Annotated in this window: 217 protein-coding genes and 10 pseudogenes (2 of these 227 only partly in view); 150 read left to right on the forward strand and 77 right to left on the reverse strand. The window is 65.0% G+C overall.

Annotation, left to right across the window (positions count from 1 at the left end; genetic code table 11):
- The 7 genes from KY500_RS03900 to KY500_RS03930 all read right to left on the reverse strand — a co-directional run.
- On the reverse strand, positions 1-991 hold the 5' portion of the coding sequence (locus tag KY500_RS03900; protein ID WP_219902406.1) for a tyrosine-type recombinase/integrase. 11 nt of this gene lie to the left of the window's left edge; only the first 991 of its 1,002 coding nucleotides appear in the window; its start codon is at positions 989-991; its stop codon lies off the left edge, out of view.
- 91 nt (positions 992-1,082) lie between these two features.
- Entirely contained in the window at positions 1,083-1,985 is a 903-nt protein-coding gene (locus KY500_RS03905; protein WP_219902407.1) for a hypothetical protein, read from the reverse strand.
- The gene (locus KY500_RS03910; RefSeq protein ID WP_219902408.1) at positions 1,982-2,284 is read right to left on the reverse strand and encodes a hypothetical protein; all 303 of its coding nucleotides are present in this window, start codon (positions 2,282-2,284) and stop codon (positions 1,982-1,984) included. The genes KY500_RS03905 and KY500_RS03910 overlap by 4 nt, the downstream gene beginning before the upstream one ends.
- A 39-nt stretch (positions 2,285-2,323) precedes the next feature.
- Complete coding sequence (locus tag KY500_RS03915; RefSeq protein ID WP_219902409.1) at positions 2,324-2,611, reverse strand: hypothetical protein; 288 nt, start codon at positions 2,609-2,611, stop codon at positions 2,324-2,326.
- Positions 2,612-3,815: 1,204 nt separating this feature from the next.
- Positions 3,816-5,264, reverse strand: coding sequence for a hypothetical protein (locus KY500_RS03920; protein WP_219902410.1), 1,449 nt, complete (start codon positions 5,262-5,264; stop codon positions 3,816-3,818).
- A 354-nt stretch (positions 5,265-5,618) separates the two neighbouring features.
- Positions 5,619-6,440: a DUF6042 family protein gene (locus KY500_RS03925; protein ID WP_219902411.1), complete on the reverse strand. Its 822-nt coding sequence runs from the start codon at positions 6,438-6,440 to the stop codon at positions 5,619-5,621.
- Between the two features lie 96 nt (positions 6,441-6,536).
- Positions 6,537-7,412, reverse strand: coding sequence for a DNA/RNA non-specific endonuclease (locus tag KY500_RS03930; protein WP_219902412.1), 876 nt, complete (start codon positions 7,410-7,412; stop codon positions 6,537-6,539).
- Positions 7,413-7,807: 395 nt separating this feature from the next.
- On the opposite strand from KY500_RS03930, the gene KY500_RS03935 reads away from it, so the two are divergent.
- Positions 7,808-8,959: a hypothetical protein gene (locus tag KY500_RS03935; protein WP_219902413.1), complete on the forward strand. Its 1,152-nt coding sequence runs from the start codon at positions 7,808-7,810 to the stop codon at positions 8,957-8,959.
- A gap of 340 nt (positions 8,960-9,299) precedes the next feature.
- Here KY500_RS03935 and KY500_RS03940 read toward each other — a convergent pair whose 3' ends face one another.
- A complete protein-coding gene (locus KY500_RS03940; protein ID WP_219902414.1) occupies positions 9,300-10,037 on the reverse strand; it encodes a GAF and ANTAR domain-containing protein in 738 nt (245 codons plus the stop codon).
- 20 nt (positions 10,038-10,057) lie between these two features.
- Positions 10,058-10,675 carry a GAF and ANTAR domain-containing protein gene (locus KY500_RS03945; RefSeq protein WP_219902415.1) on the reverse strand — a complete coding sequence of 206 codons (618 nt, stop codon included), beginning with the start codon at positions 10,673-10,675 and terminating at the stop codon, positions 10,058-10,060.
- 961 nt (positions 10,676-11,636) lie between these two features.
- On the opposite strand from KY500_RS03945, the gene aspT reads away from it, so the two are divergent.
- Positions 11,637-13,346 (forward strand): aspartate-alanine antiporter, encoded by a 1,710-nt coding sequence (gene aspT, locus KY500_RS03950; protein WP_219902416.1) that lies wholly within the window; start codon positions 11,637-11,639, stop codon positions 13,344-13,346.
- 22 nt (positions 13,347-13,368) lie between these two features.
- A complete protein-coding gene (locus KY500_RS03955; RefSeq protein WP_219902417.1) occupies positions 13,369-14,964 on the forward strand; it encodes a bifunctional aspartate transaminase/aspartate 4-decarboxylase in 1,596 nt (531 codons plus the stop codon).
- Between the two features lie 705 nt (positions 14,965-15,669).
- Here the strand turns inward: KY500_RS03955 and KY500_RS03960 are convergent.
- The 5 genes and pseudogenes from KY500_RS03960 to KY500_RS19715 all read right to left on the reverse strand — a co-directional run bounded on the left by KY500_RS03960 (position 15,670) and on the right by KY500_RS19715 (position 20,537).
- On the reverse strand, positions 15,670-16,548 hold the full coding sequence (locus KY500_RS03960) for a hypothetical protein (RefSeq protein ID WP_219902418.1): 879 nt from the start codon (positions 16,546-16,548) through the stop codon (positions 15,670-15,672).
- A 177-nt stretch (positions 16,549-16,725) separates the two neighbouring features.
- Positions 16,726-17,976 (reverse strand): hypothetical protein, encoded by a 1,251-nt coding sequence (locus KY500_RS03965; protein WP_255579775.1) that lies wholly within the window; start codon positions 17,974-17,976, stop codon positions 16,726-16,728.
- Positions 17,977-18,099: 123 nt separating this feature from the next.
- A complete protein-coding gene (locus tag KY500_RS03970; protein ID WP_255579776.1) occupies positions 18,100-19,029 on the reverse strand; it encodes a sensor histidine kinase KdpD in 930 nt (309 codons plus the stop codon).
- A 65-nt stretch (positions 19,030-19,094) separates the two neighbouring features.
- Positions 19,095-19,760 (reverse strand): response regulator transcription factor, encoded by a 666-nt coding sequence (locus tag KY500_RS03975; protein WP_219902420.1) that lies wholly within the window; start codon positions 19,758-19,760, stop codon positions 19,095-19,097.
- Positions 19,761-19,771: 11 nt separating this feature from the next.
- Positions 19,772-20,537, reverse strand: a pseudogene (locus KY500_RS19715) (phosphatase PAP2 family protein).
- 138 nt (positions 20,538-20,675) lie between these two features.
- On the opposite strand from KY500_RS19715, the gene KY500_RS03985 reads away from it, so the two are divergent.
- Positions 20,676-20,996, forward strand: coding sequence for a hypothetical protein (locus KY500_RS03985; protein WP_219902422.1), 321 nt, complete (start codon positions 20,676-20,678; stop codon positions 20,994-20,996).
- Between the two features lie 419 nt (positions 20,997-21,415).
- Here KY500_RS03985 and KY500_RS03990 read toward each other — a convergent pair whose 3' ends face one another.
- The 3 genes from KY500_RS03990 to KY500_RS04000 form a co-directional block, all read right to left on the reverse strand.
- Positions 21,416-21,889, reverse strand: coding sequence for a YgdI/YgdR family lipoprotein (locus KY500_RS03990; RefSeq protein ID WP_219902423.1), 474 nt, complete (start codon positions 21,887-21,889; stop codon positions 21,416-21,418).
- A 268-nt stretch (positions 21,890-22,157) separates the two neighbouring features.
- Positions 22,158-22,565 (reverse strand): DUF2255 family protein, encoded by a 408-nt coding sequence (locus KY500_RS03995; RefSeq protein WP_219902424.1) that lies wholly within the window; start codon positions 22,563-22,565, stop codon positions 22,158-22,160.
- A gap of 2 nt (positions 22,566-22,567) precedes the next feature.
- Positions 22,568-22,708: a hypothetical protein gene (locus KY500_RS04000; RefSeq protein WP_219902425.1), complete on the reverse strand. Its 141-nt coding sequence runs from the start codon at positions 22,706-22,708 to the stop codon at positions 22,568-22,570.
- 290 nt (positions 22,709-22,998) lie between these two features.
- Here KY500_RS04000 and KY500_RS04005 point away from each other — a divergent pair, with 290 nt between their 5' ends.
- The 7 genes from KY500_RS04005 to KY500_RS04035 all read left to right on the forward strand — a co-directional run bounded on the left by KY500_RS04005 (position 22,999) and on the right by KY500_RS04035 (position 28,235).
- Positions 22,999-23,592, forward strand: coding sequence for a helicase associated domain-containing protein (locus KY500_RS04005; RefSeq protein WP_219902426.1), 594 nt, complete (start codon positions 22,999-23,001; stop codon positions 23,590-23,592).
- 119 nt (positions 23,593-23,711) lie between these two features.
- Positions 23,712-24,548 (forward strand): metallophosphoesterase, encoded by an 837-nt coding sequence (locus tag KY500_RS04010; RefSeq protein WP_219902427.1) that lies wholly within the window; start codon positions 23,712-23,714, stop codon positions 24,546-24,548.
- A 191-nt stretch (positions 24,549-24,739) separates the two neighbouring features.
- Complete coding sequence (locus KY500_RS04015) at positions 24,740-25,384, forward strand: hypothetical protein (protein ID WP_219902428.1); 645 nt, start codon at positions 24,740-24,742, stop codon at positions 25,382-25,384.
- Between the two features lie 59 nt (positions 25,385-25,443).
- Positions 25,444-25,854, forward strand: a complete 411-nt coding sequence (locus tag KY500_RS04020) for a hypothetical protein (protein WP_219902429.1) — start codon at positions 25,444-25,446, stop codon at positions 25,852-25,854.
- A gap of 140 nt (positions 25,855-25,994) precedes the next feature.
- Positions 25,995-26,597 carry a hypothetical protein gene (locus KY500_RS04025; RefSeq protein WP_219902430.1) on the forward strand — a complete coding sequence of 201 codons (603 nt, stop codon included), beginning with the start codon at positions 25,995-25,997 and terminating at the stop codon, positions 26,595-26,597.
- Complete coding sequence (locus KY500_RS04030; protein ID WP_219902431.1) at positions 26,598-26,948, forward strand: hypothetical protein; 351 nt, start codon at positions 26,598-26,600, stop codon at positions 26,946-26,948.
- 708 nt (positions 26,949-27,656) lie between these two features.
- A complete protein-coding gene (locus KY500_RS04035) occupies positions 27,657-28,235 on the forward strand; it encodes a hypothetical protein (protein WP_219902432.1) in 579 nt (192 codons plus the stop codon).
- A 116-nt stretch (positions 28,236-28,351) separates the two neighbouring features.
- Here KY500_RS04035 and KY500_RS04040 read toward each other — a convergent pair whose 3' ends face one another.
- On the reverse strand, positions 28,352-29,251 hold the full coding sequence (locus KY500_RS04040; RefSeq protein ID WP_219902433.1) for a hypothetical protein: 900 nt from the start codon (positions 29,249-29,251) through the stop codon (positions 28,352-28,354).
- A 327-nt stretch (positions 29,252-29,578) separates the two neighbouring features.
- Between KY500_RS04040 and KY500_RS04045 the strand changes: the two genes are divergently transcribed.
- Both KY500_RS04045 and KY500_RS04050 read left to right on the forward strand, forming a co-directional pair.
- Complete coding sequence (locus tag KY500_RS04045; protein WP_219902434.1) at positions 29,579-30,253, forward strand: hypothetical protein; 675 nt, start codon at positions 29,579-29,581, stop codon at positions 30,251-30,253.
- A gap of 319 nt (positions 30,254-30,572) precedes the next feature.
- Positions 30,573-31,980, forward strand: a pseudogene (locus KY500_RS04050) (IS3 family transposase).
- A 13-nt stretch (positions 31,981-31,993) separates the two neighbouring features.
- Here the strand turns inward: KY500_RS04050 and KY500_RS04055 are convergent.
- From KY500_RS04055 to KY500_RS04065, 3 genes are all read right to left on the reverse strand, one after another.
- A complete protein-coding gene (locus tag KY500_RS04055) occupies positions 31,994-32,488 on the reverse strand; it encodes a hypothetical protein (RefSeq protein ID WP_219902435.1) in 495 nt (164 codons plus the stop codon).
- Between the two features lie 92 nt (positions 32,489-32,580).
- Entirely contained in the window at positions 32,581-33,129 is a 549-nt protein-coding gene (locus KY500_RS04060) for a GIY-YIG nuclease family protein (RefSeq protein WP_219902436.1), read from the reverse strand.
- A 125-nt stretch (positions 33,130-33,254) separates the two neighbouring features.
- A complete protein-coding gene (locus KY500_RS04065; protein ID WP_219902437.1) occupies positions 33,255-33,923 on the reverse strand; it encodes a hypothetical protein in 669 nt (222 codons plus the stop codon).
- Between the two features lie 295 nt (positions 33,924-34,218).
- On the opposite strand from KY500_RS04065, the gene KY500_RS04070 reads away from it, so the two are divergent.
- The 7 genes from KY500_RS04070 to KY500_RS04100 all read left to right on the forward strand — a co-directional run bounded on the left by KY500_RS04070 (position 34,219) and on the right by KY500_RS04100 (position 46,053).
- Positions 34,219-35,913 (forward strand): ATP-dependent endonuclease, encoded by a 1,695-nt coding sequence (locus tag KY500_RS04070; protein ID WP_219902438.1) that lies wholly within the window; start codon positions 34,219-34,221, stop codon positions 35,911-35,913.
- Between the two features lie 1,636 nt (positions 35,914-37,549).
- On the forward strand, positions 37,550-39,076 hold the full coding sequence (gene istA, locus KY500_RS04075) for an IS21 family transposase (protein ID WP_219902439.1): 1,527 nt from the start codon (positions 37,550-37,552) through the stop codon (positions 39,074-39,076).
- Positions 39,073-39,852 (forward strand): IS21-like element helper ATPase IstB, encoded by a 780-nt coding sequence (gene istB / locus KY500_RS04080; protein WP_219902440.1) that lies wholly within the window; start codon positions 39,073-39,075, stop codon positions 39,850-39,852. The genes istA (KY500_RS04075) and istB overlap by 4 nt, the downstream gene beginning before the upstream one ends.
- Positions 39,853-40,379: 527 nt before the next feature.
- A complete protein-coding gene (locus KY500_RS04085; RefSeq protein WP_219902441.1) occupies positions 40,380-41,072 on the forward strand; it encodes a hypothetical protein in 693 nt (230 codons plus the stop codon).
- Complete coding sequence (locus tag KY500_RS04090) at positions 41,069-43,273, forward strand: ATP-binding protein (protein ID WP_219902442.1); 2,205 nt, start codon at positions 41,069-41,071, stop codon at positions 43,271-43,273. The genes KY500_RS04085 and KY500_RS04090 overlap by 4 nt, the downstream gene beginning before the upstream one ends.
- Positions 43,274-43,346: 73 nt before the next feature.
- The gene (locus KY500_RS04095) at positions 43,347-45,446 is read left to right on the forward strand and encodes a hypothetical protein (RefSeq protein ID WP_219902443.1); all 2,100 of its coding nucleotides are present in this window, start codon (positions 43,347-43,349) and stop codon (positions 45,444-45,446) included.
- Positions 45,447-45,903: 457 nt separating this feature from the next.
- A complete protein-coding gene (locus tag KY500_RS04100; RefSeq protein ID WP_219902444.1) occupies positions 45,904-46,053 on the forward strand; it encodes a hypothetical protein in 150 nt (49 codons plus the stop codon).
- Positions 46,054-46,418: 365 nt separating this feature from the next.
- On the opposite strand, the gene KY500_RS04105 is transcribed toward KY500_RS04100, so the two are convergent.
- Both KY500_RS04105 and KY500_RS04110 read right to left on the reverse strand, forming a co-directional pair.
- Positions 46,419-47,663 carry an IS256 family transposase gene (locus KY500_RS04105; protein WP_219901179.1) on the reverse strand — a complete coding sequence of 415 codons (1,245 nt, stop codon included), beginning with the start codon at positions 47,661-47,663 and terminating at the stop codon, positions 46,419-46,421.
- Positions 47,664-47,747: 84 nt separating this feature from the next.
- Positions 47,748-48,113 (reverse strand): hypothetical protein, encoded by a 366-nt coding sequence (locus KY500_RS04110; protein WP_219902445.1) that lies wholly within the window; start codon positions 48,111-48,113, stop codon positions 47,748-47,750.
- Between the two features lie 644 nt (positions 48,114-48,757).
- On the opposite strand from KY500_RS04110, the pseudogene KY500_RS19720 reads away from it, so the two are divergent.
- The 3 genes and pseudogenes from KY500_RS19720 to KY500_RS04120 all read left to right on the forward strand — a co-directional run.
- A pseudogene (locus KY500_RS19720) lies at positions 48,758-48,982 on the forward strand (hypothetical protein); the annotation flags it as partial.
- 315 nt (positions 48,983-49,297) lie between these two features.
- Positions 49,298-49,480, forward strand: coding sequence for a hypothetical protein (locus KY500_RS19120; protein ID WP_255579967.1), 183 nt, complete (start codon positions 49,298-49,300; stop codon positions 49,478-49,480).
- A gap of 147 nt (positions 49,481-49,627) precedes the next feature.
- The gene (locus KY500_RS04120) at positions 49,628-49,909 is read left to right on the forward strand and encodes a tyrosine-type recombinase/integrase (protein ID WP_255579915.1); all 282 of its coding nucleotides are present in this window, start codon (positions 49,628-49,630) and stop codon (positions 49,907-49,909) included.
- 78 nt (positions 49,910-49,987) lie between these two features.
- Here the strand turns inward: KY500_RS04120 and KY500_RS19125 are convergent, their stop codons facing one another.
- Together KY500_RS19125 and KY500_RS19725 are read right to left on the reverse strand one after the other, a co-directional pair.
- Entirely contained in the window at positions 49,988-50,170 is a 183-nt protein-coding gene (locus KY500_RS19125) for a hypothetical protein (protein ID WP_255579778.1), read from the reverse strand.
- A 203-nt stretch (positions 50,171-50,373) separates the two neighbouring features.
- Positions 50,374-50,553, reverse strand: a pseudogene (locus KY500_RS19725) (helix-turn-helix domain-containing protein); the annotation flags it as partial.
- Positions 50,554-50,687: 134 nt separating this feature from the next.
- On the opposite strand from KY500_RS19725, the gene KY500_RS04130 reads away from it, so the two are divergent.
- Together KY500_RS04130 and KY500_RS04135 are read left to right on the forward strand one after the other, a co-directional pair.
- Positions 50,688-51,659, forward strand: a complete 972-nt coding sequence (locus KY500_RS04130; RefSeq protein ID WP_255579779.1) for an NAD(P)-dependent alcohol dehydrogenase — start codon at positions 50,688-50,690, stop codon at positions 51,657-51,659.
- A 248-nt stretch (positions 51,660-51,907) separates the two neighbouring features.
- Positions 51,908-52,423 (forward strand): hypothetical protein, encoded by a 516-nt coding sequence (locus KY500_RS04135; RefSeq protein ID WP_219902448.1) that lies wholly within the window; start codon positions 51,908-51,910, stop codon positions 52,421-52,423.
- Positions 52,424-52,484: 61 nt separating this feature from the next.
- Here the strand turns inward: KY500_RS04135 and bla are convergent, their stop codons facing one another.
- On the reverse strand, positions 52,485-53,423 hold the full coding sequence (gene bla, locus KY500_RS04140; RefSeq protein ID WP_219902449.1) for a class A beta-lactamase: 939 nt from the start codon (positions 53,421-53,423) through the stop codon (positions 52,485-52,487).
- A 70-nt stretch (positions 53,424-53,493) separates the two neighbouring features.
- Complete coding sequence (locus tag KY500_RS04145; protein ID WP_219902450.1) at positions 53,494-54,405, reverse strand: CPBP family intramembrane glutamic endopeptidase; 912 nt, start codon at positions 54,403-54,405, stop codon at positions 53,494-53,496.
- Between the two features lie 280 nt (positions 54,406-54,685).
- On the opposite strand from KY500_RS04145, the gene KY500_RS04150 reads away from it, so the two are divergent.
- On the forward strand, positions 54,686-56,242 hold the full coding sequence (locus tag KY500_RS04150) for an IS1182 family transposase (RefSeq protein WP_219900421.1): 1,557 nt from the start codon (positions 54,686-54,688) through the stop codon (positions 56,240-56,242).
- 241 nt (positions 56,243-56,483) lie between these two features.
- On the opposite strand, the gene KY500_RS04155 is transcribed toward KY500_RS04150, so the two are convergent.
- From KY500_RS04155 to KY500_RS04175, 5 genes are all read right to left on the reverse strand, one after another.
- A complete protein-coding gene (locus KY500_RS04155) occupies positions 56,484-57,461 on the reverse strand; it encodes a S9 family peptidase (protein WP_219902451.1) in 978 nt (325 codons plus the stop codon).
- A 76-nt stretch (positions 57,462-57,537) separates the two neighbouring features.
- Positions 57,538-57,900 (reverse strand): hypothetical protein, encoded by a 363-nt coding sequence (locus tag KY500_RS04160; RefSeq protein ID WP_219902452.1) that lies wholly within the window; start codon positions 57,898-57,900, stop codon positions 57,538-57,540.
- On the reverse strand, positions 57,897-58,937 hold the full coding sequence (locus KY500_RS04165) for a CPBP family intramembrane glutamic endopeptidase (RefSeq protein ID WP_219902453.1): 1,041 nt from the start codon (positions 58,935-58,937) through the stop codon (positions 57,897-57,899). Before KY500_RS04165 ends, KY500_RS04160 begins: the two co-directional genes overlap by 4 nt.
- Positions 58,934-59,542, reverse strand: a complete 609-nt coding sequence (locus KY500_RS04170) for a DUF3887 domain-containing protein (protein WP_219902454.1) — start codon at positions 59,540-59,542, stop codon at positions 58,934-58,936. The genes KY500_RS04165 and KY500_RS04170 overlap by 4 nt, the downstream gene beginning before the upstream one ends.
- Before the next feature lie 91 nt (positions 59,543-59,633).
- Positions 59,634-60,752, reverse strand: a complete 1,119-nt coding sequence (locus KY500_RS04175; RefSeq protein ID WP_219902455.1) for an MFS transporter — start codon at positions 60,750-60,752, stop codon at positions 59,634-59,636.
- 217 nt (positions 60,753-60,969) lie between these two features.
- On the opposite strand from KY500_RS04175, the gene KY500_RS04180 reads away from it, so the two are divergent.
- Positions 60,970-61,533 (forward strand): TetR/AcrR family transcriptional regulator, encoded by a 564-nt coding sequence (locus tag KY500_RS04180; RefSeq protein ID WP_255579780.1) that lies wholly within the window; start codon positions 60,970-60,972, stop codon positions 61,531-61,533.
- Positions 61,534-61,586: 53 nt separating this feature from the next.
- Here the strand turns inward: KY500_RS04180 and KY500_RS04185 are convergent, their stop codons facing one another.
- Complete coding sequence (locus KY500_RS04185; RefSeq protein ID WP_219902456.1) at positions 61,587-62,249, reverse strand: hypothetical protein; 663 nt, start codon at positions 62,247-62,249, stop codon at positions 61,587-61,589.
- Between the two features lie 110 nt (positions 62,250-62,359).
- On the opposite strand from KY500_RS04185, the gene KY500_RS04190 reads away from it, so the two are divergent.
- The 6 genes from KY500_RS04190 to KY500_RS04215 all read left to right on the forward strand — a co-directional run bounded on the left by KY500_RS04190 (position 62,360) and on the right by KY500_RS04215 (position 66,104).
- Positions 62,360-62,605 carry a hypothetical protein gene (locus tag KY500_RS04190; protein WP_219902457.1) on the forward strand — a complete coding sequence of 82 codons (246 nt, stop codon included), beginning with the start codon at positions 62,360-62,362 and terminating at the stop codon, positions 62,603-62,605.
- 59 nt (positions 62,606-62,664) lie between these two features.
- Entirely contained in the window at positions 62,665-63,741 is a 1,077-nt protein-coding gene (locus tag KY500_RS04195) for a sensor histidine kinase (protein ID WP_255579916.1), read from the forward strand.
- A complete protein-coding gene (locus KY500_RS04200; protein WP_219902459.1) occupies positions 63,738-64,355 on the forward strand; it encodes a DNA-binding response regulator in 618 nt (205 codons plus the stop codon). Before KY500_RS04195 ends, KY500_RS04200 begins: the two co-directional genes overlap by 4 nt.
- 171 nt (positions 64,356-64,526) lie before the next feature.
- The gene (locus KY500_RS04205; RefSeq protein WP_219902460.1) at positions 64,527-64,907 is read left to right on the forward strand and encodes a nuclear transport factor 2 family protein; all 381 of its coding nucleotides are present in this window, start codon (positions 64,527-64,529) and stop codon (positions 64,905-64,907) included.
- A gap of 27 nt (positions 64,908-64,934) precedes the next feature.
- Positions 64,935-65,135, forward strand: coding sequence for a hypothetical protein (locus KY500_RS04210; protein WP_219902461.1), 201 nt, complete (start codon positions 64,935-64,937; stop codon positions 65,133-65,135).
- 48 nt (positions 65,136-65,183) lie between these two features.
- Complete coding sequence (locus KY500_RS04215; RefSeq protein WP_219902462.1) at positions 65,184-66,104, forward strand: zinc-binding dehydrogenase; 921 nt, start codon at positions 65,184-65,186, stop codon at positions 66,102-66,104.
- 15 nt (positions 66,105-66,119) lie between these two features.
- Here KY500_RS04215 and KY500_RS04220 read toward each other — a convergent pair whose 3' ends face one another.
- The 4 genes from KY500_RS04220 to KY500_RS04235 all read right to left on the reverse strand — a co-directional run bounded on the left by KY500_RS04220 (position 66,120) and on the right by KY500_RS04235 (position 71,514).
- On the reverse strand, positions 66,120-67,583 hold the full coding sequence (locus tag KY500_RS04220) for an alpha/beta hydrolase (protein ID WP_219902463.1): 1,464 nt from the start codon (positions 67,581-67,583) through the stop codon (positions 66,120-66,122).
- A gap of 177 nt (positions 67,584-67,760) precedes the next feature.
- Complete coding sequence (locus tag KY500_RS04225; RefSeq protein WP_255579781.1) at positions 67,761-69,647, reverse strand: carboxylesterase family protein; 1,887 nt, start codon at positions 69,645-69,647, stop codon at positions 67,761-67,763.
- A 76-nt stretch (positions 69,648-69,723) separates the two neighbouring features.
- Positions 69,724-70,845 (reverse strand): serine hydrolase, encoded by a 1,122-nt coding sequence (locus KY500_RS04230; protein ID WP_255579782.1) that lies wholly within the window; start codon positions 70,843-70,845, stop codon positions 69,724-69,726.
- 114 nt (positions 70,846-70,959) lie between these two features.
- Positions 70,960-71,514, reverse strand: a complete 555-nt coding sequence (locus tag KY500_RS04235) for a small multidrug efflux protein (protein ID WP_219902465.1) — start codon at positions 71,512-71,514, stop codon at positions 70,960-70,962.
- 205 nt (positions 71,515-71,719) lie between these two features.
- Between KY500_RS04235 and KY500_RS04240 the strand changes: the two genes are divergently transcribed.
- The 9 genes from KY500_RS04240 to KY500_RS04280 all read left to right on the forward strand — a co-directional run bounded on the left by KY500_RS04240 (position 71,720) and on the right by KY500_RS04280 (position 81,406).
- Positions 71,720-72,469, forward strand: a complete 750-nt coding sequence (locus KY500_RS04240; RefSeq protein WP_219902466.1) for a MerR family transcriptional regulator — start codon at positions 71,720-71,722, stop codon at positions 72,467-72,469.
- Positions 72,470-72,646: 177 nt separating this feature from the next.
- Entirely contained in the window at positions 72,647-73,573 is a 927-nt protein-coding gene (locus KY500_RS04245) for an ABC transporter ATP-binding protein (protein WP_219902467.1), read from the forward strand.
- A complete protein-coding gene (locus tag KY500_RS04250) occupies positions 73,570-74,445 on the forward strand; it encodes an ABC transporter permease subunit (protein WP_219902468.1) in 876 nt (291 codons plus the stop codon). Before KY500_RS04245 ends, KY500_RS04250 begins: the two co-directional genes overlap by 4 nt.
- Positions 74,446-74,531: 86 nt before the next feature.
- The gene (locus tag KY500_RS04255; RefSeq protein WP_219902469.1) at positions 74,532-75,422 is read left to right on the forward strand and encodes a hypothetical protein; all 891 of its coding nucleotides are present in this window, start codon (positions 74,532-74,534) and stop codon (positions 75,420-75,422) included.
- A gap of 480 nt (positions 75,423-75,902) precedes the next feature.
- On the forward strand, positions 75,903-76,160 hold the full coding sequence (locus KY500_RS04260) for an AlpA family transcriptional regulator (RefSeq protein ID WP_255579783.1): 258 nt from the start codon (positions 75,903-75,905) through the stop codon (positions 76,158-76,160).
- Between the two features lie 6 nt (positions 76,161-76,166).
- Positions 76,167-77,354 (forward strand): tyrosine-type recombinase/integrase, encoded by a 1,188-nt coding sequence (locus tag KY500_RS04265; RefSeq protein ID WP_219902470.1) that lies wholly within the window; start codon positions 76,167-76,169, stop codon positions 77,352-77,354.
- Between the two features lie 484 nt (positions 77,355-77,838).
- The gene (locus KY500_RS04270; protein WP_219902471.1) at positions 77,839-79,839 is read left to right on the forward strand and encodes an ATP-binding protein; all 2,001 of its coding nucleotides are present in this window, start codon (positions 77,839-77,841) and stop codon (positions 79,837-79,839) included.
- Positions 79,840-79,898: 59 nt separating this feature from the next.
- Positions 79,899-80,786: a nucleotidyltransferase gene (locus tag KY500_RS04275; RefSeq protein WP_219902472.1), complete on the forward strand. Its 888-nt coding sequence runs from the start codon at positions 79,899-79,901 to the stop codon at positions 80,784-80,786.
- Entirely contained in the window at positions 80,783-81,406 is a 624-nt protein-coding gene (locus KY500_RS04280) for a hypothetical protein (RefSeq protein WP_219902473.1), read from the forward strand. The genes KY500_RS04275 and KY500_RS04280 overlap by 4 nt, the downstream gene beginning before the upstream one ends.
- A gap of 36 nt (positions 81,407-81,442) precedes the next feature.
- Here the strand turns inward: KY500_RS04280 and KY500_RS19130 are convergent.
- Positions 81,443-81,826, reverse strand: a pseudogene (locus KY500_RS19130) (hypothetical protein); the annotation flags it as partial.
- Between the two features lie 241 nt (positions 81,827-82,067).
- Here KY500_RS19130 and istA (KY500_RS04285) point away from each other — a divergent pair.
- From istA (KY500_RS04285) to KY500_RS04300, 4 genes are all read left to right on the forward strand, one after another.
- Complete coding sequence (gene istA / locus KY500_RS04285; protein WP_219901596.1) at positions 82,068-83,639, forward strand: IS21 family transposase; 1,572 nt, start codon at positions 82,068-82,070, stop codon at positions 83,637-83,639.
- Positions 83,636-84,388: an ATP-binding protein gene (locus KY500_RS04290; RefSeq protein ID WP_219901597.1), complete on the forward strand. Its 753-nt coding sequence runs from the start codon at positions 83,636-83,638 to the stop codon at positions 84,386-84,388. Before istA (KY500_RS04285) ends, KY500_RS04290 begins: the two co-directional genes overlap by 4 nt.
- Positions 84,389-84,665: 277 nt before the next feature.
- A complete protein-coding gene (gene istA, locus KY500_RS04295) occupies positions 84,666-86,261 on the forward strand; it encodes an IS21 family transposase (RefSeq protein WP_255579784.1) in 1,596 nt (531 codons plus the stop codon).
- Positions 86,261-87,028, forward strand: coding sequence for an ATP-binding protein (locus KY500_RS04300; protein WP_219903281.1), 768 nt, complete (start codon positions 86,261-86,263; stop codon positions 87,026-87,028). Before istA (KY500_RS04295) ends, KY500_RS04300 begins: the two co-directional genes overlap by 1 nt.
- A 197-nt stretch (positions 87,029-87,225) precedes the next feature.
- Here KY500_RS04300 and KY500_RS04305 read toward each other — a convergent pair whose 3' ends face one another.
- Both KY500_RS04305 and KY500_RS04310 read right to left on the reverse strand, forming a co-directional pair.
- Positions 87,226-88,701 (reverse strand): integrase core domain-containing protein, encoded by a 1,476-nt coding sequence (locus KY500_RS04305; RefSeq protein WP_255579442.1) that lies wholly within the window; start codon positions 88,699-88,701, stop codon positions 87,226-87,228.
- Positions 88,702-88,893: 192 nt separating this feature from the next.
- A pseudogene (locus KY500_RS04310) lies at positions 88,894-89,987 on the reverse strand (IS3 family transposase); the annotation flags it as partial.
- A gap of 89 nt (positions 89,988-90,076) precedes the next feature.
- On the opposite strand from KY500_RS04310, the gene KY500_RS04315 reads away from it, so the two are divergent.
- The 7 genes from KY500_RS04315 to KY500_RS04345 all read left to right on the forward strand — a co-directional run bounded on the left by KY500_RS04315 (position 90,077) and on the right by KY500_RS04345 (position 100,622).
- The gene (locus KY500_RS04315; protein WP_219902474.1) at positions 90,077-92,563 is read left to right on the forward strand and encodes a TIM-barrel domain-containing protein; all 2,487 of its coding nucleotides are present in this window, start codon (positions 90,077-90,079) and stop codon (positions 92,561-92,563) included.
- Positions 92,564-92,828: 265 nt separating this feature from the next.
- Complete coding sequence (locus KY500_RS04320; protein ID WP_219902475.1) at positions 92,829-93,929, forward strand: ROK family protein; 1,101 nt, start codon at positions 92,829-92,831, stop codon at positions 93,927-93,929.
- A 28-nt stretch (positions 93,930-93,957) separates the two neighbouring features.
- Entirely contained in the window at positions 93,958-94,917 is a 960-nt protein-coding gene (locus KY500_RS04325; protein ID WP_219902476.1) for a carbohydrate ABC transporter permease, read from the forward strand.
- 46 nt (positions 94,918-94,963) lie between these two features.
- Entirely contained in the window at positions 94,964-95,803 is an 840-nt protein-coding gene (locus KY500_RS04330) for a carbohydrate ABC transporter permease (protein WP_219902477.1), read from the forward strand.
- Positions 95,804-95,874: 71 nt separating this feature from the next.
- The gene (locus KY500_RS04335) at positions 95,875-97,134 is read left to right on the forward strand and encodes a sugar ABC transporter substrate-binding protein (RefSeq protein ID WP_219902478.1); all 1,260 of its coding nucleotides are present in this window, start codon (positions 95,875-95,877) and stop codon (positions 97,132-97,134) included.
- A 102-nt stretch (positions 97,135-97,236) separates the two neighbouring features.
- Positions 97,237-98,376, forward strand: coding sequence for a glycoside hydrolase family 15 protein (locus KY500_RS04340; RefSeq protein ID WP_219902479.1), 1,140 nt, complete (start codon positions 97,237-97,239; stop codon positions 98,374-98,376).
- Positions 98,373-100,622 carry a TIM-barrel domain-containing protein gene (locus KY500_RS04345; RefSeq protein WP_219902480.1) on the forward strand — a complete coding sequence of 750 codons (2,250 nt, stop codon included), beginning with the start codon at positions 98,373-98,375 and terminating at the stop codon, positions 100,620-100,622. The genes KY500_RS04340 and KY500_RS04345 overlap by 4 nt, the downstream gene beginning before the upstream one ends.
- Positions 100,623-100,840: 218 nt before the next feature.
- Here KY500_RS04345 and KY500_RS04350 read toward each other — a convergent pair whose 3' ends face one another.
- The 6 genes from KY500_RS04350 to KY500_RS04375 form a co-directional block, all read right to left on the reverse strand.
- On the reverse strand, positions 100,841-101,410 hold the full coding sequence (locus KY500_RS04350) for a dihydrofolate reductase family protein (protein WP_219902481.1): 570 nt from the start codon (positions 101,408-101,410) through the stop codon (positions 100,841-100,843).
- A gap of 637 nt (positions 101,411-102,047) precedes the next feature.
- Positions 102,048-102,689, reverse strand: coding sequence for an NADPH-dependent F420 reductase (locus KY500_RS04355; RefSeq protein ID WP_219902482.1), 642 nt, complete (start codon positions 102,687-102,689; stop codon positions 102,048-102,050).
- Between the two features lie 99 nt (positions 102,690-102,788).
- Entirely contained in the window at positions 102,789-104,690 is a 1,902-nt protein-coding gene (locus KY500_RS04360; RefSeq protein WP_219902483.1) for an ABC transporter ATP-binding protein, read from the reverse strand.
- Positions 104,691-104,801: 111 nt separating this feature from the next.
- Entirely contained in the window at positions 104,802-105,278 is a 477-nt protein-coding gene (locus tag KY500_RS04365) for a hypothetical protein (protein ID WP_219902484.1), read from the reverse strand.
- Positions 105,279-105,541: 263 nt separating this feature from the next.
- Positions 105,542-106,156, reverse strand: a complete 615-nt coding sequence (locus KY500_RS04370; protein WP_219902485.1) for a DUF305 domain-containing protein — start codon at positions 106,154-106,156, stop codon at positions 105,542-105,544.
- 68 nt (positions 106,157-106,224) lie between these two features.
- Positions 106,225-106,656: a DUF6153 family protein gene (locus KY500_RS04375; protein ID WP_219902486.1), complete on the reverse strand. Its 432-nt coding sequence runs from the start codon at positions 106,654-106,656 to the stop codon at positions 106,225-106,227.
- Between the two features lie 196 nt (positions 106,657-106,852).
- Between KY500_RS04375 and KY500_RS04380 the strand changes: the two genes are divergently transcribed.
- From KY500_RS04380 to KY500_RS04390, 3 genes are all read left to right on the forward strand, one after another.
- The gene (locus KY500_RS04380; RefSeq protein ID WP_219902487.1) at positions 106,853-107,467 is read left to right on the forward strand and encodes a CueP family metal-binding protein; all 615 of its coding nucleotides are present in this window, start codon (positions 106,853-106,855) and stop codon (positions 107,465-107,467) included.
- Between the two features lie 219 nt (positions 107,468-107,686).
- Entirely contained in the window at positions 107,687-109,093 is a 1,407-nt protein-coding gene (locus KY500_RS04385) for a hemolysin family protein (RefSeq protein ID WP_219902488.1), read from the forward strand.
- Positions 109,090-110,124 (forward strand): CNNM domain-containing protein, encoded by a 1,035-nt coding sequence (locus KY500_RS04390; RefSeq protein ID WP_219902489.1) that lies wholly within the window; start codon positions 109,090-109,092, stop codon positions 110,122-110,124. Before KY500_RS04385 ends, KY500_RS04390 begins: the two co-directional genes overlap by 4 nt.
- Before the next feature lie 170 nt (positions 110,125-110,294).
- On the opposite strand, the gene KY500_RS04395 is transcribed toward KY500_RS04390, so the two are convergent.
- Complete coding sequence (locus KY500_RS04395) at positions 110,295-110,792, reverse strand: CGNR zinc finger domain-containing protein (protein WP_219902490.1); 498 nt, start codon at positions 110,790-110,792, stop codon at positions 110,295-110,297.
- A gap of 84 nt (positions 110,793-110,876) precedes the next feature.
- On the opposite strand from KY500_RS04395, the gene KY500_RS04400 reads away from it, so the two are divergent.
- Both KY500_RS04400 and KY500_RS04405 read left to right on the forward strand, forming a co-directional pair.
- Positions 110,877-111,740, forward strand: a complete 864-nt coding sequence (locus KY500_RS04400; protein WP_219902491.1) for an alpha/beta fold hydrolase — start codon at positions 110,877-110,879, stop codon at positions 111,738-111,740.
- 57 nt (positions 111,741-111,797) lie between these two features.
- Positions 111,798-113,294 (forward strand): sodium:alanine symporter family protein, encoded by a 1,497-nt coding sequence (locus KY500_RS04405; protein ID WP_219902492.1) that lies wholly within the window; start codon positions 111,798-111,800, stop codon positions 113,292-113,294.
- Positions 113,295-113,373: 79 nt separating this feature from the next.
- Here KY500_RS04405 and KY500_RS04410 read toward each other — a convergent pair whose 3' ends face one another.
- Positions 113,374-115,041 (reverse strand): serine hydrolase, encoded by a 1,668-nt coding sequence (locus KY500_RS04410; RefSeq protein ID WP_219902493.1) that lies wholly within the window; start codon positions 115,039-115,041, stop codon positions 113,374-113,376.
- Positions 115,042-115,210: 169 nt separating this feature from the next.
- Here KY500_RS04410 and KY500_RS04415 point away from each other — a divergent pair, with 169 nt between their 5' ends.
- Together KY500_RS04415 and KY500_RS04420 are read left to right on the forward strand one after the other, a co-directional pair.
- Positions 115,211-116,158 (forward strand): hypothetical protein, encoded by a 948-nt coding sequence (locus tag KY500_RS04415; protein ID WP_219902494.1) that lies wholly within the window; start codon positions 115,211-115,213, stop codon positions 116,156-116,158.
- A gap of 59 nt (positions 116,159-116,217) precedes the next feature.
- Positions 116,218-116,874 (forward strand): histidine phosphatase family protein, encoded by a 657-nt coding sequence (locus KY500_RS04420; RefSeq protein ID WP_219903282.1) that lies wholly within the window; start codon positions 116,218-116,220, stop codon positions 116,872-116,874.
- 66 nt (positions 116,875-116,940) lie between these two features.
- Here the strand turns inward: KY500_RS04420 and KY500_RS04425 are convergent.
- A pseudogene (locus tag KY500_RS04425) lies at positions 116,941-117,582 on the reverse strand (GAP family protein); the annotation flags it as partial.
- A 259-nt stretch (positions 117,583-117,841) separates the two neighbouring features.
- On the opposite strand from KY500_RS04425, the gene KY500_RS04430 reads away from it, so the two are divergent.
- The 8 genes from KY500_RS04430 (at position 117,842) to KY500_RS04460 (ending at position 126,034) form a co-directional block, all read left to right on the forward strand.
- Positions 117,842-118,864 carry a LacI family DNA-binding transcriptional regulator gene (locus KY500_RS04430; protein ID WP_219902495.1) on the forward strand — a complete coding sequence of 341 codons (1,023 nt, stop codon included), beginning with the start codon at positions 117,842-117,844 and terminating at the stop codon, positions 118,862-118,864.
- A gap of 47 nt (positions 118,865-118,911) precedes the next feature.
- Positions 118,912-120,171 (forward strand): extracellular solute-binding protein, encoded by a 1,260-nt coding sequence (locus KY500_RS04435; RefSeq protein ID WP_219902496.1) that lies wholly within the window; start codon positions 118,912-118,914, stop codon positions 120,169-120,171.
- 85 nt (positions 120,172-120,256) lie between these two features.
- The gene (locus KY500_RS19135; protein WP_255579785.1) at positions 120,257-120,793 is read left to right on the forward strand and encodes a carbohydrate ABC transporter permease; all 537 of its coding nucleotides are present in this window, start codon (positions 120,257-120,259) and stop codon (positions 120,791-120,793) included.
- On the forward strand, positions 120,757-121,227 hold the full coding sequence (locus KY500_RS19140) for a carbohydrate ABC transporter permease (RefSeq protein WP_255579786.1): 471 nt from the start codon (positions 120,757-120,759) through the stop codon (positions 121,225-121,227). Before KY500_RS19135 ends, KY500_RS19140 begins: the two co-directional genes overlap by 37 nt.
- A complete protein-coding gene (locus KY500_RS04445; RefSeq protein ID WP_219902497.1) occupies positions 121,224-122,042 on the forward strand; it encodes a carbohydrate ABC transporter permease in 819 nt (272 codons plus the stop codon). Before KY500_RS19140 ends, KY500_RS04445 begins: the two co-directional genes overlap by 4 nt.
- 46 nt (positions 122,043-122,088) lie before the next feature.
- On the forward strand, positions 122,089-123,981 hold the full coding sequence (locus KY500_RS04450; RefSeq protein ID WP_219902498.1) for a glycoside hydrolase family 127 protein: 1,893 nt from the start codon (positions 122,089-122,091) through the stop codon (positions 123,979-123,981).
- Between the two features lie 73 nt (positions 123,982-124,054).
- A complete protein-coding gene (locus KY500_RS04455) occupies positions 124,055-125,779 on the forward strand; it encodes an amylo-alpha-1,6-glucosidase (RefSeq protein ID WP_219902499.1) in 1,725 nt (574 codons plus the stop codon).
- A gap of 33 nt (positions 125,780-125,812) precedes the next feature.
- Positions 125,813-126,034, forward strand: a complete 222-nt coding sequence (locus KY500_RS04460; protein WP_255579917.1) for a hypothetical protein — start codon at positions 125,813-125,815, stop codon at positions 126,032-126,034.
- 118 nt (positions 126,035-126,152) lie between these two features.
- On the opposite strand, the gene KY500_RS04465 is transcribed toward KY500_RS04460, so the two are convergent.
- Positions 126,153-126,953 (reverse strand): GNAT family N-acetyltransferase, encoded by an 801-nt coding sequence (locus tag KY500_RS04465; RefSeq protein WP_219902500.1) that lies wholly within the window; start codon positions 126,951-126,953, stop codon positions 126,153-126,155.
- 138 nt (positions 126,954-127,091) lie between these two features.
- On the reverse strand, positions 127,092-127,418 hold the full coding sequence (locus KY500_RS19730; RefSeq protein ID WP_219902501.1) for a hypothetical protein: 327 nt from the start codon (positions 127,416-127,418) through the stop codon (positions 127,092-127,094).
- A gap of 6 nt (positions 127,419-127,424) precedes the next feature.
- Here KY500_RS19730 and KY500_RS04475 point away from each other — a divergent pair, with 6 nt between their 5' ends.
- Together KY500_RS04475 and KY500_RS04480 are read left to right on the forward strand one after the other, a co-directional pair.
- Positions 127,425-127,538, forward strand: coding sequence for a LuxR C-terminal-related transcriptional regulator (locus KY500_RS04475; protein WP_219902502.1), 114 nt, complete (start codon positions 127,425-127,427; stop codon positions 127,536-127,538).
- Positions 127,539-127,821: 283 nt separating this feature from the next.
- Complete coding sequence (locus KY500_RS04480; RefSeq protein ID WP_219902503.1) at positions 127,822-128,595, forward strand: alpha/beta fold hydrolase; 774 nt, start codon at positions 127,822-127,824, stop codon at positions 128,593-128,595.
- Positions 128,596-128,798: 203 nt separating this feature from the next.
- On the opposite strand, the gene KY500_RS04485 is transcribed toward KY500_RS04480, so the two are convergent.
- Complete coding sequence (locus KY500_RS04485; RefSeq protein ID WP_370626924.1) at positions 128,799-130,277, reverse strand: CitMHS family transporter; 1,479 nt, start codon at positions 130,275-130,277, stop codon at positions 128,799-128,801.
- A 234-nt stretch (positions 130,278-130,511) separates the two neighbouring features.
- On the opposite strand from KY500_RS04485, the gene KY500_RS19145 reads away from it, so the two are divergent.
- Genes KY500_RS19145 through KY500_RS04495 form a run of 3 tightly spaced genes read left to right on the forward strand, consistent with a single transcriptional unit; the run spans position 130,512 to position 132,837 of the window.
- Positions 130,512-130,862, forward strand: a complete 351-nt coding sequence (locus KY500_RS19145; protein WP_255579787.1) for a hypothetical protein — start codon at positions 130,512-130,514, stop codon at positions 130,860-130,862.
- Positions 130,856-132,184, forward strand: a complete 1,329-nt coding sequence (locus KY500_RS04490; protein WP_255579788.1) for a sensor histidine kinase — start codon at positions 130,856-130,858, stop codon at positions 132,182-132,184. Before KY500_RS19145 ends, KY500_RS04490 begins: the two co-directional genes overlap by 7 nt.
- Complete coding sequence (locus KY500_RS04495) at positions 132,181-132,837, forward strand: response regulator (protein ID WP_219902505.1); 657 nt, start codon at positions 132,181-132,183, stop codon at positions 132,835-132,837. Before KY500_RS04490 ends, KY500_RS04495 begins: the two co-directional genes overlap by 4 nt.
- Before the next feature lie 194 nt (positions 132,838-133,031).
- On the opposite strand, the gene pdxY is transcribed toward KY500_RS04495, so the two are convergent.
- The gene (gene pdxY / locus KY500_RS04500) at positions 133,032-133,883 is read right to left on the reverse strand and encodes a pyridoxal kinase PdxY (protein ID WP_219902506.1); all 852 of its coding nucleotides are present in this window, start codon (positions 133,881-133,883) and stop codon (positions 133,032-133,034) included.
- Between the two features lie 120 nt (positions 133,884-134,003).
- Between pdxY and KY500_RS04505 the strand changes: the two genes are divergently transcribed.
- On the forward strand, positions 134,004-134,360 hold the full coding sequence (locus KY500_RS04505) for a helix-turn-helix transcriptional regulator (protein WP_219902507.1): 357 nt from the start codon (positions 134,004-134,006) through the stop codon (positions 134,358-134,360).
- A gap of 22 nt (positions 134,361-134,382) precedes the next feature.
- Positions 134,383-135,363 (forward strand): SRPBCC family protein, encoded by a 981-nt coding sequence (locus KY500_RS04510; RefSeq protein WP_219902508.1) that lies wholly within the window; start codon positions 134,383-134,385, stop codon positions 135,361-135,363.
- A gap of 27 nt (positions 135,364-135,390) precedes the next feature.
- Here KY500_RS04510 and KY500_RS04515 read toward each other — a convergent pair whose 3' ends face one another.
- The gene (locus tag KY500_RS04515; RefSeq protein WP_219902509.1) at positions 135,391-136,806 is read right to left on the reverse strand and encodes an MFS transporter; all 1,416 of its coding nucleotides are present in this window, start codon (positions 136,804-136,806) and stop codon (positions 135,391-135,393) included.
- A gap of 384 nt (positions 136,807-137,190) precedes the next feature.
- Here KY500_RS04515 and KY500_RS04520 point away from each other — a divergent pair, with 384 nt between their 5' ends.
- The 8 genes from KY500_RS04520 (at position 137,191) to KY500_RS04555 (ending at position 147,938) form a co-directional block, all read left to right on the forward strand.
- Positions 137,191-138,318 carry an extracellular solute-binding protein gene (locus KY500_RS04520; RefSeq protein WP_255579789.1) on the forward strand — a complete coding sequence of 376 codons (1,128 nt, stop codon included), beginning with the start codon at positions 137,191-137,193 and terminating at the stop codon, positions 138,316-138,318.
- 77 nt (positions 138,319-138,395) lie between these two features.
- Entirely contained in the window at positions 138,396-139,274 is an 879-nt protein-coding gene (locus tag KY500_RS04525; protein ID WP_219902510.1) for a carbohydrate ABC transporter permease, read from the forward strand.
- Positions 139,246-140,139 carry a carbohydrate ABC transporter permease gene (locus KY500_RS04530; RefSeq protein ID WP_255579790.1) on the forward strand — a complete coding sequence of 298 codons (894 nt, stop codon included), beginning with the start codon at positions 139,246-139,248 and terminating at the stop codon, positions 140,137-140,139. The genes KY500_RS04525 and KY500_RS04530 overlap by 29 nt, the downstream gene beginning before the upstream one ends.
- Positions 140,140-140,142: 3 nt before the next feature.
- Complete coding sequence (locus tag KY500_RS04535; RefSeq protein ID WP_219902511.1) at positions 140,143-141,696, forward strand: glycoside hydrolase family 5 protein; 1,554 nt, start codon at positions 140,143-140,145, stop codon at positions 141,694-141,696.
- Between the two features lie 23 nt (positions 141,697-141,719).
- Complete coding sequence (locus tag KY500_RS04540) at positions 141,720-142,943, forward strand: ROK family transcriptional regulator (RefSeq protein WP_219902512.1); 1,224 nt, start codon at positions 141,720-141,722, stop codon at positions 142,941-142,943.
- A 160-nt stretch (positions 142,944-143,103) separates the two neighbouring features.
- Complete coding sequence (locus tag KY500_RS04545; RefSeq protein ID WP_219902513.1) at positions 143,104-145,941, forward strand: discoidin domain-containing protein; 2,838 nt, start codon at positions 143,104-143,106, stop codon at positions 145,939-145,941.
- Between the two features lie 180 nt (positions 145,942-146,121).
- Positions 146,122-146,763, forward strand: a complete 642-nt coding sequence (locus tag KY500_RS04550; RefSeq protein ID WP_219902514.1) for a dihydrofolate reductase family protein — start codon at positions 146,122-146,124, stop codon at positions 146,761-146,763.
- A gap of 194 nt (positions 146,764-146,957) precedes the next feature.
- On the forward strand, positions 146,958-147,938 hold the full coding sequence (locus KY500_RS04555; protein ID WP_219902515.1) for a patatin-like phospholipase family protein: 981 nt from the start codon (positions 146,958-146,960) through the stop codon (positions 147,936-147,938).
- A gap of 92 nt (positions 147,939-148,030) precedes the next feature.
- Here KY500_RS04555 and KY500_RS04560 read toward each other — a convergent pair whose 3' ends face one another.
- Positions 148,031-148,924: a DUF808 domain-containing protein gene (locus KY500_RS04560; protein ID WP_219902516.1), complete on the reverse strand. Its 894-nt coding sequence runs from the start codon at positions 148,922-148,924 to the stop codon at positions 148,031-148,033.
- A gap of 95 nt (positions 148,925-149,019) precedes the next feature.
- Here KY500_RS04560 and KY500_RS04565 point away from each other — a divergent pair.
- A pseudogene (locus tag KY500_RS04565) lies at positions 149,020-149,414 on the forward strand (VOC family protein).
- A gap of 52 nt (positions 149,415-149,466) precedes the next feature.
- Positions 149,467-149,829 carry a VOC family protein gene (locus KY500_RS04570; protein ID WP_219902517.1) on the forward strand — a complete coding sequence of 121 codons (363 nt, stop codon included), beginning with the start codon at positions 149,467-149,469 and terminating at the stop codon, positions 149,827-149,829.
- On the opposite strand, the gene KY500_RS04575 is transcribed toward KY500_RS04570, so the two are convergent.
- Both KY500_RS04575 and KY500_RS04580 read right to left on the reverse strand, forming a co-directional pair.
- A complete protein-coding gene (locus KY500_RS04575) occupies positions 149,826-150,734 on the reverse strand; it encodes an isoprenylcysteine carboxylmethyltransferase family protein (protein WP_219902518.1) in 909 nt (302 codons plus the stop codon). The two genes, KY500_RS04570 and KY500_RS04575, sit on opposite strands and share 4 nt — an antisense overlap.
- 38 nt (positions 150,735-150,772) lie before the next feature.
- The gene (locus KY500_RS04580) at positions 150,773-151,396 is read right to left on the reverse strand and encodes a LysE family transporter (protein ID WP_219902519.1); all 624 of its coding nucleotides are present in this window, start codon (positions 151,394-151,396) and stop codon (positions 150,773-150,775) included.
- Positions 151,397-151,528: 132 nt separating this feature from the next.
- Between KY500_RS04580 and KY500_RS04585 the strand changes: the two genes are divergently transcribed.
- Both KY500_RS04585 and KY500_RS04590 read left to right on the forward strand, forming a co-directional pair.
- Entirely contained in the window at positions 151,529-152,074 is a 546-nt protein-coding gene (locus tag KY500_RS04585) for a PadR family transcriptional regulator (RefSeq protein WP_219902520.1), read from the forward strand.
- Positions 152,075-152,077: 3 nt separating this feature from the next.
- On the forward strand, positions 152,078-153,790 hold the full coding sequence (locus tag KY500_RS04590) for an AarF/ABC1/UbiB kinase family protein (RefSeq protein WP_219902521.1): 1,713 nt from the start codon (positions 152,078-152,080) through the stop codon (positions 153,788-153,790).
- A gap of 21 nt (positions 153,791-153,811) precedes the next feature.
- On the opposite strand, the gene KY500_RS04595 is transcribed toward KY500_RS04590, so the two are convergent.
- Positions 153,812-154,507: a DNA alkylation repair protein gene (locus KY500_RS04595; protein WP_219902522.1), complete on the reverse strand. Its 696-nt coding sequence runs from the start codon at positions 154,505-154,507 to the stop codon at positions 153,812-153,814.
- A 196-nt stretch (positions 154,508-154,703) separates the two neighbouring features.
- Between KY500_RS04595 and KY500_RS04600 the strand changes: the two genes are divergently transcribed.
- Together KY500_RS04600 and KY500_RS04605 are read left to right on the forward strand one after the other, a co-directional pair.
- Positions 154,704-155,972 carry an ammonium transporter gene (locus KY500_RS04600; RefSeq protein WP_219902523.1) on the forward strand — a complete coding sequence of 423 codons (1,269 nt, stop codon included), beginning with the start codon at positions 154,704-154,706 and terminating at the stop codon, positions 155,970-155,972.
- 96 nt (positions 155,973-156,068) lie between these two features.
- Positions 156,069-156,683 (forward strand): hypothetical protein, encoded by a 615-nt coding sequence (locus KY500_RS04605; protein ID WP_219902524.1) that lies wholly within the window; start codon positions 156,069-156,071, stop codon positions 156,681-156,683.
- A 7-nt stretch (positions 156,684-156,690) separates the two neighbouring features.
- Here KY500_RS04605 and KY500_RS04610 read toward each other — a convergent pair whose 3' ends face one another.
- Positions 156,691-157,545: a helix-turn-helix transcriptional regulator gene (locus KY500_RS04610; RefSeq protein ID WP_219902525.1), complete on the reverse strand. Its 855-nt coding sequence runs from the start codon at positions 157,543-157,545 to the stop codon at positions 156,691-156,693.
- 101 nt (positions 157,546-157,646) lie between these two features.
- Here KY500_RS04610 and KY500_RS04615 point away from each other — a divergent pair, with 101 nt between their 5' ends.
- The 5 genes from KY500_RS04615 to arfB all read left to right on the forward strand — a co-directional run bounded on the left by KY500_RS04615 (position 157,647) and on the right by arfB (position 161,222).
- Complete coding sequence (locus KY500_RS04615; protein WP_219902526.1) at positions 157,647-158,393, forward strand: SDR family oxidoreductase; 747 nt, start codon at positions 157,647-157,649, stop codon at positions 158,391-158,393.
- Positions 158,394-158,626: 233 nt separating this feature from the next.
- A complete protein-coding gene (locus KY500_RS04620) occupies positions 158,627-159,334 on the forward strand; it encodes an MSMEG_4193 family putative phosphomutase (protein WP_219902527.1) in 708 nt (235 codons plus the stop codon).
- Positions 159,335-159,343: 9 nt separating this feature from the next.
- Positions 159,344-159,889, forward strand: a complete 546-nt coding sequence (locus tag KY500_RS04625) for a DUF3090 domain-containing protein (RefSeq protein WP_219902528.1) — start codon at positions 159,344-159,346, stop codon at positions 159,887-159,889.
- The gene (locus tag KY500_RS04630; protein WP_219902529.1) at positions 159,889-160,656 is read left to right on the forward strand and encodes an SCO1664 family protein; all 768 of its coding nucleotides are present in this window, start codon (positions 159,889-159,891) and stop codon (positions 160,654-160,656) included. Before KY500_RS04625 ends, KY500_RS04630 begins: the two co-directional genes overlap by 1 nt.
- A 143-nt stretch (positions 160,657-160,799) precedes the next feature.
- On the forward strand, positions 160,800-161,222 hold the full coding sequence (gene arfB, locus KY500_RS04635) for an alternative ribosome rescue aminoacyl-tRNA hydrolase ArfB (protein ID WP_219902530.1): 423 nt from the start codon (positions 160,800-160,802) through the stop codon (positions 161,220-161,222).
- An 88-nt stretch (positions 161,223-161,310) separates the two neighbouring features.
- Here the strand turns inward: arfB and ppk2 are convergent, their stop codons facing one another.
- A complete protein-coding gene (gene ppk2 / locus KY500_RS04640) occupies positions 161,311-162,111 on the reverse strand; it encodes a polyphosphate kinase 2 (RefSeq protein ID WP_255579791.1) in 801 nt (266 codons plus the stop codon).
- Positions 162,112-162,224: 113 nt separating this feature from the next.
- On the opposite strand from ppk2, the gene KY500_RS04645 reads away from it, so the two are divergent.
- The 3 genes from KY500_RS04645 to KY500_RS04655 all read left to right on the forward strand — a co-directional run bounded on the left by KY500_RS04645 (position 162,225) and on the right by KY500_RS04655 (position 165,072).
- Positions 162,225-162,788, forward strand: coding sequence for a PadR family transcriptional regulator (locus tag KY500_RS04645; RefSeq protein WP_219902531.1), 564 nt, complete (start codon positions 162,225-162,227; stop codon positions 162,786-162,788).
- Entirely contained in the window at positions 162,785-164,212 is a 1,428-nt protein-coding gene (locus KY500_RS04650; protein ID WP_219902532.1) for a DHA2 family efflux MFS transporter permease subunit, read from the forward strand. The genes KY500_RS04645 and KY500_RS04650 overlap by 4 nt, the downstream gene beginning before the upstream one ends.
- 281 nt (positions 164,213-164,493) lie before the next feature.
- A complete protein-coding gene (locus KY500_RS04655; RefSeq protein WP_219902533.1) occupies positions 164,494-165,072 on the forward strand; it encodes a hypothetical protein in 579 nt (192 codons plus the stop codon).
- Positions 165,073-165,074: 2 nt separating this feature from the next.
- Here KY500_RS04655 and KY500_RS04660 read toward each other — a convergent pair whose 3' ends face one another.
- On the reverse strand, positions 165,075-165,572 hold the full coding sequence (locus KY500_RS04660; protein WP_219902534.1) for a DUF2127 domain-containing protein: 498 nt from the start codon (positions 165,570-165,572) through the stop codon (positions 165,075-165,077).
- A gap of 68 nt (positions 165,573-165,640) precedes the next feature.
- Between KY500_RS04660 and KY500_RS04665 the strand changes: the two genes are divergently transcribed.
- Entirely contained in the window at positions 165,641-166,255 is a 615-nt protein-coding gene (locus KY500_RS04665) for a DUF1992 domain-containing protein (protein WP_219902535.1), read from the forward strand.
- 177 nt (positions 166,256-166,432) lie between these two features.
- Here the strand turns inward: KY500_RS04665 and KY500_RS04670 are convergent, their stop codons facing one another.
- Both KY500_RS04670 and KY500_RS04675 read right to left on the reverse strand, forming a co-directional pair.
- On the reverse strand, positions 166,433-167,989 hold the full coding sequence (locus tag KY500_RS04670) for an IS1182 family transposase (RefSeq protein ID WP_219900421.1): 1,557 nt from the start codon (positions 167,987-167,989) through the stop codon (positions 166,433-166,435).
- A gap of 73 nt (positions 167,990-168,062) precedes the next feature.
- A complete protein-coding gene (locus KY500_RS04675) occupies positions 168,063-168,791 on the reverse strand; it encodes a phosphatase PAP2 family protein (RefSeq protein ID WP_219902536.1) in 729 nt (242 codons plus the stop codon).
- Between the two features lie 118 nt (positions 168,792-168,909).
- Here KY500_RS04675 and KY500_RS04680 point away from each other — a divergent pair, with 118 nt between their 5' ends.
- The gene (locus tag KY500_RS04680) at positions 168,910-169,398 is read left to right on the forward strand and encodes a heme-degrading domain-containing protein (protein ID WP_219902537.1); all 489 of its coding nucleotides are present in this window, start codon (positions 168,910-168,912) and stop codon (positions 169,396-169,398) included.
- The gene (locus tag KY500_RS04685; protein ID WP_219902538.1) at positions 169,395-170,387 is read left to right on the forward strand and encodes a Gfo/Idh/MocA family protein; all 993 of its coding nucleotides are present in this window, start codon (positions 169,395-169,397) and stop codon (positions 170,385-170,387) included. Before KY500_RS04680 ends, KY500_RS04685 begins: the two co-directional genes overlap by 4 nt.
- A gap of 337 nt (positions 170,388-170,724) precedes the next feature.
- On the opposite strand, the gene KY500_RS19150 is transcribed toward KY500_RS04685, so the two are convergent.
- Positions 170,725-170,871: a hypothetical protein gene (locus KY500_RS19150; protein WP_255579968.1), complete on the reverse strand. Its 147-nt coding sequence runs from the start codon at positions 170,869-170,871 to the stop codon at positions 170,725-170,727.
- Between KY500_RS19150 and KY500_RS19155 the strand changes: the two are divergent.
- A pseudogene (locus tag KY500_RS19155) lies at positions 170,834-171,022 on the forward strand (pseudouridine synthase); the annotation flags it as partial. The gene KY500_RS19150 and the pseudogene KY500_RS19155 overlap by 38 nt on opposite strands.
- Positions 171,023-171,123: 101 nt before the next feature.
- Positions 171,124-171,486, forward strand: coding sequence for a hypothetical protein (locus tag KY500_RS19160; RefSeq protein ID WP_255579969.1), 363 nt, complete (start codon positions 171,124-171,126; stop codon positions 171,484-171,486).
- Positions 171,487-171,528: 42 nt separating this feature from the next.
- On the opposite strand, the gene KY500_RS04695 is transcribed toward KY500_RS19160, so the two are convergent.
- Positions 171,529-172,032, reverse strand: a complete 504-nt coding sequence (locus KY500_RS04695; protein ID WP_219902539.1) for a histidine phosphatase family protein — start codon at positions 172,030-172,032, stop codon at positions 171,529-171,531.
- A 153-nt stretch (positions 172,033-172,185) separates the two neighbouring features.
- Between KY500_RS04695 and pgi the strand changes: the two genes are divergently transcribed.
- Positions 172,186-173,913, forward strand: coding sequence for a glucose-6-phosphate isomerase (pgi, locus tag KY500_RS04700; protein ID WP_219902540.1), 1,728 nt, complete (start codon positions 172,186-172,188; stop codon positions 173,911-173,913).
- A gap of 121 nt (positions 173,914-174,034) precedes the next feature.
- Complete coding sequence (locus tag KY500_RS04705; protein WP_219902541.1) at positions 174,035-174,742, forward strand: CoA pyrophosphatase; 708 nt, start codon at positions 174,035-174,037, stop codon at positions 174,740-174,742.
- 6 nt (positions 174,743-174,748) lie between these two features.
- Here the strand turns inward: KY500_RS04705 and KY500_RS04710 are convergent, their stop codons facing one another.
- Positions 174,749-175,312, reverse strand: coding sequence for a TetR family transcriptional regulator (locus tag KY500_RS04710; RefSeq protein ID WP_219902542.1), 564 nt, complete (start codon positions 175,310-175,312; stop codon positions 174,749-174,751).
- Positions 175,313-175,414: 102 nt separating this feature from the next.
- Here KY500_RS04710 and KY500_RS04715 point away from each other — a divergent pair, with 102 nt between their 5' ends.
- From KY500_RS04715 to KY500_RS04730, 4 genes are read left to right on the forward strand one after another with little or no spacing between them, the layout of a single operon-like run.
- Positions 175,415-176,533: a zinc-binding alcohol dehydrogenase family protein gene (locus KY500_RS04715; RefSeq protein ID WP_219902543.1), complete on the forward strand. Its 1,119-nt coding sequence runs from the start codon at positions 175,415-175,417 to the stop codon at positions 176,531-176,533.
- A gap of 42 nt (positions 176,534-176,575) precedes the next feature.
- Positions 176,576-177,166 carry an RNA polymerase sigma factor gene (locus KY500_RS04720; RefSeq protein WP_219902544.1) on the forward strand — a complete coding sequence of 197 codons (591 nt, stop codon included), beginning with the start codon at positions 176,576-176,578 and terminating at the stop codon, positions 177,164-177,166.
- On the forward strand, positions 177,166-177,762 hold the full coding sequence (locus tag KY500_RS04725) for a hypothetical protein (protein WP_219902545.1): 597 nt from the start codon (positions 177,166-177,168) through the stop codon (positions 177,760-177,762). The genes KY500_RS04720 and KY500_RS04725 overlap by 1 nt, the downstream gene beginning before the upstream one ends.
- A complete protein-coding gene (locus KY500_RS04730) occupies positions 177,759-178,589 on the forward strand; it encodes a hypothetical protein (RefSeq protein ID WP_219902546.1) in 831 nt (276 codons plus the stop codon). Before KY500_RS04725 ends, KY500_RS04730 begins: the two co-directional genes overlap by 4 nt.
- Before the next feature lie 21 nt (positions 178,590-178,610).
- Here KY500_RS04730 and KY500_RS04735 read toward each other — a convergent pair whose 3' ends face one another.
- Entirely contained in the window at positions 178,611-179,633 is a 1,023-nt protein-coding gene (locus KY500_RS04735; RefSeq protein ID WP_219902547.1) for a TerC/Alx family metal homeostasis membrane protein, read from the reverse strand.
- 314 nt (positions 179,634-179,947) lie between these two features.
- Positions 179,948-181,792: a DEAD/DEAH box helicase gene (locus KY500_RS04740; protein WP_219902548.1), complete on the reverse strand. Its 1,845-nt coding sequence runs from the start codon at positions 181,790-181,792 to the stop codon at positions 179,948-179,950.
- A gap of 469 nt (positions 181,793-182,261) precedes the next feature.
- Here KY500_RS04740 and KY500_RS04745 point away from each other — a divergent pair, with 469 nt between their 5' ends.
- The 5 genes from KY500_RS04745 (at position 182,262) to KY500_RS04765 (ending at position 185,865) form a co-directional block, all read left to right on the forward strand.
- Positions 182,262-182,516: a DUF1272 domain-containing protein gene (locus KY500_RS04745; RefSeq protein ID WP_255579918.1), complete on the forward strand. Its 255-nt coding sequence runs from the start codon at positions 182,262-182,264 to the stop codon at positions 182,514-182,516.
- Between the two features lie 83 nt (positions 182,517-182,599).
- A complete protein-coding gene (locus tag KY500_RS04750) occupies positions 182,600-183,400 on the forward strand; it encodes a slipin family protein (RefSeq protein ID WP_219902550.1) in 801 nt (266 codons plus the stop codon).
- A gap of 63 nt (positions 183,401-183,463) precedes the next feature.
- Positions 183,464-185,152, forward strand: coding sequence for a long-chain-fatty-acid--CoA ligase (locus KY500_RS04755; protein WP_219902551.1), 1,689 nt, complete (start codon positions 183,464-183,466; stop codon positions 185,150-185,152).
- A gap of 112 nt (positions 185,153-185,264) precedes the next feature.
- Positions 185,265-185,714, forward strand: coding sequence for a DUF6325 family protein (locus KY500_RS04760; RefSeq protein ID WP_255579792.1), 450 nt, complete (start codon positions 185,265-185,267; stop codon positions 185,712-185,714).
- Between the two features lies 1 nt (position 185,715).
- On the forward strand, positions 185,716-185,865 hold the full coding sequence (locus KY500_RS04765) for a hypothetical protein (RefSeq protein WP_219902552.1): 150 nt from the start codon (positions 185,716-185,718) through the stop codon (positions 185,863-185,865).
- Between the two features lie 39 nt (positions 185,866-185,904).
- Here KY500_RS04765 and KY500_RS04770 read toward each other — a convergent pair whose 3' ends face one another.
- Entirely contained in the window at positions 185,905-187,497 is a 1,593-nt protein-coding gene (locus KY500_RS04770; RefSeq protein WP_219902553.1) for a cellulose binding domain-containing protein, read from the reverse strand.
- A gap of 148 nt (positions 187,498-187,645) precedes the next feature.
- Complete coding sequence (locus KY500_RS04775) at positions 187,646-187,831, reverse strand: hypothetical protein (protein WP_219902554.1); 186 nt, start codon at positions 187,829-187,831, stop codon at positions 187,646-187,648.
- A gap of 302 nt (positions 187,832-188,133) precedes the next feature.
- Between KY500_RS04775 and KY500_RS04780 the strand changes: the two genes are divergently transcribed.
- The gene (locus KY500_RS04780) at positions 188,134-188,760 is read left to right on the forward strand and encodes a PadR family transcriptional regulator (protein ID WP_219902555.1); all 627 of its coding nucleotides are present in this window, start codon (positions 188,134-188,136) and stop codon (positions 188,758-188,760) included.
- A gap of 169 nt (positions 188,761-188,929) precedes the next feature.
- Here the strand turns inward: KY500_RS04780 and KY500_RS04785 are convergent, their stop codons facing one another.
- Entirely contained in the window at positions 188,930-189,229 is a 300-nt protein-coding gene (locus tag KY500_RS04785) for a hypothetical protein (protein ID WP_219902556.1), read from the reverse strand.
- Positions 189,230-189,458: 229 nt separating this feature from the next.
- Here KY500_RS04785 and KY500_RS19165 point away from each other — a divergent pair, with 229 nt between their 5' ends.
- The 4 genes from KY500_RS19165 to KY500_RS04805 all read left to right on the forward strand — a co-directional run bounded on the left by KY500_RS19165 (position 189,459) and on the right by KY500_RS04805 (position 192,367).
- A complete protein-coding gene (locus KY500_RS19165; RefSeq protein ID WP_255579793.1) occupies positions 189,459-190,316 on the forward strand; it encodes a hypothetical protein in 858 nt (285 codons plus the stop codon).
- Between the two features lie 138 nt (positions 190,317-190,454).
- Entirely contained in the window at positions 190,455-190,916 is a 462-nt protein-coding gene (locus KY500_RS04795) for an isoprenylcysteine carboxylmethyltransferase family protein (RefSeq protein ID WP_219902557.1), read from the forward strand.
- A gap of 40 nt (positions 190,917-190,956) precedes the next feature.
- Positions 190,957-191,955, forward strand: coding sequence for an LLM class flavin-dependent oxidoreductase (locus tag KY500_RS04800; protein ID WP_219902558.1), 999 nt, complete (start codon positions 190,957-190,959; stop codon positions 191,953-191,955).
- 52 nt (positions 191,956-192,007) lie between these two features.
- Positions 192,008-192,367, forward strand: a complete 360-nt coding sequence (locus KY500_RS04805; protein WP_219902559.1) for an MmcQ/YjbR family DNA-binding protein — start codon at positions 192,008-192,010, stop codon at positions 192,365-192,367.
- On the opposite strand, the gene KY500_RS04810 is transcribed toward KY500_RS04805, so the two are convergent.
- The 3 genes from KY500_RS04810 to KY500_RS04815 form a co-directional block, all read right to left on the reverse strand.
- Positions 192,368-193,336, reverse strand: coding sequence for an MFS transporter (locus KY500_RS04810; RefSeq protein WP_255579794.1), 969 nt, complete (start codon positions 193,334-193,336; stop codon positions 192,368-192,370).
- Positions 193,324-193,590 (reverse strand): MFS transporter, encoded by a 267-nt coding sequence (locus tag KY500_RS19170; protein WP_255579795.1) that lies wholly within the window; start codon positions 193,588-193,590, stop codon positions 193,324-193,326. The genes KY500_RS04810 and KY500_RS19170 overlap by 13 nt, the downstream gene beginning before the upstream one ends.
- A gap of 61 nt (positions 193,591-193,651) precedes the next feature.
- On the reverse strand, positions 193,652-194,707 hold the full coding sequence (locus KY500_RS04815) for a LacI family DNA-binding transcriptional regulator (RefSeq protein ID WP_255579796.1): 1,056 nt from the start codon (positions 194,705-194,707) through the stop codon (positions 193,652-193,654).
- A gap of 341 nt (positions 194,708-195,048) precedes the next feature.
- Between KY500_RS04815 and KY500_RS04820 the strand changes: the two genes are divergently transcribed.
- From KY500_RS04820 to KY500_RS04870, 13 genes are all read left to right on the forward strand, one after another.
- Entirely contained in the window at positions 195,049-196,143 is a 1,095-nt protein-coding gene (locus tag KY500_RS04820; RefSeq protein WP_219902560.1) for an ABC transporter substrate-binding protein, read from the forward strand.
- Positions 196,032-196,361 (forward strand): hypothetical protein, encoded by a 330-nt coding sequence (locus KY500_RS04825; RefSeq protein ID WP_219902561.1) that lies wholly within the window; start codon positions 196,032-196,034, stop codon positions 196,359-196,361. The genes KY500_RS04820 and KY500_RS04825 overlap by 112 nt, the downstream gene beginning before the upstream one ends.
- Positions 196,362-196,363: 2 nt before the next feature.
- On the forward strand, positions 196,364-197,320 hold the full coding sequence (locus KY500_RS04830; protein WP_219902562.1) for a carbohydrate ABC transporter permease: 957 nt from the start codon (positions 196,364-196,366) through the stop codon (positions 197,318-197,320).
- Positions 197,317-198,243 carry a carbohydrate ABC transporter permease gene (locus KY500_RS04835; protein WP_219902563.1) on the forward strand — a complete coding sequence of 309 codons (927 nt, stop codon included), beginning with the start codon at positions 197,317-197,319 and terminating at the stop codon, positions 198,241-198,243. The genes KY500_RS04830 and KY500_RS04835 overlap by 4 nt, the downstream gene beginning before the upstream one ends.
- A 46-nt stretch (positions 198,244-198,289) precedes the next feature.
- Positions 198,290-199,099, forward strand: coding sequence for an SDR family NAD(P)-dependent oxidoreductase (locus KY500_RS04840; protein WP_255579797.1), 810 nt, complete (start codon positions 198,290-198,292; stop codon positions 199,097-199,099).
- A gap of 5 nt (positions 199,100-199,104) precedes the next feature.
- A complete protein-coding gene (locus KY500_RS04845; RefSeq protein ID WP_219902564.1) occupies positions 199,105-200,994 on the forward strand; it encodes a heparinase II/III family protein in 1,890 nt (629 codons plus the stop codon).
- On the forward strand, positions 200,991-203,009 hold the full coding sequence (locus KY500_RS04850; RefSeq protein WP_219902565.1) for a DUF4962 domain-containing protein: 2,019 nt from the start codon (positions 200,991-200,993) through the stop codon (positions 203,007-203,009). The genes KY500_RS04845 and KY500_RS04850 overlap by 4 nt, the downstream gene beginning before the upstream one ends.
- Entirely contained in the window at positions 203,006-203,671 is a 666-nt protein-coding gene (locus tag KY500_RS04855) for a DUF624 domain-containing protein (RefSeq protein ID WP_219902566.1), read from the forward strand. The genes KY500_RS04850 and KY500_RS04855 overlap by 4 nt, the downstream gene beginning before the upstream one ends.
- Positions 203,672-203,682: 11 nt before the next feature.
- On the forward strand, positions 203,683-203,847 hold the full coding sequence (locus KY500_RS19175) for a hypothetical protein (protein WP_255579798.1): 165 nt from the start codon (positions 203,683-203,685) through the stop codon (positions 203,845-203,847).
- Positions 203,829-204,368, forward strand: a complete 540-nt coding sequence (locus KY500_RS04860; protein WP_255579799.1) for a bifunctional 4-hydroxy-2-oxoglutarate aldolase/2-dehydro-3-deoxy-phosphogluconate aldolase — start codon at positions 203,829-203,831, stop codon at positions 204,366-204,368. The genes KY500_RS19175 and KY500_RS04860 overlap by 19 nt, the downstream gene beginning before the upstream one ends.
- Positions 204,365-204,643: a PfkB family carbohydrate kinase gene (locus KY500_RS19180; protein ID WP_255579800.1), complete on the forward strand. Its 279-nt coding sequence runs from the start codon at positions 204,365-204,367 to the stop codon at positions 204,641-204,643. The genes KY500_RS04860 and KY500_RS19180 overlap by 4 nt, the downstream gene beginning before the upstream one ends.
- Entirely contained in the window at positions 204,643-205,338 is a 696-nt protein-coding gene (locus KY500_RS04865) for a sugar kinase (RefSeq protein WP_255579801.1), read from the forward strand. Before KY500_RS19180 ends, KY500_RS04865 begins: the two co-directional genes overlap by 1 nt.
- 67 nt (positions 205,339-205,405) lie before the next feature.
- A complete protein-coding gene (locus KY500_RS04870) occupies positions 205,406-206,320 on the forward strand; it encodes a DUF4862 family protein (RefSeq protein WP_219902567.1) in 915 nt (304 codons plus the stop codon).
- Between the two features lie 127 nt (positions 206,321-206,447).
- Here KY500_RS04870 and KY500_RS04875 read toward each other — a convergent pair whose 3' ends face one another.
- On the reverse strand, positions 206,448-207,110 hold the full coding sequence (locus tag KY500_RS04875) for a histidine phosphatase family protein (protein WP_219902568.1): 663 nt from the start codon (positions 207,108-207,110) through the stop codon (positions 206,448-206,450).
- A 304-nt stretch (positions 207,111-207,414) separates the two neighbouring features.
- Here KY500_RS04875 and KY500_RS04880 point away from each other — a divergent pair.
- Positions 207,415-209,090, forward strand: a pseudogene (locus KY500_RS04880) (FAD-dependent oxidoreductase).
- Positions 209,091-209,432: 342 nt separating this feature from the next.
- Here the strand turns inward: KY500_RS04880 and KY500_RS04885 are convergent.
- Positions 209,433-210,389: a LacI family DNA-binding transcriptional regulator gene (locus KY500_RS04885; RefSeq protein WP_255579802.1), complete on the reverse strand. Its 957-nt coding sequence runs from the start codon at positions 210,387-210,389 to the stop codon at positions 209,433-209,435.
- A 155-nt stretch (positions 210,390-210,544) separates the two neighbouring features.
- Here KY500_RS04885 and KY500_RS04890 point away from each other — a divergent pair, with 155 nt between their 5' ends.
- The 14 genes from KY500_RS04890 (at position 210,545) to KY500_RS04955 (ending at position 224,541) form a co-directional block, all read left to right on the forward strand.
- Entirely contained in the window at positions 210,545-211,366 is an 822-nt protein-coding gene (locus tag KY500_RS04890; protein ID WP_219902570.1) for an ABC transporter permease, read from the forward strand.
- The gene (locus KY500_RS04895) at positions 211,363-211,893 is read left to right on the forward strand and encodes an ABC transporter permease (protein ID WP_219902571.1); all 531 of its coding nucleotides are present in this window, start codon (positions 211,363-211,365) and stop codon (positions 211,891-211,893) included. The genes KY500_RS04890 and KY500_RS04895 overlap by 4 nt, the downstream gene beginning before the upstream one ends.
- Positions 211,890-212,156, forward strand: coding sequence for an ABC transporter permease (locus KY500_RS04900; RefSeq protein ID WP_219902572.1), 267 nt, complete (start codon positions 211,890-211,892; stop codon positions 212,154-212,156). Before KY500_RS04895 ends, KY500_RS04900 begins: the two co-directional genes overlap by 4 nt.
- Positions 212,153-213,166, forward strand: a complete 1,014-nt coding sequence (locus tag KY500_RS04905; protein WP_219902573.1) for an ABC transporter ATP-binding protein — start codon at positions 212,153-212,155, stop codon at positions 213,164-213,166. The genes KY500_RS04900 and KY500_RS04905 overlap by 4 nt, the downstream gene beginning before the upstream one ends.
- A gap of 71 nt (positions 213,167-213,237) precedes the next feature.
- Positions 213,238-214,335 carry a PotD/PotF family extracellular solute-binding protein gene (locus tag KY500_RS04910; RefSeq protein ID WP_219902574.1) on the forward strand — a complete coding sequence of 366 codons (1,098 nt, stop codon included), beginning with the start codon at positions 213,238-213,240 and terminating at the stop codon, positions 214,333-214,335.
- Positions 214,336-214,432: 97 nt separating this feature from the next.
- On the forward strand, positions 214,433-215,548 hold the full coding sequence (locus tag KY500_RS04915; RefSeq protein WP_255579803.1) for a hypothetical protein: 1,116 nt from the start codon (positions 214,433-214,435) through the stop codon (positions 215,546-215,548).
- 101 nt (positions 215,549-215,649) lie between these two features.
- Positions 215,650-216,231, forward strand: a complete 582-nt coding sequence (locus KY500_RS04920; RefSeq protein WP_219902575.1) for a hypothetical protein — start codon at positions 215,650-215,652, stop codon at positions 216,229-216,231.
- 120 nt (positions 216,232-216,351) lie between these two features.
- The gene (locus tag KY500_RS04925) at positions 216,352-217,866 is read left to right on the forward strand and encodes a DUF3375 domain-containing protein (protein ID WP_219902576.1); all 1,515 of its coding nucleotides are present in this window, start codon (positions 216,352-216,354) and stop codon (positions 217,864-217,866) included.
- On the forward strand, positions 217,859-218,710 hold the full coding sequence (locus KY500_RS04930; RefSeq protein WP_219902577.1) for a DUF4194 domain-containing protein: 852 nt from the start codon (positions 217,859-217,861) through the stop codon (positions 218,708-218,710). The genes KY500_RS04925 and KY500_RS04930 overlap by 8 nt, the downstream gene beginning before the upstream one ends.
- Entirely contained in the window at positions 218,707-221,685 is a 2,979-nt protein-coding gene (locus tag KY500_RS04935; RefSeq protein WP_219902578.1) for an ATP-binding protein, read from the forward strand. Before KY500_RS04930 ends, KY500_RS04935 begins: the two co-directional genes overlap by 4 nt.
- Positions 221,682-222,173 (forward strand): SbcC/MukB-like Walker B domain-containing protein, encoded by a 492-nt coding sequence (locus tag KY500_RS04940; RefSeq protein WP_219902579.1) that lies wholly within the window; start codon positions 221,682-221,684, stop codon positions 222,171-222,173. The genes KY500_RS04935 and KY500_RS04940 overlap by 4 nt, the downstream gene beginning before the upstream one ends.
- A gap of 45 nt (positions 222,174-222,218) precedes the next feature.
- Positions 222,219-223,067 carry an alpha/beta fold hydrolase gene (locus tag KY500_RS04945; RefSeq protein WP_219902580.1) on the forward strand — a complete coding sequence of 283 codons (849 nt, stop codon included), beginning with the start codon at positions 222,219-222,221 and terminating at the stop codon, positions 223,065-223,067.
- Positions 223,068-223,100: 33 nt separating this feature from the next.
- Positions 223,101-223,466 (forward strand): VOC family protein, encoded by a 366-nt coding sequence (locus tag KY500_RS04950; RefSeq protein WP_370626887.1) that lies wholly within the window; start codon positions 223,101-223,103, stop codon positions 223,464-223,466.
- A 106-nt stretch (positions 223,467-223,572) separates the two neighbouring features.
- Entirely contained in the window at positions 223,573-224,541 is a 969-nt protein-coding gene (locus KY500_RS04955; RefSeq protein ID WP_219902582.1) for an NAD(P)-dependent alcohol dehydrogenase, read from the forward strand.
- Here KY500_RS04955 and KY500_RS04960 read toward each other — a convergent pair.
- Positions 224,538-225,023, reverse strand: a complete 486-nt coding sequence (locus KY500_RS04960; protein WP_219902583.1) for a DNA alkylation repair protein — start codon at positions 225,021-225,023, stop codon at positions 224,538-224,540. The genes KY500_RS04955 and KY500_RS04960 overlap by 4 nt on opposite strands.
- A 67-nt stretch (positions 225,024-225,090) precedes the next feature.
- On the opposite strand from KY500_RS04960, the gene KY500_RS04965 reads away from it, so the two are divergent.
- The 4 genes from KY500_RS04965 to KY500_RS04980 all read left to right on the forward strand — a co-directional run.
- Positions 225,091-225,672, forward strand: a complete 582-nt coding sequence (locus tag KY500_RS04965; RefSeq protein ID WP_219902584.1) for a DinB family protein — start codon at positions 225,091-225,093, stop codon at positions 225,670-225,672.
- A 156-nt stretch (positions 225,673-225,828) separates the two neighbouring features.
- Entirely contained in the window at positions 225,829-226,824 is a 996-nt protein-coding gene (locus KY500_RS04970; protein WP_255579804.1) for a substrate-binding domain-containing protein, read from the forward strand.
- Positions 226,821-227,864 carry an ABC transporter permease gene (locus tag KY500_RS04975; RefSeq protein WP_219902585.1) on the forward strand — a complete coding sequence of 348 codons (1,044 nt, stop codon included), beginning with the start codon at positions 226,821-226,823 and terminating at the stop codon, positions 227,862-227,864. The genes KY500_RS04970 and KY500_RS04975 overlap by 4 nt, the downstream gene beginning before the upstream one ends.
- Positions 227,861-228,564: the 5' portion of an ATP-binding cassette domain-containing protein gene (locus KY500_RS04980; protein WP_219902586.1), read on the forward strand. It continues 82 nt past the right edge of the window; only the first 704 of its 786 coding nucleotides appear in the window; the start codon lies at positions 227,861-227,863; the stop codon falls past the right edge of the window. Before KY500_RS04975 ends, KY500_RS04980 begins: the two co-directional genes overlap by 4 nt.

Below are 228,564 nucleotides of genomic sequence, written 5' to 3' on the forward strand. Positions count from 1 at the left end.
TTTCCTCGCCGATGATGAGACCGGTGTAGAGGCCCAGGTCGAGTGGTTGTGCGTGTACGAGGTGCTTGTCGAGGCTTGCCGTTGCGGTGAAACCGGCGATCTTCATGAGAACCGGCAGCGGTAGCCCGTTGTCGATTTGAGTGATTACCCAGGAAGCACGGAGCCTTGAGACGGTAGCTCGAATCCGACTTGGGTGCTCGGTCAGAAAGGTTTGGATGGCCCGCGGTCGATATTCATCGAGGCGCCAGCCCCTGAACACGAACTCGTCGGTTTCGGTGCGCCCATCGAGGCTGCGCAGAAGGGTACGGTTCCACGGTGTCCGGACTGGCACAGTCCGCGCTCGGATGCCGGGAACGTGAACGAAGACTCGTCCCTCGATGATTTCAATGTCGCGGATACGCGTCTCGATGACCTCATCGGAGCGTAGGCCAGCGCCGCCGGCGAGGCCGAGAATTGCCAGTGCATTCTGCCGTTTGAAGTTGGTTGTGAGGCTAGCCGCCCAGCTGTGCAAAGCCGCGACCTCGGCGAGTGTGAAGGGGCGCCGTCGGGGATTGCGCTTCGGCGACGGTAAGCGTTTGATACTTGCGGTGCCGAGTGCATCCGTGATGGCGCCCAGCTGACGAACGACACCCCACCGGTGTATCTCTGAGTGCTTCGCCAGACGCTCCTGCAGAAAGAGATAGACGTTGTTGTGGGTGTAGACGCGCTCGATTGTCAGTTCGGTGCCGGTGGCCGCCCACACCCACACATTGAAGCGGGCCGACATGGTCATGAGGCGCCGGACAGTCTCGAAGGTGCGTGGCTGCATCCGTACAGCGGTAATGATCGTGAACTCGCGCACGGCGTTCCACTGCAGAGTGGAGAGCAATGGTCGATACCTGACGATGACTTCCCAGACGTGATCGGGAAGGCCCGGGTCTAAGACCCGAAGGTGGGCGTACGTCGCGGAGTCGGCGAGGAAAGTGTCGTTGAGTCGGTCTTTTGAGGGCATGGAGAGTACGTGTGCGGCGGAATTGAGAGGCCAGTGGAGAAACTCACCCAGTCTGAACATCTCAGATCACGCACCAATACCAAATCCCTGATCAAAGGAATTTATTTGAATCGATGGGGAAGTTCTTGACCCCCGATCTGGGGGCGAAAGTTCTTAACTTATCTAGCGCCGCCAAGTTCCGGAGCCCGGAGATTCGCAACAATTCCTGGGGTGGTGTGCCACCGACAAGGTGCTCCAGGAGCCAAGTGGCGCGCATCCGGGCGGGTCGAACATCCAGCTCTGTTCGAGCGCGCAACAGGAAATCCGTGACTTGCCCGGATGTGGCGCTGTGACGGCCGGGGCGAAACATCCAGTCATCCCATTGAAGCTCACCGAGGATCCGTCGGAGAGGTCGTTCCCACGCTGGACTAAGCGGAACGACCCGGGACCGTCCCTCCCACACGATCACATGAATTGCTCCAGTGCGGTCTATGTCAGAGACGCGAACGCCGAGGATCTCTCTCGCAGCCAGGCCGGCCCCGAGCCCGAGCGTCAACAATGCAATGGCGTCTCGCCGCCGGTGCTCGGTTCCTTGCGAGGTCGCCCAGCTGTGCAGCGCTGCGACCTCGTGAGCGGAGTACGGTGCTGTCGGTGCTGAACGCGGGATCGGTCGCTGACGGTCGGTAAGGCCGATTGGGTTGAGCACTCCGGTGATAAGCGTGAGGGTCGCCCGGTGAGCGGCCTTGCTGCCTGTGGTGTAGGCCTTCATGCCGAGATTGACGTACTCCTCGATGGTGGTGCGACGGAAGATACGCTCGCGGTCCAAAGGGGTTCCGCGGCTCTGCCAGCACCAGAGCACGAATGCGGCAGTGGCGGGTGAAAGGGATCGGGCGTCGCGGCCAGATCCCGTGGTGGCGTCGGCCACAGCTTCGGTGACGAACGGTCCGATCACGTCCCAGTAAGGAAGGGCATTGATGGGGCGGTAGTCGTACTCCGTCAGGTCAAGGTCGGTCATGGCCGCACCATCACTCGTGGAACGGCATCGATGCGGCTCACCGGTGTCGTCTCGCGAGTTGTGAGCCAGACGCCCGGCACGTTCAGGTTGATCATCAAGACCATGGGCTGACCAACGTGACATCGGACGATCTCCAGGAGGTCGATGTCCGCACCGTCCTGTCGCAGGCGGAGACTTGACTGTGCGACCGAGCTGGTCACGCGGCGAAGCAATCTCCGCTCGAGGTCAATCCAGTACCGAGTCCCGGACACCGTCGTAACGACGTAGCAGCCGGAGGCGTCATCGGCTAACGAATCCATCGTGCACTCCTTTGCGGGTGGTGAGGCCCACGTCACCGGTCAATCGGAAGGCGCTGGGTCGATGCTTTGGATGGTGCTGGAGAGGTGCCAGTAATGTTCGAGGTAATCCACCTCGTCGGGGTCAGGACTCATTAGCCAATACCCGCGAGCACCGACTGTGCAGTGCACGATCTCGAGGAGGGGTCGCGGGCGATCGTTGACGGTTGGGCTGGAGCTTTCACCGGGAATGCGGGTGACAGTCATAGCGTCCAGATCAAACCGGTGTGTTGACCCACGCGTGGCCACATTCCACAGCCCGCCTTCCTGGCCCGTCAGCGTCACTGCCATCAGTTCGATCCTCCCGGGTGGGCACCGCTTGGATGCTGACGACGCGGCTGGAGCGTTGCCAGAAGTGCTCGACGGTCTCAATATCGCTGCCTTCGGGACTGAGGAGCCAATACCCGCGCCGTCCGACCCGGCACTCCACGATCTCCTTGAGTGGGCGGCTGGCACCGTTTCCCAGCGCAAAGTCGGGGGAATCGGGGAACCGAGACCGGTCAACTGTCGAGGCGTCCAAATCGATCCGATATGTCGAGTCCTCCGTGGTGATCAGCCAGCAGCCGCCTTCGATGCCCCAGATGAAATCTCGCCCTTGTACGGGTTCCTCACGCTCTGAGTCAGGAGTTCTAGAAACCATTTCGCGCCCCGTGTCTTCCAGTTCTGGTGGATTCCGGTCGAGGGTCCGGCCCGGTGGAGCTCTACCGTACGAAAATCCTGGGCCGCAATCCGCCGACTCAGAGACAACTCCATCCCCGAGTCCGGACCGGCGGCCCAACGTCGAAACGTGACTTGAGTTCACGCCTATGCTGCCAGCGGAACGGATATCTGATGGAGGTGGAAATGGTCGCGACAGAGGGGCGGACGGATTCACGAAATCCGCTGAGGCCTCAATCAGGAGCGAGCATTCTCAAGCGGGCCATGGCCGCGAACCCACAGACGGTTTCGCCCCAACTTGCGCGCAGCCTGCAGGCAACCGAGAACGTGTGGCGGAACATAGCTGAGGAGAATGGTTTGTTGACCAGTGGCCAGGTTGCTGCGCTCTTAGGCTCAAATCCATCGAACCGGAAGCTTGCGTCGAGGATCCGGGCCGCGCGGCAGTTGGCGGGAGTGGTCCGAGGCAACGCCGTCCTGTATCCGGGCTTCCAGTTCGATCAGGCTCGCCGGATGGTCCTTCCTGTGATGGGGGATCTCATCCGGTTAGCAGATGCGAATGGGTGGCGTGAGGAAGACCTGCTGCTTTGGTTGTGTGCGCCGACCACGAGCTTCGGCTCTGACGACCGGCCCGTCGACCACCTCCACCAGCCGGAGGCCGTCTAGGCGGCTGCGAAGGATCAGTTTGAGGCTCAATGGTGACGCCCTGGGCTCGCCCCGACGCAACGATTGGTCGCGAAAACAAAACATCGCTCCTGCGAACTCTCAGGAGCGATGCCTTGATGCGACTATGCAGTAGTTGAAATGCGGGCCCCGGGCCCGCTGAAGGTTCCGGCAGCTATCACCGCAACAGTTGGGCTGGCTGACCGGCGGTCGCGGGGACATCCGGCGCTGGCGCCTGTGTCATGTCATCGTAATTTCCTACGCTCTCGAAGGAGGCGATCTCCCGCAGGTTGTAGTTGGTGAGCAGGACTGTCACGAAGACCTGTGCGGCGGCAAAACCGCGCACTGCACGGTGGGACGATTTGCCCAGATTCTCTCGATGGCGGTTGGTGATTCCAGCAGTGAAGTTCTCTGCGGAGCTGCGTGCGTGGCTATGGAAGGCGTCCCATTCGGCCGTTCCATACACGATGCCCTCGTATGAGCGAGTGCCGTCGTGCTCCTGGAAGGACATCGGTTTCCGGGAATCGATCAAGGACCACCCGTCCGTTTTGACAGGGATGTTTCTCTGGTCTGCTCCTCGGTCAACCGAGGGGGTGAGTTTTGGGGGAAACGCGGATTTGCCGAAACCGTCGCTCGGTGATTTCGCCCAGTATTGTGAATCCGCATAGGCGACAGCAGGGCTGAGGCCCGTTCCTAGAGCCGCGCGCAGCAGCGATGCGGCCTCTTCGGGGGCTCCGATGTTGGGCATGCTCAGCGTCGCACTGATTGCCAGCTCGGGGAATCGGGCTTCCCCGGGGCGTCTCGAGTCGACACGCACCGCGACGTTTGCGGCCCAGCCCCACCCGAAGTCGTGCCGGCCGTTATCCTTTCGGTCAATCCACGAACCCGCGAAGATCTCAACGGGACCGGGACGCAATGTGAGTGGATCGGCGTCACGTTCGGTGGCTACCTTCTGCGCGAGGGTTTTCTTGAGGTATCCGCGGCGAGTGGGTGAGGCCACGAAGGAGTCCTCGATGGCGAGGTCGATGTGGCTGGAGGATTGGCGCAGTAGAGGCTGCTGCTGCATGAAGGTCATGTGCAAGAAGCCTTCTGTGAACTCGTTGAGCCGTGTCCGCATCCGCTTTTCCCGGTCGGTGTCGTGCGCGTCCAAGGCAGCCTGAACCTCGGTGTGGGTGGCAGCAGTTCTGCGGCCCTGCGGGAACGGATCCATCGGGGCCAGCAAGCGGTGCACGGCGCGGGACGTGCGGCTGCGCCACTGTCCTCTCTCACCGAGGAAGTTTCCGACAACGTTGGACGGTTCGGGGAGGTCCAGAAGCGCGCGGGATTCCGCGGAGAGCTGGTATTGGAACACATCAGCCAGAGACCTAATCCAGAGGGGGCTGTGGTGCCCGGCAAGCAACAGAAAACCGACCAGGACGGCACGGTCTGAGATGGACGCTGAGCTTGTCCAGGCGCTGGTGGACCTCGCATCTTGCTGCCTCCACGCTGCGAGTTTGTCGAGGACACCGGTCTGGACGACCCTGGACTCGGCCAGCGCAACTTCCTCCGCGCTGAAGCAGTGGTGCACACCGGCGGGGGCCGTCGGGTGTGTCTTTATGGCTGGCACGAATTCGCTGTCAGCGGTCATGATCGCGAACGCGTTGACGTCGAGGCTGGTGTCGGACTTGAGAATGTCGGTGAATCGGTTGTTTGTCATGAATAGTACGTGTGCGGCGCTTTTCGCTACTCACGGGCTATCGGCTCATTTTCGTCAGCTCGCGCTGATCATTCATCGCTTAAATGCTGATCAAGCCGCAAGAAAAAATTTTCAAGAATTTTTGATTTCCTGGTCATCAGTCAGGAACTGGAGCCACTGAGTTGTTGATCGGGCGTATTTTCGGAGGTGCGGAGCGCAGCTTGGGGTGGCAGTGAACCTGATTAGTTAGCCCGGTCCTGAGACTGTGGCCGGGCGTACCTGGCGTGAATTGAGGTCTTTGCACATCTACTCGTCTTCACCGGGCGGATCGGTGAATCGCACCGACAGTCGGGATGCGTAAAACGCTTCCCAATCCACGCCGACGGGGAAAAGCTCATCAGCAGACGCTCGCAGGGGGTCGCCGGTGATGGTGAAATCTCCCTCTTCGGCCAGGACGACCAGGGCTTCGCGGATGGACTGTGGATCTGCCAGCAGACTTTGGGCTAGCTCATTGATAGTTGTCGACAATGAGTTGACGTAGTCGGGTTGTTGTGGCTTAAATAGCGCGAGGATCTGCTGTGACATTTCTTGGTGTAGGTGGCCCCAGCGAAGCTGAGCCTCCGTCTCGCGGCGCGATTCGCTCAAGGGAAGGACTTCCTCCGGCAACGGAGCGAGCGGATTAATGGAGTACTGACTATTGGCCAGCACAATAACCCGGGCAGCTGCCATGAAGTCCAGTAGATCGGCAAGGGTATGAGGAGTTGCCAGGCCTAGGTGCGAGCTGAAGTCCGCGAACTCGGCAATCTGTCGTGTCCACGTCGCTCGCGCCTGAGCGTTGACGACCTCAGCGCTAAGGACTGAGCTTTCTCCCTGGAGGGGTGTGCCCTCGGAGTGTTCATCGAGCTGGCGGAGTTCTTCCTGCGTGTATTCCAACGGAGGTTCCCATACCTCTGAGGTGAGACCGTCAGCCGTGTAAGGACTGTCTCTGAGTTCTTCGTCAATTTCTGCAGACGTAGCCGTCCCCTTCGCCGCCAGAAAGGACAATATCGCGATGGCTGAACTCGGTAAAAACCGTTGCCAGCCGCTCTGGACGTAGACGAGGTTGAAGAGTGCCCAGGTTGCCTTCATGCCGACAGAGTAACCCCCAGTTCCAGTCCGGGAACCTTCTCACCCTCTTCTCCGTTTGATCACGTGGGAAGGGCCGAGCGTGTGCGGGCCATGACGTCAAATTCCCTGAAGGTGAACCCCTGACATGTCCGACAGCTCGGCCCAGAGTTCACGGTTACCAGTGTCTTTCCGCACATCGGAGACCGGCACCAACACGTCGGCGTCGGACAGGGCCACCAGGTCAAGGTCGGTCAGGCCGGCGATATCCCTAATGGGCACTTGAAACGTGCGGTACGGGCCCAACGGGGGAGGAGTGCCCGTGATGAAGGCTTGCGCGCGGAGTGTGTCGAGGTCGAGATCGGACAGTTGCGGCCTTTGATCCAAGACGAACCCGGCCGCTTGAAGGACCGTGGCACCGTCGATTGTTGTCGTCCACGCCGCGATCTTCCAGAACGACTGGGGGATCCCGACACCGCGATACACCGGATCGTCGGTTGAAAGCACGGGTGCGGTGAAGACGCTGATGCGGTTTCTGTTCCTGCGTGCGTAGGTGAGGATATGGTCCTCAAGGCCGAGCCAGAGTATTTTCGATTGGTTGAATGCGCCGGCTTGCGGGGCGGCATTTGTGTAAGCGAAAGTGTCAACGTTGGCCTGCTGGGCGGTCGAGGCGTCGCCCCACACCGGGTCCCGACGTCGGACGAGATGGCCGCGGTCCAGGTCATTGTTCGCGTATACAGCCTCCCCGGTCTGCTCGTTGATGGGGATGCGGGAGTCGAGGTGCCACTCATCACCACGGCTAACGTCGACAAGCTGGTCGCCGTCGATGTTCACGCCAGTCACGAGTGCGAGGCGACGGACGGGCTCTAGAAGGACGGTGAAGTGTGTGTAGGGCAGGTCCCGAATGACGGTTCCTTCGGCCGGCATGGGCATCGGCACCTGCAAATCGAGGAAATCGGCGTGGTAGCCACCGGGGAGAGGGGTCGCAGCATTCATGCCGAGAGCTAAGCAGCCGCAACTGACATTTGCGCCTCTGAAAGGTGTCGCACAACTAACCGTGAGCACTGAACTTCCGGTCACAGGTTATGCGACGTAGTTACGAGAACCGGCCTGCCTCGAGATTCAGGGATTTTCAGGGGAAATCCAGGTCAGTGCGATGCGACGTCTTGTATCCGTAGGGTTACGAGACGCGTGACTACAAGCTCTGTGCCACCGGGTCGATGTGCCACAGAGCGATCACAGAGCACCGCCACGGACCGATCAACTCCACACCGGTGGAGGCCGGCAGGTCCACCTCATGAGGGCAGCGGGCGAAGGCCCGTTGTCGTGTAAACGTGCCAGCGCTGCCACGGATGGACTTTCCTACCCCGAAGATCTGCTCTACTGGGAACATGGGGTCGTCGGGACGGCGGCAAAGCCGTCGAGCTGTTGTTGTTGCGACGGTCACGCCCCTCGCGTCGATCCTCGGATCTGGGCTGCTGATCATCGTTCCTGTGTTGGAACGCACCCTTGGTGCACTGGCCGTTTTCGGAGCGGTCGCGATCTGCGCGGTCGCCTGGCTGATCGGGACAGTCATCCGCCACAATGTGCTCGTCGTTGAACCTCTAAAGGGGGCCGGCAGCCTCGACCGGGCGACGCTACTGCTGGGGCGCATCGCTGACGCCACCATCGTCGTCGCGTATATCATCTCGGTCGCGCTGTATCTGCGGATCATGGCTCAATACCTTGTGAGGTTTTTTGCATCGAGCGCACCGGACTTCCTCGAACCGTTGATCGCGTGCGTAGCGGTGGCGCTGATTGTCGCGCTCGGGATACTCCGTGGTTTCAGGGGACTAGAGAGACTAGATCGCGTCTCTGTCGTCGCCGTCCTCCTTCTCACCTTTGTTCTCGGTGCGGTGCTACTGTTCCACGACGGCTCGAGCCTGGTTGGTGGCGACCTGACAATGCCACCGGTGCCACGCATGAATCCGCTAGAAATCCTCCTGGTGCTCGGCGGGATCGTGATCACTGTCCAGGGCTTTGAGACCGTCCGCTACCTGGGCGACCAGTATGACGCCGTCGCGAGAGTGCGCGCATCACGGGTTGCGCAGATTATCTCGGCGTTCATCTACATCGGCTTCGTCGCCGTCGCGACCCCCGTCATGGGACTCGGCACCCCCGCAGGTGCCGACAGCACACTGTTGGACATCACCACCCGCATCGCACCATGGCTCGCACTCCCGCTGGTACTGTCCGCGGTTCTCAGCCAGTTCAGCGCGGCGATCGCGGATACTGCCGCTGCCGACGGAAACCTTCGAGGCCTGAGCCGATGGTTCCATGGTCCACGGCCATACCTGATCAGTGGAGCAGCCGCTATCGCGATCGCCGCAACGGTGCCAACTTTTACGATCGTCGCCGTCGCCTCCCGCGCATTCGCTGCGTATTACGCAATTGAGGCCGTGATCGCGATGCGCACCTCGAACGGCTTCGCGCGCAAGAGTTTTTACGCTGTACTCGCGCTCCTCTTGGTCGCGATCGCACTGTTCGCCTTGCCTGCGTCATAGGCCTTGATCTCGCAGTTCGCGCCCAGCGCAGACATGCGTGACGCGAGTGCGGATCATCCTCACGCTGCAGGCAATCAGTGACGCACTCAGCTCGGCAGTTAGCACGACATCATTTCATCTCGGAATTCTGGCGCCTCCGATGCGGCCGGAGTGCGAAATTCGGCTGGGCCACGCGAGCCGTCGTTATGGCCGTACCGCCGAGAAGCATCGATTCCTTGATGGCCGCCCGTAGGCAGTTTTCAGTGTCCGCCGGCGCTCCTTCATCTGGACGCCATCTGGGTGTGCCGTTTCGATTGGTAAGACGTCTCGCCCGGTGCTCGTCGTGTCGTCAGGAATGACCTCAGCGATGTATGCCGGCGGCGATTTTCTGGACTGTCAGGTGCCGGTTGCTGATCTGGTCAGCGACTGTCCTGATCGTCATGTTTCGGTCACGGGCATACTTTCGGAGAAGAAGGAACGCCTCATCCATATTCATCGATAGCTCGTTGGCGACCACTCCCTTGGCTTGTTCGATCAGAATGCGGCTGTCTAGTGCTCGGTGAAGTTGTTCCTCGATAAGATGGCCTTCACGGATTACTCGCTCTTGAAGTATCCCGATTGTCGCGACGTCGGCCAGAGCTTGGGCGACTGCAGCGTCTCGTTCGCTCACCTCGCCCGCTGCGGTCCCGAAAAGGTTCATGGTTCCTATGACTTTGGCGTGAAGCTTCAACGGAGTCGCCAGAACAGATCTGAAACCAGCCGCCGATGCGGCCTTCTGAAAAAGGGGCCATTTCTCAGACATCGATATTTCTTCGACGGAGACCGCTTTGCCGGAACGGAAACAATCGATGCATGGTCCGTCGCTGGCGTCCAATTGCATCATTTCAACGAATTCCGCTGCTTCACTCGTCGAGGTCATGAGTTGTAAGTCCCCATTCCCATCGACGAGCATGAGTCCGCCCGCTTTCACTTTGAGAATTCCGGCGCACTCCTCTACGAGCGTGTGGAGCAGGTCCACCATGTCGTACTCGGTGGTGAGTGTGTCAGCGACCATGACGAAAGCGGCGGTGATGCGCGCCTCCCGCGAGGTACCGTCCATTGTGTGTTCCTTACGTCGAGTCACGAGTGAACTTCGTCAAACCTGAGGGTGCGAGTGACAATCTGATGCGCCACGGAGTCGATCGAACTTCCGGTTGCGAAAGCGTAAGCCTGCATACGGGCGAATGCCTCGGTGGCGCCGACGTCCAATTGCGAGATGATCATTCCTGTGGCCTGGTGTACTTCGCGGCGCAGCGAAGGCGTCGTTTCTGACTCATGAGAATCGTGGTGCTCGGCCGCGTGCAATGCCTTCTGAACCGCAGAGCTGGCAACGCGCCCAGCCAAATAAGAAGCATGCGTGGTGAAATCCCTGTCGATGGGGCGGGGCTCAATGCAGTAAAGATCCACGACCCCCACGAGCGCTGCACCCAAGAGCATCGGGAAGCAGAACAGTGCCCCCACTCCGAGCTCTCGAGCAGCTGGCAGAAAAATGGGCCACGTTGCGGGACTGGACACGGCCAGATTCGGGCACAGCACCGGGGATCGACTTGTGGCGACTTCCCAATGTGGTCCCTCGCCCAGTTCCAACTGAAGAGAATCGATCCGGGCAGCAAGCCGGTCGCTTGCGCAGACGGTTGCCTGGCTCGAACGGTAGACGACGACCGTGATCGAAGCTCCCGTCACACCGAGGTCGCTCACAAACGATGAGCACAAATCGACAGAACCCGTGCGATCCGATCCAGACAGCGGGGCCATGTGCGACTTTCAACGAGACGTTGACTGTACGGGGAACCCAGTCAACGTTCGGAGGAGTCCGGGAAGGCCATGCCCCCTCACGCGAGCATAGCGTGCCGGAGTGGCCCGCCGCTGGCTTCGCACTTGACGAGCGCTTCACTGCACTGGGGCAGTTCGTGAAAGTTCTCGAAGATGTGGTTCAGATGAGTTGTGGTGCGCGTATGGTTACAGACATTGCTCCGGCCCTTGGCAGTGGTCCACTACTGACCCCCAAGGAGCATTCATGATCGTCCGCGTTTTCGGCACGAAGACCTCGATCCCGCTGCCGGCAGCCCCGGTGGATCTCTCCTGGGCTGACCTGCAGAGACCGTGCCGATCGACATTCACTGGTGGCAATCGGATTCGGCGCAGGCTGATGTGACATCGAAGGCATGAATGCGTTTAGCGTCACCGCTGGTGTCATCAGCCTGGATTAGTGCGTTGACGCGGCACTTGTCGATTCAAGATTTTCCAACTGCCCGACAGCGTGAATCGCGCGCGGAGAGCATCGCTGCCGAGCGTGAGTGTTGGCGCCTCTCTCGGAGAAACCCCGGACACGATTTTGGATCAACCGCCGGATCTTCCAAGCGCAACGTGCAGGCCGTAATCGATCTGGGTGTTGATCAAAACACCACCGTCGTCTTCCCCGCTCCCCTGATTTCAACCGCTACCGAGAACCGCGCCTTATTGAACAGTGAAACCGTTCGGCCAACGCCAGCCCGATCGACCTCCCCGGCTACAACCCAAAAGAAGGATCTTTCATGATTGCATCGTCCCTGCCGCGCGCGCGCGCCGCTTTGGATCAGTCACACGCGCGCCTTTGTGGGTCCGCTCCGGCGAAACAGCCCCATAGGCGTGGTGCACCAGAGATTGCGCAGCTGGTCCGATGAGTTTCCTCAATGGACTGTTCACCGCCCAACCACTCCTGGCATTGTTTCTCACCCTTGCGTTGGGGTACTTGATAGGCAAAATTCGGATCGGAAGTTTTGTTCTGGGCGGGATCGCCGGAACTCTTTTGGTTGGCGTGGTCATCGGTCAAGTCGGGGTAGCGATTGACCCTGGAATTAAAACGATCTTCTTCGCTCTGTTCATCTACGCCGTCGGGTTTCAGGGTGGACCGCAGTTCTTCCACGCGTTGAACCGTCGCTCTCTCAACCAACTCGCCTCTGCAGTCGTGATGACCATAGCCGGGTTGATTACTGTGCTGGTCGGGGCCTGGATGTTTGGTCTTGATCGAGGGTTGGCTGCCGGTTTGGCCAGCGGCGGGCTCACGCAGTCAGCCATCCTCGGCACCGCAGGCGATGCAATCGCACACCTCGGGCTACCGGCCGCCGTGACAAAAACGATGCAGACCAACGTCGCCGTCGGTTACGCCGTCACCTATATTTTCGGGTCCCTTGGACCGATCATTCTGGTGACGTGGTTCCTACCCATGCTCAAACGGTGGGATGTTCGGGCAGAGGCCGTGAAACTCGCGGCCACAATGTCCGGCGGTCACGCTGAACTCGAGCCCGGACAGCTCAACGCGGTCCGTCCTGTGGTGACGCGGTTCTTCAACCTGGACAAGGCGAGAGGCGCCAGTGGGAAGACCGCACTCGAATTGGACGCAGCTCTCTCTGACGCTGCCGTGGAGGCGGTTATTCGTTCCGGTGCAGCCATCGGCCTTACCGAAAAAACAGTGCTCCAGGCCGATGATTTAGTCGCCCTCTCAGGTACACGGGAGGCAATTATTGAAGGCGCAACGCTTCTCGGCGAAGAACAGTCGGGGCCCGACGGATTCAGGTTGGTTGAAGAATCCCGAGAGCTCATTCTGACAAACAAAACCCTAACGTCTCGGCCATTGAGCGAGCTCAAAAAGCATGTCGGCGTGGACACCGGGCATGGGGTCTATCTGACAAGGGCCAAGCGGATGGGCATCGACCTGCCGCTACTAGACAAGGTCACATTCAACCGCGGCGACGAACTCCACTTCATCGGCCGTCCCACCGATCTCAATCGGGTGCAGTCAAAAATCGGCTACAAAATCAGCGCTGCCGCCGTGGCCGACTTCGTTTTCTTCGGCATCGGTATGACCATTGGTCTGCTCATCGGGCTAATCACGTTCACGCTGTGGGGCGTGCCCATCTCCCTCGGAAGTGGCGTCGGATGCCTCCTCGCCGGCCTCCTGTTCGGATGGTTGCGCAGCGTGCACCCCCGTTACGCTGCCCTCCCACTCGGGGCCTCCAATTTCCTGCGCGACTTCGGACTCGCCGTGTTCGTCGGAATCGTGGGCATCACCGCGGGCCCTCAGGCCCTCATAGCGATCCAACAGCACGGAATTACGCTGTTCCTCCTCGGCGTTGGCGTCACCCTGATCCCACCGATCCTGACGTTCTTCTTCTCCTTCTACGTGCTTCGCATTCGCAATCCGATTGAAGCTCTAGCGTGCGTCGCCGGCGGCCGAAGCTCCAACCCAGCCTTTGCCGCGCTCCTGGAGAAGGCCGGAAACGCCACCCCCGTGGTCTCCTTCACGATCACCTACGCCGTAGCCAACGTATTCCTGACCTTGTGGGGCCCCGTGATCGTCGGCCTCATCACAAAAAATGCCACCGCGTAATCACACCCAGAAAGGCCTAGTAATGCCCACACCGGACTATTCAAGCTTCACGAAGCTCAGCCCCTTTGAGCTGAAGGACAAGCTCATCTCCGTCGCGTCTTCTGATGCGCAGCGTCTAATGCTGAACGCGGGGCGAGGGAACCCCAACTTTCTAGCCACACTCCCACGCTGGGCCTTTTTGACCCTGGGTGAGTTCGCGATGAGGGAAGCCGAACGGTCGTACTCCTACCTCGACAGCGGTTTCGGTGGGCTACCCGAGCAGGCAGGCATCGTGCAGCGCTTCGAGGCCTTTGCTGCCCACCAGGATCACAGCCAGGGCATCACGTTCTTGCGGTCAGCGTTGTCATACGTCAAAGACCAGCTCGGACTCGACCGTGACGAGTTCCTCTTCGAGATGGTGAGCGCGTTCCTCGGCTGCACCTACCCGACTCCGCCACGAATTCTGCAGCACGTTGAAGAAATCGTCAAAGCGTACCTCGCGCAAGAGATGTTTGGCCCGATCAAAACCGACGGAGAGTTTTCCCTCTTTGCCACCGAGGGCGGGACAGCGGCGATGGCGTACATCTTCAGCAGCCTTGCCGTAAATGGACTCATCCACTCTGGCGAGAAAATCGCAATCGCCACCCCGATCTTCTCTCCCTACCTGGAGATCCCCGCTCTCGCGGAATACGGCCTTGAGATCATCGACATTCGACTGGACCGCACGGCCGACTGGCAGCTGCCACAGAGCGAGATCGACAAGCTTCTGGACCCCACCGTCAGGGTATTCTGTGTGGTAAACCCCAGCAACCCACCGTCGTCAAAGCTCTCGACTGCCGTGCTCGATCAACTCACCGAGCTGGTAAACACGAAGCGTCCTGACCTCATGATCATCACGGATGACGTGTACGGAACCTTCGCAGACGACTTTGTCTCACTTTTTGCCGTCTTGCCGCGGAACACTCTCCTCGTCTACTCATTCTCCAAGTTCTTCGGCGCTACCGGCTGGCGACTCGGTGCCATCGCGCTGAACACCTCCAACGTCATCGACGAGCTACTGGCTGCTTTGCCTGAAGGCGAAAAACTTCGTCTTGACACTCGGTACGCTTCCTTAACAGCAAAGCCCCGCGAACTGGCGTTCATTGACCGCCTGGTCGCTGACAGCCGCGCAGTTGCCCTGAATCACACTGCTGGACTGTCGACTCCGCAGCAGGCACAGATGGCGCTCTTCGCCCTGAACGGGTTGATGGACAGACTTGGCCAGTACAAAACAGCTGCGAAGCAGCTCATCCGCCAGCGTTACCAAACCCTCTACCGCAGCATGGGGGTCACGGCCGAGTTCGAACCGAACGACGTCAACTATTACAGCCTGATTGACCTTCAGGAACTCGGCGGCCGACTCTACGGCGCCGAATTCAAGCACTGGTTCATCACGCAGGACCTGGGAATCAAATTCCTCTTTCGGCTCGCCGACGAAACCGGGGTCGTTCTGCTCCCCGGCAATGGGTTCGAGGTGCTCGATACTTCTGCCCGCGTCTCCCTGGCCAACCTCACCGACAACGAGTACCGTGCAATTGGTGCTGCCACCCGTCACATCATGGATGAATACAACGACATGTTCACCCTCGCGTCGGCCTAACGCTAAACGCAAATGTCTCGCACTCCGCCCGGTTCACCCGTCTGGTATTCGACCATAGCCTCCAACCAGGACTTGAACGCGCGTCGACGCTCGTTGAAGCAGTCCGTACAAAGCTCTCGAAGCCGAGGGCTACCTCACAGCCCGAACTGGCGGAGGCACCCGTGTCAGCCAAAGCGCAACGACGACGCCACGGCCAGTGTTGGAAGCCGCCCGCCAGCTCGCCAGCACCAGCACGCGCGCTGGCACTGGCTTGGACGACACCATCCGCATCCTCCGGGCGGTCTGGCCCGAGCAGTGCAACTAATTCGCACCACGGGAGGCGGCGCCGCAATCCTGACGAGCCCTCGAGACGCCTGCCGCGACTCGGATCATCCTCAATCCGATCACCACCAGCATGGCTGTTGAAGGGTCGCCTCTGCGCTGCACCGCCTACGACCAAGGTGTCGCGAAACCGAAATGTCTCGTATCCCATGGGATATGCGGCAGGGAGGTATTGGCAATCTTCTGCAGCAAGACCGCTGCGGAAGAACCAGGTGCAGAAGAGATCGACGTGAGAAGTCCGCAGGTCGCTATCGTCCTCGTCGCGCTGATTTTCCTCGGTTCGGCGACGGCGTGAGCGGTCCAGAACCCGGTGCCAAAGGTTTTCTCAAAACGAGGCCTCATTTGACTCGACCTGTTGATTCACGGTCGGTCGCTGAGGGATCTTCACGGCAGGAACTGCTGACCCTGGTCAACGGCGACCGGGCGCCCGCGAAGCGGCATGGTCGGGGTCTCGTCCTTTCGCGCTTCGCGCACTCGGTTCGCCTTCATGCGAGCACCCTCATACGCTCGATGCTCAGGTCTCGCAGAGTCTCCTGCCGTGGCAGCCGGAGAGAAGTATCGATCCCGCACTTGCGCCCATCCGACTAGGACGATCATGACGGCGACGAAGGCCAGCGATACCCATCCCGATCCGATCCCCGTGCCGCCTTCGGCCTGTGGCTTCCCCAGCCCGTCGGCGACGGATGCGCCCAAGGGGCGTGTGAGGACGTAGGCGAACCAGAACGCGAAGACCCCACCGAACCCCCACCACCGGTACCCGGCCGCTGGAATCAGAATGAGCGCCGCGAAGAGCAGCACCGACGAAACGTAGCCGAGTCCCAGCCCCACGGCAAAGTAATCTCCCACGGCCGTGCCGAGCGCGAAAGTGCCAACCACCGCTGCCCAGTAGAACGCTTCTCGTCGCGTCGTTACGATTTCGTGCACGGACATGGTGCCCTCGACACGCCACCACAACCCGAATACCACCGCCAGTGCCACCCCGTATAGACCAGCAGACACGAGGTAGGGCAGTCCCATGACGACGTGGACGACGTCCGCTGCCATCGTCCCGAAGACACCAACCGCCGCCACGGCTAACCAGTACACCCAGGGCACGTATCTCCGCCGGGTCAGTTGCAGCGCCAAGGCTCCCCCGAAGAAGAGGAATCCGAGCAACACCGCCAGCACGGGCGGCATCACACGTATCGAGAAGTCCGATACGGACTCGCCGAGCGCGGTTGAGAGCGCTTTCGTGGCCCAGAACAGCACCGAGGGCACTGCCACCCGGGACAAACCGTTTGACTGCACATAAATGCTTCGCATCCTGGCTCCTTCTCGCGTATCCCAACCACCGAGGAGTGCTGGGTCTTTCTGATGCGGTTCATGAATCGCGGCGGGCGGGAATCGGCGGATCCATTGGAGCTGCGGCCGCACCTGCCACGAGCGCTTCAGTCAGAGCCTTTATGAGTTGAGTGTTGCCAGCAGGGTGGTGACAGCGTCACTCTCAGTGGCTCGGTCGGGTGAGGATGAGCGAATCGCTGTCAGCACACGGTCAATTTGTCCGTCGATAACCGACCATCCGCTGCCGTCCAGAGGTTTCAAGGTTGATTGATCTTTGTCCCACGCTGTCTCGAGGTCAGCAATGCGGATGACGGCGCCAGCGTGGTCGCCAGCTTTCACCAGGTCGAGAGTGTCTTGCAGGACAACCCGGTAGTTGTCCACGTTGCCGGAGGGGAAGTGCGCGGTCGCTGACTGGCCGGGCGCGAGGACAGCGCTGACACTGGTGCCTTCTTCGCTTGCGGCGGCGGTGCTGTGCGGTTGTACTCCGGCCCACACAAGTAAGCCGCCAGCGACAGCCGCGACCACCGCGAAGTATCCGATCATGACCCGTTCCCGGTTCCGAGTCGTCGTGATGGGTCCACGGGAGCGCTGGTTCTCTGCAGCGTCGACACGGGTCACGCTGAGATATATGACGGTAGCGAGGATGGCGGTGAGGAAAATGATGCTGGTCAGTCCAACCCCCAGCCCAAGTCCGCCGTCGGTGACGGGGAACCCCATCCAATCGCCGAGGTTTGCCCCCAGGGGGCGGGTGAGGATGTATGCGAGCCAGAACGAGAGCACCGGGTTGGCCCCGAGTCGCCAGCCGACGACGACAGCGATAATGAGTCCGGCCGGCAGCAGCACCGAAACGCCGGGGCTCCATCCCGTGATTTCCAGGATCCAGTCGCCGGACGCGGTGCCCAAGGCGAATGTGACGAGGATGGCGAGCCAGTAGAACAGCTCGCGCCGGGTAGTGGTGATGCTGTGAATGGACAAGGTCCGTTGGCTTCGCCACCACACAGCAAACACGATCGCCAGAACCGCGGCAAAGACGGTTGTGCTCAGCGCCAGTGGAACCCCAAGGTCGTCCGTCAGAATGTCGGTGTACAGCGTGCCGGCGACACTGACGACCACAACGGTAAGCCAATAGACGAACGGGACGTATCGGCGCAGGAGCAGTTGCCATGCAAGCGTCACGGCCAGCACGGCGGTGAAGATGATGGAAGTCAGCTCCAGGCCGACACCGAGGGTCATGTTTATCCAGTCGGCGAAACTCTCCCCTACCGTGGTGCACAAGATCTTGATGACCCAGAACCACAGCGTGATCTCAGGCACTTTGCTCAGCATGGCCTGGCTTGTCCGCAAGGGCGCAGCGTCCGTTGTCTTCGTCATGCATCGGAGGTTACGGATGCCGCGCTAAGGATCCTCTGAGAATGAAAGCTCAGGAGCGCCTCGTTCTACCGTCCATAAGGCGCCGCCCAGCCATGCCGGCTTTGAAACGGACGGGCTCGCGACTTATTTCGGTGGGCGTGGGAACTGAAGCGTGATTGTGGTTCCTGAGGCGGACGTGGTGGTCACCGTGGCGCTTCCGCCGTAACGACTCACGGTGTCCTGTACCAGGGAGAGTCCGATGCCGAATCCGGTGCTTGCGGTGCCGCCACCATCAACTGCCTGGGCGGATCTTGCGAATCGGTCGAAGACGCGGTCGGCGCTGATGCCCTGAATCCCGGGGCCCTGATCGGCAACGTCAATGCGCACCATGTCACGGCTGCACGACACAGCCAGCGTGATGCTTCGCCCCTGCGGGGAGTGTTTGATCGCGTTGTCGATCAGAGCAACGAGGCTGCGATGAAGACTGGTCTCCGGGATTGCCACAACCACATCGGCGGCGATCGGAGTGAGCGTGATCTGCACCCCTCGGTCTTTGGCAATCATCCGCATCGCTGACACAGCCGCGTGAACGGCGCGGTCGACCGAGATCGGCGACACGGCGGCGGCGGGTGAGACGTCAATGGAATCGAGGAGGTCTGCGACAACCCCGGCGAGAGCTCGCGAGTCATTGTGGATTTCTTCCACCAGTTCCCGGTGCGGATCATCGGGCGAGAGGGAGCGAGCGAGAAGCTGGATGCGGGCATCGGCAACTGCCAGTGGCGTACGCAGCTCGTGGGATGCGTCAGCAACAAAGCGCCGTTGCCGCCGCAGAGCGTCAACCAATGGGGCGACAGCGCGGCGCGTCACGAAGACGCTGACAATAGCCGCCAGCGAGATGGCCACCATCCCCACGATGACACCCCACACGATGACGTCGACACCGTCGATATCAACAGCTGTCTCGTGCGGGCCGGGGCTGAACAGCACGTCGAGCGGTATTTGCGTGAAGACCACTGAGAGAGCGGCGGCTAATACCGCCACCACCAGCGTGGAGACGGCGACTGTGATCGTCACGCCAACTCGTCGGGATGCGTTACGCACGAGACGCGCATCAGCGTCTAGCGGCGCGGCGCGCGTCGTCACAGCATCCCCAGCCGATAGCCGCGGCCGCGGACAGTGGTGACGATGTCTGGCTCTGTTTTGCGGCGCAGATAGTGCACGTAGGTATCGACCGTGCCGGGCGTATCATCAGCGGAAAAAACTGCGCGAAGTATGTCGTCGCGGGTGAACGTGCGTTCAGGGTGTACCGCCAACAGCTTCAACAAATCGCATTCGCGCTCTGTGAGGATCACCCGGCCATCGTAAGGAGAGTAGACGGCACGTGACTCGGGATAGAACTCCAACGCCCCGATCCGCACGAACGGCCCCTCGCCCGCGGCCACCCTGCGGATCGCCCTTAGTCGTGCGAATAGCTCGTCGAACTCGAACGGCTTCACAAGATAGTCGTTCGCACCAGCGTCCAAGCCCCGCACCTTGTCTTGGACGGTACCCAGTGCGGTGAGGATCAGAATCGGCGTCGTCGTGCCCGCCTTGCGGAGCGTTTCCACGATCGAGATGCCGTCCATGGTGGGCAGGCGCCGGTCAACGATCATCACATCGTAAGAACCATCTGCTGCAGACGACAGTGCGTCTGCACCGTCCGGCGTCAACGTCACCTCGTACACCTCATCCAGCACACGCGCCATGATCGGCCCCAGCGAGGGGTCGTCCTCTGCCAGCAGCAACCGCGGTCGCTTCTCAGACATCACCCACCTCCTCACTCAACGTTGCCTACCGATACCACTGTCACGCCCTCGTCAGCCAAACGCGACTCCAACCGCGGCTCGCCCTTCTCCACTGTGACCACCACCTCAGAGGACCCCTGCGTCCCTGGCCGCCGACGGGTGAACAAGTGCATCCGACCGGTCACCTCATACACAGCCACGACGATCACGGGCACAAGCAGAATCGAGGCGACCACATCCGTGGGGTAATGCACCCCGAGATACACCCGTGACCACGCGGTCACCGCTACGATCACCGACCCCGCCGCGACCGCAGCGATCCAATCGCCTCGCCACCAACACGACCACGGTCGTCGCAAGAGCCGCAGCAAAAGCGGTATGGCCGCTCGGGTAACTGTATGTCGTCGGGTCCACAGCAACCGGATGCTGCATCAAACCCGCGTCCGGTCGAAGCCGCTGAACGATGACCTTCACCACGTCCGCCAGAACCCACGGCACCCCCAACAGCAAAATTGTCCGCACACCGGCAACCCATGCCCGGTCAACGACACCCGTCCACACAACCAGGAGAAACCCACACACACAGCACCCACCGGACCGAACAAGACATTTACGCCCAAAGCGACAGAATCCAGAACCGGCGCGTGGGCCGCATTTACCCCCACCACGATCTGCGACTCTGCTGCGGCCCAGCCTGCTGAACCAACGATGACCAAACCGAGACACACCACCAGAATGATCTCGATCAGCACCACAATGGTCCACCTCACCGAAAACAATCTGAGTACGCGCATACATACACACTCCCCACCGACCACTAAGAAGGCTCTGAGAATCCAATGGGAATAGCTACGGTTCGGATCCTGAGTGGCTTCTTATAAGGCATCAGCGACGCTTTCCGTGTGGACCAACCCCCACAGAAGCGGAAGACAGAACATGCGTACAAAGAAGCACATACTCGTCGGATCCGGAGTCGGCGCGACAGCGCTACTCCTCGCAGTCGTCGCAGGTGTCGCGGTAAGCCTGCCCGCTCAAGCGGCCAACCCAACCGAGTCATCCGTTTCCACGCCGGCAACCGCTGTCAATACGGACCAGGAATCTTCGGACGACAACGGGACCCCCGATAACGACCCTGAAACAGCAGACGACCAGGGCGCGGGTGAACCCGACCAAGAGACAGCCGACGACAACGGAATCGAGGACGGCACGAACGACGGAGAAACCGCCGACGACGCAACCCCAGCGCCGACAAACTGATCAGAGAGCCTCCCCTGCGCTGCCCGCGGGAAAAAATCGCCCGCGGGCAGCGGTCGCGACCGCTCTGCCGGTGGTCAGAACCAGCTTCACGGCCTCGTCTTTGTACTCAGGAGTGAACTCCCGACGTGATCTTGCAATAGTGAACATTCTCTCTTGTGAGGTGTCCACTCCAAGGGGCCCGGGCCAGACCCACCCTTTCGTCATATGTTTAAGCTAGCTCACGCTGCTCGAGGGATCTGATTCAAGGCCACCAGAGCGTGGCCGCCAGATGTCTCCTCTTGCGTTTTACCTGCCCAATACCGGCGAGTCCGAATGTGTCTCACAACCCAGGTGCCTCATTTCCCATGGGATATGCGACAGTGCGATGCGGATCGCGGCTTGCTGCGGTGATCCCGTCTCTTCGGGTTGCGATAGAGGATTTACTCCTGCTGAGCAAAGTCCTTCACGTAAGACAGAATGACAACCTCATCGCCGACGGATTCGCATTCGTTCCAGCCGCTTAGCGAGTTGCCCTCCACGAGCAACAGAGCTTTCACCTCTTCACTTGTCACGATGTAACCGCGAGACGGCTCGATCAACTCACCAATACTTACCTCGCCGTTTGCTAACTTCACGATGTTGGACCGTGGTTCTGTCAGCTGGGTGCCAACTGGCCACACAGCAAGGCGTGACGTCTCCGAATCAGGATCGATGATGACAACACATCCTTCTTCGACCCCCACAAGACCTTCAACTGCGTATGGCTCGCCCTGCGGGCGGACTATTCCTGAAGCGACCGTAGACGCCTCGTCAGGTACGGGATCGGTGCCATCAACGGTTGGTATCGCTGAGCTGCATCCAGATAGAACGAGTGCGCACCCAAGCGCGACAGCCGCTCTGAATCCTTTCTTCATTTTTCCCCCTCATATGGTCGCCGTTGTCAACGGCAAAGGTCCGGACGCAGAAGTCCTTCACGTCTCCGCTGCTGGAACTCTAACCCTCCGAATCAAAGCGCGTTCTCCAGTGAATGTCCGGCCGGGTGCTTTGAGTTTCACTGCGCCTCGCACAGCATGCCGCCGCCAGGCCCGGCTGCTGGATGTCTCGCAACTCATGCGCCTCATATCCCATGGGATACGAGACGTCGAAGATCGCCTTCTCACATAATGAGCGCCGACACCGTAATCATGGCATCTGGTTCGGGCCGGCATCGGGGACGACCCTCATCGTGTAGCGGCGGGTGCCCGATGAGAGGACCGCACTGACGCCAGGTCCGCGGTATTTCTTTCCGTAGGCCGCGTCGACGGCGTTGATCGTGGCCTCGTCGTCGACGTCTTCTATCGTGACAGGGTAGCGGCGGTCACCGTTGATGAAGGCCGCCTGGTGGGAGCGTTGGACGCGCCGGTACCACTTCGACGTTTGGCCGAACCCATTGCGGATATACCCGGCGCCGTCGACGACAACCGCCCAGATCTCGGTGCCGATCTCCCCGCCGGTCTTGAGCGTCGTCGCGATCATTAAATCGTCCGTATGAGACAAGTAGTCGATCAGGCCGTCGCCGTTCCCTTGCTGTGTGCTCACGTCGATGCTCAAGCTCAAAGGTGGTCGCGGTAGAAGGCCGTGAGGCGTTCGACAGCTTGATCGACGTAAACGGGCTCGTCGTACATTTCGTAGTGACCGGCACCCTCGATCACGAGCAGGTCAACAGGGTTGGGAGCGAGCTCCCAGAGCTTCATCCCAGATTCGTTTGTCCGGTGTTGCCTTTGCGTCCGGCAATGATCACCTGGAGCGGCTGAGTGAGTAGCTGGTCAACAAGGTGGTACGCGTTGCTGCAGAAGCGCTGATTCTGCCTGATCTGGAATGGGACGACGCCAACAGCTCGAGTCTGTCCGTATTGGCCAGAGGGCCTATTTGCCGCCGACTCATCGACAAGGCCTCGAGAGATCGCGAGTCGTGAGGCCTTGTCCCGTGGTCCCGCGCATGACTTCGTCGAGGCCGCCACCCCGGTGGCCACGATGGGCGACCAATGACCGGCACAACCAGCCACGAGTTTCTTTCTGCCAGGGCCGCCGCACTATGGCGACTCGAAGATCACCTCGACCCGCGATCAGCCTCCTACGCTGAAGCGGACCAAGCCGGTGCCGGCGGCGATGACCCCGCTGGTCTTCGTAGCAGCCGAGCGATGAACTGGGTCCGAGCGTTGGGCGCCTACGAAGAGTTCTGGCGTGAAACTGGGCGGACTCCGCGAGAGAACACCCGCAACCGTGCCAGTCTGCCAGCGGCCGAGAGACGGCTGGGGGAGTGGGCCCGCTATCAGCGACGATTCGAAGACGGTCTGAGCCGATACCAAGAAATCAGGCTCGATATCTCACCGGCCTTCGCCTGGGACCCCCACCATCAGAGCTGGCAACAGCACTTCGATTCCTGCACTCGCCACGTGACGGCGACCGGCCAGCTGCCATACCTCAACGCGGCAGACCCGAGCGAGTTCGCGCTTGCCCGATGGCTGGGGAGGCAGCTGCGCCAGCTCCAGACCGGCACCCTGTTGCCGGACCGCGCGGACAAGCTGCCGGAACTGCTGACCATGAAAAACCGACTCATCGACACTGACTGGATCTGAACGCGGCCGAGTCGGAGGCTCGCCTTAGGTTGAGAGCATGACCATCGTAAGAATGGCTGAGCCGCACTCCAGCGGGACAATCGCTGTTCCCCTCGACTGGGCGGTCCGGGTACCCGGCGATGACTGAGGCAGCCAGGCGAGGACCGTTATCCACCGCAACCCGTATCGGCTTTCTGGGCGACGTCCACGGAGACCTGCAGCACGTTCTGGTCGTCGCCCGAACAATGGCGAACAGGGGCATTGGGCGCCTGGTCGTGCTTGGTGATTTTGGGTTCTTGTGGCCGGGACACAACTGGGGCATCGATGTGGACAAGCTCAGTCGGCGGTTGGCCTCCATGTCCCAAACGATCGCCTTCGTGGACGGCAATCACGAGAGCTTCGACCTGCTTTACCGGTTTCCGCTCGCCGACGACGGTCTCCGTTGGATCAGGCCCAATATCGTCCACATCCCACGCGGCTACAGAACCGTCCTCGCGAGCGGTGCCACCCTTGCCGCACTCGGGGGCGCCAACTCCATAGATATCGGCCACCGTGTCCTGGGACGCTCCATCTGGGCGGAAGAATCAATCACCGAGGCAGACCTAGTTGCACTCGGACATGACCACGCAGATATCCTTCTCGGCCACGATGCTCCGCTTCATATACCAACCCTGGATGCGAACCTGGCAGCGACGGACAGGTACTGGCCAACCGCCGGCCTCGAGTACTCGGCAGCAGGACGCGCCATGTTCCACCGCGGCTTCCTCCAGGTGCAACCCAAGCTTCACCTCGGCGGCCACTACCACCAGCACATCGACGAGCACGTAAGGTATGCAACCGGCCACGCCAACTTCAAGACCCGTGTCGTGATCCTGGACCAAGGCGGTTCCCGATCGGCTATCAGCCAAGCCATTCTCGATGTCCACACCCTCGAACTTGAATACCTGGCCCGAGGCGGCGAAAGCCCCGTGCGCTGAGTCCACCGAACACCCCGTCCACGAGACATCGGACTGAACGAGAGGGAAGCGCTATGAACTTGTCAGACGAAGGCAATCAGCCCGACCCACTCTCAACAGCGCGCGCCGTCATGCGTCGCGTCAAGCACCGACTGCCCGCAGACGAATTCGAGGTCGCTGACGCGACACTCTTCCTCTCCTCTGAATCCACCGTGCCGCGCGCAGCGTTCGCCGTCGTTTTCACCGGCGTCCCGCTTGGCATGGTGGCCGTGCAGTTCGAGGTGCCCGACGACATCGACACGATGGTTGACTCACTAGTGGCCGGGTTGCTCGAGAAGAGGCAGCGCAGCTGGGAAGAGAACGGACCTGCTTCCGGGCCAATGTCGCTCGCAGACCTCACCCCGCAGGAGACCCTCTACGACGATCGCTCCAGCGACACCGAGGCTGCCTCAAAAGCTCGCGACGAGGCGCCGGACTCTCAGGTCGACCGAGTGACCCTTGACCGCAGCGGAGTTTGGGTTCTCACCACGAGTTCCGGCGCCCGCGTGCTCGTAGCCGTAATAGTAGAACCGAGCACAACGAGACCGATGGTTACCGTGACCAGATTCGCCGCGGCCGGCTACGGCGACCAGTTCAACGGCGCTCCATTGACGGTTGCCGTGAGCGATCCTCCCGAAGTCGGCATGCGGTGGAGCGCGGAGGTAATCGCGGTGGATTCAAAGTATGTCGCGCACGACAGGATCGTTTACGGAAGCCACAACGCCATGTACATATCAACGCCCGTGACCATGATCCAAGAGCTCACATACGACATGCTTGCCGCCGCCACGGGCACACCGGGTCAAAGCGCGACGTGACCTCATGACACCCATCCATGTGCGCCTAATGCAGCAACAGAGTGCTCGAATCGGAAGAAATGGACAGATTCGACCGGCTGCAGAAAAAACTTCAAGCAATTTTCAGGGAGCTCGGTGAGCAGTCCGAGACGACGCTCGGCCTGAATTTATGGACTGTCGGAAGAGCAATCGTTCACTTTTCGCGCCGCCGGGCACGCAAAATGAATGCAATTTCTGGCACGTTTATTGAGGACGGCTCACTCATCTCGTGTCTTGGTGCGGCCCCGTATCGCCACGGAGAGCATTGGCGCCGGTCAAAATTTTCGAATGACGGAGGCGCTCCTATCCCAGTCAGCCTCGGCGTTTGGGAGCGAGTTGGTAATTCCACACGTCGCGTAAACCGCAAGATCTCACACGTGGGGAACTATCTCGCAGCTGGCGTCAGCGCCGCAAAAGTCTTCGAAAATCGACTTGACGGTTTGGACAGCTGAGGGCCTTTGGTTGCGGACCTTTTGATACTGTCCAAACCGTCAAGTAGCTGAGACGGGGCGCTGTTAGCGCCCCTCAGACGCGGTGTTAGCGACCGTCAGACGTCGTCTACGCTCATGGCTACCAAGGAAAACGAGGAGTCATGAACACCCGAACCGAACCCGAAGCAACCGGTGGTGAGCTCGACCTCAGCGCAGCTCGACATGGCGCCGCGCATGCCATCGCGCACCTGCATTTCGGCGTGACCTTTGGTTCTGTAGGTCTCAGTCCTTCCGGTTGGTGCGAAGTCATCGATCCGGGGTGGGCAGCGAATGCTCAGACAAACGCGCGGATCGCATTGGCCGGCCCGTGCATGGATCTAGCAGTCGACCTGATCGAAGATGAGGGCGATGAACCGATCGTCGTGCCATGGCTCGAGTCCTGGCGAGATGACGTGGTGAACCAAGGAGACGGCTATCGAGACGACATGGTTGCAGCCCGTGGCGGCGTGGCCAACGAGGCAGCCTGGGCCCTGGCGTTATGTCGAACCAATTTCGACCTCATCGATGAGGCAGCGATGCTGCTTGTCGCGGCCGCCACCAATGTCGAATACCTGACGTTCGCGGCCCAGCTCGATGGCCGGACACTAGCTGTCGGTCCTGACGAGCTGGAAGCCGCATACGACGACTTCGCGGGCGGACTGCTGGCACTCGAGGTTATCGATGAAGCAGTGATCGAGCACCTAGCGAGCGAGCTGGTGAAGTAGATGACGAAGCTCAGCTTTGATGACCAGGACGAACTCGGTCGCGCCATCGCGGACGCCGTTACGGGAGTCTTCGACTGCCGCGGCAAAGCGGCAGGCCTGTCGCCGCTCTCGTGGACCATCAGTGCCGAAGACGAGACCGAATTCGAGGGAGCCCACCCCGGTGGACAGGGCGACTTAGGCGCTGAACGACTTTGCATCGACTGGGCAGAATTCCTCGGCCTTCATGAGGAGCGCGGTGGGGACGAAGGCTGCCGAGCATGGTCCGGTGAGCTCGGGAACATGCGCCTCAGGCTCTTCGCGATCACCGACATGGACCTGCACGCATCGATCTATCTGTCTGACGCAGGGTAGCTGATCCTTCACGTCGGCGAATAACCGCATGGTAGGCAGCGACCTCGCTGCACAGCCATCTAAAGTATCGCCGAGCCAGCGAACGGATGGCCGACGTCCTAGCGTGTCAATGGAGTCGGTAGTGTGCCGCGGGCCGGCGACTCCCTAGGAATGAATCACCACGTACGCTCATGTCTCTGTAGAACAACGCCGATTTGCGAATGCACCGAGACCAACGATTGGGTGGTCCCGCAGGCTGCTTGCAAGAAGTTCACGTACTTGCGGTGTTCGTGCATTGTCGGAGGTCGCTCTTACACTCGGGTTATCAAACGAAGGGCATAGCCGCGATGACACAAACACCGGAACTGATCTACTGCCTCCGGGGCGCCCGCGCTTGCCAAACACATCGTGTTTCCTATCGCGCCTGGGAACGCTACGTCAACGCAGAGCTGGCGGCGCTAACCGATAACAAGGATCCGGTTCTCAACGAAGCAATCATCACAGGCATTTGGGGCAGGACGTGGCTTCCTCTGCGAAAGCCAGCTGCAATTGTGGCTGGGGTGATTGGTCTGTTTCGGAGCGGGGAAACGACGCGGACTGGTTGGCCTCCTGCCTTTGCCAGGATGGACGGGCTTTGAGGGCCGAGCACAAGCCAAGATACGCTGCCGCCCACTGGAAGCAGACCCCCTGGCAGCCTTTTCGTCCCGAGCCATCGTGCCTGGACAAGCGATGGATTGGCTTTTCGCCGTTGATCCCGCCTGTGACGCTGAGCACAGTATTGCAGGCTGCAACGCGAATCACCCACGTTTCTATCGAGACACCGACCAGAAAAGTCACCTAGCGGCACCTCAGATTCTGGCCTACAGCCATTGTCCTGGTATTGAGGTCCGTGAGATAACCGTCATCAACGATGCAAGCCTCGACGTCAATGTCATCTGGGACACAAACGACGTCAATAGGACAGGTGCCCGGAAGGAGCCGAAGAGCTTCCCCATCTTCCTGGACACGACGTACTTCCCAGTGCGCACGACCGCTGATGTACTCAACGGCATCGCCAAGTTACTGCCGCGGGAGAAAGCCGTGAGTTTGACCGCCGACAATCGTGCCACGCTTCGAGCGATCTTCGAAGCAATGTGGGTCAGAGCGGGGACCCCGGAAATCTCGTCTGCAGCCGAGTCCTGGGTGCGTCAGGATGTGCGAGATTGCATCCGAACGTCGCGGCACGAGCTTGTCGATGAAGAGCCGCCTGCCGCACACGACTTCCAGAGTTGGAAGGATTACGTCGGGTCAGCGCACGAGACTGCTTAACGGGCTCACAGGAATTCAGAGTGCGTCCCATGCCACGGCCCGGTTTGCAGGGCGTCGATGAATCGAGCGCTCTCAATTAGTTCGAGAGGTTCCGCGATAGTGAGATCCAGGCGGTCTCACGACGAGGGTTGAGTGTTGGTCCCAAGCCGGAGATACCGCGGGGGCATTCTTGGCTTGAGCCGCGCTTCGTCTTCGGCGAGTCTGCGAAGTTGTTCCGAGAGGGCAGCGGTCGGGGCGTACCCGTTAGTGCTGCTGAGCAGAAATGCCTTTGCTGCAGCGATCCGATCTGGGGTGCGCCAGACGCTCTGCCAGCCATCTGTCTCGATGAGATTTCGTGCGACGACGCCTAAATCCGACTCGATCTCAGCGTATGCACCGATGGCCTTCACGCCCGCTAGCTCGACGGCGTCGCGAACCGCGCCCAGCACGAGCCCAGGGTCATCGTCTTCCTTGAGCAGGCCGCCGGCGAGACGCGTTGCTAGGGCCTTGCGGCCGCGAGTGCCTATACCGCGAACTGCGGGGAGTGCCTCTATCTCTTCAGCGAGTTCCCTCCGTCTGGCCCACATCGCGGCAACGTCTCTGGACCGGTTCTCCCGATCCCGTTCCTCTTGCTGGCCCTGCAGCTCACCTATTCGATCGCTCCACTCAGGAGTAGCCATATAGAGGAAGCTTTCGCCGGCAGCGACCCAACGAACGTACACGCCGTCGAGCTCGCCGTCATATTTCTTGTAGTCCTTGACCTCGGGCTCAAGTGCCGCACTTTCGTTTTCTTCGCTCACCTCTGAGATGAAGTCCTCGAAACTGAACTCCGTCGCGTCGATAGAAAGGAACGGCGCGTTCATCGCTCTTGCAACATCCAGCGCTTCGCCGAGTCCCACCTGAGCACTGACGAAAATAACGGTCGGTTCGGTACCGAAACTGGCGCTTAGGACTGGGAGGCCGCGTTCGCGTGCGCCGGCTCTCGCATCCTTGAGCACAAGCGCCATTTCGGGTCGTGGCGTGTGTTCGATCGTCATGGCATGACTGTACCGACTTTCCTGGGGGGAGCAGCCTGGGCGCCTGATAGGCGGTGGTGGCCTCGTGTTTCTCGATCGACCCGAACCAAGAACGCGGTCGTCCCTGAACATGGGGCATGGACCTGAATCGATTGCTGCACCACGCTGTCTTCACTGTCTGTCCACCTGCAAAGCGGCAGTTGCCCCGAGCGTCCTCACTGGGCGTGCCCATGCTGCCGCATCCCGCTTTTCAGTTCATGATGCAGGCCTGGCGACGCAGCCTGGTCTGCGTATGTTCTGAACGAGCCGGCGGTCGCAAGCTCGCGGCGCTGCCGATACCGTTGTGAAATGCCAACGCTTAACGAGATACCTGAAGAGTTTCGGCTCAACTACTTCATGGGTGACATTGTCATCAGTGACAGCTTCGCCGAGCACGAGGCGCGAGTGATGTGGAACACACTGCGAACTGCTGAACTTGTGAGAGGTAGGCGCCCCGAGATGTTCGGGCGGCTTCTGCCGGGGCTCCACGAAGCGTTTGTCTCGCCGAGAGTGCCCAAGGAGCTTCGGGAGATCGCCGTGTCCTTGATTGAAACGACGCGAAAGTGGCACAGTTACAGACGCGACTTGGTTCACAACCTGTTGACTGTGGGTTGGGGACGAGACGACGACGTGCACTCCGCGCTCGGGAAGCATCCGCCGCGACCAATGAGAGAAATCGTGAAGTGTGCCGAGGGGCTCCGGACTTCCGGCTATCGGCTCCGGGGCCTCTGTATCATCACGCCGTATTGGATTGGCGGGACGGGCGATGGCTGGGACGATGCGGAAGGGTTAAGGTCGTGGACGCGTGTAGCGATGGGCCATATCGCGGATGTTCCCAGGTCCATTTTGGGAACTGAGGGGCCTGCGCCCGAGCCGCCGGGCGGATGGGATGCGATCGTCGCCGCCGCCAACACGCAGCGCGAGGCTGACGACGCCCGCCTTGACGACTACCAGATAGAAATCAACCAGGGCGACAAGGGCTGAGACGAGCACGCCAACGAGGAGTCATTCCGGCCATTGGGAGATCTGGCGCCGTCACTCTCCCCGGAGTAAAGAACTCTCGGCTGTGAGAGCTAGCTTTCCCCAACTAGTGAGTGGTGTGCTTCTTCAGAAGTAGTACCAGAATCATTCGCCTCATTGGACCTTTCGTCGCGCTGTCCAAAGCTTTTGCCGAGGCCCTACGTGTCAGGGTTGGGTGAGGCCAGTAGCTCAGAGCAAGTCCGCCGTTTGATGTAGGGCGAGAACCAGGAAGTCCCCGATCATGTCCAGCCCATCGTTGATCGTCGTGCGCGACGATAGTTCCATGAGTAACCGAAGTCCCGGCCCAAGGTCCGGCGGTCCCACGCCCCGCCGGTCCTACACGCCCGCGCAGAAGCTTGAGCATCTAGCCGCCTATGACGATGCCATCACCCGTAACGAGGGCGGCGCGTATTTGCGCGAGCAGGGCATCTATTCCTCGCAGATCACGGAGTGGCGAAAGCTCCGCGACGCGGGCGTTCTTGAGGGTAAACAGCCGGGCGAGAAGATCGGCCGGTTGAGCGCGGAGCAAGCCGAGATCGCGAAGTTGCGCCGGCAACTGTCGCAGGCTGAGCAGCGGTTGGCGACCACGGAAGTAGCGCTGACGATCATGGGAAAAGCACACGAGCTCTTGGAGCAGTTGTCCAAGAGCTCGCGGGACGAACCCCCGCACACGAAATCCTGATGGCCGCCTACCGCGACCTCACCGCCGCAAACGTCCCGACCCGCACCGCGGCCCGGCTGGCCGGAGTATCTCGGGCCACCGCAACGCGAACACCGGTCCAAACCCCGACACGGCGGGTCTCGGCGGTGCCAGTGAACAAGCTCAGCGAGGCCGAGCGAGCCCAGATCCTGACGTTGGTTCTATCGCCCGAGCTGGTGGATCTGGCGCCGATCCAGATCTATGCCCGCCTGCTGGATCAGGGCGTGTATCTGGCGTCGATCTCCACGATTTACCGGGTGTTGGCGACGAACAAGCTCGTCAAGGAACGCCGCCGTCTGGCCCGCCACCCTGCCCGGGCGATCCGGAACTGGTCGCGACCGGGCCCGGCCAGGTCTACTCGTGGGACATCACCAAGCTCGCCGGGCCCGTCAAAGGCCGCTACTTCGACTGCTACGTGATGATCGATATCTACTCCCGCTACATCGTCGGCGCCTACGTTCACGCCTCAGAATCCGGCGAGCTCGCAGTGGAGATGATGAAGGAAACCTTCGGCATCCACGGCGTTCCCCACGTTGTTCACGCCGACCGCGGCACGTCGATGACATCGAAGACCGTGGCCGCGTTGCTCTCGGATTTGGAGGTCACGAAGTCGCATTCACGGCCCCGGGTGAGCAACGACAACCCGTACTCCGAGGCGTGGTTCAAGACGCTGAAGTTCGCCCCGGTGTTCCCGGAACGCTTCGGCACTCTCGGCGAAGCACGCCTCTTCATGAACCGATTCGTCGAGGGCTACAACCACACCCACCACCACACCGGCATCGGGTTGAACACGCCCGCCGACGTTCACTACGGCCTCGCCGCCGGCCGCGCCATCGAACGCGGCAAGGTCCTCGCCGCCGCCCGAGCACAGAACCCGGAACGCTTCAGCAGCAGTGCCCCACCGAAGATCCTCGCCCTACCCGGGCCAGCCTGGATCAACCAACCAGCCGAACCAGCCGTCGTGGAGGCCGAACGGAAACTAGCCGCCTAAACTCACGCTGGCCTCATTCACCTTGACAAATTCCGAGGAGGTCGAGGCTGAGTAGGTCAGAGAGATCTATTGACGTAGCCAAGGTTGTTTCATAGTGACTCGTATGAAACGCATAGAGGATCTCGTTGAGTCGCTCACGATTTTCGTCGCGAACTAGCAAGCGCACGCGGCCAGCTGCTGAGTTGTAGTCGACGTAGTAGATGCTGAAGCTAGTTAGCCCGGCCGCACGATTCGCTTCCACTTGATCGGCGGCCTGCTTGGCTGCTTTCGCTACCGAATCGAGCAATCCAAGGTAGATCGGTAGCTTGACATCACGATCCGCCGTCTTCGTGTCGTGTGTAAGTCGACTAGCCTCCAACGAAACACGGGAGGCATCAATGGCAGAGCGAGTCTTGTCCATCTCCGCGTTCTTGCGGACGGTGTACCAAGCCGCCCCCGCTCCGAGCAGTATTGAAACCAGAGGAAGCACGAAGCCGGAGAGGAGAGAGCGCCAATCATCAGGGGTCATACCTGAGCCTAGGCCGCGTTCCATCAGTTGGTGTGGCTGCACCAGGAACCTTCGATCTTTCGCCCCGCAGGGCTCGTCGAGCATCAGTCGCGTTACACCAAGTCAGCGGCCGCCCAGGCAATCTGACGGCACAGCACACGTAGATCGTCAAGTTCGACCAGTGCCAAAGGATTGCCGTCCAGATTGAGCAACGGCGTGTGGTGAAGAATCAGCAAAGTCTCGGTGGCCGGCACGACGCTACTCGGCAACGCCCGCCAGCTCACCTCGAGGTTGACGTTGATCCAATGAACGATGGAGTCCCGGTCAGGCTTCTCGAAGCTGAAGTTGTACTTGTTCACCTTGTTCGCGAGCGAACCGGCCCGCGGGCGGAACCCCAGAACGGCTCCGATGCTGCGGAAGAAGGTGCCGTGCCCACGACCTCGGAGTTCGTTTCGGAGCATCCGGTCCTTGAGCGACGTTGCCTTCCCTATATAAATCAAGCGCGACGAGCGTTCGCCGAGTAGTGACTCGAATGGTTCTGGCAACGTTGACCCGATGCGGAGTCGAATGGCGTAGAGGCCGGGGGAGGGCGGTACGTCGGAATCGATGGACTCGGCGGGACGGAATGAGGCATCGTCGACGAGTTCTGCAGCGATGGTCACAGCTGCAATCTTAGGCCGAGGGGGTCAGACGTCGAGATAGAAAGAGTCGAGCATTGACCCAGCCGCTGAGCGCCCCTAGCTCCGATGCAGAGTGGCGGCAGTTTTTCCGCGCCGTACCGCCCCGTTTACGAGTTTCTCTGTGCCGCCTTTAGCTCAGCGAGTCTTTTGCTCGCCTCCGCAGCAGCCCGCTCTGCCTTCTTCAGTTCGCGCTCGGCGCGGACGATGTTTTCGTCGCGCATCCCCCTGGCCACGGCGATGCGGGCAGCAGCATCAATGCTCTTCGCTGAGGAAACGACTCCGCGCGTGATCTCGCACTTCGGGCACCATTGTGTCGCGAAGCTCGGCTCTCGATTGGTGTGGTGGACGCTCTGCTCGACCATGTGTCCGCACGTCAGCGTGCGCTCCCAGTTATCGAGTTCTTCCTCCCGTCGCACCAATCCAGCGAGGATTCGCTGGATGCTCTCGTTCTGCTCGGGAGACAACGGGAGCGGCGGACAGCAATAACCGCAGTGCGTAGCCCGCGAGCCTGCCATGCTCCAGCGGTGCGCGTCGCAGGTCGAGTGCATCCGACGGTAGAGCGCTTGGTCTGAGTCGTAGATCACGCGTTGCTCGTCCGTGAGATACATCGTCCCCGGCCAGTCGCCAAGGTTATCGATCACGGGTAGCCCGCAGCCGCGGCACGGCTCGCCTGCAGCGGCTTGTTCGCGAGTTAGGTACATGCCCTTCTCGCGCCATTCGCGGCGCTTGGCTTCGTCGCGATGAGCGCGAGCCTCTTCCTTGAGTGCGTTGGTCATGCGGCGCTTTTCTGCTCGGGCAGCCTTCTGTTCTTCGGTGAGTGGTACGTGGCCCTCCAGTCGCGATGTCGGTGGTTTAGTTGAGAACGCAAGTCCGCCTCAACCATTCAGAAAGGACCATTGCTCTGAACGTGAGGGTAACCGGCTGTTTGCCAGTTCGGAAGTTCACCCCGACACGGTCCAGGAATGCTGCACTGTGGCGCCGAACGGCTTCTATAGAAGGGACGGCGGAATGTTGATCCGGCAAACTCGATGAACGAATGCAGATGAAAATTGTTCCGATAGCCTTGCCGACATGGATGCGACCTCTGTAATTCGATCGATAACGATCAGCGACGGAACTACGGTGGCGCTTCCAGAGCAAGGTGTCGTTCTCCTAGTCGGCCCGAACAACGCAGGAAAAAGTCAGGCCCTGCGAGACATCGCCAGGCAGGCAACCTCAAAATCAAGGGATGGGGTTGTTGTCACAGCTTCCGATGTGTCCTACGTGGGATCGAAGTCCGATCTCTTGGAGACGTTCGAAAAAGACAAAGCAATAATTCGGGCGCCCGGATCCGATGACCGAGTATCTGTCGGCAAGTCGGAGATGCCTCTGAGTCAACTGCTCGCCCTTTGGAGTGGAAGTAATCAACACCACGTCGGCGGTTACTTTCTCCAGCACGCGGACACCGAGAGTCGATTGAATGCAAGTCGCCCCGTTGGCGCGCTCAATTTGTATGAGAAGAATCCGAGTCATCCGCTGCACCGCCTTTACATGCGCCAGGATCTCGAGGTCCGGCTCAATGGAATCTGCCGAGAGGCTTTCGACAAGGGTCTGATACTCGACACTTGGGCCGGCGGCTCAAGCTGGGCACTTCGTGTCGGGGAATTAGCCCCGCCCAACAGCTCGAGACCAGACCAAAAGTACCTGGAGGAGCTCAGGGAGCTGCCGCTGCTGCACACTCAGGGCGACGGGATGCGCTCGATGATGGGGTTGCTGCTCAACCTGATGACGGGCCATCAATCGATCTCTCTCGTGGACGAGCCGGAGGCCTTTTTGCACCCGCCACAGGCAAGGTTCTTGGGCAAGCTTTTGTCCGAGGATACGTCCGAGTCACTACGGACGATTTTTTTGAGCACCCACAGCTCCGATGTCGTCCACGGAGTACTTGAGGGTTCCGCGAACACCACCGTTGTCCGGCTGCGACGGCAAGGGAACACCAACGAGGCCGCAGTTCTGGATAACGATGCCGTTCGAAAACTTTGGAGTGACCCGCTCCTCCGCTACTCCAATTTGCTTGAAGGACTGTTCACTGATGCCGTTGTTGTTTGTGAATCGGACGCGGATTGCAAATTTTTTGCTTCGATCCGAGACACACTGAGCGCGACTGAAGTCGATACGCGTCGCGCGGACATTCTGTTCACGAGCTGTGGCGGGAAGAGCCGAATGCATGTTGCCGTCGAGTCGCTGCGCGCCGCGAGCGTGCCAGTCGCGGTGGTCGGCGACTTCGACGTTTTGAACGACTGGCCAACTCTCTCCCGACTGGTCAAGAGCGCGGGAGGCAATCCGTTGGATTTCGAGCCCGACTGGCGGATACTTTCTGGGGCGCTAACCGCGAAAGCCCGAACCCCCTCAGTGATAGGAATGAAGGAGGCTGTGGCTAAGGCATTCGAGGCGGTGACTGAGGTGACGACGAAGTCCCTCGCGCCAGTACGCGAGGCCCTCAAGATCGAGAACGGGTGGGATCGTGTGAAGAACACCGGCCTTACGGGCGTTCCGAAGGGCGACGCGTACCTCGCTGCGTCCCGCCTCCTTGACGGGCTCGGCGCTATTCATATCCACTTGCTTCCAGTCGGCGAGATGGAGGATCTGGTACCCATGGTCAGCGGCCACGGGCCAGCTTGGCTGGCCGAGGTTCTCGAGCGGAGACTGCACGAGGGCCCAGATGGCGACAGTGCGCGCGGCTTCTTCAATGAAGTAATCCAGTCGATCGCTCCCGGCGCGGAATAGCCGAACTCTTCTCGAATAAGCAACATATCTCGGGAGCCGGGCGGGGGCGATCAAGGGCAAGGGATTGTGCTCCCACAGGGTGCTTGACCGAGCGGCAACTGTGTCTTCGCCGTGAGCGGAGCCTAGCTGTATCGAGTCATGACCTTGGTAACACTTGGCTGATGGCTGATGGCTGATGGCTGATGGCTGATGGCTGATGGCTGATGGCTGATGGCTGATGGCTGATGGCTGATGTGTGTTGCGCTTTGACGTTGGCCAAATACGCGGCCTGATTTCGAGTCCGCCTATTGCTGGCATCCGCTTTTGATCGGCCATGTCGTATTCGATCTGCGAACCTTGCCATGCTGACCAGCATGGTAGATACCAAAATGAGCAAGTCCGCCGGTGAGCATTGGACGTGTGCAGCGCTTTCTCTCCTTGGCTGGGGCGTCGCGCTTACGCGTGATGGTCTGGAGCGGACGGACATACTCGCCGTGCAAACGGGAGGCGATCGTCGGATGATCGAGGTCCAGGTAAAGGCTGCGCGTGGTCTCGGCGATAAGGTCAGTTGGCCTCTGGGACCTAACGCTCAGCTGCCCTCGATTTCCGACCGGGAATGGTTTGTGCTCGTGATGCTCCTCGACAACCTGGTGATGTCACCGCGCGCGTTCGTCGTGCCGCGCGACCATGTCGCAGCGGCTGCGTGGATCTCGCATATGAATTGGCTCACCGACCCGTCCGCAGAGTTGGGGAAACGCAATGCCACAGTGGAGAGAGCGCGGGTGTTAGCTCCTGTTTGGAGCCGCTACGAGAACCGGTGGGACCTCCTCGGCGGAAGTGCACATGAGGCACCGGTGCTTCTCCCGACGGAGTACCGAAGCCTTGCTAGTGACCCGCGAGTTGGACTGCCGCCTAAGCATCCGTGGCACTCCGGCGTGCCGGAATGGCAGTAGACCCGAGGAGCACAGGAGAGCCGGAGCGGAAGCACTCCGTTTGAAACGTGCCGCGCAGACCGTACCGGCCGATGTCTGCCCCCTCTGATTAGATGAGCTCAAGCAGAAACGGCGCGATCATGACGGACACGACAGTGAGACTCGGCGGGAATGCCGTGAGGGGATTCATTGCCGCCTTCTCGGACGCCAGGCGCCGACACTACGAAGACAAGCGTGTTCTCCGGCGTCAAGCGGCGGCGGACTTGCTGTCCTGGATCTCTGAACTCCGTCAGCTGTTGGTAATGCTGGAAGCGGAGTGTGATGAGGCCGCATGGAAAGATACGATGACGCGGTCGTACGCGTCGGTGCGCCGGGTTCGCCAGCTCACTCCCCGAGGGTGGGGGCATCTGCACCACTCGATTTTTGATGCGGTAGGCAACGGTGCCGGCGGTGTGGTGTGGATAGACGTGGCACCGTCATGGGCGGGGGACGCGCTCAGTTATAGCCCGGAGTGGTCCATTTACGCTGCTGTTAGCGGCCATGCCAAACTGCCCATAGGCGGCCACGGAACTGCCCACTGACGGCCAGTAGAACTGCCCGCTGGTGGCCATGAGATCTGCCCACTTCTATTTCTGAACCCCCGCCCGGTTACACGGCGGGAGCCCCTTCCTGGGATTTGATGACGGTGTCTAGTCGCATCAAAGTCGCCCAGGAAGAGGCCCTGAATGAAGTTTGACGGAGAAATCATGGAAATACTCGCTGCCTACGACCTGACCGGGTCGTTGCGCGCCACAGCCGAGCTCACCGGCTGCTCGCACCACACCGTTGCCCGGCACGTCGCGGCCCGCGACGCGGGCCGGCCGATCGCCGAGCCCGCGTTCCGGGGCCGGGTCACGGACCCGTTTATGCCCAAGATCGAGGAGTGGGTCGAGAAGTCGAAAGGCAAGATCCGTGCCGACAAAGCCCACGAGAAACTCCGCGCGCTGGGCTACGACGGGTCAGAGCGGTCGACTCGGAGGGCGGTCGCGCAGGTCCGCGCGGCGTTCCGGCTGGGCCAGGTGCGAGTGCACCGGCCCTGGATCACCGAGCCGGGCATGTGGTTGCAGTATGACTTCGGCGACGGCCCCGTCATCGACGGCAAGAAGACGGTGTTGTTCGTCGCCTGGTTGGCCTGGGCGAGGTTCCGCATCGTGATCCCGCTGCGCGACCGGACCGCGCCGAGCGTGTTCGCGGCGTTGGATCGCTCCTTCCGGCTCCTCGGCGGGGCCCCGACCTACGTGCTGACCGACAACGAGAAGACGGTCACCGTCTCCCATGTTGCCGGGGTGCCGGTGCGGAACCCGCAGACGGTCGAGTTCGCCCGGCACTACGGGGTGACGGTGCTGACTTGCCAGCCCGCGGACCCGGCCTCCAAGGGCGGGGTGGAGTCGTCGGTGAAGCTCGCCAAGGCTGACATCGTGCCCAAAGACACCAACCTCCGGGCCGAATACGCCTCGTTCGCTGAGGTCGAAGCGGCCTGCGAAGCGTTCATGGCCCTGGTCAACAACCGGGAGCACCGCGCCACGAAGCGGAAGCCTGCGGTGATGCTCGAGGAGGAACGGCCCCGGCTGCACCGGGTCCCCGACACTGCGCACACCGTCGCGCTCGGTCTGACCAGAGCCGTTCCGGAGAACACCCCAATGGTCACGTTCGAGACCGGCCAGTACTCGGTCCCGGCGCACCTGCTCGGCGCCCGCGTGTTCGTTCGCAGCCACGGTGTTGGGGCCGACGAGCAGGTCGTCATCGTCCACGTCGGCAGCGACGGCCCCGTCGAGGTCGCCCGGCACCACCGGGCCCGGCCCGGCAGTCCCCGCATCGACGACGCTCACTTCCCTGACCACAAGGAGAAGGTCCCGGGCGACTACACGATCACTCCGCGCAGCACTGCCGAGACTGAGTTCTTGGCCATCGGCGCCGGCGCGCACGCCTGGTTGCTCGAGGCCGCCGCGGTCGGCACCGCTCGGATGAACGTGAAGATGGCTGAGGCCGTTGCGCTGGCCAAGATCAGCGGCACTGCCCGAGTCGACGAAGCCCTCGGCCAGGCTGCCACTTACGGTCGCTTCGCGACCGGCGACCTCGCCTCCCTGTTGAACGCGGGCGGCGCCCGCCCGCCGGCGCGGTCGGCGACCGAGACCAGCTCGCTGGCGCAGGGCACCGCCGGGTGGGCTGCGATCGGTCAGACCACCGGAGACGAGCTGGAGCAGAGCGCATGAGCGTCACCCAGGCCGCCGCACCCGCCCTTCCAGCCGAACTAGAAGCGTTGATGCGGCAGCTGAAGATGCCCTACGCCCGCGCCCTGGCCCCCGAGCTCATCGCGACCGCCCGGGCGCAACGATGGGAACCGGCCGAGATCATCAAGGCCCTGTTCGTTGAGGAAGTCACCGGCCGGTCCCGGTCGATGCTCGCCACCCGGCGCAAGGCGGCGGGGTTCCCGACGGGGAAGACGTTCGATACCTGGGACGAGGCCGCGTCCTCGATCCCGGTTCCCACCCAGCAGGCGTTGCGGACGTTGGAATGGATCGGCCGGAAGGAGAACGTCGTCGTTTGCGGCCCCTCTGGGACCGGGAAGACGTTCTTCCTCGAGGCCCTCGGCCAGCAAGTCGTCGAGGCCGGCATGCGGGTCGCGTGGTTCCGCCTCGAAGACCTCGGCGCCCTCGTTCGCGCGCACCGCGCCGATGACTCCGTCGGCCGGGTCGTGGCCCGGATCCTGCGCTCGGACCTGATCGTGATCGATGACATCGGGCTTCTCGAAGTGGGTGCTGACGCGGCCGAGGGCCTCTATCGACTCGTCGATGCCGCCTACGAGAAACGGTCCATCGCGATCTCGTCGAACCTGCACCCGGCCGGCTTTGAAGAGCTCATGCCCAAGACCCTCGCGACGGCGACCGTTGACCGGCTCCTGCACCACGCTCACGTCTGCCAGACCTCGGGCGACTCGATCCGCCTCACCCAGGCCCTCGCCGGGAAGGGCGTCACGAAGATGAGTTAGACCAACGACGACCGCGCATGGCCAAGGCCACCAACACCCAGGTGGGCAGATCTGTTGGCCATGAGTGGGCAGTTTCCGTGGCCACCAGCGGGCAATTCTGCTGGCCGCCTACGGGCAGTTCTTAATGGCCATTGACACGCTGCGGAGTACCTCGACTACGCGCAGGGGCGGATTCAAGCCGGGCACAACGCGTACGACGCCCGGACGGCAGCAAAGGTGACTCTGCTCAGCTACCAGGACTGGCTGATCCGAACCCACCGGTATGGCGAGGACATTTAACGCGGGCGCACCACCTCCGCGGCAGGCGCGTTGAGGAGCGACGAGTGGAACTGGGCCGGTCTGGCGGGTTTCGGCCCTACTGGCATAACAGGGCGTTTTCGGCGGTGCACACTACGGCTCAGCGCGCACGGGAGTAGTGCCTGACGGTCCGTAGCGTATCTATGCCAATAGGCGTCGTTCTCAGGAAAAACTTCGGTACGCTCTACCTAAAGTGCACAGTGTGCGTGGGGGGAAAGAATTTAGTGCCGATGATGGGCGATTTCAGCGTTGGTAGTGAGCGACCCTCTGCCACGCGCACGCAGCATGCCATCAGAATTATGGTACTGCTGGACCGCTGTGGTGAGGCGACAATTGATGGCGACCCCGATTCCTCGGTTCGGGTTGTGCGGAGTGAACTCCGCCTGCAAGCAATGGACTTCTGGATGCGGAATCCTGACTACTTGGCCGACGAGCTCATAAGCCAGGTTCAGTCGGGGAATCTTGACAGCTCCTATTTGACAACTTCCAGCGACCTTCTCGACGGAGCCGAGCCAGACCTCCATTGGTATCCGATGCCGCGCTGGTTCTACGGCGCTTATGAAGCCATTGACGACGCGGTCGCGTTGCTGGAGACCTACGGTCTCGCGACATTTCGACGCAGTGGCGAAGTCGGGTCAAAGAGCCAGCGCAACATGCTGTTTCTCAACGAGAAGGGGGCCAAAGCTGTCGTCGAACTCGAGAAAGACCCCGTGTTGAGCTGGTACACACGCCAAGCTGGCCTCGTGGCGCTGGTGGCGAAAGACACGGTTGGATCCAAACTCAAGGAGCGCCAGTACGAGCAAGCGACATACGCAGGTACGGAGCTTGGCCTCGAAATCGCGTCGATTTCTGATCGTGTTCGAAAGCGGTTGAGTGAATTGGGAGTGTCCGCAATCGGCGGCGTAACAGGAGATGAAGCATGAGCGCGCTTGCTGAAGAGATTGTCAAACGTCTCAGTCGGAAACAGAAATCCAAACGGCTCAGTATTGAGGTACCTACGGTCGACAAGGTGCTGGAAGACCTGAGCATTCCCACTTCGGCCTCAAAGGGCGTGCCAGTCGGTCTTCGAGTCAAACGGGTGGCGTTCAGTGGCACGAAGCGTCTTCCTCCGGAGCACCCTGACGCTGAGGGTCATCCAATCGAAGAGGTAGGGGCAACAGGATTCCAGCTCGAGCTCGGACTCAACGACGCTGAGCAACGCGCGGAATCTGGACTGAACGATGCCTCAGTATGGACGGGCGAGACCAATGTTGCCGATGAGGGCGTAGATGAAAAGGTACCCCGTGCCTTAGTGCCGTTTGCTTTCGAATGGGAGCCGCAGGAAGGCGTGAACGGTATCGGTTCGGGGCGGAATCTCCGGGGTAAGTCGACCATAATGAATTTGCTTCTGTGGTCGCTGTCTGGCCGTTGCACAGAATTCTCGCCAGATACTCGCCGATGGATTGAGCATGTTGAGGTGGACTGGTTGGTTGGAAACGAGACACTCCGGGTTTCGTTCGACGCCGAGAACGGGGTCGCGAACAACGGAAGGGTTACATCGCTCCGGGATGACGGAGGCGCAGAGAACGTGGTCGCCAGGTTCGATGGTGACTCATTCGAAGATGCGATGAGCTCTGTGATGCTCAACCGACTTCGGTTGGAGATTTTCACAGTGTCGCAGGCAGGCAAGGCAGTACCGCATAAATGGGCGTCATACGTAAACGCTCTTTGGGTGCGTCCGAAATACCTCAAGTCGATCATCGGCAAGGAGCCGGTACTTAGTATCAGGCTGATGCAGATGTTTATCGGTACAGATTGGGTACCGGTCCTTGCGGCGGCTTCGACTGTGGCCGGGGTACTGGCTTCGGAGCAAAAGGCCAATCAAGAACGTACGAAAACTGCCACGGATGCCGTTGGGGCTGCTCGGGTTGAAGCACAGAAGAAGGTTGACGATTTTCAGGCCCAGATCGCGGCGTTGCCCGCCGGTACTCCAGATCTGGCCAAGACGACTGCAGCGAGCCTACGCGCCGGCGACATTGCACTCGAGATTCACGCACTCGAGACTCAGCTGCTGAATAGGTCGGTCGCCGCAGACACGATCCGGCAGCAAATAAAGGCAGCGAAGGCTCGCCAGCACACAGAGTACGAGCATTCCTTGCTGACGAAATTCTTCCATCAGATGGAGCCAACAGTCTGTCCGAGGTGCACAGCCACGGTGACCAAAGCGCGACGGGCTGCGGAACCGGATGAGCATAAATGCTCTGTATGCACCAGCGATCTGAACCTGGAGGCGCTCAAGGCGAAAGTCGTGATTGCCGCTTCCGTAGACATTGCTGTGGCGTCATCGCTGGTCGATTCCGCCTCCGTGAACGTCGCGGAGTCAGACGAGCAGCATCCGGCGCCGCGCAGCGAGATCGATGCGTTGTCAGACGCTCTTCAATCCGCTGAGTCTGGAATAGCGCCGCTGCGCAGTCGCCGTGACGAGTTAGCGGAAGCGCGGGAAGTAGCTAGCAATGAGGCGGTGCTTGATACCGTTCTGCTCGCTGCAGCGCGGGAGCGGCAGAAGCTAGAGATTGAGCTTGCGAGGGCCGAGGGAGCAGTTGACGCACTAGCGCTTTCTGTTACCCCAGCGGCGGGGATGCCTGTCGACCCAATTCATCTTGCGGTGGCGGAGGGTGCTGTCGAAGTCTTGACCAGGTGGGTGAAGCTCCACCAGGATCCACTGCTGATGACTATCTCAGGGGAGATTGAGCGTCTAACTGTAAGCTTCGGCGGCGACAGCTTGAGCCATTTCAAGTTGGACGGCGCAGCCAACCTGAGCCTTCGCAAGGGCGGCGACCCAGCGTCGTACGGGCAGCTGACGCCGGGGGAACAACTTCGAGTTAAGATAGCCACGGTCATCGCTCTCATCAAACACGGCTACGCCGAGAACATCGGTAGGCACCCTGGCTTCCTGCTACTTGATTCGCCCGCTGCGGAGGAAATGCCGGACGGTGATCTGGCGACAATGGTGTCCGCGCTCCTTGAGGTTGCGCGCGAGGCGCCAATGCAGATCATTGTCGCGACTAGAAATACCGGCCCGCTGGAAGAGTTACTTCACTTTAAGAACCGCATAATCGCGACAGGCAACGACTATGTCTGGTGACAACGGTTTATCTGTCTGACAGGTCATCCGGCACCATTCATACGACGCGCACTTCGCTGAACGGAGGTCCCTCGTGAGCGCGCCAGTGGCGAACGCCCTCGCTGCCGAATTGATGCGTCTTGCCCAGATCTCCGCGGGACGTCGATTCCCGGCGAATTCGATCGAGGTCCTTGGCGGTTGGGAACGAATCACGTTGGACGTCGGAACTCTTGTCGGCGAACCGACGCTTCCACTTCTGGCGCGACTAGTCGCAAGAGACGCCGGCGCGGTACCGAACGGACTCGCTACTGCCGCTCTGCTAGCAGTTGTTGACACTGTCTTGGCAACATCTCAGCCAGCGTTGTTTCGGGATTCGATTGATGCTCTGCTCGATGCGGAGGGCGCGACGCGGGTGACAGGTGACCGCCTGGCCGCAGGTTTGTTACCAATCGTGGAGAGCTTCTTCGCCATCGGAAGTCGTGAGCCGGTCGCAGACATGGCCTCAGCTGATGCGTTGGAAGTGCTGACCCGCGTGGCAGCTGCCGGATACGGTTCTCGGTTTGGCCTATTCGCGCTCCTCGAACGATTCTCGACTCCGACGGTCCTACCTATGGCGCGGGCAGCAGTCCGGTCTATTGGTACTGCAGTGGATATCTGGCCAGAAGCGGACAGCCTTATAAGTTGTGTGCGCGCCTTGGGAGGCCTGGACCCAGTGGACGGTGCAGATCCGGTACTTTCAGTGGCGGTGGAGTCGGATGCGACTTGGGTGCTTGGGATGGTCTCGGTCCTTCGTTCGTTGCGCGCCGATTCGATCAAGGAAATGGCCCCCTACGTCGACGACGCCTACCAGTTCTTCGACGTTGCAGCTAAAGCATATGGTCGGCCCGATGCGTCGATAATGCTGTCGGTGATGGACGCTCTTCGGGAACTTATTCGCGCCATCATCTCGGGAACTCCGTCGGAAGCGTTAGGGAGCAAGGCACTTTCGGCAAGTGCAATCGCTGACCTTCAAGCCCGCGTACTCAGATTCAGCATCGGTGGGCACGGGCTTGACCACTGGTATGTCGAAAGTAAGAGTGTGTCGCTCGCGGCCTGGGCTAACTTTGCCGGCGATCTTGACCGCCTTCGGGTCGAGTTTGCGAAGGACGCCTTTTATCAGGCCGAGGTAATTGTCGGCGCACTCTTGAACGTGTATGTGAGCGATCGATCATTCAGAATTCATCGTCGTGAGGGTGACATCGCTGGCGTTCAGGACTTGGTTCAGCCTGTAATCGAGGCGGGTTTCGCGACTAAGGCCAGTCATCTCAGCAACCTTGAACAGCATGCGGCTATTCTCGACGCACGCCTTGCGAAGGAAAGCGATGAGGCCCTCCAAGAGCAGCGGGATGCTGCATACCAAATTATTGAGATCGTCCGGCGGACGGCGAAGGGGGAAGGGGCGCCGGGAAAAGGCGAAGGCGGCGCCCCGTTGCCGCCGCTCCCCGCTTTGCTTAGCCGTCTCGTCAGGCCTGGATCGGTAGAAGAGAACCTGCTACAGCAGATGCCTTTGGAATTACAGGAGGCTATTGCCGAAGGTATGGACGGCGTTGCGGACGGGCGCAGGTACTTGAACATCGTGCAGAGGGAGGTGTTTGACGGCATCCGGGCAAAGTTGGTGGAGTGCTCCGATTACAAAGGTGAAGTGATTCCGCTCTTTGACGAGGTCTTGCTACTCATTCTGAACTTCGTTGTGAGCCGAACGGCGGCGGATTCTGGTCACTATCCATATCTCTTCGACGAAGCGGCGAAGGAGATCGAAATCCATGAGGACCTCTACAACTATCTGGTCGGAAACCTCGGTGCTCGCGCAGAGTACGAAGTCTCGCATGTTGGCGGCGGCAGGGTCGATTTGCGCTTGAAGTTTGACCGCTTCGCCATTCACATAGAAATGAAGGTCGACAGCACCCAGGTATCGATGGATGACAAGACTGCGTACCTCAAGCAAGCTGCGAGCTATCAAGGGAACGACATCATGGTCGGTTTCCTTATCGCTCTACGCCATAAGGCCTTCAAGAAGGGTGGGCCGGCAGCGCACCTGCGGTCGTTGATGGGGCACACTACCTTCGCGATCCCTGGGGACTCGGAGCCGCGCCACATCGTGACGGTGGCAGTTCCGGGGAGTCGGACAAAGCCGTCGGCCTCCACCGCCAGTTAGTCGACTAGGGCTGCTGCAGGCTGGGGAGATGCGGGCTCTCGAACGAGGTCAGGGAACGGGGCTGCGTCTAATTTGGCAGCGGTGCGGTGCGGCGCCGCCCATGCTTACGAGGCAGGGCGTTTTTGGCAGTATGCATCTTTCAGGCAAATTCGTGACCGTGGATCGGTCGGCTGTCGCCTAATTGTGCAGGGAGCTGTCCGTGCGGGAGAACGAAACCCTCATTCACACGCCCCTTACGTGTGCCGCGTGTCGGTCGTGGGTGTTCCATCCGGAGAGTGATGCCGCCTCAATCCATGTTTGAAAAGGAGCGGCGTCAGACTTGGGGCTTCACAACGACCCAGGAGGTCGCTGAATTCTCTGGTGACGTCTTATGAAACGACCAGTCTCTCCAAGTCCTATCGCCACGATCTCGGCGTTAGACCCGAGATGGGCGGGCAACAATATAAGCCTGTCGGCAGTGCGCGACGAGCTGGTGCCGTTCATCGAGTCAGCAGGCGACATGGAACCATTGCAGCGAGCGGAAGCGAGCCCTGAGAATCGCCGGGCCTACGTTTCGGCGTGGCTCAATGAGCATCCCGACGTCGCAACGGAATCGACTTCGGAATAGGCGGGCCCCGTCACCTGCCACCTCACCCGGTTCCAGGGCGCGTGTAAGCGTCGTGGCCCTAGTATCAAAGGGCAGGATGGCGGCATATATGCGTGCACGGCTCGTTTCCGAATTGAGCGTGCAAGAAATCAAGGTGGGGCGACCTGATGCCCTGACGAGAGAGATTGAGGAAGTGTTTCTCTTTGCCAAATCCAGAAATGTCTGAAACGTATGGGGATGCCACAGCGCCGATAGCCGGCGAGTTCGGCGTCAACCACGCCCTGTGGGATGTCTTTGATCGTCTTGAGACTGAAGTCGCAGATGCCGTGGTCACGTCCCGCTGAGTGGTGGAGTTTCTCAACACCGTGCGGGTCAGTTGTTTTAGTTTAGGCGGCGGCTAGTTCTGGGAGGATCACCGCCTCGTCGATTACCTCGGTGGGGTTGTTCATGGTGGCCAGCTCGAGCATGGATGCTTCGGAGAAGTAGCGGCGTTCGCCGGCTTCCCACTCGTCGTGCTGCTCGATCAGAACCGACCCGGCCAGGCGCAGCAGCGCGGCTGCGTTGGGGAAGACACCGACCACGTCGGTGCGGCGTTTGATCTCTTTGTTCACCCGTTCGAGCGGGTTGGTGGACCAGATCTGGCGCCAGTGCCGCCGGGGAAACCCGGCGAACGCGAGCAGGTCGGGTTGCGCGTCGACGAGCATCGCGGCGACCTTCGGGTGCGAGCGGCCCAGCATGGTGGTGACCTCGCGGAACTGTTTCTCGATGTGCTCTTGGTCGGGCTGGGCGAAGATGGTGCGGATGATCGAGGCGACCATGTCCTGGGAGCCCTTCGGGATCACGGCGAGGACGTTGCGCATGAAATGCACCCGGCATCTCTGCCAGCCGGCGCCCTGGAAGACGGTGCCGATGGCCTTCTTCAGCCCGGTGTGAGCGTCAGACATGACGAGCTTGACCCCGTCCAGGCCTCGGGTCTTCAACGACCGCAAGAAGCTAGTCCAGAAGCCCTCGTTCTCGCTGTCACCCACGTCAAAGCCCAGCACTTCCCGGCGCCCGTCCGCGGCGACCCCGACCGCGACGACGATGGCCTGGGACACGATCCGGTGCCCAACCCGGGCTTTGCAGTAGGTGGCGTCCAGGAACACGTAGGGGAAGTCTTGGGCCGCGAGGGTGCGGTCGCGGAACTCGGCGACCTCGGCGTCTAGGCCCGCGCAGATCCGGGATACCTCGGACTTGGAGATCCCGGTGTCAGCGCCGAGCGCTTTGACGAGGTCGTCGACTTTGCGGGTCGAGACGCCGTGCACGTAGGCCTCCATCACGACCGCGAACAACGCCTGATCGACCCGGCGACGCCGCTCAAGCAGAGCCGGGAAGAACGACCCAGCGCGTAGCTTCGGGATCTTCAGATCGAGGTCGCCGGCGGTGGTCGACAAGGTCCTCGGTCGGGTGCCGTTGCGGTGGGTGGTGCGGTCGCCGGTGCGCTCAAACGGGGCGGCACCGATGAACGCGGTCGCTTCCGCATCGATGAGTTCTTGGTAAAGAGTTTCCGTCGCGACCCGAATTCGGTCGGTGACGTCGGTGAGTTTGAGTTCTCCCAGCAGGTCGAGCAGGGCAGACTGGTCTAGAGCCATCGTGGTTTGTGTCTTTCTGTGAGTTGCTTTAGTCGGTACTCACTGACCCTCCCACGGTGGCTCTTTACGTTGACGAAGCAACGCTCAAGAGCGGGAAACCACACCACTCACAGGGACGCAACCGATGCCGTCGTCAGAGCACTGGTTTCGATGTTGCCCAGTCAAACGCGTGCGCTCCTGGAAGACCTCGGCGGTACTTCGGGACAACGCCACCTGTATGGGTACACGAAAGGGGCGTTCCGGCCAGACTTGATGCTGTTCGATGACGAAGGCCAGATCCGTGTCGTGGTCGAGATCAAATGTGGCGCCCAAGGTAACTCGACGTCCCTGAATCACATTCGAATTGGTGGCCAGTTTGCGGGAGAGGCCGGTAGACAATTCGATGACCCGACGGCTCGTCAGATCCTTAATGCTGCGGGTATTGACGCGAACTCCGATATTGACTTCCATGACGAGAAGACTTGTTTCCTACCTTGTATAGGGCATTCGAAGATGGATCCAAAGGGTCGAGTCCGCGCTGGGATTGCCCAGATCGACGCTTACAGAGTCTCACGTCGATGGATTCCCGAAGACGTGAAACTTGATGACGCAGAGAAGGCCGCGTGGGTATTCCTCGATAGCGAGGGACGTTCAGCTGCACAAGCATTTCCCTCTTCGAGGCCGGGGAATACGTGGGCGTTTTCTGCGGGAGCTTGGGATGCGGTTAGCTTTCTCGAGCTGGCGGACGCGATCGATAAGGAGACGAGGTACTTGGCGCCGGCGACAGACAGAGTCAAGGTTGATCGCCTTGTCTATGCACTTCGGTCTCGAGTGCGCCCGCAATAATCCAAGTTCTGGCCAGTCAGGTCCTTCCAATGCGCGCTAGTGCTCCTAACCATCGCGCTTTGGGGAGCTTTGCGGTTTCGTGCCGCGCCTCTAATGGGCTCCCCATCGCGCCGAAAGGCTTCCAACTCCGACCGTGCAAACACGACTCGGAGGAGTGCGGCTCAGCGCGGTTGAAGTAAGTGGAGGAAAATCCGGGAATCGCGGAGGAAAACGACACACACGATCTGGCGCGATCCCTGTCCTGCTGCCTTTCGTGAACAGCCCACCAAATGTCCCGGAAACTCAAGGGTTTCCGGGACTTTTTGGTTAAGAGATACGAGAACTCGACCTCTCTTTTCACCGACGACTGGGGCCTGGAGCCCCTGGTGGACGTCCACGAGCTGGCGTCCTATATGGGCATTCTGATTCCGACGGTCTACGACTGGCCGGTGGACGGCAAAGGCCCCGCCTACCGGTTCGGCAAACACCTAAAATTCGCCATCTCCGACGTGCGCGCCTGGATCTCCCACCAGCGAGCCCACGAACTTGTCGCCGGCCAGCCTGTTCAGCGTCCTGGTGATCTACTGGCTGGGGGGCACCGATCTGGAAGGCCGGGTCTCCCGGGCCACTCGGAACCTGTACGAGCGCGGCAGGCACACGCTCGTCTCACCGGCGTTCGACCATTTGACGTTGCGGGAGATCGGGGTGGCACTGTGCGACAAGTTCATCAGGCAGTTGGCCAGGCCGTCCTACAATCGCGCCAAACAGGCCCGGGTCGTGCTGCGCTTCGCCCTGGAGCTGTGCGGCACGAAGTTCTGCCGCGGAACCCGATGGACCACGTCGCCCGCCTCCACCGCGAGCCGCACATCCCCGCCGCGCTCATGGCCCCCGAGGCCAACGTGATCCGCGTGACGATCGCCCAGCGGGAGAGCGCCGCCGACCACATCTCCGGCCCCAAGCCCGACGGCAAGATCGGCTCGATGATCGAGGTGATGCTCGGCGCGTCCGCTTGAATCGGTGAGGTCCTGGCCATCCGCCGCCGGTACATCGACATCACTAGCCCCGTACCGTCCATCTGCCTGGCCGGCACCATCGTCAGCCGCAAGGGGGAGTAGATCTCCCGGCAGGACCACCCAAAAAGAACGAAGCCCACCCGCGTTATCGCCCTCCCCACCTTCACCTCCGACGCGGTCCGCCGGCGGCTCGCCAAAGTCGGGAGCATGGGCCTGGATGAACTGCTGTTCCAATCCCGGGACGGCACCCCGCTGACCACCGCAAACGTGCGCCGTCAGCTGCGACAGGTTCTCGAGGGTGCCGGCATCAACGGGGTGACCCCGCACATGTTCCGCCGCACGGTAGCGACCGCGGTCACCACCGCCGCGCTCCTCGACCGGGCGAAGGAGATCAGAAGTTTCGCGAGATGCGGTCAGTGCTGCAGATAGCGTCATAAGGGCGGCGCATGGCTTATCTCTGACGACGCCAGTCCACTGGGGTGGCGTATGTATGACGCTCGCTCGCGCTTAGTCGGTGCGAAGACCGCGCAGCGCGAGCTCGACGAAGCGTGCCGAGGCGGGTATTTCATTCCCGGGCGAGTGGGCGATCACTCCCGCGTTCCCTTGGAGGATAGCGAGCACGTCGCCCACAGTGACGTCGTGACGCAGCATTCCGGCGTTGGTGGCGTGCTGGGCGATAGAGGCAAACATCGAGCCGATGTGTCCTGCGGGTCCGTCAGTGTTGCGGCGCTCACGCTGTCAGCGATCGCGCCCGCAAGGCCAGGGTGCAAAGCCTGATGAGCCGCGCACGTGCGAATCGATGCGGTGAATGCCTCCCAGGGGTCGCCTGCGGAAGCGGGGTCGGTAGCTGCTTCCTGCATGCCTGAAAGCTCCTCAGCGATAATTTCGCGAAGCAGGTGGTCTTTCGTAGGGAAACGGCGCTGCGCTGTGGCGAATCCCACACCAGCGCGCCGCGCAATTTCGGCCATCGAGACGTCAATTCCGTCGCTGGCAAATGCAGCGCGCCCGGCGTCCAGAATCAGCTGGCGATTGTGCGCGGCGTCCGCTCGCAGTCGACGTTCGGCAACAGCCATGGCCTGTCCTCTCTCTTCAGCACGATACCGGTGGGGCGAAGTCTGTAAGTGGTAACCCCTGTCCAGTTACATGCTATCGTCTGCAAGTGGAGAGGCCACACCACTTAGTGGTCAAATATTGCAAGGAGCACATCATGGAGAGCATGCGGGCAGTCCTGTTCAATCGGTACGGCAACCCGGAGGAACTTTATCAGGGGACTCTTCCGAGGCCGGAGGCGCGAGCAGGAGAGGTCCTTGTGCGAGTCGACGCCGCCTCAGTCAACGGCGCGGACCTGTTGCTTCGGTCGGGCAAGCTCGGTCTTCTCACCGGCCGTCGTTTTCCAAAGCAACTCGGGATCGATTTTGCCGGAACACTCATCGCCACAGATCCCGGAGCCGATCTTGGCGGGCTGGCTATCGGCGACCAGGTATGGGGCATAGTCGATGAGAGGGGAGGGCCCCGCTCGCTCGCCGAGTTCCTGAGTGTTCCCGCGATCCAGATCGCGCGGGCACCGAACAATCTGACTCCGGAGGACGCGGTCACGCTCCTCGCCGGCGGCACGACCGCTTATACCGGTCTCGTGGAAAAGGCCCGCGTGCAGCGCGGTGAGCGAGTGCTTGTGCGGGGTGCGGCAGGTGGCGTCGGCAGCGTGGCCGTGCAGCTCGCGAAGATGCTCGGGGCGCACGTGACGGCGCTCGCGGGTGCGTCCGGCCAAGAATTCGTGAGGGGATTGGGAGCTGATGCCGTGTACGACTACCGGGTAACGCCGCGCGAGGAGCTGGGCAGGTATGACGTCATTTTTGATACGCACGGGAGTGACCTGCTCGCGTTTCGCCGCCTGCTGGCGCCGGGCGGAAGAATGGTGTCGATCGCTTTCGACAAGGAGGCGCCAATACGCAGCCTTGTGACCATTGCCGCCAGCGCGGCTTTCGGCGCTCGACGCATCCGCTTCTTCAGGGGCAAGCCTGAACGGCGCGACTTCCAGCGGCTCACCGCACAGGTCGAGCGGGGAGAGATCCGCTCCGTACTCGATCGCGTCTTTCCGCTGGCCCGGTCTGCGGACGCACATGCCGCACTTGAAACCCACGGCGTACACGGGAAAGTGGTCATCTCGATCTCAGAGTAAGCCGCAGAGGGATCCGTCTACGTGACGTAAGGCGCGACATGAATGCCGCCACCGATAGTCCCCCTTGACTCTGTGGTTGGAATATGGTTTTGAGTGGTCGCATGACTACCCAAGCAGGTTTCCGAACGACCAAACGACGCACCAACGTCCTTCTCAGACCATTCCAGATCATTCGCGAAAACCGCCGAACGTTAGTCGTCCTGAACGTAGCGCTGTTCGGGCTGTTGGTGGCGGGTTTCATTGTGGGGATGCTCTTCCCTGACCTGAGCGCTAAGCAGGTGAACGGGCTCGTCGAGGACGGCACGGCGGACCAAATCGCGCCGCTTCTTGGCAACGTCTGGTTCTTCGCGCTGGCGATTCTCTTCAACAACGTAGTGAACGTCGGCGCCGTAATCGTCGTGCCCTCCCTCGTTGTGCCGTTCGCCGGCATTGCCTATCTCGGCTACACAGTGGCCGAGATCGGCCTGACCCTCGCCGCAAGTGGATCGGACCTCTGGGGCGCGATGCTCCCACATCTCGTGACGGTGGTCATCGAGATAGAGGCCTACGTGCTCCTCGCCCTCGGCGCCTATCTCCTCGGTCGGTCCTGGATCTTCCCCCGAACAGTCGGTGCCTCCAACCGGCGCTGGGGCTACCTTCGTGGACTCCAGCAGTTCGGCTGGCTGGTCCTGCCCGCGTTCGTGCTGCTGGTCATCGGCGCGCTCTACGAGGCGGTCACGTTGATCTACGTCATCGTGCCTCAGTTCGCCGAGCTCGCCGGATAGTGCAATAGAGGCGGGTAGGAAAAGCGGTGTGAGGCACCGAGCAACTAGCGATTCATGCCGGTTACCGGTTCTCGCGGGCTGCTGCCATCGTCGCGAGCGCCAGTCTCGCCGTCTCCGCGACGAGCGCGTCATCGTATGCCACGTCGGGGTCGTTTCGGGTCGTGAAGACCGTGATAATCAACGGAATTCCGTCCGGGGGGATCACGACGGCCACATCGTTGCGGATCGCTCCGGAGCCTCCCGATTTATCGGCGACTTCCCAACCTTCCGGCGCCCCGGCACGAATCAGGGTATCCCCGGTCGCATTCCCTGTCATCCAGTCGATGAGGGTGGAACGGTCGGCGTCATCCAGAATCTCGCCCGAGACAATTCGCTCCAAGGTCTTCGTGAAGGCTCGTGGAGTCGACGTGTTGGCAGTGTTCTCGGTGGTGACCGTGTTCAGACCAGGCTCGTTGTCGACCACGTCAGTCACGGTGTCGCCGTACCCTTCGATGATCTTGTCGAGGCCGGCCGGGCCTCCGAATTGCTTGAGCATGAGGTTCATGGCGGTGTTGTCACTCGCGCGTATGGCGGCCATGGCGACATCACCGAGTGGCAGGCCGGTGTCGAGGTGTTCGCTGGTGACGGGGGAGTAGCCGGCCTCGAGGACATCCGCCTCAGACCAGGTGATGACACGGTCCAGCTCTTCAGTCGTGGTCTGGTCGAGCAGGGCTGCTGCAGCCAGCGTTTTGAGAGTGGATGCGTAGCCAAAGCGGCTGTCGCCTTGGTAGTCGAGGGTCGAGCCGTCAGCGGTATCGATCACGCTGAGCCCGATCCGAGCGTCGTACTGGTTCTCGAGTTCGTCTAGTGCGGTCTGCAGTGCTGAATCCGCCGGTTCTGTGGCGTCCCGCGAGGGCGTGCCTGCTGGCGTGTTCAGCGCGGCCGCGGTGCACCCGGAGGATGCGACCATCAGTAGCGAGCCGAGGACGATCGTCGTCCATCGTTTGTTCTGGGTAGCCATGACTGCCTTCTTGATCTTGTGTCTTGTGCGGTGTTGACCTGATAGGTGTAAGGCCGAGGGTGGGGGGAACTTAGCCGGCGGACACCAGCACCTTCGGACCGGTTGCGTTGCGCTTCTTGCGCTCGATCAGCCAAACCATGCCTACCGCTGCGACGTTCATCACCATCAGGATCACTAGTGACGCTCCAGGGCCGGAGCCGGCGCCGCGGTCGACTACGGTCGCTTCGTTGCCCGAGAACAGGGTATTGATGATGCTCACGACGATGTTGTTTGAGACGTGGAAGGCCATCGCAGCTTCGAGCCCGCCGCTGATCATGCCCATTGCCACCGTGCACGCCGTGAAAACGAACATGTAGCTGACAAACCACGGGTCGAATGACACATGGACGAGGGCGAACAATGCTCCCGACAGGACGATGCCCAGGAGGATCGCGGGGCGTACACCGCGAAACCACGACCCGGCCGCCGGAACGACTGCCCCTCTGAACGCGACTTCCTCGCCGGCGGCCTGCAGGGGCGTGGCCACCAAGGTCACGAGAATGACGACAATCGTGGTGGCTCCAACCTCGAAGCTGACCCAACCCGTCGACTCGGGAGCGATGAGGGCAGTGGCGATCCCACTGAGTCCGACCGGCACCGCTGAAAGGGCGAAATAGAGTCCGAGACGCCGCCAATCAAACTTGCGGTTGTGGCTGAAAACGCTCCGCCACGAAATCTTTGCCAACCAGGCTACGAGCACCGTTGCGATGAGCGCCGTGATAGCAGTGCTGACTCCTGACGCAAGTAATGTCAACGGCGTCAGTCGAGGCTTCAACGGATCCGCAGGACCTTCAATCATTGCGACAGCTTGGAAAACTAGGACCTGCACCACGAGCAACAACAGAGGCACGGCGATGAGAACGACTAGCGACTTCCACCGGGGGAGACGGAAGTGGACCCCGAAAGGTCGGTCGGCAAGGGCGGGGCGAAGCGGGCTGGTCATAGCTGTCTCCTGAAAGAAATTGTGAGCGCGCACCGGGCAGCGCGCGTCTCGTCTCTCACGAGTGCACACCATGTGGTTACAACAAGGTCAAGCCAAGAATCTCGCCGCCGGCGGAACACATCACCCCTCCTACACAAAAATCCAGACCCACCAGATCAAGGGAGACATCACAGATCGCGTCTCCATTTCGTCGCCTGCATCCCCTAGGAGACTGCTGATTTATCGGGGCGTTTAAGGCGCGCCTTTGTTGGTTTCGGCGGAGGTGTTTAAGACTTGATTCATGCAGGGTCGTGATGATGGTCAGCGTCAGTTGTTGGATGTCGGTGTGTTCGCTGGGCACATGTTGCCGGCGGGGTCGGTGTTCGCTTTTCTCGCTGAGCACCGGCACGAGTTGTTCCCGGATGACGCGTTCGCGGACCTGTTTCCGTCGGGTCGTGGCCGGCCCTCGACGCCCGCGGACGTGATCGCATCGGTGATGGTGCTGCAGACCCTGCACTCGTTATCGGACCGGGAAACCGCGGAAGCCGTCACGTTTGATCTGCGGTGGAAAGCGGCCTGCGGGTTCGGGTTGACGGAAACATCGTTCCACCCGACGGTGTTGACGTATTGGCGACGCCGCCTCGCGGCAAGCACCCGCCCGCACCGAATTTTCGACGCCGTCGCCGAGGTTATTGCCGGTTCTGGGGCGTTGTCGGGTCGGAAGCGGCGGGCGTTGGACTCCACGATTTTGGATGACGCGGTCGCCCGCCAGGACACGGTGACGCAGTTGGTCGCGCAGATCCGCCGGGTCGGTCGGGAGATCCCCGGCGCCGACATGATCGTGGCCGGCCTGCCCGGCCATGACTACGAGAAGCCCGGCAAGCCCGACATCGCCTGGGACGACAAGGCGGCCAGGGACGAACTCGTTTCCCGCCTCGTGACCGACGCCCTGGCGTTGCTTGCGGCAATCGACACGACGTCATTGACCGACTCGCAGCAGGAGACGGTCGCGTTGCTCGCCCTCGTCGCGGGCCAGGACGTCGAGCCGGCTGAGGGGTCCGATGGCTCGGATGGGCGGTGGCGGATCGCGCGGAAGGTCGCGCCGGACCGGGTGATCTCGACCGTTGACCCGGACGCCCGCCACGCGCACAAGAGCCGGGAGAAGAAGCAAGACGGTTTCAAAGCCCACATCGCGATCGAGCCCGATACGGGTCTGGTGACCGCGGCCGTGTTGACGAAAGCGTCCGGGCCCAAGAACAGTGACGCGGCCCGCGGCGCGGCCCTGGTGGCCGCTGACACGAGCATCGGCTCGGACACGGTCGAGGTCCTCGGTGATTCTGCCTACGGCAGCGGGGACCTCCTCGCCGAGGTCACCGCGGCCGGGCATGTTCCGATCATCAAACCGATGCCGTTGAGTCGGGCGGTTCCGGGCGGATTCACAATCGATGACTTCAGCATCGACGAAGCTAAGCGCACGGTGACGTGTCCTGCGGGGAACACCCGACCGATCACCGTGAAACGTAATGTCACATTTGGCGCCGTTTGCGCGAGCTGCCCGCTCCGAGCCCAGTGCACGAGCGCCGTCGACGGTCGCAAAATGGTTTTGCATCCGCAGCAGCAGATCCAACGCGAGCACCGCGCACGCGCGCTGGACCCTGACTTTCAAGCCGTCTACCGGCAGCACCGGCCGATGGTTGAACGCTCGATCGCATGGATGACTCGCGGCGCGAGACGAGTCCCTTACCGCGGCGTCGTGAAGAACCACGCCTGGTGGAACAACCGCGCCGCCGCGATCAACCTGAAACGACTCCTGAGCCTTGGCCTCACCAGCCAGAACGGGGTTTGGGCACTTGGCTGAAGACCCCAGGCAGGGCAGACACCCCAGCCCTCACACCGACCCCGACGACCACCTTCTACTGGCCAGACTCGCGACACCGAATCGATCCCGCAAGCAGCCCAAACACGACCACACCCGACTCAAAAAACGGGCCCCCGACTCGCCGGGCCCACCGCAGCCATCTAAATCAGCAGTCTCCTAGGAGTTGTGAACCGGACGACTCATCCCTGCGTCGGCGCCAATGAAGTCGACGAATCCGGGTTCACGCACCAGCGTGCGACAGCCCGGTGAGGATCGTCTCAAGGCTTTCGGGGTCGAGACGTGTGCCCGGCTCGTTGAATCCGCTGCCTGGCGCCGCGGCGATTTCAGCGAGAGTGCGCAGATCTTCTTTGAACACGTGATTCGCGTTGGCCGGAAAAGAGAAGGTTATGTGGGTCATTCCAGCAGTGGCTTCTTGGAGAGGCGTGCCGTCGGCGTGCATGTCTACCTGAAGGTCTTTCGCACCGATCAGTACCAGGACGGGAATCTGCACCTTCGCCAGCGAATCACTTGCGGACTCGATCCACAGCTCGCGGGCGAACGGGAGATTAGCCGGCGCCTCGAACCCGGCAAGCACCATCTTTATACTGTCCGGCAAGCTCGAGTCAGGGTTCATCTGTTGCCCGGCCGCGTAGCGAGCGGCGGCCTTCTTCACCTGGGTCATGAGGTCGGGGTTGCCGGGATTCTGGGCGGCCTGGAGCGCTAGCTGCGACAGCAGCACTTCCTGTATCGGGCGGCCGGGTGGCCCAGCCAGAACGATCCCGGCTAAGGGGATGTCTCGGGGAGTTGTCGCGTAATGGAGCACGTGAAGGGTTCCTTCGCTATGACCGAGCCCGAAGATCCTCGAGGTATCCACGCAGGCCTGCTGGGAGAGCGTCGCGATGGCCGCGACCAGCTCGTTCAAATGCGACTGCATACTCATCCTCCCGATGAGCTTCTCGGCGTTCTCCATCGCGTGTGTGCCGGACGCCCGCTTGTCGTAGCGAAGAGAGGCGATGCCTGCATCAGCGAACGCCTCCGCGAGGAGTCGGCCGCTTCCATTGTTGCCGGGCACCAGTGGCGAACACCAATCGCGGTCGGTCGGCCCGCTGCCGGCGACAAGGACTACTGCCGTGAACGGCCCATCACCGGCGGGGCACACAAACGTGCCCTCCATCGTGATGCCGTCCAGCGTCCACGTCAGATCAAATGCGTTTGTCATGTGTGCGGTTCCATTCTTTCGGCTGGGCCCGTCGCAGCGACGCCGACGGGGCGGTGAACGCGGTGAGCGGAACGCCTCAGCTCGACCGGCAGGCGGCGTTGATCATGTCCACCTGTCCGAGGGGATTGTCGACGGTGAGGACGAGCCGGTCGAAGCGTTGGGCAGCGTCCAGTTCGACGACGATGGCTTTTTCCAACCCGACGGTATTCCAGAACTGTCGCTTGCCGTTCGTGTAGAAGGTGCCCGCCACTTTGCGTGGAAGGTGCAGGCCGGGGAAACGGATGCCTGGGGGATCATCAATTACGGTCGGGTCGAAAAAAGCCCCTCTCACCTGTGTCAGCGGAATCTCAATACGGCGGGTGAACGACCACAGCCTGTCCAGGCCCCGAGGCTCGACCACCAGCTGGTCGTCGGCAATGGTCAGTCGGTTGCCGCTCACGTCCGGTTCCCTCCGGCGCGAGCCCAGACTGCCTCGTCGATCGATGCCGGCTCTGCTTCGACCGCGGTCTGCGCGGTCGCCGGGCGGCGGAACTGACCAGTGGCGACGAGGACGATGACAAGAGCGAGCGGGACGATCCACCCGCTCCATCCCAACACGGTCGCCTGCGTAGTATCGATGTGCTCGCCCGCCATGGAAAAGATCAGGATGGTGCCGGCAGCCCCGTTGAACGCTGCGTGGGCAAGCGCCGCGGGCCACACCGAATTGGAGCGCAGCCGCAGCCAGCCGAAGACCGCACCAATCAGGATGCACATGCCGACCATCATGGTGAGGCCGAGCCAGCCCGGCGCGTCGGGATAGTTGTATCCGAGGAGGATCATCGGTGCGTGCCAGAGCCCCCAGACGACGCCCGAGATCACGATCGCCGCGACCGTTCCGAGCGGCATGAGCTTGGGGAGAAGCCAGCCTCGCCAGCCGAGTTCTTCTCCGAGTGCCGGAATGAGGTTGAGGAACGCCGCCACGGGGAGCATGAGCAGCTGGATAGCAACAAGCGTGCCGAGATCCATCGTCAACTCGCCCGTACCCGCAGCTTGTGCCCGTTCGGCGAGGTCCTGCTCAAATCCCGAGAAGTTCACGAAGTCGGCCGGATACACCCCCAGCAGCGCACCAATAGGTAACGAGACGAGAACCAGCGCGATGGGCACGAAGATTCCCAGGAGGGAGTATTTGACCAGCCGGCGCACGGGCTTCAGTGGCCAGAGCCCGAGCACTCTTGCTTTTTGTCGATCCCGGTCGACGAAGAACACCATGATCAGCGCCGCGATCGCGGGAGAGGCCATGGTCGCGACCGCGATGATCCCGATCGTGGCTGTCGGGCTGTCGAGTCCGTCGCCGAACCAGAGCGGGAGCGCGATAAGCCACGCGAGCACGAAAGCGATCGACAGGAAAATGGCAATTGAGCGGATGTCGCGGCGACTCAACCGAGAACGTGCTGGGGGGTCGATCGGGGAAGCTCCTCCGGAGGCATGGTCGCTCATGTCGTCTGCTCCGGGAGGATGTGCAGACCAGCAATGGTCCGGTCGTCCCGGAATGCGATCCGCGCCGTGTAATCGCCCGCCTCCATGGACAGTGGCGTGTTGGTGACCGTCACATCGCTGGCTCGCGACACAACCGGTTCGCCCTGGCCTTCGAACCCTCCGGACAGGCCCACGATCTGCGACCACGCCGCCGCCAGGGCATCCTCCGACAGGCCGTCGCGCATGGCCGGGTCGAATCGCTCGGTGACGAGCTTCCATCGACCGGCCGCAAGGTCTTGGACGACCGATCGGGCCAATTCGGCGGCGTCGTTGAGGGGTGTGGTGTTCATGAGTTCTCCTGTTCGTGGGTCAATCGGTTTTCCGTAGCGCTGAAATGCTGCTTGCCGGCTCACGCCGAGAGCGTCGCCGATTGCCTGCCAGGTAGCGCCGCGCTCACGCGACTGTTGCACGACGGCACGAACGATGTCTTCTGCCGCCACCTGAATTCTGAGCGAGTACCCGATCGCGCCGGCAAAATCGTCGCTGTCTGTTAGAACGCGAGCCGCGAGGAAAGCGTCTGTGTGCCGCTTGAGCTCTTGCATTGCGTGTGTCAAGTTGTTTTGCATTTGTCAAGCGTAGCTTTACAGTGCTCGTTTTAGCAACAGCATGTCGCTTAATGGACACTCCGGATTGACTCTGTGCCAGTTGGGTGGCCTTCTAGCGGGACGGGAAGGCGTGCGTTCGGCCGACGGCGACGATCAGGGCGGCAAGCGCGGACAGCCCAATCATGGCGACGGGGAGCGCTGCCGGTCCGCTGTCGTCCACGAGGAGCGCACCGATCGCTCCTCCGCCGAAGATGGCCAGGTTGAAGGCTGTTGTGAGCATCGCGTTCGCAATGTCCACGCTCTCGCCAGCCGCATCGCCGATCGCCGTCTGAAGCTGCGTCGCGGCGCCACCGAATGCCACGCCCCAGAGGGCAATAGCGAGGATCGTCACTGGGAGCGACGCCGGGAAAATGAGCAACAGTGCACCGGCGATGACGAAAGTCGCCGTACTCGCGAGGGCGAGGCGTCGAAGTGAACGGTCGATGAGGGCGCCCGTGATCCAGATACCTACCAAAGCGGCGATTCCGAAGGCGAAGAGGGCGGCGTCAGGGCGGAGGTCGACCCCCACGCCGTCGAGGTACGGTGCGATGTACGTGTACAGCAGGTTGTGGGCGAGCATCCAGGCGAACACCACACCGAGCACCACGGCCACTCCCGGGATCAAGAGGACACGGCCGAGGCCGAGCCGAGTGTCTGATCGTTGTCCTGGCGCGTTCGGCACGAATGCGAGCACCAAGAGAACGACGACCACGGTGAGTGCGGAGACGCCGACGAAGGACCATCGCCAGCCGACCATCGAACCGAGCCAAGCGCCGAGTGGCGTTCCGATGGAAAGCGCGAGCGGGGTGCCGGCCATGGCGATCGCGAGGGCGCGGCCGGCATGTTCGGGGGCGACGATGCGACGCGCGTACCCCGCCAGCATGCCCCAGATCAGTCCGGAGAACGCCCCGGCGATGAAGCGCACACCAAGCGCTGCCACGAGAGTGGGCGCGATCGCTGTGAGGGTGTTCGCGAGCAAGAAGCCGAGCAGCCCGATGACAAGCAGCGGCTTGCGGGATACGCCCCGCGTCATCGCGATCGTGGGGATGGCCGCGATGACGGTACCGAGTGCATAAGCGGTGATGAGCTGCCCGGCGGTGCCGTCACTGACCTCGAACTCGGCGGCGAGCTGGGGGAGTAGCCCGGCGGGAAGCGTTTCCGTCATGATGATGATGAATCCCGAGAGGGCCATCAGGACGAGAGCAAGAACGGGCAGTCGATTCTTGGGGTCCGACTCTATCGACGCGGTGGTTCTGGGTAGTGAAACGGACACTGGCATCTCTCCTCGGTTTACGGAATGAACGTTCCTATATTGATCGACAAGTCGTCATGTGTCAAACTGGAACGAACGATCCGAAAGGGCTGAGATGGCACAAAAGGGACGACCGAGGACCTTCGTAGAACACGAGGTGCTCGACGCCGCAATGCGGGTGTTCTGGCGACACGGTTATGAAGCGTCGTCGATCACGGAACTTCGTGCGCAGACCGGTCTCTCGGCAGCGAGCCTCTACGGCGCCTTCGGGTCTAAGGAGGGCCTGTTCGAGCGTGCGATCGAGCACTATATCGCCGGTCCGGGAAGGGTAAGTGAACTCGTTGGCGACCTAACACTCGACCCGCTCGATGCGCTCGGCCAGATGCTTCACGGGACGGTAGCGATGCAGTCGGACCCCGCGTATCCGGGAGGTTGTCTCGTCGCGTTGTCGGCCACCGTCGGTGCGGGCGGAGACGATGACGTCGCGGCCCGGAAAACTGTCGCCGCACGCCGCGCGGAGGACCGTTCAGGCATTGAGGCGTGCATCCGTCGAGGTGTCGATACCGGCGCAGTCCGTGCCGATCTCGATCCTGGGATATCGGCGATCATGGTGCACTCCTTTGTGTTGGGTGTCTCCACGCAACTGCTCGATGGTGTGCCGCCCGCCGCGCTTCATACCGCTGCCGATCTGCTCCTCACCGGCCTGTCAGGAGCGATCTGACCCCTCTGGCGGGAACATGGTTGTGACCCTCGTGGATGGACGGCACCCGACAGCTACAGCAGGAGCTGCTGGAGCGGGTAGACGAAGTACCGAAGTGAATACGCCTCCCACACCGCGCCGATGATGAGCAAGGCGATGGCGGGCAGCGCCAGAAGACCGAGCTGCTTCAGGCCCTGAAGGTAGCCTCTGCGCCGATTCGGCGCTCCGACACTGCGGGGGAACAGCCAACTACTCCCGAGGCGGTACGTGCCGAGCGCCACGATCACGTAGGCCTGGAGTTCGATGACGAAGGTGAGGGAATGGGGAATGAGCGATACCCATCCTTCTGGCGTGCCCGGCGCAAGTGTTATGCCCGTCTGGACCGCCCAATATCCGAAGAACGCGAGCCCGGCGAAGGGCACGACAAGCGACGGCAGCACGATGGTCAGCAGGCTCAGTTGGAAGACGTTCACGGCGAGGATCACCAGGGCGAACAGCGGTGGGATATTGATCAGCCAAACCACCATCGCCTCGGTACCGTTTTCCTGCAAGCCCGTGACCTTCGCCACACTGAGCGCGGGAAAGGCGAGTCCGATCAGGAACCCGATGATGGCCAAGCCGTACGTGGCCAGGTTGATGATGAGATATGCACGCTTGTTCTCGCGGATGATCTTCAGAGGGCGCCGCCAGAGCGGCGGACGTGAAGTGAGTTCTGTGGAGATCGGTAGTGATGTCATGTGTCCCATCACACTCCAGCAGTCAGCCCGCGTGCAGTGGTCAGACGTCATCAGATGATGTGACACTGCGTCACTACCGTCGGCACTTCGCTGACGCGATCGTTGAGTTCATGAAAATCCTCGATTTGGCGCTGAACGCACTCATTGTTCTCGGCGCAACGGTCTTCCTGGCCTATGTCGGCTACTACTACTTCGACTTCGGTCTCTTCATGACCCTTCCGGCAAGCATCGTGGACATATTCCTCGGGAACGGGGCGTTACAGTACATAGGACTTGGGCTCGGCGTCGCGGCAATGCTCGCGAAACCCCCCGTCGGCCGCGAGATCAAGCGGCAGGACGCCGAGAACCGGAGCTAGCCATCGACCACAACGCAAGCGGCGAAGCTCCAATCATCACGCGAATGCGTCGCGTGGCGATGGTCACGGCTGTCGCCGCCATTGCGCCGCCGAGCATCATCGGTATCGTGCTCACGTCGACCTCGTGGTCCGAGGGATTGATGGTCGTTCTCGGGTTCCTGGTCACCCTCGCTCTGCTGCGCAAGTGGAGCCTGGAGGGGTACCCGCGTCTGGCGATCCTTGCGTTTATGTTCACTACGGCCTCGTGGATCATTGGGGCGCTGACGGCCTCGAGCCCGATCGGTTTCGTGCCGATGGCGCTCATCGGCGCGCTTCTTCTAGCACGAGCACGAAGACGGCGATTATGGATCGCGGTTTTCGCGCTCGCGGTCGCGACGATCGGGGCGAGCTCCTTCGTCTTCCACCCCGCCACGTGGGCGCTCGCGGCGGCCTACCTCGCGGTCCCGACTTTCGGCGCGCTCTTTGTCGTGGCGGTCATATTGCTCAGTGAGCAGGCCTGGCAGGTCGTGCGGCGGCTTGAACGCGCGCAGGAAACAGAGGCTGAGCTCGCAGTCGCGCGCGAGCGGATGCGCTTCACCGGTGACCTCCACGATATCCAGGGTCATTCGCTGCATGTCATCAAGCTCAAAGCGGCACTCGGCCGACGCGTGGCTCACACCGATCCCGACCGGGCTGAGCTGGAGTTCTCCGAGATCCGCCGTCTTGTCGACGAGACGATCGTGGAGACGAGAGCGCTGACCTATGCGCGCTATGAGCTGAATCTGGTGGCGGAACTCGAGAACGCCAAGCGGCTCGTCGAGGCTGCGGGTGTGGCCGTTCAGGTGAGATTCGACGACGCCGGCGAGAGCTCCGCGCATCCCTTGTTGGCACAGGTGCTCCGGGAGGCCACCACGAATCTGCTTCGCCATGCGCGTCCGACCATCGTGAGGATAACCGCATCGCGGAGGTCCTTGGAAGTCGCCAACGACGGCGCAGTCGATGCCGTCGACTCCCCGCTGAGAGGGCTTGCGCACCTGCGGGATCGCGTGGAGAGCGCGGGCGGCGACCTGCGGGTCGAACGATCGGCGGATAGCTTCGTCGTATCCGCTCGGATCGATCCCGACATCGGAACCAGTGAGACCGGGGCCAAGAGATGAGCGAGGCGGATGCCATCAGGATCGTCCTGGCCGATGACGAGCTGCTACTGCGGGTGGCCCTTTCGGCGCTCCTCACGCTCGACGGCACCATCGACGTCGTGGCGCAGGCGGGCAACGGCGAGGAGTCCGTGACCGCAACGCTTCAGCATCACCCGGATGTACTTGTCATTGATCTCGAGATGCCTGAGATGGACGGCCTGGAGGCCGTCGCCTCGATCATGTCGACACGTCCCGAGCAACGCGTGCTGATGCTCACCCGGCACGCGCGACAGGGTGTCCTCCGGCGAGCGCTCAAGCTTGGCGTGCTTGGGTTCATGAGTAAGGGCGCTGATCCGGAGGAGATCGCCGAGGCCATCCGCAAGGTGAACGAGGGTCAGCGCTGGATCGCGCACGACGTGCTGGAGGCCTCGGTCGTCGACGACTCACCTTTGACCGAACGCGAGGCCGATGTCCTACGGGAGACGCGCGAGGGGTACTCGGTCAGAGACATCGCCAGGCGATTGCACCTCGCGCCTGGCACTGTTCGAAATTACCTCTCCTACGCCACCCAGAAGACCGCGACCTCAACGCGACACGACGCAGCCAGGGCAGCCCGCGATCGCGGATGGCTGTGACCCATCGGCGGCAAAGCTGGCTCCCGTGCGCCACGGGATCGGAGCATCCCAACTTCACCGACCCGATGGCTCCTGCCCGAACCGGAGTCTTCACGCCCAACGGCGATTCAGACCGCGCTGCTTGAAAATTGCGAATAGCAACGAAATCACCTCAACGAAAGCTGGCGAAAAATGACACACCTAGATGCCATCACCACGCTCGAGACAGCGATCAACTCCCATGACGCCAACAGCATCGCCGCGTGCTTCTCTGCCGGCTATGTTTCCGAAACCCCTCATCACCCGTCTCGGAATTTCGAGGGTCGCGCAACCGTGCTGCGTAATTGGACCGCGATACTCGGCCGATTCCCCAATCTGACGGCGCGAGTTCTTCGTCGCGCGATCAATGGCGACGAAGTCTGGTCGGAATGGGAGATGGACGGCACCGCGGCCGACGGCACTTCGGCAGGAATCGTAGGCCCCGTAATCTGGCGCACCGATTCGAACGGCCTGGTGTCCTGGGCGCGGTTCTACCTCGAGCCTGCAACCGATGAGCCGATCAGGCCGTCCTGAACGACCACCCAATAGAAACGAGACGACATGCTCAGAATGACGGGAACGATTCTTCTCGCCGTCGGCTTCCTCATGGTCGCCGGTGCGTGGGCCATCACCGACCCTTTCGCCACCGACGCGAACATCGGGGCCGGCGGGCTCATCCTGCTTGGCCTGCCTGCAGGAGGGGTCGGCATCTTGGTCTTGCTCGTCGACGGAATCCTCAGGCTGCGCAGGCGTGACGCGTGACCAAGCTCCGAGCACCTTAAGACCGACCCACAGGAAGAGGCCCACTCAATGCGCGCATGGATAGCAGACCAGTCAAGCCACGCAGGACTTTCGTTTCGCGAACTGCCCGATCCGCCCCAACGTGAAGATGAAGCTCTCATCCAGGTAAAGGTATTTGCTCCGAACCCGGGAGATCTCGCGGCGCTCGCCACCGCGGAACCCGGATCAGTCCCAGGCTGGGACGGTGCCGGGACCGTGCTCCGTAGCGCTCCGAACGGGAGCGGGCCCGAGGAAGGCCAGTCCGTGATCTTCCTTGGGAGCCACGGCGGCTGGGCTCAGATGCGGAGTGTTCCGACAGCGACGATCGCCGTGACACCGAACGGTGCAGACCCGGCGCTGATGAGCACGATTCCGGTCCCGGTCACCAGCGCTCTTCGGGCGCTTCGGGGGCTTGGATCGCTGCTCGGGCGGCGTCTGCTCGTGGTGGGTGCCAACAGCGCCGTGGGAGCGGCCGCCGTTCAGCTGGCGGCCAGATCCGGGGCGCACGTCGTCGCGATCGCGCGGGACCAGGCGGCTCACGACCGAATCAAGCAGCTCGGAGCGGCAGAGGTGCACGCGACGATGGACACCGTATCGGTGCCGGTCTTCGCGGCAGTGGACGTCGTGGGCGGACCGCATCTCGTCGCCGCGTATTCCTTGCTCGCGCCGGGAGGTACGGTCATTGCGCTGGGACATGCCGCCGGTCACGACGAGCACTTCCCGTTCGGCGCGTTTGTCGCCGGCCCGACAAACTTCGACAGAACGATTTCGACGTTCTTCCTCGGTAGCCACAACGGGCTTGGGCCCGAAATGGAGTATCTGGCAGCCGAAGTCCACGCCGGTCGACACACGATCGGTGACCTCGACCGGAGGTCATGGACAGCCCTCGGACCATGGGTCGCCGACGGCGCTGCGCGGTCGACGAACCGGGTCGTCTTCCTGGTGGACTGATCCAGGACGCTCGGGTCATAGCCGACACGTTGCGTCAGCCGGAGGGGGCGTGAGATCGACAAGGTATGCGACGACGACGGAGTCGATACATTCGTTTCCCGAGATCACTGACCCGTGCTGCGCTCCCTCAACGGTCAGCAGGCTTCCACCCAGTGTTTCGGCGAGGCTGATGCCACCCTGATGCGGAGTGACCGGGTCACCGGTCACGGACACTGTCAATGTTGGAGGCAGACCCTTGATATCGGTTGCGTAAGGGAAACCCAGCGTCGGCTCAACCGGCCACCCCTCACACAGGGCAGGCGCGACCTTCACAGGCGTCCCCGGGTCGAGGAAAGGGGCGGCGGCCAGTGCGGCGCTGACGAGCTCAGCCTGGCCCGCCGGGCTGAAGCGGTCCTCGTCCAGGCAGTCGATGGCCACCGTCGCCTCCGCGGAATTGGCATAGCTGCCGTCGGAGGACCGTTCGTGGTAGAGGTCTCTGAGCCACAGAAGGGTGTCACCGCGGCCCGCAGCAAGTTCGGTGAGGCCCGCGATGACGAGCGGCCACAAGTCGGCACTGTACAGCCCCATGACAACGCCGTCGTTGGCTGCCGTGTAGCTCAGCTCACGACCTTCGCCGGCTGGGAGCGGTGTCTCGAGGAGGGGACGCACGAGCTGCTGGTATGTCTGTGTCGCGGTGTCAGTGTGTGCGCCGAGCGGGCAGTCGCCCTGTGTCGCGCAGAATGCCGCGAGTGACTCAAAGCCGCGCTGCAGTCCCTCCCATTGCACGACGTTGCGCTCAAGAGTTCCCGTATGCGGGTCCATCGCACCGTCGAGTACCAGGGCTCGCACGTTCTCCGGGAACATTTCTGCGTACACGGCACCCAACCTGGTGCCGTAGCTCACCCCGACATAACTGAGACTGTCGTCGCCGAACACTTCCCGCAGAACATCCAAGTCCTGGGCCGCATCCCTCGTTCCCAGGTGCGCTAAGACGTCGACGCCGCCGACGCTGTCGGCGCAGGCGTCGACAAGAGGGCGCGAATCCGGCAGAGACAACAGACTCGCGGCCAACGCGTCATCGTCACGCTCTCCATCGGTGTAGCAGTCGATCGCCGGGGTGCTGGTGCCGGTTCCGCGCGGATCAAACCCGACGAGATCGAATTGCTCGGTGACGGGACTGTTCACCCACGCGTGCGCCACATCAGCCGCGTACCCGACCCCGGGTAGTCCGGGACCCCCAGGATTGATGAAGAGCGATCCGATCGGCTCCGTGCCTGTCGCGGGGATGCGGAAGACAGCGATTTGCGCGGTGCCCACGTCTGGGTTCTCGTAGTCGATAGGAACATCGACGTGCCCGCACTCACCCGGAACGAGGACATCGCCAGTGAGGACGGGCGTCTCGCAGGGCTCGAGAGTGAGCTCTTGATTGTAAAAGCTCGCGAGCGATACCTGTGCTTGCTGCGGCTGAGGCGAGGGAACACACGCGCTCACCAGCAGCACCACCGGCACAATTACGGCGAGCGCACGGAGGCGATTTCGGACTAGACCTACTGGTGGGCAAAGAGTATTCCGTGGCATAGAACGAGCAGACACTATGTGGACGGCACCGGGTCAAGTGCAGAGGTATCCGTACCGGGATCACCCAGCGCGGTAACCGGTGGCCCGCAGAGCCTGGTCCTAGCGGATCGGTCCGTTGTGTTGGAGCCAGAAGTCGATCGCTGCACGCCGCGGTCGCGGGGACACAACGCTACCGTCTGGCCCGAATTCCATGACGTCGTCGGAGCCGTGCGCAACCGTCGGCCACGCGGGCAGGCCGGTTCCGTTCGGGTTGCCCGTGCGCACGAAATTGAGCCAGTACCCGCTCATCTGATCGCGGAGCCTGTAGTCGGCCTCCTGGTACACGCTGTTGTCAACGGCACCAAGGTTGTCATACGCGTAGGCAACCTCGGCGCCGTGGTACGCGCCGAACTTCTCGAGTCCCGTGTCCGGAGGTACGTGGGAGAAGTAGTAGAGGTACGCGTCTTCCGTGCCGGTATCGGTTTGTAGTTGTGCCCAGAGGAGCATCGCACGTGTCATGACGCTGTCTGTCTGGGCTCTCAGAGACGAATCGAGGACCTGCTGCTCGGTTTCGCCCGGGTAGAGCCCGAGGAAGCGCTCCGAGTTGTTGCCGTAGGTCTGTTGGACGGACGCCTGATATTCGGACACGCTGATCTGTGGCGGGCTTGCGAGGGCCAGCGACGCTTCGTCTGCGTTGCTTCCCACGAGAGTGGGAACATCCAGCTGCTCTCCCGAGGCGTAGATCTCCGCGGCCGCCTTTTCGAGTACGTACCCGTCGACGGAAGGCCGCCAGTGACCGGCAAGTGAGTCCGATGCATCCAGGATTTGCTCGACGGACATGTCGCGCATGTCCTGTAGGGATGCGTTGCCAAGTGCCGTGCTGACGCGCCGCCCTGCCTCCTCCGCCGCCTCACGTGTATCGAACTGGTCGCCGGCTTCTGTGTCGCCAGTGGTGCCCAGGCACGCGCCGCTGCCGCCGATGATGCCGTCGACCAAACCTTCCGCAAGTGGTGTCGCTCCCAGAATGCACACGCTCTCGCCGCCTGCGGACTCTCCTGCGACGGTCACACGGTCCGGGTCGCCTCCGAAGCCGGCGATGTTGTCTCGAATCCACTGCAGGGCGGCGATTTGGTCGAGAAGACCATAGCTGCCTGAGGCGCCATAGTCCGACTCGGCGGCGAGATCCGGATGCGAGAAGAACCCAAGTACTCCCAACCGGTAGTCGATCGTGACGGTGATCACGTCGCCCCGAGAGGCCAGAGCTTCGCCATCGTACAGAGGCAGCGCACCGGATCCGGTGGCGAAGCCCCCGCCAGGAATGTAGACAAGGACTGGTCGCGGCACCGAGGCGGATGCCGAGCTACGCCAGATATTGAGGGACAGGCTCTCCTCACTCACTGGATACGGGTTGAGGAACGTGTCCTCGAGCGGCATATCGACGACCTGCGAGAGCGCTCGGGTGAGGAACCGGGACGTGCCTTGGACGGGTGCGGATGAGAAGCGGTCCGCGGTGAAGACCTCCGTGCGCGCCGTGAGTGGCTCCGGAGCCAGCCAGCGCAGATCACCCACCGGAGGCTGGGCATACGGGATCCCGGCGAAGATCTCCACCGCACGATCGTCATTGGTCACACCACGAACGGGGCCGTCGTGCGTTGCAACAACGTCGGTGAGCAGCGGATCTGCGCCCCCGGCCTCGCGGACCATCGGCGCCGGGTAGGCAAAGAGGGCAGTTGTGAAAACGATCACCGCGGTAAGCAGCCACGCGCCCACCTGAAGAAGAGCGTGGCCGCGAAGCCATCTTCGGGCAGCGGTGGCCGCGGCCACAATCATGACGCCCACCAACACCCAACCCCACCACGGGCTCCGATTGAGCCACAGAAGTACGGCAGCGACGGCGGTGAGGGGGATGAGCGGCAGCCAAAACCTCATCGTTCTGGCGAACCGTGAGCGCGTGCGCTCTCCAGAGATCATCAGCGTGGCTTCGCCTGAGGTGCGACCGGTTTTCATGATGGGCTCTTGCCTTCCGATCGAGTGTCACCGACTGCCTGCACGCCTGACTTCGACTGAGGTTCGGAATTCTGGTCTAGAGCGAGCAGATGGCGGTGTCGATCAGGCCGCGGAGACGGGCATCCGCTTCTACCGACGTGGGGTTCTGAGTGACCGCAATGGCGGCGGCGCGGCCGTCCTCAGCCGCTGCCACCCGGCTGACGGTGCCGGGCACGTCGCCGCCGTGGCCCCACGCAGTCACCCCGCAGGAAAGCTCAAAGGAGATGAGCCCTAACCCATAGGCGGCACCCTCCCAGAGCGATTCGGCCGGGATCGTCTTTCGCATCTCTTCGAGCTGAGCAGCCGCCACCACGTCTCCTGTCGCGAGTGCGGAATAGAAAGTGGTGAGGTCCTCGGTGGTCGACACCATTGCGCCGGCTGCGTATCCCCAGGAGGGATCGAAGTCCGTGAAGTCGACAGGGGAGTCGCCAAGGGGAATGTAGCTGTGAGGATGATCGCCCCGGATGACTTGTTCGCCCTGGTCCGGGAAATACGTGTCCTTGAGCCCCAGGGGGACGATGATGCGCGTATCGATCTCTTCGGCCAGTGGCCGGCCGGAGACGGCCTCGATGATCAGCCCAGCCAGGATGTAGTTTGCATTGCTGTATTCGAAGCTGGCCCCAGGCGCGTTGGAGACCGGATGCGTGAGCGCGAGGTCGAGTGAAGCCCGAGGTGAGATGTAACGATGCTGCCATTCCAGCAGGTGGTCGCTGATGTCGCCGTCCATGTCGGGCAGCCCACTCGTGTGCTGCAATAACTGACGGACGGTGATGTCGTGTCCACTGACCTGGGGGTGCCGGACGACTCCCGGAAGGTACGTCTCGACATCTGCGTCGAGAGAAATTGCGCCCTCGCCGACCAGTTGCATCACGAGTGCGGCGGTGAAGGATTTGGTATTGCTCCCGATCCTGATCTGGCTATCGGCCCGCACCTTGTCGGGCTCGCCGAGCTCGATCACCCCGGAAGCGTAGGTGCGAACCTTCTCGTTGGAGGCGCGAACGGCGACCAAGCCTGCGGGCCACGCGTCGACGGCCATGGTGTGCGCGAGAGCTGCGCGCACTGGGTCGCGGGGTGTCGTGTGTGGCGTGGCCCCGGACGGAAGGCCGGATAGGGCGAAGACCAGCGCGGATGCCGCGGCGATGGTGTGTGAGAGTTTCATGATTTCTCAATGAGAAGGTATGTGCCCTGCACAGGGTCAAGTGTTTGCGCTGCGTGGGGGTGAGCCGGGCAGCGTCCCTCCCGAATTGAGAGGAACACCGTTCCGGTTTGTCGCTCACAAGCCGAGGAGCCCGAGGATGCCGGACGCTGCGATCGCGATGACACTCGTCCAGAGCACAATCGCGACGATCTGCCACAGCATGACCCAGCCTTTCGAGACGCCTGTGCTGACGAAAAACGCGGCCGTTAGCATCGTGGGGAGGGCGAGAGGGGCGAGGATGCTGGCGCCGGGGACTCCGAACCGGACCATCCAGCGACGGAGGCGGGCCCGGCCCTTCGAGCGTCCGTTCGGCTTTGCGTCGAGCGTTTCAGGCTCGCCTGCGGGCAGCGCATGCCCGCCGGCAGCGACTAATGCGGGCTTCGCCGCACGCCGCGTGACGACGCCTTCGCGGATCCGGGATCCCAAAAAGACCACGCCGAACACGCACAGGATGTTGCCGGTCGCGCCTGCGATTGCGGCTACCACGGGGTTGATGCCCGCGATGATGCCGAAGGCTGTGGCACCTTCGCCCTCGATATATGGGATCGCGCCGGCAACGGCGACGATCACGGGTTGGAGGATGTCGGGAACCTGCTCGATCAAGCTCCGAAGCCACTCGTAGGTGTCCATGTTGAACCTCTCTGGGGATCCCGATCCGGGCCGACCGTTCGGCCGACGCGTGAGATAGCTTTAGCAAAGACCGTGTTCTTGCCACAGGGTCAAGCGAGCGCGACAACCCAGCGGAACCTTGACCCTGTGGCGGGAACATAGTTTTCAATGGTGATCACGAGCGCAGCCGATGCTGCCGGCCGCCAGCGAACGATCGGAGTCTGTGATGACGTGGAGCACGCGCGAGGTGGCGGAACTCGCCGGCACGACGGTGAACACGGTGCGTCATTACCACCAGGCGGGCATGCTCGAACAGCCCGAACGAACATCCAATGGGTACAAGCAGTACGGGCCTCGCCATCTGGTGAGGCTGCTGCAGATACGTCGGCTTCGCGACCTTGACGTGCCCCTCGCGCAGATCGAGTCGATGGATTTCGGCGGAGAGACACCGGCGACGGCTCTGCTGGCGGTTGACGCTGACCTGGCTGCGAGCATCAAGCGACTTACGCGTGCTCGCGCCGAGATCCGGGCGATCCTGGACGGCACAACAGCCACCGATGTGCCGTCAGGATTCGAGCACCTTGCCGGCCGGTTGTCCAGCTCGGAGCGTGCCCTCATGCTCGTGATGTCGCAGCTCTACGACGAGTCGGCGATGGCCGACATGCAAAAGATGGTCGAGGCGGAGGCGGAGGATGCCGGCGTCGAATTCGATGCGCTGCCTCCCGACGCTGATGACGCCACCCGGCAAGAGCTCGCCGAGGCGCTCGCCCCGCAGCTCGCTCAAAACCTCATCGACTATCGATGGCTGCTAGACCCGAAGGCGCATCTTCCCAAGGGTTCGCGGGTTGCTCAGGAGACACTTCTCGAGACCGCCGTGGAACTGTTCAGCGAGTCCCAGCTCGACGTCATCGCACGCGCGAGCGTCATCGCGACCGAGCTGGCCGCTGAGAGCGACACCCCGACCTCAGACGGTTAGACAGGTTCGACGCCAGCGGAGAGCAGTACAGCGTCGCGACGGTCCTCGCCACTCGTCGGTTTGACTGTGTTCTAGGCACATGGAGTTCACTCGAGATCATCGTCGGCGTTGGTCGGCAACTGACGGAAGGCCATTTGACCTGCCGTTTCTGAAGCACAAGAACATGGAGCTCCTCTTTTGATTGAAGCCCACTCTCTGACCAAGCGTTATGGCGCCAAGCTTGCTGTCGACGCCATCAGCTTCACCGCGCGCCCAGGCCTGGTGACTGGATTCCTCGGGCCGAACGGCGCCGGCAAATCCACGACCATGCGGATGATCGTGGGTCTCGACCGCCCCTCGAGTGGGTCGGTGACGGTGAACGGCAAGCCGTACGCCGAGCACCGCGCCCCGCGGCACCAAGTCGGGGCGTTGCTCGACGCCAAGGCGGTGCACGCCGGCCGAACTGCCCGAAACCATCTGCTGGCCATCGCGGCGACGCACCGAATCGGCACGAAACGGGTCGACGAGGTTATCGGCATGACCGGGCTCGAATCGGTAGCGCGCAAACGCGTGGGCGGCTTCTCACTCGGCATGGGCCAGCGACTCGGCCTCGCCGTGGCGCTGCTCGGCAACCCGGCCACCCTTATCCTCGACGAACCGGTGAACGGTCTCGACCCCGAGGGAGTCGCCTGGGTGCGTGTATTCCTGCGCAGTCTAGCCGCCGAGGGGCGCACAGTGTTTCTCTCCTCACACCTGATGAGCGAGATGGCGCAAACCGCCGACCACATCATCGTTCTCGGGCGTGGGAGGGTCGTCGCGGATGCCCCTGTGGGCGACATCCTCGCGAGGGCCGGTGGTGACATCGTGCGGGTCCGTTCTCCCGAGGCAGTGCGTCTCACGGCGATCCTCACGACGGAGGGCGGTGCCATGACAAGCGCCGAGCCCGACCTGCTGTCGGTGGCGGGTATCTCCGCACGGCGGATCGCAGAGTTGGCCGCCGGTTCGGGAATCGCTGTTTACGAGCTCACCCCGATCGCCGGCTCGCTCGAAGACGCCTACATGTCGTTGACCCGTAGCGAAGTCGAATACCAGACGACACAGACACGTGCGGGGGAGAACCGATGAGCTCCACTGCCACGAAGGTCTTCACGCCCTCGGGTCACGATCTTAGGTTCGGCGGCATCCTGTGGTCGGAATGGGTGAAGCTTCGCAGCGTTCGCTCAACGTGGTGGCTGTACGGGATGCTGGTCGCGGTCACCGCCGGTCTGGGCGCACAAATGTCGTCCTCGCACGGATACAACGCTGCGGAACTCGAACCCGAAGGCGTGCAGGCTCTGGGAGTGTTCGCGACCACTGTGAGCACCGATTTCACCGGCCTGATCGTAAGCATTCTTGCCGTGCTCTTCATGGCCGGTGAATACGGATCAGGAATGATCAGCACAACACTGACATCCGTGCCCAAGCGCCTGCCCGCCTTGCTCGGCAAGGCGCTCGTCTTCGCCGTAGCGACGTTCGCGGTGAGCGCCGTCGCCGTCGCGATCACCATCCCCCTCTCGGTGGCCGTGCTGTCCGGTACCGGCATCGACATCGACCTGGGCGACCCGCTCTACTGGCGCGCGCAGCTGGGAGTCGTGCTTTACCTCGTACTGACAGGTCTCATCGCCTTCGCGATCGGCGCGATTCTCCGCAGCACGGCCGGCGGCATCGCGGTGGCGCTCGGACTACTGCTCGCGGCACCGATCGCGTTCGGACTGTTGACGCTCAGTTCGTCGCAGATCTGGATTCAGAACGTCCAGGCACTGCTTCCGACGGAGTTGGGAAAAGCCCTCTTCAGCCACCCCGGTCGGTGGGAGCTCATCGCTCCCGGCGCGCCGATGGAGCCGCTGCCAGCAGGCCTCTGGGTACTCGAACCCTGGCAGGCGGGACTCCTGCTCCTCGCATGGGTGACCGTACTGCTCGCCGTCGCCGCGCCGCATCTCAAACGCCGCGACGCGTGACACCGCCCCGACCGCGGCGGAGCAGTCGTAGTCATTGACGTGCCGAGTCGATCGCGGGGGAGGGATCGATCGGGCAGCACGGCGCCATGGCCTCTGCCTTCGTTGCAATCTTTGCGTTCGCCGCGGGCCGCTGGTTCATGCCACGTCCACGCGGCGCACGACACATGCTGAACGTGCTCGATGCCGCAGCGCTGACCGCAGCTCACTCTGTGATTGCGCTACTGACATGGACGCTGGTGGTCGAGATTCTCGACCGTGCTCTAATCGGCGCCGTAATTTTCGGGCTACCGGGTGTGATCTTGGCCGGGGCTATGGGCGCTACCACCGCCTACGTCGTGTTTCAATCCGCTACACGTATGACGCCGGCATTGATGGCTGTGGTGCTTGCCCTGTTCTTTGTCGAAGGGGTTGTCGCCAGCATGCTCGCGGCGAGCGATCCGCAATGGTGGAACGATGATTTCAGCGCACTCGGTGCCACCGGTGACGCGTCCGCCGCTGCGTTCAATTTGACGCTGATTGTGGCCGGGCTCATCTTCACCACGCTTGGGCGCTGTGCCCCACTCGGAATCCCGACCACTCACGAGCACGGCATCGCCCGTGTGCGAATAAGCCTCGTCGCCATCGGCATTTTGCTCGCGCTCGTCGGGGCATTGCCAGCCCACGCGTTCTATTGGATGCATACCGCCTTCGCGGTCGGCATTGCCGTCGTTTTCGCGGTATTAGTCGCTCTGCTGCCGCGTTGGATTCCCGCGATGCCGACGCCTTTCGTCATGCTCGGATGGCTGATCATCGGCATCCTCGCCGTGCTCCTTGCACTCTTCGGCGTCGGCTATTACACCCTGACCGCCGTTGAACTCGTAGCGGGCACCCTCGTACTGGCGTGGATCAACCTGTTTATTCGTAGTGCAGCGGCAATCCGACGAGACTTTGCGGATGACGCGGCAGCGCCCAAACCAGACCAGGAAAGCGCATCTTAAGTCAGCAGCAGCAGCGCCGACGCGTTGCGAAGCGAGTGAAACCGGGAACGGCGAGGCCAACGTCAGCAGAAGTCTGACGGTGCAGCTCGCCGTGGTGCTGGTGGCGTGCTTCGCGACAGTGCCGTGACGCAGCGTGTCCAGCACGCAGCGTCGACTGGACTTCCGTCACGTCGGAGTGTACCTGCGAGCCTCCGCCCAAGACGATTCTTGGAACTGGAGGAAAATCCTGAAATTATGGAGGAAAACACGTTTTGCGATCTGGCGCGATCCGCGCCGTGCTGCCTTTCGTAAACAGCCCACCAAATGTCCCGGAAACTCAAGGGTTTCCGGGACTTTTTTGGTTAAGAGATTTGATGTTCCCATCACTACCCCATCACTTTCAGCCCATTTCCGCCGCTCAGCCGGCCCTGTCGTGCGAGGCGCTGAGGTCGGTTTCGGTTCCTGCCGATCGTCCAGGATCCTCGTGCGCACCTTCCGGGTATGAGCATTCACAACGAGAACCCCACCTCACCTGCCACCGACGACTGGGGCCTGGAGCCTCTGATGGACGTCCACGAGCTGGCCGCCTACCTCGGCATCCCGATCTCCACCGTCTACGACTGGCGCGTGCACGGCAAAGGCCCCACCGCGTACCGGTTCGGCAAGCACCTCAAGTTCGCCATCTCCGACGTGCGGGCCTGGATCGCCCAACAGCGAGACCCCTCCACCAGCGAGCCCAGGCGCACCGATCGGCGGTGAGCTGAGATGCCCCGGCAGAGGTTGACCATCGGCACCTTCGGCGACATCAGCACCCGCCAGATGCCGAACGGACGCTACGAGGCACGCACTCGCTACCGCGACTGGGACGGCCAGGCACGCCTGGTGCAAGGCACCGGTGCCACCGCCAAGGCCGCCGAACGGGCGCTGAAGGCCAAGATCGCTGACCGGGACCTGTTCCAACCCGGCGACACGAGGTTGTCGCCGGACAGCCTATTCAGAGACCTGGTGGTCTACTGGTTGGAGGACATCGACCTAGAGGACCGGATCTCCCGCACTACCCGGAACCTCTACGAGCGCAATATGCGCACCCTCGTCTCACCCGCCTTCGACCATCTCGCGTTGCGGGAGATCGGCGTGGCCCGGTGCGACAAGTTCATCAAGCAGCTGGCCAAGCTCTCCTACAATCGGGCCAAGCAGGCTCGGGTGGTGCTGCGGCTCGCCCTGGAGCTGGCGGTGCGGCACGAAGTCCTGCCGCGGAACCCGATGGACCACGTCGCTCGCCTCCACCGCGAGCCGCATGTCCCTGCCGCGCTGATGGCGCCGGAAGTGAACGTGATCCGTGCGGCGATCGCGCAGTGGGAGAGCGCCGTCGACCATACGTCGGGTCCCAAGCCCGACGGCCAGCTCGGCGCGATCATCGAGGTGATGCTCGGCACCTCGGCCCGGATCGGTGAGGTCCTGGCTATCCGGCGCCGGGACGTCGACATCACCAGCCCCGTGCCCTCGATCCGCCTGGCCGGCACCATCGTCAGCCGCAAGGGGGAGCAGACCTTCCGGCAGGACCATCCCAAAACCGCCAAGTCCACTCGTGTCGTCGCCATCCCCACCTTCACCTCCGACGCGGTCCGCCGGCGGCTCGCCAAGGTCGGGAGCATGGGCCCGGATGATCTACTGTTCCAGTCCCGGGACGGCACCCCGCTGACCACGGCCAACGTGCGTCGGCAACTCCGGCAGGTGCTCGAGGGCGCGGGCATCAACGGGGTGACCCCGCACATGTTCCGCCGCACCGTCGCCACCGCGGTCAACGACAACGCCAGCATCGAACTCGCCGCCGAGCTACTCGGACACACCGACACCAGGGTCACGGTCATGCACTACATCCAGCGCAGCGAGCTGGTGAACCCGGCCACCGCCGCGCTCCTCGACCGGGCGTTCGCAAAAGATGAAGACTGAGCACGGTGCTGCCGCGACGGCAGCGTGCCACCTGGGGTTTTGCTGTTTCGCAGTGAATGAGTGATGCGCCCACCGAAGCTGTCCCCAATGGTGGTTCGCTCTGGACCTCGAATTATCGGGTGCCGCCACCTGGCGTTTTGCCACAATCCCGAAATCAGGTCGTCTGTTCAAGGCGAGGGACTGTTCATATCTACTTTCCGTTTGCGCCGAGGATCAAGCGTGCACAATCCCCCCATCCTGCGGAAGCAGAAGGGAGTTATCACGTCGTCGGCAGTCATAGCTGGCGGGCTGTCATTCCCGTTAGACACAATCGCGCCTTCGCCTGACCTTTTCATCGTTCTATCGTTCTGTCGTGAGTTCCGCCACGTCCACCTTTGGGAGCGGTATGAAGCCGGCCTAGGTGGGGTGGACCCCACCCGGTTAGGTGACAACGCAACCAGTCATTCCGGTCTTTATGGTCAGACCGAAGTGCCATTCTTAGATCATGGGGAGATTCAAGCTTGAGGCAGCTGCAGATCACGTTCAAGGACTTGCGCACGAAGGCAACGTTGTTCGCGCGGTTCTCGAACTCATTTGGAATGGACTCGACGCCGACGCTTCACGCGTAGACGTGTCGTTGCACCGAAACGAATCAGACGGCATCGTGGGCGTGACCGTCAGTGACACCGGGCACGGCATGTCCTTGGAGGCCGCTGAATCAGCTTTCCGGTGGATCGGTGGCTCTTGGAAGCGGGCAGCGGGGACGAGCCAAGAACAGGGCAGACCCCTTCATGGAAAGTCCGGTCAGGGTCGGCTTCGAGCATTCGCCCTTGGAACCGAGATCCGTTGGACAACGGTGGCTGATGATTCGTCGAAGCAGCGAATGCAAGTGACTATTCGAGCCAGCTCAGCGAATCGCAATGACTTCGAAATCTCAGCTCCGAAACCCAGTTCCGCGCACCGCGGCACTGAGTTTGAGGCCTCTGGAAAGTTCGGACTAGACCGACTGGAGTCCGAAGATGCCCGCGCGAAGATAGTGAGCGACCTTGCTCCGTACTTGATCGCTCGCCCTCAAATCGAGGTGGTCTATGACGGCCGAACTATCAACCCGGCAGAAAATATCGAGCTGGACACGACGAAGGACATTGTCTGGGAGTTCGAAGGCAAGTTGAACGTCGCGAGGCTGCGGATTATCGAATGGGTCAATGCGTCTCGTCGTTCAATTCATTTGTGTGACGCGGCCGGTATGTCAGTGGATGAGCTGGACTCCGCGCCTGCCCCCGATTTTCGATACTCCGCTTACGCCATGTGGGAAGCCATGCATGAACACCAAGGCGAATGGCTGATCGCTGGGATGGAAGGGGGTTCCTCGGAAGTCGGAGGTCTCATTGAAGTCACGGATCGGACTCTTAAGGAGCACTTCATAGAACGTCGTTCACAGCGACGTCGTCAACTAATCGAGGAATGGAAGGTCGAAAAGACTTACCCCTACCAGGGTGAGCCGCAGACGGACGAGCAGGAACTCGAGCGCGCGGCGTTTGATGTAGTTGCGACCACAATCCGTCAGTACGTCCCTAAGGGCAAGAAGCAGCAAAAACTCACCCTAGGCCTTCTCAAGGAATCCTTGCAGCAGCGTCCCGCGGACGTGAGCGAGCTTCTTGACCAGTTTCTCGGTCTGCCTGCGGAGGAGCGTGAGCAACTTGATCGACTCCTGAAACGAACGAGTCTTTCTCGCGTCATAAGAGCGACCACGAGTGTGACAAACAGGTTGGAGTTTCTTCGCGCTCTCGAATTGATGGTCTTTGATCCCGAGGCAAGAAAGGTGGTTGGAGAGCGCGAGAACCTCCACAAGATTCTGGAAAATGAACTCTGGCTCTTCGGCGAGGAATTCAATTTGATGGTTAGCGAACGCGGATTGACCAATGCCTTGGACCGGCATCTTGACCTGCTCGGGGAGACACGGTCGGACAAAACTGCCGTTCGCCGCCTCGACGGAACTAGTGGTCGGCTGGACCTGCTTCTCTCAGTTGCAGCATCTGAACACGATCGGAATCGCCACTTGGTTGTGGAACTGAAGGCCCCAAAAGTGGAGGCGACTGAAAAAGAACTGTCTCAAATAAAGTCCTATGCGAAGGCCGTGGCCGGCGATCCCCGCTTCGCTGACAGCAATACCATCTGGGACTTTTGGCTCATCACGTCCACTGTCAACGACGACGTGCAGCAGGAACGCACACAGCGCAACAGGGCACGCGGAATCGTATTTGAACCAGACTTGCCCAATGCCCCTCAGGCCAAAGTTCGCGTTTGGGTCAAGACGTGGGGAGAACTTATTGAAGAGGCCACGCGCCGTTTGTCCTATTTCCAGGAGAGCCTTCATCACGACACGTCCCTTGAAGATGCGCGCGAGTACCTTGCTCGCAACCACGGCGATGTCGTTCCCGAAGGCCTTATGACCGGCGGGAGCACGCCGCGGGCTGGTGGAGCAGACGAAAACGCAGCGGCCTGAAGTGGAAGGTTTTTCTATTTCAGAAAAGCAAGACATCACTCGGGAGGGGATAACGAGCCATGGTCACAGAATCACAGCTTTCTAGCTGGACGGGTCCGTCTAGTGCAACGGAGCAAGAGAAGCAGGAATCAACCGAAAACATGATTCGTGGCGCTATCAACGCACACGATGCATTTGATGGCTTTAGCTTCACTGTCTACACAAAAGGCTCTTACGCCAATAACACAAACGTGAGATCCGACAGTGATGTTGACATCGTTGTTGAGTGTCAAGAGGTTGAATACTGGGAGGAATACGACAAGTCGCAGGGCGGGCATCCCACGGGATCTCCATACACAGGGATATGGACTCCGGAGAAGCTACGTCAAGAGGTTGGAGCTGCTCTCGACGGAAAGTTTCCTGGAATCATTGAGCCAGGTTCGGTTGCATTTCGAATCAACTCGACCACTTCCAGGGTCGACGCCGACGTCGTTCCCGCCTTCAGCTACAAGATGTACTTTTCAGGCGGGTCGTCGCGAGCCGGAACCAAAGTATTCAAGACCGATGGCTCATCGATCGTCAACTATTCCAAGCTTCAACTTGAGAACGGTCGAGCGAAGAATGTGAGGACGAACCATGCCTTCAAGAAGACGGTCAGAATCCTCAAACGACTCGAGAACGTAATGGTGGACGCGGGCCTCACAGAGGAGATCCCCTCATATCTGATGGAGTGTCTCATCTATGTGTGTCCCGACGATTATTTCTTGCGGCCGACGTGGCGAAGTGTTTTGCAGGGTTGCCTAGCTGACATATTCAACTACACGATGAAGGCAGAGCCTGTTGATCAAGCAGATCGATGGTTTGAAGTAAACGGAGCCAAGTTCTTGTTCCATTCATCCCAAAAATGGACCCGGGCGGAAGTTCACGCATTTGCCAGCGCCGCCTGGGACTACATGGAGTTTGAATGATCAGTCGAACTCTCATCCAAGTAACCGCGGTAGTGGTTTCCATAGTCTTTGTCGCAGGCACATTGCTAACTAGCGGTACGGCAGACACGAGCTTTCTGAGGTTTTTTTCGGTCGCAGTGTTCGCAGCTACCATCGTAATATTTGCTTGGGACAAGTGGCTCTGGAAGTTGCCGGTCTCGCAAATGGTCCCTTCTGTCGCAAGGAATGTGAGCGGAACATGGGAGACCTGTCTCGAGTCGATGTGGGTAGATCCAGCGACCGGCCAGGTCATTAATCCCAAGACCGTGTACGTCGTTATTCGCCAGACCAGTTCACAGATTAGCGTCACGCTGATCTCCAATGAGTCGAAGTCAAAGTCTGCTATCGCAAGACTGGTGCTCGAAGACGCATCCTGGATCCTTCATTACGTGTACACGAATCAGCCGCTTCTCGACCTCCAGCATCGAAGCCCAATTCATCATGGTTCTGGGGTGTTGGAGGTAGTCGGCAATCCAGCGAGGCGTATTGCAGGCAGCTACTGGACAGATCGAAACTCGAGAGGAAAACTATCGCTCGCGCGGCGCTCGGCGCAGCTAGCAGAAGATTTTGAGGACGCGCTGGAACTCTTCAGCCACGCTTAAGGGGTGCTCTCCTTGCCTCCTTTGAAACTCGACTCGTCATTCATCTGATTTCTTCACCGCGAGTCCGTCTGTTGGTTGCCTGAGATGAATTCCATGGGTGTCAGTGTGAGCATGGAACTCTGCCTCCGCCTCGTGTCGTCTAGCGATATCGCTGCTGACGAACAAGACGAAGTCTTCGTTTCGGTCGCTGATTACGATGTCTCCTACGACGTCGGCAGGAGGTTCACCGGGCCAGGACGTCTGACGGGTCGGTCGGTCGCGCTCGAGTCGTGTGCCCGATGTCCCGACCCAGTCGTGGAGTCGTTGGCGGGCGTCGGCGAAGTCGCGGTGCCAGCCGAAGGGTGCCGAGCCGTGTTGGTCCGGGTCATAGGCGCAGAGCCAATGCAAGTGCAGCGCGGAGAGCTCCCAGACGAGCTCGGGACTGCCCCGAGTTCAGTTGACTCAATGGGTTAGTGGTTTCACGCGGCTTTGAGGGCCACGTTTATTGTCTCAAACTCGATTGAGTATTAGCGCTCCTGGGGGCCACCGTTATCGACTTTGGGGGCCACCGGGTGGTGTGGCCGGTAGCGTGCTCGGGGGCCACCGAATATTGCTGTTGGGGGCCATCTGCTTAGCTCCTTCCGCCGCGTGTATAGGCACGCGGCAGAAGGAGTAATCAACAATGGTACGAAGGATCAACGCGAAGCTCGTGCTTCAGCTCAGAGCCGAAGGCATGACGGGGCGCGCGATCGCGATCGCGCAGGGCATGTCGCGCAAGAGTGTGCTGGCGGTGTTCGATGCCGCCGAGAAGGCTGTCATTGGCAGTGACGGTCTTGCCGGTCGTAGCGAGGCCGAGGTGTATGCGCTGCTGTTCCCGGGTCGGGGCGAGCACGAGAGTGTATTCGTGCAGCCTGATTGGGACGGGGTGCACAAAGAGCTCGCCAAGGTCGGGGTGACGCTGAAGCTGCTCCATGGCGAGTACGTCGACCGGTGCACAGTGGCGGGGCAGCCGGCGATGGGTTACGACCGGTTCTGCAAGTCTTACGGGGCACATGCGTTGGTCACTGGGGCGGCGTCTCGGGTGGACCACAAGGCCGGGCGGACGGTCGAGGTCGACTGGTCGGGGCCGACGATGCAGCTCACTGACCCGGTCACCGGGGAGATGTCTCGGGTGTATTTGTTCGTCGCGTGCCTGCCGTTCTCTCGGTATTCGTTCGTCGAGCCGGCGCTGGATATGCGGCAAGACACCTGGCTGCTGGCCAACGTGGCAATATTCGAGTGGTTTGGTGGAACGGTTCCTAGGATCGTGCCCGACAACCTGAAGACCGGCGTGATCAAGCACCCTCGCGAGGGTGAGGTCGTGTTGAACGACGCATACCGCGAAATGGCGGCGCACTACTCGGCCGCAGTGCTGCCGGGCCGCCCCCGGTCACCAAAAGACAAACCATCAGTGGAAAACACGGTCTCCCACGTCGCCACCTGGGTGATCGCCGGGCTGCGTCATCGGCGTTTCGGAACGCTTCCCGAACTGCGCACCGCGATCCACGAACGCATCGATGCCTACAACCGGGAGCCGTTTCAGAAACGCGCCGGCTCGCGCCTGAGCGTGTTCGATAGCGAGGAGAAGGCGTTGCTGCGGCCGTTGCCATCAGCTCCGTATGAGATCAGCCGGTGGATCATGGGGCGCCGGGTGCAGAAGAACGGGCATGTGGTCTGGGAAAAGAACTTCTACTCCGCCCCCTACGCCCAGATCGGCCAGGCCGTCGATCTGCGCATCACCAGCCAAGTGTTAGAGGTTTACCGGAATCATGAGCGGCTCACCAGCCACCTGTTGTTCGGCGAGCATGTCGTGAACGAATACCGCACCAACGATGCCGACCAGCCCCAGGGCGAGAAATATCGGGAGTGGGACACCGTGAGGATCCGGGCCTGGGCGGAGCGGGTCGGCCCGAACATGGTGACCGTGGTGAACAGGATCTTCGAGGCCGTGCCGGTGGAGGAACAGGGGTTCGACGCTGCCCTGGCAGTGCTGCGGCTCAGCCGCCGCTACTCCAGCGCGCGAGTGGAAAGAGCGTGTCAGATCGCATTGGAGGGTCGTGTTCGCTCTCCCCGGTATGCGCACTTACAGCCGATCCTGGAGACCGGGCAAGACAAGACAGGCACCCGCAGGATTCCGCGTTTCGAGCCCACCGAGCCCGAATCTGGCGGATACGTCCGCGGCGCCGACTACTACGCAGGAAGCGGTGCACGATGAGCCGGATCGACATCGAGACCAAACGCAAACTCCGCGAAATGGGAGTGACCACCCTGTTGGACGCGTTCGACGCCCAAGACGACGTCCTGACGCTGGGTTTGGCGTTCGAGGAAAAGATCAAACTGGCCGTCGATGACGCCCACTCCGTCTTCACCCAAACCAAGGTGGAGGGGCTGATCCGCCGAGCGAACCTGCGCTATCCGAACGCGGACCTGCGCCGCCTGGACCTCGTCGAGGAACGCGGCCTCGACCGGTCGATGATCGCCGGCCTGGGCACCTGCTCGTTCATCGACCGGCAGCAGAACGTCGTGTTCCAGGGCTTCACCGGGTCAGGGAAATCGTATCTGGGCTGCGCACTGGCGAAGGCAGCATGCATGCACCGGGTGCGAGCACACTACATCCGGATGCCAGAACTCGAAGAGGCCTGGCAGCTTGCCCGAGACAAGCCGTCTGGGACCACGAAGTTCCTGAACAAGTACGCCGCGTTCTCGCTGCTGGTAATCGACGAGTGGCTCCTGGACGAGCCCGACGAGAGCACCAGGAGCATGCTTCTGGAGCTCCTCGAGCGGCGCTACGACCACGCATCAACGGTGTTCTGCACCCAGTACGCCCAGAAGGATTGGCACCAGCGCCTCGGTTCTGGGGTTCACGCCGACGCGATCATGGACCGCATCGTGCACAACACCATCTGGGTCGAGACCGGCGGCCACAACATGAGAGAACACACCGCCGGCCAGGTCACGGCATAGACACTCGCGCGGTCGGGCGCCACTGGCCCCCGACCGCGCGACTGCACGGCCCCCAAAGGCGATACCGGTGGCCCCCGAAGGCAATATTCACTGGCCCCCAAACCCGCAAATACTCACGATGGGGGTGAGCTTGCTGGCGAGTAGCCGGTGTTGGTACCTCTAGTCCACGTACTTGGTACCCCTTGTTCTGGGTTGTTGGTACTGGTGTGAAGTCTCCGCTTTTCTAGACGCAGCGGTGGCACGTGGGTGTCACTGCTTCGAACTAGAAGGAGTGGGTATGGCCAACTACCGGAAGATCATGGAGCTGGTGCTCGATGGCCGCAGCTATAACGACATCGTTCAGACCGTGGGGTGTTCCCGGCGCGACGTGTCGACGGTGAAGAAGACGATCACAGCGAGAGGCATCACGGCCGGGACCGTCGAGTCGATGACCGATACCGACGTTCAGACGTTGTTCCCGGACGGTCGCAAACGGGTGTCTGATGAGTACGAAGCGCCGGATTTTGCTGCGGTGCTGAGGTCGATGAAAGCCAACCGGCACTTCACTTTGCAGCAGGGCTGGCGGAAGTATGTCAGCGCCGGCGGGCGGGCCAAGAAGTATGGGTACGCGCAGTACTGCCACCTCTTCGGCGAACACTTACGGGTGAATGATTTGGTCGCGACCCTGCAGCACGAGCCTGGCCGGGCGATGCTGATCGACTGGGCCGGCGACACGATCGACTTGGCCGACGCGATCACGGGCCAGATCACGCGGGCGTATTTGTTCGTCGCGGTGTTGCCGTTCTCGGGCGCCCTGTTTTGTCATGCCACGACGAATATGAAGTCCGAGGCGTGGCTTGACGCTCACGTTCGTGCGTTCTCGTTCTTTGGCGGCGTGACCCAGATCCTCGTGCCCGACAATCCCACCACCTCCACCCACCGGCGCACCGCCGGCGATGGAGAACGGATCGTCAACGCCCGCTACCAGCAGCTCGCCGACCACTACGGGACGGCCGTTGTTCCCGCCCGGGTGCGCAAGCCCCGAGATAAAGCGGCGGTGGAATCAGCAGTGAATGTTGTGAACAAACGCGTGATCGGCTACCTCGCCGAGGACGTCTTCACCAGCATCAGCGAGCTCAACGCTGAGATCATCCTGCGGGTGCGGGAGATTAACCACGACATCCGCCGAGCCAACGACACGACCAGGTGGGAACTCTTCGAAGCCGAAGAAGCAGCCCACCTCGCGCCGCTGCCAGCAGACCGGTTCGAGGAAGTCGAGTGGAAAGAGCTCAAGGTCGGCCGCAACTACCATCTCAGCTGCGACTCCCAGCAGTACTCCGTCCCGTTTGGCTATGCGGGCCAACTGCTGCGGGTTCGGCTGACGTCGTCGCGGGTGACGGTCTTCGACGGTCAAACGATCCTCTGCGAACATGCTCGCCTGCGAGGCCGGAAGGGCCAATACTCCACCCTGCCCGAGCACGTTCCCGCTCAACACCGCGACGTTGACGGGTTGTGGTCGAGGCGGTGGTTCGTGGACCGGGCGCGGTCCTTCGGCCCGGCGACAGTGAGCGTGATTGAGCAGATCCTCGACCGGCACTCCATCGAGGCGCAGGGATATTTGGACTGCCAGAACATCCTCGACGGGCTCGGGAAAAGAAACCGCGGCCGGTTGGAGGCCACCTGCCAGGAGCTGATCAACCAGCGCGGTCACGCGACCTATACGACACTGAAACGCACGATGGCCGCGATCGACACCGACAGCAAGCGGCCCCGCCCGCTCACCCCGGCAGCTTCGACGCGCAAACGAGTCAGCACCGTCACTTTCCACGACACCATCCCGGACGTTTACGTCCGTGACGCCTCCCACTACGCCCGCGACGAGGAGGCCAAGTGATGTTCACCGGCATCGACTACGACAAGTTCCGGGCCCTGCGCGTGACCCACGTCGCCACCCGGTTCGAAGAACTCATCCAAGACGAAACCAACGACACCCTCACCCCGGAACAACTGTTCCTGACTGCGGTCGACGACGCGCTCGAGCAGCGCCGTCACAGCCGGGTCGAGAAACTGATCCGACAGGCCAGATTCCCGATCCCACACGCGTCAATCGCTGAACTCGACTACCGCGACGGCCGCGGCATCACCGGAGTCCGAATGCGCCGCTACGCCGCCCACGCCTGGCGGACCGACCCTACGAATCTGCTGATCATCTCGCCCACCGGCGGCGGGAAAACCTACCTCGCCTGCGCGATCGGGATCAGCGCCTGCCTGACCGAACACACCGTGACCTACACGCGGATGGACGACCTCGCCCGGCGTCTGATCATCACCCGCAGCGACGGCATCGCCCACCAGAAACTGCTCAACGAGCTCTCCGACGTCGATCTGCTCATCATCGATGACTTCCTCACCGTCGGCATCGACAGCGACGCCGCAAGCGATCTGTTCGCCGTCCTCGCGAACCGAGAACACCGCCTGCCCACCGTAATCGCGTCTCAATCCGGGCCCAGCTACTGGGTCGAAGCACTCCCGGACCGCGTTGCAGCAGACTCCATCGTGAACCGACTCGCGAACCATTCCAGAACGATCAACCTCGGCCGAGTCGACATGCGCAAGCTCCGTGACGATCACGCCCGCGCCGACAAAGACCACTGGGAGTAAACGCACCCGGCCGTGCTGGCGGCGGGCCACAACTCGCCGCCAGTACCACCTAGCCAGAAACCGAGTACCACTTCGACGGATGTGTAATCGCATCACGTTGTTTACACACGTTCTCACCTCCTTGTTTACAACCGCTCTCACGACGTTGTTTACAACCGGTGTCGCCACGTTGTTTACAACCAATCGCACGACGTTGATTACAGCCGGCGGAACTGGTTAGCCGACGAAGTCGGCATGGACGTGTAGTCACGATCTGGCGGAAAATGCTCCTTCTCGTAGGTTTGATGTTTGTGAAGCCAGGCCGGTTTCGGGTCGCGGATTTTCGCTCCCGCGATTTGCCAGAGCGGGAAGGGTTCTTGGGCGGCGTCGGTGCGCATGGGCAGTGGAAAGTAGATGCTCTCGACTCCACTGAGCGCGTCGAACATGGCGAATTCGGTCTCGGTGGTCACGACCTGGTAGGTCCCAACCAGCGTCGTCGGGACCTTGATTCGGAGGCCGTGGAAGTAGAACTGCGGGTTGGCTCGCGTGATGACGACGTGGTCCGAGGAATCGCGCAGCCGGCCGCCATGCGGCACCCGCTGCGCGCCAGGCTCGGCGGGAATCGTGGTCTGCCTCAGATCGACAGCTCCGCCCGACTGATCGGCGAGGGATTTGTCCCGGTACGAGTCCGCTCGCGCCTGAAGCACGTCGTGGCTGATCGGGGTGCCATCGGCGGGGCGGTGTTCCGCGGCGCCCCAGGCCTGCCCGGGTGTCATCGATCCGGGCAGCGCCTGGTGCCGTCGGCGGTAGTTGTAATAGGCGCGGTAATCAATGATCAGGGCGGTGAGCTGCTCCAGGGTATCGGGGGCGTTGGCATCGAGGAACCGCAAGATCGTTTGGTGGCTGCGTTCGTTCTTCCCCTGGGTCTGGGGGTGGCTGCCGCGCCCGGTGATGCCCAGACAGCCCCGGTCGGCGAGGAACCGTTCGGTGGCGGAGATGTTGCCGCGTCGGGCCTGGTTGAACGCGGTCCCGTTGTCGCTGAGCAGCTCTTTCGGTACCCCGTGGTCGGTGAAGGCGGAACGGAGCGTGGTGATGGCGTCGGTGCCGTTCTCCGGAGTGGCGAAGCACATCGTGCCGACGTCGAAGCGGGTGGAGTCATCCAGCAGCTGGTAGACGGTGACCTTGGTGCCCAGCACATTCGGGTCCCGCGCGTCGGCGAGACGGTACTCGAACGCGTCCAGCTGCCACATCTCCATCGCCGCGGCACGGGAGAACCGAAGCCAGGCCGCCCGTGGACGTTTCCGCGGGTTCGCGATCGTGACGCCGGATGAAGCGAGGATGCGGGCGATCGTCGCCACCGACGGGATGGGAGAAACGAATTCGCCGGTATCGATCCCGGTGAACCAGATTGATTTGGGCCCGTTGTCCCAACCTTCCTTCTTCAGCCGGGCGCGGATCCTCAGAACGATCTCGGTAGTCTTCTGGTCAAAGGTCCGTACCGGGTTCAGTGGCGCTGACGAGCGCGGATTCAGCGCCGTGTTGCCCTCGCGGAGGAATCGTCGCCGGATGTTGTAAAACGACGGCCGGCTGATGTTCAGTCGTTGGCAGAACTCGGTAACGCTGGGCCCGTCGGCGGCAAGCGGGTCGTATTCAATGATCTGGCGGCGGACGGAGGGAGAAAGGGATCTAGGCACCCCCAATTATCAAAACCGCGATCAGGGCGTGCTTCCTTGAACGCCGAACCTGTAATCAGGGTCGTGAGACATCCCGTAAACAAGGTGCTGAGACATGGTGACAACAACGTCGTGAGACAGGTCGTAAACACAGAGCTGAGACAGCACATACCACTTCGACGGACTAGAGGTACCTACTCGGGCTACTCGCCACTTGCCAAGGCGGCGTTGCCGGCGCTTGCGGTGGTAGGTCCGCTCGATCCAGACAACGATCGCGAGGCGTAGTTCATCCCTCGTCGCCCATCGCTGCCGATCGAGGACGTTCTTCTGTAGCAGCGCGAAGAATGACTCCATCGCGGCGTTGTCACCGCATGCGCCGACGCGGCCCATCGAGCCGGTGATGCCGTTGTTCTTCAGCACCCGCACGAAGGCGTTCGAGCGGAATTGAGAGCCACGATCGGAGTGCAGGATCGTGCCTGCGATGGTGCGCTGGCCGATCGCATTGCGGGCAGCGGCGACGGCCAGAGAGGCTTTCATTCTGGAGTCGATGGAGTAGCCGACGATCTTGTTCGAGTAGACGTCCTTGATCGCGCAGAGGTAGAGCTTGCCCTCGTCCGTGCGGTGCTCGGTGATGTCGGTCAGCCAAAGCTGGTTCGGGCGTGTCGCGGTGAATTTCCGCTCGACGAGATCGTCGTGCACGGGCGGGCCCGCCTTGCGCGTGAGGCCACGTTTCTTCGCAAACACGCTCCAGAGCCGCTGCTGGGAGCAGATCCGCCAGACCCGGTTCTCGCCCGCGGTGAGGCCGGCTTGGTGGAGTTCGTCGGCGATGAAGCGGTAGCCGAACGCGGGGTCATCGTGGTGGGCGTCCCAGGCAGCGTTGGTGAGGTGGGCGTCGTCCCAATCGCGCTGCGAGACGGGGTTGCGCTTCCATTGGTAGAACGCTTGTTTAGAGAAGCGCAACACCCGGCAGGTCACCGTGACGGGAACACCGTCGACGGCCAGTTCGAGGACCAGCGGGTACATCATTTTGGGTTGACGTCCCGGGACAGGTAGGCCACAGCGCGGCGCATGACCTCGGCTTCCTGCTCGAGCAGTCGAATGCGTTTCTTCGCTTCTCGCAGCTCGGCGGATTCCTTCTCGGTCACGCCCGGCTTGACGCCTTCTTCGACGTCGGCTTTCTTCAGCCAGTTCGCCAGGCAGGATTCGGAGATTCCGAAGTCCTTCGCGATCTGTTTCAGCGGTGCTTCGTTCTTCCGGGCGACCGCAACGACGTCACGGCGGAACTCGGGTGGGTAGGGCTTGGGCATGTTGACATCTTTCCAGCGAAGACGAATCTCCACAGGTTAGGAGTCAACTAAACCGGGGGCAGTCCCTGCTGCTGAACACTGTGTGTCCGGTGAACCTCAGCCAAGCATGGAAGGGGCTCTCCATCACCAAGTCATCGATGGAGAACGCGTACGGGCTCGGCGAGCAGTTCGACACGACGGGCACCGCCGACGGGGACCTTGTCGGACGCGTGCGCACGCCGGGCAACAACTACGGCAACGCGATGAACTTCGACAGCACCAACGGACCTGTCGGCAACACACAGATTCCGGTGATGTTCGCCGTTGGGGACAACAATTCCAACTACGGTATGTTCGTCGACCAGACGTACAAACAGCAATGGGACCTCACCGGCGACCCGTGGACCATGAACACGTGGGGTGACCAGGTGCGCTGGTACGTGATGACCGGCGCCGACCTGCCTGACTTGCGCCAGGACTACATGGAGCTCACCGGTAAACCGCCGTTGCCGCCGAAAAAGGCGCTCGGACTGTGGGTCTCCGAGTTCGGATACGATAACTGGGCCGAAATGGATGGCGTGCTCGCCGGCTTGCGCTCGAACAAGTTTCCCGTCGACGGTTTTATGCTCGACGTCGACTGGTTCGGGGGAGTGACGGGCGACTCCGACACCAGCCGTATGGGAACGCTGGACTGGGACACCAGCGCCTTCCCTGACCCTGTCGAAAAGCTCGCGAACTACGCCAGCGACGAGGGCGTCGGAATAATACCGATCGAGGAGTCGTATATTGCGCGCGGTCTTACTGAGCACTCGGACATGGCAGCCAACGGATATCTCGTGCGAGCAGGATGCTCTACCTGCGATCCCGTCTACCTGACCAGCAACCCGTGGTGGGGCAAGGGGGGAATGATCGACTGGACCCAGCCCGCGGCCGGCGAGTACTGGAACGACACCCAACGGCAGCACCTCATCGACGCCGGGGTTACGGGCCATTGGCTCGACCTTGGAGAGCCGGAGATGTTCGACGAGAATGACTGGACTGTTGGGGTCGTCGCCGGTAAGCACGCTCACGCTGATTACCACAACATCTACGGCCTCGAATGGGCGAAGAGCATCGCCACTGCCTACGACGACAACGAAGAGACGGCACGCCCGTTCCTCCTCGCGCGGGCCGGGGCAGCCGGCATCCAGCGGTATGGCGCAGCGATGTGGTCGGGAGACATCGGCACGAAACTGACGGCACTCGCTGGACAGGGCAATGCGCAGATGTCGATGTCAATGTCGGGAATCGACTACTTCGGCTCTGACATAGGTGGTTTCCGCCGCGAGATGCTCGACTCTGACCTCAACGAGCTCTACACGCAGTGGTTTGCAAACAGTTCGTGGTTTGATACCCCGGTTCGACCCCACACGGAGAACCTCTGCAATTGCTTCGAGACATCGCCCGACAGCATTGGTGACTCCGCCAGTAACCTGCAGAGCATACGCCAGAGGTATGAGCTCGCCCCCTATTACTACTCGCTCGCTCACCGGGCGACGCAGTTCGGGGAGCCGCTCGTTCCGCCGCTCGTGTACTACTACCAGAACGACGACAACGTGCGAGAGAACGGCAACGAGAAGCTGATCGGGCGCGACATCCTTGTATCAATGGTGGCCGGATCGAACCAGCGCCAACGGGATGTCTATCTTCCAGCCGGCGACTGGATCAATTACCACACCAACCAACGCATCACGAGTGTCGGCCAGACGTTGACCAACGTGCCGCTGTACGTCAACGGGAAGTTCACGCTGCCGACCTACGTGAGGGCCGGAGCGATCCTGCCCAAAGCGCTCGTCGACGACAACACGATGAACATCGAGGGCAAGCGCACGACCGGCTCGCCTAACACTGACCTCATCGCGAGGGTGTACGCGAACGCGGCATCGAGCAACTTCACCGTCTATGAAGATGATGGAGCGACAACCGCATACGAGACCGGCGCGGTGCGCACGACGGAAATCACTCAGTCGGTGGCAAACGGAGTCGCGACAGTTACGGTCGGGGCGTCGTCGGGCACATATTCGGGTGCTCCGTCGTCCCGCAAGAACGTAGTTGAACTGATAACGACCAACACGCAGGTCTCAACTGTATCCCTGGACGGATCCGCTCTGACGCAGTACCCAACGAAGGCAACGTTCGATGCCGCCAACAGCGGTTGGTACAACGCAGGCGGTGATCTCGTGGTGGCCAAATCGATAAGTGTGGCGGTGAGCGGGGCGAAGACGTTCGCCTTCACCCTCGGCCAGGCGCCGGTATCGGTGACCTTCACCTGCGATGCCGGAACAACCACATCCGACCAGTCGGTATACGCTCTCGGCAGTGCACCCCAGCTCGGCTCTTGGTCGGCAGCGAGTGCCGTGAAGCTCTCACCGACGAGTTACCCGACGTGGACCGGAACCGTGACCAACTTGCCGCCGAACACGACCATCGAATGGAAGTGCATCAAGCGGCAGGAGGCGAACTTCTCGAACACCGTTGATGCCTGGCAGCCAGGCGCGAATATCTCCAAGTCGCTGCCGGCCTCCGGCTCGGGTGGGGGCTCCAGCGGCAGCTTCTAGCCGATCAAACCAGGCAACGACCTGCGCCTCGCCAAGTGCGCGCAGGTCGTTGCGCTGTGTCCAGCAGTTTCGCTGGAGCGAGTGTTGACGCATGCCGCAACAATTCATATACTTAGTTCACTACTAAATAACAGAGGAAACAATGTCGATTCGCTCTCGAGTACCCACGGACATTAACCGGTCCGCAATCCTGGCCCACATCGGGGTGCAGGGCCCGACGTCGCGTGCCGATCTGTCGCGCGCGCTGGGCGTTTCACCGGCACTGATGACCCAGCTGACCAAGGTGCTCATCGCTGACGGACTCGTTGTCGAATTCGACAGCTCGCCCTCTCACGGCGGGCGCCCCGGCCGCACGCTTGGTCTTGCCGCCGACACTGGCCGAGCCGTCGGGATGAAGATCGTTGCCGACCACGTTGCATTCGTCGAGGTTGGCATCGGTGGACTGGTGCTGCGGTCGGCGAGCGAGCCGTTCGACGCGTCGTCCGCTCTCGCCGTCTCGAATCTGACGGCGCTGCTGCAGCACTTCCTCGAGGGCGGCACCGATACGCCGCTTCTCGGCGTCGGCGTCGGGGTTCCGGGTACCGTCGACGAACAGGGTGCCGGCGTCGTCGACTCCACGCAGCTCGGCTGGAACCAGGTGCCGCTCGGCGACGCCCTCCGCCGTGCACTGCAACTGCCGGTGCTCATCGAGAACAACGTCAACGCGCTCAGCATCGCCGAGCGCCTGTTCGGTCAAGGCCGCAACCACCGCGACTTTCTCGTCGTCACTATCGGAACCGGTGTTGGCGCTGGCATCGTCACCGACGGCCGCGTCTTTCGTGGTCACTCGGGCGGAGCCGGCGAGATCGGGCACGTCCCCGTGGTCGCCGATGGCCCGCTCTGTCAGTGTGGTAACCACGGCTGCCTCGAAGCGCTCATCGGCGAAGCCGGCTTGGTGCGAACCGCCCAGGAACGCGGCATCATCGGTGCCGACGTGGGCATGTCTGCTCTGAGGGCGGCAGCGGATGGCGGAGACGCTCAGGCACAGGCGCTGTTCAGCGAAGCCGGCCACCTGTTGGGCCGCGCGCTCGGCGGCATCGTCAACGTGCTCGACCCCGAGATTGTCATCTTGCTGGGGGAGGGCGTCGCCGCCTGGGATCACTGGTCGTTCGGCTTCGAGCCCGCCTTCCGCACGTCGCTCGTTCCGAGCAAGCGCAGCGTCGGCGTGCACGTCGAGAGCTGGCAAGACGAGAGTTGGGCACAGGGCGCAGCCGCCCTCGTGCTCGCCACCCCATTCGACTCCCAAGGCATCGCCGGCGACCAGGGGCGACTCGTTCGCGAGCGCCTCGTGGAACAGGCGGCACCTCCCACCGGAGCGACCTCGTGAGCCGCGCACGCTGCAGTGAGATCGTCGCATGACGCTCGCCACGACACCCATCGTGCCGACCGAGTCCACTCCGCCACGGCCCGAGTCGCCTCCAGCGCAGGGCGGCCGTCGCAAAAAGACGACCACCGGATATCGCCTGATTGTGCTTGCTTTTCTGCTGCCGAGCGCTATTCCACTGCTGCTCTTCGTGCTCGTGCCGATGGTCGCCGCGGCGTGGGTGAGCCTCAACGAGTGGAACCTCATCGCCCCGATGGAGTTCGTCGGCCTGGACAACTACACGAAGCTACTGACGGATACGGCGACCGGTGAGATCTTCCTTCACACCATCTACTACATTGTCGGCTACCTGCCCATCGTGTTCATCGGGGGCCTCGCCCTGGCCCTCGCGCTGAACACCGCGCTCAAGGGCCGGTCATTCCTCCGCGGCATCTACTTCCTGCCGGTGGTCACCAGCTGGATCGTCGTCGCCCTTGTCTGGCGTTGGCTGCTCAGCCCGAGCACCGGTGCCATCAACACGGCCCTCGCGTTCTTCGGCATCGACGGACCTGGATGGTGGACCGACCCGACCTGGGCTATGCCGTCGATCATTGTCGCCTCGGCGTGGAAAGACCTCGGTTTTGTGATGGTCATCCTCCTCGCCGGGCTCCAAGCCATCCCCACTGACGTCTACGACGCCGCGAAGGTCGACGGTGCGGGCTGGTGGCGCAAACTCTTCTCCGTCACCCTGCCGCTGTTGTCGCCGTCGAGCTTCTTCGTTCTCGTCATCTCTCTCATCAACGGCTTTCAGGTCTTTGACCAGGTGTACGCGATGACCGGCGGCGGACCCAACGGCGCAAGCCAGGTCGTGGTGCAGCAGATTTACGACCTGACGTTCCGGTACGGGCGGGCTGGAGAGGCATCGGCCCTCTCGTGGATGCTCTTCGTGGTGGTGCTCGCCGTCACCCTTGTGCAGATCCGTGGCCAGAAGAAGTGGGTGTATTATGCATGACGCGACGGTAGTACTGCGGCGTTCCACTATTCGGTCGCCCAAGCGTATGGCGCCTCGATCACCGGCCGCGCGTCGCAAGCTTGCCCTGTCCGTGCTGCTGCACGTGATCGTGATCGCCGGGGCCGCCGCGATGTTCTTCCCGTTCCTATGGACGATCATCACGTCGATCACACCGGGAGCGACGCTGACCAACGCGCCCGCGCTGATCCCCGAGAACCCGTCGCTCGGCGCGTACGAACGACTATTCGAGGAGCGTCCCTTCGGACGTGTGGTGATCAACAGCCTCGTGCTGGCGATCATTACGACGGTGGTGCAACTGTTCACCAGCTCGACGGCGGCGTACGCGTTCAGCCGGCTGCCGTTCCGCGGACGCGGCGTCATCTTCGGTGTGTACCTGGCGACGATGATGATCCCGTTGCAGGTGCTCATCGTTCCGCTGTTCGTTGAGCTCAAGACGTTCGGGCTGCTGAACACCTACCTCGGCGCGCTGCTGCCGACGTTCACGTCGGCGTTCGGTATCTTCCTGCTGCGGCAGGCCGTCAACCAAGTGCCCAAGGAGCTGGATGAGGCGGCGACGCTGGATGGTGCCGGGCACTTCCGGATCTTCGCCCAGGTGATCATCCCGAACATCCGGCCGGCGCTCGTGACGCTCGTGGTGTTCTCGTTCATGGGTAGCTGGAACAGCTTCCTCTGGCCGTTGGTCGTGCTGAGATCGCCCGAACTTCAGACTCTTCCCATTGCACTCGCCGGGCTTCAGGGCCAGTACGTAGCCGACTGGGACATCATCATGGCCGGCTCGGTCGTGAGCATCATCCCGATGCTCGCGCTCTACATCTTCGCCCAGAAGTACATAATTCAGGGCGTTGCCAGCTCCGGGATCAAGTAGCCCGAAGCTGTCAGGCACCACCCCCCCCTTGCACCGCGAACACACCATGAAATCAAAGGAGATTGCATCACATGAGCCGCAAGAAGCTATTCACAGCCGTGGGGTTCGCCGGCGTCGCTGCGCTGACCCTCGCCGGATGCTCCGGCGGAGGCGGCAACGAAGGCACCGCTGACGCCCCAGTGACCATTACGTATTCCAACTTCATCTCCAACAACGGAAACGAGAAGAACCTCGCCGCAATCGTCTCGGCGTTCGAAGAAGAGAATCCGACTATCACGGTCGAGGTCAAGACGCTGCCCTATGACGGGTACGACACCGCGCTGCAGACCGACCTCGCGGCTGGCACGCAGTCCGACGTCTTCGATATCGACGGATCGGGCAAGTACGGCATTCTCCAAGACAGCGGCGTGCTCGCCGAGCTCGACGGCTTCGACTCGGCGCTGTACTCGCCGGGGCTACTCGAGACCTATAACACCGACGGCACACAGTTTGCGTTGCCGACCTCGTTCTCTGACGTGGTGATGTACTACAACACGGACCTCTTCGATGCAGCCGGCGTGGAGTACCCCACCGCTGACTGGACCTGGGAGGACGAGACCGCGGCGGCCAAGGCCATTACTGATCAAGCCGCTGGGGTGTGGGGCGACCACCAGCCCGTCACATACAACGAGTTCTACAAGGTGCTCGAACAGAACGGCGCATCCTTCCTCAGCGATGACGGGTCGTCAGTAGCTTTCAACAGCGACGCCGGCATCGAGGCCGCCGAATGGCTCGTCGACAAGAGCGGGACGGTGATGCCGACCATCGAAGACGGACAGGGCACCGCCGACTTCGACACCAATCTATTCACCTCGGGCAAGCTCGGCATGCTGCACACCGGAACATGGATGTTCAACTCCTTCGCCGACACCCCCGCCAACTGGGACATCGTCGTCGAGCCGGGCAACACGCAGAGTGCCTCCGCCGTGTTCTCGAACGCGATCGGTGTCTCGGCTGCGAGCGAGAACCTCGAGGCCGCCCAGCTGTGGGCGCAGTTCATGTCGTCGTCCGATGCAATGGTCGACACCCGACTCGACACCGGTTGGGAGCTGCCGCCGATCTCGGATGACGCGAAGCTCGGCACCTACCTTGACAAGGGCAAGCCCACCAACCGCCAGGCCGTGTTCGACGCCGCCGACAAAATTGCTCCAGCGCCCGCGCTGGGCGACAGCGGTGCCGAGATCCAGGACGTGATGACCGGCGAACTGGTTGAAGCTCAGGCCGGACGCATCACCGTGCAGAAAGCCCTCGACAACGCCGAAGAGAAAATCAACGCGCTGCTCGCTGGATAGTTCGCTTCACCTGTTTATGTGGGGTCCCGGAGCCCGTCCGGTTCCGGGACCCCATCCATGACTTGTTCTTTGTAACCGCCCTCACTACCAGGAGAGACTCCTATGACCGAGACCACCAGCGTGCCCGTGCACGCCGAACAGGCCGCGTTGCGCACGCTCGCGCGCTCGAGCGTAAAGCTGATCCTGCAGCTGCAGGACTCCTCGGGCGCCTACCCGGCGAGTCCCTCCTTCTCGGCCTACGCCGGATACTCCTGGTTCCGTGACGGCGCCTTCATCGCCGACGGGATGTCGGCGGCCGGCGAGATCGAGTCAGCCTCACGCTTCTTCGACTGGTGTTCCCAGATCCTGATCGCCCGTGAGGAGCAGATCGAGCGCATCGTCGCCCGTGCTGACGCGGGCGAACCCGTGCCGGACGGCGAGATGCTCGCCACCCGGTTTACCTTCGGCGGTGAGGAAGGCACCGACGAGTGGTGGGACTTCCAGCTCGACGGGTACGGAACCTGGTTGTGGGCCGTCGCTGAACACGCCTCCCGTCATGGTCTCAACTTGGAGCGCTGGAGCGGCAGCATCCGTCTGTCCGTCGACTATCTGCTGAGCTCGTGGCAACGACCGTGCTTCGACTGGTGGGAAGAACACTCCGAGCAAGTGCACGTGTCGACGCTCGGGTGCATAGCAGCGGGGCTGCGTGCGATAGCGGATGCGGGGGTGTGCGACGAGTCGCGGATGGCTCCGATGCGGTCAGCGCTCGACGAGATCATTGCGACCATCGAGCAGCGTGGAATCACCGAGGGGCACCTGGCCAAGTGGCTGGGGTCATCCGAAGTGGATGCGAGCCTTGCGGCCACCATCGCTCCACTAGGGGTGTTCGCGGCGTCCGGACTCATCGGATCCCGCACCGTCGACGCCATCGCCGCACAGTTAACGATCGACGGTGGCACCCACCGCTACCTCGCTGACACCTTCTTCGGGGGAGGGCAATGGCCGTTGCTCAGCTGCTTCCTTGGCCTGGCCTACGCTGCAGCCGGCGACCGCCACCGCGCGCTCGACCTACTCAATTGGGCCGCGAGCACAGCTTCGGCCGAAGGCGCCTTACCCGAACAGGTCGGTGGGCATCTGCTGGACCCGACCATGACCCAAGAGTGGGTCGAGCGCTGGGGAAGCGTCGCGCAGCCGCTGCTGTGGAGCCACGCAATGTACATTCGTCTGGCCGTCGAACTCGAGATTTTGGAAGTGCAAGCATGATCCGGCACCGCCCGTTCGGCTCCGGCCACCCCTACTCCGTCGACACCGAGCAACGCTCGCCGATCGACCCGATAGCTGGCGAGCCCGTGGTGCTCGGTGTGCGCTCGAGCGGTGAGGTCACCGGCGTGACCGCAGAGATATCGGTGAATGGAGGACCGGTGACGTCGGTTCCGCTAGCACCGACCGTGCGACAGTCGCGCGGGCAGGCCGTCGACGGCGGACACCTCGCATCAGCGCAGGCGCGCTTGGCACGGTCGTCCGGCGGCTGGCAGATCACCCTCGGGGACTCGTCCGGCGGCGAAGGAACTTCGCTCGTGGCGGGAACAACGTACCGTTACCGCTTCACAGCAACCGGCATACAGCCGCAGTCGACGCGATGGTTCGAATTCCGGGTGGCGCAGTGGCGAGATGTCGATGCGGCCGTGGTTGGGGATCGCGTCGTCTGCGGATCTGTCTCGGTTCTGGACGACGGACAACGGATCTCTCGCGTTCGATTCGCATTGAGGCTGCAGGCGGGCGAGCACCTGACCGGTTTTGGCGAGCGATACGACGCGCTCGACCACCGCGGATCGAGCCTGGACTCGGTCGTCTTCGAGCAGTACAAGAGCCAAGGCGCCGAACGCAAGACCTACCTGCCTATGCCCTTCGCGCACGTCGTCGGCGGGGAGGGCTGGGGTTTCCACGTGCGCACGTCGCGGCGCGTGTGGTTTGATCTCGGGGAATCGGTGGATGACAGAATCTGGGTTGAAGCGGAGGTGGACTCTGCGTCGTCTGCCGAATCGGTTGAAACTCTCTTGGAGGTGGCAACTTATATCGGATCACCCACGCAGGTGCTCGACGCGTTCCTCACCGAGGTGGGGCGTCCGCGGGAACTGCCGAGCTGGGTATTCAGGCTATGGGCGAGCGCCAACGAGTGGAACACGCAGGCCGAGGTCATGAAGCAGATGGACCTGCACACAGAACACGACATCCCGGTCGGATCGGTCGTAATCGAGGCGTGGAGTGACGAAAGCACCTTCACCGCATGGCGCGACTCGCAGTACGAGATCAACTCTGATGGGGCCGCGCACTCGCTCGGCGACTTCACGTTCCCCGCCGAGGGTGCGTGGCCGGACCCGAAGGGCATGATCGATGAACTGCATGCCCGCGACATCCGCACGCACCTGTGGCAGATCCCGCTGTTGAAGATGCGGCCGCACCCGAACGGGCAGTTGAAAGCCGACGTTGAAGCCGCACTCCGCGAGGGCGTGCTCGTGAAAGAGGTCGCGGCCGACGGCACCGAGCGGCCGTACCGAAACCGTGGGTGGTGGTTCCCTCTGGGGCTCATGCCCGACCTCACCGACGAGCGTGCCGCTGCGTGGTGGACCGAGAAGCGACGCTACCTCGTCGAAGAAATGGGTGTCGACGGTTTCAAGACCGACGGGGGCGAGCACGCATGGGGTCGAGACCTCCGGTACCTGAACGGCCTAAAGGGTGACGAAGGCAACGGGTTGTTCCCGGTGCACTACGCGAAGGCCTACGGTGACCTGCTGGAGTCGGCGGGCAAAGCGCCCGTGACATTTAGCCGCGCCGGGTTCGTCGGCAGCCAGGCGCACGGCGCATTCTGGGCTGGCGACGAGAACTCCACGTGGGATGCGTTCCGGTGGTCGTTGTACGCGGGACTGTCCGCGTCATCCAGTGGCATCGTTTATTGGGGCTGGGACTTCGGCGGCTTCTCAGGCGAGGTGCCGGACGGCGAACTTTACCTGCGATCGGCTGCTGCAGCTGCGTTTGTGCCAATCATGCAGTACCACGCAGAGTTCAACAACCACCGGCTTCCGTCGGGTCAGCGCACTCCTTGGAACATCGCTTCGCGGAACAATGATGACCGGGTGATACCCGCATTCCGCAAGCTCGCTCATGTCCGGGAGCGGCTCGTGCCGTATCTGGCGGAGCAGGCTGCTGTATCCGTGGCAAGCGGGGCGCCGCTGATGCGTCCGCTGTACTTCGAGTACCCGACAGACGAGCAGGTCTGGGCTCACCCGCTGCAATGGTTACTCGGCGACGACCTGCTGGTGGCGCCAGTCACTTCCTCGGGCGCTGAGTCATGGGACACGTATCTGCCTGCCGGAGACTGGGTCGACGTGTGGACAGGTGCTGCGGTGGCAGGTGGACAGCTCGTGTCGCGTGAGGTGCCGATCGACGAGATCCCCGTCTACGCGCGTGCGTCCGCGTGGCAGCGGCTACGGTCGGTGTTCGCGGGTTAGTTGAGCTGCTGAGCGTACCCGACGGGGCGTGACCTTTTCCGGTCACGTTCCGTTGAGTGCTGGAGCGTTCGTAACGCCGTGTGGGGGAGGTCAACCGAACCGGCGTGTTCGCACCCAACACGAAGATACCGGCTAATTGTTGACATAATCATTAGTATCGGCACGTGGTGTCATGGGTTGAACCCGCCAAGCGGGGCCAAGTGCCAGGACAAAGCTCATCAAGCAGTCAGTCGCGTGGGCCGGAATCGCACAGCGACTGCCCCTGACTGAAACTCGTGGCGGTCCACGAGTTCGAGTTGGATGTGCTCACGCAGTCCGGCAAGCAGCGTCGGCCCGTGTCCGGCTAGAACCGGTTGCACAAGGAACTCGTACTCGTCGATCAACCCCAGATTTGCCAAGTCAAGGGGGAGCGTCACGCCACCAACCCATATGCCATCGCCTGGCTCCTGCTTGAGCAGCTGAACCGCTTGCGCCAGGTCGCCTTGCACCAGCTCGGCATTCCAATCGACCTCGCTCAGTGTGCTGGACACGACGTACTTCTTCGCCCGGTCGATGGTCTCGGCAAACGGGAGCTGCCATTCCACCATCCAGTCCGGCCACGTGCCCGTGGCCGGCTTCTGCCACGCCGACGCCATCATCTCGTAGGTCACCCGGCCGAAGAGCAGGGCATCGGCTCGCTCCAGTTGGGCGGTCCAGTAGCGCATCGACTCCTTGTCCGGGGGGAGTCCAGCCTCGTGGTGGCAGCAGCCGTCGAGCGTGACGTTGATCGAGTACCGGAGCGGTCTCATCTCGTTGCCCTCCTTTGATTTGCGCCCGCGTTGGACGGACCGTTCTCAAGTGGTTGACGGACTCGTTTCAGATCGACGTACTAAATAGCGCTCAGCGTATAGCGCCGTCGTGATGCGAACCAGACCGCGGACCAAGCGCACGGTCGATCGTCATCACCGGCCATGTTCGGTCACGCTCGGCGGCACATGGGGGAGAGGTTGAGATGGGTCGTGGGACCGCTCGAAGCGGCCTCCAAAGTCCATCTTTTTCCCATCTAATTCATCTCTATTTGACCCAAAACGATGGGCTACAATCGGAGGCAGCGAATCGCTCGGTTCCCTGTAAACACAAGGGAATCCGAGGGTTTTCGGAGGCATTCGGTAACGTCCAAATTAAGGCCAGAACCTTCAGGGGGTCGCAGGTTCAAATTACGCAAGTGGATGACTTGGGTGCAGGCCAATTGGGCATTGGATGTCTCCATGTGGGTCCACTTCTAAGGACCCCATGTCGAGGGGTGAGACACGAAACGTGATGAGATGTCTGTCCGGGTCCCTCGGGCAGGGCGCCGAGCTCGTCTCCTCCGCCTCGCACAATAGACCCAGGCACACAAACGGCGCGGAACCGAGGACGTCCTCGGTTCCGCGCCGCAGGTCTGGATCAGATGGTGCGCGGTGCCTTGGCCAGGTTGGCCTCAAGCTCAGCGATGTTCTGTCGCGCGCCGTAGGCTGGGCGGTCGCGCTCGACGCGCCAGCTCTCGGCGAGCGGACCGATGTTCACGGTGTCGAATCCGAATTCGTCGTACAGCTTCGTGACGAAGTCGGAGGCATCCGCAAAGTCGGACGATGTAGCCAGCGCACGCCGTGCCGGGTCACCGGCGGGGTGCGAGTCAGCAGTGATGTCGGCGGCCGTGATGTGGTTGAAGCCCTTCGCTACGCGTGAAGTCGGCAGGTGCTCCTGCAGCATGCCGGTAACGGTCGCTTCACCGTTGTCGAGGGCCTCGATGTGGCCGTCGCGCTCAAAGTAGTAGTTGTTGGTGTCGATGACGATCTTTCCGGCGAGCGGCTGGACGGGCACGTCCGCATAGGCCTTGAGCGGCACGGTCACGACCGCGACGTCGGCAGCCTTTGCCGCCTCCGCTGCGGTTCCGGCGGTCGCCTTCGGGCCGAGCTCGGCGACGAGGTCCGCGAGCGTCTCGGGGCCACGGGAATTGCTGATCACGACGTCGTAGCCGCTCTCGATCGCCTTGCGGGCGACCTGGCTGCCAATGTTTCCTGCACCGATGATTCCGATAGTTGTCATGCTCGTGACAACGGGCCCGGCGTCGAAAATGTTCCCGATGCCAGGAGGCCGGCGTTGGGGAGGCGTTCAGGATCCTCGGCGGGGTACCGGGTTCAGCGACTAGATGCCGCTCAGCGCTTCCTCATCCGCCGCAACATTCTTCTGCACGGCGAACTGGGTCCGGTGCAATTCCTCGTACCGCCCACCCCTAGCCAGCAGTTCCTCGTGCGTGCCGCGCTCCACGATCGAGCCGTCCTCAACCACGAGGATCAGGTCCGCGCTGCGGATGGTGGAGAGGCGGTGTGCGATCACCATGGCCGTGCGTCCCTCGAGCGCCTCGCTGAGCGCCGCCTGCACGGCGGCCTCCGACGTGGAGTCCAGCGCCGCCGTGGCCTCGTCGAGGATGACGACGCGCGGCTGGGCGAGCAGGAGCCTGGCGATGGTCATCCGCTGGCGTTCACCCCCGGAGAGTCGGTAGCCACGCTCTCCTACCATGGTGTCCAGCTGGTCGGGCAGGGATCGGATGAGCGGCTCGAGCCGGGCGCGGCGCACGGCGTCCCACACCTCGTCGTCGGTGGCCTCCGGCCTGGCGAGGCGGAGGTTGGAGAGGATGGTCTCGTGGAACAGGTGGCCGTCCTGCGTCACCATGCCCAGGCTGTGCCGCATGGAGGCGAAGGTGACGTCGCGGACATCCGTGCCCGCGAGGCGCACGGCACCGCTGTCGACGTCGTACAGGCGGGAGAGGAGCTGCGCAATCGTGGACTTGCCGGCACCGGACGAACCGACGAGGGCAACGGTCTGCCCGGGCTCGATCCGGAAGGACACGCCGTGCAGCACCTCCTCGCCGCCGCGGGTGTCGAGCGTGGCAACCTCTTCGAGCGAGGCGAGGGACACCTTGTCGGCGGAAGGGTAGGCGAAGCGGACGTTGTCGAACTCGACGGATACCTGGCCGGCGGGCACGGCGACGGCGTCGGGCTTTTCCTTAATGAGCGGGTCGAGGTCCAGCACTTCGAAGACGCGCTCGAAGCTGACCACCGCGCTCATGATCTCCACCCGGGCGTTTGCGAGGCTGGTCAGCGGCGCGTAAAGGCGGGTGAGGAGGAGCGCGAGGGTGACCACGTCACCGGTGTTCAGCTGGCCGGCGAGGGCGAGGGAGCCGCCGAGCCCGTACACGAGCGCGAGGGCGAGAGCGGAGACGAGCATCAGTGCGGTGAAGAAAACGAACTGCAGCATCGCGGTGCGCACCCCGATGTCGCGCACGCGGGCGGCGCGGACGCGGAACTCCTCGGCCTCCTCGTCGGGCCGGCCGAACAGCTTGACGAGCGTGGCGCCGGGCGCCGAGAAGCGCTCGGTCATCTGCGTGCTCATGGTGGAGTTGTGGTCGGCTGCCTCGCGGCGGAGCGCAGCGAGGCGACTGCCCATGCGGCGCGCGGGGATCAGGAAGATGGGGAGCATGATCACGGCCAGAACCGTCACGAGCCAGGACGTGCTGAGCATGACGATCAGGGTGAGGATCAGCGCCACAAGGTTCGTGACCACGCCGGACAGCGTGCCGCTGAAGGCCTGCTGAGCGCCGATCACATCGTTGTTGAGGCGGCTCACGAGGGCGCCCGTGCGCGTGCGGGTGAAGAACGCGATCGGCATCTTCTGTACGTGGTTGAAGACGGCGGTGCGGAGATCGAGGATCACGCCTTCGCCGATCCGCGCCGAGTACCAGCGCGTCACAAGGGACACGCCGGCGTCGGCCACGGCCACGAGGGCAATGACAACGGCGAGCCACACGATCGTGCTGACCGCGCCCTGGGCGACGATGACGTCGACCACCTGGCCGGCGAGCACCGGCGTCGCGACCGCGAGGAAGGCTCCCACGGTGGAGAGGGTGATGAAGATCAACAGCTTGGACCGGTAGGGCACCGCGAACGTCAGGATCCGCCGAACGGACTCACGGGAGAAGCCGTGCTTGCCGTCCCTGGCGCTCGAGATCTTGTACAGCGAGCTCCAGGCCGCGCCTTCCATGCTCATTGAGATTCCTTCCGTGGGCAGAAGACCAAGCTTAGATGGCGGGTTGCCCGAGGTTGGGGTTCTGGCCAGCGTCGGCAAAGGTACGAGCTGAGGTGCAGCCCCACTCGTCGATCAGAATTCGTAGATGGTGGCGAGCTGATCCGATACCAGCACCGTGTGCGGAAGATCGCGCAGTGCCTCGGCCTCAACCGCGATGCCCCTCAGGCGTGCGGCGTTGGCGTAGGCGTGCCATGGAAAGGAGCCAGGTGTAGCCGCATCCGCTTGCACTAGCGTGAGAACTTCTGAGATCACGTCGGCCGAGGCGCGCTTCCAGGAGACAGCCCCGTGGTGTCCGAACTTGGACGAGGACACTCCGCGATCCATGTCGAGACGAATCATCGACTCGTCGGATAGGCGCAAATACTGGGTGATCTTCATGCTCAGGGACGGCCCGGAGTTTTCTGGAGACGGATCATCGAGTTCGCACATGATGACGAGGCCGGTCACTGAGAGGCTGGAAATGTCGAACGGCCGTCGATGAGCGGGCTCGATATCGACCGATTCTCGTTGGATCGGGACGTACTGACCGTGCTCGTCGCTACTCGTCATGGTGGGTGGCAGTCTACGGCCCGCACGGTTCCGCAGTGATATGCATGAGGTCTGGGGAATCCAGTGCGTTCACGTCTACTCGACCTCGCCTGGTGGGTCATTCATTTTCTCTCTCCTGTACTCGACTCGCCACGTTGACGCCGCAGCGGCCGTCGAGCGTGTCACTCGGGCAGCCTCCACCGACACACGCGTCAACCTGCCAGGCGCGCTCGCACACGGGCGCATCGACGCGTGCCGGCACGAGAAACGCGTTCAACGAGGGTTTAGCCGGCGCTGAGCAGGCCTTTCATGACCGCTATCTCGGCGGTCTGGCTTGTGGTGATGTTGTTGGCCAGGGCTACCGTGTCGGGATTTTGGCCGTCCTCGACCTCGTCGGTGGCCATGTCGATAGCGCCTTCGTGATGTTCGATCATCTGGTTCAGGAAGACGCGGCCCGCGCCATCGCCGGCGGCCGACTCGAGCTCGGACATGTCGCCGTCGGACATCATGCCGGTTCCGTGGTCCATGTCATCCATCATGTCGTTCGCGTCTCCGACGCCCCAGGTGTCCAGCCAGCCCTCCATCTGGGTGATCTCGGGCTGTTGGGCATCCTTGATCTTCTGAGCGAGTGCGGTGATCTTCGGGTCGATGCCGGTCTTGCCGATGATCATGTCCGCCATCTCTACGGCCTGCTCGTGATGGGGAATCATCATCATCGTGAACATGAGGTCAGCGTTGTTATGGGCGTCGGATGACGGCGACGGCGAGGCCTCAGGGCTGGACGAGACGTTTGGCCCCATGCCGGTGCCGGGCATACCCGAGGGTGTGGTGGTGCAGCCGGCCAGCAGGGCGGCGGCGATGGCCGCGGCGGTTGCCAGGGCGATGGTGCGAGTAGTCATTGTTCTTCTCTTTCGATCAGCTGAGTAGTGCGGTCCGAGTGAGGTGCATGGAGAACTGCACAGACACATCAGACTCGGCTGATCGACAAGAGGGCGAGGGAGGGAGGGGGTAACGAGAAGGACCAGCCGGGCGAATTGGATCTCACGACGGTATGGGAGGCCGGGGCAGCGAACGGACGGCCGCCGGCGGGAGCGGCCGCAGCCAGGAACGCTGTGATGCTCAAGAGGGCCAGGATGCACGCGAGCATTGTCATGGACGCTGACGAGGAGTGCGTTACCGCGTCGCCGTCTCCTGCGACGGCAACCACGGCACCGGCGTCAGACGGGTGGCCGTTGTGGCTCATGCTGTTCACCGGGGAGTCCATGCCGTGATCAGCGCTGAGGGTGTGCATCGCGAGCAGCCCGCCGATAATGGCGACGGCGAGGACAAACGTGGTTGCGCAGGAGCGCCAGGCCGTCGGCCGCAGCGGGGATACCCACAGATTCTCCGGTGATCTCACGTCAGTCACCTCCCTGATTGGCACACTACTCGGAAAACCCCGATACCCCCTGGGTGTATTCGACGCACCGCTGACCGAGCTGCCGAATGAGCCGACGGGGACGCGATTGTGAGATACGGCCGGCCGAAGCTGGGAGTCCACGGCGCCAGGTCTTTAGTCACTACGGCCGCCGCGCAGTTGCGCCCACGCTAGAGGAATGCGCCTATCCAAGAGCGCGGCAAGCCTTGCCGCGCTGACTCTGCTCCTGTCCCTCACCGCCTGCACCGCCACCGGCGGGGCGGACGACGCCTCGGTCGGCACCGGCGCATCCGCCGGCCTCGGCGCTGAAGCCGATGCGCTTCTCGCGAGCTACGACATCCAGGCTCCCGCCTCCGCCACCGAGCTCATCGATCAACTGCAGGCGCAGCCCCTCGCTGAGCGCCCGGACGGCCTGATGGCCTCCGTGCGCGTCGACGAGCTCCTGCTCTCCAGCGGGGACGGCGAAGTGAGCCTGCCTTTGCCCGAGGACGAGTTTCGCCTGTCCATCGCGCCGTACCTGACCGATACGCACGAGTGCTTCTACCACTCGCTCACTACCTGCGTCGGCGAGCTCGGCAACACAGACCTCCACGTCACAATCACCGATGACGCGAACGCCCAGGTGCTCGTCGACAGTGACATCACCACGTTCGAGAATGGGTTCTTCGACGTGACGCTGCCGACGGGGCTGGACATCACCGTGATCATCGATGATGGTGAGCGCTCCGTCGAGTTGCCTCTGGGCACTCGCGCGGAGGACCCGACCTGTGTGACGACGGCGCAACTCAGCTAAGCGGGACCTCGGGCGGCAAATACCCTGCCCCAACACAGGGATCGGTCACTAAAATCGGAACTATTCTCATTTCGACACACCTCGAAAGGCGTTGACCGCAACTGTGGGCTCACCAGCCATGGCCCCCTGGGCCATTGACCGGCCATGCACGACGTCCCTACACACGCGTGAGTTTCACTTGCACCGTGCCGACTCGCCCCGTGACGAGGTGACGTGGTCGTGATCGACACCCTGCTTCTGTTGCTTCTCGGCATCGTGATCACCCTGGTGATCATCGCGGCCAACGGCTACTTTGTCGCGCAGGAGTTCGCCTACATGTCGGTGGACCGCAACCGGCTCGGCGCGCGCGCCGCGGCGGGAGATGCCGCGGCGGTGCGTGCACTCGCTGTCACCAAACGCACATCCTTCATGCTTTCCGGGGCCCAGCTGGGGATCACGGTCACCGGACTGCTCGTCGGCTTCGTCGCGCAGCCCCTCATCGGCGAGTCTGTCGGTGCCCTGCTGGGCGGGGTGGGCGTGTCGGTGGCGTTCAGCGTCACCCTGGGCACCGTGATCGCCCTGGTGCTGGCCACGGTTGTGCAGATGATCTTCGGTGAGCTCTACCCCAAGAACCTGGCCATAGCGAACCCCGAACCGCTCGCACGCGGCCTGGCTCGGTCGACCACCGTCTACCTCGCGGTCTTCGGATGGCTCATCGCCGTCTTCGACTTCGCCGCCAACTCCCTACTGCGGCTGCTGCGCATCGAACCCGTGCACGACGTCGACTCCAGCGCCACCGCCCAAGACCTCGAGCGCATCGTCGCGGACTCCCGCGACAGCGGCGACCTGCCCGCCGAGCTGTCCCTCATGCTCGACCGCATCCTCGAGTTCCCCGAGCAAGACGTGGAGCACGCGATGATTCCCCGCTCCCTCGTCGCCACGGTTCGCCCCGACACCACCGTCGGTGAGGTGCGCCAGCTGATGGCCCACGCCCACACCCGCTACCCCGTCGTGGACGACGAGAGCCAGCCGCTGGGAGTCGTGCAACTGGCCGATGTGCTCGGTTCCACCCTCCCCGCGGATGCACCGGTGACGCACCTCATGCAGCCAGCGGTCGTGCTGTCCACGCTGACCAAACTGCCCGATGCGCTGGCCGAGATCACCCGTGCCCGCAACGAACTGGCCTGTGTGATCGACGAATACGGCGGCTTCGCCGGAGTGCTCACGCTCGAAGATCTCGCGGAAGAGATCGTCGGCGAGATCACCGATGAGCACGACGAGACGTCCGCCCCCTCGGTTGATTCCGACGGCGACGCGGTCTGGGTCATGAGCGGTGACGTCCACGTCGACGAGATGCACCGCGCCATCGGGTATGAGTTGCCCGATGGGGACTTTCAGACCGTCGCCGGACTCATCATCTCCGAACGCGGGGGCCTTCCCGCCGCCGGTGAGATCATCCACGTGGCACTGCCCGACGACCCCGCCGACCTTGTGCGTGACGACGAGGTACATCGGTGGCTGCAGATCGAGATCCTCACCGTCGAACGCCACGTTCCACACGACGTGCGAGTGACCCTGATTCAGACCCTGGGCGACGACACGAGTCCCGAACCGGGTGCTGACGACGCCACGGAGGCTGACCGATGAACGAGGCACTTGTCGTCGCGGTCGTCACCGTGCTCCTGATCGCGCTCAGCGCGTTCTTCGTGATCATCGAATTCGCACTCCTGGGCGCCCGCCGACACCGCCTCGAGGCCACCGCGGCAACCAGTCGCTCCGCCCGAGCCGCGCTCCGGGGCGTGAACGAACTCACCCTCATGCTCGCCGGCGCCCAACTGGGCATCACCGCGTGCACCTTCGCGCTCGGCGCCATCACCAAGCCCGCCCTGGATTACTGGCTCGGCCCGATCTTCTCGGCCTGGGGGATGCCGGAGTGGGCCGCCGGTGTACTCGCCTTTGCGCTGTCGCTGCTCATCGTCACTTTCCTGCACCTGGTGGTGGGCGAGATGGCGCCGAAGTCCTGGGCCATTGCCCATCCCGAGACCGCGGCGCGGGTGATCGGAATCCCGTCCCGCATCTTCGTCTGGCCGTTCCGGCCGATCCTCACATGGGTCAACAGCATCGCCAACAAGCTGGTGGCCGCATCCGGTGTCGTGCCTGTGGAGAGCGCCGCCGTCGGTGGCCACAACGCGGAGACGATCCGCCATCTCGTCGAGCTCTCCGCTCGCGCCGGTACGCTCGACAGCTCCTTCCAAAACCAGCTCGAGGGCGCGATTGAGCTGGAGACCCTCCGGCTCGACGAACTCGTCAAGAACAAGACCAACCCCACCGTCGTACCCCGGGACGCGACCGTGGCGGATGTGCAGCGGGCGGCCGCTCGATCCGGACACATGCGGATCCTCGTCGGCGACCTTGCGGCGGGCATTCCCGATGTCATCCATGTTCGAGACACTCTGCTCGACCCGCTCGACGCCCCTGCCTCACAGTTTGTGCGGGCGGCGTTGGCCCTGCCGGGGGAGACCGCGGTCTACGAGGTTCTCGCGCAGATGCGCGCGACGAGCCAGCAGCTTGTCGTGGTAGTCGACGACGGGCGCTTCCGTGGGATCGTGACGCTCTCCGACGTGCTCCCGCGACTGCTGCCGCGCGCCGACGGACCGACGGCGGTGGCGGTCAGCTAACCCGTTGTCGTCGGATGTGGGGGAGCGACTAGGGTCTGGGCGCTCCTGTCGCTCCGTCACGCGCGTGTGCGTGAGGATGGGCCGATGGCTGCCGCGATGCGGGGCCAGCACTGTGTGGCTTCACTACTTCACCCGCGGGCCGCTTGAGGTGGCTCTGGGGGTGGGGTAGGTCAGCTGCTGGAACGGTCTGCGTGTGCGCGCGCCTTCATGCGGTTGCCGCACGTGGCCATCGAGCACCACTTCGCGGTGCCGGGACGACTGTGATCAACGAGGAAGAGATTGCACTCGTCGTTCGCACAGGCGCGGAGCCGCCCGGGGAAGGCCGCGACGACACTCGACCACGCCAGCACGACGTCCACCGCGAGACGGTCGTCGTCGGGAGCCTGAAGGTCCCAGACCACGCCGTCTGGGGTCACTCGGGGCGTGCGCACGACGGCGTCGACCAGGCCCGCGAGCGCGTCGATGGCCGGTGACTCTGGTCCGCGGATGACGGAGTGCAGAACGTCGCGAGCTCGGCGGAGCCTGTCCGACTCGTCCGCGGTGCCCGTTCCGCCCCAGCTCTGCGCGAGCTCTCGCCCCGATGGCCCGTCGATATGGTCGCTCACGCGGCCGCCGAGCACGGGCGCGCTGTTCAGTACGGCCAGTAACAGCTCCTCGTCCCGCTCCATCAGTTCCTGCTCTCCGCACCGTCCGGCGCTGTCACATCCATGCTACCGTCAACTAACCAGTAAAACGAACTTAAGGGGTTAGCCATGGTGGTCGTCCATCATCACACCGTCTCTGTCGACGGGCTTGACGTGTTCTACCGAGAGGCCGGGCCGGTTGACGCACCCGTTCTGCTACTCCTGCACGGGTACCCGTCCAGTTCTCATATGTTCCGCCATCTCATTCCGGCGTTGGCTGATCGCTACCGTGTCATCGCGCCCGACCACATCGGCTTCGGGCGGTCGTCCGCTCCGTCTGCGGACAAGTTCGAGTACTCCTTCGCGGCCCTCGCACAGGTGACGGGACGTTTTCTCGAGACCATCGGTGTGACCCGGTACACGATCTACGTGCAGGACTACGGCGCCCCCATCGGCTGGCGCCTGGCCCTCGCGGATCCCACTGCTGTCACCGGCGTGATCTCCCAGAACGGCAACGTTTATGAAGAAGGCTTCGTGCCCAGCTTCTGGGATGCGATCTGGGCCGACGCCGCCGAGCGAACGAACGAGACGCGCGATGCTCTCCGCCCCGCCCTGAGCCGCACGGCGGTCGAATGGCAGTACACCCACGGCGTGCCCGACCCGACGACCATCGACCCGGATGCCTGGGAGCATGACCTCGCCCTGTTGAGCCGTCCCGGCCAGGACCGTATTCAACTCGACCTGTTCCGCGATTACGCCAGCAACCGTGAGCTGTATCCGGCGGTGCATCAGTGGCTGCGATCCTCGCGGGTGCCGGTGCTCGCGATCTGGGGCCGGAACGACGAAATCTTCGCCCCGGCAGGTGCTCAGGCGTTCCGACACGATTCGTCGACGGCGCGTATCGAGCTCGTTGACGGCGGTCACTTCCTCCTCGAATCCGACCTCGGGCTGGTCGTCACGGCCATCCGGGAGTGGCGCGACACCGCCTACTAAGGCGGCGGGGAGGTCGCGGTTTTTCGTTTGCGAGACCGTGTTCGGCATACTTGCGGGATGGATTCTGTGAACGAGTGGTTGCTGACCTGGGGTGACAATCTGTGGACGTGGATCGTGTTGCCTGTCGTGGTGGGTCTGGGGATCTACTTCACAGTGCGCTCCGGTGTGGTGCAGCTGCGCCTGATCCCGGAGATGTTCCGCACACTGACCAACAAGACGCCCCAGACTGAATCGGGGGAGCCGCAGTCGATCTCGGCCTTCCAGGCGTTCACGATCTCGGCGGCGTCCCGCGTGGGAGTGGGCAATATCGCCGGGGTAGGCACGGCGATCGCGGTCGGCGGACCGGGAGCGGTGTTCTGGATGTGGATGATGGCGTTCGTCGGTGGAGCGTCGAGCTTCATCGAATCCTCGCTGGCGCAGCTCTTCAAGGTGCGGGACTCCGAGGGTTTTCGCGGCGGTCCCGCGTATTACATGGAGCGTGGACTCAAGGCTCGCTGGTTGGGCGTGTGGTTCGCCGTCATCCTCATCATCTGCTTCCCGTTCGCGTTCAGCTCGTTGCAGGCCAACACGATCTCGGCAACGGTGACCGCGAGCATCGGCGGGGATGTCCCGTGGCTGCCGTGGGCCATCGGCGGGGGCATCGCGGTGCTGACCGGCCTCGTCGTCTTCGGCGGCGTGCGCCGTATCGCGCACGTCACCCAGGTTCTCGTGCCCATCATGGCGCTGGCCTACCTCCTGCTCGGACTCGTGGTGGTTGCCCTGCACCTTGACCGGATCGGCCCGGTCTTCGCCGAGATCTTCACATCAGCGTGGGGGTTCAACGAGGTCATCGGTGCCGCGTTCGGGTACATCATTCTCACCGGCGTCAAGCGCGGCATGTTCTCCAATGAGGCCGGTCTGGGGTCGGCACCGAACGCGGCGGCCAGCGCCGCGGTCACGCATCCGGTCAAGCAGGGACTCGTGCAGACCCTCGGGGTCTACTTCGACACCTTCCTGGTGTGCTCCATCACGGCCTTCATCATCCTGGTTTCCGTGCCCGACCTGGCGGGAGCAGAACGCGGGATCGGGCTGACGCAGGGCGCTCTGGTGGACACCCTGGGCGCGTGGTCGAACATCGCGCTGAGCGTGATCATCTTCCTGCTGGCGTTCTCCTCGATCCTGGGCAACTACTACTACGGCCAGTCGAACATCCAGTTCATCACCAAGCGTCGCGGAGTCCTCACCGCGTACCGGGTACTCGTCGTGGGGGCCGTGCTCGTGGGATCGGTGGCCGGCGCCGACCTGATCTGGAACTTCGCAGACGGCGTGATGGGGCTCATGGCACTCACCAACCTCATCGCCATCGGGCTGCTCTCCGGCATCGCGTTCCGGCTACTCAAGGACTACAGCAGCCAGCGACGCGCGGGCCGGGATCCCGTGTTCACCCGTGCGCTTCTGCCCGACGTGGCCGGCATCGAGTGCTGGGAGGACGAATTCAGCGTCACCGGTCCGATCCGCGTGCAGCCGACCGGTCAGACCACCAAGGGCCGCGACGGCATCCGCACCCCGCGATAGGAGAGCCACGCCCGGCGCGTGCGCGACGTCAGCGCACGCGCCGGGCGGGCGACGTCCGACGACCCGTTGGCCGTGAGGGTCAGTCGGTGCGGGTGAAGACGCCGAGCCCGTTCGGCTCCTGACCGGGCGCGGGGAATTTGTTGAAGTACGTCAGGGTGACACCGCTGATCCGTTCGCCGTCGCGCACGAAGACCGCGGACGACAGCGAACCGGGAAGTGCATTCTCACCGGTCGGCACGAACGACAACGTGTCGCCGTCCCACGGATCGAGCTCGAACGTGTAGCCACCGTCCGGGCCGAGCGCGCCGGTGAGTACGCCGTTCTCCTCGGTCACCACGAAGTCGCCGAAGTAGGGGCTCGTGTATGTGCCGACGTAGTCTCCGGCCGCACCTGCCGGTGCGGCATCTGTGGGAGCCTCCTCGCCGACGAGGTCACCCGCCGGGTCGGAGAAATGCGCGAAGACGCTGGGCCAGAGGTCCAACCAGGGTCGCGTCTCCGCACCGAACTGAATGAGGTCGACGAACTCCGACACGATCGCTTCCGGAACTCCCGACGGCGCTCCGTTCGTGAGCACGACGATCCCGAGGTTCAGATCGGGGATCATCGTGGCATTGGTGGCGGCACCCCACCCGAATGCACCGGAGTGGCTGATGCTGACGCGGCCGGTTACGGTGGAGCCCACGTTCGTGCCGAAGCCGTAGTGCGATGTGCGCGACGAGAGGTTCTGGGCGTCGCCGCCGGTGATCGAATGTGCGGAATAGGTCTGTGCCAGCACGAGCGGGTCGATGAATTCGGCTCCGCCCACCTCCCCGTCGGCCAGCACCATCGTCATCCACTTCGCAATGTCGCCGGCAGTTGAGGCAACACCGCCGGCCGGAGCCTCGGCATCAGCGTCACGGTCGAACAGCTGCTCGTACTGGCCGTCTCCGGTGCGCGCGTGCATGGCCGCGCGATCGTCTGCGGCGAGATAGTTGTCATGGAGGGTGGTCGTCGACGTCATTCCGAGCGGCTCGAACAACAGGTCCTGCGCGGTCTGCGCCCACGTTTGCCCGCGCGACGCCGCGACAGCCTCGCCGCCCACCGTCAGGCCGAAGTTGGAGTACTGATAGGTGTCGCGGAACGAGGCTAGGGGAACCTGGTTCAGGTGAGCCAGGATGTAGTCGGAATCGAAGCCGATGTCTTCGAGGTCATCGCCCGCACCGGTGGGAATGCCGGTGCGGTGCGAGAAGAAGTCAGCGATCTTGCCATGGCCGGTCACGTATGGATCGCTCAGCGCGAAGTCGGGGAGGTAATCCTTGACCGGATCGTCCCAGGACAGAGCAGGGTCGTCGGTGATCGCTTTGGCCACAACGCTCGACGAGAGGGGCTTGGACAACGAGGCGATCTGAAACACTGTGCCGACGTCCACGGGCTCCTGCGTCGTCACGTCCCGCACGCCGTATCCCTCTTCGAACACGACCTCTCCGTTCGAGACGACCGCGACTTGCGCGCCGGGCACTCCGGTTTGGTCGAGGGCCTTCTCGATGAGCTGGGGGAGCGCATCGACGGCCGCGGACACGGCCGTGTCGCGATCCGTGTAGAGATCGACGACGTCCTGGTTGGGCGCTTCGCCGAGGGCGACGGCGAGACCTGTCGAGGACGACGGTTCAGCGGTCGCGCCTGCGGTGCATGCCGTGATTCCCAGAGTGAGTGCTGCCGCCATCGACACGGCGACAACACGGATACGGCCCTGGTTGCTGCTGCTCATGCCGGTCATGTCGTTGGCTCCCGTCGTTTATGAGCTTTGGTCTCGATAAGAAGCAGTGTGCCTGGACACAAGCGGACAGCCAACCTCCGCTTCCGGTCATGGCCTCAAGAGGGCGTCCGGATGCGGTCACCTGCGCCATGATGGTGCTCACGCGCGCTCGGAGGCGGACATGGATGACAGGGCTCTTCTCGAATTGATCTACCGCAGCCGCCCGGAAACCGTGGCGGCGCTGGCCACCACGGCGCACACGGATACGGGTGAGGTCGCCGACGCCGTTGCGCGGCTCGCGCGGGCCGGTGCGATCTCGGTTCGCGATGACACGATTGCGTACGCGACGCCGGCACTGTGGACGGCCGATGTTGTGCAGCAGGAGGTGCGTGCGCTGCAGCAGGCGGCGAGCGAGGCCGCCTCGCGCATCGAGACGCTCGTTGCCGAGCTGCCGGCTCTGTTGCGGCACTGGGCTGTGGGCGAGGCATCCGGTGATCTCGTCCCCATTTTCGTGCGTCACGGGCCGCAGGCGGCAGAAGACCTCTGGTACGACATTGCGCGGGACGAGAGCGACACCGCCTGGGCAGTGCTTCCGGACCTCGGGCGCTACCTGCAGAGCGATCCCGCGCGCGCCGGTCGTTTCGCCGAGGTGTTCGCCGGCCTGCGGTCGGTGCGAGCCCTTGTGCCGCGTTCGTTGGCAGAGGACACCCGCCTCGTGGCGATAGCCGCGCGCTACGCGGCCGTCGGGGTGGAGTTCCGCCTTCTCGACGACCTGCCCAGTTGGTTCTGGATCGACGGAGAGGTGCTCGCGTTACCGATCGACTGGGGCGAGGGGTGGCCAACCAGTGTCGTCGGGGTTCGGAGCGCGGCCCTTGCCGAGCTGGGCCGAAGCCTGTTCCGCGAGCTCTGGCGTCGCGGTGAGCCAATCGGCGGGGTGGAACAGCCGTGGGTGCCGCTTCTGGCGCTGATGAGGCAGGGTGTCACCCTCGACGCGGCCTCTCGCAGGCTCGGGATCAATCCGCGAACGGGTCGGCGTCGCGTTGCGGCGGCGATGGAGCAATACGGCGTGTCGACCTTGTTCGCCTTGGGGGTGGCGTGGGCCGCGGATGGAACGCCCACAGAACGTTGATCGGTGGTTTTCGATGCCCAAAAGCTCCACTAAGCCGTTGCTCGAACTACTGTTGCCGTATGCTCACAATCGATCCGCTGCCCCACCGCCCCGCCCCGGATAACCCCTCCGGCAAGCTGATTCTTCTGCGTCATGGTGAGACGGAGTGGTCGAAGAGTGGCAAGCACACGGGCCTCACGGATGTTCCGCTCACTGCCAGAGGCGAGGACCTCGCTCGCGGTGCGGGCCGGTTGGTGGCCGATTACGATTTCACGCTCGTGCTGACCTCGCCCCTCCAGCGCGCGCGACAGACTGCAGAGCTCGCAGGCCTGGACGCCGAGGTCGACCCGTTCCTCGTGGAGTGGGACTACGGCGGGTACGAGGGACGCACGACGCGCGAGATCCGTAAGGAACTCGGCTACAACTGGAGCGCCTTCACCCACGGCGTGATTCGTGGAGAGACGCCCGGCGAAACGGTCGAAGAGGTCGCCGCCCGCGCATCCCGGGTGCTCACGCGGGTGCTGCCGGCGATGGAAAAGGGAGATGTCGCCCTGATCGCGCACGGCCACTTCCTGCGCATCCTGACCGCCGTGTACCTGAGGCTCGCCCCTCGCTTCGGCGCTCAAATCACCCTCGACGCCGGATCGGTCTCCGTGCTCAGCTACTACCGCGAGCAGCCGGCCATCCTGTCGTGGAACTACGGAGCCGAACTGCCCATGGAGCCCTCGGAGTCGTAACTCACCGATCGATGGGCCCATCAGCCGGGTGGGGAGGTTAGAAGCTCCCGATGCCTTGCCGATCAGCACGACCCCGATCACCAGCAGCAGCACGGCCATGACGGTGGCGTTGTTGTGCAGGAGCCACCGGCGGAGGGATTCCAGAGGACCGGCCATCCGCGCGGACGCGACGAGGTACGCGATGACGGGGCCGGCTACCGTCACCGAAGCGAGCACCGTGTACAGAGCGATCACCACAACGTCTTCACCGACGGTGAGCCCGCCGGATCCAATAGTGACACCCGCGGCAACACCCATCAGGAGGTTCTTCGGGTTGAGGTCCGACAGCAGAAAACCCAGTCCGAGGCCGCGCGCGGGCGTCATCGAACCGATGGCGGCCATCCACTTCGGCATCGCCGGCTCGGCGTCACCGGTCGGTCGCCCGCGCCACTCGCGCAGGGCGAGCAGGAGCAACGCGGCGCCGAGAACGATCTTGATCACACCCGAAATGGGCGCGGATGCATTGGGGTCATCGTTTGGGATGATCGACGCCAGTAGCGTGAACAGCACGACGGCGACGATGATGCCGAGGAGCCAGCCGGCGAGGAATCCGATGCTGGTGCCTCGCGCCTGGGGGGACAGCAGCATCAGGATGGCCGCGATGATGGGGATAGGGCTGATGGCGATCCCGATCGCGAGCGGAAGAATATCCCCGATGACTGAGCCCATGGTCAGTCCGCCGGGCCGGAGTAGCAGCTGCTGTGCATGAACGGCTCCCTCCCTGGGTGACGGTTGGCGCGGAGCGCCCCCACCTCGCCTCAGGCAGCCGACAAGGTGCTCTGCGGTGCCCACTGTAGGCGGGCTCGCACGCCGGAGCTAGGGCAATTCTGCTTGGCGCTACAAATTTCTGTTGCGTGGTCCGCGCCGATTTGCTACTGTCGAACCGGTTCGAGTCGAACCGGTTCGAAACATCGTCGATGGAGACCTCATGGCAACAATCGGAGACGTGGCCCGTGTCGCGGGCGTGTCACGGAGCACCGCGTCTTACGCGCTTTCCGGCAAACGATCCATTTCCGCTGAGGTGCGCGAAAAGGTCGAGCAGGCCGTGCGCAGTCTGGACTACACACCGAACGCCGGAGCGCGCGCGCTGGCGACATCGCACACCAAGGTGATCGGCCTACTGGCTCGGTTCCTCGAAGACGAATTCGCACCGGCGATGCTGCAGTACATTCTCGGCGTCACCAATCGTGCACGGGAGTGCGGCTACGACACCCTTCTGCTCACGGATGAGGATGGCGTCTCAGCGCTTCGGCGTATCTCGGATTCACGGATGGTCGACGGCTTCATTCTGCTCAACGTCGCCGAGAACGACGACCGGCTCGGCATCCTTCGCGATGCTGCGCAACCGGGCGCCCTGGTCGGTCTGCCCGGCGACCCGAGCGGCATCGACGTCTTCGACCTCGACTTCGCGGCCGCGGGGCGCCTGATGGTTGAGACGCTGCACGCGCTGGGGCACCGGAGCCTCATCCTGGTCTCCCAGCCCGAGCACGTGCTCGAGCGTGGAGGCGCTTACGTGTCACGGCTGGCAAATTCCGCGCAGGATCGGGCGGCCGAACTCGGGGTGGAACTCCACCATCACTTTGCGCCATCGAGCCAGCCGCAGATCGGGTCGGAACTGGCCCGACTTCTCGACGCTCACCCCAGCGCCACCGGTCTGCTGCTGAACAATGAGGCTGCGGCAGCGGCACTGCCGAGCGTGCTGCACGCCCGAGGCTTGTCGGCCCCGGCAGACATCTCTGTCATCGGTCGTTATTCCGACGATTTCGCCCGCACCTTCTCGCTTCCCTACACCGCCATCGACAGCGCCGCAGACGACCTCGGGCGGCGGGCTGTCGAGCGCCTCATCTCCCGCATCGAAAGCACCTCCGATGCGGCCACACCGATCGTCGATTTGCTCACACCACGCATCGACGACCGCGGCAGTACCGGCCTACCGCCGACCCGTCACTGACCAACACCAAGAGATTCGGTATCCCGGACACGTTCAAGGAGGAACACATGTTGAGCACCGCGTTTAAAAAGCCCATCGCCATCGCCGTCGCCGCTATCGCGCTCGGAGCCCTCGCGGGCTGCTCCAGCGCGGGGGATGCCGCGTCGACTGATGCAGCAGGGGGCACCTACACCTGGTGGGACCCGTATCCCCAGCACGAGGAGGGCTCCGACTGGGCCAACCGGGTGCAGGCCTGTGGCACGGATGCCGGAGTCACCATCCAACGCACCGCCTACGACACGACATCGCTGACGAATCAGGCGCTGCTCGCCGCGCAGGAAGGCACCTCTCCGGATGTCATCCTGCTCGACAACCCTGCTGTCTCCACGCTCGCCGACACCGGGATGCTGACCACCACCGACGAACTCGGGCTGGACACATCGGCCGTCGACGGCAACCTGCTGGCCGCGGGGGAGCTCGACAGCAAGGACTACGGAGTGCCGGTCGGCGCCAACACGCTCGCCCTGTACTACAACGCCGACATCCTGACGGCTGCCGGAGTCGATCCCGCCAGCATCACGAGCTGGGCGGCGCTGACCGATGCCCTCGCCAAGGTCACTGCAGCCGGCAACAAGGGCATCACCTTCGCGGGCATCAACACCGAAGAGGGATCCTTTCAGTTCCTGCCCTGGTTCTGGGGCTCCGGCGCAGATCTGACCGAGTTGGATTCCGCCGAGGCTGTCAGCGCTCTGACGCTCTGGACGGACTGGGTCGACAAGGGCTACGCCCCGCAGTCGGTGATCGGCAACTCGCAGAACACCAGCTGGGAGGAGTTCATCACCGGCAATTTCGCCTTCGCCGAGAACGGCACGTGGCAGGTCAACAGCGCCGCCGAGCAGTCCTTCGCCACCGGCGTGATCGAACTGCCCGCCGTCGATTCCGGGATTGCTCCTGCCCCGACTGGAGGAGAGTTCATCACCGCACCGGTGCAGAAGGACACCGCACGCTACGAGACGACGAAGAAGATCGTTGACTGCATGACGACCCCGGACGGCTTCGTCGAAACGGCCAACACCTTCGCCTACTACATCCCGCCGACCAGCGACGGTCAAGACCAGCTGCTTGAAGAGCACCCGGAGCTCGACACCTGGGTTTCGGCCGTCAAGGCTGCGAAGGGCCGCACCAGCGACAACCTGGGAACCAACTACCCGCTGATCTCCGAGCAGCTGTGGACCGCGGTTCAGAGCGCCCTCTCGGGTGCGTCATCGCCCCAGGACGCGCTGGCCGCCGCTCAGAAGGCGGCCCTGTCGACGACCGACGGAAAGTAACACCGAGGTACCGGGGCGGGCGCAGGCCCGCCCCGGGCTCCTGATCCGTGGGCTCCAGGCGCCCTGAGCCTCTAACGAAGGAATCATGATGACACTCTCCGCGGCGCCGGCTGTACTGCCGGCTCCCGAGCCCACGCCGGGCGCCCCTCGCCCCCGGCGTCCACAGGGCGGCGGACGTAGCGGCTCTCGATGGGTGGCGGTCGCGTTCGCGGCACCGCTGCTGGTCTACCTGCTCGTGTTCTACGCGTATCCGCTGATCCGCAGCATCGACCTCAGCGTCCACGACTACAACGTGCGAGCTTTTGTGCAGGGAAACGCCGAATTCGTCGGGCTGAAGAATTACATCGACGTCTTCACCTCGCCGCTGTTTGGGCAGGCGTCCTGGAACACCGTCGTCTTCGTTTTCGGCTCGCTGATCTTCCAATATGCGCTCGGGCTTGCGCTGGCGGTCTTTTTCCGCGGCAGTTTCCGCCTGAACGGCATCCTCCGAGCACTCTTCCTCGTGCCGTGGCTCTTGCCCCTGATCGTCTCGGGCTCTGCGTGGTCGTGGATGCTCAACAGCGACAACGGCATCGTCAACGCGTTTTGCAGACTTTCGGCATCGGTCAGATCAACTGGCTGACATCGCCCGACACGTCACTCATCGCCGTCATCATCGCCAACATCTGGTTGGGAATTCCCTTCAACCTCGTCATCCTCTACTCCGGCCTGCAGAACATCTCCGCCGATCTGTACGAAGCGGCATCCCTGGACGGTGCGGGACCATGGCGTCAGTTCTGGAGCATCACCTTCCCGCTCCTTCGCCCGGTGTCGGCGATCACCCTGCTCTTAGGTCTTGTCTACACCTTGAAGGTGGTCGACATCATTTGGATCATGACCAGTGGTGGTCCGGCGAACTCCACCACCACACTGGCGATCTGGTCGTACCGTGAAGCCTTCGGAACCGGCCAGCCCGATCTCTCGCCCGCGGCCGCCGTGGGCAACATCCTCATCGTTATCGCGCTGATCTTCGGGTTCGTCTACCTCAGGATGCAGCGACGTCAGGAGAACTCATGACCGCCCGCCGGCCCGCGTGGAAGACGGCGCTCGGCGTCGTCTTCACCGCTCTGATGCTGTTCCCGGTCTACTGGATGATCAACGTGTCGTTCACGAAGACCGAGGACCTGCGGCTCAGCCCGCCCCACCTCTTCCCCGTTGATCCGACCCTCGACGGTTACGCCGAGGTGCTGCGGCAGCAACTGCCGAACCTCGGCACCAGCTTGCTCATCGGGCTGGGTTGCGTGGCCTTGACCGTGATCATCGCGGCTCCGGCCGCCTACGCGATCTCGCTGTTGAACCTGCGAGGCGGCCACACCCTCAACTTCGTGTTGTTGGTGGCGCAGATGATCCCCGGCGTCGTGATGGCGATGGGCTTCTACGCCATCTACGTGAGACTGGGCCTCCTGAACAGCGTGTGGGGACTGATCCTCGCCGACTCGACGGTCGCCGTTCCCTTCGGCGTGCTGCTGTTCACCGCCTTCATGAGCGGTCTGCCGCGGGAGCTGCTCCAGGCGGCGCGAATGGACGGTGCCAATGCGTGGCGCACCTTCACCGCTGTCGTGATGCCGCTCAGCCGCAACTCCGCGATCACGGTCGCACTGTTCGCCTTCCTCTGGGCATGGTCGGACTTCGTCTTTGCCTCGACCCTGGCCCGAAACTCGGCGTTGAAGCCGGTCACCCTGGGGATCTATTCGTACATCGGCAACAACACCACCCAATGGAACGCCATCATGGCCACCGCCGTCGTGGCCTCCATCCCGGCCGCGATTCTGCTCATCGTCGCCCAGCGCTACGTAGCCGCCGGCGTCACCGCCGGCGCAGTGAAGGATTGACCCTGTGACCCTGACCGCCACACCAACATCCGAAATCCTCCGGCCGATGGCTGGCCCGGTGGAACCCGCGACGAGCACCCGCCACGGGGTCGGCGTCGCCGACGTGAGCCTGAACCCCGCGGGTTTCTGGGGTCGTCGTCAAGCGGTCAATGCCAAAGCCACCCTGGGACACTGCCTGGACTGGATGGAGCGCCTGGGCTGGATCGAGAACTTCGATCGTGTCGCGCGTAGTGAGACCACGGTGACCCGGCCCGGATGGCAGTTCTCGGATTCGGAGATCTACAAGCTGCTCGAGGCCATGGCGTGGGAGCTCGGCCGAAGCCCTGACCCGGCGCTGACCGCCGCATTCGAGACCCTGGTGGGGCGGGTCGGCGCGGCCCAAGACGACGATGGTTATGTGAACACGGCGCACGGACATCCGGGGCTGCCGTCACGGTACTCGGACATGGCGATGGGCCACGAGCTCTACAACACCGGCCATCTGCTGCAGGCCGCCGTGGCACGACTGCGCACCGGGCACGACGATCGACTCGTTCACATCGCACGACGAGCCGCCGACCAGGTCTGCGAGGAATTCGGGGCCGACGGCCGCAACGAGCTCTGCGGTCACCCCGAAATCGAGGTGGCCCTCGTGGAAGCGGGACGCGCGTTCGGCGAACCTCGATACCTCGAGCAGGCCCGCCTGTTCATCGAAAGGCGCGGACACGGCACGCTCCCGGTCCGGCCGCTCCTGTCGGCCGAGTACTTCCAAGACGACATCCCCGTGCGGGAGGCCACCGTGCTGCGCGGGCACGCCGTGCGAGCCCTCTACCTTGCGTCCGGAGCCCTCGACGTGGCCACCGAGACCGGTGATCAGGAGCTGGGCGACGCCGTCACCCGGCAATGGGAGAACACGGTCGCCCGCCGCACCTACCTGACTGGAGGCATGGGTTCACGGCACCAGGATGAAGGCTTCGGCGACGATTGGGAGCTGCCGGCCGACCGTGCTTACTGCGAGACCTGCGCCGGGGTCGGTTCGGTCATGCTCGCCTGGCGGCTGTACCTGGTGACGGGCGACTCTCGCTACCCAGATCTCATCGAGCGGACCCTGTTCAATGTCGTGGCCACGTCGCCCAGCGAGGACGGCAAATCGTTCTTCTACGCCAATCCGCTGCACCAGCGAGAGCCTGGCGCGAGCGCAAGCGACGGAGTCAACAACCGGGCGGAGGGCGGGGTGCGCGCGCCGTGGTTCGACGTCTCGTGCTGCCCCACCAACGTCGCCCGCACTATTTCATCGCTGGGCTCGTACGTCGCTGCCATCGACAACGGCGGGATCGTGGTGCTCCAGTACGCTGCCGGCGAAATCCGAGCGGGCGGTTTCGTGCTGCAGGTGGACACCCGGTACCCCGATGAGGGCACGGTGCGCGTGCGAGTCCTCACTGCGCCCACGGCCGAGTCCCGACTTCGGCTACGAATTCCCGGCTGGGCCGACACTGCGACACTGGCGTTGAACAGCGACGACGCGATCGGCGTCGCGCCCGGGTGGGCCGACATCCGACGCACGTTCGAACCAGGCGATGAGGTCATTCTGGAGTTGCCCCTCGCTCCGCGGCTCACGTGGCCAGATGCCCGCATCGACGCCGTGCGCGACACGGTCGCCGTGGAACGGGGACCTCTCGTGCTGTGCGTGGAATCGACGGATCTACCCTCGGATGTACGCATCGAGGAGGTGTGGATTCAGCCCGATCTCGGGCTGACCGCGCACGCCGACGGGGCTCAGGCCCACGGCACTGTTGCCGCGAAATCGCCGGGAACCGGGCCGCTTCCCTTCGGCCCGACCCGGCCACACAGCTTAGATTCGAGGCCGGTTGAGCTCACATTCGTGCCCTACCACCGGTGGGCCGAGCGCGGCCCGGCCACGATGCGCATCTTCCTCCCGGTGGCCTCCACCACCGATTGACCACCCGCCCCGCGGTGCGTTGAGTGCAGTGGCACAGCGCATCCCGGGGCATCCACTCCAGGAGACCCATCCCGTGACAGCGCCTTCAGCAACCTCGTTCGATATCCGCGACATCCCGTTCAGCCGGCGTGGATCGTGGCTCGACATTTCACCGGTGGTGGCGCTTCACACCGTGCGCGAAAAGCTGCATCTGGTTTCCCATCAGACCGGCATGCACGCGATTCTCGTATTTGAGCCGCTGCAGCACGGGCTACCCGTCGAAGCAACAATCGAGGCGACGCCGACGACGCTGCGCTGGTCGACGCCGACCGGTGTGATCGAGGCGGTCTTCGAGGGCGACAGTGTGCTGCGGCTCCGCGGCCGCTCCGCCGAGCTCCGGCTTGCGGATGCGACGACCGAGCTGACCCCGTTCACGGGAACCTACCTCTACACCGACCCGATTGACGGTGCGGCCGTCTTCACGTCGTACGAGACGGGCCGCCGGTACCGGATCACGGCAGTGTCCGGCACCGTCGTGATCACCGGGGCGGAAGCCCTGGGCGCCGGCAAACGCGCCGTGACCATGAGCGGGCCGGACTGGGAGATCGCCATTGAGGAGTTCGACGCCGCGCGCGCACCCTATCGGCACACCGAGCCGTTCGACGTTGTTGCCGCGGGCGTCGCAGCGGAGTTCGATCACTACGTCGAGCGCATCGCATCGTGGCGGAGCGAGCGCACCCCCGGGGTGTCCACGGCCTGCTACGTGCTCTGGTCGGCAACCGTTTCACCCAGCGGGTTTCTCACCCGGGAGTCGATCTTCATGTCGAAACACTGGATGGACAAGGTCTGGAGCTGGGATCACTGCTTCAACGCGTTGGCACTGGCGCCCGGACTTCCCGAGGAGGCCATCGACCAGTTCCTCGTCGTGTTCGACTTCCAGGATGCGGCGGGCGCACTTCCCGACTCCATCACCCACTCGGAGGTGCTCTACAACTTCGTGAAACCGCCCATTCACGGGTGGGCATTTCGCAAGCTTCGCGCCACGCTCGAGCTGCCGCTCTCCCAGCAGACCCTGAACGACGTCTACGACTCGCTCGTACGATGGACCCGGTTCTGGCTCGACAGCAGGCGGGTTCCTGGGCATGTGCTGCCGCACTACCACCATGGCAACGACAGCGGCTGGGACAACTCGACGACGTTCGACCACGACCGCGTCATCGAGGCACCCGACCTTGCGGCGTTCCTCGTGGTGCAACTCGACGTGCTCGCCGAACTGGCTGTGGAACTTGGACGTGACAGCGAAACTGACGAATGGCGTCGTGAGGCCGCGGCCATGCAAAGTGCCTTGCTCGAGCTGTGGGACGGTGACGTCTTCGTGGCGAGGGCGGCCACCAGCGGGCGCCTCAGCAAAACGTCCTCGCTGCTGAACACCCTCCCTGTCGTTGCCGCCGCTCACCTTCCCGGCAGCATCATCGAGAAACTGTCCGCGCGGATCTCTCGGCACGTCACGGAATTCGGTCCGGCCACGCAGCTGACCGACAGCGAGGAGTACGAGGCCGACGGCTACTGGCGCGGGCCCATCTGGGCACCCTCGACCGCCATCATCGAAGACGGCCTCCGACGGGCTGGACAGACCGGGCTCGCCGATCTGATCAGCGAACGGTTTCGAGGGTTGTGCGAGCGTTCGGGGTTTGCCGAGAATTTCGACGCTCTCACGGGCGAAGGCCTGCGCGACCGCGCCTATACCTGGACGGCAAGCTGCTACCTCACCTTCGCCCGAGAGGCCGAGGAGCGAACCCGGTTTCACCGTTCGCAGTAGCTCGTCGCGGCACTCCACGGGCTGTGTGCAATCCTGGCGTCGGGGGAGACCAACCCGATCTCGCTGGCCTGCATCACCGTGGCCATTGTCGCCGGCGCCATCACGTTCTCGCACGTGAACGACTCGGGCTTCTGGCTGGTGAGCTGGTTCCTCGGTCTCAGCACGTCGCTCGCCCTGCGTACCTGGAGCGTGCTCGCCACGGTTATCGGGTTCATGGCGTTCGGTCTGGTCTGGATCCTCTATTCGGTGGTGTGAACGGCTTTCAGCCGATGCACCCCGCTGGGGTAGAGCCATTCGGCGCGGCCTGTCGGCTGGATCTGGGCGCTGTGGGTCGTGCCCGGGTCGGTATCCGTAGGCGGTCTGCAGGGCAGTGTTAGGGCGCGACGTGCTCCAACTGGGTTTGGATTTCGGTGTCCGCGAAGCCCAGGGCCCGATAGAGCTGGATGGCCGGCTCGTCGGGGTCGGCGACGATGACGAGGGTCGTGGCCGCCAAGTGCTCGAGGGCATAGCGACCGGCGACGTGGACCAGCGTGCCGGCAAATCCGCGCTGACGGAAACGCGGGTGGGTATCAACCGATTGATAGCGCGCCGTTCCGCTTCCGTCGGTGAAGATCCCGAGTCCGGACACCATTCGTCCATTGAGGAACGCACCAAACCAGGACCCATGGTGCGCCCGCTGCAGTGCGCGCATCGAACCGAGTCTCTGCTCGGTGAACTCGGCGTATCCGGCGATATCGGCGGCATTGGATTGCCTGAGCGCCCCGGCCTGAGCCCAGTCGTCATCGTCGTTCGCATCGAGTGGGCGAAAAATGGCACCTGGAGTGGCCCGTGACGGTCGCAGCGGCGCTTCCTCGGACAGCGTCAAGACGACCGACCTCGTGACCTCGAGGTGAGCCGCGGCCAGCTCCGCGGTGTCGCCCGCCGCACCATCCGTACCGTCGATGCCGATCGAGAGATGCGATGAACCCTGAAACGTGTGGCCGAACTGGGCAAGCCAGGCAGCGGCCATGCCGGGAGCGGGCGGGCGGTCGAACAGCAGGAAGTTTCCCCAGTGAAAGTCGGGGTTCGCGGGGGTGCGGACGACAAGATGGTCCGACTGCCGGGTGATCGTGCTGCCTTGCAGCGCCAAGAGCATGAGATCGGTGCGGAATCCTAGCGAGTGGGTGAGGAACATCTGGTGCCTCCTTCCGGTCGCATCCCACCGTGGACGACAAGGCTTGAGGTCACCAGGCCTCGGGAACTGCATAGTCCGAGCTTGGCTTATCACCGGACTGATGACGGTATCAACGCAGCCCCAGAAGCGGGGCCACGTTCACGGCTCCCGCCGGGCCGTGCGCCACAGCCCGCATGCGAGCGGCACCGCGAGCCAGACCACGAGGGAGACGGCCAGGCGGGGCCAATCATCCGCGGTCATCGCGCCCATCATCAGCACGTTGAGGGTCTGGTTCACGTCGAGCCATTCCGCCGGCCCGCGCAGCGATTCGATGGTGAGGGTCAGCACCGTCCACACGGTCGGCAGCGCGAGATAGGCCACGATGGCCACGGGCGTGCTCAGGAATGCGAGCCCGAACGCGACGCCCTGCCACACCAGCAGCACGAGGTCGGGCACGGCCTGTCGAACGCGGAAATCGCGGCCCACCTGTTCATGGGCGTGGCGACGGTGAAGACGCACGTCGGTCACGTGTTCGCCAAGCTCGAGGTGACGAACCGCGTGCAGGTCGCCCGCACCGTGCATGACGCGGGGCTGCCGGGGCAATAGTCAACAGCTCGCCCATGTGTGGCCTGGCTTGACGGCCTTGCTGTCATTGGTGGACGGAGTCGCGCGCCGGGATCGGCGGTACCGTCATGGCTCGCCGATTCTGTTACTCACGGCATGGCCCTTTAACCTTGACTGGACATACGTTTGCCGTAAGAAGCCCATCCATTGTTCGCAGTCGGAAGGATCGGTACCACATGGCCAATCACGTGGTCGCTCTCACGTCGGGTCGCACGATCAGCATGTCGGCCGCTGGCGATCCACTCGCTCGCCGCCTTGTTCTGCTTTGTCATCCGACCCCGGCGCCGGCGAGTTCGACCCGGACCCCACAGCGACGGCACGGTGGGGTGTGCACCTGGTCATGTTGGACCGGCCGGGCTACGGCGCGACACCGCCGCACGAGGATGATGAACCGCACACCGTGCAGCACCGCGCCGACGATCTGGCGGAGTTCCTCGATCTCTCCGAACGCACGGCGCGCACGGCGGGCCACACCGACTACGGGTCGGTGGGCGTCATCGGCTGGGGAACGGGGGGAATGGTGGCCCTGTCGCTGGCGGCCCGATACCCCGACCTCGTCGACAAAGTCGCGGTCGTGAACACAGCCTCACCTTCCGCGGCAGCCCTGCGGAGCATCACGCCACCCCCATTCACCCGGTGGTCGCTGGGCGTCACGCCGGACGACCCGGCCCTGGTCAAGATGGGGCTCGACAACCGCCTCGACCGGATGCTTACAGAAGCCGGACTGCAGGGAAGTGCCGGAGTGGACTGCGATCGTCGGATGCTCTCCGACAGCGAGTGGACGAAGGATCTCGGCAACATCCAGGCCGACGTCAAGCTCATCTACGGTGACGGTGATACCACCGTCACCCTCGGCGATGGCAAGTGGTACCGACGTCGCATCCCCCGTGCCCGCACCGTGAGGGTGCCCCAGGGTGGCGCTCTCACGATCGCGAGCCACTGGACGCGCATCCTCGCCCACGTCGCGCCCCGGCACGGCGGTCTCTCGGCGGCGGAGCGGCTGGGAACGCACGCCGTCTCCACCAGCGTGCGTCTCTAGCTCGCCGCCACGCCGGTATGCGGCGCGGCCTCCGGTTCGGTCTGATCTTCGACGGCGTCAAATGAGCTCCTCGGGCTGCGCGCCGAGATAGCCATTCGGCGATGCCCGTCACGGGCACACGCCGACCCGCGGTGGCTGGTGACGGCTCGCTGGTTCGAGCACGCCCCACACCACCGCGGTTGCGTCGGTTGAGTGGACCCCGCCTAGCCGAACGGGACGGAGCCGACCAGCACACCGACCAACAGCATCACCAGCGAGACCACACAGGCGCGCCAGAGCACCTTCTTGTGGTGGTCGCCGAGGTTGACGCCGGCGAGCGAGACGAGCAGCAGAATGGCCGGCACCAGCGGGCTTTGCAGGTGCACGGGCTGGCCGATGATCGAGGCGCGGGCCATCTCCACCGGGTCGATGCCGTACGTCGCCGCGCTCTCGGCGAGCACGGGCAGGATGCCGAAGTAGAACGCGTCGTTCGACATGAAGAAGGTCATCGGGATGGAGAGCACCCCGGTGATGACCGCCAGGTACTCGCCCATCGAGGCCGGCACGACCTGCACGACCCAGTCGGCCATTGCCGTGACCATTCCGGTGCCGTTCAGCACGCCGACCAGAACGCCGGCGGCGAGCACCATCGAGACGACGCCGACGATGCTGGGGGCGTGCGCGACGATCTCGTCGGCCTGGCCACGCAGCTTCGGGAAGTTGATCACGAGCGCTACCGCGGTGCCGACCATGAAGATGTAGGCCAGTGGCATGATGTCCAACACCAACAGCACCATGACGGCGACGGTCAACGCGAGGTTCACCCAGATCAGTTTGGGCCGCAGTGTCGGCCGGTCGGCACTCAGCATGGTGTCGGCCATCGCGGTGTCCCGCTCGTCCTCCAGCACCAGCTGCTCGGCCAGGGTTGTCTGCCCGGCGGGCATCCGCTGGCCCGGGCGCACCGTGAGGATGCCCGTGGTGGACAGGGTGGCGGCCGCGCCGGGGCGCACATCCGTACCGCGCACGATGCGGTTGCCGCCGAAGAGCTTGCGCCCGAAGCTCTGGGTGGCCGACGGCGCGGCATCCGCCTGGGCTGCGGGGGAGTGCTCGAGCGATCCGATGCGCTTGCGCTCGCTCAGCCCGAGGAACCAGGCGAACGCCAGCGCGATGATGAGGCCCGTCGCCAGGGAGGGCAGCATTGGCACGAAGATGTCGGTTGGCGAGACGCCGAGCGCCGACGCGGCCCGCACGGTGGGGCCACCCCACGGCACGATGTTGAGAGTGCCGTTCATCAGCCCCGCCACGCAGGTGAGCACCACTGGGCTCATGCCCAGGCGCAGGTAGATCGGCAGCATCGCCGAGGTCGTGATGATGAAGGTCGTGGACCCGTCGCCGTCGAGCGAGACCGCGCCGGCGAGGATCGCCGTGCCCAGAACGACCTTGGCCGGGTCGTTGCCGAGGAAGCGGGTGATGAGCCGGATGAGCGGATCGAAGAGTCCGACATCGATCATGATGCCGAAGAACATGATCGCGAACATGAGCAGCGCCGCGGTCGGGGCGAGATCGCCGATCGACTCGATGATCATGTCGCCGAGACCCAGGCCGGCACCGGCGAAGAGGCCGAAGATCGTGGGAACGAGGATGAGGGCGACCATCGGCGTGAGCCGCCTGGTCATGATGAGCACCATGAAGGTGAGGATCATGGTGAATCCGAGTATGACGAGCACATCGACTCCTTTGTCTCTGTCTGGATGGTGCGTGTGTCTGGATGCTGCGGCCGAGTCGGGCGATCCCGCTTCGGCGGTCTCCGCCGAAGCGGATGAGTGTGAAGCCTAGACAGACCGCACACGCCGGAGCCGGTATCTCGCTTTGCTGCACGTATTGCGCATATCGTTACTTGTGCGCATTCTGCTCGATGCGCCGCAAGGAGGCGGACGATGCGGTTCTCAACGCAGATGCTCCTGCTCCAGCTCGCCTGCGTGACGGCTGTCGTCGCGATCTGCACCGGCGTTTTCGTGGGAATCGGCGTGCAGCAGCTGCGCGCCGAGGCGGAGACCTCTGCGCTGTCGATCGCGCGCACGGTCGCCGCCGATTCCGATGTGCGCGCCGGTGTCGCCCAAGCATCGGCCGACGCCGGCACGCCGACGAACGCGAGCCTGCGTGGCGGGCCGCTCTCCGAACTCGCGGCCGCGGCCGAGGCCAACACGGGCGCGCTGTTCATCGTGATCACCGACGACCACGGCATCCGTCTCACCCACCCGACCCCACGATGCTCGGCGAGGTGGTGAGCACCGAGTTCGCGAAGGCCCTGGCCGGGCGGGAGACGGTGTCGTGGGAATCGGGCACCCTGGGAGCGTCGGCACGCGCCAAGGTCCCGGTGCGCGACCCCGACACCTCGGTGCCGGTGGGGGAGGTGAGCGTCGGGTTCGCCCCGAGCAGTGTGTTCCAGGAGCTTCCCCTCCTGCTGAGCGGCGTGGCGTTGGCCGCCGGCGTGGCCCTCGCCCTCGGTGCCGTCGTGTCGTTCATCGTCCGCCGGCGCCTCGAACGCCTCACCCTCGGCCTGCAGCCCGAGGAGCTCTCGGCGCTGGTGCAGAACCAGGCGGCGGTGCTGGACGGCGTGGGGGATGGGGTGCTCGCCTACGGACCGGATGATGTCGTGACCGTCGCCAACAGCACGGCCGCCCGGCTGCTCGGTGTCACCGACCTGGTCGGCCGCCGCATCCACGATCTCGCCCTGCCCGGCCCGGTGATCGCGGCCCTGGCCGGTGAGCCGAGCGCTGTGTTGACGGGCCGTGGGGCAACGGATGCCGCCGATCCCGTCGTGCTCGCTGACCATGTCGTCTACATCGACACCCACCCGGTATCGCGCGCGAACCGGAACCTTGGCGTGATCGCGGTGATCCGCGACCGCACGGATGTCGTCACCCTCACGGAGCGTCTGGAAACCGTGGCCTCGATGACCGAGGCGCTGCGGGTGCAGCGGCACGAGTTCGCCAACCGCCTGCACGTGACGGCCGGTCTGATGGATGCTGGCCGGGTGCCCGACGCCCGGGACTACCTCGACGATGTGCTGGACACCTCCCGCGCCCCGGGCGGCCCGTTCGCCGGTGCGCATCTGACCGAGCCGTTCCTGCTGTCGCTGGTGGAAGCCAAGGCCGCGCAGGCCGGGGAGCGGGGTGTGGCCCTGACGGTGGGTCCGGACTCCCTGGTGCGCGGTGTCGTCTCGGCACCGGCGGATGTGGCCACCGTGTTGGCCAACCTCGTCGACAACGCCGTGACCGCGGCCGTGTACGGCCCAGAGCCCCGGTGGGTGGACGTGGAACTGCTCGACGACGGCGACACCCTCGTCATCACCGTGTCCGACTCGGGGCCGGGCGTGGCCGATGAAGCTCGGGTGTTCAGCGACGTGCCGCGCCCACACGTGGACCCGGACGCTGTGCACGGGCGGGGGATCGGTCTGCCGCTCGTGCGCGACATTGCGGCGCGTCTGGGCGGCGAGGTCCGGCTGGCCGATGCCGGCGGCCCAGGCGGACATGGAGCCGTGTTCTGCGCACGTCTGCCCGGGGTCATGCGCGCACCGAACCATCCAGCACAAGGAGAAGAACGATGACCGACACTATTTCCGTGCTCGTCGTCGACGATGACTTCCGCGTCGGCGGCCTGCATCAGGGCATCGTCGACGCCAGCCCCGGCTATACAGCCCTCGAGCCGGTTCGGGGCGTGCGTGCCGCCCGTGCAGCGGTGCGGGATCTACGACCTGACCTCGTGATCTGCGACGTCTACCTGCCCGACGGGGACGGCATCGCGTTTGTGGCCGAGCTCGACGTCGACGCGTTCATGATCAGTGCGGCCTCGGACGGCGCCACTGTGCGGCGGGCGCTCCGTGCCGGCGCCCTGGACTACCTCATCAAGCCGTTCGAACCCGCCCGGCTGAGCGACCGGCTGGAGTCCTATCGCCGGTTCCGCACCTTGGCCGCTGAGGACCGTCAACTCGATCAGGACGCCATCGAGAAGGCTCAGCGGGTGCTACACGGCCGGGATGGCCCAGCGGCTTCCGGCTCGCGGTCCACGACCGAGAAGCTGCTCATCGAGCTGCTCCAGGACGGGGAGACCTCGGCGAGCCTGATCGCCGACCGCGCCGGCCTGTCACGCGCGACGGCGCAACGGCACCTCGCCGCCCTCGCCACCCGCGGTGACGTGGACGTGACCCTGCGCTACGGCTCGACGGGTCGCCCCGAGCACCGGTACAGCGTGCGCCGCTGACGCTGTCGCTGTCGCTGTCGCTGGTCGAGCCTGTCGAGACCCCGCGAGCCGGCCTATGGACTCGCCCCGCAACCGACCGAGAACCGATGCGATGGGCGCCGGCCCGCAGACAGCTCACCTGGTCTCGACAAGCTCGACCAACGAGATGGCGGCGGGCGACGTCGCCGGGCCTGGGACCGTGCGCGGCTCTGGTGTCAGCGAACTCGCTCGGCGCTGAACTGCAGCCGCGGGTGAGCGTAGAACTCCTGGGCCTCGATGAGCTGGAGTTCGCGTTCACCCGACCGGTACGTCAGTTCAATCAGATCGAACACGCTCGAGGCCGTTCGCTCCAGCGCGACAGCGGCGTGGCCGGTCGCGCGGTAGTGCGCCGAGAACAACGCTGCCGTGACGTCGCCGGAGCCGTTCGCCTTGAACGGCAGATGGGGTGTCTGCACGATCCAGGCACCGGCGCCGTCGACGGCGAGCATCTCGATCGTGCCGGCTGCGCGATCGGGGCGTTCGACACTCGTCACGAGCACGGTCGACGGTCCCATCGCGCGGGCGAGATCCACGGAGTCGAGCGTCGATTCCAGGGTCGATGGATCCGTTCCGGTGAGGAACCCCAGCTCGAACTGGTTGGGCGTGATGACGTCCGCGACGGGCACCACCCAATCCCGCAGCAGAACGGGGATCTCCGGGGCCACGAAGCATCCCGATTTCGCGTTGCCCATCACGGGGTCGCACGCGTAGATGGCTGAGGGGTTCGCCGCCTTCACCCGCTGCACCGCATCGACGATGACATCGCCGATGCCGGTGCCGCCCTGGTAGCCCGAGAGCACGACGTCGATCTGGTCGAGCACGCCGCGCTCCTCGATGCCGAGGATCACGTCGTGCACGTCCTCGGGTGCGATGAGAGAGCCGCGCCACGCGCCGTATCCGGTGTGGTTGGAGAAATTCACCGTGTTGACCGGCAGCACTTCGATGCCGAGGCGTTGGAGGGGGAACACGGCGGCTGAGTTTCCAACGTGGCCGAAGGCGACGGCGGACTGAATCGAGAGAATCTTCACCCGACCAATCTTCCTCCTTCATTGAGCCCGTTGACGCGATCACGATGGGCGACACGACATCGGCAGGATGTTGCTGCATCCGCTTGCGTGCCTCGATTGCGGTGACTAACATACAATCAAATGGTTGTATCAGAGCTTTCAGATCAGGACGTCAACCGCCTCTTCCGTGCCCTCGCGGATGCGACGCGGCGCGATATCGTGCGCCGCACGCTGGTCACCGGTGTCACGGTGTCCCAGTTGGCGCAGTCTTACGAGATGTCCTTCGCGGCGGTGCAGAAGCACGTTGCAGTGTTGGAGGAGGCGAGGCTCGTGACAAAGGAGCCGCGCGGCCGTGAGCGGATGGTGCGGGGCAATCCCGATCGCATCCGTGAGGCGCAGCGCCTGCTCGACAGCTTCGAAGAGCTCTGGCGTTCGCGCATCGACCGGCTGGACGTTCTGCTTGCCGAAGACGACGAACCGGCTTCACCCGACACCTAACCGACTAACCGAAAGGAAGATCATGCCTGTCACCTCTGTCGAGAAAGACCTCGACCAGCTCACGATCACGATCGTCGCCGACTTCACGGCGCCCCTCCGCCGGCTCTGGGATGCCTACACCGATCCGCGCCAGATCGAACGGTTCTGGGGGCCGCCGACCTACCCGGCCAAGTTCTTCCGGCACGACGCCCACGCCGGTGGCCGCAGCGTGTATTCGATGACCGGACCGGAGGGCGACGTGCACTACGGCTGCTGGGACTGGACGGCGGCCGACGCCCCCCATTCCTTCGCAGTCATCGACCAATTCGCCGACGAGGCGGGCGTGCCGAACACCGACCTCCCGGCCACCCGGATGGATTTCGCGTTCGAAGAGACGAGCGGTGGGAGCCGTCTGACGACCACGTCGTACTTCGACTCGGTCGAGCAAATGCAGCAACTGCTCGAGATGGGCATGCTCGAGGGCACCCGTGAGGCCATGGCCCAGATCGACCAGGTCCTGGCCGAGCTGGCGGCTTTCGCCACCAGGCGCGCCGCCCAGGCGGAGATCCTCACCGATACCCAGGTGCGCGTGGCCCGGGTCATCCGCGGCAGCGTCGACCAGGTCTGGCGGGCGCACAACGACGCCGACCTGATGAAGCGATGGCTGCTCGGACCGGACGGCTGGTCGATGCCAATCTGCGAGATCGCGACCACCGTCGGCGACACGTACCGCTACGAGTGGCAGCGGGATGGCGGCGACGAGCGATTCGGCTTCACGGGGGAGTTGCTCGAGTCGGACGCACCATACCGCGCAGTCACGACCGAGGCGATGATCGGGATGGACTTCCCGGCCACGCTCAACGAGATGACCCTCACGGAGGTCGAGGGAGGCACCCTGCTCTCGCTCGTGATCACCTACGCCAACGCCGAACAGCGCGACGCGGTGCTGGCCACCGGCATGACCGATGGCATGGAGACGAGCTACCAGCGCCTCGAGGGGCTGCTGCAGCCGGCTCGGGCGTAGGCTCTGCGGCACTGAAACCGCCAGATTTCAGTGCCGCAGCTGCGCCTCTGCCGTCGAATCCGGCGGGCCCTCGACGGGAACCGAGTCGGCCTGGTCGAGGTACTGTGCCGAGATGCGGCGGTAGGACGTCGTGAAGAAGGCGGCGATGGCCGCGAGCACCATCACGAGCCCGGAGATGAGGAACACCAGCGCGATACCCCGCGCCTGGCCGTCGCCCAGGAGAGCGCCGAAGTCGGCGCGGCCGGCATCCGAGTTCATGAACGGGATGATGATGAACTCGGCGATGGGCGCGATGAGGAACGCGGTGACCGGGGCCGCGGCCGACTCGAACGCAGCCGCGAAGCCGAACACCCGGCCCTGTTCGCGGAACGGCACCACCTTCTGGACGACCGTCTGCTCGGCCGCCTCGACGGCGGGGATGAGGGCCATGTAGAGCCAGATGCCCGCCGCGTACAACCACCACCAGTCCCGAATCGTGAACAGCGCCCCAAGCACGCCCATCACGATCACGAGCAGCAGCATCGTGCGGATCGGGTTGCGGCCGAGCCCGAACTTCGCGATCAGAAGGCCGCCGACGATGAAGCCTGTCGACGTGACGCCGAGCACGATGCCCCACACCTCCACGGGGAAGAGTTCGAGCCCATATGGGTCCATCAGAGCCATGTAGACGCCGCCGATGAAGTTGTTGAAGGTGGAGAAGATGATGAGGGCGAACAGCCCGGTGGCGGCACGCACCGCCGTGATGCTGCCGCGCAGGTCGATGAGCGGACGCCGCTCGCTATCCTGCTGCGGTTGTTCTTCGGGGATGCGCAGGAAGAGCAGGTGCAGCAGGGCCGCCGCCGACAGGCCGATCGCGATGAGCAGCGTCCACCCCATGCCGAGCAGGCCGATCGCGAGCCCGCTAAAGACGCTCGTGACCATGAACGCGAGCCCCTGCACCGTGCCCACGAGGCCGTTGGCGTTGGCATGCCGCTCGGTGGGGATCAACAGGGTGACCACCGTGGACAGGGCGATGTTGCGCATGTTCTCGATCACCGCGCCGAAGAGGATGATGCCGCTGAACAGCCAGAACCACGGACCACCCAGATCGAGCAGGGTGGCCTCCGGGAACACCAGGTACAGCCCGCCGCCGATGCTGAACGCGATCAGGGTGACCACGCCGGCGAACACCATCACGAGGTGTTTGCGGTGCCGGTCCACGATGGTGCCGAACGCCATGGAGAACACGGCGACGAGCAGCATGTACGTGCCGCCGATGATGCCTGTGGCGAGCACCGAGCGGGTCTCCAGATACACCCAGAAGGTGAGCGCGAACCAGAGAAAACTCGTGGTGACGTTGGCGACAGCCGTATTGACCAGCACCTGCGCGAAGGTACGGGCCCCACCGGGTAGCGGCTCGGTCTGAGCCTCGGATGCGGCGGGCGCGTCGTCCGTGCGGCTCATATGGTCGTCCTCCCGGGTGCGCTCGCGTGGCATCGCGAGTTCGATCGGCGCCGTTCGAACCACCGGCCTCGGCAAGCCGAGACCGTCGAATCAGTGTACGGAGCCGCCTCAGGCCTTGTCTTGCCCGATGTGCTTGACACGGTTTACACACACGTTATTATAAAGCTTGTAATAAGTCCCGCCCACGTGCTGGCGTCAAGACGACCGTCGCAGACGGCCACTTCCACAATCACCGCACTACTTGCACCGAGAAAGGGAAACCTCAATGAAGAGAATTCTGACAAAGGCACTCGCCCCCGTGGTCATCACGGGACTCGCGCTGAGCCTCGGCGGCTGCGCCTCCGACCCCAGCCCCACCGCCGCCGCGGACGGACCCCTGACCGTGTGGGTGATGGGCGACTCGGGCGCCAACTTCGAATCCCTCGTCGCCCCTTCGTCACGGAAAGCGGGCAGGAGATCGAGGTCGTTGCCATCCCGTGGGACAGCATCGACGAAAAGCTGACGACCTCGGTTGCCTCGGGCGCCGGACCGGATGTGCTGCAGATCGGCCTCTCCAAGCTTCGGAGCTTCGCGGACGCGGGTGCCCTGCTGCCCCTGGACGATCTTGTCGCCGACTATCCCGGGCTCGCTGCCGAGAACTTTCCGTCTGGGGTGAGCGGAGACGCGACATCCGTCAACGGACAGGTCGTCAGCGTGCCGTGGGTCAGCGACACGCGCGTTCTGTTCACCCGCACCGACATCCTCTCGGAGAATGGGATCGACGCCCCTCCCTCGACCTGGGACGAACTACGGGCCGACGCCAAGACGCTTACGAGTCGGGGCAGCGGTCAGTACGGCTACTACATCCCGCAGTGGGACGCCCCGCTGCCGGTCGAGATGACGTGGAGTCTCGGCGGCGACGTCATCGATTCCGACGGCAATGTCGACTTCGATACCCCCGAATTCCAAGACGCGGTCGACATCTACACCGGGCTGTATGCCGACGGCAGTGTGCCGACCAACGGTGATTTCGACCAGACGCAGGGTTTCATCTCCGGCGTCGCGCCGATGCTCGTGAGCGGCCCATACCTGGGCAAGGCGATCACGGACGGCGCGCCGGAACTCGCGGGGAAGTGGCAGGCGAGCCTGCTGCCGGCGGGGACTTCGTCGACGTCGCTGTTCGCCGGCTCGAACCTCGGAGTGTGGGCGAACACCGACCAGCAGGATGCCTCGTTGGAGCTCCTGGAATACCTGGCACAGCCTGAGACCCAGCTTGAGTGGTACTCGCTCAGCGGTGAACTGCCCACGGTCAGCGCAGCCTTGGATGACGCGGACCTTAACAGCGACCCGAACGTGGCGGTGTACACCGAACAACTCGCGTCGTCGAAGGTGCTGCCGCTCGTGTCGAACTGGGACAGTGCCGTCGGCACCGAGCTGCTGAACGCGCTCAACGCGATCGCCCTCACTGGCGCCGACCGCGACGACACGCTGGCCGGCTTCTTCGCCAAGACTGCGGACCTGACGATCGACTAACGCGCCGCTAGAGGGCCGTCTCGGTGACGGGGCGGCCCTCGCGCGCCAGGCCCAGTCCCACAGTGAAAGGAGCGATCATGCGCAACCGGCTCTCCCCGTATCTCTTTGTCTCGCCCGCGATGCTCTTGCTGGTGACGTTCGGGGTGTTCCCGATTTTCGTCGCTCTCGCCGTCAGCTTCACGAACATGAATATCTCGGCGTTCGCCAACATCCGTAACGTCAAGTTCGTCGGCGTCGACAATTACGTCACGTTGTTCGGCGACGCCGACTTCTGGCAAGCGCTCGCGAACACGGGCATCTTCGCCCTCGTCGGTGTGCCCGCCGTCGTCGTGCTGTCTCTCACCGTTGCGCTATTGCTCAACCGAAGCGATCACCCGTTCTTCCGGGCGCTGCGTTCGTTCTACTTCATTCCCGCTATCACCGCGATCGTCGCGATCTCGCTCATCTGGGGCTACCTCTACAACACTCAATTCGGCTTTCTGAACTACCTGCTCTCGCTCGTGGGCGTCGAGCAGGTGCAGTGGCTGTCCGATCCCGTGCTCGCCAAGTTTTCGGTGGCTCTCGTCGCAGTCTGGCGAGGCACCGGCTTGAATATCATCATCTTCCTCGCGGCGCTCCAGGGCGTGCCGAAGGACTACCTGGAAGCCGCGTCCCTCGACGGGGCCGGTGAATGGCGCAAGACCTTCTCGATCACCGTGCCGTTGCTGCGATTCGCCATCTTCTTCGTGACCGTTACCACGATCATCTCTTGGGGGCAGTTCTTCGACGAGCCGTTCGTGTTGACCGACGGTGGTCCGCTTGGCGCCACGACGAGCGTGTCGATCTTCCTCTATAAGGAGGGGTTCCGGATGAACCAGTTCGGTTACGCCAGTGCCGGGTCGATCGTGCTCTTCGCGATCATCGCCATCATCACAGTTTTCCAGCTCCGTGCGCGAAAGGCCGACGATGACTACTAGGAACCGCGCAATCCGTCTGCGTCTGCGGCGGACCGATCGTGCCGCCGCACGGAGGTCACGTCAGCTCACCGTTGTCATCGGAGTGCTGCTCGCGATCGGGGCCATCATCACGGCCTTTCCGTTCATCTGGATGCTGACCGCCTCGGTGAAGCCGCAGCGGGAGTCCACCGATTTCCCTCCGTCGGTGCTCCCGAAGGAGCCGACCTTCGAGTACTACCGGGTGCTGTTCACGGAGCTGGACTTCGGACGCTATCTGGTGAACACCCTCGCCGTCGTCGCGATCGGGATGATCGGTCTGCTTCTGATGGCGATGGCGGGTTACGCTTTCGCGAAGTTCGAGTTCCGTGGCAAACGCTGGATGTTCTTCCTCGTGCTGGCGACGATGATGGTCCCGATCCAGGTGACGATGATCCCGACCTACCTGATCCTCAACCAGATGAAACTCACCAACACCCTCATCGGCATAGCCCTTCCGACCTTGGTCGGTGGATTCAGCATCTTTCTCTTCCGCCAATTCATGTCGACGATTCCCACCGAGATGCTCGAGGCCGCGAGGCTCGACGGTGCGACCGAATGGCGCACGTTCTGGCAGATCGTGCTGCCCATGTCGAAGCCGATCCTCGCCGTTCAGATCGTGCTCACGTTCATCGCTGGCTGGAACAGTTTCCTGTGGCCGCTGATCATCGCGAGTGACCAGAAGCTGTACACGCTGTCGGTGGGATTGTCCCTCCTCAACCAGCAGCTGGCGGTCAACCCGTCGCTGCAGATGGCCGCCGCGTCGGTCATGGTCGTACCGATACTCATCGTGTTCGTCATCTTCCAACGCTTCGTCATCCAGGGTTTCGCCCTGTCCGGATTGAAATAGCCCATGGAGTCACCCATCGTGTTCCCTGCTTCGCCCATCGCGTATCCCACCGAGTTCTTCCGCCGCCCCGCATCGTTCGACGGCTTTGTGCACGCCAGAGACGCCCGCCTCTTCGACGGCTCGGGTCGGGAGCTGTTGCTGCGCGGGGTCGGCCTCGGCAATTGGATGCTGCCCGAGGGATATATGTGGAAGTTCGGGCCAGGCGCCGAATCGCCCCGAGAGATCGAGGCGCTGACCAAACGTCTGTTGGGGGAGGACGGTGCAAGTCGGTTCTGGGACTCGTTCTATGCGGGGTACATCACCGAGGCGGACATTCAGAGGATCGCCGAGAGCGGGTTCGACCACGTGCGTCTGCCGATCAACTCGAGGCTCATCCAAGGTGATGACGGTGCACCCCTTGAACAGGGCTATGCCATGATCGACCGGTTGATTGAATGGTGTCGGAAACACCAACTGTGGGTATTGCTCGATCTGCACGGCGCGCCGGGCGGTCAAACCGGCACCAACATCGACGACTCCCCGAATAACAAACCCGAGTTGTTCATGGAAGAGACCTATCGCGCGCTCACGGTGCGTCTCTGGCGAGACCTTGCCCGTACCTACGCCGACGAGACCGTCGTGTTGGGCTATGACCTGCTCAACGAGCCGCTGCCCAACGAATGGCAGGACGTGTACGCCGCGGAACTCGTGGAGCTTTACAAAGACATCACCGCGGCCATCCGGGAAGAAGACCCCGGCCACCTGATTGTCTATGAGGGAGTGCACTGGGCGACGAACTGGAGCATTTTCACCGAGGTCTGGGACCAGAATTCACTCCTCCAGTTCCACAAGTACTGGTCGTCGCCCGACACCGCGAGCATCGCGCCGTTCTTGGAGGTGCGCGACCGGCTCGGGCTGCCCATCTATATGGGGGAGGGGGGTGAGAACACGCTCGAGTGGTTGTACACGGCCTTCCGGATGTACGAATCGCACAACATCGGCTGGAACTTCTGGCCGTGGAAGAAGCTGGAAACAGCCACCTCGCCCGTGTCCATCACCGCTCCGGACGGGTGGGCGAGCGTCGTCGCGGCCGGCTCGGACCCGTCGCTCGTCGTGGCCGATGCCGCGCTGATCTTCGACGGGTTGCTTTGCAGTATGTCGGTGGAGACGGCCCGGTGGAATCCCGACATCGTCGCGGCCCTCCTCGGTGAGCATCCCGTCGTCATTCCTGCGTGGGGATTCGGTGTTCGGGGTCCCGGCGAGTCCTACTCGTCCGCGTCCAGTGCCACGATCGACGGGATCCGTGCGAGCGACGCCGTCAACTTCGCCTGGGCGTCGTCGGGCCCGCATCCGGCCAACCCGTTCGAACAGACCGACGGCCGGGCCTATGCGCTCGAGGAGCAACTGGTGGTGAATTTGGAGCCGGGTGATTGGCTCGAATTCGAACTCACCCACGTCGACCCCGCAACCGTCCGGGTGCTCGGAGCGGAAGGCGGCACACGCGTGGAGCGGACCGAACGCGGAATCCGCGTCGTGGCGACGGCCGCCTCGACGATCTCACGACTGGAAGTGGAATGATCAAGTTGATAGGTTCAGGACATATGACCAGCCGACCCCCCGCGACGAGTTCGTCTCCCGCGACGGTGAGCGATGTGCGACAGCGCAACCGGTCGCAGGCTCTGCGCAGCATCATCCTTGCCGGGTCTACGACCCGGGCGGAGCTCGCCCGAGAGTCCGGGCTGTCTGTCGCATCGGTGACGAACCTGGTCACGGAGCTCATCGCGGAAGGCCTCGTCCTCGAGGCGGGCACGGTGGCATCGAGCGGCGGTCGGCCGACGACTCTCATCGAGCCGAATCCCGCAGGCGCGTACCTGCTGGGCGCGGATGTCGGTGAACGCGGTGTGGCGATGGAGCTCTTCGACCTGTCGATGAACCGCATCGACACGGAGTTCCGCGGCGGACGCTCCGGCGAGCCGATCCAGGTCATCGGCAGGGATCTCGACGACGCGCTCGATGCGCTTCGCGCACGCAATCCCGGCGCCTGGGACAGGATGGTCGGCCTGGGGCTCGGGCTGCCAGGGATCGTGGAGACCAGCCCTTCCGGTGAGCAGATGCTTTATGCCCAGAGCCAGGGCTGGCCCGCGATCGCGGTCACCGACCTGGTCTCGCACGATATCCCGATATTCGCCGAGAACGGCGCAAAAACCCAGGCCATGGCTGAGATGTGGAACGGTGAGGCGCGCGGCGTCGCCGAAGCGCTCGTGGTTCTGATGGGCCGGGGAGTCGGTCTGGGGATCGTCAGCGACGGTCAGCTCGCCCACGGGTCCCGAAGCAGTGCCGGGGAGTGGGGGCACGTCAAGATTGTGCACGGCGGACGTCTCTGCCGGTGTGGTAAATACGGGTGCGTTGAGGCCTACCTGGGCGCCGATTCGATCTTCGCAGCGTGGCGCGAAGCCGGGGGAGTGTTCGAGGGAAGCGGTTGGCGGGCCGTGGGCGACCTGCTCGCTGCGGCGGATGCCGACGACCCGATTGCCGCTTCGGTCGTCGACGAGCTCGTCGCTATTCTCGGTTCCTCGCTCGGCGGCCTGGTCAACCTCACCAATCCCGACCGAGTGATTATCGGTGGATGGGTGGGTCTGCGCTTGATGGAGACGCTCGCGCCGCGCATCGAGGCAGCGATCCGGGCCGAGGCGTTGGATCGTCCCGGCTCCCAGTTCACCCTGTCGGCGAGCACATTCGGCGGCGACACTGTAGCCCTCGGGGCCGCGATTCTGCCGCTGAACGCGGTGTTGAACAAGCCTCGCGCGACCCAACTCCCGGCATAGTCGCCGCCCGCGGGTCGCGCTTTTCGGCGCGCCCGAAATCTTTTGGTACGACTTATTTTAAAGAGTAGACAAAGTAGGCTTCCTCTGGGAGGCTATCGCCGTGGACGAGCGTCCGCGTGAGCCGGCTCCCGACAGCGGTTGGCCGTGATCAAGGAGGATCATGAAGAAGAAGATGATAGTCGCGGCGTTCGTCGCAGCGGCGTTGGTGGCGACGATTACCAGCCCACCGATGAAAGCGGAGGCGGCCGCAATCGGTGCCTCCGATTTCTTGAAGGCGAACGGCGCGGTGCTCAAGAAGAGCTCGGGTACCGGCGCCACGGTCAATCTGCGCGGCACGAACGTCGGTGGGTGGCTCACGCAGGAAGACTGGATGTCGCCGCTGGGCGAATTCGCCGCGGACCGCGTCGGCTGGTCGGCCACCGCCTCTGCGGGCACCCCGGGCTCCGCCCTCGACGGCTCGTCGACCACCCGGTGGACCACGAGCGCCAACCAGGCCGGCTCGGAGTGGATCCGGGTCGACCTCGGTGCCCCGACGCTGTTCAACCGCCTGTCCGTGGACAACTCCAACAACGCGGGCCAGTACCCGCGCAACATCAACATCGAGACATCCAGCGATGGCGTCGCGTGGAAGAGCGTCGGCAACCAGCCCGGCGCCGACGGCGTGACGAGTGCGAAATTCAGCCCCCAGGTGGCACGGTACGTTCGGGTGTCCCAGACCGCGACCGCCGGCGCTCTGTGGTCGGTGGGAGAGATCAACCTCTTCAACGACCCTGTGCTCAACAATTCAACGCACACCGCCACGGCATCGGGCACGGCGGCCGGCACCACCCCCGGTCTCGCACTCGACGGGGACGTCGCCAGCGTCTGGCAGAGCGGGGCTGCCCAAGTCCCCGGCCAGACCTACACGATCGATCTCGGCCGCAACGTCGACATGGACAAGGTCCTGTTCGACTCCGGCGCCGCGACCGCGAACGATTTTCCCCGCATCTGGGACGTGTACACCTCGTACGACAATGTGGCATTCACCCACGTGGCGAGCGGATACGGCACCAACCGGGTCATCCAAGCCGACTTCCAAGGCGCCAAGGGCGGTCGATACCTGCGGATCGCTTCGAACGGCACGTCCGCTCAGTGGTGGTCGATCGCCGAAATTGCCATCTCCTCCGGCAACAATCTCGACCGCGCCGGCTGGGCAATCACATCGTCTGTCGGAGCAGCCCCGGGGAATGTCGCCGACAACTCGAACGGCACTCGGTGGACGACCGGCGCGGCCCAGACGAACGGGCAGACGCTGAGTGTCGACATGGGCGCGCTCATCACCCTGAACAACGTCACCACGGACACGGACAAGAACTCGTCCGACGAGCAGGACTACCCGCGCGGGTACAACCTGCAACTGTCCAAGAACGGTTCGACGTGGTCGACGGTGGCCTCCGGCGTAGGCACGCGTAAGGCCACAACCATCCCGTTCGTCGCGCAAGCCGCTCGGTACTTCCGCATCGTGCAGACCGGCACAGCCGCGCAGTGGTGGTCCATCGGCGAGCTGACCGCCGGCCTGTACAACGACGACTACTCATTGAACAACTCGCTGACGTCGCGGTTCGGCGCCGCCGGAGCGCAGACTGTCATCAACGCGCACCAGGACGCTTGGCTGACCGCCGGCGACCTGGACAACATCGCCGCGACCGGGATGAACTTCATCCGCGTGCCCATCGGGTGGAACACCTTCCTCAACCTCGATGGCACCTGGAAGGCCAGTCCGTGGACCAAAATCGACTGGGTCATCGACCAGGCATCGGCTCGCGGCATGTACGTGCTCATCGATCTCCACACGGTGCCCGGCGGGGGATGCCCGTGGGGCAGTTGTGGACGCATCGGCCCGAACCCGAACGGGTTCTGGGGCAGCGCTACGTACCAGAACTGGACCGAGGACATCTGGAAGGCGATCGCCACGCGTTACAACGGCAATGCGGGGGTGGCCGGCTACGACCTCATCAACGAGCCCCTCATCGACTACGGCGAGGACGCGGATGACGTGGCACAGAAGAGCGACTACTACGACCGGTTGTACGACGCCGTTCGGGCCATTGACTCGAATCACACGATCTTCCTGGGGGCGTTCTTCGGGCTCAACGCGATCGCGTCCCCGTCCACGTACGGCTGGACGAATGTCGTGTACGAGTATCACCCGTACGACATGCCCAATTCGAAGGACTGGACCGCCCAGAACCAACTCGTCAGCAACGAACTGGCCGGGTTGCCGGCCAAGCTCTCGAACCCGGGAGTGCCTATCCTGTACGGGGAGTACTCCCTGTACTACAACGACGACGTGTGGTCTCGCTTCATGGCCGGACTGAACGCGCAGTCCGTTTCCTGGTCAGCGTGGACCTACAAGGTCAAGGGGTCCGCCAACGACGGATTTGCGTATTGGGGAATGTACTACAACAACGCCAACCCGGTGCCCATCATCAACAGTGACGACTCGGCCACATTCGTGTCGAAGGTGGGCAAATTCAGCACCGCCAACTTCACGCAGAACGCGCGGTTCGTGGCGACCCTGTCGAAATACGCGGCGGGATCCGCCAGCTATTCACCCGTGGCGATCAACCACTCCGGGTGGACGGCCACGGCGTCGTCGACGGCGACCGGGGCATCCACGGCGGGCGGTATCGACGGTGTCAACGCGTCCTCGTGGAGCAGCGGGCAGGCGATGGCGGGCGGTGAATGGTATCGCATCGACATGGGCTCGAACAAGACCGTGGCCATGGTCACGGTGCAGACGCCATCGGGATCGACCTGGGACTACCCGCGCGGGTTCGATCTGCAAACCTCCGTCGATGGAACGAACTGGACGACGGCAGCCACCGGCATCGCCTACGGCTGGAAGCGACCCATCTCCATCACCCCGACCACCGCGCGGTACCTCCGGATCACCCAGACCGGCGTGGCACCCCAATGGTGGACGATCGACGAAGTGACTGTGAATTCGTCCTACTGATTCGACCGAGCACACCCCGGCCCGTTCTGGACCGGGGTGTGCCCGATCGTGCGCGTCACGGCCTCGATGCGTCGGCCAGCCGTCGACGTCGCGCGGCCAGCCTCCCCGCACGGCAGTTGACAGCGGCCGGAACCCCGGCGAATCATAGGACTGCCCTCGTCCGCCCAGCAAGGAGTACTCATGGTCGTCCGCGTTGACCTCAACATTTCCCTCGACGGCATCGGCGCGACCGCCGATCAGACGCCGGAGAACATCTATGGTGAGGACTGGGGTCGCCTGGTCGCCCCCTATGTGGCCACCCGCACCTTTCGGGAGCGGGTGCTGCACGAGGACACCGGCGAGGGAACCACCGGGGTCGACGATCGCTACGCGCAGGCCTACTTCGAGGGCGTGACCGCCGAGATCATGGGCGCCGGGATGTTCGGCCTGCACACCTTCCCGGACAAACCAGACTGGCGCGGCTGGTGGGGCGAGGAGCCGCCGTTCACGTATCCGGTCCTCGTGCTCACGCACACTCCGCGGCCATCGATCGAGTTCCCGAACGGCACGCGGTTCGACTTCCGCAGCATGACCCCGCAGGAGGCCCTCGAGGAGGCGCGCGCCCTGGCCGGCGGCGGCGACATCCGGGTCGGCGGGGGAGTGAGCGTGGCGCGGGACTTCCTCCGCGCCGGGCTCGTCGACCGCCTGCATGTCGGGATCACGCCCATCGTCCTCGGCGTCGGGTCGCGCCTCTGGGAAGGCCTGCACGGTCTCGCAGACGGCTACGAGGTGACCTCCGAGGTCGCCGAGAGCGGTGTCATCCACGTCACCTTCAGTCGCTGAGCGCCGGTCGGGGAGCACAACTGTCCGTTGGCAGGACAGGCCGACACCGATAGAGTTCCTCATACGTGACACGATCCGAGGAGGTGAGCCCGTTGCACACACTGTCCACTCTGGGCGTTCCTTGGAGTTCACGATCGCGCGACTGACGTAGCCGTCGCGGGGAGCGCCGTTCGCACTTCCCGAAAGCTACGACTATGACCACTTCGCATCAGTCCTTCACGCCTCAGCCCACGTCACTCGCTACGCCCAGCACGGTGCCGGGCGCCCTCTCCGGAACCGCGTTGGTCCTCGGCGGTGGTGGTTCCACCGGCAACGCCTGGCTGATCGGCGTCATCGCCGCCCTCACCGAGGCCGGGATGGACGTGTCCCGGGCCGACCTCGTTGTCGGGACCTCGGCCGGATCGACGGCCGCGGCCCAGATCAGTGGGGCGAGCCCGGCCCGGCTCCTCGGCGACATCCTCTCGGCTGTGCCGCCGCGCCGGCCACCGCAGCATCCTGCCGCGGCTGCGGCCGACCCGGCACGCACGCCGGCACGCACGCCGGTGCGACCGGTGGGCGACCACCTGGAGCGCACGAACCGGATCATCGCCGACTCCGAGGATGCGGCCGATCTGCGGCGCAGACTGGGCGCTGCAGCCCGTGACCTGGCCGAGATAGCCGGTGAGTCCGCGCAAACCCGCTGGCGGGCGACGGTCGCCTCCCGGCTGCCCAGCCCACACTGGCCGCACCGGCGCATGCTCCTCACCGCCGTCGACGCCCACACCGGCGAACCGGTCGTATTCGACCGGCACAGCGACGTCGAACTGGCGGATGCCGTGGCCGCGAGCTGCGCCAGCGGCTTCGCGTACCGCATCGGTGACCACGCCTTCATCGACGGGGGCTACCGGTCCAACGCCGACAACGCCGATCTGGCCGCCGGCTACGCGCGGGTGCTGGTGCTGTCGCCCTTCGGTGGCCGATCTCGTACACCGGCCGCGTGGGGCTTGCATCTTGCCGCCCAGGTGGAGAACTTGCGCGCCGGCGGCAGCAGTGTCGAGACCATCGTTCCGTCCGTCTCCGCCGAGCACCTGTTCGGCGCGAATGCGATGGATGCGTCACTCCGCCCGCCCGCGGCACGCGCCGGATACGAGCAGGGCAGGGCCTTCGTGGAGGAGTTCGCCGAGTTCTGGCACTGAGGCCGCCCCCCGGCAGTGACCAGGCGTGGAGCTCTCGGATCCACGGGCTCCACGTCTGCGTCGGTGGCCACCGGTATCGGGGCGGCGAGAGCCTAGTGCGCCACGCTCTCCGGCTGGTTGCGCTTGAGTAGCCTCGAGACGCCGAGAACGATCCCAACCACGAGCATCCCGAGGACGATCCCGAACACCGCAGACATTGCAGTGTCGGCGAGCCAGACCACGACAGGGCCGGCGGCCTCCACCGCGTGGGTCACGCTGTGCAGCAGATCGTAGGGTCCGTGCCAGAACGTCTCGGCGAGGTTCGTGATCACCAGATGGCCGCCTACCCACAACATGGCGACCGTGCCGATGGCACTGATCACCTTGAACACCGCGGGCATGGCGGCCACGATGCGCGCGCCGCTACGGCGCACCTGGCGAGCGGAGTTCTGCATCATCGACAGCCCGATGTCGTCGATCTTCACCAGTAGGGCGACCGCGCCGTAGACGAGCACGGTCATGCCCAGACCGATGACCAGCAGTGCGCCGAGCGTCATCCAGATTCCGAAGTCGGGATCGAGGCTCGCCAAGGCGATGAGCATGATCTCGGTGCTGAGGATGAGGTCGGTGCGGATGGCGCCGAACACCAGCTTCTTCTCGTCCCGTGACTCGGTCTCGGCCGCGGCGTGGTGCACACCGAACCACTCCGTGACCTTCTCCGCCCCCTCGAAGCAGAGGTAGCCACCGCCGAGGATCAACAGGAACGGCAGCACCCCGGGCGCGAACGCAGACAACAGCAGCGCCAAGGGGATGATGATGATGAACTTGTTGAACAGGCTGCCCAAAGCAATCCGCCCCACGACGTGCAGCTCACGCGCCGGCGTGAGGCCCTGCACATATTGCGGGGTGACGGCCGCATCGTCGATGACCACACCGGCCGTCTTGGCGCTGGCCTTGAGGGCGGCGGTCAGAATGTCATCGACAACGGCGAGCAAGCCGACCGACATGTGGTTCTCCTCGGGTGGGTCGTCGTCCTGATTCGGCGACGGCAATGGGGTCTACAGTACAGCCCGGCGGGTGCGGTTTTTTGTAGGCTTGGCCTATGACAGCGCCGCAGCTCTACGTGACCTTTCCCGGCACCGCGCGTGAGGCGTTGGTCTTCTATGCGGACGTATTCGGCGGAGATCTCCAGCTGCACACCTATGGAGAGTTCTCCCGCACCGACGGCCCGCCGGATTCGATCGCCCACGGAGTGCTGAGCGGCCCGGTGGGGCTTGCCGGATCGGACGCGGCAAGGGGGAAGCAGGCTTTCGGATGGAAGGCGTCAGACTCTCACTGTTGGGGGCAGCCGACCCGGCCGTTCTGCACGAGTGGTTCGACAAACTCGCGGTTGGCGGATCCGTCGTCGATCCCCTCGCACCGAAACCCTGGGGCGCCTCCGATGGCCAGGTCGTCGACCGCCACGGGTTGCTCTGGTTGATCGGATACGAATCGTGAACGCGCCCCTGTCGCTGGCGTAGCGAGCCGTGTCGGCGCTACTCTATGGCGCATGTCGCTGAAGTGGGAAGAAGTCGTCGTAGACAGCCGTGACCCTCGAACGCTCGGGTTGTGGTGGCGGGATGCCCTGGGCTGGGCCCTGCTGCATGAGAGCGACGACGAGCTGGAGATCGCACCCGCGGAGGGCGCGCATCCGACCGTCTTGTTCGTCGCCGTGCCCGACGAGAAGACCGTGAAAAACCGGCTGCACCTCGACTTCGTGCCCGACGATCAGGCCGCTGAGGTGGACCGCTTGGTCGCAATGGGCGCCAGTCGAGTGGACATCGGCCAGGCCCACGTCCCGTGGGTGGTGCTCGCCGATCCCGAGGGCAACGAGTTCTGTGTTCTCGCGGCCCGGCCCGGCTCGCCGGACTAAGTCAGGGACGCCGCGACCGGCAGACGCGGGATCCAGCAGCGCACCGCGTCCCGGTAGCGCCGGAACTCGACGCCGAACCGGCGCTCGAGGTCGGCCTCTTCGTGCGGCCGGATGGCGTAGTTCCAGAGCAGTGCACCGATGACTGCGTAAACGACGACCACCCAGGACGACAGGATCAGGCCGACGGCTGCCCCCTGCACGATACTGGCGACGGCCATCGGGTTGCGCACCCACCGATACGGGCCCGCGATCACGAGGGCGTTGGGCATCGCCGCGGGCAACGGGGTGCCGTTGCCGAGCGTCGACATGACCAGGGCCGACCATATTCCCAGCAGGCTCGCGGCCACGAGCACGACAGCGCCGAGGGCGCCGGCTACGGCCGGGAACGGCAGCGCGATCGCCCAGCGCTGCTCGAGGGACGCAGCGACAAACGGAATCACGCCGAGGAAGAACCCCCAGAAGACGGCGATCTGACCGAAGGTGGCGGCCAGGTGGGCGGCGTGGGACGGCCGAGCGTTTGCCGGGCGAAAGGCGAACGGACCGCGGAGAAGCCATTCCGTGGGGATCCGGCCGAGCAACACGAGGCAGAGCGCGACGATCGATCCCGCGCTCGCGGCCACCATGGCGACGACACCCCAGCCGGCCTCTGCTGTGACGGTGGCGTATCCGGCCAGGCTGACGGCGACCAGGATGGTCCAGCCGGTGCTCACAATCGCGGCCCCGCGCACGCCCGCCGCGGCCAGCGCCGACGCCACGACGAAGAGGGGGATGTCGAGGACGGCGACGGCAACGGGGTTGAGGGCCCCGAGCGTCATCTCGCGCACGGCGGGGGAGGCGAAGACCGCCACCCACCAGAGCGCTCCGGCGATCGCTTGTCCGGCGAAATACGTGCGTCCCCACCCCATCTGCTCACCCTAACGGTGCTGCGTGGCGCCCCGGGGGATCAGTGGATGACCGCGAGCAGCACGCCGACGGCCACGAAGAGCACCCCGAAGACACGGTTCAGCGCCTGTTGGCCTCGGGCGTCGCGGGTGAAGCGCTGGAACGAGCGCGCCGTGCCGGCGAAGAAGAACCACATCACCAGAATGTCGATCACCACGACCGTACCGGCCACGATCAGGTACTGCGCAGGCAGGGGCCGGTCGACTCGGATGAACTGGGGCAGGAACGCGAGGAAGAACACGATGGCCTTGGGGTTGAGCATGTTCACCCACAGCCCGCGCCGGAACATCGACCAGCGCGGCTCATGGCTCAGGGCCCGGACCTGCTCGGCGTCGAGGTCGGGTGTGGCCAGGAACTGCCGGATGCCCAGATAGACCAGGTAGGCGGCGCCCGCGTAGCGGATGACGTTGAACGCGAGCGGCGAACTGGCCACGAGCAGGCCGACCCCCAGTGCCACAATCACGATGTGGATGAGCAACGCGGCCTGCTGGCCGAGGATGCCCCAAATACACCGGCGGAACCCGGCATTGAGGGCGTTGCTCATGGTGTTGATGGCGCCGGCACCCGGCGTGAAACTGATCAGGGTGCCCGCGCCGACCAGGGCCACCCAGAGGGAAAACTGCATCCGCTCATCCTAGTTTCCAAGCGAGTGCGGGAGTTCGCTGAGAGTCCAGGGCTGGGCTCCCGTTTGCGCTGTTGATCGGCCCCGCCAGACTATATCGTTGAGTATCGTTAGCGATTCACGAAGGAGATCATCATGGGCACTTCATTCCCCAACAGTGGGTTCGGCGGCGGCATGAACGCCGATGGCATGTGGCAGGCGATGGACCAGCTGCGGTCCAAGTTCGAAAAGCGCGTCGGCACCCGCATGGGCCGCGGCGACGTGCGCGAAGCGGTGCTGAGCCTGCTCGCCGAGCAGCCGATGCACGGCTACCAGATCATCCACGAGATCGAGGAGCGCAGCGGCGGAACCTGGAAGCCCAGCGCCGGCTCCGTCTACCCGACCCTGCAGCTGCTGGCTGACGAGGGTCTCATCAGCGCCGAGGAGTCCAACGGCCGCAAGACCTACTCCCTCACCGACGCGGGCCGCGAGGAGGTCGCCGGTTCCGCCGGATCGACGCCGTGGGCGCCGGAGGGCGCGACCGAGGACGCCAAGTTCACCGCTCTGCCCAAGGCCGGCATCGAGCTGGCCCAGGCGGCCGCGCAGGTGGGCCGCACCGGTTCGCCGGAGCAGATCAAGCAGGCCGTGGCCGCGATCGACGAAGCACGTCGGCGGATTTACTCGATTCTCGCCCAGGACTGACGGGTGCCATCGGTTCGTCGGGATTCACCGAGCGTGAATCCCGGCGCGGGGGACACCAGGGCCAGGTACCGCCGCATCCTGCGTTTCGCCGGCTGGAATCTGGCTGTCACCTGGTTCTACGAGTTGCTGCTGCCCAGGATCGGGCTCGCGAAGGTGGCCGAGCGCACCCGGGCTAAACGGATGACCCGCTTCGCCCAGCGGTTCCACGTGCTCGCGGTGGATCTGGGCGGGCTGATGATCAAGGTCGGCCAGTTCTTGTCGTCGCGCCTGGATGTGCTGCCGCCGGAGATCACCTCAGAGCTCGAGGGGCTGCAGGACGAGGTTCCGCCGGTGCCGTTCGCGGCGATCCGCGTTCTCGCGGAGGCCGAGTTGGGCATGCCGCTGGAGCGGGCGTTCTCCTGGGTCGATGAGACCCCGGTGGCCGCTGCCTCCCTCGGCCAGGCGCATCGTGCCACGCTCGCACCGCTCGACGCCGCCGACACCGGCCTGCACGGTGTGGTGATCAAGGTGCAGCGGCCCGGCATCGACACGATCGTCGACGTGGACCTGGCGGCGCTGCGCAAGGTGGGCGGCTGGCTGAGTCACGTGCGGCTCGTCTCCGACCGGGTGGATGCGCCCGCCCTGGTCGAGGAATTCGCCCAGACCAGCCTCGAGGAGATCGACTACCTGCACGAGGCGGCCAGCTCGGTGCGCTTCGCGGAGGAGTTCCAGGGGGACGACCGAGTGAGCGTGCCTGACGTGGTCTGGGAGCGGTCCACCCGGCGGGTGCTCACCCTCGAGGACGTGACGGCGATCAAGATCACCGACACCGATGCGCTCGCGCTCGCCGGGATCGACCCCAATGACGTGGCCCCGGTCTTCGCCGCGGTGATGTTCGACCAGCTGTTCAGCAGCGGCTTCTTCCACGCCGACCCGCACCCGGGCAACATCTTCGTCACCCCAGTGCCGGATGACCCGAGCGGTCGCGGGTGGAAACTCACCTTCATCGACTTCGGCATGATGGGGGAGGTTCCGCCGACCACCCGGGCGGGCCTGCGGAAGATGCTCATCGCCGCCGCGTCGCGCGACGGCAGCGGCATGGTCAACGCCGCGCGCGATCTGGGGGTGTTGCTCCCCTCGGCGGAAACGACCGAGCTGGAGAAGGCGATGAAGCAGCTCTTCGCCCGGTTCGGCGGCATGGGCTTCGCGGAGCTGCGCGAGGTGGACCCGCGGGAGTTCCGCGACTTCGCGATCCAGTTCGGCGACGTCGTGCGCGCACTGCCGTTCCAGCTGCCCGAGAACTTCCTGCTCATCATCCGCGCCATGTCGCTCACCTCCGGGGTGTGCAGTTCGCTCAACCCCGCGTTCAACCTCTGGGACTCGGTAGAGCCCTACGCGTCGCAGTTGATCCGCGACGAGGGCGGCAACGTGGTGCAGGACTTCGGCAAGCAGGCCCTGGAGAACGCTGGGATCGCCTGGCGACTGCCCAAACGCCTGGACGGACTCGTCACCCGGTTCGAAGACGGCACCGTGGCGGTGTCGAGTCCGGGCCTGGAGCGGCGCGTCGCTCGGCTCGAACGCACCGTGACACGAGCGGTCTCAGCGCTGCTGTTCGGGGCGCTACTCATCGCCGGGGCGGTGCTCCGCGCCGACGACGCTGTGCTTGGCGCCGTGCTGATGATCGGGTCGGTCCTGCCTCTGTTGCACGCCCTGTTCTCGGGGCGCATCGGCCGCTGACAGGTCCGCGGCCGGCACGGGCTAGCGGGGCTGCTGCCGACGCACCATCTCGGTGATCCAGATCGGAGCGTACGGCGAGGTGCAGCCCGGAGGAGTCGGGTAGTCCTTGAGCACCTGCAGGCGTTCGCCGATATCGAGGGCCCGGGCACGGTACTCGGCGTGCTCGATGCCGATCTGGGCCAGGCAATGGTTCATCGCCCATTGCAGCCGGTCCGGCGCCTCCGTCATCTCGGCCTCGATGCGGTCGAGCAGCCCGGGCAGGTCGAGGTCGTCGGGCGACTTCGCCACCCGGTCGGTGGTGAGGGCCCAGCCGGCGCTCGCGACCACCGGGTCGCTGTCGTCGAACCAGAGCACCCGCAGGGCCTGAACATGCGGGTTCTTCTTCACGACGTAGTTCACCAGCCAGTCCTGCACCTTGGGTGTTCCCGCGTCGCGCAGCATGGCATCCAGCTCGTCCTGGTCGAGCGCCTTCGGGCGGCAAATCAGCACCGACACCAGCCGCGCGGCGCTGTCGCCGGTCGCCCACAGGTCGTGGGCCAGTGGCGGTTGGGTCTTGAGACGTTTGGCGACGTCCCGCAACCGGCTGAGATTCACGCCGTGGTCGTCGCCGTGATTGGCGTTCACCGCACGGACCTTCGGGTCCTGAAGCTCCGCCAATTCCGCCAACACATCACCCAGCACGTCGCCCGTGGTCGTGTCGGCAGTCACCTGAGCCATCACCGTCTCCTGTCGCTCGTGTGTGCACTCCAGACTAGGACGGCCGGACGAGCGGCGCTGTCACATGTTGTTTACCCAACAGGCCCATCTCGAAACAGGCCGGAAACAAAACAGCCAGTCAGACGAAATGAACACGGGCCAAGCTGTGGCGTATCCGACGCTACGCCCAGCGTCTCTTGCAGAGAGGTCCTTCGAAATGGATCAAGGTAATACAGCTTTCCTCCTCATATGTGCTGCTCTCGTCTTGCTCATGACGCCGGGACTCGCGTTCTTCTACGGCGGACTCGTCAAAGCCAAGAGCGTCATCAGCATGATGATGCTGAGCTTCGGTGCGATGGGTCTCATCGGAGTGCTCTGGGTGCTGTACGGCTTCGCGATCGCGTTCCCGGGATCTGAAGGACTCATCTTCCCCTGGTCGATCGACTCGTCGGCGCTGGGCTTGTCCAGCCTGGTCGACGTGCCAGACGGCGCCGCTTACCCGCCGCTCGCGTTCGTCGCCTTCCAGGCCACCTTCGCCATCATCACGGTGGCCCTGGTCTCGGGTGCGATCGCCGACCGGGCCAAGTTCGGCTCCTGGATGATCTTCGCCACCGTCTGGGCGACCGTCGTCTACTTCCCCGTGGCCAGCTGGGTGTTCAACTTCGGTCTCGCCGACGACGGCAGCTTCGCTTACGGCGGCTGGATCACCTACGGCATGCAGGAGTGGTTCGGCGTCGGCGCGATCGACTTCGCCGGTGGAACCGCTGTGCACATCAACGCCGGTGCGGCTGCTCTGGCTCTAGCCCTGGTGCTCGGGAAGCGCGTCGGCTTCCAGAAGGGTGTCAGCGTTCCGCACAACCCGCCGTTCGTACTGCTCGGCGCCGGTCTGCTCTGGTTCGGCTGGTTCGGCTTCAACGCCGGTTCCGAGCTTGCCGCCGACGGCACCGCCGCGCTGGCCTTCGTCAACACGATCGCCGCGCCGGCCGCCGCTCTGCTCGCCTGGCTCGTCGTGGAGAAGATCAAGGACGGCAAGCCGACCTCCGTCGGTGCCGCATCCGGTGCCGTCGCCGGTCTCGTCGCGATCACCCCGGCCTGTGCCTCGCTGCAGCCGATCTGGGCGATCCTGCTCGGCCTGCTCGCCGGTGCCGTCTGCGCCCTGGCGATCGAGCTGAAGTTCAAGCTCGGCTTCGACGACTCGCTCGACGTTGTGGGCATCCACCTTGTCGGTGGTCTGCTCGGCACTCTGTACCTGGGCTTCTTCGCCAACGGTACCGGCCTCTTCGTCGGCGGTGACGCCACCCAGCTGCTGGTGCAGGCCATCGCCGCGTTCTCCGTGCTGATTTACTCCTTCGTTCTCGCCTACGTCATCGGCTTCGCGATCGAGAAGACCGTCGGCTTCCGCGTCAAGAACGAAGACGAGATCGCCGGCATCGACACCGTCGTGCACGGCGAAGAGGGCTACGTCCTGTCCGACCGCCAGGCCTGACCACAACCACCACCACCGAGCTGTGCAGGGCGGATCACCGCCCTGCACAGCCGTTTTCCCGGCCGTGATCCCAGGGGAGCACGCCTATCGAGCGAAATGACTACGACCAGCGCATCCCAGCCGCCGCATCCACACCAGATCGTGCACTTCGGCCGCCTGCCACGCCTCCCGCTCGAGGAGGGCGAGGGTGGCACGAGAGAGATCTGGACCGCGTCGGTACCGGGGCTCGACTTCATCTGGCAGCTGAAGCTGGTGGAGTTGCGCGGCCCGACCGCCACCCTGCACGCGCCGTCCCATATGCACCAGCTCGTGGTGGGGATGTCCGGCCCGCAGGTGCTGGCCGGCCCTGTGAATCGTCAGCTGCCGTTGCGCCGCGATCAGGCGATGCTCGTCCGCTCACCGACCACCGTCTTCCGTCGGCCGCGGTTGCGGATGGCGGGGGCGAGCCGGGTGCTCGTCCTCACCTTCGTCAGCGATGGGCCTGACCCGACGTTCAGCTTCGACACGTTCTCCGGGGTGGCCACCCTGCCGCCCGACACCCGGGCGGTCATCGTGCTGGAGGGTGCTCTCGATCTCGCCGGAGAGGCTGTCCCGAGCGAGTCGGCGCTGATCCTGGCGGCGAGAGCACCCCGGCCGCTCGTAGTCGGGAACGCGAGAGTCGTGATCCTGTCGTTGGATGACTCGACGGTGGCGGTCGCCGAGACGCCGTGATCCTCCCTCAGCGTGAGTCGTGCGCCGGGCTGAACGTCTGCTGACCGAGCACAGCCAGGAGCTCCAGTTTTTCTGCCGCCTCGCTGCGCGGAGCCGCCGTGAGGATGAGCAGGGCCTGCCCCTGGTCCTCGGTGAACAGGGCCTGGCAATCCAGGTCGATCGGGCCCAACTCGGCGTGAATCAGGGTCTTGTGATCCTCGAACCGGCTCGCGACCTCGTGCAAGTCCCAGATCTCGGTGAATTCGGGGCTCACCTTGTGCAGTTCCCGCACCAACACGCTGGCGCGGGAGCGCGGCCCGGCGGCTCCCAGCGCCACCCGGAGACTGGACGCCTGGGCCCTGCTCTGCCGGTGCCGGTCGGTAACCGGATAGATCTCCCGCTCGGCGGGGTCCGTGAACCAGCGGTAGACACTGCTCCCGGCCAGCCCGGTGTGGCGGGAGTGATCGCCGAGCAGCGCCGCACCGAGCCGGTTCTGCGCCAGGGTCTCGCCCAGGCTGGAGAGAATGAGGGCCGGGGTGTGCTCGAGCCGGTCGAACACCCTCAACAGCGCGGGGGAGACGTGGGTATCCTGCGGGGTGCGCCCGGGCACATTGTGGCCGGCCAGGCGGTACAGGTAGTCACGTTCGTCACTGCTGAGGCGGATGGCCCGGGCCAGCGCTGACAGCATCTGCTCGGAGGGTTGCGGGCTCCGCGCCTGCTCCATCCGCACGTAGTAGTCCGCGGACATCCCGGCGAGCGCGGCGACCTCCTCGCGGCGCAGCCCAGGCACCAGACGTCGCGGTCCGGCCGCGAGCCCCACGTCCTCGGGGCGCAGCCCGGCGCGGCGGGAGCGGAGGAACGCGGCGAGGGCTGGTTGATCCATGCCTCCATCATCCGTCATCGGCGCCGGGCAGGACAGGGACCGGCAGTCCTACGACAACGGCTCCTCTCCCGCCCACGGCGCCCGCGCCGCACACTCGAGTCATGAACATCACCGGAAACACCATCTTCATTCCCGGCGCCACGTCGGGCATCGGACTCGCCCTGGCCCTGCGCTTGCAGACGGCCGGCAACACCGTCGTGATCGGCGGCCGCCGCACCGACGTGCTGGAGCGCCTCGCCGCCGAGCACGGCCTCGCCACCGTCAGCGTCGACACCACCGACCCGGCCTCGGTGCTCGCCGCCCGCGACCAGGTGCTGGCCCAGCATCCGGACCTGAACGTGCTGGTGCCCATGGCCGGGGTCATGAACGCAGAAGACGTCCGGGGCGCGACTTTCCTGGCGGAGGCCGAGCGTATCGTCGACACCAATATCAATGGGCCGTTGCGTTTGATCGCGGCATTCATCGACCACCTGCAAACCCGCCCGCAGGCCACCCTGATGACGGTCTCCTCTGGACTGGCCCACACGCCGCTGGCCTACACCCCCACGTACAACGGCACGAAGGCCTTCATCCACCGGTACAGCGAGTCCATCCGGCTGCAACTCGCGGGCACCTCGGTGCAGGTCATCGAGCTGGTGCCGCCTGCGGTGCAGACCGAGCTCATGGCCGGCAACTCGGTGAACGATCACTTCATGCCTCTCGACGCCTTCGCGGACGAGGTCATGGGCTTGCTGGAGTCCCAGCCGGATGCTCGGGAGATCCTGGTCGAGACCGTGAAGTTCCTCCGCTTCGCCGAGGTGGAGGGTCGCTACCCGGCCGCCGTTGCCGCGCTCAACTCGGCCGCGTAGCCGGGCCGACGGCCAGGCGGGGGTGTTCGGGAGTTCGTCCGCCTGGTGCGATCGTCGTCTTGCGCCGACGCCCTGCAGAGCGTCCCCTTCCGGGTCGCCCCTGACCGCCCACCCCATCCGCGAACTGTGACTTAAGCACCGGAATTCGCCCATTTTGCGTGCTTTTCTCACAGTTCGCGGGTGGAGGGGCTACCGGGTGCGGATGGGCCAGGAGCGCTGTCTAGGCTGTACCCATGGCCACAGTCATCCTCGTGCGACACGGACGCACCACCGCCAACGCCACCGGCATGCTCGCCGGCCGCACCGCCGGAGTGCTGCTCGACGACATCGGGCGGGAGCAGGCGCGCCTGACCGGGACCCGGCTGGCCGTGGTGCCGGTCGTGGGTGTGGTGTCCAGCCCGCTGGAGCGCTGCCGGGAGACCGCGGAGTGGATTCTCAACGAGCAGACCGGAACTCCCGTGACGCCCGTGGAGGACGACCTCACCGAGTGCGACTACGGCGACTGGCAGGGCCGCTCGCTCAGCGATCTCTCCACCGAGAAGCTGTGGTCGGTGGTGCAGACGCAGCCCTCGGCCGTCACCTTCCCCAACGGCGAGGCGATGGCCACCATGCAGTCCCGCTCGGTCGCCGCGATCCGCCGCCTCGACGCCGCCTTCGAGGCCGAGCACGGCCCCGGCGCGGTGTGGGTGGCGGTGAGTCACGGCGACATCATCAAGTCGATCCTGGCCGACGCACTCGGTATGCACCTGGACCTGTTCCAGCGCATCAACGTGGGCCCGGCATCCGTCTCGATCGTGCGGTACGGCGCCAACCGGCCGAGCGTGATGGCCACCAACACGGATGCCGGCGACCTCTCCTGGCTGGCCGCGAGCACGCCCGCGGGCGACGCGCCGGTCGGCGGCGGGGCCGGACACCAGACGCCGCCGGCTTCACGCGCCTAAAATATCTCCATGCCTACAATCGTCCATGAGTTCGCCTGGCCGGATCGGGTCGTCATCGGTACGGTCGGTCCGCCCGGCTCCCGCACCTTCTACCTGCAGGTGCGCACCGGGCCGCGCATCGTCAGCATCGCGCTGGAGAAACAGCAGTCGGCGCTGGTCGCCGAGAAGATCGACGAGATCCTCGACCAGCTGATGGCCCACGAGGGCAACCCGTTCAGCATCCCCACCAGCACTCCGGTTGAGCTTGTCGACAACGACCCGCTGGAGCAGCCTGTTGAGGAGGAGTTCCGCACGGCCGCCATGAGCCTGGGCTGGGACCCGTCGACGGTGCAGATCGTGCTGGAGGCGTACCGGTTCGACGACGAGGGCACCCCCGAACTCGACCCAGAGGCTCTCGAGCCGGGGGAGACCCTGATGGTGCGGATGCCCGTGGGCACCGCACGCGCGTTCGCCAAACGCACCCGCGAGGTTGTGGGTGCCGGCCGGCCCATGTGCCCGCTCTGCGGCAACCCGATCGACCCCGACGGTCACATCTGCCCACTTCCCGGCGACTGATGCCCCCGGAGGACGATCTGCTCGCCGGTGCTCTCGACCTCACCGGCCGGATCACGACGGCGTCCAACGCCACGTTCTTCGGCACCATCGACGGCGTGGAGGTGGTGTACAAACCCGTGGCCGGGGAGAGCCCGCTCTGGGATTTCCCCGATGGCGACCTGGCCAGCCGCGAGGTAGCGGCCTACCTGGTCTCGCAGACGTTCGGCTGGAATGTCGTGCCGCGCACTTGGCTCCGCGACGGACCGATGGGTCCGGGCATGGTGCAGCTGTGGCAGGACGCCGATCCTGAGCAGGACGCCGTCGACCTCGTGTCGTCCGATGCCGTGCCCGACGATTGGCGCCGGGTGCTCGAGGGCCGCGACGAAAACGACCGGCTGGTCTCGCTCATCCACGAAGACTCGACGGCGCTGCGCCGGATGGCCGTGTTCGACATCGTGGTGAACAACGCCGACCGCAAGGGCGCGCACATCCTGCCGATGCGCGACGGGCACCGGCACGGCGTCGACCACGGTCTCACCTTTCACACCGACCACAAGCTGCGCACCGTGCTCTGGGGCTGGATCGGCGACGAGCTCAGCGCCGACGAACTCGCCGGCATCGACCGGGTCAGCGCGGCACTGGACGGCGACCTCGGCGACATCCTGTCCGGCCTGCTCACCCCGGCCGAGCTGGCCGCCCTGGCCGCCCGCTGCGATCGCTTGCGCACCCGCGCCCGCTTCCCCGAACCGGAGGGCGAGATGCCCGCAGTGCCCTGGCCGCTGTTCTGACCCACCGAGGGCACCGGGTCCGGGCCGACGCTCTGACAAGCGCTGCCCCGGGCTTGTATTCTGGCGTGCGCTGCCCCGGGTTCGGATGGATGCGCTGACCCCGGCTGGCACCGGCTTGCGCCGGTTCGTGTCACGCTAGACACATGGATCTCGAGGTGTCGCCCACGCTGACGATTCCGGCGACGGAACTCGGTTGGCGGTTCTCCCGGTCGTCGGGCCCCGGCGGCCAGCACGTGAACACCTCGGACAGTCGGGTGCAGGTGTCCTGGAACATCGCCGAGTCTGACGTGCTCACCGACGACCAGCGGATGCTGCTGCTCGACCGCCTGGACCGGCGTCTGGTCGGCGGGGTGGTCACCATCGCCGCCTCCGAGCAGCGCTCCCAACTGCGCAACCGGGAGATTGCGTTGGTGAAGCTCGCCGAACTCGTGGCCGCAGGGCTGGCGCCGGACGGGCCCAGCCGCCGGGCGACCAAGCCCACCCGTGGCTCGGGCCGGCGTCACCTCGCCGCGAAGCAGCAGCGCTCGGCCACCAAGCAGAACCGCCGCCGCCCCGCCGCCGAATAACCCCGATCACCTTCCGCGAACCGTGAGTAAAGCCCCAGAAATCCCGGATTTTTGGGGCTTTACTCACAGTTCGCGGGCTGGGGGGTGCCTAGAACGGGGTGGGGATCTGCCGCAGGGTGAGTGTGGGCTCCTGGTAGTCGCCGGGCTTCTGCCGGGGCGGTAGTTTCACGTCGGGCATCGGCTCGGCCTCGTAGGGCACCTGGCTGAGCAGGTGGCTGATGATGTTGAGCCGGCCGCGTTTCTTATTGTCGGTGTGGGCGATGTACCAGGGGGCTGCGCCCACATCCGTGGCCTGGAACATGGCGTCCCTGGCCCGGGAGTAGTCGTACCAGCGTCCGTAGGACTCGATGTCCATCACGGAGAGTTTCCAGGTCTTGCGGGGATCGTTGATCCGGCTCTCCAGACGCCGGGTCTGCTCGTCCTCACTGACCTCGAGCCAATACTTGAGCAGGATGATGCCCGAGTCGACCATGGCCCGCTCGACCAGCGGCGCCATCCGCAGAAAGTCCTCGGTCTGCTGCGGAGTGCAGAAGCCCATCACACGTTCCACGCCGGCCCGGTTGTACCAGCTGCGGTCGAAGATGACGACCTCGCCGGCGGCGGGGAAATGCGCTATGTAGCGCTGGATATACATCTGTGTCTTCTCCCGCTCGGTGGGGGAGGGCAGCGCCACCACCCGGAACACCCGGGGGCTGACCCGCTCCACGATGCGCTTGATCGTGCCGCCCTTGCCGGCCGTGTCGCGGCCCTCGAAGACGATGCAGACCTTGGCGCCGGTGCGCTTCACCCAGTCCTGTAGGGAGACGAGTCGGCCCTGCAGGATGGCCAGCTCGGCCTCATAGTCCTTACGTCGCATCTTGTTGCTACCGGAACTCTTCTTGTCGCCCACGGGCACCTCCTCGTCGACCACCCCCACTGGGGGTCCAAGCTGCACAGTGTTGCCCGGCTCAGCCGGGCGGTCAACGCACCTAGTCCAAGTTGACCTATGTCATAGTGGACGACATGGCGCTCCTCGACATCCTCATTCTCAGCAACCTGCGGGCCGGCCCGGTGCACGGTTACGAGCTCAAGCAACGAGTGCAGCGCCCCACCACAACCCGGCTGAGCAACAACTCGCTGTACCCGATCCTGCGTCGGTTCGAGGAGTCGGGTGCCGTCTCGAGCGTGCACGAGGCCCAAGAAGGCCGTCCCGCGCGCACCATCTACGCCATCACCGATCACGGCCGAGTCCTGCTCACCGAGCTCATCTCCACTCTCCCGGCCGCGCTCGCCGGAAACGAGGAGGAGTTCCTGGCCCGGCTGAACTTCTTCGCCGAGATCACTCCCGCCGCCCGGCAGAGCATCCTCGACGCCCGTGCGGCAGCCCTGGATGCCCGGTTCGAGCAGGCGCGCGCCGTTCTGGCCGACGCGGTCGCCTCGCCCACCGGCGCCTGGCGGTCACTCGCCATGGAGCATCTGGTGGCGACCCTCGAGACCGAACGCCGCTGGGTCGACGAACTGCGCGGGATGCGCGTGCCCACCACCACGACTCCGTCCGGCACCCCCGACACCGAAGGCACCCGATGACCACCACCCGCTCCGCCGCACACACTCGCGGCACCTCGAGCCCTCTCGGCGCGGTCGCCCGGTACGGCCTGCTGATCGGGCCGTTGCTGAGCATGATCGACTCCAGCATCGTCAACGTGGCGGTGCCCGACATCGCCACCGAGCTCGGCGCCGATCTCAAGGCCGTGCAGTGGGTGGTCAGCGGTTATCTGCTCGCCCTGGGCGTCTCCCTCTCGGTCACCGCCTACCTGGCCAAGCGGTTCGGCACCATGCGGGTCTACACGGTGAGCATGATCCTGTTCGTCGTGGTGTCGGCCGGCTGTGCGATCGCGCCGAACATCGAGTTCCTCATCGCGGCCCGTGCGTTGCAGGGCTTCGTCGGGGCGCCGCTCGTGCCGCTGGCGTTGAGCATCCTGCTCGGCAAAGACGGCATCGGCGGCGGCAAGATCCCGATCTCCGCCGCGCTGGTGCTCTTCCTGGCCCCGGCCCTCGGCCCCACCCTGGGTGGCCTACTGATCGGCGCCGGCGGCTGGCGCTGGATCTTCCTGGTCAACGTGCCCGTCGGCATCATCGGCCTGTTACTGCTCGTGCGCATCCCGAAGGGAATCGGGGCGGCGCCGAACCCCGGCATCCGGTTCGACCCGGTGGGCTTCGCCCTGCTCGCGGTGGGTCTCACTGCCGCGCTGCTCGGGGCCACCGAGGGCACGTCGGAGGGCTGGGACAGCCCGATCTCCTTCCTGCCGCTGGCCGGTGGCCTGGTGCTGTTGGTGCTGTACACGTTCTGGGCGCTGCGGCACGCGCATCCCGCCGTGGACGTGCAGATGATCCGGCACAAGAACTCCGCGCTGGCCCTGCTGCTGCAGGTGCTCTGCTCGGTGATCGCCTTCGGCACCGTGTTCCTGATGCCGATCTTCACCCAGTCAGTGCAGGGCTACTCCGCGGTGGAGACCGGACTGGCGCTGCTGCCGCAGGGCATCATCATGGGCGTCGGTACCGTCGTGGGGCAGAAACTCTCCGCACGCATCCCGTTGCGGATACTCGTGGCCTTCGGCTTCGTCGTTCTGGCGATCTCCAGCGTCTTCCTGCTCTTCCTGGAGCAGGACACGCCGCTGTGGGGCACCGCGCTGATGCTCTCCGGCCGCGCGATCGCCATCGGCTTCGTCACCACCCCGCTGCTCGTGGCCATGCTCGCGCCGCTGCCGGAGGACCAGCTCGCCGACGGCAACACCCTCTTCAACATCACCCAGCGGCTGGGCGGCTCGATCGGGGTCAGCATCCTCGGCTCCCTCGTAGCCGGCGGCACCACGCTTGCGGCCACCATCGATTCCTTCCATGTGGTGGGCTGGGTGCTCATCGGCCTGGCCGTGCTGGGCGCGATCGTGTCGGTCTGGCTGACCGAACCGGCCAAGGGGCAGGTTCCGCTCGTGAGCACCGTGGGGGAGTAGCCGCCACTCACGCCCTGCCGCAGTCGCTCGCCGATGGACTTCGCCGCCGACCCTGGCCGTGTTCCCGAAATACGATTCCGTGACGATCAAGACTTTCACGGGGGTTCCTTTCGCTGGGTGGTCAGCTAGGCGTCCGCCGGGTGGCCCTTCCGCTATTTTGGGGTCGAGGCCGGGGGATTGGCGGAAGGCCAGGCGCCCATCGGAGGCCTGGTGGAGCTGACCGGGTACCACGGTCACTCGACGTTCACTCGGGCGCTACCGGCCGCGGTGACAATATCCGCATGCACCCGCGCACGCCGCTCTATCAGGTTCTCCCGGACATCCGTTTGCTCACGTCGTTGGATCCGTCCGAGCGCGACGGGCTGGCCGCCGCTCTGGGCGCGCTGGACTATCCCGTGGCGGGCGTGGCCACTGGCCACCTGCTCGTTGAGTCCTACCTACGGCGCGCGCCCGACCGGGCCTGGGCGCTGTTCCGCGGCGATGAACCCGTGGGGGCGTTCGCCGTGGTGCCGTACCTCGAGTTGCCCGGCACGCAGCAGACCTCCACCTATCTCGCCCCCTCGGTGCGGGGCACCGGACTGAACGCCGCGATCAAACGGGCGACGATCATCGCGGCGCGCGCCCACGCGGTCCCGCTCTACTCCTCGATCCACCACGCGAACGCACGTTCCCTCGCGGCAACGCGCAGGATCTTCGTGTCGATCGACCCCGTGCAGGTCTTCGAGCACAGCACCGGCCGGCTTGCGTGGCGCTTCGACCTCGGCGATCCGTGGGCGCAGTTGGCCGCCGGCCCCGCGCATCCGCTGCTGGAGGAGAGCGTCGCCGGAGCGTTCCGTGCGCCATCCCAGCAGGCGGCCTGACCTCACCGCCGCCGGATCGTGTACTCACGCCAGGTCAGCACCACGATGAAAAGGTCGAATGCCGTCAACAGCAGCACGCCCCAGGAGAAGCCGACGGCGAGCTGGTAGGTCTGATAGCCGATGAAGACGATGAGGAACCCGATCATCCACGGGTAGGCCCAGAGCCTGTTCGCCAACACCGCCCACACCAGCACCACCTTCACCGCTCCGTGCGCCAGCAGGTAGACGGCCCCGAACAGCGTCGCCGAGACGCTGAGCCCGCTCGCCAACCGGACCAGGCTCGTGGCGATCAGGTCGTGAGGGTCTTCGGCGAGCTCGTGCTGAGTGAGCACCCGCGACACGGCACCGATCTGTGCCGGGCTGATCAGCAGCAGCAGGATCCCGCCCGCCAGCTCCAGTACGCCGTCCAGACCCTTGAGGATCAGGCTGACCCGGAAGGTGCGGTCGAGCAGCGTGGGACTCGTCGGCCCTGCCGCCGGCGCGGTCTTCGGATCGGTCATGACCCTCCTCTGCCCGAGTGGGCCGCGGCCGCGCCCACAGTGTCAGCATAAGAATCTAGGCTGGATTCATGGCAGGCAAGCGCGAACCCAGCGATACGCCGCTCAACGTGGCACGGTACAAGATCAATCGCGAGATCCCCGAGGCCGAACGCCCAGAGGAGGCCGAGCCGGACACGAACGAGGCCGGCCAGTCGATGATGGACGCGCGGGCGCAGTACGTCGAGATCTCCATTCAGCAGGCGATCCGCCGTGGTGACTTCGATAACCTGCCCGGATCGGGCAAGCCGATTCCCGGGCTCACCGACCGGTACGACCCGGACTGGTGGATCAAGCGCAAGATCGAGCGCGAGCAGATCACCGGCCTCGGACCGCCCGCGCTGACCCTCCGCACCGAGGATGCCGGACTCGATGAACGCCTCGACACCGTGTTCGCCGAGCAGCAGGTGAGGGAACTGCTCGAGGACTTCAACCGGCGGGTCATCGAGGCACGCCGGCAGCTCCGGGGCGGCCCGCCCGTTGTCACGGCGCTCCGGGACGTGGACCGGGAACTGGCTCGGTGGCGTGAGCGTCGCCGCGCCGCACAGCAGGAGCGCGAGGAAGCGCGGGCCCGCGAGGAAGCCGAGCTCGCCGCCATGACCTGGCGCGAGCGTCGCCGAGTCAAGCGCGAGCGCGGCGCTCCCTAGGAGACTGCTGATTTAGATGGCTGCGGTGGGCCCGGCGAGTCGGGGGCCCGTTTTTTGAGTCGGGTGTGGTCGTGTTTGGGCTGCTTGCGGGATCGATTCGGTGTCGCGAGTCTGGCCAGTAGAAGGTGGTCGTCGGGGTCGGTGTGAGGGCTGGGGTGTCTGCCCTGCCTGGGGTCTTCAGCCAAGTGCCCAAACCCCGTTCTGGCTGGTGAGGCCAAGGCTCAGGAGTCGTTTCAGGTTGATCGCGGCGGCGCGGTTGTTCCACCAGGCGTGGTTCTTCACGACGCCGCGGTAAGGGACTCGTCTCGCGCCGCGAGTCATCCATGCGATCGAGCGTTCAACCATCGGCCGGTGCTGCCGGTAGACGGCTTGAAAGTCAGGGTCCAGCGCGCGTGCGCGGTGCTCGCGTTGGATCTGCTGCTGCGGATGCAAAACCATTTTGCGACCGTCGACGGCGCTCGTGCACTGGGCTCGGAGCGGGCAGCTCGCGCAAACGGCGCCAAATGTGACATTACGTTTCACGGTGATCGGTCGGGTGTTCCCCGCAGGACACGTCACCGTGCGCTTAGCTTCGTCGATGCTGAAGTCATCGATTGTGAATCCGCCCGGAACCGCCCGACTCAACGGCATCGGTTTGATGATCGGAACATGCCCGGCCGCGGTGACCTCGGCGAGGAGGTCCCCGCTGCCGTAGGCAGAATCACCGAGGACCTCGACCGTGTCCGAGCCGATGCTCGTGTCAGCGGCCACCAGGGCCGCGCCGCGGGCCGCGTCACTGTTCTTGGGCCCGGACGCTTTCGTCAACACGGCCGCGGTCACCAGACCCGTATCGGGCTCGATCGCGATGTGGGCTTTGAAACCGTCTTGCTTCTTCTCCCGGCTCTTGTGCGCGTGGCGGGCGTCCGGGTCAACGGTCGAGATCACCCGGTCCGGCGCGACCTTCCGCGCGATCCGCCACCGCCCATCCGAGCCATCGGACCCCTCAGCCGGCTCGACGTCCTGGCCCGCGACGAGGGCGAGCAACGCGACCGTCTCCTGCTGCGAGTCGGTCAATGACGTCGTGTCGATTGCCGCAAGCAACGCCAGGGCGTCGGTCACGAGGCGGGAAACGAGTTCGTCCCTGGCCGCCTTGTCGTCCCAGGCGATGTCGGGCTTGCCGGGCTTCTCGTAGTCATGGCCGGGCAGGCCGGCCACGATCATGTCGGCGCCGGGGATCTCCCGACCGACCCGGCGGATCTGCGCGACCAACTGCGTCACCGTGTCCTGGCGGGCGACCGCGTCATCCAAAATCGTGGAGTCCAACGCCCGCCGCTTCCGACCCGACAACGCCCCAGAACCGGCAATAACCTCGGCGACGGCGTCGAAAATTCGGTGCGGGCGGGTGCTTGCCGCGAGGCGGCGTCGCCAATACGTCAACACCGTCGGGTGGAACGATGTTTCCGTCAACCCGAACCCGCAGGCCGCTTTCCACCGCAGATCAAACGTGACGGCTTCCGCGGTTTCCCGGTCCGATAACGAGTGCAGGGTCTGCAGCACCATCACCGATGCGATCACGTCCGCGGGCGTCGAGGGCCGGCCACGACCCGACGGAAACAGGTCCGCGAACGCGTCATCCGGGAACAACTCGTGCCGGTGCTCAGCGAGAAAAGCGAACACCGACCCCGCCGGCAACATGTGCCCAGCGAACACACCGACATCCAACAACTGACGCTGACCATCATCACGACCCTGCATGAATCAAGTCTTAAACACCTCCGCCGAAACCAACAAAGGCGCGCCTTAAACGCCCCGATAAATCAGCAGTCTCCTAGACGGCGTCGCGTTCCTCGGATGCGTCGGCCGCCGGCCTCACTCGCGCCCGCCGGGTCAGGGCCACCGTGTGCTCACCGTCGAGCTTGGCCGCCACGGGCGCCCACAGCAGCACCGCCACCCCGATGCCGAGCAGCAGCGCGCCCACGGTGTCGGTGAGCCAGTGCGCGCCCAGATAGGTGCGGCTGAGCATCATGAGCATCGTGTACCCGGCCGCGGCGAGCCAGACCCAGAGGCGCGGAAAGAGCAGCACCAGCACCGCGGAGGTCACCGCCGCATTGGCCACATGCCCGGACGGAAACGAGCCGAAGTCGAGGTTGGTGAGCACGTTCTCCGGGCGCGCCCGGCCGAAGAAGTGTTTGAGCAACTGCACAACACCGCCGGTGGCGAGGCTGGCGGCGAGGAAGTAGCCGGCAGCCCAGGGGCGCCGGGCGAGAAGAAGGGCGGCACAGATCACGGCCGGGATCAGCAGGGTCGCGACCAACCCGCCGCCGAGGGCATCCATCACCAGGGCCACCGAGTCCCACACGGGCGCGCGGTTCTCGGTGAGGTCGTTGAACCAGGCGGTGTCGATGGCCAGAGGCATGCCCTGCTCACGCACCACGATCAGGGCGCCGAGGCCCACGGCGAGGCCGAGGGCGATGGCGCCGCTCAAGACCGGCCACCAGCGGGAGACCCGTTTCGCTCGGGGTTGTGCCGCGACCTCCGGATGGCGTGGCGTCGTCATCTGCTCAATGCTAGGCGGTGCCGCCGTACCGTCGGATCCATTTGCGGAGTGCCGCAGGCACCGATAGCGTGCAGACTAGTGCGGCGCAGAGGCCCACCTCAACGGATACGGACCCTCGATGTCGACCACCCCAGACCCCGCAGCCCGCGACCTGCTTCCGATTCTTCAGGAGCAGAATGACAGGATCGGCTTCGTCTCCTTCGACCACGACGACGCGTTCGCGCTCGGCACCGCCCTGGTGCAGCGGGCCGTGACGGAGGACCTAGCGATCACGGTGTCCATCGTGTTCGGTGAGCAGCGCGTCTTCCACGCCGCGCGCCCGGGCACCACCGCGGACAACGACGACTGGCTGGCCCGCAAGTTCCGGGTCGTGTCCCGGTACAACGTGCCGTCCTTTCTGGTCAGCACCAAATACCGGGCTAGGGGCGAGGACTTCAACAAGGCCACCGGCCTGCCCATCAACCTGTACGCGGCGGCCGGCGGCGCCTTCCCGCTGCGGGTGAACGGCTCCCTGATCGGAGCGCTCGGGGTCTCCGGGCTGCACGAGAGCATCGACCACGAACTCGCGGTCTGGGCGCTCGAGGCTGCACAGACGGCCTCTGCATGACCCGCGATGCTGCGATGCCACGCTGGGCGATCCTCGGAACCGGCGCCATCGCCGAGCAGACCATCGGCGACATCAGGCTGGCGGGCAACATCGACATCGTGGCAGTGGCCTCTCGCACGGCGGCCACAGCCGAGGACTTCGCCGCCCGCCACGGCATCCCACGTGTGTTCGCGTCGGTGGAGGATGCGCTCGGCAGCGCCGAGATCGACGCCGTGTACATCTGCACACCGCACAGCAGCCACTTCGACCTGACCCGGCAGGCCCTACACGCAGGCAAGCATGTCCTCTGCGAAAAGCCCCTCACCCTCACAGCCGGCCAGAGCCGGGAATTAGCCGAGCTCGCCGCCGCCCGGGGACTTTTCCTCATGGAGGCCATGTGGATGAAATTTACGCCGGCCGTGCTGCACGTGCAGGAGCTCATCCGGTCCGGTGCCATCGGTGAGGTGCGCTCGGTCGAATCCAGCATGGGCTACAACTTCCCCCGCACCGAGACCAGCCGGCTCTGGAACCCCGACCTCGGCGGCGGGTCGCTGCTCGATCTCGGCGTGTACCCCGCGGCGTTCGCCCAGCTGCTGCTTGGCACACCGCAGAGTGTCGCGGCCCAGGGCGTGATGCAGACGGACGGAGTGGATGTTCGTTCGACCCTGCATCTGACCTACTCCGACGACAGGTTCGCCACCGTCACCAGCACCCTCACCGAGGTCATCATGGCGTTCGCCGTGGTCGGCGGCACGGCGGGCACCATCGTGATGGATCCGACGTTTTTCGCGGGCGGCGCCATCCACTGCTACTCCGCGCCGGACTACACGGCGCAGACGACGACGGTGCCGATCGAGGGCGCCGGCTATGTGCCGATGTTCCGCGCCGTGGGCGAGGCCCTCGTCGCCGGCCTCACCGAACACCCCCGGCATCCGCTTGCCGACACCATCGCGGTTCTCGCGGTCGTCGACGAGGCACGACGGCTGCTCGCCGCCGCGCGCCCGAGGTGACAGTGCAGGGCGACGCAGGTTTACGAGGAGAAAGGTCGCAAATTAGGACGTGATTTCACATCCCGTCCTCGTAATCTCACTTTGTCCCGATATCGCGGTGAGCCCACGGGGTGGAGAGACTGGGTGCGAGGCCCGCTTGGTGAGCATACGATCGGTGGATGCCCCCACGCTCGCCCCTGCCACATCGACACGGGCTGGAAGCAGCATGGGTGTGCACCCCGGAGCGCGACCGACCGGCCGCGCCGCAGCCGACCTGGCCGACCATGGGTGCCTGGCTAGAGGAACGGCTGAGCGAGTTCGTGGAGGTGACCGGGTTTCTGGCCGACGGGAGATTCGTCTACGAGAACGGCACCCCGGTCGCCGGGACCGACCCGTACCGCCCCACCACGTTCGTCTGGTTCCACCGGGACCTGGCCGACGAGCCGGTCGTGCCGGGCAGGCTGCACATGGTCTGCCGGGACGAGCGGATCGTCGTGATCGACAAGCCACCGTTCCTCTCCAGCATTCCGCGGGGCCGGCACGTCGTGCAGAGCGTCGTGGTTCGACTGCGCGCCGAACTGGGCCTACCCGAACTCTCTCCTTTGCACCGCCTGGACCGGGTGACCAGTGGCCTGCTGGTCCTGGCCACCGAACGCCGCTGGCGCGGTGCCTACCAGACCCTTTTCCAACGCGGCGAGGTGCACAAGGTGTACCGGCCCTGGCGCAACTCCGCCCGGAGCTCGACCTGCCGGTCACGGTGCAGAACCACCTGGCGACCCGGCCCGGTCAGTGGCAGGGCGAGGTGGTGCCCGGCGCCCCGGTCAACGCCGAGTCCCGCATCGAGCTGGCTGCCGTACACGGGGAGTCGGGGGAGTACCGGCTCACGCCCACGACCGGGCGCACCCACCAGTTGCGCTTGCACATGCTGGGCCTCGGTATCCCGATCAGCGACGACCCGATCTACCCCGTAGTGCAGGATGTGTCGGTGCACGACTTCACCCGGCCGCTTCAGCTGCTGGCCAGCGAGGTGGCCTTCACCGACCCGATCGACGGAGCGGTCCGGCAGTTCGAGAGCGTGCGGCGGCTCCCGCTCGGCGCGGAGGCTGTCACAGCGGACTAGGGAGGGGCGGACGAGCCCCTCGCAGCAGCTCGTCGAGTGCGGCTAGTCGAGCCCGGCCGGGCTGGGGCGGCCAGAAGAGAGGAGAACCGCGGTCGAGGCCGTCAGTTCAGCCCAGCCACCCGGCACACCGAGCACGGCCAGGGCCGATGTCGACATCCTGACGCTCTCCCCGGTGAGCGCGTAGACCAGCTCCTCAAGCCCGGGATTGTGGGCCACGAGAATCACGCTCTCCAGCTCGTCGGGCAGTTCCCGCACGATCTCGAGCAGATCGTTCACGGATGCGGCATACGCGCGCTCGTCGATGCGCGCCTCGGGGGCGATGCTCAGCTCCGCCGAGGCCAACGCCCAGGTGCTGCGGGCCCGCGTGGCGGGGGAGACGATGGCCAGATCGAGGGCGGGGTAGTGCTCGTCCAGCCAGCTGCCGGCATCCGGTGCCTGGCTCTGCCCACGGGAGTTGAGCGTGCGGTCGATGTCGGCTTCGCCGCCCGACCAGTCGGACTTGGCGTGCCGGAGCACGATGAGGGTTCGCTCACTGCGTGTGGTCATCCCCCTAGTCTGCACCCGCACCGCCGCCGGCAGCCCGGGAACGCCGGGTCACGATGTGCGGTGAGGCGCAGCGTGGCAATAGGCTTGCACCCGGACCGCCTCGCAATGCTGCGGGAGTTGTGGACCGTGTTCTGACGCATCCAGGAGGGCCTCGTGGCCGAAAATACCCCCGTTGATCCCACTTCGACCGACGCGTGGAAGCAGCTCGGCGGCATCGCCGACGGCTTCTCGCCCGACCTGCGCGGATGGTTCGACGCCGATGCCGGTCGCGCCGATCGCTACACGTTCCAGGCGGCCGACCTCACCGTCGACCTGTCCAAGGGCCTCATCACCGAGGAGATCCTCGGCCACCTTGTGCAGCTCGCCCAGGACGTCGATGTCGCGGGGCGCTACCAGGCGATGATCGCCGGTGAGCACATCAACGCCACCGAAGACCGCGCGGTGCTGCACACGGCGCTCCGCCGCCCCCAGGGCGCCACCGGCCTGGTGCCGCCGGCCGGCTTCATCGTGGACGGCCAGGACGTCGACGCCGACGTGCACGCCACACTCGACAAGGTCTACGCGTTCGCCGACAAGGTGCGCTCCGGCGCCTGGACCGGCGTGACCGGCAAGCCGATCAGCACCGTGGTCAACATCGGCATCGGCGGGTCCGACCTCGGCCCGGTAATGGTCTACGAAGCCCTCAAGCCCTACGTGAAGCCGGGCCTCGAGGTGCGCTTCGTCTCGAACATCGACCCGACCGACGTCTACGAGAAGACCGTCGGCCTCGACCCTGAGACCACCCTGTTCATCGTCGCCTCCAAGACTTTCGGCACCCTCGAAACCCTCACAAACGCCCGCCTGGCGCGTGAGTGGCTCTGGGCGGAGCTGGCCTCCGCCGGCGTTCTCGACGACACGGATGCGGCCCGCACGGATGCCGTCGCCAAGCACTTCGTCGCCGTCTCCACGGCTCTCGACAAGGTCAAGGCCTTCGGCATCGACCCCGAGAACGCGTTCGGTTTCTGGGACTGGGTCGGCGGCCGCTACTCGGTCGACTCCGCCATCGGCACCTCGGTGGTCATCGCCATCGGACCCGACAACTGGCGCGAGTTCCTCGCCGGCTTCCACGCCATCGACGAACACACACGCACCACGCCGCTCGAGCAGAACGTGCCGGTTCTCATGGGCCTGCTCAACGTCTGGTACACCAACTTCCTGGGCGCCCAGAGCCACGCGGTGCTCCCGTATGCGCAGTACCTGCACCGCTTCCCGGCCTACCTGCAGCAGCTCACCATGGAGTCCAACGGCAAGAGTGTGCGCTGGGACGGCAGCCCGGTCACGACCGACACCGGCGAGGTCTTCTGGGGCGAACCGGGCACCAACGGCCAGCACGCGTTCTACCAGCTCATCCACCAGGGCACCCGGCTGGTCCCGGCGGACTTCATCGCCGTGGCCAACCCCGCGCATCCGTTGAAGGACGAGACCGGCGACGGCGCGGGAGTCGAGCCGGGCCAGGACGTGCACACCCTGTTCATGGCCAACTACTTCGCCCAAACCAAGGCGCTGGCCTTCGGCAAGACCGCCGACGAGGTGCGCGCCGACGGCGTCGCGGAGTCGATCGTTCCGGCCCGCGTGTTCAGTGGCAACCGGCCGACCACGTCGATCCTCGCGCCCGCGCTCACTCCGAGCGTGGTCGGTCAGCTCATCGCGCTCTACGAGCACATCGTTTTCGTCGAGGGCACCATCTGGGGAATCGACTCCTTCGACCAGTGGGGCGTGGAACTGGGCAAGCAGTTGGCGCTGCAGGTCACCCCCGCGGTTCAGGGCGACAGTGCGGCGCTCGAGGCTCAGGACTCATCGACGAAGGCACTGATCGCCAAATACCTGGAACTGCGCGACTAGTCGGCGTCGCCGCGGCGGTCCTCGCTCGCGGCACCCGCTGCGCCCCGTGTGGGCGACCGCTCCCGCTACAGCGGGTGCGGTCGCCGGTATGCGGTGCCAAGACGGTGCGTAGGCTGGATCCATGCTTCGCACTAAGAATCGACGCGCCGAACTGGCGGCACTGTGCGAGCGCGGCCTGGACTGGCATACCGGTGGCACCCGGGTGCTCCCGCGGGCCGCGAATGCCCGGCGCGCGGCCGTGCTGGTGCTCTTCGGGGTGCTCGACGCCGTGCCGGCGCAGACGGCATCGGCCGGCCCCGCCGGAGCCCGAACGTTTCGCGGTGAGGTGCCGCGCGATCTCGACGTCCTCCTGCTCCGGCGCGCATCGACACTCGGCAGCCACCCGGGCCAGATCGCGTTCCCGGGCGGCCGGCTCGAAGCATCCGATAGCGGACCCATCGCGGCGGCACTGCGCGAGGCTGTTGAAGAAACCGGGCTGGATCCCGCGGGTATCGAACCTCTCGGCACGCTGCCGTCGATACCCGTGCCGGTGAGCAATCACCTGGTCATCCCGGTGCCAGCCTGGTGGACCCGGCCGTCGCAGGTCGCCGCCATGGACCATGCCGAGACCGTCGACGTGTTCAGGGTTCCCGTTGCCGACCTCCTCGACCCAGCCAACCGGGCGAACACCGAGCACACCCGGGCACGCACGCGCTATCGGGCGCCGGCATTCACCGTGGACGGCCGCCTGGTGTGGGGCTTCACCGCCATCGTGCTCTCGCGCATGTTCGACGAGCTCGGCTGGTCGGTGCTGTGGGATGTCGACCGTTTGGTGCACCCCGACAGCTGAGGTGGCTCAACGGCCGGCCGTTACGTCCTTCAGCCGCTGCAGGGCCCCGCGGATGCACGCAGGCAGGTTGGTCTGCGCCTCTGGCGCGATCCACTCGTAGAAGCCGATCTTGAAGACGGTGACCGCCACCTCGGCGGCGAGGTCCGCGGTCATCGGGTCCACGCCCCGATGGCGCAGTGCCTCGGCCGCGGCCGCGGCGATGCCCGCGACCTTGTGCAGCTCGCGCTCCTGCAGGCTCGCATTGGCGGCGACGATCGTGGCTCGCGTGCGGGCATAGTTCCGGTCGCCGAAGAGCGCCACGGCGCTTTCCATCGCCGATCCCACGGTGTCGATCGCCGTCAGCCCCTCTGGCGCGGACTGGATGGCGTGCACCACGGCGTCCTGCAGGTAGGTCAGGCCCTCGAAGAGCACTTCGCGTTTGTCGGGGAAATGCCTGAAGAAGGTGCGCTCGGTCAGCCCGGCGCGCTGGGCGATGTCCAGGGCCGTGGTCTGGTCGAAGCCCCGTTCCACGAAGAGCTCGAACGCGCCGCTCGACAGGCGCCCGCGCGCATCCGGTTCCCAACGTCCCATACGCCCAGTCTAGTGATGTCTGTGACTGTCATCGTGTGCTACCGTCATGTCAGCGACTGACATCCCACCCGGTCAGACCGTCATCGATCCGAAGGAGATCCCATGCCCGCCAATACCGCCGCCTGGCTCGGCGCCAACCGGGCCCCGCTCGATGTGCGCCCCGCGCCCTACACTGCGCCGGGTGAGAACGAGATCGTCGTCAAGAACCACGCCGTGGCTGTCAACCCGCTGGAGTGGATCCTCCAACTGGTCGGCGACGTGATCTACCCCTGGCTGAAGTATCCGTTCGTGCTGGGCTCGGATGTGGCCGGGGAGGTCGTCGAGGTCGGCCCCGGCGTCACCAGGTTTGCCGCGGGTGACAGGGTGCTCGGCCACGCCGTCGGTACTGACAAGGACGCCAACACCTCGGCCGGCGGCGCCTTCCAGCGCTACACGGTCCTCCTGGAGCGGATGGCGGCGCCGATCCCCGACTCGATGCCGTTCACGGATGCCGTGGTGCTGCCGCTGGCGCTGTCCACCGCGGCCTGTGGCCTGTTCCAGAAGGATCAACTTGCCCTGCGCTACCCGTCGGCCGCTCCCACGCCGACCGGCCAGACCGTCCTGATTTGGGGTGGCTCCACGAGCGTGGGCAGCAACGCCATTCAGCTGGCCGTCGCCGCCGGCTACGAGGTGATCACCACCGCCTCGCCCCGCAACTTCGACTACGTGCGCGCCCTCGGTGCCAGCCAGGTCTTCGACTACGCGAGCCCGACCATTGTCGCCGATCTCATCGCAGCACTCGCGCGCGCAACGCTCGCCGGCGCACTGGCCCTGGGTGCGGGATCCGCCTCGGCCTGTGCGGACGTGCTGGCCGCCAGCCGGGGAAGAAAGTTCATCGCCCTGGCGAGCACTCCTGCAACCTTCGAGAGCCTCGCCGACCAGCGCGGTATTCGGTGGCGGCTGCCCCGGATCCTGATGACGATCGGGTTGTCGTCGGCCCGTTTCGCGGTGTCGAGCCGGCTGCGCGGCATCCGTTCGAAGGCGATCTTCGGAACGTCGTTGAAGAACAACGAGGTCTCCACCCTGATCTACCAGGACTTCCTACCGCAGGCTCTCGCCGACGGGCGGTACACAGCCGCACCCACGCCCATGGTGGTGGGTCACGGCCTCGAGCAGCTGCAGCTGGCGTTGGACACGCAGCGCCGGGGAGTCTCAGCACGCAAGGTGATCGTCACGTTGTAGCGGCGGGAGGGAACCGATCGTCTTGTACGGACATTATTAGGTATGACGGCAGCCCGGGGGACCAACGAGTACGAGGTGTGGGCTCTGGCCGTCGAGGGGGATGCGGGGGCGTTCGGGGAACTCTTCGATGAGCACCGTGACCGGGTATTCGGCCACGCCCTGCGCGCCCTCGCCTCACGGCACGACGCCGAGGATGCCACGGCGATAGTGTTCCTGGAGCTGTGGCGGCACCGGCGCCGGGTGCGGGTGGTCAATGGGTCGGTGATCGGCTGGCTCCTGGTGACAACCAACAACGTCTGCCGCAACCAAGCCCGATCCAGGCGGCGCTACAGCCTGGCCCTGTCGAAGCTCACACCGGAGCGCTCGCATCCGGACCCATCGGACGAGCTCGGCGCGGAGCTGGATCGCGCCCGCACCGCGCCAGGGGTCCGCGAGGTGTTCGCGCAACTCAACGCCCGCGACCAAGACATCCTCACACTCTGCGTGCTCGAGGAACTGACCACCGCCGAGGCGGCCGTGGCCCTGCGGATTCCGATCGGAACCGTGAAATCCCGGCTGTACCGGGCCAAGAACCGCATGGCCGACCTGATGCTGCAGAACGCACCCGACGTGAGAGAGGGATGGAGCCTGTGATGAACCCCGACCCGACCGACGATCCGCGCGACCGCCCCACCGACAACCCGGAATTCGACCCCCGGCGCAGCGCCGAGATCCGTGCCCTGCTCATCCGCACGGTGGCCGGCACCCCGCGTGCCCGGCGGGCACGGTTGTCTCGCCCGGCGTTCGCGCTGGCCGCCTCCGCCGCGCTGCTGTTCGCCGGCGGTGTGGGAGCAGGCACCGTGGTGGCCATCGACAGGTTCGCGGACCCTCTCGTGGCTCAGGATGCCAGTGGCGCGCCGGAGTCCGCCAAGCCGGCGATCGGTGAGAGCTATGAGGTCCAGAGCCTGCAGGGCGTCAGCGCTCAGAGCCAGGACGTCGCTGCCACCAGCGGCTCCGCCGGTGACAGCGACCTGCCACCAAGGACGGCGGCGGACCTCGTTCCGATTCTGACGTTGAACGGCCAAATCGCCTACGCCTATCCGAGCGACATCGACCTGGCCCGCACCAACGTTCCTCTGGGCGCCACTGGAGGCTTCCTCGATACGGTACCCGCCGGGCAGATACCGATCTATCTGGCCGACGGCGTGACGCTCTTCGGCTACATCGACTCGTCGCGACTCCTCAAATGACGCGCACACGGGTCGCGGCCGCCGCCGTGCTGCTGCTTATGGTCCTACCGGTAGTCGGTTGTGCCCACGGAGCTGCCGACACGGAAGCGCTCAGAGTCGACGGAGAGGCCACCGCCGTTCCCGCTGCCCCGGCCGTCGACAGGTTCGGCTGCGGGATCACCGTGACCCCGGCCCTGGCCGTGGTCGGCGAGAACGTGGTCGTCTCGCGGGGGCCTGTCTCACCTGGGGACGTCTGCACCACACTGGCTCCCGGCACGATCCAGACAATCGAGCTGCGCTCGAGTCATTGGAACGACGTGGCCCGGCAGACTGCACCGGCGACTGTAGCCGCCGACGGTTCCTTCGAAGCGACGCTGACGGTGCCGCTCGATATCCGCCTCGGTCAGGTGCAGATCACCGTAATCCCGCCCGCCGAGTCCGACTGCACCGAGGCCGCCATCGCGGCCGGCACACCCGACGACTGCTACTTTCCAGGAACGAGTTTCACGGCGCAGTTCGCTCCCGAGAGCCTCTCGCCGGTGCGGATCGTCACGACAGAGGCCGAGACCCCAGCACCGCCGTTGGACGAATCCGACTCCTACGCGCTGGCGGGCCCAGGCCCTGATGAGCTGACTCTCGTCATCTACGGATCCGCGTGTCCGAGCCGGCCGGCGGGATTCGTACATGACGCGGCAGGCGACACCCTGAAGATCGTCAGTGCCTCGAGCACCGACATCTGCGCCCAGCCCCGGGTTCCCTGGACGACGGTGATCGAGGTTCCCGACGCGTACCGCGACTATCGCAGTGTGAGCGTCGACAACCTCGAGACCACCCTCATCAATCAGTGAGCGTGGACTGGTGCGCGCCGGTTAATGCGAGTCCTTCGCCTGGGTGATCGGCTCGCCCTCGACCTGGCCGCGGTCGGCCTTGGCGGCGTCCCCGCGGGTCTTCGCGAGGCTGGCGATGGTGGCCACGGCCACGGTGGCGGCGATGAAGACCAGGGAGAACCAGATCGGGATCTCGGGCACCCACACGATGGGTTCGCCGCCGTTGATGAACGGCACCTCGTTGACGTGCAGGGCGTGGAAGACCAGCTTGAGGCCGATGAAGCCGAGGATGACGGCCAGGCCCTGAGAGAGGTAGACCAGGCGTTCGAGCAGCCCGCCGATCAGGAAGAACAGCTGGCGCAGACCCATCAGGGCGAACGCATTGGCGGTGAAGACGATGTAGGCCTCGGAGGTGAGCCCGTAGATCGCGGGGATGGAGTCGATGGCGAAGACCAGGTCGATGAAGCCGATCGCGATGATGGTGAGCAGCATCGGGGTGACGAAGCGCTTGCCGTTGATCTTGGTGGTGAGCTTGTCGCGGTCATATTCCTCGCTGACCGGCAGCACCCGGCGGGCCAGGCGCACGAAGAGGTTGTCGGCCGGGTTGCCCTCGTGGCCGCGCACCTGCATGTAGGCGAGCACGAACAGCAGAGCGCCGAAGAGGTAGAAGACCCAGGAGAAGTTCTCGATCAGGGCCGCGCCCACCGCGATGAAGCCACCGCGCATGATCAGGGCGATGATGATGCCGAACATCAGCACCTTCTGCTGATACGCCTTGGGCACCGAGAATGCCGCCATCACGATCAGGAAGACGAAGAGGTTGTCGATCGACAGGGCCTTCTCGGTGAGGTAACCGGCGAAGTATTCGCCGCCGTAACGCCAGCCGGAAACGATGCCGATACCGACACCGAAGAGCAGCGCGAGACCGATGTAGAAGGCAGACCACCGCGCGGACTCGCCGACGGTGGGCTCGTGAGGCTTGCGCACGTGGGCGAAGAACTCATAGGCGAAGAAGGCGATCGTCACGGCGATGGTGATGATCCAGATGGTGGGAGTGATGTTCAAGGAGAGCTCCAGGGCATGCGTGATGGACGGAGATCAAGGTCTCTTCCACCCGGCGGCCACTGAGGCAATCGAGCCGGCGTCCCGGGACTCTTCGTTAAGTCCGTACTGACGGGTGCGCCGCGTGGGAGTACTCCCCTTGCTTGATCAACAGTAGAGGACTTTTGCTGAGATGTCGCCCCACGCGGCCCCAGGTGGCGAATCCGGCTCGTTGCACGGGTCGCCAAAAACACGCAGCGCGGGTCAGACGCCGCTACGCAGGTGGCACGCACCCCGCGAAACGGCGCCTGACCCGCGCAAGGGTCAAACGATTCTGATTAGTAGCGGCGCGGCGGACGCTCGGAGCGGTCGCCCTGCTGCGGGCGGTCGTTACGGCCGGCCGAGGCACCGTTGTCGGCGTGGATCTCGATCAGCTTGCCGCTGATGCGGGTCGCCGAGAGGCGCCCCAGCACGTCGCTGGACAGGTCGGCGGGCAGGTCCACCAGGGAGTACTCGGGCAGGATCTGGATCGCGCCGAAGTCCTCACGGCTGAGGCCACCCTCGTTGGCCAGCGCGCCGACGATCTGGCGCGGCTCGACCTTGTGGCGCTTGCCCACCTCGATGCGGAACGAGGCCATGGCCCGGCTGCTGTCACGTGAACGGCGCTCGGGACGCTCGCTGCGAAGCGGACGATCGTCACGGCTGCCGCGGTCATCACGGCTGCCGCGGTCGTCGCGGCGTTCGCGCACGGGGCGGTCGCCCCGGTCGCGGTCGCGGTGCTCGGTGCGCTCCCGGTCGAACCGGGCCGCGGCCCGCACGTCGTCGGCGTTGAGCAGCAGCGGGGTCTCACCCTGGGCGACCACGGCGAGGGCGGCGGCCACATCGGCCTCCGGCACGTCGTGGTGCTCCACGTAGTGGCCCACGATGTCGCGGAACGCGGCGATGCGCGCGGTCTGGTCCAGTGCCGCCGTGATGGCGTCGTCGAAGCGGGTGAGGCGGGTGGAGTTCACGTCCTCCACGCTCGGCAGCTGCATCTGGGTGAGCGGCTGACGGGTGGCCCGCTCGATGGCGTTGAGCAGGTGGCGCTCGCGCGGGGTCACGAAGCTGATCGCGGCACCGCTGCGGCCGGCCCGGCCGGTGCGGCCGATGCGGTGCACGTACGACTCGGTGTCGATCGGGATGTCGTAGTTGATGACGTGGCTGATGCGCTCCACGTCCAGGCCGCGGGCGGCCACATCCGTGGCGACAAGAATGTCGAGCTTGCCGTTCTTGAGCTGCTCCACCGTGCGCTCACGCTGCACCTGGGGCACGTCACCGTTGATGGCCGTGGCGGAATAGCCGCGCGCACGCAGCTTCTCGGCGAGGGTCTCGGTCTCGTTCTTGGTACGGGTGAAGACGATCATGCCCTCGAAGTTCTCGACCTCGAGGATGCGGGTGAGCGCGTCGACCTTCTGCGGGTAGGACACCAGCAGGTAGCGCTGGGTGGTGTTCGCCGAGGTCGTGGTCTTGTTCTTGACCGTGATCTCTTCGGGGTCGTTGAGGTACTGCTTGGAGATGCGGCGGATCGCGGCCGGCATGGTGGCCGAGAACAGGGCCACCTGCTTGTCGTCCGGGGTGTCGGCGAGGATCGTCTCGACGTCCTCGGCGAATCCCATCTTGAGCATCTCGTCGGCCTCGTCGAGGACCAGGTACTTGAGCTGGGTGAGGTCCAGGGTGCCCTTTTCGAGGTGGTCCATGATGCGGCCGGGGGTACCGACGACAACGTGCACGCCGCGACGCAGCGCAGACAGCTGGATGCCGTAACCCTGTCCGCCGTAGACGGGCAGCACGTGCACGCCCTTCATGTGGGCGGCGTACTTCTCGAACGCCTCGCAGACCTGAAGGGCGAGCTCGCGGGTGGGCGCGAGGACCAGGGCCTGCGGGCTCTTCTGGGACAGGTCGAGGCGGGAGAGGATCGGCAGCGCGAAGGCGGCCGTCTTGCCGGTGCCGGTCTGGGCCAGGCCCACGACATCGCGGCCGTCGAGCAGCGGGGGAATGGTCGCGGCCTGGATGGCCGACGGGGTTTCGTAGCCGACGTCCTTCAGTGCCTTGAGAACGGAGTCGCTGAGCCCAAGCTCGGAGAAGGTGATCGTCGCGCGGGCAGTGTCTGCCTCGGTCGGTGCAGTTGAATCAGGAGGCGTCATACTACTACGGTAGTCGGTCGCGCTGAGCCCCCCGTTCGTGTGCGGCGTATTTGCCCGGTTTTGTGCGGATCCGCTCCGATATTTCTTCAGTTCCGCCGTGTGACGGGTGCTCAAACAGGGAAGAGGGCTCGTCTGGAATAATGCTCCCACGTCCTTTTCTCCAGGAACGAGTCCCACCCACGAGCTGGAGTCGATTGCTCAAGCCGGCGATCTCCATGGACACCTTCGTACCGCCCCTGCTGGCCGGAATGTTCCGGGAACAGGCAGATGGCGTGACCGCCGGGGCGACCGCCGATCACATCGAACTGCCCATCGTCGCCGTCGACGACATCGGTGAGGCCGCGGCCACGGCAGGTCTGTTCCGAGGAGGTTCGGTCTGCGCCCACTCAGTTTTGCCGACGTCCTGGTGGGGTACGCCGGTACGATTCGATCCTGACGCTCGCAGACAAGGAGACAGCGAATGCTTGAGATGCGACCGAATTGCGAGTGCTGTGACCGGGACCTTTCCCCGTCGGGTGACGACGCCCTCATCTGCTCCTTCGAGTGCACCTGGTGTGCCGAGTGCGTGCGCTCGTTCCCCGACGGGGCCTGCCCGAACTGCGGCGGCGTGCTGGTGCGGCGGCCGAGCCGCGCGGCGCACAAACTCCTGTCGGCTCCTGCATCGACGACCCGGGTGCTCACGCCCGGCTGCGCGGCGGAGTCGGCGGTGGCTCCGCCGCTGTAGAACTGCACCCGCACTGGCGGAGGCCGCGTCCCGGGCGCAGAATGACGCGCAAGAGGACTTGCTGGCCGAGGGAGGTCGTTCTCATGGTGTGGTTCTGGGTGCTTCTCGTGCTCGCCCTGATTCTGCTGATCGTTCTGCTGTCGTTCTCGATCCGGGTGGTCACCCAGTACGAACAGGGTGTGCTGCTGCGGTTCGGCCGACTCGTCGGGGTGCTCAAGCCCGGGGTGCACCTCATCATCCCCTTCGTGGATGTGATGACCCGGGTGTCTCTGCGCATCGTGACGTTGCCCATCGAGTCGCAGGGCATCATCACCCGCGACAACGTGAGTGTCGGGGTCTCCGCGGTCGCGTACTACCGCATCATCGACTCGGTGAAGTCCGTCGTGGAGATCGAGAACGTGCAGTCCGCCATAGAACAGATCGCCCAGACCACCCTGCGCAAGGTGGTCGGCCAGCACGCCCTCGACGAGACGCTCGCCAATACCGAGGTGCTCAACGTCAACGTGCGCGAGATCCTGGATGCGCAGACGCTGGGCTGGGGCGTGGAAGTCACCCTGGTCGAGCTTAAGGACATCCTTCTGCCGGAATCCATGAAACGGTCGATGGCCAAGCAGGCCGAGGCCGAGCGGGAGAAGCGGGCCAAGATCATCAACGCCGAGGGAGAACAACTCGCCGCTGCCAAGCTCGGCGACGCGGCCGACACGATGATGAAGCATCCGATCGCCTTGCAGTTGCGGAACCTGCAGACCCTGGTGGAGATCGGCGTCGACAAGAACACCATCGTGGTCTTCCCTGCCCCGCTGATGAGCACCATCAGTGAACTGGGCACCTTCCTCGCCCGGGAGACCCGGAACTCGGCCGTTTTCCCGGCGGACACCGACTGACCGGCACCACCGGGCGCGCCGTGTCGTGCCCCGGCGAGGCACGGATCGCGGGAGGATGTCCCCATGGCCAATACTGAGCAGCAGCCCTGGGTGAAGCACTACCAACCGGGCGTGCCCGCCGAGATCGATCTGCCCACTGCCTCGCTCGTGGAGATGCTCGAGCACGCGGTGGCCGAGGCGGGTGACCTGCCGGCGCTGGAGTTCTTCGGGCGCCGCACCACGTACACGGAACTCGGCGACCAGGTCGATCGGGCCGCGGAGGGCCTGCGCCTGCTGGGCGTGCGGGCCGGCGACCGTGTGGCGCTGATCCTGCCCAACTGTCCGCAGCACGTCGTGGCGTTCTACGCGGTTCTGCGCCTGGGCGGCGTGGTCGTGGAGCACAACCCGCTGTACACCTCCCCGGAGTTGCGGCACCAGTTCGAAGATCACCAGGCCCGCATCGTGATCGCCTGGGACAAGGTCGCCCCCACCGTGCGCGCATTCCCCGCCGACATCGAGATCGACCACGTCATCTCGGTGAGCCTGCTGCAGGAGTTCCCCACCCTGAAACGCCTGGCGCTGTACCTCCCGGTGAAGAGCCTGCGCGAGTCCCGGGAGGCGCTCAGCGGCGCGGCCCCTGGCACGACGCCGTGGAAGGACCTGCTCACGCACGGCGCCATCGACCCGACGCATCCGCGACCGGGCCTGCACGACCTGGCGGCCATCCAGTACACCTCGGGCACCACCGGCCGGCCCAAGGGGGCCATGCTCACGCACTACAACCTGCACTGCAACGCGCTGCAGGGTGAGGCCTGGATGCACGGTGCCGAGTACCGCAAGGAGATCTTCTACGCGATCCTGCCGATGTTCCACTCGTTCGGCCTTACCCTGTACCTCACCTACGGCATCCACAAGCAGGCGTTGCTCGTGTTGTTCCCGAAATTCGATCCCAAGCTCGTGCTCGACGCCATGAAGAAGTCGCCGGCCACCGTGTACTGCGCCGTGCCGCCGATCTACGAGCGCACCGCGCTCGCCGCGAAGGAGCGCGGCGTCTCGTTGCGGTCCTGCCGCTTCTGCATCTCCGGCGCCATGAACCTGCCCGACCATGTGGTCGAATTGTGGGAATCGGTGTCCGGCGGGCTGCTCGTGGAGGGTTTTGGCATGACCGAGGCGTCACCGGTGGCGCTCGGCAACCCGTTCTACCCCACCCGCAAGCCCGGCACCGTCGGCATCCCGTTCCCGTCCACACTGATGAAGGTCACCGACATCGACGACCCCACCGTCGAGGTGCCCCACGGACAGCCGGGAGAGCTTCTGATCAAGGGGCCGCAGGTGTTCCAGGGCTACTGGAACAACCCCGAAGAGACCGCAAAGACCCTCACACCGGACGGGTGGCTGCGCTCGGGTGACATCGTCACCCAGGACGACGACGGCTTTGCCACCATCGTTGACCGGGCTAAAGACCTGATCATCACGGGCGGGTTCAATGTCTCGCCCACCGAGGTCGAGACCGTGCTGCGACTGCACGCGTCGGTGATGGACGCGGCCGTGTTCGGCAAGCCGCTCGAACGCGGCGGCGAGCTGGTCGTGGCCGCGGTGGAACTCGAACCCGGCGCCACCCTGGACGAGAAGGCCCTGCAGGACCACTGCCGGGAGCACCTGGCCGCCTACAAGATCCCGCGCCGGATCGTGCAGATCACCGAGACCCCACGCTCGATGCTGGGCAAGGTTCTGCGCCGCAAGGTGCGTGAGCAGGTGCTGCCCACCCTCTGAGCCATGGCTCGTGCTCGTGGTGCCTGTCCGTCTGCTTCACCCTGGGCGGGTGACGCGGCCGAGTCGCTTTGGTTGAACACTGACACGTCCTGACCCTGACGAAGTGGAGTGGATGATGACCGATACCCTCGACGAACTCGGACCCGTGGACTGGATTGTGGTGGAGTTTCCGGGCAGCAGCTTCAACGGTTCGATCGCCCCGGAGCTCACCTCGCTCGTCGACCGGGGCCTGATCAAGATCCTGGACCTGTTGATCCTCAAGAAGGATGCCGCGGGCGGTCTGGAGATCGCGGAGCTCTCCGACGTCGAAGACGGTGAACTCGGCGAGCTGCGGGCATTCGAGACCGAACTGGCGACCTTGCTCAGCGAGGAAGACGTGATCGCCGCCGCCCAGGCCGTCGAGCCGGGAAGCAGTGCTGCGCTCCTGGTCTGGGAGAACCTGTGGGCGGCCCCATTCGGGGCGGTGGTGCGCAAGGCCGGCGGGCAGCTTGTGGCGAGTGGGCGCATCCCGGTGCAGGCGCTGGCGGCCGCCATCGAGGCCGACGAAACGCAGGAGGCCTGAGATGCCCATCGCAGCGCGGAGGGTCGGACGGCCGCGGGTGATCGGCGCACCCGTCGTGCGCACCGCCGCCACCGTGGGCACGGCGGCCGTCGTGGCGCACGGGGTGCGTCGGCGCGGCGACCGCAGGGACGAACGGCGGGAGCGGCGCTGAGCCGGCAGCTCGGCGAGTGAGGGTCTCGCGCCGAGCTCGCTAGCGGGTCGCGGCCACGAAGGCCGCGGCGAACGCCCAGCGTGGGCTGCTCACCCCAGAGCACATGTAGGCAGGGATACCGCCGGTGCAGGGCTGATCTCGAGTCATCTCCCACCAGCCGAGGCCGGCCAGCCCGTTGGTGCGTGCGAAGGCACCTACCGTGGTGGCGTCGGCCAGGCCGAACACCTCGCCGGCCACGTCGTTCTGCCCGACCATCGGGGTGACGGCCACGAGGGTCAGCCGTTCTGCCGCGGTGAGTCCCGCGAAGGCCGGGATGGTGCCGAGCTGGGCGGCCGTCGAGGTCGCGGCGGCGATGGCGGCAGCGCCCATGTTCCGGGTGCCGTCGCCGTAATCCATGGCCATCACGTTGACCGCGGACAGCGTGACGCCCGCCGTGGTGAACTCGGTGATGGTGCGCAGGCCGTTCTGCAGCAGTCCGGTGGGCATCACCGGCAGGGTCAGCGTGACCTGCAGCGGATGCCCGGCCGCGGCGCGCTGCGCCTGGAGGGCGGCGACAGCCGTGGCGCGCCTCTGATTGGCACCGGAGTCCGAGACGTCGGCGCCCTCGATATCGAAGTCGATCCGGTCGAGGGAGAACCGGGTGACCACCTTCGTGTACGCGGCGAGGAGACTGCCTGGTGTGGTGCAGACCCGGGCGAGTTCGTCGTTGATCGCACCGCCGAAGGAGGCCACGAACCGGCCCCCGCCGGACTGGAATGCTGTGATTGTGGCCAGCGAGTCGCCGGTGGAGCCCACCGCATAGTCGGTGTACCCGGCCCAGGTGGGGCTGCAGGGGGCGCCGCGATCGGCCACGATGAAGGCCCCGGTCACCGCGTTGACGCCGGCCTTGGCCGCGAAGGCCGGTAGGTCGGCGGTGGGCCAGAGTCCCAGGTCCACGTAGGGAGCGACCAGGAGGCCGCCGTCCGGCGCCGGTGCTGCCGGTGTCGATGTTGGTGTCGCTGTCGGTGTCGCCGTGGAGGGGGCGGTCGTCGGCGTTGCGGTCGGCGTGGGCGTGGCCGTCGCGGTGGGCTTCGGCGTGGAGGGTGGGGTTGAGCTGGGTGTGGGTGTCGGTGTCGGTGTGGCAGTCGCCGTCGGCGTGGCACCGGCTGTCGGCGTGGGCGCGGTGGCGCCCAGCGAGCCATTGATGCTGCACGGGATGGCAGCGGCGCCCGACGGCAGGCCGATCACGGTGCATCCGGACGGAATCAGCGGTGCCGTGCCTACCTTGAGGGAGGTCAGGCCGAACGAGGTGGCGGCGCCGGCAGCGAGCGTGGGAGCCCAGGATGGACCTGTCACCGAGAACCCGCCGGTGGCCGGGGCAGCGACACCGTTCCACAGCGTGTTCACCGTGTGGCTGTAGCTGAATGCGAGCTGCCACGGGCTGAGCTTGGTGCCCGAGCTGTTGCGCACGCCGACCTCGGACTGGAACCCGGTCGTCCAGACGTTGGTGTTCGTCCACGTCACCGCAACCGCCGCGGGTGCGGCGGCCAGGGCCGGAACCGCGGTTCCGGCGGCGAGTCCGAGGGTGAGGAGCATGGCGGAGCCGGCGGCGATCGCGATCGGGCGAAGCCGGCGGAAAGGTGACTCGTTCACGGTGTGTCCTCTGCGTGCATGCGGTGGGCGGAGTAGTAGTCAGTACTATCGTCCGTCGCGCCGGCGCGGTCAGGGCGCACGCACGAAAAGGGCGGCTCCCCGACGGGAGTCGCCCAGTCTCAGCGTTCAGTTGCGAACCGTGAAAGCCTCAGAGGTCAGTCGCCGAGGAGCGCGTCCACGGAGATGCCGCCCAGGGGCCGTTGACGGCGGCGTCGACGGCGTCGTTGTCGTCAATGAGCTGGGTGCTCGTCGAGGACGACGAGCTGTCGGTCTGTGCGGTGGAGCTGACGTTCTTGATCTCCGCGGCCTGGGCGGGGGCTCCGAGTCCGCCCACCTGAGGGCTGCTGTAGCTCCGTGAGCGCGGAGCGCGAGCCTGCCCGGATGGGTCCTGTGGTCGGAGCGGTGTGGTAATCCGGCCGTTCGGCACGGGCGTGCGCAGCCTGATTCGGTCCGAGATTGCTGTCGTGGCGGCGATCGTCATCCATGTCGGAGAGTGCGAGAAAAGCTGGAGAAGAATTGCGCAGAAATCCAATTGATTGACATTGCGACATTTAACGATATATCGTTGAATATCGTGGAAATCCCACGAGAAGTCTTCGTCGACAGGCGATGACTACGTGAAAGGACGATGCGAGCATGAAGCGCTTCCACCAAACAGACAATCCAGGGTTCGGGTCATCGGAGTTCACTCCCGACCTGCACCGGGCCCATCATGACTCTCCCCAGGAGCGGGGCAGGGGTTTCGGCCGTGGCTTCGGTCCGGGCGGACCGGGTTTCGGCGGCTTCGGCCCCGGCTTCGGTCCCGGCGGCCCGCGCGGATCCCGTCGCGCCAACCGCGGCGATGTCCGCTCCGCCATCCTGTCGCTCCTGGCCGATGGTCCATCGAATGGCTACGGTCTTATCCGTGCCATCGAGGAGAAGACCGGCGGCGCGTGGCGCCCCAGCCCGGGCTCCATCTACCCGACGCTGCAGCAACTCGTCGACGAGGAACTCATCGCGCCGACCGGTGACGGCCGGCGCACCGATTACGAGCTCACCGAGGCTGGGCTTGCCTACCTCGCTGAGCACGCCGACGATCTGAAGAAGGCCTGGGACGCTACTCCCGGGCAGTCCGATGCCGATGCCGCCTTCCACGAGAGCGTCGGCAAACTGTTCGGGGTCGTGCACCAGTTCCGTGCCTCGGCTACGGATGCCCAGCGTGCCGCCGCGACGGCCAAGCTCGATGAGGTGCGCCGAGCGCTTTACCTGATCCTCGCGGGCTGACGAGCCGGGCGGCCCGGGCCGGTTTCCGGCCCGGGCCGCCGGGGGAGCGGCGCCGGCGGCCCTGCCTCCGATCGAGGATTTTCTCGGCGTCGGCGGCGGGGGCCGGCTGCAACTGAGCACTCTGCTCGTGCCGTCTCTGGTGCTGCACTCGACGGAGGCCAGGACCGGGTTATTCCTGCTCCGGCCCGTCGCCGAGTCGACCCTGCCGGACGTTCGTGACCGCCTTCAGGCGAAGTGACACAGCGGATTTTCGCAAGGGAGTAGCGGCAATCGCCGAAATGATTCCACAAACTTTATGCATCTGAATTGAATGGCGGCGGCCGATATCGGGTGTGAACGCCGCGGAGAATTCCGGTTTGACCAGGGCTTGAGAAGACTTCCAGCCCGGCGACGCTGGCGCAAGAGGGTGCGTCACATTCGGAGGACCTTGTTGGCAAAAGGTGAGCATCCGTCCAGAAACGTCCTGCATGGTAGTCACTTCGCCCGGGCGAGTCCCGCCCGAGAGCCGCCGGACCAGAATCGCTTCGGCGCCCCAGCATCCGCGATTCACCTTGTGAAAGTCATACGTAACCTTGAGATTCCCCTTTACCCGAAACCCAGCTTCCCGTCCCGCCGCCTCCGCGACATCCCTCGGAGCCACCTACACCGACCTGGTCGGACGGGGTGAGGCCCGAGCGGCGAAGAGCCACCGGACCCGGGTGACGCGTCGCTCCGCCGCCGCGGTCGCCGTGCTGTCAATCGGTGCGATGGTCGGCACCGGTCTGGTTCTTGAGCCGGCCATGGCCGCCCAGAATGACCGGGTCGCCGAGACCGCCGCACTCACCGCCAGCACCGGCCGGCACGCCGAACAGCTCAGCGCCTACAGCAACATCGTCAACGCTCACGCCGAAAAGGCCGCCGAAGGCACCCTCGCCGGCGCGAACGGGGTGATCTCGGCCGCGCAGAACAAGGTCGACGCCACCAAGCTCGCCACCAACGTCGCGATGCTCAGCAACTACCAGCAGCTGGCGCCCGAGCGCATCTACGATCTCGTCGACGCGACCAACGCCGAGGTCGCTCCCGTGCAGGCCGCCACTGCCGAGGCCGACCGCGTCGCCGCCGAGCAGGCCGCAGCTGCGCAGGCTGCCGCCGAGCAGGCCGCCGCGCAGAAGGCGGCCGAAGCCAAGGCGGCTCAGGCCGCCCAGGCGGCTCAGTCGGCCCAGGCCGCACCGAAGGCCAGCAGCGCGCCGGCGCCGTCGGCTCCCACCAACCCGAGCGGGGCTCAGGCCATCGCCCGCGACATGATGGCGTCCAAGTACGGTTGGGGTTCCGACCAGTTCGCCTGCCTCGTCAGCCTGTGGAACAAGGAATCCGGCTGGAACGTGAACGCGTATAACGCCTCGAGCGGAGCCACCGGCATCCCACAGGCGCTGCCCGGCAGCAAGATGGCTTCGGCCGGCTCCGACTGGGCCACCAACCCAGCGACCCAGATCTTGTGGGGCCTCGGCTACATCTCGGGCAGCTACGGCACGCCGTGCGCCGCCTGGTCGAAGTCCGAGTCGGTGGGCTGGTACTAAACGCTGCTCTGACGCACTGAACCACCGGCCGGTCGGCCGGCATCGGGAAACCGGTGCCGACCGGCCGGTCTCTGTATCCGGCCGGTCCATTCGAACCGACCACACGCGCAGGATGGCAGGCGGGCGTACTCTCGGGGCATGAAACGTGCGCTTGCGTTCGCTCTGGTCGTCGTTCAGATACTGCTGCTCGCCTGGCTGCTGGTATTGCCGCACGGCATACTGTGGCCCGTGAACGGCTTTGTCATTGCCACGTCGGTCGCCCTCGTGGCGATCGGTGTGACGCTGGCCGTGCAGGGATCCACCTCTCTCGGCCCGGCGATGACCGCCAGCCCGATCCCGCGCGACAACGCTCCGCTGGCTACGACCGGGGTGTACGGGGTGGTGCGCAACCCGATCTACACCGGGCTCATGACGGCCGGTCTCGGGTTGACCGTGATCGGGTCATCCGCCCTGCACGTGGTGGTATGGCTCGCCCTGATCGGACTGTTCTCCGGAAAGGCCCGGTGGGAGGAGCGGATGCTCGTGATCGAACATCCGGACTACTCCGAATACGCGGCAAGAGTCGGCCGTTTTCTGCCCGGCGTGGGACGAATTCGGTGAGCCGGGTAAGGATTCGGGCGGCAAAACCGTTACCTCCACCATGACGACACCGCTTTCCATTCTCGACCTTGCCCCCATCGCTCCCGGCCAGACCATTCGGGAGAGCTTCGCGGCCAGTGTCGCGCTCGCCCAGACCGCCGAGAAGAACGGGTACGAGCGGGTCTGGTACGCCGAGCACCACAACATGCCCACCATCGCGTCCTCCGCGACGAGCGTGCTCATCGGGCATGTGGCCTCGCAGACGTCCACCATCCGCCTGGGCTCCGGCGGCGTCATGCTGCCCAACCACTCTCCGCTGACCATCGCCGAGCAGTACGGCACCCTCGCCGAGCTCTATCCCGATCGCATCGACCTGGGCCTGGGCCGCGCGCCCGGCAGCGACCAGACCACGGCGCGGGCCATGCGCCGGGACCCGCGTGCATCCGACCAGTTCCCGCAGGACGTGATGGAGCTGGGCGCCTACCTCCGCGACGAATCGATCATCCCGGGCGTGCGCGCCGTGCCGGGCGCGGGAACCAACGTTCCCCTGTACATCCTCGGCTCGTCCCTCTTCGGCGCCGGCCTGGCCGCGGCGCTCGGCCTGCCCTACGCTTTCGCGTCGCACTTCGCCCCCGACTCACTCTTCGAGGCCATCGCCACCTACCGCCGCGATTTCACGCCGTCGGCGCAGCTGGCCGAGCCGTACCTGATGGTGGCCGCGAACGTGATCGCGGCCGACGACGCGGCGGATGCGACCGAGCAGTTTACGCTCATGCGCCGCTCACGGGTGCGCAGCATGATCTCCCGCGGACCGGCGACGCCGGACTACTCCGACGAGCAGATCGACGCGTTCCTCACCACCACGGAAGGACGCCGCCTCGCCGACATGATGCGCTACTCCGCCGTGGGCACCCCCGCCGATGTGCGGACGTTCCTCGACGACCTCGTCGCATCCACCGGGGCCGACGAACTTATCCTGGCCCACGCCTCGCAGCAGATCGGCGACCGGCTGCGCTCCGTCGAGCTGACCGCAGGGGCCATGGCCGGCGCCCTGGCCTGAGGCGCCGCGGGCGGGGTACGACCGGCACGGCAGAGTCGGTAAAGTGCAAGGCATGACCACGGATGCCCTCGTCGAGTTCTGCCTGAGCCTGCCGCAGGTCACCGAGACGTTCCCATTCGGCGACGAGACCAGCGTCTTCAAGACCAGCGGCAACGGCAAGATCTTCGCGCTCAGCGCCCTGGACGGCGAGCCTTTCGCGGTGTCGCTCAAGTGCGACCCCGAGGAGGGCCGGGCGCTGCGGGAGGAGTTCCCCGCGCACATCACCCCGGGCTACCACCTGAACAAGAAGCACTGGATCACCATCGTGCTCGACGGCTTCGTGCCCGACGAACTCGTGGAGAACCTGCTGCGCGACAGTCACGCGCTGGTGCGCCCGAAGGTGCCGCGGGCGCCCCGGGGGAGTGCTGGCTAGTCACCGCCGCCGGATCCGCCAGCGGCCGGGACGCCCGCCGCGCCAGTCCCAGGTCAGTTGATGGCGTCTGGCGAGCACGATTGCGATCGTGACGGCCGCTGTGGCCGGCACGAGGCCGGAGACCAGCATGCCGGTCTGCGCGCCGTAGTGTTCGATCAGCCATCCCATCAGCGGGCTGCCCAGAGCCTGGCCGCCGAGCAGAACCAGTACGTAGACCGACATGACCCTGCCGCGGATGAGCACGTTCGAAGAGAGCTGGACGAGCGGGTTGCAGGCCATGAAGAAGAACTGATTGGCCATGCCGGAGGCCACGAGCACCACGCCGAAAGCCAGCTGGGTGGGCATGAGTCCCAGCGAGGCCTGGATGAGCGCCCACACCCCGCCGCAGAAGATGACGGTGCGGAGCCGGATGGTGACCCGCCTGGTCGACGCCAATGCCCCGGCCAGGGCGCCAACGGCCACCAGGCTGTTGAACAGCCCGTAGCCGCCCGCCCCTGCGGCGAAAACGTCACCGGCGAACGCGACGAGTAACACAGGCATATTGAGGGCGAAGACCGAGAGGAACGACATCATCACGAGCGGCCAGAGGATGGTGGGGGTGGCGACGACGTACCGCAGTCCCTCACGCAGCTGACCCTTGCTGCGGGGCGTCGGCGGCTTCCGATGCAACGCCATGGTGTCCAGCAGCACGAGCGCAAGCACCGTGACCAGGCAGGCGATCCCATTGATCGCAAACGACCAGCCCGCACCCACGGCCACGATCAGCAGGCCGCTGACCGCCGGACCCACCAGCCCGCCCAGCTGGAACGCCGAGGAATTGACCGTGATGGCGTTCCGCAGGAACTGCGGGCCCACCATCTCGTTGACGAACACCTGCCGGGTGGGGTTGTCGATGACCGTGACGAGCCCGAGCACGAAGGCGATCACCCATACCTGCCACACCTCGACGACACCGCTCAGGGTGAGCACGGCGAGGTGAGGCTGAGCACGGATGCGGCGGACTGCGTCATCAGCAGCAGCATCCGTTTGGAGTAGCGGTCGACGACGACCCCGCCGAGGAGGCCGAATAGAAGCATCGGGGTGAACTGCATGGCCACGGTCACACCGACGGCCGCGACGCTGTCCGTCAGCTGCAGCACCAGCCAGCCCTGGGCGATGCGCTGCATCCAGGTGGCGGTCATGGCGATCACGTTGGAGATCGTGAACAACCTGAAGTTGGGCACGGTGAGGGAATCCAGTGTGATTCCCCACCGACGGCGGCCGGGTGGCGGGGGAGGAGGGGTGCTAGTCGACAGGCGGTGCCGCCGTCGATCCGCGCACGATCAGCTCGGGTCGCAGCAACACCGACCGGCCCGGTTCACCGGTGGCCAGTCCGTGGTGAGAGACGATCTCGGCGATGGCCAGCTGGGCCATCTGGTCGATGGGCTGGCGCACCGTCGTGAGCGGCGGGTCGTAGAGATCGGCCAGGATGATGTCGTCGAAGCCGACCACTGACACGTCGAGGCCGACCTGGAGACCGAGGTCTCGCAGGCCGCGGCAGACGCCGAGGGCGGTCATGTCGTTGATGGCCACCACGCCGGTCGGAGGGTTGGCGGCGGCAAAGATCTCGTGCGCAGCGCGGCGTCCCACATCGGCCGCTTCGACATCACCGAAGGGCGCCTCGTCAGCGCCGGCCCAAAGGGTCATATCCGCCACGGCGAGGCCGGCGGCCTCGATGGCCGAGCAGAACCCCTCATACCGCCCGGTGCGGTTGACGGAACGGAGCGAGCCGGAGACGAAGGTGAGATTCTGGTGGCCGAGACTCGTGAGGTGGGACGCGGCCAGGTGGCCGCCCACCACGTTGTTGATGCTGATGCTCACCACGGTGGACGGGTCGTCGGCCTGGGTGGGCCGGTCGAACGTGACCAGGCGGAGCCCCTGCTCGATGATGTGGGCCAGGTGTTTCAACGACGGCAGTGAGGTGCACAGCACGATCTCCCGCACGCCGTCGTCCCACAGCTCCTCGACATAGCGGCGTTCCCGGTCAGGGTCGCGCTCGCTGTTGCAGAGCAGCACGTTGTAGCCCTCGGCGAGAGCGGCATGCTCGAGTTCCCGGGCGAATGCGCCCCAGAACGGATTGCCCACCGACGGCACGATGAGACCGACGGTGCGGGTTCGGCCCGTTCGCAACTCGCGTGCCGCCCGGTTCGGCCGGTAGCCGAGCTGGCTGATCGCCTCGGTGATGCGGTCCCGCGTGGCGGGCAGCATGCGACCTGAGCGACCGTTCAGCAGGTTGGACACCGTGCTCGCCGAGACGCCGGCCGCCCGTGCAACCTGCTGGATCGTAACCTTCTCCATCATTGTCCGTTCACGTGGCGTCGGTCGAAGTGTTGGGTGATTCCAGCAGTGTAACGATCTACCGGCAGGTTGGCAATGTGCGGCCCGTGCGTTATCGCCCTCGACCGATTGGTCCCGGTCTGGCAGGGGCAGGGAGTGCTTGACGAAACGAAAAGCGGCGGTTATGGTCGGTAAATCGTTGCACCAGTTTGACAGGCCAGAGCCACGAGCTTGGCCCCGAAACTGTACGACGACGACGAAGACGTCTGAGTTTGCGGCAGCGTCGCCACCAACTACTCACTCCCCGTGAAGGGAAAATGCTCATGAACTTTCGGACAGCACGAACGACTTCCACGAGACAGGCTGTGACAGCCAACGGCACCAGCCGGCGCCACCTGGCCCTGCGGTACACCGCCCTCGGCACTGCAACCGTTCTGACCCTGGCCCTCTCGGCCTGTTCGGCCGACGAGGGATCGGCGAGCGAAGACTCCGACGCGGTCAGCGGCGACATCACGCTGCTCACGCCCATCTATGAAGGGGCAGCCGGCCAACGCCTGCTCGAGGACGAACTCCTTCCTCAGTTCTACGAGCAGTACCCCGATGTGAACGTCACCGTCGACTACACCAACTTCGCCCGGCTGAATGAAAAGCTCACCACCGGGGTCGTCTCCGGGCTGGTACCCGACGTCATGATGATGGGCGTCGGCTGGGTCGAGGCCTTCGCCGACAAGGGTGTGTTGGCCAACCTGTCCGAGTCCGGCATCAGCGTCTCCGACCTCGAGAAGTCGACCACCCCGGAGATCGTTCAGGCCGGCGTTTGGGACGGCGATGTCTACGGCGTGCCAATCATGCTCGACGCCCGCTTCGGCGTCGCCCGGATGGACCTGTTGCGCGAAGCCGGCTACGACGCCCCGCCCAGTACCTGGGCCGAACTTGTGGAGATGGCCGAGGCCCTCACGGTGCGCTCGGACAGCGGCTCCCTCGAACGGGCCGGCTTCGACATGCTGTCACTGGACGCCCGCCAGATGTACGAGACCATGCTCTTCTCGTCGGGCGGCACGCTCTTCAACGACGACAACACCGAGCCGGCGTTCAACTCCGCCGCGGGAGTGGAAGCGCTGGAGTCCGTGGTCGACCTCATCCACACCAGCAAGGTGGAGGACACCGGGTTCTCCTCGACCAAGGAGACCGTCAACCCGCTGATCAACGGCCGGGCCGCGATGGGCATCGCGCACAACAACCTCTGGACCCAGACCCTGGAGGCCGCCCCGGAGCTGCTGCCCGAGCTTGAACCCTTCCTGATCCCCGGCGACGCGCCGGGCATGTTCGTCGGGGCACCCTGGCCACGATGTCGAAGGGCTCCGAGCACCCGGCGGCAGCCCAGGCCCTGCTCGAATTCCTGGCCAGCCCCGGACCGGCACTGGCCGCGAACGAACAGCGCGGCAACATCCCGGCCCTGACCGAACTGCTCGACAGCGAGTACGCGCAGGGCAACCGTCTGGTGCAGTTCTCGATGGAGAACCTCGACGTGGCCAAGCGCGAGGGCGGACCGAGCGAATGGCTCGGCCTGCGCGGCGAGATCGCGCCGGCCATCGAATCCGCGCTGCTGGCGCAGAAAACTCCGAAGCAGGCCCTGGACGACCTCGCCGACCTGTTCACCTCAAAGATGGGCGGTTGACCATGAGCGCACCCACGCGCCCCGCCCCAGCGACCCGACTCGTTCCCCCGCCCCGGGTCCTGACGAACACAACACGGCGGCCCGAGCGGTCACGGTCCCAGCGCAAGCTGAGCCGGGCCGGCTGGCTGATGGTGACGCCCGCCGTCGCCCACATCGGGCTCTGGACCGCACTGCCGGTGCTGGCGACCTTCGCCCTGAGCCTGACCGACTACAACATCTTTGACGCACCACGCTGGATCGGGATCGACAACTACATCCAGATCTGGAACGACCCCACGTTCCGCCTGGCCACCTGGAACACCGTCGTCTATACCTTCTGGACGGTGCCTGTGTCGATGGCGATCGCCATGGTCATCGCCGTGGCGCTCAACCAGAACCTCTGGCTGCGCACCTGGTACCGCACCGCGTTCTTCCTACCGCAGGTCACCGCCACCGTCGCCATCGCCATGGTCTGGCTGTGGATCTACAACCCGCAGCAGGGACTCCTCAACGCGGCGCTGTCCGTCATCGGCATTCCCGGCCAGGCCTGGCTGGCCAACCCGGACTGGTCGCTCTGGGCGGTGATCCTGGTCGGGGCCTGGCAGGGCATCGGCATCAAGATGCTCATCTATATAGCCGCCCTGCAGAACGTGGACAACAGCCTCTACGAAGCGGCATCCGTGGACGGAGCCTCCGTGGTGCGCAAGTTCTTCGCCATCACCCTTCCGATGCTCAAGCCGGCCACGTTCTTCGTGCTCGTTATCTCGATCATCGGAGCCTTCCAGGTGTTCGACCAGATCTACGTCCTCACCGACGGCGGCCCGGCGAACGCGACGACCATGATGACCTACGAGGTCTACCGGTCCGCCTTCCAGAACTTCCAGATGGGCCTCGCCTCGGCGCAGTCCGTGTGCCTGTTCGCCTTCCTGCTCGTGATGACCCTGATCAGCCGACGTGCGACCCGAGGTGATGACGAATGACCACCACACGGATGCAGCCGGGCACGACGCCGGCAGCGGCCCCGAGGCCGCGCACCAAACGGCGACGGCCGTGGAAGGGCAAGCTGCTGCTCAACGTGATCCTCAGCCTCGGCGCCTTCACCATGATCATCCCGTTCCTCTGGATGATCGCCACCTCGTTGAAGTCACCCGCCGAACTGGCCCAGTTCCCGCCGACACTGCTGCCGCAGGTCTGGCAGTGGAGCAACTACAGCGAGGCCCTGCAGGCCGCCCCGTTCCACCTGTACTTCCGCAACAGCTTCCTGATCTCGGCCGGCCACACCATCATCACCCTGGTGCTGGGCTCGATGGCCGGGTACGCGCTGGCCCGCGTCCCGTTCCGCGGGCGGGAGTGGGTGTTCATGGGCTTCGTCGCGATGCTGATGATCCCCACATACACCAAGATCGTGCCGCAGTTCCTGCTGGTGAAGTTCATGCCCCTCTTCGGCGGCAACGACATCTTCGGCCAGGGCGGCACGGGCTGGCTGAACACCTGGTGGGCGCTCATCATCCCCGGCGGCCTCAGCGCCACGGCGATCTTCCTGTTCCGGCAGTTCTACCTCTCTCTGCCACGCGAACTCGAAGAGGCCGCCCGGCTCGACGGCCTGAACGAGTTCCGCATCTACGCCCAGATCTATACGCCGCTGATCAAGCCGGCCCTGGCCACCGTGGCCCTGCTCACGTTCCAGGAGAGCTGGAACAACTTCCTCTGGCCGCTGCTGGTCACCACCAGGGACGACCTCCGGGTGATCCAGGTCGGGTTGGCGGTCTTCCAACAGCTCGACAGCACCTCGTGGCACTACCTCATGGCCGGTACCACTCTGGCCACCGTGCCCATGGTCGTGCTGTTCCTCTTCTGCCAGAAGTACTTCATCCAGGGATTCACCCATGCCGGCATCAAATAATCCGGCATCCGGAACAACACCACTACACCCCACCAAAGGACTCAACATGCCGAACGACACCGCACTCCTGACCCCCACTCCGCTCGGCGGCCTGCAGCTCGACCTCACCGGCCGACGCGCCCTGGTGACCGGCGGCGGCAGCGGCATCGGCGCCGCCATCGCCCGTGCCCTCGGCGCTCGGGGCGCCGATGTCGCCGTGCACTACGCGAACAGCAAGGACGGCGCTGAGGCCGTCGCCGGCGAGCTGATCGGAGCGGGGCGGCGCGCCATCGCCATAGGCGGCGACCTCACCGACCCGGCCCAGGCATCCGCCGTGGTGGCCGCCGCGGCCGCGCACCTGGGCGGTATCGACATCGTGGTGAACAACGCCGGCCACCTCGTTGGACGATCCACCGTGGCCGAGATGTCCGACGAACACTGGGCGAGCGTGCTCTCGGTGAACGTCTCGAGCAGCTTCTACGTCACCCGCGCCGCCGTGCCGTATCTAGCCGAATCGGCCGCGGGCCGTGTGGTGCTGATGTCGTCGTTGGCCGGGGAGAACGGCGGCGGCGCCGGGTCGGTGGCCTACGCCACCGCCAAGGCCGCCGTCGTGGGGTTCGCCCGCGGCCTGGCCAAGGAACTCGCCGCCGACGCGATCACCGTCAACGCCCTTGCCCCCGGTTTCATCGAGGACACGGCCTTCCACAACACCTTCACCCCGACGGCCGCGCAGCAGAACATCGTCGCCGGCCTGCCGCTGCGACGCCCGGGGACGGTCGACGATGTCGCCGGCGCCGTGCTTTACCTGGCCTCGGACCTCTCGTCGTTCGTCACCGGTCAAGTGATCGACATCAACGGCGGGGCGAACTTCCGGTGACCGGCGTGCAGCACGCCAGGGGCGGGTGGTGGCACGACTACGTCTGCCCCACGCACGGCACCGAACTGGAACCCCGCTCCGGCGACGCCTACCCGTGCCGGTACGGCTGCCGGCTCACCGGCGAACCGTTCGCCTCGGCCTGGACCGTCTACACGCATCAGGCCGGGGCCCGCCGGGCCCGGCTGCTCGCTCACCGGCACACCAGCGCCCGGGCTCGCGGAGTCGTCGACACCGCTGACCGGAACGAGGCCGTGCACATCGTGACGGAGTTCGCCGAGGTCTACGCCGACATCGCCGCGGCCGGCTGGAGCACCCAGAGCGAACCGTGGATGCTGCGCGGCAAGCTCTTCGCCCAGGCCCTGACCGAGGCGATCTGGGCGGTGCAACTGGCGGATGCCGTGGCCGAACTGGCCACCGACGATGTGGCCAGGCCTGCCCTCGGCGCCCCGGTGGTGAGCCTGCTGACCGGGCTACTGGCCACGATCACGTCGGCCCGGCAGACCCTGGTGGTGGACAAGAACGACCCGACCAGCAACTACGTGGCCTGGATCGACGCCGCCGGAACCACCCTGAACCGGGCTCTGCTGGCCCTCGGTCATGTCGATGACGGCCAAGACTGGGTCGCCCGCACCGTCCAACACGCCAGGCTCGCCATCGGCGCCGACGGCTGGGAGTGGGAGGGATCCACCTACTATCACCTGTTCGTGCTGCGGGCCTACCTGCTTGCGCTCCGCGGCACCGAGCCGGCCGCGCTTCACGCCGACGCCTTCGAACGGCTCGCCGACATGGTGAGGGTGCTGGCCGACCTGGCCGCACCGGACGGTACCCTGCCGATGCTGCACGACGGACCGTACGACCGGGTGCCCGCCCACCTCGAGGTGCTCGAGGTATGCGTGCTGGCCCGCCAGCTCTGGGCAGATTCCCCGCTCGACGCGGTAGAAGCGGCGGCCCGCCGGTCGCTCGGGGACGCCCACGACGGACTCGAAGACCTGCTCACCGGCTGGTTCGGCGGCCCGGCGCTGCCCGCGCCCACCCGCGGGGCGACACCGGCCGGGCCGCGGCCATCCGCGCTCTTCGCGAACGCCGGCTACGCGGTGCTCCGCGACCCGGGTGACACCTGGCAGGCCGTACTCGACGCCGGTCCGCACGGTGGTTCGCACGGACACCTCGACAAGCTCGGCCTCTACTTCTACGGCACCGGGGTGGCCTGGCAGCCCGCACCGGGGGTGCCGCCGTACGCCAGCACTCTGCGCCGCGGCTACTACGCCCGCACCCTGGCGCACCCCACCGTGCGGGTCGACGATCTCGACCAGCTACCCACGACGGGCCAGTTGGAAGACTTCTCGGCAACCCGCGTCGTGGCCAGCGCCGGCGACGCCATCGCCGGGGTCTTCCTGCGGCGCGAGCTCGTGATGACCGACGACTACCTACTCGACATCGTGCACGCGGTCGTGGACGACCCCACCGGCGACACCGACACCCCCCGCGACACCAACGCCACCGGCGGGCGCCGGATCACCCTCGCCCTCCGGCCGGCGGTGCCCCTCACGGTCACGGCTGAGGGCGGCGCCTGGCGCACCACCTGGGCGGCCAGCCGACACGGCGACCCGACGCAGGCGGAGCCCGGCGCCGCCGAGCTGCACGGCTTCCACCGGGCCACGGCGCCGGCGGTGTTGCTGGCCGCACCCGGCCGGGGGCCCTCCGATGACCCGGCCCGCACCCTCACCATCGCCGACTGGACCGTCACGGGACACGAGGCCTGGTTCGTCTCGGTCTACGCGCCCGGCACCGCCGTCGTGCGCGACGTGGTTCTGCACTTTGGCGCGGCCGGCCTCACCATTGTCACGGTCCTCCTCGCCGACGAACGCTCCACCGACCACCGGGTGACCCGATGAGCGCCGCACCGACCACCGTCGTGAGCCGGCCGCTGCTGCTCGCCGGGCACGAAGACCGGTTGCGCGCCGAGATCCTCACGGTGAAGGCCGCACAGTTCCGCCGGCTGCTCGACGAGTGCGAACGGTACCGGGCCCTGCCGCTTGCGCCGGCGCATCCGGATGCGTCGATCACCTACCTCGGTGCCGCCGCTGCCAACCTGGCGCTGGCCTACCGGCTGACCGGTCAGGAGCACTACCTCACCGAGCTGCGACGCTGGCTCGACGTGGCCGTGGGCTACCCGCACTGGGGTAAGGCGCACCTGCCCGACCACGACCTCGACGCGGGCTGGCTGCTGCACGGCCTCGGCCTGGCGTATTCCTGGGCGGGCGACGCCCTGCCGGAACCCGAACGGGCCCGGCTGCGGGACAAGCTCATCCTGCAGGGCAGCCGGCTGCACGAGTTCGCGGTTGCCTCCGAGGGCGGCTGGTGGACCTCGTCGTACTGGCAGAACCACAACTGGATCTGCTTCGCCGGCCTGGCCACGGCCGCATATGCCGTCGTGGCCGAGCATCCGGACGCTCGGGCCTGGTCCGACCTGGCCAAGGCCAACTTCGACACCGTGCTCGATATGCTGCCCGACGACGGCTCGAACAACGAAGGTGTCGTGTACTGGCGCTACGGTGTGCCGTGGCTGGTGAGCTACCTCGATGTGCTGCGCTCCGCGGAGGGAACCGACTGGTTCGCCCGCAGCGCGTACCTGAGGGGAACCTTCTGGTACCGGCTCTACCAGGCCGCGCCGGACCTCGAACGCATCGTCAACCACGGCGACTGCCACGACCGGCGCAGCGGCCACTCCGTCGCCCTGTATTACAAGCTGGCCGCCGAATACGGCATCGGGCAGGCCCAGTGGTTGGCGCGCCAGGTGGCCGACGGATTCTTCTGGCGGGAGGCCTACGAGAGCGGCGTCCGGCCCGGTGTGTGCGCCGAGGCCTACCAGGAACTGCTCTGGTTCGACCCGACCGTGGCCGAGGCCGACCCGCAGAGCCTGCCGACCAGCCGGTTCTTCCCCGACCTTGGACTCGTCGTGGGGCGCACCTCCTGGCAGCCGGATGCGACGCTCGTTTCCGTGAAGGCGGCCCCCGGCGGAGGTCACACGGCCTGGACCGCCTCGGCGAAGCTCGACCGCGAACACGGCTGGACCACCCTCAACGCCGGCCACCAACACCCGGACGCCGGCAGTTTCGTGATCCTCGGGCACGGCTCCTATCTCGCCATCGACGAGGGCTACTCGAGCCGCAAACGCACCGCGCACCACAACGGGGTGCTCGTGGACGGTCACGGCTTCGTCAACGAAGACCGCTACCACGTGTTCGAGAACCTGGACCGGCAGCACACCGCCGAGGTCCTGACCACCACCCTCGACGGCGGCTGGGTGCACTCCGTGAGCGAGATCGGCGCGATGTACGACCCCGCCCTCGGCGTGCAGCGGCTGCGCCGGCATCTGGTGATGTCACCGGCGGGAACTGTCTTCACCGTCGACGAGTGCGTGGCGCGCGACCCGAGCGCCTTCACGTGGTTACTGCAGACCGACAACCCGCCCGCGGCGCACGGCGACGGCCGCTATCTCGCCCAGGCGGGCAGCGGATGCCTGCTCGTCACGCTGCTGGAACCGGTCGACGTCCACACCGACGTCATCACGAGCACGGTGCAGGCCAACCCGACCTCGTCGACGCCCGCGTTGGCGATCATTACCGAGCAGCACACCCTGCGCCGCACGACCGGACCCGTCACGGCCACGGTCTTCGTCACCATTCTCGAGCCGCGCGCCTGGAACGAAACCGAGGCCGGGGTCGCGACCGCGAACATCCACGGCCGGACGGTGCACCTGGCCCTCGGCCGGGCCGGGCGCCAGGAACACGTCGCCCTGCACCTCGACGGGCAGGCCATCGACCTGGCCGCCGCTGCCGGCGCGGCTGAGGTGCGCGGGGCGGGATTCGCCGCCCGAACCGGCCCCGACGAGATGGGCACCCCATGACCGCCGCAACCCGACTGCCACGTAACCGGCCTGCCCCGCCCGCCGCCCGCGGCTGGGAGCAGCGGCTGCTGGCCGCCATGGCCTACCCGGCGAACCTCGCGCTCGTGGGAGTGGCCGCGCTCATCCTGGCCCTGCCGGTGGTGACCATCCTGCCCGCGTCGGTGGCGGCGGCGCGCGCCCTGCGCCTCTGGCTGCAGGACGGAGAGACCGCGGTGTTCACCGCCACCTTCCGTGAGTTCGGCGCCACCTGGCGGCGCACCCTGCCGCTGGGCGTCGCCAGCGTCGCCGTGGTGCTGCTTCTCCTGGTCGACAGCGTCTTCCTCGGCCAGCAGCTCAGCGCGGCCGGCGCAGGGGCGAGCCCGGTGGCGCTGGTCCTGGCCGCAGCCACGGTGCCCGTCGCCCTGGCCGTGACCCTGCTGTTGCTGGCCCTGCCGGTGGCCGCGGCCCGAAGCCGCGATGGCACCCGGCGCCAGTGGCTGCTGGAAGCGGGATACCTGATCGCCCGCCGGCCCGTGCAGGCGCTGCTCATGCTCGCGATCGTCGTGGCCTTCGTCCTCACCTGCTATCTACTGCCCACCCTGGTGCCGTTCTTCGGCCTCTCCCTGCCCGTCTACCTCGCCCTCGTCATGCTGGGCCGGGACACGGGCGGCACACCCTCATGACCGGAGCACCCGTGAAACTGACCTCCACCGCGCCCGCAGTATCAGTCGAGCGGCGCACCCCCTCGGACCTGCTTCGGCAGAACCCGCTGATCGCCGTGCTGCGCGCGGCGCGCGCCACCGACTATGACCGCGTCGTGGAGGTGCTTGCCGACGCCGGGTGCGCTCCATCGAGCTAACCCTCAGCACGCCGGGCACCTTCGAACACCTGCCCGCCCTGCACGCGAGCCTGGGCGAACGGGTCGAGATCGGCATCGGCACCATCGTGTCCGCCGACCAGGCCCGCCGTGCCATCGATGCCGGAGCCGACTACCTGGTCACCCCAGTCGTCGACCTCGAGGTCATCAACGTGGCCGTTGGCGCCGGAACCCCGATCTACGCGGGCGGTCTCACCCCGACCGAGCTCTATTTGGCCTGGGCCGCCGGCGTCACCGCAGTCAAGATCTTCCCGGCCCAGACCGTGGGCAGCGCCTACGCCGCGCACCTGCGGGGCCCATTCCCCGACCTGCAATTCCTGCCGTCGGGCGGGGTGGGACTGGCCGACGTGCCCGCCTGGCTGCGAGCCGGGGCCGTCGCCGTGAGCCTCGGCGGCCCGCTGCTCGGTGACGCCCTCGACGGCGGGTCCCTTGTCGCGTTGGCCGACCGGGCCCGGCGTACCGTGGACGTCGTGCGGGAGACCCGCGACGGCGGTCGGTCATGAGCGGCGTTCGCGCCGGCGGTGTGGTCACCCTCGGCGAGACCATGGCGCTGATGAGTTCGGACACCTGGGGACCGCTGCAGCACAGTCGCGCCATGACCATGGGCATCGGCGGATCGGAGAGCAATGTCGCCATAGCCCTCCGCCGTCTTGGTGTGGACGTGACCTGGATCGGCCGGGTCGGCGAGGACTCGCTCGGCGACCTGGTGGCTCGCGAGATCGGCGCGGAGGGCGTGTCGGTGCGCGCGATCCGGGACCCGGACGCGCAGACGGCGTGATGATCAAGGAACGGCGCACCAGCCGGCAGACCCGGGTCTGGTACTACCGCAGCGGCAGCGCCGGATCCCGGCTCTGCCCGGCTGACATCGACCCGGTCACCATCCGGTCGGCGGCGCTGCTGCACGTGACCGGGATCACCCCGGCCCTGTCGGCGTCCGCCGCCGACGCCACCTTCACCGCGGTGACCCTGGCCAGGGACGCCGGTGTGCCGGTGTCGTTCGACCTGAACTACCGCAGCAAACTCTGGTCGGCCGCCGACGCTCGTGAGGTCTACCGCCGGCTCATCCCACTCGCCGACCTGGTCTTCGCCGGCGATGGCGAGGCCGAGATCGCGCTCGGTGACGGCACATCCGCCCTGGGCGGGAGCGGGATGACCCTGGCGCACCGTCTGGTCGGCGCCGGCGCCGGGCAATCGATTGTCAAGCTCGGCGAGCACGGTGCCGTCGCCGTGGTCGACGGGGTGGAATACCGGCGATCGGCCATCGCGGTCGACCCGCTGGATACCGTCGGAGCCGGTGACGGCTTCGTGGCAGGTTTCCTGGCCGAGTACCTGTCTGGGGTGAGCGTGGCAGACTGCCTCACCACCGCCGTGACCGTGGGCGCGTACGCCTGCCTGGTGCCCGGAGACTGGGAGGGCATGCCCCGCCGTAGCGAACTGGCCACCCTGGCCGCGACCGAACCGGTCTCACGGTGAGCGACAGCGCCGGGCCCGGCGCCGGACTCATCGTCGGCGCCTACGCCAGTTCACCCACCGCGCACCGGTGGGCCCGGCGGTCGAGAGCAGCTATCTCGGCGGGCTGGCCGAGATCGCCGGCATCCGCGGCCTCGAGCTGCCGTGGCTGGGTAGCCTGCACCCCCACGACGAGCCGGGGCTGCTGGCGGCCCTGCCGGCCCGATGGCAGGTGGTGCTCACCTCGGTCGGCTACACCGTCGCCGCGGTGGCCCGGGACCCCCGACACGGCTTGGCCTCTGAGGATGCCGAGGGCCGACGCGCCGCGGTGGCGAATGTGGCCGCCATGCTCGCCGGTGCACGCCGTCTCAACGACTCCGCCGGCAACGCCGTGGTCATTGCCATTGAGCTGCAGGCCGGCCCCGGGCCGCACCCGACGTCGTCGGCGGGCGCGGACGCCCTGGCCGCCTCGCTAGCCGAGATCGGCGCGTGGGAGTGGGAGGGCGCCGCGGTGCTACTCGAGCACTGTGACGCCCGAGTGCCCGGCCAGTCGCACGCCAAGGGGTTCCTGCCGCTCGGCGACGAGATCGCCGCCATCCGGATGTCGGGTGTCGATGCGGGCGTGGTCGTGAACTGGGGACGGTCGGCGATCGAACTGCGCTCATCCTCCCGGGTCCTCGAACACGTGCAAGCGGCACGGGACGCCGGAGTGTTGCGCGGGCTGATGTTTTCCGGCGTCGCCGATCGGCCGAGCGCCTACGGCGAGGCCTGGGCGGATGCCCATCTGCCCTTCTCTCCGTATCCCGGGGCGGCCGACCCCGCGGCGTATACCGAACCGGCGTCGCTGCTCACCGTGCCGCTGGCCCACAGCGCCCTCACGGAGGCCGGCGGGCTGCTCTACTCCGGGATCAAGTTCGCGTGGCGGCCCGCCGACGCGTCGGTCGGGGGCCGGGTGGAGATGATCCGGCGCAGCGTCGGACTGCTCACCGCGGCTCCGGCATCCTGATTCCGCAGTCTCTGGCTGCGCGGCCCGAGCGACGGCTGTTTGTCAGGACAAAGGCCGGACAAAAGGACGCAATGTCCAATTCCGTCCTTCCAAACGCACTATTTCCCGACTCCGAGGTGCTTCTGGCTCAGGACGCGTCGAGCGCCTCGCCGGTGGGGTCGACCGCATCCGCGTCGACCAGCGGCATGCCGCCCAGCGGCACGCCGGCCCACGACAGCAGCGTCCAGCCCTCGTCCGGGGAGCCGGACAGCTCGACAACGCCGGTGTTATCCAGGTCGTGCAGCCCGGCGAACATCGGCGGCACGTTGGTGGACCGGGCGGCGGCCCAGACCCGGATCGCCGCACCGTGGCTGAACACGGCCGCCGTAGCCCCGCTCGCCGCGGCCACGGCGATGTCGGCGTCGAACCGGGCGAAGAAGGCATGGCCATCCGTGCCGCCCGGCATGCCCACATCGAGGTTGCCGGCGCCCCAGGCGAACACTGTCTCCATATAGGTGCGGATGGAAGCGTGGTCGCTGCGCCGTTCGAGGGTGCCGGCCTCGATCTCGTGCAGGCCATCGGCCACCTGGATGTCGAGGCCACGGTCGACGGCGAGCGGCCGGGCCGTGAGCTGGGTGCGGTGCAGCGTGGACGCGAAAATGGTGTCGATCGAGTCGAACCGGAGGGCGTCGGGAATGACAGCGGCCTGACGCTCACCGAGCTCGGTGAGTCCCGGGCCCGGGTGAGCGGTGTCGAGCTGCCCGAGCACATTGGCGGGAGTCTGGCCGTGACGGATCAGGAGAAGTCGCATGGTCCATCCAGCATAGGCACCGTGTCTCCGCAGGAACAGTCGGTGGACCCGAGCGTCTGCTGAGTGCCCTCCTCCCGGCGGATGGCCCGTTCCCGTTGCGCTGCGGTGCCGCCGAGTTGCCGCACAAGTCCCTCTCCGGGCTCCCGAGGGGGCACTATGCGGCACATCGCCGAGTCAGTTTCACGCGACGTGCCGGATAGGACCTTTTCCGGGCTCGTGAGGGGGCCATCTGCGGCACGTCGGCGAATTCGGGCGAGCCCACGCCAACTTGCGGATACCCCATGGGGTATAGCAAGATGGAGTCATGACTCAGAATCGGTACATCATCGTCGGGGGCGTCGCCGGGGGAATGTCGGCAGCCACCCGCCTTCGTCGGCTCGATGAGAACGCCCGGATCACGGTGTTCGAACGCGGCGGCCACGTGTCGTTCGCCAACTGCGGGCTGCCGTACTACCTCGGCGGTGTCATCGAAGAGCGCTCCAGTCTGCTGTTGCAGACGCCGGACTCGCTCGGCGCCCGGTTCAACCTCGACGTGCGCGTGCGCACCGAGGTGATCGGCATCGACAGCGCGGCCAAGACGGTGCGGGTGCGCGACCTCGGCACGGGGGAGGAGTCGACCGAACCGTATGACGCCTTGGTGCTCTCGCCCGGCGCCTCACCCGTGCGCCCGCCGCTTCCCGGCGGCGAGCGGATGCTCACCCTGCGTGACATCGATGACGTCGATGCGGCCATGTCCGCCCTCGAGGTGGCGCCCCAGAGCGCCCTCGTGATCGGCGCCGGCTTCATCGGCCTCGAGATGGTGGAGAACCTCGTAAACCTTGGCCTCGAGGTCACCCTTGTCGAGCTCGGCGACCAGGTATTGCCGCCGCTTGACCCCGAGATGGCCGGTCCCGTCGCCGACCGGCTCCGGGCCGCCGGCGTCAGTGTGCGCCTGGGTACCCAGGTCGCCGAAATCGGCAAGGACACCGCCACCCTCAGCGACGGCAGCGTCGTCGCCGCCGACTTCGTGCTCGCCGCCATCGGGGTGCGGCCCGACACCGCCCTCGCCAAGGCCGCCGGCCTCACGATCGGGCAACGCGGCGGCATCGCGGTGGACGACCAGCTGCGCACGAGCGCCCCCGACATCTACGCCATCGGCGACGCCGTCGAGAAGACCGACGCGATCTCCGGCGAGCAGCGTCTGGTGGCCCTCGCCGGCCTGGCCAACCGCCACGGCCGCCTGGTCGCCGACGTCATCACCGGAAAGACCATCCGGTGCGCCCGGCCCTCGGCACCGCCGTGGTGGGCATGATGGGCCTCACCATTGCCGCCACCGGGTGGAACGAGAAGCTGTTGCGCGCGCGCGGCCGCGCCATCCGGGTGTTCCACACGCATCCCGCCTCCCACACCGGCTACTACCCTGGCGCAGAGTCGATGGCGCTCAAGCTCGTCGTCGACGCCGAGACCGACGCCATCCTCGGTGCCCAGGGTGTGGGCGGGGACGGCGTGGACAAGCGCATCGATGTGATCGCGACGGCCATGGCCGGCGGCATCACCGCATCCGAACTCGCCGACCTCGAACTTGCCTACGCGCCGCAGTTCTCCTCGGCCAAAGACCCGGTGAACATGCTCGGTTATGTGGCGCTCAACGCCGCAGAGGGACTCACCCCGTCGGTGCAGTGGCACGAACTCGAGGCCGCCCGCGCGGCCGGCGCCACGCTGGTGGATGTGCGCACGGCGGGGGAGTATGCCGAGGCTGCGATTCCCGGCTCGGTCAACATCCCGCTCGACGACATCCGCGCCCGCCAGGCCGAGCTGCCCGAGGGTCGCCTGATCGTGCACTGCAAGGTGGGCCAGCGCGGCCACACCGCCGTGCGGCTGCTCGCTCAGCTGGGCCGCGACGCCGTCAACCTCGACGGCGGCTACCTCACCTGGGCCGCCGGCACGGATGCGGCTCGTACCGACCTCGAACGCGCCGATGCAGCTCTGCAGTCCGTCTGAGTCGCCGCTCCGGCCCACCAAAAGAGTCGGCCGGCACCCTGGTCCGCGACCAGCCTGAGCCGTCATCCTGCCCGCTGAGCCACCGTCCCGCACAGCGCCGGCAGAATCAACCACGTGCCGCAAAGTTCTCCTTCAGCGTGTTGGAAGGGCCTTGTGCGGCAACTCGGAGAGCGTCCCTCTCCGATGGTGGCGGGTGACTTGCCAGTTGCGGCCCCTTCAATGCATCTCATTGGGCACCGACTGGCAACTCACAGCGTTGTGTTGCGCTGAGTTGCCAGTTGAGGCCCATTCCGGATGAGTGAAGGGGCCTGAACTGGCAACTCACTGACCGGGTGGCGGCGGTCAGCCGGCGGGGGACCAGCGCACCGGCACCGGCAGCTTGGCCGGCTCGTCGTCGCCGGGAGCGCCGATCTGCTCGATCAGGCGCTGCATGGCCAGGCGGCCCAACTCCTCGCCGTCGACCTCGATCGACGGGGCTCCGCGCAGTCCGAGCGCCGCCACGACGCCCTCATCGGCGCTCACGACCACGTCGCCGGGCACGGAGAGGCCGCGGGCGTTGAGCCCGAAGATCAGGCCGAGCGAGATCGAGGCGGCGTAGGAGATCACGGCGGTGGCCCCCGACGCGACGACAGCCTCTGTGGCCTCAACTCCGGAGGCGACGGTGGCCGGGTACGGGCCGAGCACGGTGAGAGCGCAGCGACCGGCCGCCGCATCCCGTACCGCCGTGATGCGCTGGGCGTTCTGCCAGGAGCGGTCGGGGCCGCCGACGAAGGCGATCGAGGTGTGGCCCCGATCGATAAAGCCGCGGGCCAGCTCGCCGAATGCCGTGGCGGTGTCGGCGGAGACCGACGGCAGGCCGTCGATCTCGCGGTCGATCAGCACGCTCGGGATTCCTGTCGCGGCGGCGGTGACCACGTCGTCGTCGCCGCGCGGGGCGGCGATGAGGAAACCGTCGACCTGGCGGGACAGGGTCTCGAGGGCTGCGATGTCGGTGGGGGAGTCCAGTCCGTGCACCGCGATGGTCAGGTGCAGGCCGGAGGCCGCAGCCTGCTCCTGCGCCCCGCGAATGATCGGGGTGAAGAAGCTGTTCTCCAGGGTCGGCACCACGATGGCCACGAGGCCGGTGCGGCCGCCGGCCAGCGCCTGGGCGGTGCGGTTGGGCACAAAACCCAGTTCGCGCGCCGCGTCGAGCACCCGTGCCACCGTCGCCGGCGACACCAGCGAGGGCTTGCTCAGCGCACGGGAGGCCGTGGCCTTGGAGACTCCCGCGTGCTGCGCGACGTGGTCCAGAGTTGCCACTGACGACCGACCTTTCTGGGGGTGGGCGACCGCGCAAGGTTTACGTGGTCGTAACATTGGCGGCCCAAATGGGGGTGCCGACTGCCTTAGGTTGGAATGAAACCGGTTGCACAACCGGTTTCATTCCCCCCAAGTATGCCGAAGGTTATCTCTGTATGTCTCGAAAACCAGCACTTCTGCTGATACCGGGCCTGGTGTTTATTGTGTTCGGTTTTGCGATCCCGTCGGCAATCATGCTGCTCGCGCCGCCGTCCACCGACACCCTTGACGTTTTCGCCCGATTGGGGCGGATGCTGACCGACCCGTATGACCTCGCGATCATCTGGCGCACGGTGCGCATCGGGCTCATCGTCACGGTCGCCTGCGTCGTGCTCGGTTTCCCCATCGCCTACCTCCTGGCCAGATCCACCTCCCGGTTCGCCGGCATGTGGCTGGCCCTCGCGATCTTCCCGCTGCTGCTCAGCAACGTCGTGCGCACCTTCGGCTGGCTCGTGATCCTCGGCAGCCAGGGCGCCTTCGGGCAGCTTCTCGTGGTGCTCGGCATCACCGACCAGCCGCCGCAGCTGCTCTACACCGAGCTGGCCATCGTGCTCGGCCTCATCCAGCTGTTCCTGCCGCTGGCCGTCATCTCCTGCTACTCGGCGGTGGCCCAGGTCGACGCCGGCCTCGACCACGCCGCCCGCGGCCTCGGTGCCACCAAGTCCCAGACTCTCTGGCAGATCGTCATCCCGCTGTCCCGCCCGGGCATTCTCATCGCCGGCACCCTGGTCTTCGCCGGCGCGACCACGGCGTACACCACGCCCTACCTGCTGGGCGGGTCCAGCCAGCGGATGCTCTCCACCCAGCTGTTCTCCTATGCCAGCGTCAGCGTCGACTGGGCCGCGGCATCCGCAACGGCCCTCATCATGACCGTGCTGGTCTTCCTGGTCTCCGGCCTGTCGTCGCTGGTGTCCCGCAAGGCGGGGGTGACCGCATGAGAGGTCGTCCGATCCTCGGCTCCCTGGCGGTGCTCGGCTACGTCATCATGATCGTGCCGATCCTGTTCGTCGTCTCCACGGCGTTCACCGCCGGCGACGCCTTGACCTTCCCGCCGCAGGGGCTCTCGCTGCGCTGGTTCGGCGAAGCCCTGGCCTACCAGCCCTTCCTCGGTGCGCTGCTGTCGAGCCTGCAGCTGGCCGTGGTCTCCACGGCGCTCGCACTGCTGCTGGGCGTGCCCGTCACCCTCGCCATCCAGCGCGGCAAGATCCCGGGCAAGTCCCTCGTCGAAGGGCTCTTCCTCTCCCCGCTCGTCGTCCCCGAACTCGTCGTCGGGCTGGCGCTGTACCAGCAGATCATGATCGGCCTGCACCAGACCTCGTTCGTGGCTTTGCTCGTGGGACACACCGTGCTCCTGCTCCCGTATGCGGTGCGGGTCACCGGCGCCTCCCTCGCCCTCGCCGATCCGGCGATCGAGGAGGCCGCCAGGGGCTGGGCGCCTCACCGCTGCGCACCTTCTTCTCGGTGACGCTGCCGCTGTTGCGACCGGGCATCTTCTCGGCCGGCCTGCTCAGCTTCGTCACCTCGTTCAACAACGTGCCGCTCTCGCTGCTGCTGCAGAGCCGTACGTTCCGCACCCTGCCCGTCACGATGCTCGACTACGTACAGCAGTCCTACGACCCGATGATCGCGGCCATGTCCACCCTCATCCTCGCCGGCACCGTCGTCATCGCGATCGTGGCCGAGAAAACACTCGGATTCGCCAAGATCTTCGGAGGTATCAACAAATGACCAGTGCAGCCGAATTCACCGGGGTCACCCAGTCCTACGGCGACACCGTCGCCGTCGAGAACCTCAACCTGCAGATCGAACAGGGCAAGCTCACCACGCTGCTCGGCCCCAGCGGCTGCGGCAAGACCACCACCCTGCGGATGCTCGCCGGGTACATCACCCCGAGCGCCGGCACCATCACGATCAACGGCGCCGACGCCACCCGGCTGCCCCCGGAGAAGCGCAACCTCGGCATGGTCTTCCAGTCTTACGCGCTCTTCCCGCACCTCACGGTGGCGGAGAACGTGGGCTTCGGGCTCAAGCTGCGCAAGGTCCCCGCGGCCCAGCGCCGCGAGCAGGTACTGGCCAACCTCGACCTCGTGGGCCTCGCCCATCTGGCCGACCGCAAGCCCAAGGCCCTCTCCGGTGGTCAGCAGCAGCGGGTGGCCCTGGCCCGGGCCATCGCCATCAGCCCGTCGCTGCTGCTGCTCGACGAGCCGCTGTCCAACCTCGACGCCCGGCTCCGGGTGCAGATGCGCAGCGAGATCCGCCGCATCCAGTCGGAGACCGGGCTCACCGTCGTGCTCGTCACGCACGACCAGGAGGAAGCCCTGGAAATGAGCGACGTCATGGTCGTGATGCGCGCGGGCAAGGTCATGCAGACCGGAGCCCCGGCCACAGTGTTCTCCGCGCCGGCCAACCGGTTCGTGGCCGACTTCCTCGGCTACGAGAACTTCCTGCCCCAGCCCGACGGCACCCTGCTCACCGTGCGGCCCGAGCACCTGCGCGTGGGGCGCCCCGACGCCGCGCCGGTGGGCGGGCTCAACCTGTCGGCCCGCGTGGTCGACTCCGTCTACCGCGGCGTCGACAACATCGTCACGCTGCGGGCGACCGATGCCGCGGGCGGCGACGTCCACCTCATCTCCACCACCCGCCGTGACACCCTCACGAGCGACCGGGACGGGGTGCGCCCCGGCGACCTCGTGCTGGCCCAGGCCCGCGACCACGAAATCGTGCACCTGGCTGCCTGACCCGGCCGGTCCCACCCCTCTCACCTCATCCCCGCACCACAGCTCCCCGTCACCCACCCAAAGGAATCCCCATGTCCCACGCATCCCCTCGCCGGCGCACCGCGGTTCTCGGTCTCGCCTTCGTCGCCACGGCCGCCGTGCTGGCCGGTTGCTCCGCCACGCCCGCTCCCACCGCTACCCTCGAGCCGGGCGAGACCGCCAGCGGCACCATCGTGGTGAGCACCTTCCCGTTCGGCGTCGAAGAGTTCCAGAAGGCCGTCGTCGACCCGTTCGAAGCGGCCACCGGCATCACCGTCGAGCTCGACACGGGCAGCAACGCCGACAGGCTCTCCAAGCTCGAACTGAACGGCGACTCGTCGGGTATCGACGTGATGCTGATCTCCGACTACTACGCCGCGCTCGGCCAGTCCAAGGACCTCTTCGCCGAGGTCGATGAAGACGAGGTGCCCAACCTCGCCGAGATCAGCGACTTCGCCAAGGAAGACCAGTACGACGGTCCGGCCTACAGCTACCAGCTGAACGGCACGCAGTACCGCACCGACCAGATGACCGCCGAACAGGCCGCCGACTGGAAGACCTTCGGCGAGCCCGAGTACACGGGCAAGATCGCCATGCCCGACATCTCCGTCACTGCCGGTCAGCTCACGGTCTCCGGCATCGCGGATGTCTTCGGCTCCGACCCCTACGACGTCGACGAGGCCTTCAGCACCCTGGCGTCCTGGAACGACAACGTGCTGCAGTACTACACGTCCTCGACCGAGGTCTCCAGCCTGCTCAGCCAGGGTGAGATCGCCGCCGCGCCGGCACTGAGCGGCTTCGCCACCAGCCTCGTCGCCTCCGGTGCGCCCATCGCCTGGACCGCACCCACCGAGGGCACCTTCATGGCCACCAACCGGGCCATGATTCCCGTCGGAGCCCCGAACACCCCCGCGGCCAACGCGTTCATCGATTACCTCCTGTCGGTCGAAGCGCAGACGTCCTCGGCGGCCATCGTGGGCGACCTGCCCGTGAACCCTGGCGCCACGGTCCCCGAAGAACTCACCGAGATCGCCGGAGAGGCCGCGACCGACCCGATCGGCGCCGGCTACAGCACCCTCGACATCGACACCATCGTGAAGAACCGCACCGACTGGGTCGACCGGTTCGCCCGCGAGGTCTCGTCGAAGTAGCCCGAGCGCGGCATCCCTAGCCGCGGCGACCGCCCGATTCCCCCTCGGGCGGTCGCCGCCTCACCCCTTTCGTATCCAGCCAACACCCGTGAAAGCCATGACGCTCATCGACACCCCCTCCACTGCCAGTTACCTAGACCGCATGCCCAAGACCGACCTGCACTGCCACCTCATCGGCACCGTGCGGGCGTCCACCTTCGGCGAGCTGGCCCGCCGGGAGAAGCTCGAGCTTCCCGACAGCGCCGAGGCGATCTTCCGCGACATCAACTCCCTCCCGCCGGACCCGGCGCTGTACGCTGACACCCGTATCCCGGTGCCGATGGGCCGCAGCGCCGATGAACCCGACACCTCTTACTCGCTGTTCAAGGCGTCCGAATGGGTCGTGTCGGTGCTACGGAGCGCCGAGGACCTCACCCGCATCACCTACGAGGCCTTCGAGAGCGCCCACCAGAGCGGCACCCGGCACCTCGAGTTGTTCTTCGACCACCTACCGCCGCACCTGGACTCGCTCGGCTACCGCGGCGCGGTCGAGGCCTACGCCGACGGCATCCGGATGGCCGAACGCGACTTCGGCATGACCGGCCGCATGATCGCCGGCATCGACCGCAGCAAGAGCGGCGAGCACGCCGTGCACCTGGTGCAGCAGATCGTCGACAACCCGCACGAGTACGTCGTGGGCATCGGCCTGGACAACCTCGAGACGGCCGGCCCGCCCGAGCGGTTCGTCGACGCCTACCGGTTGGCCGGTGCCGCGGGCCTGAAGCGCACCGCACACTCCTCCGAGCATGCGCCCATCGCCGCCAACACCATCACCTGCCTCGACGAGCTGGGCTGCGACCGCATCGACCACGGCTACTTCGTGCTCGAAGACGACGCCGTGGTGGAACGGGTGCGCGCCGACCAGACGCCGTTCATCGTGGCCTTCACCACCTCGCGCCGGTCCTGGCGGCCGTGGCGTCAGGCATCCATCAAGGCCATGGTGGATGCGGGCCTCAACGTGATCCTCTCCTCCGACGACCCGGGCATGTTCCCCACCACGCTCGCCGCGGAGTACCGGATCGCCTCGACCGCGCTGCAGCTGGACAACACGACGCTGCGCGCGATGTCGCTGGCCGGCGTGGAGGCGTCCTGGTTGAGCGAGCCCGAGAAGATGCTTCTGCGGGAGAGCTTCGTGCGCGACTTCGACGCCCTCGACCAGGAACACACCCACTAGCCTCGCGAGCTGTGACTTAAGCCCCGAAATCATCCCGATTTCGGGGCTTTGCTCACAGTTCGCGGGATGAAGGGTGCGGCCGCGACACCTAAAATGAAAGGGTGACGGATGCGACGAGGCACGGCCGTGCGCCGATCTCGCGCATCGTCGATGAGGGGTTGCTCATCGCGCTGTCGGCCGTGCGAATGGCGGTGAAAAACGACATCATCGTGGCCGGAATCGCCGAGCATGCCGACTACGACCTGGACAGGTTCGCCGACACCACCCGCCGCGAACTGCTCGCCCTCGCCCGGGAGAACCAGGATTCCGCCGAACGGGTGCGTCGCCAGCGTAAACACCTCACCTCGATGACCTGGAGGGTCGACCTCAGCCAGGACCAGCTCACCGACATCCGCCAGCTCAAGCTGCGCCGACGGGTACACAAGCGACTGGCGGCGGCTCTCACGGCCGTGGCCGACGACGAGGAGCACGTGTCGCGGATCGTACGCGACGCGCAGAACCTCGCCAGCGACGAGATCCAGGACGCCATGCGCACCCGGCTGATGCGCCTCTCGATCGATCCGCGGGACCCGGACTACCAGCGGCACCGCGCCGAACGCACCGAAATGTTTCTGCTCGTGGACCTCGCTCTGCTGAAGCTCCGGGCCGACGAAGCCGCGGGAAACGGGCCCAGCGACTACTAGTCCGCCCGGGCCCGGCGGGACCGTACTGCACAGCCTGCACCCGGCCGCCCGGAGCGCGACGTTCGGGCGACTACGGTTGAGGAGGCCCTGAGCGGGTCGTCGAGAAAGGAACGTGCGCGAGTGAGTGACATTGCGGGTGAATTGGCCAGGGTGCGCGAAGCCTTCGACCGGCCCACCCTGCGCCTGCTCGACCGCAAGTGGGCGCCGTTCGTGCTCGCGGTGTTCAAGGCCTCGTTCAGCCGCGACCGCCGCAGCGTGCAGGCCGACCGTCTGCACACCCAGGTGGACGCTTACCTGGCCGACCTCCGCTCCATCGGCAGTGAGGTGCCCGGTAAGAACGGCCGCGCGCTCTGCGTGCAATGGATGAACGACCAATGGCTCTACCGGGAGACCGGCGAGGACGACGAAGAGCAGTACTCGCTTACCTCGCACGCCCTCGAGGCCCTGCTCCTGGTCGACGGGCTCTCCCGCGACCGGGCGCTGATCAGCGAATCCCGCCTCACCACCATCGTCGACACCGTGCGCCACCGCGCCACCCAGGCCAACCCCGACCGTGACGAACGCATCCGCCGGCTCGATCTGGAGATCGCTGAGAAGGCCGCCGAACGGGACCGCTTGGCCGCCGGCGGCGAGATCGCCGCGGCATCGAACGACCAGATGCACGAGGGCTACGCCAACCTCATCGACCTGATCACCCAGCTGCCCAGCGACTTCAAGCGTGTCGAGGAATCCGTCGCCGGCATGCACCGGCAGATCGTCAACGACTTCCGCGCGGAGGAACGCCCGATCAGCGAGGTCCTCGACGAGTACCTGTCCAAGACGGATGCGCTGATGTCGTCGACCGCTGAGGGACGCGCGTTCGAGGGCGCCTTCGTGCTGCTGCGCAACGACGACCTGCTCTCCGAACTCAAGAACGACCTCGAGTCGATCCTGCTGCACCCGTTCGCGCTCGAACTGAGCGCCGCGGACCGGCGCAGCTTCATGGGAACCGTGAGCCTCATCCGCAAGGGCGTCGACGACGTGCTCACGCAGCGCAACGGCCTGACCACGACGCTGCGCGAGCACATCGTGAACCACGACGTGGTCAAGGACCGCGAACTGGAGCGCCTACTGCGCGAGATCAACAAGGAACTCGCCGTGTGGATGCAGACCGCCGGCCCTCGGTCGACGGTGACGGCCGAACTCATGCCGGGCACCCTCGAACTCGAGCACCTACGCGAACGCTTCTACGACCCCGGCGCGCACAAGGCGCCGCCGCCCCTCGAGGACGTGTCGGCGTTCGCTCCCGAACCGCCGAGCCTGGACGCCATGCGCACCCAGGGCGGCCCGCTGCTCGAGGAACTGCGCGACGCCATGGTGACCGCGTTCACCGACCGGGGTGCGGCTTCCGTGGGTGAGGCCTTCAACAGCCTGGAGCCGGAAATGCGCCGGCCGGTCGAGATCCTGGGGCTGATGCAGATCGCCACCCAGGTCGACGCCGTGCGGCACACCGATGCCGCGGATGCGCTGACCGAGGACTTCGAAACCGTGCGTCCCGACGGCACCCGGCGCACCTTCCGAGTTCCCCGGATCACGCTCACCGACGACGCCACCGCGGCCCTGGCCGCCCTGAACTATGGACCTGATCATGACTGACGACGTGACCGACGTGACCGAGCCGACCAAGCAGGACGACATGGCAGAGCCGACGGGGGACCGCACCATGCACTCCCCGGCCGATGAGGACGGATCCGAGAGCTTCTCGCTCTTCGAGGGCGACGAGGGCGGCCTCGCGGTGGAGCAGCGCCGCACTCTCGTGCTGCTGCTCAAGCATCGCTACATCTCCGCTGCGCTGCAGCCCGCCGAATGGCGCACCCTGCTCGCCTCCCAGTCCCTGCTCAAGTCGCGGCTGAACGACCTGTTCCTCGACCTGCACGTGGACCTGCACTACGAGGTGGCCTTCAAACGCCAGGCCGTGGGGGAGGGCGGCGACAGGTTCCCGACTCTGCTGCACGACGTGGCGTACACCCGCGAGGAGACCATCCTGCTGGTGCTGCTGCGCCAGCGTTTCCGCAGCGAACGTGCCAGCGGCGTCGATATCGTCATCGTCGACCGGGAGAACCTGGTCGACAACGTGGCGCACTTCCGGCCCGAGCACGCCACGGACCGGTTCGGCGACACCCGCCGGGCCGCCGCTGCCGTGGACAGCCTGGCCAAGGCCCGGGTGCTGCTGAAGACCAGCGACCCCGACCGCTTCCGCATCTCGGCCGTGATCGAGGTGCTTCTGCCCATCGAACGGCTCGGCGAACTGTGGGAATGGTTGGTCGAACAGAACGGCCGGGAACTGCCCGCCGCCGGCACGGCTCACGCCGACGAGCTCGAAACGGACACCATCCAGGCCTTCGAGCCCGCCGCATCCGCTTCCTCCGCTGCATCCGGCGAACCTGCCGAACCCACCGAATCCGCCGCTGCCGACCCCGACCTGGAGGCCGTCTCATGACCGATTCCCCGCTCTTCCACATGGACGGCGCCACCGAGGGAACCACCCAGTGGCGCGCCGAGTCCTTCCAGATGGTCAACTGGGGTGGCTTCCAGGGCCACCACACCATCGACTTCGCCGCATCGGCCACCCTGGTGTCCGGCGCCTCCGGAACCGGAAAGTCCAGCTTGCTCGACGCCTACCTGGCCTTGATGATGCCTTCGGACACCCCCTTCAACGGCGCCTCCAACGACGCCGGTTCCGGCCGGGCCCGCAGCGTCGACCAGCGCAACCTGATGACGTACCTGCGCGGCAAGACCGACTCAACGCGGGAGGCCGACACCGGCCAAATGCACGACCAGGTTCTCCGCGGCGCCGACGAAGCCACCTGGGGCGCCGTGGCGATGACCTTCATCGACGACAACAAGCGCCGCTTCACCGTGCTGCGGGCCTACTTCGTGCCGCGCGGCGCCACGAAGTTCGCCGACGTCACCATGAAGATGGCCACCCGCGATGGCCGGCTCGACCTGCGCGACCTCGCCGACGTCACCGAGGCCCGCTTCGACAAGCGCGCCCTGAAGAACCGGTTCAGCGACCTCGACGTGTTCGACACCTACGCCGCGTTCTCGCAGACCCTCTATACCCGGCTCGGCATCGGCGCGAACGGCGAGGGTGGCAAGGCCCTGCGCCTGCTCGCCCGCATCCAGGCCGGCCAGCAAGTGAAGACCGTCGACGGCCTCTACAAGTCGATGGTGCTCGAAGAGCCCGCCACCTACGCCGCGGCGGACAAGGCCGTCGACCACTTCGAAGACCTGGAGCGTTCCTACGGCGCCATGGTCACCGAGGCGCAGAAAGCCAAGGTGCTCGAGCGCCTGCCCGAGCTGCACCGGGACTATGAGTCCGCCACCGAGAAGGCCGACCTGATCGACCGGTTCGGGGTCCACCGTGAGGGCGACACCCCGTTCGTGCTCTGGCAGCTGCTCACCGAGCACGGCCTGCTCGACGCCGCCGCCGACACCAACCGCGCCCGCCGGCGCGAGAACCAGGCTGCCTTCAGCGCCGCCCGGGACGCCGAAACCGAGCTGAAGGGCCGGGTTGCCGACCTGCAACACCAGCAGCGCGACAACGGCGGCGACGTCCTCGCCGGCCTGCAGAACGAACTCGACGTGCTCACTGCCCGTCGCGACGACGTGGCCGCTGAACGGGCCCGGTTCGACGACCGGATCAGCCTGGTCGACACGACCATCGATTCGGCCGACGATTTCGTCGCCGCCCAGCTGCGCGCCGAGGAGTTCGTGGCCGGCTTCGGCGCGACCGAGCAGGAACTCGACCTCGAGAGGGTGGGCCTGCAGCGCACCGCGTACCCGATCGAAGAGAAGATCCGCACCCTCAAGCAGGAGCACGGCTTTCTCACCGGCCGCGCCAGCCTGGTGCCGCAGCACCTGCACAACGCCCGCCTGATGATCGCCGAGGCCGCGGGCATCCCGGCAGACGAACTGCCGTTCGTGGCCGAGCTCATCGACATCGCGCCCGGGGAAGACGCCTGGCGCCAGGCCGCCGAGGTCACCCTCTCATCGGTCGTGCGGGTGCTGCTCGTCGACGAGACCCGACTGCGCGCGCTCGGTGAGGCCATCGACCCGCTGCACATCCCGGTGCGCATCCACTTCGAGGGCGTCGCCCTGCACCCGCACCAGGAGGTGCGACCCGACCCCCGGTACGTCTCCGGCAAACTCGTCTTCAAGGACTCGCCGTTCAGCCGCTGGGTGCAGGACCGCGTGCAGGCTCCCGCCATCGACGCGCTCTGCGTGGCCGGACCGGCCGAGCTGGCCGGGGACGGTTCCCGGGTCACCCAGAGCGGGCAGATCCGCAATGGCAAGCGCGGCGCGCACGGCTGGAACAAGGACCAGCGCTCCATCATCGGCTTCTCCAGCGGGGTGCGCCTGTCCGAGATCACCGACGAACTGGCCGCGCTCAAGGAGCGCGCCGACGACCTGGCCCAGCAGGCCTCCGGCATGGCGGGCCGCATCATGGCGCTCCGCCGGTTGAAGGATGCCCATCAGCACCTGATCGACACCGCCTGGGCGGCCATCGACGTGGCCGGGGCCCAGGCCCGGATCGGTGCCAAGGAAGCCGAGCGAGAACGCCTGCTCGCCGGCAGCGACGTCTTGCGCGGGCTGCAGGATGAGGAGGCGCGCCTGTCGAGCGAGCTTGAGGACACCCAGAAGCGCAAGCACCAGACCGAGCGGGCAGCCGCCGAACTGGGTGACGAGCACGCCGCGATCGTGGACCGCCAGGACCTCGTCAACGTGCGGCTCGAGCGCATCCAGGCCGACGAGACCGTCACCCTGACCGATGAGCACTCCGCCCACCTGGACGCGCAGTTCGCGTTCGGCGTCGACAGCGCCGATCTCGCCAGCTTCGCCGGCGGGGTGAAGCGCTTACGCGAGCGTCTCACCGAGCAGTCGAGCCAGGACCGCGAGACCGCCCGCAACGCCAGGGACACCCTGATCGGGATCTTCGAAACCTTCCAGAGCCGGTGGCCCGACCCGAACATCGGCGTGGGGATGGAGTCGTACTCCAGCTACAACGACATCCTCGACGCCGTGTACACACTGGGCCTCTACGAGCGCCGGCAAGAGTGGAAGCGTCGCCTCTCCGCGTGGAGCGGCCAGGACCTGGTGCCGCTCGTCGGTGCGTTCACCACGTCGATCGAGGAGATCGAGGACCGCCTGCGGCCCATCAACGAGATCCTCACGACCCTGCCGTTCGGCGCCGGTCGGGACCGGCTGCAGATCTCACTGCGCCGTCTGCACCGCGACGACGCCACGGCGTTCCGCAAGGAACTCAAGCTGCTCTCGTCCGGGTCGACCGAGGAATTCACCGACGAACAGACCGAGAGCCGGTTCACCCGGCTGCAGGCGTTCATGAACCTGATCCGCCGGCCAGACGACCTCGACGGCGCAGGTGCGGGGCGCGCGGGGGCCGTGCGGCCATGAAGGGCGAGTCCGACCGTGACCTGCTGTTGGACGTGCGCCGGCACGTGGAGATCACCGCGGTGCGCACCACGCCGGACGGCGTCGAGGTGAGCACGTACTCCTCCCTCGGCGGCAAGAGCGGTGGCGAATCGCAGGAACTCGTGGCCTTCGTGGTCGGAGCAGCCCTGCGGTTCCAGCTCGGCGACGAGAGCCGCACCCGGCCGAGGTTCGCGCCCGTGTTCCTCGACGAGGGGTTCGTGAAGTCCGACTCCGAGTTCGCCGGCCGGGCCGTCGCAGCGTGGAAGGGCCTCGGGTTCCAGCTGATCGTGGGCTCTCCGCTGGATAAGGTCACCGCGCTCGAGCCGTACATGGACCTGGTGCTCTCCATGACCAAGAACAGCGCCACCGGCTTCTCCTACATCACCCCGCTGATGTCGCCCGAGTCGATGTCGCCCGAGCCGGCCGAGGCCCAGGCGCAGTCGCGGGAGGCGGAACCGGCGCTCGGCTGAGGCGCCGCTCTGGTCGGGCGGGGGAATCCGGCTTACGCTGGCCCGATGGTGTCCGTGCACGATCTGCGACTGCCCGATGGGCATGTGATCAGGGTGCACGACACCATCGATAGCCCCGGCCGCGACGGGGCCCGGCCCCGCCTCACGGTGCTGTGGCTGCACGGTTCGCCGCAGACCGGAGCGCTGCTCGCTCCGCTGCTGACGGCTGCCGCCCCGCGGGACATCCGCCTGGTCTCATACGGCCGGCCCAGCTACGGCGGGTCGACGCCCAGGCCCGGCCGCTCGGTCGCCTCCGCGGCGACGGATGTGGCGGCCATCGCCGACGCCCTCGGCCTCGACCGGTTCGCGGTGATGGGAGCCTCGGGCGGCGGCCCGCACGCCCTGGCCTGCGCGGCACTGCTGCCCGACCGCGTGATCGCCGCCGCCTGCCTGGCCTCCCTCGCGCCCCTCGACACCGAGGACCTGGACTTCTTCGCCGGGATGGCGTCTGACGGCGCTCTGCGGTCGGCGCTGGCCGGTCGCGCCTCCCGAGAGCACTATGAAGCCACGGCGAAGTTCGACCCGGCCAGCTTCGTGGAACGTGACTACGCCACGCTGGCCGGGGCCTGGGCCTCATTGGGCCACGATGTGGGGGAGGCGTCGGCGGCGGGCCCGGATGGCGTCATCGACGACGACCTGGCGTTCGTGAGGCCGTGGGGATTCGATCCGGCCGCTGTGGCGGTGCCCGTGCTGATCGTGCAGGGCGGCCGTGACCGGGTGGTTCCGCCCGCCCACGGAGCGTGGCTGGCCCGCACCTGCACCCAGGCCGAATTCTGGGAGTACCCGGACGACGGCCACATCTCGATCCTCGACGAGTGCCCTGCCGTTCTGGACTGGCTGCTGGGCCACTCCTGACCTCCTGGGTGCCAAGATGGGACCACTATGGAGATGCGACTGGAATTGGTGCCGTTGCCGGCGAGTGACGTTGACCGCAGCCTGGCGTTCTACGTCGACCAGGTGGGGTTCCACCTCGATCACGATGTGTCACCCGGCAACGGGATGCGCGTGGTGCAGCTGACACCGCCGGGGTCGGCTTGCTCCATCGTGATCGGGGTGGGCATCAGTGCCCCGGATGCCGCTCCGGTGCTGAACCTGCACCTGGTCGTCAACGATGTCGACGCCGTTCGTGCCACGCTGCGTCGAAACGGCGTGGACGTGTCGGACGTCAGCGACCTCGGCGGCATCCGCTACGCCTACTTCAGCGACCCGCACGGCAACAGTTGGGCGTTGCAGCAGATCTCGGCCAGGACGTAGACGACTCTCGGCGTGGCGGTTCCGGTCACGCGGGTGTTCAATCGACACCGGCGGCACGGCCGTGCCGCCCATCCGCCCCGCACCGCCAGCATCCGAAAGGACGCCCATGAGAGCCCTTGTGCAGGATCGGTACGGCTCGTCCGACGTTCTCCGCTTGGACCGGATCGATCGGCCGACGCCCGGCGACGACGACGTGCTCATCGAGGTGCGGGCCGCCAGCGTCAACATCGGCGACTGGCATCTGATGACGGGTCTGCCCGAGATGGTGCGCCTGGCCACGGGATTTCGGAGGCCCAGGCGACGCGTCCGGGGCACAGATGTCGCCGGAACTGTCGCGGCAGTCGGGGTCAACGTCACCCGGTTCCAGCCCGGTGACGAGGTCTTCGGGGTGTGCGACGGGTCTCTGGCCGAATACGCCGTGGCCCGTGAGGGCACACTGGCACACCGGCCGGCCGGGGTGACCGTCGAGCAGGCGGCCGCGGTGCCGGTCTCCGCTGTCACGGCGCTGCAGGGTCTGGCGTCGGTTCGTGACGCCGGCCCGGGGGTGCGGGTACTGGTGATCGGCGCATCCGGGGCTGTCGGCGGCTACGCTGTGCAGCTCGCGCACGCCTGGTCCGCCCAGGTGACGGGCGTCTGCAGCGCCGCCAAGGCCGATTTTGTGCGCTCGTTGGGGGCGGATGTGGTCGTGGACTACGCTCGCATGGACATCACCAGATCTGGCGAGCGGTACGACCTCGTGCTCGACACCGGGGGCAACCGGTCGGTCATCGCCCTGCGTCGTTTGCTCGCGCCGAGCGGCACACTCGTCATCGTGGGAGGTGAGGGCGGCGGCCGGCTGACCGGTGGCTTCGAACGCTCCCTCCGGGCCTTGCTGCTCTCGCCGTTTGTTTCCCAGAAACTCACCGGCCTCGCCGCGACGGTGCGGCACCGCGACCTGCACACCCTGGCGGGTCTCATCGAGAGCAGGGCGGTCACCCCGGTCATCGACACCGTCTATCCGCTCGCGGACGCCGCCACAGCCCTGGCCAGGCTCACGGACGGCAGTGTGCGAGGCAAGTTGGTGGTGACGCCCTAGCCTGTCGAGGAGGCGAGCCGAGCCGCCCGGCGCAGGCCGTCGCTGGGATCCTGAGCCCAGCGGTCGAGCACCACGTCGGCCCGCCCACGCGTCGGCTCGGTGAGCGCGGTCACCAGGGGGCGCACGACATCGATCGCCAGCGGATCCACCAGGGCGCTCAGCTGAGCCTGTCGCAGGAACCCCTCGATGCGGGTGAGGTCGGAGGCGCGCAGCATCCGCACATGGGTTTGCAGGAGCACGACGGCCGCGAGGCGTCGCTCGAACACAGGCAGGGCCCAGAGCTCGCTGCTCAGGGCCGTGATGTCGTCGTGGTCGAGAGCGGGGTAGCGCCGGCCGGCGTCGCGCACCGTGCCGCGGACCGCGCCGACGGATGCGCCGTAGAAGGCCAGAGTCCCGCCCAAGCGGGACCGGTCGGCCTCCGCGCGTTCCCAGGAGCTCTCGCGTTGCAGAGTGGCGTCCACGAACTCGCCCGCTGCACTCATGGTTCTATTCTCCCTGGCCGTTCGCCCGGACTGTCGCGCAGCGCGGTGATCTGGAAGGCTGGAGCGCATGACCGAAGACGCTGACGCCGGAGACCTGCGCCGTTATCTCCAGGAGGCCAGGGAGGCCCTGGTCTTCAAGCTCGACGGGCTCAGCCCCTACGACATGCGCCGGCCCCTGGTGCCGACCGGCACCAACCTGCTGGGCCTGGTGAAGCACATGGCCGGCGTGGAGGCCGGGTACCTCGGCTCGACCTTCGGCCGGCCGTTCCCCGAGCCGATGCCGTGGATGGAGGACGGCGCCGAGGACAACGCCGACATGTGGGCCACCCTCGACGAAACGCGGGACGGCCTGGTGGATCTGTACCGGCGGGTGTGGGCGCACTCCGACGCCACCATCGCCGACGTGCCGCTGAACGGAACCGGCCGGGTGGCGTGGTGGCCGGCCGAGCGCAACACGGTGACGCTGCATCGCATCCTGGTGCATCTGATCAGCGAGACTCACCGGCACGCCGGTCATGCCGACATCGTGCGTGAGCTGATCGACGGGGCGGCCGGGCTGCGGTCCCTCAATGACAACCTGCCGTCGGGCAGCCCGGCGTGGTGGGCGGATTATCGGGCCGGTCTGGAGCAGACCGCCCGTCAGGCTTGACGCCCCGGCTGTGACCTGCGTCGCCCGCGGCCTAAAGTGGACTGCGCCCCGAAACGTCGCCCCTCAACGCACACGCCCGGACTCTCCCCAGGGAACACTCCGGTAGACCGCACCGCCAGCCCGCACCGCCAGCCCACACCGAAGGACGAAAGCACCGTGTCGAGAATCCCTGCCCGCTGGGCCCGCTCCGGCGCTGCTGCCGCCCTCGCCCTGCTCACCGTCACCGGTCTCGCCGCCTGCACCGGGCAGCCGATCGCGTCCGCGGGGGCGGCCGGTACCGCCGCCGGCGCATCCGACCGCACCTATGCCCTCGTCGTGCACTCCGTCCCGGGCGACGCGTTCTGGGATGTCGTGAAGTCCGGCGCCGAGGCAGCCGGCTCGCTCTACGGGGCCACGATCACCTATCAGGGCGACCCCGATGTGCAGAAGCAGAGCCAACTGATCGAAACGGCCATCGCTGCCCAGGTCGACGGCATCATCGTGTCGATGGCCAACCCGGACGGCCTGCGGGGCGCCCTCGCGGACGCCGCCGCAGCCGACATCCCGGTGATCACCATCAACTCCGGCGCCGAGGAGTCCGCGTCGGTCGGCGCTCTCACCCACGTCGGGCAGAGCGAATACCTGGCCGGGCAGGGGGCGGGCACCAAACTCACCGAGGCCGGCGCCGGCAAGGTCATCTGCGTCATCCACGAGGCCGGCAACGCCGGACTCGAGGACCGGTGCCGCGGAGCCGCGGATACCCTCGACGGCAGCATGAGCAACCTCCAGGTCGACATCGCCAACGTGGCGGATGCCCAGAACACCATCAAGAGCGCCCTGCTGGCCGATCCCAGCATCGACGGTGTGCTCACCCTCAACTCCGCGGTGGGAGTCGCCGCGGCGCAGGCCGTGTCCGAGGCCGGCAGCGACGCCCAGATCGGCACGTTCGATGTCTCCGCCGATGTCACCGGGCTGATCAGCGACGGCAGCATCCTCTTCGCCGTCGATCAGCAGCCCTACCTGCAGGGGTACCTGCCGGTGAGCTTCTTCGAACTGTTCTACACGAACGGCAACGTGGTCGGCGGCAACCTGCCGGTCTACTCCGGGCCGGGCTTCGTGACCCAGGAGAACGCCGACCAGGTGGCCGAGTTCGCCGGCAACGGCACGCGATGACGCAGCTGGCCGCGCCACCCCGCCGGGACGAGAGGGTCGCCGCGACGCACCCCGTGGTGCGCCTGCTGCGCCGCCCCGAGATGGGCGCGCTGGTCGCCGCCGCGGCGATCTTCGGCTACTTCTCCCTGGCCACGACGTCGTTCCTCACCCCGGCCGGCGCTGCTACCTGGCTCTACTCGGCGTCGCTGTTCGGCATCATGGCCGTCGCCGTGGCGATGCTCATGATCGGCGGCGAGTTCGACCTGTCCGCCGGTGCCATGACCGGCACCACAGGACTGCTCGTGGGTGCCTTCACCACCCAGTGGGGGATGAATCTCTGGCTGGCCATGGTGCTCGCCCTGCTGATCGCCCTCGCGGTGGGCGCCTTCAACGGGTTCCTCGTTGTTCGCACCGGCATCCCGAGCTTCATCGTTACGCTCGGCACCTTCTTCATCCTGCAGGGCATCAACCTCGCCGGCACCAAGCTTGTGACCGGCCAGGTCGCCATCCAGGGTATGAGCGCGGTGCCCGGCTTCGACGCCGGCAAGGCGATCTTCGGGTCGACGATCCCGGTGGCCGGGCTGAACCTCAAGGTGTCGGTCTTCTGGTGGCTCGGCCTCACCCTCGTCGCCAGCTGGATCCTGCTCCGCACCCGCTACGGCAACTGGATCTTCGCCATCGGTGGGGCGTTGCAGAGCGCCGTGCAGACCGGCGTTCCCGTGCGGCGCACCCGGATCGGCCTGTTCATGGGCACGGCCGCGGCCGGCTGGCTCGTCGGCATGCTCTCGCTCTTCGACGTGGCGACCGTGCAGGCCACCACGGGCATCGGCCAGGAGTTCGTGTACATCATCTGCGCCGTCGTGGGCGGCTGCCGGCTCACGGGCGGCTACGGGTCCGCCGTCGGTGCGGCGCTGGGCGCGCTCATCTACGGCATGATCCTGCAGGGCATCGTCTTCGCCCAGTGGGACAACAACTGGCTCAAGGCCTTCCTGGGCGGGATGCTTCTGCTCGCCGTGCTGGTCAACCTCTCGGTCCGCCGCCAGGCCGGGGTGCGCGAATGAGCGCCGCGGAGACGGCCATCCTGCAGGTGCGCGGGGTGGGCAAGGTTTACGGCTCGGTCATCGCGCTCAGCGACATCTCCACCTCGGTGGCGGCGGGCGAGGTGCTCTGTGTCCTGGGCGACAACGGCGCAGGCAAGTCGACGCTGCTCAAGATCCTCGCCGGAGTACACCCGCATTCCTCGGGCGAACTTCTCCTCGACGGAACCACTGTGCGCTTTGCCGGCCCGCGGCAGGCCCTCGACGCCGGGATCGCCACCGTCTACCAGGACCTGGCGATCGTGCCTCTAATGCCGGTCTGGCGCAATTTCTTCCTCGGTGCTGAGCTGAGCGCCGGCGTGGGGCCGTTCTCCCGGCTCAGGGTCGCCGAGATGCGGGCGATCACCCTGGAGCAACTGGGCCGGATGGGCATCGACCTGCGTGACGTCGACCAACCCATCGGCACCCTCTCCGGGGGCGAGCGGCAGTCGGTGGCGATCGCCCGAGCCATTCACTTCGGCGCCAGGGTCGTCATCCTCGACGAACCCACCTCCGCGCTCGGCGTCAAGCAGGCCGGGGTCGTGCTGCGCTACGTCGCACGGGCCCGCGACAACGGTCTCGGAGTCGTGTTCGTCACCCACAACCCCCACCACGCCTACCCGGTCGGCGACCGGTTCCTGGTGCTCAACCGCGGCGCGAGCCTGGGCGAATTCGACAAGGCCGG

This window comes from Cryobacterium sp. PAMC25264, assembly GCF_019443325.1.
Taxonomy (GTDB): Bacteria; Actinomycetota; Actinomycetes; order Actinomycetales; family Microbacteriaceae; genus Cryobacterium.

Bases quoted from the DNA above. Each gene is read 5' to 3' on its own strand.
- KY500_RS03905 (WP_219902407.1), bottom strand. From the start codon at position 1,985: ATGACCGACCTTGACCTGACGGAGTACGACTACCGCCCCATCAATGCC.
- KY500_RS03910 (WP_219902408.1), bottom strand. From the start codon at position 2,284: ATGGATTCGTTAGCCGATGACGCCTCCGGCTGCTACGTCGTTACGACG.
- KY500_RS03915 (WP_219902409.1), bottom strand. From the start codon at position 2,611: ATGGCAGTGACGCTGACGGGCCAGGAAGGCGGGCTGTGGAATGTGGCC.
- KY500_RS03920 (WP_219902410.1), bottom strand. From the start codon at position 5,264: ATGACCGCTGACAGCGAATTCGTGCCAGCCATAAAGACACACCCGACG.
- KY500_RS03925 (WP_219902411.1), bottom strand. From the start codon at position 6,440: ATGAAGGCAACCTGGGCACTCTTCAACCTCGTCTACGTCCAGAGCGGC.
- KY500_RS03930 (WP_219902412.1), bottom strand. From the start codon at position 7,412: ATGAATGCTGCGACCCCTCTCCCCGGTGGCTACCACGCCGATTTCCTC.
- KY500_RS03935 (WP_219902413.1), top strand. From the start codon at position 7,808: ATGGGGTCGTCGGGACGGCGGCAAAGCCGTCGAGCTGTTGTTGTTGCG.
- KY500_RS03940 (WP_219902414.1), bottom strand. From the start codon at position 10,037: ATGGACGGTACCTCGCGGGAGGCGCGCATCACCGCCGCTTTCGTCATG.
- aspT (WP_219902416.1), top strand. From the start codon at position 11,637: ATGAGTTTCCTCAATGGACTGTTCACCGCCCAACCACTCCTGGCATTG.
- KY500_RS03955 (WP_219902417.1), top strand. From the start codon at position 13,369: ATGCCCACACCGGACTATTCAAGCTTCACGAAGCTCAGCCCCTTTGAG.
- KY500_RS03965 (WP_255579775.1), bottom strand. From the start codon at position 17,976: ATGACGAAGACAACGGACGCTGCGCCCTTGCGGACAAGCCAGGCCATG.
- KY500_RS03975 (WP_219902420.1), bottom strand. From the start codon at position 19,760: ATGTCTGAGAAGCGACCGCGGTTGCTGCTGGCAGAGGACGACCCCTCG.
- KY500_RS03985 (WP_219902422.1), top strand. From the start codon at position 20,676: ATGCGTACAAAGAAGCACATACTCGTCGGATCCGGAGTCGGCGCGACA.
- KY500_RS03990 (WP_219902423.1), bottom strand. From the start codon at position 21,889: ATGAAGAAAGGATTCAGAGCGGCTGTCGCGCTTGGGTGCGCACTCGTT.
- KY500_RS04000 (WP_219902425.1), bottom strand. From the start codon at position 22,708: ATGAAGCTCTGGGAGCTCGCTCCCAACCCTGTTGACCTGCTCGTGATC.
- KY500_RS04005 (WP_219902426.1), top strand. From the start codon at position 22,999: ATGACCGGCACAACCAGCCACGAGTTTCTTTCTGCCAGGGCCGCCGCA.
- KY500_RS04010 (WP_219902427.1), top strand. From the start codon at position 23,712: ATGACTGAGGCAGCCAGGCGAGGACCGTTATCCACCGCAACCCGTATC.
- KY500_RS04020 (WP_219902429.1), top strand. From the start codon at position 25,444: ATGGACAGATTCGACCGGCTGCAGAAAAAACTTCAAGCAATTTTCAGG.
- KY500_RS04025 (WP_219902430.1), top strand. From the start codon at position 25,995: ATGAACACCCGAACCGAACCCGAAGCAACCGGTGGTGAGCTCGACCTC.
- KY500_RS04030 (WP_219902431.1), top strand. From the start codon at position 26,598: ATGACGAAGCTCAGCTTTGATGACCAGGACGAACTCGGTCGCGCCATC.
- KY500_RS04035 (WP_219902432.1), top strand. From the start codon at position 27,657: ATGGATTGGCTTTTCGCCGTTGATCCCGCCTGTGACGCTGAGCACAGT.
- KY500_RS04040 (WP_219902433.1), bottom strand. From the start codon at position 29,251: ATGACGATCGAACACACGCCACGACCCGAAATGGCGCTTGTGCTCAAG.
- KY500_RS04045 (WP_219902434.1), top strand. From the start codon at position 29,579: ATGCCAACGCTTAACGAGATACCTGAAGAGTTTCGGCTCAACTACTTC.
- KY500_RS04055 (WP_219902435.1), bottom strand. From the start codon at position 32,488: ATGACCCCTGATGATTGGCGCTCTCTCCTCTCCGGCTTCGTGCTTCCT.
- KY500_RS04065 (WP_219902437.1), bottom strand. From the start codon at position 33,923: ATGACCAACGCACTCAAGGAAGAGGCTCGCGCTCATCGCGACGAAGCC.
- KY500_RS04070 (WP_219902438.1), top strand. From the start codon at position 34,219: ATGGATGCGACCTCTGTAATTCGATCGATAACGATCAGCGACGGAACT.
- istA (WP_219902439.1), top strand. From the start codon at position 37,550: ATGAAGTTTGACGGAGAAATCATGGAAATACTCGCTGCCTACGACCTG.
- istB (WP_219902440.1), top strand. From the start codon at position 39,073: ATGAGCGTCACCCAGGCCGCCGCACCCGCCCTTCCAGCCGAACTAGAA.
- KY500_RS04085 (WP_219902441.1), top strand. From the start codon at position 40,380: ATGATGGGCGATTTCAGCGTTGGTAGTGAGCGACCCTCTGCCACGCGC.
- KY500_RS04090 (WP_219902442.1), top strand. From the start codon at position 41,069: ATGAGCGCGCTTGCTGAAGAGATTGTCAAACGTCTCAGTCGGAAACAG.
- KY500_RS04105 (WP_219901179.1), bottom strand. From the start codon at position 47,663: ATGGCTCTAGACCAGTCTGCCCTGCTCGACCTGCTGGGAGAACTCAAA.
- KY500_RS04110 (WP_219902445.1), bottom strand. From the start codon at position 48,113: ATGGAAGTCAATATCGGAGTTCGCGTCAATACCCGCAGCATTAAGGAT.
- KY500_RS19120 (WP_255579967.1), top strand. From the start codon at position 49,298: ATGGACCACGTCGCCCGCCTCCACCGCGAGCCGCACATCCCCGCCGCG.
- KY500_RS19125 (WP_255579778.1), bottom strand. From the start codon at position 50,170: ATGTTTGCCTCTATCGCCCAGCACGCCACCAACGCCGGAATGCTGCGT.
- KY500_RS04130 (WP_255579779.1), top strand. From the start codon at position 50,688: ATGGAGAGCATGCGGGCAGTCCTGTTCAATCGGTACGGCAACCCGGAG.
- KY500_RS04135 (WP_219902448.1), top strand. From the start codon at position 51,908: ATGCTCTTCCCTGACCTGAGCGCTAAGCAGGTGAACGGGCTCGTCGAG.
- bla (WP_219902449.1), bottom strand. From the start codon at position 53,423: ATGGCTACCCAGAACAAACGATGGACGACGATCGTCCTCGGCTCGCTA.
- KY500_RS04145 (WP_219902450.1), bottom strand. From the start codon at position 54,405: ATGACCAGCCCGCTTCGCCCCGCCCTTGCCGACCGACCTTTCGGGGTC.
- KY500_RS04150 (WP_219900421.1), top strand. From the start codon at position 54,686: ATGCAGGGTCGTGATGATGGTCAGCGTCAGTTGTTGGATGTCGGTGTG.
- KY500_RS04155 (WP_219902451.1), bottom strand. From the start codon at position 57,461: ATGACAAACGCATTTGATCTGACGTGGACGCTGGACGGCATCACGATG.
- KY500_RS04165 (WP_219902453.1), bottom strand. From the start codon at position 58,937: ATGAGCGACCATGCCTCCGGAGGAGCTTCCCCGATCGACCCCCCAGCA.
- KY500_RS04170 (WP_219902454.1), bottom strand. From the start codon at position 59,542: ATGCAAAACAACTTGACACACGCAATGCAAGAGCTCAAGCGGCACACA.
- KY500_RS04175 (WP_219902455.1), bottom strand. From the start codon at position 60,752: ATGGCCCTCTCGGGATTCATCATCATCATGACGGAAACGCTTCCCGCC.
- KY500_RS04185 (WP_219902456.1), bottom strand. From the start codon at position 62,249: ATGACATCACTACCGATCTCCACAGAACTCACTTCACGTCCGCCGCTC.
- KY500_RS04190 (WP_219902457.1), top strand. From the start codon at position 62,360: ATGAAAATCCTCGATTTGGCGCTGAACGCACTCATTGTTCTCGGCGCA.
- KY500_RS04195 (WP_255579916.1), top strand. From the start codon at position 62,665: ATGGTCACGGCTGTCGCCGCCATTGCGCCGCCGAGCATCATCGGTATC.
- KY500_RS04200 (WP_219902459.1), top strand. From the start codon at position 63,738: ATGAGCGAGGCGGATGCCATCAGGATCGTCCTGGCCGATGACGAGCTG.
- KY500_RS04205 (WP_219902460.1), top strand. From the start codon at position 64,527: ATGACACACCTAGATGCCATCACCACGCTCGAGACAGCGATCAACTCC.
- KY500_RS04210 (WP_219902461.1), top strand. From the start codon at position 64,935: ATGCTCAGAATGACGGGAACGATTCTTCTCGCCGTCGGCTTCCTCATG.
- KY500_RS04215 (WP_219902462.1), top strand. From the start codon at position 65,184: ATGCGCGCATGGATAGCAGACCAGTCAAGCCACGCAGGACTTTCGTTT.
- KY500_RS04225 (WP_255579781.1), bottom strand. From the start codon at position 69,647: ATGAAAACCGGTCGCACCTCAGGCGAAGCCACGCTGATGATCTCTGGA.
- KY500_RS04230 (WP_255579782.1), bottom strand. From the start codon at position 70,845: ATGAAACTCTCACACACCATCGCCGCGGCATCCGCGCTGGTCTTCGCC.
- KY500_RS04235 (WP_219902465.1), bottom strand. From the start codon at position 71,514: ATGGACACCTACGAGTGGCTTCGGAGCTTGATCGAGCAGGTTCCCGAC.
- KY500_RS04240 (WP_219902466.1), top strand. From the start codon at position 71,720: ATGACGTGGAGCACGCGCGAGGTGGCGGAACTCGCCGGCACGACGGTG.
- KY500_RS04250 (WP_219902468.1), top strand. From the start codon at position 73,570: ATGAGCTCCACTGCCACGAAGGTCTTCACGCCCTCGGGTCACGATCTT.
- KY500_RS04255 (WP_219902469.1), top strand. From the start codon at position 74,532: ATGGCCTCTGCCTTCGTTGCAATCTTTGCGTTCGCCGCGGGCCGCTGG.
- KY500_RS04260 (WP_255579783.1), top strand. From the start codon at position 75,903: ATGAGCATTCACAACGAGAACCCCACCTCACCTGCCACCGACGACTGG.
- KY500_RS04265 (WP_219902470.1), top strand. From the start codon at position 76,167: ATGCCCCGGCAGAGGTTGACCATCGGCACCTTCGGCGACATCAGCACC.
- KY500_RS04270 (WP_219902471.1), top strand. From the start codon at position 77,839: ATGGGGAGATTCAAGCTTGAGGCAGCTGCAGATCACGTTCAAGGACTT.
- KY500_RS04275 (WP_219902472.1), top strand. From the start codon at position 79,899: ATGGTCACAGAATCACAGCTTTCTAGCTGGACGGGTCCGTCTAGTGCA.
- KY500_RS04280 (WP_219902473.1), top strand. From the start codon at position 80,783: ATGATCAGTCGAACTCTCATCCAAGTAACCGCGGTAGTGGTTTCCATA.
- istA (WP_219901596.1), top strand. From the start codon at position 82,068: ATGGTACGAAGGATCAACGCGAAGCTCGTGCTTCAGCTCAGAGCCGAA.
- KY500_RS04290 (WP_219901597.1), top strand. From the start codon at position 83,636: ATGAGCCGGATCGACATCGAGACCAAACGCAAACTCCGCGAAATGGGA.
- istA (WP_255579784.1), top strand. From the start codon at position 84,666: ATGGCCAACTACCGGAAGATCATGGAGCTGGTGCTCGATGGCCGCAGC.
- KY500_RS04300 (WP_219903281.1), top strand. From the start codon at position 86,261: ATGTTCACCGGCATCGACTACGACAAGTTCCGGGCCCTGCGCGTGACC.
- KY500_RS04320 (WP_219902475.1), top strand. From the start codon at position 92,829: ATGACCCAGCTGACCAAGGTGCTCATCGCTGACGGACTCGTTGTCGAA.
- KY500_RS04325 (WP_219902476.1), top strand. From the start codon at position 93,958: ATGACGCTCGCCACGACACCCATCGTGCCGACCGAGTCCACTCCGCCA.
- KY500_RS04330 (WP_219902477.1), top strand. From the start codon at position 94,964: ATGGCGCCTCGATCACCGGCCGCGCGTCGCAAGCTTGCCCTGTCCGTG.
- KY500_RS04335 (WP_219902478.1), top strand. From the start codon at position 95,875: ATGAGCCGCAAGAAGCTATTCACAGCCGTGGGGTTCGCCGGCGTCGCT.
- KY500_RS04340 (WP_219902479.1), top strand. From the start codon at position 97,237: ATGACCGAGACCACCAGCGTGCCCGTGCACGCCGAACAGGCCGCGTTG.
- KY500_RS04345 (WP_219902480.1), top strand. From the start codon at position 98,373: ATGATCCGGCACCGCCCGTTCGGCTCCGGCCACCCCTACTCCGTCGAC.
- KY500_RS04350 (WP_219902481.1), bottom strand. From the start codon at position 101,410: ATGAGACCGCTCCGGTACTCGATCAACGTCACGCTCGACGGCTGCTGC.
- KY500_RS04355 (WP_219902482.1), bottom strand. From the start codon at position 102,689: ATGACAACTATCGGAATCATCGGTGCAGGAAACATTGGCAGCCAGGTC.
- KY500_RS04360 (WP_219902483.1), bottom strand. From the start codon at position 104,690: ATGAGCATGGAAGGCGCGGCCTGGAGCTCGCTGTACAAGATCTCGAGC.
- KY500_RS04365 (WP_219902484.1), bottom strand. From the start codon at position 105,278: ATGACGAGTAGCGACGAGCACGGTCAGTACGTCCCGATCCAACGAGAA.
- KY500_RS04370 (WP_219902485.1), bottom strand. From the start codon at position 106,156: ATGACTACTCGCACCATCGCCCTGGCAACCGCCGCGGCCATCGCCGCC.
- KY500_RS04380 (WP_219902487.1), top strand. From the start codon at position 106,853: ATGCGCCTATCCAAGAGCGCGGCAAGCCTTGCCGCGCTGACTCTGCTC.
- KY500_RS04390 (WP_219902489.1), top strand. From the start codon at position 109,090: ATGAACGAGGCACTTGTCGTCGCGGTCGTCACCGTGCTCCTGATCGCG.
- KY500_RS04395 (WP_219902490.1), bottom strand. From the start codon at position 110,792: ATGGAGCGGGACGAGGAGCTGTTACTGGCCGTACTGAACAGCGCGCCC.
- KY500_RS04400 (WP_219902491.1), top strand. From the start codon at position 110,877: ATGGTGGTCGTCCATCATCACACCGTCTCTGTCGACGGGCTTGACGTG.
- KY500_RS04405 (WP_219902492.1), top strand. From the start codon at position 111,798: ATGGATTCTGTGAACGAGTGGTTGCTGACCTGGGGTGACAATCTGTGG.
- KY500_RS04410 (WP_219902493.1), bottom strand. From the start codon at position 115,041: ATGAGCAGCAGCAACCAGGGCCGTATCCGTGTTGTCGCCGTGTCGATG.
- KY500_RS04415 (WP_219902494.1), top strand. From the start codon at position 115,211: ATGGATGACAGGGCTCTTCTCGAATTGATCTACCGCAGCCGCCCGGAA.
- KY500_RS04420 (WP_219903282.1), top strand. From the start codon at position 116,218: ATGCTCACAATCGATCCGCTGCCCCACCGCCCCGCCCCGGATAACCCC.
- KY500_RS04430 (WP_219902495.1), top strand. From the start codon at position 117,842: ATGGCAACAATCGGAGACGTGGCCCGTGTCGCGGGCGTGTCACGGAGC.
- KY500_RS04435 (WP_219902496.1), top strand. From the start codon at position 118,912: ATGTTGAGCACCGCGTTTAAAAAGCCCATCGCCATCGCCGTCGCCGCT.
- KY500_RS19135 (WP_255579785.1), top strand. From the start codon at position 120,257: ATGATGACACTCTCCGCGGCGCCGGCTGTACTGCCGGCTCCCGAGCCC.
- KY500_RS04445 (WP_219902497.1), top strand. From the start codon at position 121,224: ATGACCGCCCGCCGGCCCGCGTGGAAGACGGCGCTCGGCGTCGTCTTC.
- KY500_RS04450 (WP_219902498.1), top strand. From the start codon at position 122,089: ATGGCTGGCCCGGTGGAACCCGCGACGAGCACCCGCCACGGGGTCGGC.
- KY500_RS04465 (WP_219902500.1), bottom strand. From the start codon at position 126,953: ATGTTCCTCACCCACTCGCTAGGATTCCGCACCGATCTCATGCTCTTG.
- KY500_RS04475 (WP_219902502.1), top strand. From the start codon at position 127,425: ATGGGCGTGGCGACGGTGAAGACGCACGTCGGTCACGTGTTCGCCAAG.
- KY500_RS04485 (WP_370626924.1), bottom strand. From the start codon at position 130,277: ATGATCCTCACCTTCATGGTGCTCATCATGACCAGGCGGCTCACGCCG.
- KY500_RS19145 (WP_255579787.1), top strand. From the start codon at position 130,512: ATGCGGTTCTCAACGCAGATGCTCCTGCTCCAGCTCGCCTGCGTGACG.
- KY500_RS04495 (WP_219902505.1), top strand. From the start codon at position 132,181: ATGACCGACACTATTTCCGTGCTCGTCGTCGACGATGACTTCCGCGTC.
- KY500_RS04505 (WP_219902507.1), top strand. From the start codon at position 134,004: ATGGTTGTATCAGAGCTTTCAGATCAGGACGTCAACCGCCTCTTCCGT.
- KY500_RS04510 (WP_219902508.1), top strand. From the start codon at position 134,383: ATGCCTGTCACCTCTGTCGAGAAAGACCTCGACCAGCTCACGATCACG.
- KY500_RS04515 (WP_219902509.1), bottom strand. From the start codon at position 136,806: ATGAGCCGCACGGACGACGCGCCCGCCGCATCCGAGGCTCAGACCGAG.
- KY500_RS04525 (WP_219902510.1), top strand. From the start codon at position 138,396: ATGCGCAACCGGCTCTCCCCGTATCTCTTTGTCTCGCCCGCGATGCTC.
- KY500_RS04535 (WP_219902511.1), top strand. From the start codon at position 140,143: ATGGAGTCACCCATCGTGTTCCCTGCTTCGCCCATCGCGTATCCCACC.
- KY500_RS04540 (WP_219902512.1), top strand. From the start codon at position 141,720: ATGACCAGCCGACCCCCCGCGACGAGTTCGTCTCCCGCGACGGTGAGC.
- KY500_RS04545 (WP_219902513.1), top strand. From the start codon at position 143,104: ATGAAGAAGAAGATGATAGTCGCGGCGTTCGTCGCAGCGGCGTTGGTG.
- KY500_RS04550 (WP_219902514.1), top strand. From the start codon at position 146,122: ATGGTCGTCCGCGTTGACCTCAACATTTCCCTCGACGGCATCGGCGCG.
- KY500_RS04555 (WP_219902515.1), top strand. From the start codon at position 146,958: ATGACCACTTCGCATCAGTCCTTCACGCCTCAGCCCACGTCACTCGCT.
- KY500_RS04560 (WP_219902516.1), bottom strand. From the start codon at position 148,924: ATGTCGGTCGGCTTGCTCGCCGTTGTCGATGACATTCTGACCGCCGCC.
- KY500_RS04570 (WP_219902517.1), top strand. From the start codon at position 149,467: ATGTCGCTGAAGTGGGAAGAAGTCGTCGTAGACAGCCGTGACCCTCGA.
- KY500_RS04575 (WP_219902518.1), bottom strand. From the start codon at position 150,734: ATGGGGTGGGGACGCACGTATTTCGCCGGACAAGCGATCGCCGGAGCG.
- KY500_RS04580 (WP_219902519.1), bottom strand. From the start codon at position 151,396: ATGCAGTTTTCCCTCTGGGTGGCCCTGGTCGGCGCGGGCACCCTGATC.
- KY500_RS04585 (WP_219902520.1), top strand. From the start codon at position 151,529: ATGGGCACTTCATTCCCCAACAGTGGGTTCGGCGGCGGCATGAACGCC.
- KY500_RS04595 (WP_219902522.1), bottom strand. From the start codon at position 154,507: ATGGCTCAGGTGACTGCCGACACGACCACGGGCGACGTGCTGGGTGAT.
- KY500_RS04600 (WP_219902523.1), top strand. From the start codon at position 154,704: ATGGATCAAGGTAATACAGCTTTCCTCCTCATATGTGCTGCTCTCGTC.
- KY500_RS04605 (WP_219902524.1), top strand. From the start codon at position 156,069: ATGACTACGACCAGCGCATCCCAGCCGCCGCATCCACACCAGATCGTG.
- KY500_RS04610 (WP_219902525.1), bottom strand. From the start codon at position 157,545: ATGGATCAACCAGCCCTCGCCGCGTTCCTCCGCTCCCGCCGCGCCGGG.
- KY500_RS04615 (WP_219902526.1), top strand. From the start codon at position 157,647: ATGAACATCACCGGAAACACCATCTTCATTCCCGGCGCCACGTCGGGC.
- KY500_RS04620 (WP_219902527.1), top strand. From the start codon at position 158,627: ATGGCCACAGTCATCCTCGTGCGACACGGACGCACCACCGCCAACGCC.
- KY500_RS04625 (WP_219902528.1), top strand. From the start codon at position 159,344: ATGCCTACAATCGTCCATGAGTTCGCCTGGCCGGATCGGGTCGTCATC.
- KY500_RS04630 (WP_219902529.1), top strand. From the start codon at position 159,889: ATGCCCCCGGAGGACGATCTGCTCGCCGGTGCTCTCGACCTCACCGGC.
- arfB (WP_219902530.1), top strand. From the start codon at position 160,800: ATGGATCTCGAGGTGTCGCCCACGCTGACGATTCCGGCGACGGAACTC.
- KY500_RS04645 (WP_219902531.1), top strand. From the start codon at position 162,225: ATGGCGCTCCTCGACATCCTCATTCTCAGCAACCTGCGGGCCGGCCCG.
- KY500_RS04650 (WP_219902532.1), top strand. From the start codon at position 162,785: ATGACCACCACCCGCTCCGCCGCACACACTCGCGGCACCTCGAGCCCT.
- KY500_RS04655 (WP_219902533.1), top strand. From the start codon at position 164,494: ATGCACCCGCGCACGCCGCTCTATCAGGTTCTCCCGGACATCCGTTTG.
- KY500_RS04660 (WP_219902534.1), bottom strand. From the start codon at position 165,572: ATGACCGATCCGAAGACCGCGCCGGCGGCAGGGCCGACGAGTCCCACG.
- KY500_RS04665 (WP_219902535.1), top strand. From the start codon at position 165,641: ATGGCAGGCAAGCGCGAACCCAGCGATACGCCGCTCAACGTGGCACGG.
- KY500_RS04670 (WP_219900421.1), bottom strand. From the start codon at position 167,989: ATGCAGGGTCGTGATGATGGTCAGCGTCAGTTGTTGGATGTCGGTGTG.
- KY500_RS04675 (WP_219902536.1), bottom strand. From the start codon at position 168,791: ATGACGACGCCACGCCATCCGGAGGTCGCGGCACAACCCCGAGCGAAA.
- KY500_RS04680 (WP_219902537.1), top strand. From the start codon at position 168,910: ATGTCGACCACCCCAGACCCCGCAGCCCGCGACCTGCTTCCGATTCTT.
- KY500_RS04685 (WP_219902538.1), top strand. From the start codon at position 169,395: ATGACCCGCGATGCTGCGATGCCACGCTGGGCGATCCTCGGAACCGGC.
- KY500_RS04695 (WP_219902539.1), bottom strand. From the start codon at position 172,032: ATGACCACACGCAGTGAGCGAACCCTCATCGTGCTCCGGCACGCCAAG.
- KY500_RS04705 (WP_219902541.1), top strand. From the start codon at position 174,035: ATGCTTCGCACTAAGAATCGACGCGCCGAACTGGCGGCACTGTGCGAG.
- KY500_RS04710 (WP_219902542.1), bottom strand. From the start codon at position 175,312: ATGGGACGTTGGGAACCGGATGCGCGCGGGCGCCTGTCGAGCGGCGCG.
- KY500_RS04715 (WP_219902543.1), top strand. From the start codon at position 175,415: ATGCCCGCCAATACCGCCGCCTGGCTCGGCGCCAACCGGGCCCCGCTC.
- KY500_RS04720 (WP_219902544.1), top strand. From the start codon at position 176,576: ATGACGGCAGCCCGGGGGACCAACGAGTACGAGGTGTGGGCTCTGGCC.
- KY500_RS04725 (WP_219902545.1), top strand. From the start codon at position 177,166: ATGAACCCCGACCCGACCGACGATCCGCGCGACCGCCCCACCGACAAC.
- KY500_RS04730 (WP_219902546.1), top strand. From the start codon at position 177,759: ATGACGCGCACACGGGTCGCGGCCGCCGCCGTGCTGCTGCTTATGGTC.
- KY500_RS04740 (WP_219902548.1), bottom strand. From the start codon at position 181,792: ATGACGCCTCCTGATTCAACTGCACCGACCGAGGCAGACACTGCCCGC.
- KY500_RS04745 (WP_255579918.1), top strand. From the start codon at position 182,262: ATGCGACCGAATTGCGAGTGCTGTGACCGGGACCTTTCCCCGTCGGGT.
- KY500_RS04750 (WP_219902550.1), top strand. From the start codon at position 182,600: ATGGTGTGGTTCTGGGTGCTTCTCGTGCTCGCCCTGATTCTGCTGATC.
- KY500_RS04755 (WP_219902551.1), top strand. From the start codon at position 183,464: ATGGCCAATACTGAGCAGCAGCCCTGGGTGAAGCACTACCAACCGGGC.
- KY500_RS04760 (WP_255579792.1), top strand. From the start codon at position 185,265: ATGATGACCGATACCCTCGACGAACTCGGACCCGTGGACTGGATTGTG.
- KY500_RS04765 (WP_219902552.1), top strand. From the start codon at position 185,716: ATGCCCATCGCAGCGCGGAGGGTCGGACGGCCGCGGGTGATCGGCGCA.
- KY500_RS04780 (WP_219902555.1), top strand. From the start codon at position 188,134: ATGAAGCGCTTCCACCAAACAGACAATCCAGGGTTCGGGTCATCGGAG.
- KY500_RS04785 (WP_219902556.1), bottom strand. From the start codon at position 189,229: ATGCAGGACGTTTCTGGACGGATGCTCACCTTTTGCCAACAAGGTCCT.
- KY500_RS04795 (WP_219902557.1), top strand. From the start codon at position 190,455: ATGAAACGTGCGCTTGCGTTCGCTCTGGTCGTCGTTCAGATACTGCTG.
- KY500_RS04800 (WP_219902558.1), top strand. From the start codon at position 190,957: ATGACGACACCGCTTTCCATTCTCGACCTTGCCCCCATCGCTCCCGGC.
- KY500_RS04805 (WP_219902559.1), top strand. From the start codon at position 192,008: ATGACCACGGATGCCCTCGTCGAGTTCTGCCTGAGCCTGCCGCAGGTC.
- KY500_RS04815 (WP_255579796.1), bottom strand. From the start codon at position 194,707: ATGATGGAGAAGGTTACGATCCAGCAGGTTGCACGGGCGGCCGGCGTC.
- KY500_RS04825 (WP_219902561.1), top strand. From the start codon at position 196,032: ATGTCGAAGGGCTCCGAGCACCCGGCGGCAGCCCAGGCCCTGCTCGAA.
- KY500_RS04830 (WP_219902562.1), top strand. From the start codon at position 196,364: ATGAGCGCACCCACGCGCCCCGCCCCAGCGACCCGACTCGTTCCCCCG.
- KY500_RS04835 (WP_219902563.1), top strand. From the start codon at position 197,317: ATGACCACCACACGGATGCAGCCGGGCACGACGCCGGCAGCGGCCCCG.
- KY500_RS04840 (WP_255579797.1), top strand. From the start codon at position 198,290: ATGCCGAACGACACCGCACTCCTGACCCCCACTCCGCTCGGCGGCCTG.
- KY500_RS04850 (WP_219902565.1), top strand. From the start codon at position 200,991: ATGAGCGCCGCACCGACCACCGTCGTGAGCCGGCCGCTGCTGCTCGCC.
- KY500_RS04855 (WP_219902566.1), top strand. From the start codon at position 203,006: ATGACCGCCGCAACCCGACTGCCACGTAACCGGCCTGCCCCGCCCGCC.
- KY500_RS19180 (WP_255579800.1), top strand. From the start codon at position 204,365: ATGAGCGGCGTTCGCGCCGGCGGTGTGGTCACCCTCGGCGAGACCATG.
- KY500_RS04865 (WP_255579801.1), top strand. From the start codon at position 204,643: ATGATCAAGGAACGGCGCACCAGCCGGCAGACCCGGGTCTGGTACTAC.
- KY500_RS04875 (WP_219902568.1), bottom strand. From the start codon at position 207,110: ATGCGACTTCTCCTGATCCGTCACGGCCAGACTCCCGCCAATGTGCTC.
- KY500_RS04890 (WP_219902570.1), top strand. From the start codon at position 210,545: ATGTCTCGAAAACCAGCACTTCTGCTGATACCGGGCCTGGTGTTTATT.
- KY500_RS04895 (WP_219902571.1), top strand. From the start codon at position 211,363: ATGAGAGGTCGTCCGATCCTCGGCTCCCTGGCGGTGCTCGGCTACGTC.
- KY500_RS04905 (WP_219902573.1), top strand. From the start codon at position 212,153: ATGACCAGTGCAGCCGAATTCACCGGGGTCACCCAGTCCTACGGCGAC.
- KY500_RS04910 (WP_219902574.1), top strand. From the start codon at position 213,238: ATGTCCCACGCATCCCCTCGCCGGCGCACCGCGGTTCTCGGTCTCGCC.
- KY500_RS04915 (WP_255579803.1), top strand. From the start codon at position 214,433: ATGACGCTCATCGACACCCCCTCCACTGCCAGTTACCTAGACCGCATG.
- KY500_RS04930 (WP_219902577.1), top strand. From the start codon at position 217,859: ATGACTGACGACGTGACCGACGTGACCGAGCCGACCAAGCAGGACGAC.
- KY500_RS04935 (WP_219902578.1), top strand. From the start codon at position 218,707: ATGACCGATTCCCCGCTCTTCCACATGGACGGCGCCACCGAGGGAACC.
- KY500_RS04940 (WP_219902579.1), top strand. From the start codon at position 221,682: ATGAAGGGCGAGTCCGACCGTGACCTGCTGTTGGACGTGCGCCGGCAC.
- KY500_RS04945 (WP_219902580.1), top strand. From the start codon at position 222,219: ATGGTGTCCGTGCACGATCTGCGACTGCCCGATGGGCATGTGATCAGG.
- KY500_RS04950 (WP_370626887.1), top strand. From the start codon at position 223,101: ATGCGACTGGAATTGGTGCCGTTGCCGGCGAGTGACGTTGACCGCAGC.
- KY500_RS04955 (WP_219902582.1), top strand. From the start codon at position 223,573: ATGAGAGCCCTTGTGCAGGATCGGTACGGCTCGTCCGACGTTCTCCGC.
- KY500_RS04960 (WP_219902583.1), bottom strand. From the start codon at position 225,023: ATGAGTGCAGCGGGCGAGTTCGTGGACGCCACTCTGCAACGCGAGAGC.
- KY500_RS04965 (WP_219902584.1), top strand. From the start codon at position 225,091: ATGACCGAAGACGCTGACGCCGGAGACCTGCGCCGTTATCTCCAGGAG.
- KY500_RS04975 (WP_219902585.1), top strand. From the start codon at position 226,821: ATGACGCAGCTGGCCGCGCCACCCCGCCGGGACGAGAGGGTCGCCGCG.